Annotated in this window: 170 protein-coding genes, 2 tRNA genes and 1 pseudogene (1 of these 173 cut by a window edge); 94 read left to right on the top strand and 79 right to left on the bottom strand. The window is 68.1% G+C overall.

Going from position 1 to position 176,262, the window contains the following annotated elements; genetic code table 11:
- Both IG75_RS40355 and IG75_RS0122265 read right to left on the bottom strand, forming a co-directional pair.
- Positions 1 to 4,020 (bottom strand): type I polyketide synthase (locus tag IG75_RS40355; protein WP_030522991.1); only part of this gene is annotated, 4,020 nt, incomplete at its 3' end.
- A 96-nt stretch (positions 4,021 to 4,116) separates the two neighbouring features.
- The gene (locus IG75_RS0122265; protein WP_051714807.1) at positions 4,117 to 10,287 is read right to left on the bottom strand and encodes a type I polyketide synthase; all 6,171 of its coding nucleotides are present in this window, start codon (positions 10,285 to 10,287) and stop codon (positions 4,117 to 4,119) included.
- A 1,295-nt stretch (positions 10,288 to 11,582) separates the two neighbouring features.
- On the opposite strand from IG75_RS0122265, the gene IG75_RS0122260 reads away from it, so the two are divergent.
- Entirely contained in the window at positions 11,583 to 12,926 is a 1,344-nt protein-coding gene (locus IG75_RS0122260; protein ID WP_063834174.1) for an MFS transporter, read from the top strand.
- Here the strand turns inward: IG75_RS0122260 and IG75_RS0122255 are convergent.
- Complete coding sequence (locus IG75_RS0122255; protein ID WP_030522994.1) at positions 12,867 to 13,526, bottom strand: response regulator; 660 nt, start codon at positions 13,524 to 13,526, stop codon at positions 12,867 to 12,869. The genes IG75_RS0122260 and IG75_RS0122255 overlap by 60 nt on opposite strands.
- Positions 13,523 to 14,536 carry a sensor histidine kinase gene (locus IG75_RS0122250; protein WP_051714822.1) on the bottom strand — a complete coding sequence of 338 codons (1,014 nt, stop codon included), beginning with the start codon at positions 14,534 to 14,536 and terminating at the stop codon, positions 13,523 to 13,525. Before IG75_RS0122250 ends, IG75_RS0122255 begins: the two co-directional genes overlap by 4 nt.
- Positions 14,537 to 14,711: 175 nt before the next feature.
- Here IG75_RS0122250 and IG75_RS0122245 point away from each other — a divergent pair, with 175 nt between their 5' ends.
- Genes IG75_RS0122245 through IG75_RS0122235 form a run of 3 tightly spaced genes read left to right on the top strand, consistent with a single transcriptional unit; the run spans position 14,712 to position 16,792 of the window.
- On the top strand, positions 14,712 to 14,987 hold the full coding sequence (locus IG75_RS0122245; protein WP_030522996.1) for a cation:proton antiporter regulatory subunit: 276 nt from the start codon (positions 14,712 to 14,714) through the stop codon (positions 14,985 to 14,987).
- On the top strand, positions 14,984 to 15,481 hold the full coding sequence (locus tag IG75_RS0122240) for a CBS domain-containing protein (protein WP_245713224.1): 498 nt from the start codon (positions 14,984 to 14,986) through the stop codon (positions 15,479 to 15,481). The genes IG75_RS0122245 and IG75_RS0122240 overlap by 4 nt, the downstream gene beginning before the upstream one ends.
- A gap of 27 nt (positions 15,482 to 15,508) precedes the next feature.
- Positions 15,509 to 16,792 carry an ArsB/NhaD family transporter gene (locus IG75_RS0122235; protein WP_030522998.1) on the top strand — a complete coding sequence of 428 codons (1,284 nt, stop codon included), beginning with the start codon at positions 15,509 to 15,511 and terminating at the stop codon, positions 16,790 to 16,792.
- A 211-nt stretch (positions 16,793 to 17,003) separates the two neighbouring features.
- Here the strand turns inward: IG75_RS0122235 and IG75_RS0122230 are convergent, their stop codons facing one another.
- Positions 17,004 to 18,326: an NtaA/DmoA family FMN-dependent monooxygenase gene (locus IG75_RS0122230; protein ID WP_030522999.1), complete on the bottom strand. Its 1,323-nt coding sequence runs from the start codon at positions 18,324 to 18,326 to the stop codon at positions 17,004 to 17,006.
- Positions 18,327 to 18,611: 285 nt separating this feature from the next.
- Between IG75_RS0122230 and IG75_RS0122225 the strand changes: the two genes are divergently transcribed.
- Positions 18,612 to 19,604 (top strand): helix-turn-helix transcriptional regulator, encoded by a 993-nt coding sequence (locus tag IG75_RS0122225; RefSeq protein WP_081877022.1) that lies wholly within the window; start codon positions 18,612 to 18,614, stop codon positions 19,602 to 19,604.
- A gap of 21 nt (positions 19,605 to 19,625) precedes the next feature.
- Here IG75_RS0122225 and IG75_RS0122220 read toward each other — a convergent pair whose 3' ends face one another.
- Positions 19,626 to 20,315, bottom strand: coding sequence for an NAD(P)-dependent oxidoreductase (locus IG75_RS0122220; RefSeq protein ID WP_030523001.1), 690 nt, complete (start codon positions 20,313 to 20,315; stop codon positions 19,626 to 19,628).
- A gap of 60 nt (positions 20,316 to 20,375) precedes the next feature.
- Here IG75_RS0122220 and IG75_RS0122215 point away from each other — a divergent pair, with 60 nt between their 5' ends.
- Complete coding sequence (locus IG75_RS0122215) at positions 20,376 to 20,765, top strand: winged helix-turn-helix transcriptional regulator (RefSeq protein ID WP_030523002.1); 390 nt, start codon at positions 20,376 to 20,378, stop codon at positions 20,763 to 20,765.
- On the opposite strand, the gene IG75_RS0122210 is transcribed toward IG75_RS0122215, so the two are convergent.
- A complete protein-coding gene (locus IG75_RS0122210; protein WP_030523003.1) occupies positions 20,766 to 22,190 on the bottom strand; it encodes a WGR domain-containing protein in 1,425 nt (474 codons plus the stop codon).
- 198 nt (positions 22,191 to 22,388) lie between these two features.
- Between IG75_RS0122210 and IG75_RS0122205 the strand changes: the two genes are divergently transcribed.
- The 8 genes from IG75_RS0122205 to IG75_RS0122170 all read left to right on the top strand — a co-directional run bounded on the left by IG75_RS0122205 (position 22,389) and on the right by IG75_RS0122170 (position 29,713).
- Positions 22,389 to 23,558: an NAD(P)/FAD-dependent oxidoreductase gene (locus tag IG75_RS0122205; RefSeq protein WP_030523004.1), complete on the top strand. Its 1,170-nt coding sequence runs from the start codon at positions 22,389 to 22,391 to the stop codon at positions 23,556 to 23,558.
- A 110-nt stretch (positions 23,559 to 23,668) separates the two neighbouring features.
- Positions 23,669 to 24,613 (top strand): TIGR03564 family F420-dependent LLM class oxidoreductase, encoded by a 945-nt coding sequence (locus tag IG75_RS0122200; protein WP_030523005.1) that lies wholly within the window; start codon positions 23,669 to 23,671, stop codon positions 24,611 to 24,613.
- Positions 24,614 to 24,799: 186 nt separating this feature from the next.
- The gene (locus tag IG75_RS0122195; protein WP_030523006.1) at positions 24,800 to 25,678 is read left to right on the top strand and encodes an ABC transporter permease; all 879 of its coding nucleotides are present in this window, start codon (positions 24,800 to 24,802) and stop codon (positions 25,676 to 25,678) included.
- Entirely contained in the window at positions 25,675 to 26,736 is a 1,062-nt protein-coding gene (locus IG75_RS0122190) for a taurine ABC transporter substrate-binding protein (protein WP_030523007.1), read from the top strand. Before IG75_RS0122195 ends, IG75_RS0122190 begins: the two co-directional genes overlap by 4 nt.
- 38 nt (positions 26,737 to 26,774) lie before the next feature.
- Positions 26,775 to 27,521 carry an ABC transporter ATP-binding protein gene (locus IG75_RS0122185; RefSeq protein ID WP_051714820.1) on the top strand — a complete coding sequence of 249 codons (747 nt, stop codon included), beginning with the start codon at positions 26,775 to 26,777 and terminating at the stop codon, positions 27,519 to 27,521.
- A 122-nt stretch (positions 27,522 to 27,643) separates the two neighbouring features.
- Positions 27,644 to 28,039, top strand: a complete 396-nt coding sequence (locus IG75_RS39230; RefSeq protein WP_030523009.1) for a nitroreductase family deazaflavin-dependent oxidoreductase — start codon at positions 27,644 to 27,646, stop codon at positions 28,037 to 28,039.
- Positions 28,040 to 28,131: 92 nt separating this feature from the next.
- On the top strand, positions 28,132 to 29,103 hold the full coding sequence (gene pip / locus IG75_RS0122175; RefSeq protein WP_030523010.1) for a prolyl aminopeptidase: 972 nt from the start codon (positions 28,132 to 28,134) through the stop codon (positions 29,101 to 29,103).
- A gap of 163 nt (positions 29,104 to 29,266) precedes the next feature.
- Positions 29,267 to 29,713: a nuclear transport factor 2 family protein gene (locus tag IG75_RS0122170; RefSeq protein ID WP_030523011.1), complete on the top strand. Its 447-nt coding sequence runs from the start codon at positions 29,267 to 29,269 to the stop codon at positions 29,711 to 29,713.
- Between the two features lie 80 nt (positions 29,714 to 29,793).
- Here IG75_RS0122170 and IG75_RS37465 read toward each other — a convergent pair whose 3' ends face one another.
- From IG75_RS37465 to IG75_RS0122150, 4 genes are all read right to left on the bottom strand, one after another.
- Positions 29,794 to 31,290 carry a caspase, EACC1-associated type gene (locus tag IG75_RS37465; protein ID WP_051714805.1) on the bottom strand — a complete coding sequence of 499 codons (1,497 nt, stop codon included), beginning with the start codon at positions 31,288 to 31,290 and terminating at the stop codon, positions 29,794 to 29,796.
- Positions 31,287 to 31,652: an effector-associated constant component EACC1 gene (locus tag IG75_RS36475; RefSeq protein WP_036514812.1), complete on the bottom strand. Its 366-nt coding sequence runs from the start codon at positions 31,650 to 31,652 to the stop codon at positions 31,287 to 31,289. Before IG75_RS36475 ends, IG75_RS37465 begins: the two co-directional genes overlap by 4 nt.
- Positions 31,653 to 31,722: 70 nt before the next feature.
- Positions 31,723 to 32,883 carry an alkane 1-monooxygenase gene (locus tag IG75_RS0122155; protein ID WP_051714804.1) on the bottom strand — a complete coding sequence of 387 codons (1,161 nt, stop codon included), beginning with the start codon at positions 32,881 to 32,883 and terminating at the stop codon, positions 31,723 to 31,725.
- Between the two features lie 243 nt (positions 32,884 to 33,126).
- A complete protein-coding gene (locus tag IG75_RS0122150; protein ID WP_030523015.1) occupies positions 33,127 to 34,413 on the bottom strand; it encodes a lipase family protein in 1,287 nt (428 codons plus the stop codon).
- A gap of 400 nt (positions 34,414 to 34,813) precedes the next feature.
- Here IG75_RS0122150 and IG75_RS0122145 point away from each other — a divergent pair, with 400 nt between their 5' ends.
- Both IG75_RS0122145 and IG75_RS0122140 read left to right on the top strand, forming a co-directional pair.
- A complete protein-coding gene (locus IG75_RS0122145; RefSeq protein ID WP_030523016.1) occupies positions 34,814 to 36,061 on the top strand; it encodes an amidohydrolase in 1,248 nt (415 codons plus the stop codon).
- Between the two features lie 97 nt (positions 36,062 to 36,158).
- A complete protein-coding gene (locus IG75_RS0122140) occupies positions 36,159 to 36,644 on the top strand; it encodes a GNAT family N-acetyltransferase (RefSeq protein WP_030523017.1) in 486 nt (161 codons plus the stop codon).
- 167 nt (positions 36,645 to 36,811) lie between these two features.
- Here the strand turns inward: IG75_RS0122140 and IG75_RS0122135 are convergent, their stop codons facing one another.
- Positions 36,812 to 37,159: a hypothetical protein gene (locus IG75_RS0122135; protein WP_245713225.1), complete on the bottom strand. Its 348-nt coding sequence runs from the start codon at positions 37,157 to 37,159 to the stop codon at positions 36,812 to 36,814.
- A 248-nt stretch (positions 37,160 to 37,407) separates the two neighbouring features.
- On the opposite strand from IG75_RS0122135, the gene IG75_RS0122130 reads away from it, so the two are divergent.
- Genes IG75_RS0122130 through IG75_RS0122120 form a run of 3 tightly spaced genes read left to right on the top strand, consistent with a single transcriptional unit; the run spans position 37,408 to position 39,013 of the window.
- Complete coding sequence (locus IG75_RS0122130) at positions 37,408 to 37,641, top strand: hypothetical protein (protein ID WP_051714803.1); 234 nt, start codon at positions 37,408 to 37,410, stop codon at positions 37,639 to 37,641.
- On the top strand, positions 37,641 to 38,192 hold the full coding sequence (locus IG75_RS0122125; RefSeq protein ID WP_030523020.1) for a DUF6879 family protein: 552 nt from the start codon (positions 37,641 to 37,643) through the stop codon (positions 38,190 to 38,192). The genes IG75_RS0122130 and IG75_RS0122125 overlap by 1 nt, the downstream gene beginning before the upstream one ends.
- Entirely contained in the window at positions 38,189 to 39,013 is an 825-nt protein-coding gene (locus IG75_RS0122120) for a helix-turn-helix domain-containing protein (RefSeq protein ID WP_030523021.1), read from the top strand. The genes IG75_RS0122125 and IG75_RS0122120 overlap by 4 nt, the downstream gene beginning before the upstream one ends.
- Positions 39,014 to 39,226: 213 nt before the next feature.
- Here IG75_RS0122120 and IG75_RS0122115 read toward each other — a convergent pair.
- Positions 39,227 to 39,300: transfer RNA gene (locus IG75_RS0122115), tRNA-Ile, on the bottom strand.
- Between the two features lie 135 nt (positions 39,301 to 39,435).
- Here IG75_RS0122115 and IG75_RS0122110 point away from each other — a divergent pair.
- The 3 genes from IG75_RS0122110 to IG75_RS0122100 all read left to right on the top strand — a co-directional run bounded on the left by IG75_RS0122110 (position 39,436) and on the right by IG75_RS0122100 (position 42,185).
- Entirely contained in the window at positions 39,436 to 39,885 is a 450-nt protein-coding gene (locus IG75_RS0122110; RefSeq protein WP_030523022.1) for a nitroreductase/quinone reductase family protein, read from the top strand.
- Between the two features lie 977 nt (positions 39,886 to 40,862).
- Positions 40,863 to 41,384: a glycine-rich domain-containing protein gene (locus IG75_RS0122105; protein WP_030523023.1), complete on the top strand. Its 522-nt coding sequence runs from the start codon at positions 40,863 to 40,865 to the stop codon at positions 41,382 to 41,384.
- A gap of 126 nt (positions 41,385 to 41,510) precedes the next feature.
- Complete coding sequence (locus tag IG75_RS0122100) at positions 41,511 to 42,185, top strand: VTT domain-containing protein (RefSeq protein WP_081877025.1); 675 nt, start codon at positions 41,511 to 41,513, stop codon at positions 42,183 to 42,185.
- 24 nt (positions 42,186 to 42,209) lie between these two features.
- Here IG75_RS0122100 and IG75_RS0122095 read toward each other — a convergent pair whose 3' ends face one another.
- Entirely contained in the window at positions 42,210 to 43,745 is a 1,536-nt protein-coding gene (locus tag IG75_RS0122095; RefSeq protein ID WP_030523025.1) for an aldehyde dehydrogenase family protein, read from the bottom strand.
- A 221-nt stretch (positions 43,746 to 43,966) separates the two neighbouring features.
- Here IG75_RS0122095 and IG75_RS0122090 point away from each other — a divergent pair, with 221 nt between their 5' ends.
- From IG75_RS0122090 to IG75_RS0122055, 8 genes are all read left to right on the top strand, one after another.
- A complete protein-coding gene (locus IG75_RS0122090; protein ID WP_030523026.1) occupies positions 43,967 to 44,425 on the top strand; it encodes a DNA-binding protein in 459 nt (152 codons plus the stop codon).
- Complete coding sequence (locus IG75_RS0122085; protein ID WP_030523027.1) at positions 44,425 to 44,898, top strand: Zn-ribbon domain-containing OB-fold protein; 474 nt, start codon at positions 44,425 to 44,427, stop codon at positions 44,896 to 44,898. Before IG75_RS0122090 ends, IG75_RS0122085 begins: the two co-directional genes overlap by 1 nt.
- Positions 44,891 to 45,961 (top strand): lipid-transfer protein, encoded by a 1,071-nt coding sequence (locus tag IG75_RS0122080; RefSeq protein ID WP_030523028.1) that lies wholly within the window; start codon positions 44,891 to 44,893, stop codon positions 45,959 to 45,961. Before IG75_RS0122085 ends, IG75_RS0122080 begins: the two co-directional genes overlap by 8 nt.
- The gene (locus IG75_RS0122075; protein ID WP_030523029.1) at positions 45,958 to 47,112 is read left to right on the top strand and encodes a thiolase domain-containing protein; all 1,155 of its coding nucleotides are present in this window, start codon (positions 45,958 to 45,960) and stop codon (positions 47,110 to 47,112) included. Before IG75_RS0122080 ends, IG75_RS0122075 begins: the two co-directional genes overlap by 4 nt.
- A gap of 240 nt (positions 47,113 to 47,352) precedes the next feature.
- Positions 47,353 to 48,552, top strand: coding sequence for a thiolase C-terminal domain-containing protein (locus IG75_RS0122070; RefSeq protein ID WP_030523030.1), 1,200 nt, complete (start codon positions 47,353 to 47,355; stop codon positions 48,550 to 48,552).
- A 10-nt stretch (positions 48,553 to 48,562) separates the two neighbouring features.
- Positions 48,563 to 49,300 (top strand): TetR/AcrR family transcriptional regulator, encoded by a 738-nt coding sequence (locus tag IG75_RS0122065; RefSeq protein ID WP_081877026.1) that lies wholly within the window; start codon positions 48,563 to 48,565, stop codon positions 49,298 to 49,300.
- A gap of 22 nt (positions 49,301 to 49,322) precedes the next feature.
- Positions 49,323 to 50,264, top strand: coding sequence for a hypothetical protein (locus IG75_RS0122060; protein WP_156059047.1), 942 nt, complete (start codon positions 49,323 to 49,325; stop codon positions 50,262 to 50,264).
- An 18-nt stretch (positions 50,265 to 50,282) separates the two neighbouring features.
- Entirely contained in the window at positions 50,283 to 50,636 is a 354-nt protein-coding gene (locus tag IG75_RS0122055) for a hypothetical protein (protein WP_156059049.1), read from the top strand.
- A 148-nt stretch (positions 50,637 to 50,784) separates the two neighbouring features.
- Here the strand turns inward: IG75_RS0122055 and IG75_RS0122050 are convergent, their stop codons facing one another.
- Together IG75_RS0122050 and IG75_RS0122045 are read right to left on the bottom strand one after the other, a co-directional pair.
- On the bottom strand, positions 50,785 to 52,800 hold the full coding sequence (locus IG75_RS0122050; RefSeq protein WP_030523034.1) for an NACHT domain-containing protein: 2,016 nt from the start codon (positions 52,798 to 52,800) through the stop codon (positions 50,785 to 50,787).
- A gap of 139 nt (positions 52,801 to 52,939) precedes the next feature.
- Entirely contained in the window at positions 52,940 to 53,575 is a 636-nt protein-coding gene (locus IG75_RS0122045) for a recombinase family protein (protein ID WP_036514857.1), read from the bottom strand.
- Positions 53,576 to 53,713: 138 nt separating this feature from the next.
- Between IG75_RS0122045 and IG75_RS37460 the strand changes: the two genes are divergently transcribed.
- Positions 53,714 to 54,682 (top strand): MspA family porin, encoded by a 969-nt coding sequence (locus IG75_RS37460; protein ID WP_081877027.1) that lies wholly within the window; start codon positions 53,714 to 53,716, stop codon positions 54,680 to 54,682.
- 106 nt (positions 54,683 to 54,788) lie between these two features.
- On the opposite strand, the gene IG75_RS0122035 is transcribed toward IG75_RS37460, so the two are convergent.
- From IG75_RS0122035 to IG75_RS0122020, 4 genes are all read right to left on the bottom strand, one after another.
- The gene (locus IG75_RS0122035) at positions 54,789 to 56,192 is read right to left on the bottom strand and encodes an MFS transporter (protein ID WP_030523037.1); all 1,404 of its coding nucleotides are present in this window, start codon (positions 56,190 to 56,192) and stop codon (positions 54,789 to 54,791) included.
- Positions 56,193 to 56,196: 4 nt separating this feature from the next.
- The gene (locus IG75_RS0122030) at positions 56,197 to 58,032 is read right to left on the bottom strand and encodes a glycoside hydrolase family 15 protein (RefSeq protein ID WP_030523038.1); all 1,836 of its coding nucleotides are present in this window, start codon (positions 58,030 to 58,032) and stop codon (positions 56,197 to 56,199) included.
- A 39-nt stretch (positions 58,033 to 58,071) separates the two neighbouring features.
- Entirely contained in the window at positions 58,072 to 58,560 is a 489-nt protein-coding gene (locus IG75_RS0122025) for a DUF1269 domain-containing protein (protein WP_030523039.1), read from the bottom strand.
- Between the two features lie 109 nt (positions 58,561 to 58,669).
- On the bottom strand, positions 58,670 to 59,086 hold the full coding sequence (locus tag IG75_RS0122020) for a DUF7144 family membrane protein (RefSeq protein WP_030523040.1): 417 nt from the start codon (positions 59,084 to 59,086) through the stop codon (positions 58,670 to 58,672).
- 429 nt (positions 59,087 to 59,515) lie between these two features.
- On the opposite strand from IG75_RS0122020, the gene IG75_RS37455 reads away from it, so the two are divergent.
- The 3 genes from IG75_RS37455 to IG75_RS0122005 all read left to right on the top strand — a co-directional run bounded on the left by IG75_RS37455 (position 59,516) and on the right by IG75_RS0122005 (position 61,987).
- Positions 59,516 to 60,175, top strand: a complete 660-nt coding sequence (locus IG75_RS37455; RefSeq protein ID WP_051714800.1) for a nucleoside deaminase — start codon at positions 59,516 to 59,518, stop codon at positions 60,173 to 60,175.
- Between the two features lie 9 nt (positions 60,176 to 60,184).
- A complete protein-coding gene (locus IG75_RS0122010) occupies positions 60,185 to 60,706 on the top strand; it encodes an HAD domain-containing protein (protein WP_030523042.1) in 522 nt (173 codons plus the stop codon).
- Positions 60,707 to 61,102: 396 nt separating this feature from the next.
- Positions 61,103 to 61,987, top strand: a complete 885-nt coding sequence (locus IG75_RS0122005; protein WP_051714799.1) for an alpha/beta fold hydrolase — start codon at positions 61,103 to 61,105, stop codon at positions 61,985 to 61,987.
- A gap of 571 nt (positions 61,988 to 62,558) precedes the next feature.
- Here IG75_RS0122005 and IG75_RS0122000 read toward each other — a convergent pair.
- Positions 62,559 to 64,148 (bottom strand): AMP-binding protein, encoded by a 1,590-nt coding sequence (locus IG75_RS0122000; protein WP_030523044.1) that lies wholly within the window; start codon positions 64,146 to 64,148, stop codon positions 62,559 to 62,561.
- A gap of 150 nt (positions 64,149 to 64,298) precedes the next feature.
- Positions 64,299 to 65,225: a LysR family transcriptional regulator gene (locus IG75_RS0121995; RefSeq protein WP_036514818.1), complete on the bottom strand. Its 927-nt coding sequence runs from the start codon at positions 65,223 to 65,225 to the stop codon at positions 64,299 to 64,301.
- Between the two features lie 85 nt (positions 65,226 to 65,310).
- On the opposite strand from IG75_RS0121995, the gene IG75_RS0121990 reads away from it, so the two are divergent.
- Positions 65,311 to 66,147, top strand: a complete 837-nt coding sequence (locus tag IG75_RS0121990) for an oxidoreductase (RefSeq protein WP_030523046.1) — start codon at positions 65,311 to 65,313, stop codon at positions 66,145 to 66,147.
- A 203-nt stretch (positions 66,148 to 66,350) separates the two neighbouring features.
- Here IG75_RS0121990 and IG75_RS0121985 read toward each other — a convergent pair whose 3' ends face one another.
- A complete protein-coding gene (locus tag IG75_RS0121985) occupies positions 66,351 to 67,946 on the bottom strand; it encodes an aldehyde dehydrogenase (NADP(+)) (protein WP_030523047.1) in 1,596 nt (531 codons plus the stop codon).
- Positions 67,946 to 68,860 (bottom strand): 5-dehydro-4-deoxyglucarate dehydratase, encoded by a 915-nt coding sequence (kdgD, locus tag IG75_RS0121980; RefSeq protein WP_030523048.1) that lies wholly within the window; start codon positions 68,858 to 68,860, stop codon positions 67,946 to 67,948. The genes IG75_RS0121985 and kdgD overlap by 1 nt, the downstream gene beginning before the upstream one ends.
- Positions 68,861 to 68,965: 105 nt before the next feature.
- On the opposite strand from kdgD, the gene IG75_RS0121975 reads away from it, so the two are divergent.
- From IG75_RS0121975 to IG75_RS0121950, 6 genes are all read left to right on the top strand, one after another.
- Positions 68,966 to 69,898, top strand: a complete 933-nt coding sequence (locus tag IG75_RS0121975) for a LysR substrate-binding domain-containing protein (protein ID WP_030523049.1) — start codon at positions 68,966 to 68,968, stop codon at positions 69,896 to 69,898.
- Positions 69,899 to 70,023: 125 nt separating this feature from the next.
- Positions 70,024 to 71,442, top strand: a complete 1,419-nt coding sequence (locus IG75_RS0121970) for an MFS transporter (protein ID WP_030523050.1) — start codon at positions 70,024 to 70,026, stop codon at positions 71,440 to 71,442.
- A complete protein-coding gene (gene gudD, locus IG75_RS0121965) occupies positions 71,439 to 72,779 on the top strand; it encodes a glucarate dehydratase (protein ID WP_030523051.1) in 1,341 nt (446 codons plus the stop codon). Before IG75_RS0121970 ends, gudD begins: the two co-directional genes overlap by 4 nt.
- A 117-nt stretch (positions 72,780 to 72,896) precedes the next feature.
- On the top strand, positions 72,897 to 73,322 hold the full coding sequence (locus IG75_RS0121960) for a PaaI family thioesterase (RefSeq protein ID WP_156059050.1): 426 nt from the start codon (positions 72,897 to 72,899) through the stop codon (positions 73,320 to 73,322).
- A 62-nt stretch (positions 73,323 to 73,384) separates the two neighbouring features.
- Positions 73,385 to 73,858 (top strand): RrF2 family transcriptional regulator, encoded by a 474-nt coding sequence (locus IG75_RS0121955; RefSeq protein ID WP_030523053.1) that lies wholly within the window; start codon positions 73,385 to 73,387, stop codon positions 73,856 to 73,858.
- Between the two features lie 96 nt (positions 73,859 to 73,954).
- Positions 73,955 to 75,175 carry an NAD(P)/FAD-dependent oxidoreductase gene (locus tag IG75_RS0121950; RefSeq protein ID WP_030523054.1) on the top strand — a complete coding sequence of 407 codons (1,221 nt, stop codon included), beginning with the start codon at positions 73,955 to 73,957 and terminating at the stop codon, positions 75,173 to 75,175.
- 163 nt (positions 75,176 to 75,338) lie between these two features.
- Here IG75_RS0121950 and IG75_RS0121945 read toward each other — a convergent pair whose 3' ends face one another.
- Together IG75_RS0121945 and IG75_RS0121940 are read right to left on the bottom strand one after the other, a co-directional pair.
- The gene (locus IG75_RS0121945) at positions 75,339 to 76,538 is read right to left on the bottom strand and encodes an MFS transporter (RefSeq protein ID WP_030523055.1); all 1,200 of its coding nucleotides are present in this window, start codon (positions 76,536 to 76,538) and stop codon (positions 75,339 to 75,341) included.
- Complete coding sequence (locus IG75_RS0121940; protein WP_051714798.1) at positions 76,535 to 77,191, bottom strand: GntR family transcriptional regulator; 657 nt, start codon at positions 77,189 to 77,191, stop codon at positions 76,535 to 76,537. Before IG75_RS0121940 ends, IG75_RS0121945 begins: the two co-directional genes overlap by 4 nt.
- A gap of 156 nt (positions 77,192 to 77,347) precedes the next feature.
- On the opposite strand from IG75_RS0121940, the gene IG75_RS0121935 reads away from it, so the two are divergent.
- Complete coding sequence (locus IG75_RS0121935) at positions 77,348 to 78,142, top strand: thioesterase family protein (RefSeq protein WP_030523057.1); 795 nt, start codon at positions 77,348 to 77,350, stop codon at positions 78,140 to 78,142.
- Positions 78,143 to 78,206: 64 nt separating this feature from the next.
- On the opposite strand, the gene IG75_RS0121930 is transcribed toward IG75_RS0121935, so the two are convergent.
- Positions 78,207 to 78,833: a TetR/AcrR family transcriptional regulator gene (locus tag IG75_RS0121930; protein WP_063834177.1), complete on the bottom strand. Its 627-nt coding sequence runs from the start codon at positions 78,831 to 78,833 to the stop codon at positions 78,207 to 78,209.
- Between the two features lie 74 nt (positions 78,834 to 78,907).
- Between IG75_RS0121930 and IG75_RS0121925 the strand changes: the two genes are divergently transcribed.
- The gene (locus IG75_RS0121925) at positions 78,908 to 79,420 is read left to right on the top strand and encodes a GNAT family N-acetyltransferase (protein ID WP_030523059.1); all 513 of its coding nucleotides are present in this window, start codon (positions 78,908 to 78,910) and stop codon (positions 79,418 to 79,420) included.
- A gap of 112 nt (positions 79,421 to 79,532) precedes the next feature.
- Here IG75_RS0121925 and IG75_RS0121920 read toward each other — a convergent pair whose 3' ends face one another.
- The 3 genes from IG75_RS0121920 to IG75_RS0121910 form a co-directional block, all read right to left on the bottom strand.
- On the bottom strand, positions 79,533 to 81,290 hold the full coding sequence (locus IG75_RS0121920; protein ID WP_030523060.1) for a hypothetical protein: 1,758 nt from the start codon (positions 81,288 to 81,290) through the stop codon (positions 79,533 to 79,535).
- 213 nt (positions 81,291 to 81,503) lie between these two features.
- Positions 81,504 to 81,929, bottom strand: coding sequence for a nitroreductase family deazaflavin-dependent oxidoreductase (locus IG75_RS0121915; RefSeq protein WP_030523061.1), 426 nt, complete (start codon positions 81,927 to 81,929; stop codon positions 81,504 to 81,506).
- 36 nt (positions 81,930 to 81,965) lie between these two features.
- Positions 81,966 to 82,292, bottom strand: coding sequence for a hypothetical protein (locus IG75_RS0121910; RefSeq protein WP_030523062.1), 327 nt, complete (start codon positions 82,290 to 82,292; stop codon positions 81,966 to 81,968).
- A 131-nt stretch (positions 82,293 to 82,423) separates the two neighbouring features.
- On the opposite strand from IG75_RS0121910, the gene IG75_RS0121905 reads away from it, so the two are divergent.
- Positions 82,424 to 83,011, top strand: coding sequence for a TetR/AcrR family transcriptional regulator (locus tag IG75_RS0121905; RefSeq protein WP_030523063.1), 588 nt, complete (start codon positions 82,424 to 82,426; stop codon positions 83,009 to 83,011).
- A 106-nt stretch (positions 83,012 to 83,117) separates the two neighbouring features.
- Here IG75_RS0121905 and IG75_RS0121900 read toward each other — a convergent pair whose 3' ends face one another.
- The 5 genes from IG75_RS0121900 to IG75_RS0121880 all read right to left on the bottom strand — a co-directional run bounded on the left by IG75_RS0121900 (position 83,118) and on the right by IG75_RS0121880 (position 88,302).
- A complete protein-coding gene (locus tag IG75_RS0121900) occupies positions 83,118 to 84,059 on the bottom strand; it encodes a sigma-70 family RNA polymerase sigma factor (RefSeq protein ID WP_030523064.1) in 942 nt (313 codons plus the stop codon).
- Between the two features lie 10 nt (positions 84,060 to 84,069).
- Positions 84,070 to 85,260 (bottom strand): NAD(P)/FAD-dependent oxidoreductase, encoded by a 1,191-nt coding sequence (locus tag IG75_RS0121895; RefSeq protein ID WP_030523065.1) that lies wholly within the window; start codon positions 85,258 to 85,260, stop codon positions 84,070 to 84,072.
- A 182-nt stretch (positions 85,261 to 85,442) separates the two neighbouring features.
- Positions 85,443 to 86,489 carry a 4-hydroxy-2-oxovalerate aldolase gene (gene dmpG, locus IG75_RS0121890; protein ID WP_030523066.1) on the bottom strand — a complete coding sequence of 349 codons (1,047 nt, stop codon included), beginning with the start codon at positions 86,487 to 86,489 and terminating at the stop codon, positions 85,443 to 85,445.
- Positions 86,486 to 87,457: an acetaldehyde dehydrogenase (acetylating) gene (locus IG75_RS0121885; RefSeq protein WP_030523067.1), complete on the bottom strand. Its 972-nt coding sequence runs from the start codon at positions 87,455 to 87,457 to the stop codon at positions 86,486 to 86,488. The genes dmpG and IG75_RS0121885 overlap by 4 nt, the downstream gene beginning before the upstream one ends.
- Positions 87,454 to 88,302 carry a 2-keto-4-pentenoate hydratase gene (locus tag IG75_RS0121880; RefSeq protein WP_373863750.1) on the bottom strand — a complete coding sequence of 283 codons (849 nt, stop codon included), beginning with the start codon at positions 88,300 to 88,302 and terminating at the stop codon, positions 87,454 to 87,456. The genes IG75_RS0121885 and IG75_RS0121880 overlap by 4 nt, the downstream gene beginning before the upstream one ends.
- A gap of 111 nt (positions 88,303 to 88,413) precedes the next feature.
- On the opposite strand from IG75_RS0121880, the gene IG75_RS0121875 reads away from it, so the two are divergent.
- From IG75_RS0121875 to IG75_RS39225, 5 genes are all read left to right on the top strand, one after another.
- Positions 88,414 to 89,184, top strand: coding sequence for an IclR family transcriptional regulator (locus tag IG75_RS0121875; RefSeq protein ID WP_030523069.1), 771 nt, complete (start codon positions 88,414 to 88,416; stop codon positions 89,182 to 89,184).
- Positions 89,185 to 89,714: 530 nt separating this feature from the next.
- Positions 89,715 to 90,113, top strand: coding sequence for a hypothetical protein (locus IG75_RS0121870; RefSeq protein ID WP_030523070.1), 399 nt, complete (start codon positions 89,715 to 89,717; stop codon positions 90,111 to 90,113).
- 2 nt (positions 90,114 to 90,115) lie between these two features.
- On the top strand, positions 90,116 to 90,436 hold the full coding sequence (locus IG75_RS0121865; RefSeq protein WP_030523071.1) for a hypothetical protein: 321 nt from the start codon (positions 90,116 to 90,118) through the stop codon (positions 90,434 to 90,436).
- A gap of 1 nt (position 90,437) precedes the next feature.
- A complete protein-coding gene (locus IG75_RS0121860) occupies positions 90,438 to 91,208 on the top strand; it encodes a hypothetical protein (RefSeq protein ID WP_030523072.1) in 771 nt (256 codons plus the stop codon).
- A gap of 17 nt (positions 91,209 to 91,225) precedes the next feature.
- Positions 91,226 to 91,747 carry a hypothetical protein gene (locus IG75_RS39225; RefSeq protein WP_156059053.1) on the top strand — a complete coding sequence of 174 codons (522 nt, stop codon included), beginning with the start codon at positions 91,226 to 91,228 and terminating at the stop codon, positions 91,745 to 91,747.
- Positions 91,748 to 91,955: 208 nt separating this feature from the next.
- On the opposite strand, the gene IG75_RS0121850 is transcribed toward IG75_RS39225, so the two are convergent.
- On the bottom strand, positions 91,956 to 92,612 hold the full coding sequence (locus tag IG75_RS0121850; protein WP_210436826.1) for a class I SAM-dependent methyltransferase: 657 nt from the start codon (positions 92,610 to 92,612) through the stop codon (positions 91,956 to 91,958).
- A gap of 56 nt (positions 92,613 to 92,668) precedes the next feature.
- Between IG75_RS0121850 and IG75_RS0121845 the strand changes: the two genes are divergently transcribed.
- Complete coding sequence (locus IG75_RS0121845) at positions 92,669 to 93,103, top strand: helix-turn-helix domain-containing protein (RefSeq protein WP_051714797.1); 435 nt, start codon at positions 92,669 to 92,671, stop codon at positions 93,101 to 93,103.
- A 329-nt stretch (positions 93,104 to 93,432) separates the two neighbouring features.
- Entirely contained in the window at positions 93,433 to 94,743 is a 1,311-nt protein-coding gene (locus tag IG75_RS0121840; protein WP_030523076.1) for a cytochrome P450, read from the top strand.
- On the opposite strand, the gene IG75_RS0121835 is transcribed toward IG75_RS0121840, so the two are convergent.
- A complete protein-coding gene (locus IG75_RS0121835) occupies positions 94,703 to 96,151 on the bottom strand; it encodes a phthiocerol/phthiodiolone dimycocerosyl transferase family protein (protein WP_156059054.1) in 1,449 nt (482 codons plus the stop codon). The two genes, IG75_RS0121840 and IG75_RS0121835, sit on opposite strands and share 41 nt — an antisense overlap.
- Here IG75_RS0121835 and IG75_RS0121825 point away from each other — a divergent pair.
- Positions 96,134 to 96,388 carry an acyl carrier protein gene (locus tag IG75_RS0121825; protein ID WP_030523078.1) on the top strand — a complete coding sequence of 85 codons (255 nt, stop codon included), beginning with the start codon at positions 96,134 to 96,136 and terminating at the stop codon, positions 96,386 to 96,388. The two genes, IG75_RS0121835 and IG75_RS0121825, sit on opposite strands and share 18 nt — an antisense overlap.
- On the opposite strand, the gene IG75_RS0121820 is transcribed toward IG75_RS0121825, so the two are convergent.
- Positions 96,376 to 97,845 carry a class I adenylate-forming enzyme family protein gene (locus IG75_RS0121820; protein WP_030523079.1) on the bottom strand — a complete coding sequence of 490 codons (1,470 nt, stop codon included), beginning with the start codon at positions 97,843 to 97,845 and terminating at the stop codon, positions 96,376 to 96,378. The genes IG75_RS0121825 and IG75_RS0121820 overlap by 13 nt on opposite strands.
- Positions 97,846 to 97,950: 105 nt before the next feature.
- On the bottom strand, positions 97,951 to 98,850 hold the full coding sequence (locus tag IG75_RS0121815; RefSeq protein ID WP_030523080.1) for a LysR family transcriptional regulator: 900 nt from the start codon (positions 98,848 to 98,850) through the stop codon (positions 97,951 to 97,953).
- Positions 98,851 to 99,007: 157 nt separating this feature from the next.
- Here IG75_RS0121815 and IG75_RS0121810 point away from each other — a divergent pair, with 157 nt between their 5' ends.
- From IG75_RS0121810 to IG75_RS0121775, 6 genes are all read left to right on the top strand, one after another.
- Complete coding sequence (locus tag IG75_RS0121810; protein WP_030523081.1) at positions 99,008 to 99,358, top strand: DoxX family protein; 351 nt, start codon at positions 99,008 to 99,010, stop codon at positions 99,356 to 99,358.
- A gap of 219 nt (positions 99,359 to 99,577) precedes the next feature.
- The gene (locus IG75_RS0121805; protein WP_051714795.1) at positions 99,578 to 100,195 is read left to right on the top strand and encodes a TetR/AcrR family transcriptional regulator; all 618 of its coding nucleotides are present in this window, start codon (positions 99,578 to 99,580) and stop codon (positions 100,193 to 100,195) included.
- A 191-nt stretch (positions 100,196 to 100,386) separates the two neighbouring features.
- Entirely contained in the window at positions 100,387 to 101,916 is a 1,530-nt protein-coding gene (locus tag IG75_RS0121795; RefSeq protein ID WP_030523083.1) for a nitric oxide reductase activation protein NorD, read from the top strand.
- 89 nt (positions 101,917 to 102,005) lie between these two features.
- Positions 102,006 to 102,833 carry a CbbQ/NirQ/NorQ/GpvN family protein gene (locus IG75_RS0121790; RefSeq protein ID WP_030525906.1) on the top strand — a complete coding sequence of 276 codons (828 nt, stop codon included), beginning with the start codon at positions 102,006 to 102,008 and terminating at the stop codon, positions 102,831 to 102,833.
- 157 nt (positions 102,834 to 102,990) lie between these two features.
- Positions 102,991 to 103,677 carry a hypothetical protein gene (locus IG75_RS0121780; protein ID WP_030523086.1) on the top strand — a complete coding sequence of 229 codons (687 nt, stop codon included), beginning with the start codon at positions 102,991 to 102,993 and terminating at the stop codon, positions 103,675 to 103,677.
- A 39-nt stretch (positions 103,678 to 103,716) separates the two neighbouring features.
- Entirely contained in the window at positions 103,717 to 104,154 is a 438-nt protein-coding gene (locus IG75_RS0121775; protein WP_030523087.1) for a hypothetical protein, read from the top strand.
- A gap of 54 nt (positions 104,155 to 104,208) precedes the next feature.
- Here the strand turns inward: IG75_RS0121775 and IG75_RS0121770 are convergent, their stop codons facing one another.
- The gene (locus tag IG75_RS0121770; protein ID WP_245713233.1) at positions 104,209 to 105,090 is read right to left on the bottom strand and encodes a 3-hydroxyacyl-CoA dehydrogenase; all 882 of its coding nucleotides are present in this window, start codon (positions 105,088 to 105,090) and stop codon (positions 104,209 to 104,211) included.
- A 183-nt stretch (positions 105,091 to 105,273) separates the two neighbouring features.
- On the opposite strand from IG75_RS0121770, the gene IG75_RS0121765 reads away from it, so the two are divergent.
- The 3 genes from IG75_RS0121765 to IG75_RS0121755 all read left to right on the top strand — a co-directional run bounded on the left by IG75_RS0121765 (position 105,274) and on the right by IG75_RS0121755 (position 107,627).
- Positions 105,274 to 105,852, top strand: a complete 579-nt coding sequence (locus IG75_RS0121765) for a TetR/AcrR family transcriptional regulator (protein WP_030523089.1) — start codon at positions 105,274 to 105,276, stop codon at positions 105,850 to 105,852.
- On the top strand, positions 105,849 to 107,054 hold the full coding sequence (locus IG75_RS0121760; protein WP_030525905.1) for an NADH:flavin oxidoreductase: 1,206 nt from the start codon (positions 105,849 to 105,851) through the stop codon (positions 107,052 to 107,054). Before IG75_RS0121765 ends, IG75_RS0121760 begins: the two co-directional genes overlap by 4 nt.
- 177 nt (positions 107,055 to 107,231) lie before the next feature.
- Positions 107,232 to 107,627 (top strand): hypothetical protein, encoded by a 396-nt coding sequence (locus tag IG75_RS0121755; RefSeq protein WP_030523091.1) that lies wholly within the window; start codon positions 107,232 to 107,234, stop codon positions 107,625 to 107,627.
- A 103-nt stretch (positions 107,628 to 107,730) separates the two neighbouring features.
- Here the strand turns inward: IG75_RS0121755 and gad are convergent, their stop codons facing one another.
- On the bottom strand, positions 107,731 to 109,170 hold the full coding sequence (gene gad, locus IG75_RS0121745; protein WP_030523092.1) for a glutamate decarboxylase: 1,440 nt from the start codon (positions 109,168 to 109,170) through the stop codon (positions 107,731 to 107,733).
- 337 nt (positions 109,171 to 109,507) lie between these two features.
- Here gad and IG75_RS0121740 point away from each other — a divergent pair, with 337 nt between their 5' ends.
- Together IG75_RS0121740 and IG75_RS0121735 are read left to right on the top strand one after the other, a co-directional pair.
- The gene (locus IG75_RS0121740; protein ID WP_030523093.1) at positions 109,508 to 109,933 is read left to right on the top strand and encodes a VOC family protein; all 426 of its coding nucleotides are present in this window, start codon (positions 109,508 to 109,510) and stop codon (positions 109,931 to 109,933) included.
- Positions 109,934 to 109,950: 17 nt separating this feature from the next.
- Complete coding sequence (locus tag IG75_RS0121735) at positions 109,951 to 111,591, top strand: MFS transporter (protein ID WP_051714794.1); 1,641 nt, start codon at positions 109,951 to 109,953, stop codon at positions 111,589 to 111,591.
- A 123-nt stretch (positions 111,592 to 111,714) separates the two neighbouring features.
- Here IG75_RS0121735 and IG75_RS0121730 read toward each other — a convergent pair whose 3' ends face one another.
- The 4 genes from IG75_RS0121730 to IG75_RS0121715 form a co-directional block, all read right to left on the bottom strand.
- A complete protein-coding gene (locus IG75_RS0121730; protein WP_245713226.1) occupies positions 111,715 to 113,277 on the bottom strand; it encodes a bifunctional phosphatase PAP2/diacylglycerol kinase family protein in 1,563 nt (520 codons plus the stop codon).
- A gap of 84 nt (positions 113,278 to 113,361) precedes the next feature.
- Positions 113,362 to 113,829: a peptide-methionine (S)-S-oxide reductase MsrA gene (gene msrA / locus IG75_RS0121725; protein WP_373863754.1), complete on the bottom strand. Its 468-nt coding sequence runs from the start codon at positions 113,827 to 113,829 to the stop codon at positions 113,362 to 113,364.
- Positions 113,830 to 113,966: 137 nt separating this feature from the next.
- Complete coding sequence (locus IG75_RS0121720) at positions 113,967 to 114,779, bottom strand: class I SAM-dependent methyltransferase (protein ID WP_030523097.1); 813 nt, start codon at positions 114,777 to 114,779, stop codon at positions 113,967 to 113,969.
- A 254-nt stretch (positions 114,780 to 115,033) separates the two neighbouring features.
- Positions 115,034 to 115,498, bottom strand: coding sequence for a cupin domain-containing protein (locus tag IG75_RS0121715; RefSeq protein ID WP_030523098.1), 465 nt, complete (start codon positions 115,496 to 115,498; stop codon positions 115,034 to 115,036).
- Between the two features lie 76 nt (positions 115,499 to 115,574).
- Here IG75_RS0121715 and IG75_RS0121710 point away from each other — a divergent pair, with 76 nt between their 5' ends.
- The 3 genes from IG75_RS0121710 to IG75_RS0121700 all read left to right on the top strand — a co-directional run bounded on the left by IG75_RS0121710 (position 115,575) and on the right by IG75_RS0121700 (position 119,169).
- Positions 115,575 to 116,141 (top strand): TetR/AcrR family transcriptional regulator, encoded by a 567-nt coding sequence (locus IG75_RS0121710; protein ID WP_030523099.1) that lies wholly within the window; start codon positions 115,575 to 115,577, stop codon positions 116,139 to 116,141.
- A 268-nt stretch (positions 116,142 to 116,409) separates the two neighbouring features.
- On the top strand, positions 116,410 to 117,663 hold the full coding sequence (locus IG75_RS0121705; RefSeq protein WP_030523100.1) for a cytochrome P450 family protein: 1,254 nt from the start codon (positions 116,410 to 116,412) through the stop codon (positions 117,661 to 117,663).
- 255 nt (positions 117,664 to 117,918) lie between these two features.
- Complete coding sequence (locus tag IG75_RS0121700; RefSeq protein WP_030523101.1) at positions 117,919 to 119,169, top strand: cytochrome P450 family protein; 1,251 nt, start codon at positions 117,919 to 117,921, stop codon at positions 119,167 to 119,169.
- Here IG75_RS0121700 and IG75_RS37450 read toward each other — a convergent pair.
- Complete coding sequence (locus IG75_RS37450) at positions 119,146 to 119,613, bottom strand: hypothetical protein (protein WP_051714792.1); 468 nt, start codon at positions 119,611 to 119,613, stop codon at positions 119,146 to 119,148. The genes IG75_RS0121700 and IG75_RS37450 overlap by 24 nt on opposite strands.
- 343 nt (positions 119,614 to 119,956) lie before the next feature.
- On the opposite strand from IG75_RS37450, the gene IG75_RS0121690 reads away from it, so the two are divergent.
- Complete coding sequence (locus IG75_RS0121690) at positions 119,957 to 120,295, top strand: hypothetical protein (protein ID WP_030523103.1); 339 nt, start codon at positions 119,957 to 119,959, stop codon at positions 120,293 to 120,295.
- A gap of 90 nt (positions 120,296 to 120,385) precedes the next feature.
- Here IG75_RS0121690 and IG75_RS0121685 read toward each other — a convergent pair whose 3' ends face one another.
- Complete coding sequence (locus IG75_RS0121685; RefSeq protein WP_030523104.1) at positions 120,386 to 120,772, bottom strand: tautomerase family protein; 387 nt, start codon at positions 120,770 to 120,772, stop codon at positions 120,386 to 120,388.
- A 67-nt stretch (positions 120,773 to 120,839) separates the two neighbouring features.
- Between IG75_RS0121685 and IG75_RS0121680 the strand changes: the two genes are divergently transcribed.
- The 3 genes from IG75_RS0121680 (at position 120,840) to IG75_RS0121670 (ending at position 123,131) form a co-directional block, all read left to right on the top strand.
- A complete protein-coding gene (locus IG75_RS0121680; protein ID WP_036514826.1) occupies positions 120,840 to 121,325 on the top strand; it encodes a MarR family winged helix-turn-helix transcriptional regulator in 486 nt (161 codons plus the stop codon).
- 62 nt (positions 121,326 to 121,387) lie between these two features.
- Positions 121,388 to 122,266 (top strand): bile acid:sodium symporter family protein, encoded by an 879-nt coding sequence (locus IG75_RS0121675; RefSeq protein WP_030523106.1) that lies wholly within the window; start codon positions 121,388 to 121,390, stop codon positions 122,264 to 122,266.
- Positions 122,267 to 122,291: 25 nt separating this feature from the next.
- Positions 122,292 to 123,131, top strand: coding sequence for an amidohydrolase family protein (locus IG75_RS0121670; protein WP_030523107.1), 840 nt, complete (start codon positions 122,292 to 122,294; stop codon positions 123,129 to 123,131).
- Positions 123,132 to 123,246: 115 nt separating this feature from the next.
- Here the strand turns inward: IG75_RS0121670 and IG75_RS0121665 are convergent, their stop codons facing one another.
- Positions 123,247 to 124,080: a nitrogenase iron-molybdenum cofactor biosynthesis protein NifE gene (locus IG75_RS0121665; protein WP_036543993.1), complete on the bottom strand. Its 834-nt coding sequence runs from the start codon at positions 124,078 to 124,080 to the stop codon at positions 123,247 to 123,249.
- A 191-nt stretch (positions 124,081 to 124,271) separates the two neighbouring features.
- On the opposite strand from IG75_RS0121665, the gene IG75_RS0121660 reads away from it, so the two are divergent.
- From IG75_RS0121660 to dhaL, 3 genes and pseudogenes are all read left to right on the top strand, one after another.
- Positions 124,272 to 124,520: a hypothetical protein gene (locus IG75_RS0121660; RefSeq protein ID WP_030523108.1), complete on the top strand. Its 249-nt coding sequence runs from the start codon at positions 124,272 to 124,274 to the stop codon at positions 124,518 to 124,520.
- A gap of 26 nt (positions 124,521 to 124,546) precedes the next feature.
- Complete coding sequence (locus tag IG75_RS0121655; protein ID WP_156059057.1) at positions 124,547 to 125,005, top strand: hypothetical protein; 459 nt, start codon at positions 124,547 to 124,549, stop codon at positions 125,003 to 125,005.
- A 324-nt stretch (positions 125,006 to 125,329) separates the two neighbouring features.
- Positions 125,330 to 127,025: pseudogene (dhaL, locus tag IG75_RS40910) on the top strand (dihydroxyacetone kinase subunit DhaL).
- Positions 127,026 to 127,292: 267 nt separating this feature from the next.
- Here the strand turns inward: dhaL and IG75_RS0121640 are convergent.
- Positions 127,293 to 128,663 (bottom strand): MFS transporter, encoded by a 1,371-nt coding sequence (locus tag IG75_RS0121640; RefSeq protein WP_051714791.1) that lies wholly within the window; start codon positions 128,661 to 128,663, stop codon positions 127,293 to 127,295.
- A gap of 220 nt (positions 128,664 to 128,883) precedes the next feature.
- Here IG75_RS0121640 and IG75_RS0121635 point away from each other — a divergent pair, with 220 nt between their 5' ends.
- The 13 genes from IG75_RS0121635 to IG75_RS0121575 all read left to right on the top strand — a co-directional run bounded on the left by IG75_RS0121635 (position 128,884) and on the right by IG75_RS0121575 (position 140,348).
- A complete protein-coding gene (locus IG75_RS0121635; RefSeq protein ID WP_051714817.1) occupies positions 128,884 to 129,546 on the top strand; it encodes a helix-turn-helix domain-containing protein in 663 nt (220 codons plus the stop codon).
- A 145-nt stretch (positions 129,547 to 129,691) separates the two neighbouring features.
- Positions 129,692 to 130,510, top strand: coding sequence for an IclR family transcriptional regulator (locus IG75_RS0121630; protein WP_051714790.1), 819 nt, complete (start codon positions 129,692 to 129,694; stop codon positions 130,508 to 130,510).
- 408 nt (positions 130,511 to 130,918) lie between these two features.
- A complete protein-coding gene (locus tag IG75_RS0121625) occupies positions 130,919 to 131,758 on the top strand; it encodes an alpha/beta fold hydrolase (RefSeq protein ID WP_030523115.1) in 840 nt (279 codons plus the stop codon).
- Between the two features lies 1 nt (position 131,759).
- Positions 131,760 to 132,050 (top strand): hypothetical protein, encoded by a 291-nt coding sequence (locus IG75_RS0121620; RefSeq protein ID WP_156059059.1) that lies wholly within the window; start codon positions 131,760 to 131,762, stop codon positions 132,048 to 132,050.
- Positions 131,968 to 132,891: a DODA-type extradiol aromatic ring-opening family dioxygenase gene (locus IG75_RS0121615; RefSeq protein ID WP_210436827.1), complete on the top strand. Its 924-nt coding sequence runs from the start codon at positions 131,968 to 131,970 to the stop codon at positions 132,889 to 132,891. The genes IG75_RS0121620 and IG75_RS0121615 overlap by 83 nt, the downstream gene beginning before the upstream one ends.
- Positions 132,888 to 133,241: a non-heme iron oxygenase ferredoxin subunit gene (locus IG75_RS36465; RefSeq protein WP_210436828.1), complete on the top strand. Its 354-nt coding sequence runs from the start codon at positions 132,888 to 132,890 to the stop codon at positions 133,239 to 133,241. Before IG75_RS0121615 ends, IG75_RS36465 begins: the two co-directional genes overlap by 4 nt.
- Positions 133,238 to 134,536: an aromatic ring-hydroxylating oxygenase subunit alpha gene (locus tag IG75_RS0121605; RefSeq protein ID WP_051714789.1), complete on the top strand. Its 1,299-nt coding sequence runs from the start codon at positions 133,238 to 133,240 to the stop codon at positions 134,534 to 134,536. Before IG75_RS36465 ends, IG75_RS0121605 begins: the two co-directional genes overlap by 4 nt.
- Positions 134,533 to 135,069: a 3-phenylpropionate/cinnamic acid dioxygenase subunit beta gene (locus IG75_RS0121600; protein WP_051714788.1), complete on the top strand. Its 537-nt coding sequence runs from the start codon at positions 134,533 to 134,535 to the stop codon at positions 135,067 to 135,069. Before IG75_RS0121605 ends, IG75_RS0121600 begins: the two co-directional genes overlap by 4 nt.
- Before the next feature lie 13 nt (positions 135,070 to 135,082).
- On the top strand, positions 135,083 to 135,901 hold the full coding sequence (locus tag IG75_RS0121595) for a 3-(cis-5,6-dihydroxycyclohexa-1,3-dien-1-yl)propanoate dehydrogenase (protein ID WP_030525893.1): 819 nt from the start codon (positions 135,083 to 135,085) through the stop codon (positions 135,899 to 135,901).
- Positions 135,901 to 137,061: an NAD(P)/FAD-dependent oxidoreductase gene (locus tag IG75_RS0121590; RefSeq protein WP_162183801.1), complete on the top strand. Its 1,161-nt coding sequence runs from the start codon at positions 135,901 to 135,903 to the stop codon at positions 137,059 to 137,061. Before IG75_RS0121595 ends, IG75_RS0121590 begins: the two co-directional genes overlap by 1 nt.
- Positions 137,058 to 138,032, top strand: a complete 975-nt coding sequence (locus tag IG75_RS0121585) for an NAD(P)H-dependent flavin oxidoreductase (protein ID WP_051714786.1) — start codon at positions 137,058 to 137,060, stop codon at positions 138,030 to 138,032. Before IG75_RS0121590 ends, IG75_RS0121585 begins: the two co-directional genes overlap by 4 nt.
- 61 nt (positions 138,033 to 138,093) lie before the next feature.
- Positions 138,094 to 139,641 carry a class I adenylate-forming enzyme family protein gene (locus tag IG75_RS0121580; protein ID WP_156059061.1) on the top strand — a complete coding sequence of 516 codons (1,548 nt, stop codon included), beginning with the start codon at positions 138,094 to 138,096 and terminating at the stop codon, positions 139,639 to 139,641.
- 104 nt (positions 139,642 to 139,745) lie between these two features.
- The gene (locus tag IG75_RS0121575; protein WP_030523125.1) at positions 139,746 to 140,348 is read left to right on the top strand and encodes a TetR/AcrR family transcriptional regulator; all 603 of its coding nucleotides are present in this window, start codon (positions 139,746 to 139,748) and stop codon (positions 140,346 to 140,348) included.
- A gap of 482 nt (positions 140,349 to 140,830) precedes the next feature.
- Here the strand turns inward: IG75_RS0121575 and IG75_RS0121570 are convergent, their stop codons facing one another.
- Complete coding sequence (locus tag IG75_RS0121570; protein ID WP_030523126.1) at positions 140,831 to 141,247, bottom strand: RidA family protein; 417 nt, start codon at positions 141,245 to 141,247, stop codon at positions 140,831 to 140,833.
- A gap of 133 nt (positions 141,248 to 141,380) precedes the next feature.
- Here IG75_RS0121570 and IG75_RS0121565 point away from each other — a divergent pair, with 133 nt between their 5' ends.
- On the top strand, positions 141,381 to 142,229 hold the full coding sequence (locus tag IG75_RS0121565; RefSeq protein WP_030523127.1) for a helix-turn-helix domain-containing protein: 849 nt from the start codon (positions 141,381 to 141,383) through the stop codon (positions 142,227 to 142,229).
- A 132-nt stretch (positions 142,230 to 142,361) separates the two neighbouring features.
- Positions 142,362 to 143,498 (top strand): oxidoreductase, encoded by a 1,137-nt coding sequence (locus tag IG75_RS0121560; RefSeq protein ID WP_030523128.1) that lies wholly within the window; start codon positions 142,362 to 142,364, stop codon positions 143,496 to 143,498.
- A gap of 115 nt (positions 143,499 to 143,613) precedes the next feature.
- Here IG75_RS0121560 and IG75_RS0121555 read toward each other — a convergent pair whose 3' ends face one another.
- Positions 143,614 to 144,435, bottom strand: a complete 822-nt coding sequence (locus IG75_RS0121555; protein WP_245713228.1) for an alpha/beta fold hydrolase — start codon at positions 144,433 to 144,435, stop codon at positions 143,614 to 143,616.
- 326 nt (positions 144,436 to 144,761) lie between these two features.
- Positions 144,762 to 144,834 (bottom strand) — tRNA-Asn (locus tag IG75_RS0121550).
- A gap of 199 nt (positions 144,835 to 145,033) precedes the next feature.
- Between IG75_RS0121550 and IG75_RS0121545 the strand changes: the two genes are divergently transcribed.
- Positions 145,034 to 145,282: a hypothetical protein gene (locus IG75_RS0121545; RefSeq protein ID WP_030523130.1), complete on the top strand. Its 249-nt coding sequence runs from the start codon at positions 145,034 to 145,036 to the stop codon at positions 145,280 to 145,282.
- Between the two features lie 11 nt (positions 145,283 to 145,293).
- Here the strand turns inward: IG75_RS0121545 and dnaG are convergent, their stop codons facing one another.
- The 3 genes from dnaG to IG75_RS0121530 form a co-directional block, all read right to left on the bottom strand.
- A complete protein-coding gene (dnaG, locus tag IG75_RS0121540; RefSeq protein WP_030523131.1) occupies positions 145,294 to 147,219 on the bottom strand; it encodes a DNA primase in 1,926 nt (641 codons plus the stop codon).
- A gap of 76 nt (positions 147,220 to 147,295) precedes the next feature.
- Positions 147,296 to 148,543 carry a deoxyguanosinetriphosphate triphosphohydrolase gene (locus IG75_RS0121535; RefSeq protein ID WP_373863755.1) on the bottom strand — a complete coding sequence of 416 codons (1,248 nt, stop codon included), beginning with the start codon at positions 148,541 to 148,543 and terminating at the stop codon, positions 147,296 to 147,298.
- 68 nt (positions 148,544 to 148,611) lie between these two features.
- The gene (locus IG75_RS0121530; RefSeq protein WP_081877044.1) at positions 148,612 to 149,184 is read right to left on the bottom strand and encodes a YdcF family protein; all 573 of its coding nucleotides are present in this window, start codon (positions 149,182 to 149,184) and stop codon (positions 148,612 to 148,614) included.
- Between the two features lie 1,071 nt (positions 149,185 to 150,255).
- On the opposite strand from IG75_RS0121530, the gene IG75_RS0121520 reads away from it, so the two are divergent.
- The gene (locus tag IG75_RS0121520) at positions 150,256 to 151,158 is read left to right on the top strand and encodes a cutinase family protein (protein WP_030523135.1); all 903 of its coding nucleotides are present in this window, start codon (positions 150,256 to 150,258) and stop codon (positions 151,156 to 151,158) included.
- Positions 151,159 to 151,338: 180 nt separating this feature from the next.
- On the opposite strand, the gene IG75_RS0121515 is transcribed toward IG75_RS0121520, so the two are convergent.
- From IG75_RS0121515 to IG75_RS0121500, 4 genes are all read right to left on the bottom strand, one after another.
- Positions 151,339 to 152,199: a hypothetical protein gene (locus IG75_RS0121515; RefSeq protein ID WP_030523136.1), complete on the bottom strand. Its 861-nt coding sequence runs from the start codon at positions 152,197 to 152,199 to the stop codon at positions 151,339 to 151,341.
- A 263-nt stretch (positions 152,200 to 152,462) separates the two neighbouring features.
- Positions 152,463 to 153,140, bottom strand: coding sequence for an MBL fold metallo-hydrolase (locus tag IG75_RS0121510; protein WP_030523137.1), 678 nt, complete (start codon positions 153,138 to 153,140; stop codon positions 152,463 to 152,465).
- A 43-nt stretch (positions 153,141 to 153,183) separates the two neighbouring features.
- Positions 153,184 to 153,585 carry a low affinity iron permease family protein gene (locus tag IG75_RS0121505; RefSeq protein WP_030523138.1) on the bottom strand — a complete coding sequence of 134 codons (402 nt, stop codon included), beginning with the start codon at positions 153,583 to 153,585 and terminating at the stop codon, positions 153,184 to 153,186.
- Between the two features lie 77 nt (positions 153,586 to 153,662).
- Positions 153,663 to 155,063, bottom strand: coding sequence for a glycine--tRNA ligase (locus IG75_RS0121500; RefSeq protein WP_210436829.1), 1,401 nt, complete (start codon positions 155,061 to 155,063; stop codon positions 153,663 to 153,665).
- Between the two features lie 260 nt (positions 155,064 to 155,323).
- On the opposite strand from IG75_RS0121500, the gene IG75_RS0121490 reads away from it, so the two are divergent.
- The gene (locus IG75_RS0121490; RefSeq protein WP_030523140.1) at positions 155,324 to 155,677 is read left to right on the top strand and encodes an ArsR/SmtB family transcription factor; all 354 of its coding nucleotides are present in this window, start codon (positions 155,324 to 155,326) and stop codon (positions 155,675 to 155,677) included.
- A gap of 3 nt (positions 155,678 to 155,680) precedes the next feature.
- Positions 155,681 to 156,124, top strand: a complete 444-nt coding sequence (locus tag IG75_RS0121485; protein ID WP_174561188.1) for a Fur family transcriptional regulator — start codon at positions 155,681 to 155,683, stop codon at positions 156,122 to 156,124.
- 78 nt (positions 156,125 to 156,202) lie between these two features.
- Here the strand turns inward: IG75_RS0121485 and IG75_RS0121480 are convergent, their stop codons facing one another.
- Positions 156,203 to 157,183: a hypothetical protein gene (locus tag IG75_RS0121480; RefSeq protein ID WP_030523142.1), complete on the bottom strand. Its 981-nt coding sequence runs from the start codon at positions 157,181 to 157,183 to the stop codon at positions 156,203 to 156,205.
- 104 nt (positions 157,184 to 157,287) lie between these two features.
- Between IG75_RS0121480 and IG75_RS0121475 the strand changes: the two genes are divergently transcribed.
- Positions 157,288 to 157,941 (top strand): TetR/AcrR family transcriptional regulator, encoded by a 654-nt coding sequence (locus tag IG75_RS0121475; protein ID WP_051714785.1) that lies wholly within the window; start codon positions 157,288 to 157,290, stop codon positions 157,939 to 157,941.
- A gap of 4 nt (positions 157,942 to 157,945) precedes the next feature.
- On the opposite strand, the gene IG75_RS0121470 is transcribed toward IG75_RS0121475, so the two are convergent.
- From IG75_RS0121470 to IG75_RS0121455, 4 genes are all read right to left on the bottom strand, one after another.
- Positions 157,946 to 158,371: a hypothetical protein gene (locus IG75_RS0121470; RefSeq protein ID WP_030523144.1), complete on the bottom strand. Its 426-nt coding sequence runs from the start codon at positions 158,369 to 158,371 to the stop codon at positions 157,946 to 157,948.
- Positions 158,368 to 159,183 carry an isoprenyl transferase gene (locus tag IG75_RS0121465; protein ID WP_030523145.1) on the bottom strand — a complete coding sequence of 272 codons (816 nt, stop codon included), beginning with the start codon at positions 159,181 to 159,183 and terminating at the stop codon, positions 158,368 to 158,370. The genes IG75_RS0121470 and IG75_RS0121465 overlap by 4 nt, the downstream gene beginning before the upstream one ends.
- Before the next feature lie 94 nt (positions 159,184 to 159,277).
- A complete protein-coding gene (gene recO, locus IG75_RS0121460) occupies positions 159,278 to 160,096 on the bottom strand; it encodes a DNA repair protein RecO (protein ID WP_051714784.1) in 819 nt (272 codons plus the stop codon).
- A gap of 87 nt (positions 160,097 to 160,183) precedes the next feature.
- Positions 160,184 to 160,681: a cupin domain-containing protein gene (locus tag IG75_RS0121455; RefSeq protein WP_030523147.1), complete on the bottom strand. Its 498-nt coding sequence runs from the start codon at positions 160,679 to 160,681 to the stop codon at positions 160,184 to 160,186.
- Positions 160,682 to 160,788: 107 nt separating this feature from the next.
- On the opposite strand from IG75_RS0121455, the gene IG75_RS0121450 reads away from it, so the two are divergent.
- Positions 160,789 to 161,667 (top strand): LysR family transcriptional regulator, encoded by an 879-nt coding sequence (locus IG75_RS0121450; RefSeq protein WP_030523148.1) that lies wholly within the window; start codon positions 160,789 to 160,791, stop codon positions 161,665 to 161,667.
- 85 nt (positions 161,668 to 161,752) lie between these two features.
- Here the strand turns inward: IG75_RS0121450 and IG75_RS0121445 are convergent, their stop codons facing one another.
- From IG75_RS0121445 to hemW, 15 genes are all read right to left on the bottom strand, one after another.
- Positions 161,753 to 162,946, bottom strand: a complete 1,194-nt coding sequence (locus IG75_RS0121445; RefSeq protein ID WP_081877032.1) for a cytochrome P450 family protein — start codon at positions 162,944 to 162,946, stop codon at positions 161,753 to 161,755.
- Between the two features lie 41 nt (positions 162,947 to 162,987).
- Entirely contained in the window at positions 162,988 to 164,271 is a 1,284-nt protein-coding gene (locus tag IG75_RS0121440) for a cytochrome P450 family protein (RefSeq protein WP_281181608.1), read from the bottom strand.
- Positions 164,268 to 164,897 (bottom strand): GTP-binding protein, encoded by a 630-nt coding sequence (locus tag IG75_RS0121435; protein ID WP_030523151.1) that lies wholly within the window; start codon positions 164,895 to 164,897, stop codon positions 164,268 to 164,270. Before IG75_RS0121435 ends, IG75_RS0121440 begins: the two co-directional genes overlap by 4 nt.
- A complete protein-coding gene (locus IG75_RS0121430) occupies positions 164,878 to 165,237 on the bottom strand; it encodes a DUF742 domain-containing protein (protein ID WP_030523152.1) in 360 nt (119 codons plus the stop codon). Before IG75_RS0121430 ends, IG75_RS0121435 begins: the two co-directional genes overlap by 20 nt.
- Positions 165,234 to 165,647, bottom strand: coding sequence for a roadblock/LC7 domain-containing protein (locus IG75_RS0121425; protein ID WP_030523153.1), 414 nt, complete (start codon positions 165,645 to 165,647; stop codon positions 165,234 to 165,236). Before IG75_RS0121425 ends, IG75_RS0121430 begins: the two co-directional genes overlap by 4 nt.
- 2 nt (positions 165,648 to 165,649) lie before the next feature.
- Positions 165,650 to 167,242, bottom strand: a complete 1,593-nt coding sequence (locus IG75_RS36460; RefSeq protein WP_063834178.1) for a sensor histidine kinase — start codon at positions 167,240 to 167,242, stop codon at positions 165,650 to 165,652.
- 345 nt (positions 167,243 to 167,587) lie between these two features.
- On the bottom strand, positions 167,588 to 168,502 hold the full coding sequence (gene era, locus IG75_RS0121415; protein ID WP_030523155.1) for a GTPase Era: 915 nt from the start codon (positions 168,500 to 168,502) through the stop codon (positions 167,588 to 167,590).
- Entirely contained in the window at positions 168,495 to 168,845 is a 351-nt protein-coding gene (locus IG75_RS0121410; RefSeq protein WP_030523156.1) for a hypothetical protein, read from the bottom strand. Before IG75_RS0121410 ends, era begins: the two co-directional genes overlap by 8 nt.
- Entirely contained in the window at positions 168,838 to 170,169 is a 1,332-nt protein-coding gene (locus IG75_RS0121405) for a hemolysin family protein (protein ID WP_174561189.1), read from the bottom strand. The genes IG75_RS0121410 and IG75_RS0121405 overlap by 8 nt, the downstream gene beginning before the upstream one ends.
- On the bottom strand, positions 170,166 to 170,735 hold the full coding sequence (ybeY, locus tag IG75_RS0121400; RefSeq protein ID WP_030523158.1) for an rRNA maturation RNase YbeY: 570 nt from the start codon (positions 170,733 to 170,735) through the stop codon (positions 170,166 to 170,168). The genes IG75_RS0121405 and ybeY overlap by 4 nt, the downstream gene beginning before the upstream one ends.
- A gap of 58 nt (positions 170,736 to 170,793) precedes the next feature.
- Positions 170,794 to 171,894 (bottom strand): PhoH family protein, encoded by a 1,101-nt coding sequence (locus IG75_RS0121395; protein ID WP_030523159.1) that lies wholly within the window; start codon positions 171,892 to 171,894, stop codon positions 170,794 to 170,796.
- Between the two features lie 162 nt (positions 171,895 to 172,056).
- Positions 172,057 to 172,797, bottom strand: coding sequence for a 16S rRNA (uracil(1498)-N(3))-methyltransferase (locus IG75_RS0121390; protein ID WP_030523160.1), 741 nt, complete (start codon positions 172,795 to 172,797; stop codon positions 172,057 to 172,059).
- A gap of 5 nt (positions 172,798 to 172,802) precedes the next feature.
- On the bottom strand, positions 172,803 to 173,960 hold the full coding sequence (dnaJ, locus tag IG75_RS0121385; protein ID WP_030523161.1) for a molecular chaperone DnaJ: 1,158 nt from the start codon (positions 173,958 to 173,960) through the stop codon (positions 172,803 to 172,805).
- A 298-nt stretch (positions 173,961 to 174,258) separates the two neighbouring features.
- Positions 174,259 to 175,290, bottom strand: a complete 1,032-nt coding sequence (gene hrcA / locus IG75_RS0121380; protein ID WP_030523162.1) for a heat-inducible transcriptional repressor HrcA — start codon at positions 175,288 to 175,290, stop codon at positions 174,259 to 174,261.
- A gap of 220 nt (positions 175,291 to 175,510) precedes the next feature.
- Positions 175,511 to 176,262, bottom strand: partial view of a radical SAM family heme chaperone HemW gene (hemW, locus tag IG75_RS0121375; protein ID WP_030523163.1) — the 3' portion only. The gene runs 457 nt beyond the window's last position; 752 of the gene's 1,209 nt are visible here — the last part of the coding sequence; its start codon lies off the right edge, out of view; the stop codon is at positions 175,511 to 175,513.

The raw sequence follows: 176,262 nt of genomic DNA, 5'->3' as shown, positions 1-176,262 counted from the left end.
CGCCCCATCCTGATTCACCGCCGTACCACGAACCACCGCCAGAATGTCGTGACCGTTACGGCGCGCGTCGGAGAGACGTTCCAGCACCAGCACACCGACGCCCTCGGACCAGGCGACACCGTCGGCCGCGGCCGCGAACGCCTTACAGCGCCCGTCCGGCGCCAGTCCGCGCTGGCGGGAGAAATCCACGAACAGGCCTGGACTCGCCGAAACGCTCACCCCACCGGCCAGCGCCACCGACGTCTCGCCGCGGCGCAGTGCCTGACAGGCCAGATGCAAGGCGACCAGCGACGACGAACACGCGGTGTCCACCGTGACCGCAGGCCCCTCCAGCCCGAACACGTAGGCGACCCGGCCCGATATCACGCTGTGCGAGGTACCGGTGAGCCGGAAACCCTCGTATTCGCCGGTCACCGCGCGCTGGTATCCGGACGACGAGGCGCCCACGTACACACCGGCATCGGTACCGCGCAGCCCGCCCGGATCCATACCGGCGTCCTCGAGTGCTTCCCAGGAGGCCTCCAGTATCAGCCGCTGCTGCGGATCCATCGCGGCCGCTTCACGGGGGCCGATCCCGAAGAAGCCCGCGTCGAAATCGCCGGCACCGCTGAGGAATCCGCCCTCACGCGTGTACACGGTGCCCGGCCGGTCCGGGTCCGGATCGAACAACCGGTCCAGCTCCCAGCCGCGATCGGTGGGGAACGGGGTGATCGCGTCGCGACCCGCCGCGAGAAGCTCCCACAGATCCGCGGCCGAGGCCACTCCGCCCGGGAACCGGCAGCCGATCCCGACAATGGCGATCGGCTCCTCGGAACGCTGCCGGGGCGCGGTCCGGCGCACGGCCGGGGTCGCGCCCTCCAGGCGGGCGCGCAGCAGCCGGGCCACCGCGAGCGGGGTCGGGTGATCGAAGATCAAGGTCGCGGGCAGGGCCACCCCGGTCACCGCGACCAGCCGGTTACGCAGCCGCTGCCCGCCCAGCGAATCGAACCCGAACGCGGTGAAGGGCCGGTCGGGGTGGATATCACCGGCGGAGTCGTGGCCGAGTATCGCGGCCGCCTCCTCCGCCACGACAGCCAGGACCAATGTCTCGCGTTCGCGCTCGGGCGCGGCGGCCAACCGGGACGCGAGCGGGCTGTCCGGCACCGAGGTCACACCGGGTTCGGCCTCGCCGTCCGGCTCCACCACCGAGTTCTCCGCGGCCGCGCCCGAGACCTCCTGCGGCGCAGTGGTGATCGCGGGGGTCCAGCACCGGCGCCGCTGGAAGGCGTACACGGGCAGTTCCACCCGGCGGAACGACCGCGCGTCGGGCACCGGCGCCACGTCGAACCCGGCGCAGTACGCCTGCGCCAGCGCGGCGGCGAACCGGTCGGGTCCGCCGTGGTCGCGGCGCAGGGTGCCCAGGACGGCGACCCGCTCGGCCCGGCCCGCGGCGTCCGCGCTCGATTCGATCGCCGAGACCAGGACCGGATGCGGGCCGACCTCGACGAACGCATTCATCTCCGCGGCCAGCAGCGCCTCGATCGCGTCGGCGAAACGCACCTCCTCGCGCAGGCCCCGGTACCAGTACTGCGCGTCCAGGCCCGCGGTGTCCACGAACTCGGCGCGCACCGTCGAGAAGAACGGCACCGAACCGGTCACCGGCCGCACCGGCGCCAGGTCGGCGAGCACCCGGTCCCGGATCTGTTCCACCGCGGCCGAATGCGACGCGTAGTCCACCGGGATCTGTTTGGCCCAGATACCGTCCGCGGCGCAGGCGTCCAGGAATTCGCCGAGCGCGTCCGCCGCACCCGAGACCACGGTCCGGCCCGGCCCGTTGACCGCCGCCACCGACAGCCGGCCGCCGAAAGCCGCCAGCCGCCGCGCCACCTCCGGCGCGCCTACCCCGACCGAGGCCATACCGCCCGCACCGGCGAGTACCTCCGCGACGGCCCGGGAACGCAACGCCACCACCCGGGCCCCGTCGGCCAGGGACAGACCACCCGCCACGACCGCGGCGGCGATCTCACCCTGGGAATGTCCGACGACCGCCGCCGGCTGCACTCCGGCGGCCTGCCACATCCGTGCCAGCGACACCAGCATCGCGAACAGGGCCGGCTGTACGACCTCCACCCGCTCCAGCGACGCGGCGCCCGGGGTGCCGCGCAATACCTCGGTCAGCGACCAGTCGACGTAGGGCGCGAGCGCCGCCTCGCATTCCGCGATCGATCCGGCGAACACCGGATCCGCGGCCAGCAGATCGGCGCCCATGGCCGGCCACTGGCCGCCCTGCCCGGGAAATACGAACACCGCGCGCCGGGCAGCGGCACGGCCGGTCACCACTTCGGGACCGCCGGGCACCGATTCGGGCACCGGATCGAGCAGCGCGGTCAACCCGGCGCGCATCCGCTCGGTGTCGTATCCCACCACCGCGGACCGCCACTCCAGCGGAGTCCGGGTATGCCACAGCGACTGCGCGAGATCGGTGGCCTCGATACCGGGCTGCCCGGCCAGCCGCTCCCGCAGGCGTTCCGCCTGCTCCCGCAGCGCCGCCGGATTGTGTCCGGACAGCATCCAGGTCACCGGCAGTTCGGCGCTGCCCGGCACTTCGGACGTCGCGGCAGGGACCTTCTCGGTATCGGGCACGCCGCGCACCGTGGCCGGCATCCCGGCAACCGTTTCCTCGGCAGCGGGCACGCCCGACACCGTGGCCGGCAACCCGGCAAGGGACTCCCCGGTACCGGGCACCGTGGTCTGCGTGCCTGCAGGCGCTGCCGGGGCCGCAGGCACCGCGGCCGGTGCTTCCTCCAGCACGAGATGCGCGTTGGTGCCGCCCATCCCGAACGACGACACCCCGGCGCGCCGCGGTACAGCGCCGCCGACCGGCCACGGCTCGGTGCCGGTCGGTACGCGCAACCCGAGTTCCGCGAGCGGGATCCGCGGATTCGGGGTCGCGAAGTTCAGGCTGGGCGCGAGTTCGCGGTACCGCAGGCACAGCGCGGTTTTGATCAGCCCGGCGATCCCGGCGGCGCTGTCCAGATGCCCGATATTGGTTTTCACCGATCCGACCGCCAGCCGGGCGCCGCCGGTCCGGCCGGCCCCGTAGGTCTCGCCGAGCGCCGCGGCCTCCACCGGATCCCCCGCCGGGGTTCCGGTGCCGTGCAGTTCGACATAGTCCACTGTCGCCGGCTCCACCGCCGCGGCCGCGAGCGCGTCCCGGAGCACCGCCACCTGCGCGGTCGTGCTCGGTGCGCTCAGCACCCGCCGCTCGTTACCACTGTTCACCGCGCTGCCGCGGATCACCGCGTAGACCCGGTCGCCGTCCGCGACGGCCCGGGCCAGTGGTTTGAGCACCACCATCCCGCCGCCCTCACCCCGTACGGTGCCATCGGCGCGGCTGTCGAAGGTGAAGCATTTCCCCGACGGTGAATGCGCGCCGAACTGTTCGTAGCGAGCGCCGCTCAGCGGCGACAGGATGAGATTGATTCCGCCCGCCAGCGCCACCTCGGATTCGCCGCCGCGCAGCGACTCACAGGCCAGATGCACGGCGACCAGCGAGGAGGACTGTCCGCTGTCGACCACGAGACTCGGGCCGGTGAAACCGTAGTGGTTGGAGATCCGGTTGGCGGTGACGCCGCGCCCGACTCCCGGCAGCGAATACCGCCCCACCCCCGCGATCCCCTGCGCGGCCACCAGCTCGGCGAAATCGGTGCCGGAACCGGCCAGGAACACACCGACCCGGCCGCCGTCGCGATCCCGGTATCCCGCGTCTTCCAGTGCCTCCCAGCTCAGTTCGAGACCGAGTAACTGCTGCGGATCGATCGCGCGCGCCTCGTTGGGCGAGACCCCGAAGAATCCGGCGTCGAATTCCGAGGCCGAATCGAGAAACCCGGCTGTTTCGCCGAGGCCCGCGCGGTCGGCGGGCGCCGCCCCGATGGCGTCGCGCCCTTCGCGCAGCAGCCGCCAGAACGCGGCCAGGTCGGCGGCGCCGGGCATCCGGCACGCCATACCGACAATGGCGATCTCATTCGCCGACTCGACCATGGGTTTCCTCAATCTTGCCGATTTCGCTGAAAAGCACTGTGGGGTGGTGGAAGTGAGCGGTCCGGACGCGGGCGGCGGGCCGGTCGGCGCCGCCGCTCAGGAGGGCGGCTCCCCGGCCGCCGCGCCGAGCGAGCCCAGCCACTGCCGCATCCGCGCGGCCACCACCGGTATCGCGTCGTCGATGACGGTGAGATGGTCGGCCGGGATCTCGACGGTCTCGCCGCGGTGTTGCCACTGCGGAACCGGTTCGGGCAGTTCGAGTCCCGGCATGGTGGTGGTGGCACGCAGTACCAGGGTCGGGGCGGAGATCGGCAGCGCGGGCCGGCTGCCGTAGACCCGCGCGTAGCCGGCCATCACCACCAGCGAGCGATCGTCCACGGCGATGAGCTCGTGCCCGCTGTCGAGGGCCAGACCGAGGGCGCTGGCGAAGACCGCGCGATTGCCGGCTTCGTCGTCGGGTGAATAGGTGTCGATCATCGCGACACCCAGCGCGGGCCGCCCCCGTTCGGCGAGCCGGCCCGCGAGCCCGTGCGCGAGGGCGCCGCCGATGGAGTATCCGGCCAGGACGAAGGAGCCGGCGCCGACCGTGTCCAGGGTGACCTCGGCGAGCCGATCGAGCAGCCCGTCCCAGGACGCGGGCAGCGGCTCCCCCGGCCGGGTCCCGGGCAGCCACAGCGCGTGCACACCGCATCCGGCGCCCAGTTCCCGGGCCAATTTCCCGAACTGGTGCGGCCCGTTACCGATCAGGAAGGACGGCACACAGATCACCGTCGGCCCGGAACCGCCGCGGGCCAGCAGCATCGGCTTGCCGATATCCCCCGGTTCGGCCGGGCGGTCGAACGCGACAGTCAGCTCCGCGCTCTGGATCAGCAGCGGCAGTACCTCGTCCACGGCACCGCGCCGATGGGCCGCCACGACCAGTTCGGTGAGGCTGCCCCGCGGACCCGAGGTGGCGGCGGGCGTCGCCGCCGGTTCCGTCCCGGCGGCGGCCAGCCGCGCGCTCAGCATCTCGGCGACCGCCGCGGCGGTGGGATATTCGAACACCAGCGTCGACGGCAGCGTGAGCCCGGTGATCGCGGCGAGCCGGTTGCGGAACTCCACCCCGCCCAGCGAATCGAAGCCCAGTTCGGCGAATAGCGCGTCGGGGTCCACCTCCGCGGCCGAACTGTGCCCGAGCACCAGCGCGGCCAGCGACCGGATCTCGTTCAGGACCAGCTCGTAGTGCTCGTCTTCGGGTACCGCCGCGAGCCGCCGCGCCAGTGACCCGGTCTCCGCCGCCGGCGCGGCGGCCGGGGCCCGCACCAGGTCGCGCAGGACCGGCGGCAGTACCCCCGAACGCGCAAGCGCGGTGAGTGCCTCGGTATCGAGCAGCGCGGTGAGCGTCAGCGGATGCGCACCGGCGAGCGCCCGGTCGAACAGGGCCAGTCCTGTCTCCGCGCCGAGGGGCACCAGACCGAGCCGGGTACGGATCTGGCGAACCATGTGCCCGGCCCCCGCCTCGCCCAGCCCGGCCGCCATCCCGATGGTCCACAAACCCCAGGCCAGGGTGTGCGCGGGCAATCCGGCTCCGCGGCGCTGCTGGGCGAGCGCGTCGAGATAACGGTTCGCGGCCGCGTAGTTGCCCTGCCCCTGTCCGCCGAGCAGTGGCGCGGCCGAGGAGAACATCACGAACGCCGCCAGATCGTGGTCACGGGTGAGTTCGTGCAAATTCAGCGCGGCATCGATCTTCGGCCGCAGCACCCGGTCCAGCTGGTGCGGGGTCAGCGTGTCGATCGTGGCGTCGTCGATGACACCCGCGCTGTGCACCACCGCGGTCACCGGATATTCGGGGCCGACCGAGTCCAGCAGCGCGGCCAGCGCCATCCGGTCGGCGACATCGCAGGCGGCGACCCGCACCCGGGCGCCCGCCGCGGTGAGTTCATCGGCCAGTTCGCCGGCCCCCGCGGCCGCCGGTCCGCGCCGGGAGACCAGCAGCAATCGCCGCACCCCGTGCGCCGCGACCAGATGCCGCGCCACCAGCGCGCCCAGTCCTCCGGTACCGCCGGTGATCAGTACGGTCCCGGTACCGAAGGTCACCGGCCGCGGGTCCGGCGCACCGGCCCGCACCAGCCGGGGCACCAGCGCGCCGGAGTCCCGGACGGCGACCCGGGGTTCGCCGAGGGCGACGGCCTCGCGTACCGCGCGGGAGGTCAGCGGGCTCGTCCCGGTGTGGTCGAGCTGGACGATACGCCCCGGATACTCCGCTTGCGCACACGCCAGCAGACCCGAGACGGCCGCCGCCGCCGGATCGCAGAATTGTCCCGGTATATCGGCGGCATCGCTGGTCACCGCGACCAGCGTGCGCTCGCGGGTCCGCTCGTCGGCCAGCCAGGCGCGCACCGCCGCCAGGGCGGCGCCGACCCGTGCCCGGGCCACCACGCCGGTGTCCCCGGACCCGCCGGCCTCGTCGGTCCGCCAGACCACGATCCCGGGAACGTCGGACGCCGCGAACAGCGCGCCGAGATCCGGGTACACCTCGGCGTCACCGGTGACGGGCACCGTGCCCACCACCGCGAGCCGGCCACGCGACCCCCCGGCCGGCGCGGGGGCCGGTGTCCAGGTGAGGGTGTAGAGGGGATCGGTACCGGTCCGGGACCGATGCAGCATCCGGGTGTCGACCGGCCGGGCCAGCACCGATTCGATCGTGATCACCGGATTCCCGGCGCTATCCACCGCGTCGACGCGGACCGAGTCGGTATCGGCCGGCCCGACCCGCACGCGCACCGCGCCGGCCGCGGGCCGGGACAACCGCACCCCGGCGTAGGAGAAGGGCAGCGGCACCTTCCCGGCGTCGGTATCGGCGAGCCGGTCCAGTGCGGGATGGAAGGTGGCGTCCAGCAGTGCCGGGTGGATGCGGAACGGCTGCCCGTCGAGCCCTTCGGGCAGTCGCAGCTCCGCGTACACCTCGTCACCGGAGGTCCAAGCCTCCCGGACATCCTGGAAGGCCGGACCGTAACCGAATCCCCTATCGGACAGGCGCTCGTACAACCGCACCGGGTCCAGCGGTTCGGCGCCCACCGGCGGCCACACCCGCACGTCGAACGCCGGCGCGACGTGCCCGGTCGCGCCGGGCGCCAGCACCCCCACCGCATGGGTCGTCCACCCGGTGTCGCCGGTGGATTCGCCGGCGGCGCGGGAGTACACCGTGATCCGGCGGCCGCCGTCGCTCGCGGCGGCCTCCACCACGACCTGGATGTCCACGGCCGCCTCGTCGTCGAGCAACAGCGGCGCCTCCAGGACCAGCTCCCGGATCGTCTCCGCGGCGAGCCGGCTCCCGGCGTACAGGGCCAGTTCGACGAAACCGGTGCCGGGCACCAGTACCGTTCCGAAAACCGCGTGGTCGGCCAGCCAGGGGTGGGTCCGGGTGGATATCTGTCCGGTGAACAGCCACTCGTCCCGCCCGGCGAGGGGGTGGGCGGCACCGAGCAGATGTCCCGCCGGCTGTCCCGGCGTATCGGTCCCCGGTTCCAGCCAGTACCGCTGACGCTGAAAAGCGTAGGTGGGCAGTTCGGCCCGGTGGGTGGCGCGACCGGCGAACAGCGGTTGCCAGGAGACCTCGATCCCGGCGTTGTGCGCCTGGGTGAGCGTCCGGGTGAACTGGACGACCTCGCCGGCCGTCCGCCGGGCCGCGGCCGCGACGAGCGACCCGGCCTCGATCTCCGGGTGTTCGGCGAGGCATTCGCGGGTCATCGCGGTGAGTACCGCGTCCGGGCCCAGTTCCAGGAAGCGCCGCGCGCCCGATTCGACGAGTGTGTCCACCGCCGCCGCGAAACGCACACAGCCCCGGACCTGCTCGACCCAGTAGCCGGGTTCGGCCGGGTTCGCCCCGGTCGCCGGGCCGGTGGAGACGATCGGAATCGACGGCGAATTGTAGGTCAGGCTCTCGGCAACCGATCTGAACTCCGCCGACATCGGTTCCATCAGCACCGAGTGGAAGGCATGGCTCACCCGCAGCCGGGAATTACGTATCCCCGCGCCCGCCAGCAGCTTCTCCGCCGCGTCGACCGCGTCCGCGGTACCGGAGAACACCACCGAGCGCGGACCGTTGACCGCGGCCAGCGACAGGGTCTCCGGGTGTTCCGCCAGCAGTTCCACCGCGTCCGCCGCGGTGATCCCTGCCGCGAGCATCGCGCCACCGGACGGGAGCGCACCCATCAGCCGGCCGCGGGCCGCCACGAGAGCACAGGCGTCCCGGACCGACCACACACCCGCCACATGGGCGGCCGCGAGTTCGCCGATCGAATGCCCCGCCACCAGGTCCGGCGTGATGCCGAAGGATTCGACGAGCCGGAACAGCGCGACCTCGTAGGCGAACAGCGCGGGCTGGGTGAACTCCGTCCGGTTCAGCAGTTCCGTCGCCTCCGGGTCGAACATCAGCTCCCGTAACGAGCGGCCGAGCAGCGGGTCGAACTGCTCGCACAGCTCGTCCAGCGCCGCCGCGAACACCGGGAAGGCACCGTAGAGCTCCCGGCCCATACCGGCCCGCTGGGCGCCCTGCCCGGTGAACAGGAATGCGGTCCGGCCCGGTTTCGGTCCGGATTCACCGGCCGCGCCGCGCCCCGCGGCCAGCTCTGCCAGGCCCGCGAGCAGTTGCTCCCGATCGGCGCCGGCCACCGCCCCGCGGCGATCCCACCGGGTCCGGTGGCCGAGCAGGGTGGCGGCGACGCTCCACAGGTCGGCGGTGGGCCGGTCGAGCAGCCAGTGCCGCAGACGATCCGCCTGCGCCCGGAGCGCGTCGTCCGTCTTCGCGGAGAGCAGCAGCGGGATCGCGGCGGTTTCCACGGGCGGGGCCGGATCACCGGGGGTGTCCTTGTCACCGGCCGGTTCGATCGGGGCCTCTTCGATGATGACGTGCGCGTTCGTGCCGCTGATACCGAACGAGGACACCCCCGCCCGGCGCACCCGCCCGGAACCGGCCGGCCACTGTTCGGCCTCGGTCAGCACCCGCACCGCCCCGGAGGACCAGTCCACGTGCGGGGACAGCTCGTCCGCGTGCAGCGATTTCGGCAGCATCTGGTGCCGCAGCGCCTGCACCATCTTGATCACGCCGCCGACCCCCGAGGCCGCCTGTGAATGCCCGATATTCGATTTGAGCGAGCCGATCCGCAGCGGCCGGTCGTCGCGTCCCCGGCCGTAGGCCGCGAGCAGTGCCTGGGCCTCGATCGGGTCGCCGAGCGCGGTGCCCGTCCCGTGCGCCTCCACCGCGTCCACATCGACCGGGCGCAGGCCCGCGTCGGCCAGCGCCGCCGCGAGCACCCGTTCCTGTGACAGACCGTTCGGCGCGGTCAGTCCATTGCTGGCGCCGTCCTGGTTCACCGCCGAACCGCGCACGATACCCAGTACGGTGTGCCCGGCGCGGCGGGCGTCCGACAGCCGCTCCAGCACCACCACGCCCACGCCGTCGGCCCAGGCCACACCGTCGGCGGCGGCCGAGAACGATTTACACCGGCCGTCGGCGGCCAGGCCGCGCTGCCGGGCGAAGTCCAGGTACAGGGTGGGGGTCGCCATGACGGTCACCCCACCGGCCAGCACCAGGGACGCCTCGCCGCGACGTAGTGCCTGGCAGGCGAGATGAATCGCCACCAGCGACGACGAACAGGCGGTATCCACGGTCACCGCCGGGCCTTCCAGTCCCAGCGAGTACGACACCCGCCCGGAGGCCACACTGGCCGCCGAGCCGATGGACACATACCCTTCGGCCGCCGGCCCCGACGCCTTGGCGATAATCCCGTAATCCTGATAGGCCACACCCGTGATCACCCCGGTCGCGCTCCCGCGCAGCGACGCCGGGTCGATTCCCGCGTGCTCGAGCGCCTCCCACGAGACCTCGAGCAACAACCGCTGCTGCGGGTCCATGGCCACCGCTTCCCGGGGGCTGATACCGAAGAAACCGGCGTCGAAATCTCCCGCGCCCCGGAGGAAACCACCCTCGCGGGTGTAGACCTTCCCGAACCGGTCCGGGTCCGGATCGAACAGTCCCGCGAGGTCCCAGCCGCGGTCGGTGGGGAAACCGGCCACCGCGTCGGTGCCGGTGGCCACCAGATCCCACAGGTCGTCCGGGGATTCGACGCCACCCGGGTACCGGCAACCCATCCCGACGATCGCGATCGGCTCGTCGAGTTTCTCCCGCAGTTTCGCCAGATCGTCACGAGTCGTCATCAGCTCGACAGTGACCTTTTTCAGGTACTCCAACGTCCGGTCGGAAGAGTCACCGGTGCCTTTGTCCATGTATCACATCCGCAAATTCGAGAAGGGGTTGCCAGAAAGCCCGGTCCGGGTTTTTCCGGTTTCCAGGAGAATTAACACGTTGTTTCGTGCGACCGGCTTTACCCGGTAAACCAGTACCCGGATCAAAGGGCCGTCATTGTTGTGGAAGAACCGTTCCCGGCTTCACCGCCGAGCGGGTCGGGCAGAATGTTTATTCTGTTCTCGCCGCAGGCCGGCGAGCGTCTCAGCCGCGCGGGGCCAGAGGTATTCGAGGTCTTCGGTCGCCGCGCACGGCCGGTGAGGCCTGCCGCACCGAGGATGAACAACCGATAACGTCTTCAGGAATTACGTTGACAGTGCGTTTCATTCGGGTAAACGACCCGCGGGCGACATCATCGAATTCACGCATACAACCCGTGGCCACCAGAACCATTTTCCCGTCCCAAGAACGAAACCACTTCTCGATCGGATTCCCCGACACCGCGGAATCCGTGAGTTCGCCGACCGGATCCTCCGGCCGCGCAATCACAATGCCACCGCGCTCGGATTCCCGCAACCGGCCCGTTATCGGCAACCGGCCCTTCGCCCGAACGACACCGGCACGCAACGTAAGAGAATGCCAGGCGGTGACGCCGCCTCGTATCACCGAGGACCCCGCGCGCGCCGCGCCGGCACCCGCAACTGCCCCGGAAAGCGCGTCCGAGCGCCATACCCCCGGCGCCCGGGCCACTGTCACCACCACCGGCCCCGACCGAATGACCGGATCCGTCACCTCGACCTCACGCTCGAACTCTCCACATCGCACAAATCTGAAAACCGACCGATCAACACGGTCGGAGAAGAGTGTGGCAGAGTGCGCGCGGATTCGCAGCTCAGACCCTCGTAACACGCCGCCGCACACCGCGGCCCGAGCCGCGAAAAAGGCCGAGACCAGCAAATTTCCGTCGATCGACGCGCCCACTGGGTCCGGCTCGCCCCCGCGATCGGCACCGGAGCCCGCACCCGAGTTCTTCCGGAACTCGGACACTGCCCCGGACGCAGCTACTCGCGCACACCGCATTTCACCGGCACAGCGTCCGATTCGCCTCGACGCAGCCGTCAACCGGGCAGCTCGGACGGAAAAATCCGGGCGCCGCATCTGGTTCACCGTGGGTGCCACGGCCGTCTCACTCGCCATACGGCTCCTTCGGCGACTCGGCTCGCCGAGCGCCACCAAAGGGCAATTTTGTTCAGCGTATAAGCCTTCCCAGCAGTGGCGAGATGGTCGGCCGAGGCCCGGGCCCCCCGCCCGGCCCGTGGTACGGCACCATCGGACGATGCGAACCGGTGCCCGCCGGGCCGAGGGACCCGCCGGTCCCCGACCCGATACCGCCGGGCGGCTCCCACCCGACTTCTACCGACTCTGGGGGGCGTTCACCGCCGGCCAGCTGGGCAGTGCCCTCGGCGCCGGGGCGCTGCCGCTGGTGGCGATCGTGCTGCTCGGCGCCTCCGATCTCCAGGTCTCGCTGATGGTGGCGGGCGCCGGGGTCGCGGCGGCCGCGATCGCGTTTCCGCTCGGCCCGTTCCTCGAGTTCCGGCGCAAACGCCCCGTCATGACGGGTGCGGGTATCACGGCGTGCGTCGCGCTGATCTCGGTACCGCTCGCCGCCCGGTTCGACATGCTCACCTACGCGCACCTGTGCGTGACCGCGGCGGTACAGACCCTGTGCGCCGTCGTCTTCACCGCCGCGCGCGACGCGCACCTCAAAACACTTGTTCCCCAATCGCAACGAGTCCGAGCCGGAAGCCGGCTGGAGACCACCTTCTGGACCGCGACCACGCTGGGCGGGCCGGTCGGCGGACTGCTCGTCGCGGTATTCGGGACGACGACCACGCTGATCGTCGATTCGCTCGGGCATCTGGTGTCGGCCCTCGGAATCCGCCGGATCCGTACGCCCGAAACGCCACCCGCGCAACGGAACAGCGGCCACCCCACCGCGGCCGGGATCAGGGCGGGCTGGACCTACCTCTTCGCGCATCCCACTCTGCACCGGCTGTTCTGGAACGCCATGCTCTTCGGCGGTTCGCTGGTGCTCATCTCACCGTTGCTGGCGCTGTTCATGCTGCGGGAACTGGGTTTTCCGCCCTGGCAGTACGGACTGGCCCTCGGGGTGCCGGGGCTCGGTGGCCTGCTGGGGTCGTGGTGCGCCCCGCGGCTCGTCGCCCGGTTCGGTGAACACGCTGTCCTGCTCGGATCCGGTACGCTGCGCACCTGCTGGCCCGGACTGCTCGTGCTCGCCGGGCCCGGGCCCCTCGGACTCGCCGTCGTTCTCCTCGCCGAAACGCTGCTGCTCTTCTGCGCCGGCGTATTCAACCCGGTGTTCGCCGCCTATCGCACGAACCACACCGCCGACGACCATATGGTGCGCGTCGGCACCGCCTGGTCGATCAGCGCCAGATGCGTCCAGCCCGCGTTCATCGCCCTCGGCGGTGTGCTCGCGACCGCGATCGGCGTACGCGCGGCTATCGGTGTGGCGGCGCTGACGCTGCCGGTCAGTGCCGCCCTGCTGCCCTGGGGCGGCGCGCGCGGAGACGCGGAGAGCCCGGTGACCGAACCGTGTTCAGGGCTCGATGAGCCCCGCGCGGATGGCATAGCGGGTCAGCGCCAGCCGATCACGTAATCCCAGCTTCTGCAGGATATTGGCCCGATGCCGGTCCACGGTCTTCACACTGATGACCAGGTCACCGGCGATCTCGCGCGACGAATAACCCTCCGCGACCAGTTTGACGATCTCCTCCTCGCGCGGCGTGAGCAGACTGCGCGGCAGGGGCTCGTCACGGTCGGCGTGCTGCAACCAGTCGCGGATCAGGGAGTTCACCGCGCCGGGATACAGATAGGACTCGCCGCGCAGGGTCGCCCGGCAGGCCTCGAGCAGATCGCGGTCGGCCACGGATTTCAGCACATAGCCGGAGGCGCCGACCCGCAGCGACTCGAAGAAGTACTGCTCGTTGTCGTACATCGACAGCATCAGGATCCGCACATGCGGGGCGGCACGGTGGATCTCGCGCGCGGCCTGGATCCCGGTCATCCGTGGCATGGCGATATCCAGGATCGCGAGATCGACGGGAACGTGTCCGATCTGCTGCACCGCCTCGTGGCCGTTGGCGGCCTCGGCGACGACCGCGAGATCGGGTTCGGCGTCGAGGATCAATCGCAACCCCGAGCGGACGAGCGCGTGATCATCGGCGAGCAGGACGCGGGCCACGGCCGGGTTCGTCACGGCGTGCTCCTTTCGCCTCGATGCGGGATACGCAGGCAGATCTCGGTGCCGCGCCCCGGCGGCGACTCGATGGTCAGGGTGGCGTTCACCAGCAGTGCGCGCTCACGCATTCCGCGGATACCGGCCCCGTCCTCGGCCACCCCGCCGCGTCCGTCGTCGGAGACCCGCAGCACCAGCGAATCACCGTGCACCCGCAGGCTCAGCCCGACCCGGCGGGCGCCCGCGTGCCGGGCGATATTGGTCAGGCCCTCCTGGGCCACCCGGTAGCAGACGAGTTCGATATCGGGGTCCAGCCGCGGCAGTGTCCGGTCCACGTCACGGGTCACACTGATGCCGGCCGTCGAGCTGAATTCGCTGCACAACGCGCTGAGGGCGCTGGACAGCCCGAGATCGTCGAGGACGTCGGGCCGCAACCGCCGCGCGATACCGCGCACCTCGTCCAGACAGGAGCGCACGGTCTCCTGCGCGCCGTACAGGACATCGACCACATCGGTGGGTGCGCGGTCGGCGGCCCGTTTCATCGACAGCAGCGCCACGGTCAGGCTCTGGCCGATCTCGTCGTGCAGTTCGCGCGCGATCCGCCGACGCTCGCCCTCCTGTGCGGCCAGCGCGGACGCGCTGGCCGCCGCGCGTTCGGTTTCGAGCCGGTCGACCATGGCGTTGAACGAGTCGATCACCCGGGACAGGTCACCGTTGCCGCGCTCGTCGAGCCGGCCGCTGCGCCGCAGCGGGTCCACCCGGCGCATGGAGACGATGAGCTGATCCAGCGGTGCCAGGCTGGACCGCAGCAGGAAGGCGTTGGCCGCCAGGATCACCGCCAACCCGACCGCCAGCACCGGTATCTCGGTGAGCCGCACCCGGGACGAGACGGTCGCCGGCGAGACCGCCAGCACCAGGGTGCCGAGGGTGAAGACGAGACCGTTGATGAGGAAGATCCGCCGGAAGAGCGCATCGGCCGGGGTCCGGGTATGCCGCCGGAACAGGCCGTATCCAGTGTCCGGACGGTCCATGACCTCAGTGTGACCGTCGGCGCCCGGGCTGTCCATGGGGCGTGACACCCATCTTCCGGGCCGGCCGCTACACAGCTCCGGCCACCGGAGATGGGTAGCGGCACCGATGGTCGGCGAGACCGCCGGACGCCGAAACTGGGAGCCGAGAAAACCGGCTGCGGGAGGAGCGTTCGACGTGGACATCGACCGCGGCACCATTCCGGGCCAGGGCACCGTGCACCACCTGCTGACCCGCAGCGGTGACCGGTTCGCGCTGGTGTCCGGTACCGACGGCGCGAAACACATCCATGTCTACCGCACCGCCCGCGACGAACCCGTCCACTCCATCGCACTGGGCCCCGACGAAGCCGATCAGCTCGCCGAACTGCTGCACAGCAGACCCCTGCCCGACCGGGTGGCCCGGCTGGAACGGCTGATGGACCAGTTCACCGGCGACAGGAACCGGTCATGACAACCCTCTCCCCGCACGCGCGACGGGACCATCCGATGCAAGCACACGAGATCGCGGTCCAGCTGCCGACCGTTCGCACCGGCGACCCCGTCGCCAAGGCCATGCGATTGATGGTGGTCAACCGGCTGCCCGGACTCATCGTGGTCGACGCGGCCGGCCGGCCCGTCGCGGTCCTGCCCGGCACCCAGGTCTTGCGGCTGGCCATCCCCAGCTCCTACCAGGACGATCCCGCGCTGGCGCGCACCATCGACGAACTGCACGCCGAACTGTTCTGGCGCGAACCCGGCGATCTGACCGTGGGCGACTGCCTGCCCGAACACGCGCCGCGCCCGGCCGTGGTGCACCGCGACGCCACCCTGCTGGAGATCGCCGCCCTCATGGCGCAGCGGCACAGCCCGCTGGTCGCGGTGGTGGATCGCACGCGCACCCTCGTCGGCGGCATCACCCTCGAACGACTACTGATCAGCCTGGCCGTCGCCGGGCCAGACGACTGATCCGCCGGGCCGAGGGGAGGTGCGCCGATGAACCAGATCCTGGCGGTCGTCGTATTCGTCGGGGCGTTCTGGTTCATCGCCACCGAACGCGCGGACAAGGTGAAGGTCGTCCTGGTCGCGGCGGGTTCGATGACCGTGCTCGGTCTGATACCCGGCGAGCAGGTCTTCTACAACGCGCATGTCGGCATCGACTGGAATGTGATCTTCCTGCTGCTCGGCATGATGATCATCGTCGGCGTCATCAAGCAGACCGGACTGTTCGACTTCCTCGCCATCTGGGCCGCGAAACGGTCCCGTGGCAGCCCGTTCCGGCTGATGGTGATGCTGATGATCATCACGGCCGTCGCCTCGCCGCTCCTCGACAATGTCACCATCATCATGCTCGTCGCGCCGGTCACCATCGTGGTGTGCGGGCGGCTGGGGTTCGCCGCGCAACCGTTCCTCATCGCCGAGGTGCTCGCCGCCAATATCGGCGGCGCGGCCACCCTCGTCGGCGATCCGCCCAACATCATCATCGGCAGCCGGGCCGGCCTGACCTTCAATGATTTCCTGCTGCACATGGCTCCGGCCGTGGCCGTGATCTTCGCGCTGTTCGTGCTCTTCACCCGCTGGCTGTTCCGCAAACATCTGCGGATGCGCTCCGAGCACATCGAGACGGTGGCGGCACTACAGGAGAAGCGGGCCATCACCGACCCGCGCCTGCTGGCCCGCGCACTGCTCGTACTGGCCGGGGTCGTGGTGGGTTTCGGCCTGCATTCGATGCTGCATGTGGCGCCGTCGATCATCGCGCTGCTCGGCGCGGGCGCCATGGTGCTGATCTCCCGGCTCGATATCGGTGAGATCCTGCGCGAGGTGGAATGGGGCACCCTGGTCTTCTTCATGGGCCTGTTCGTGATGGTCGCCGGTCTCGTACACACCGGTGTGATCGAGCTCCTCGGCGACGCCGCGGTCGCCGCGTTCGGCGACAATCCGCTGTTCGCCTCGGCGGTCCTGGTTTTCGGTTCCGCCGTTGTGGCCGCGTTCATCGACAACATCCCCTATACGACCACCATGGCCCCGGTGGTCGAGGGCCTGGTCGAACAGACTTCCGACCACGGGCAGGGCCGCGCGCTGTGGTGGGCGTTCGCCTTCGGCGCGGATTTCAGCGGTAACGGCACAGCGGTCGCCGCGAGCGCCAATGTGGTGGCCCTCGATATCGCGCGCCGGGCCGGGCACCGGATCACCTTCTGGCAGTTCACCAGGTACGGCATCGTGGTCACGGCGCTCAGCTGCGTGCTGGCCTGGGCCTATGTCGCGGTCCGGTACTTCTGAGCAGCGATATGCCACCCGCTCGTCCACGTCACGGCGCACTACTTCCGCCCGGCGGCGGCCGGCGACAGGCCACCGGCCGACCTACGAAGCAGGCCCGGCACCCTCGACCGGCACCGGCGACACCCCCCGCCGACCCACGGTATGGTCCGGTACACCGACCGGCGGCCGACGCGACGATGTCGCTCCTGAGCCTCGGCGGGGCCCGGGCGCCCTATACCGCCACGCGCTCGGTATCGGCCTCGGGTAGGGGTGGCAGTTCCAGGTTCTCCCGGAAGGTGGCACCGAGATAGTCGGAGCCGACGATATCGCGACGGCGTAGTTCGGGCAGCAGACCGTTGGTGACGAAATCCCGGGTGCGGGGATCGTCCAGGCCGCCCAGCGAGATGATGTCGAGGACTCCGGCGCGATACCGCTCCTCGATGGCATCGGCCAACTGCTCCGGCGTACCCGCCGCCGACCAGTGGCCGGTGTGCCGCGCTTCCAGGATCAGCTCACGCAGGGTGCGCCCGGAACCGGCGAGACGCGCGAATATCTCCACCCGCCCACGCCGACGATGCACCGAATCCAACTCGGGCAGAACATTTTCCGGCAGCGGCCGGTCCAGTGGCAGACCGGAGAGGTCGACTCCGCCGCCGAGCATATCCGCGAGCAGCCGGCGACCGGCTTCGAAGTCGAAGGACTCCTCCTGTTCGCGGACCAGCCGCGCGGCCTCGGCTTCGGTCGCGCCATAGGTGGCGTGGAAGGAGCTGAAGATGTACGGCAGCCCCGCCGGCCGGCCCAGCTCCCGGGCGCGGGCACGGATCTTGTCCGTATACGCGTGAGCGTCGTCGAGTGTGGTCAGCGAGGTGAACACCGCTTCGGCGAAACGGGCGCCGAGTTCGATCCCGCCCGCCGACTGGCCGGCCTGGAACTGCACCGGGCGCCGCTGCGGCAGCGGCGGGATGTTCAGCGGACCGCGCACGGTGAAATACTCGCCCCGGTAGTCGATCGGGCGCACCCGGACCGGATCGAGTACGGCACCACCGCGACCATCCGGGGTGAGGGCGCCCCGCTCCCACGAGTCGAACAGGGCGTGGACCACTTCCAGCGATTCCGCGGCGCGCGCATACCGCTGTTCCGGGCCGGGCAACTCCTGATCGCTGTAGTTCTCCTCGCCCAGCGACGAGGTCACGGCGTTCCAGGCGGACCGGCCGTTGCTCACATGATCGAGGGTGCCGAACAGCCGGGCCAGGTTGTACGGGTGGTGGAAGGTGGTGGTGACCGTGGCGATCAGACCGATATGTGTCGTCACCGAACTCAATGCCGAGAGGTAGATCAGCGGCTCCTGCGCACCGATCGCCCCCTGCGCGCCGAAACCGAGCAGGTCGGCCGCGAACAGCGCGTCGAACCTGTGTTCCTCGGCCACCTTCGCGACGGCGATCGCGGTATCGAGCGTCGACCGGCCGGGGTCCACCGCCGCCGCATAGATATCGGTACCGCCGCTGACTCCGGTGACCGTCTTGAGATGCCGTCGAGGTCTGCTGCGCGATACCACCTTGTGACGATATGGCGCCGGTCGGGGGCTCGGGCAGCCTTGCGCTCACCGTGATTCGGAGGCTCGCGCACCGCGCCGCCGGGCCACTCCGTAATCCCCCCTTCGGATCACGGAGCGGCCCGGGTATCGGGTACCTCCCCGTTCGGACCCCCGGCCGGCCCATGTCGCGGTCGCCGGCCGATCGTCGTCGGCCCGCTCGACGACCCCTGGCGCGCAGCGATCGCGGCACCTCCCAAATTAACTGCGTCCACCCGACACTTCCGCCGGGATTTTGTACGATCGGCGATGAGTTCTTGCACGGCAGGGGGATCGGTGGCCGCGACCGGGTACGAGGTGAGCGCACTGTTCACGGTGCACGCCGACCGCAGCGAGCGTCCCGAACTGTGGGACGCGCATGTGCACGAGATGCAGGGCCGGTTCGCCATCGGTTTCGGTGATCTCGAGGACTTCATCGGGTTCACGAAATTTCAGCGCTTCCAGGACTACGCACTGGTCGAATTCGCCTCGGATCTCATCGATTACCGGCGCCACGCGCGGCATGCGGCGGGCGACGACGGCGCGAGTGCCCGGCTCGTCACCCCGCTCGAGGGCAGCCTCACCCTGACGCAGCGGCGCGACACCGTCGAGATAGCCCCCGGCTCGGTCGGGATGTTCCGGATGGACCAGCCGATGGCCATGGCCCACGCGAGCGGGACGCGCGCCCTGATACTCACCGTCCCCGACGGGGTGATCACCCGGCGGCTGGCCGATCGGGCTCCGCTGCTGATGCCGCGGCAGCGGCCGCTGGTCTCGATGCTCACCGGTCATCTGGGGCAGCTGGCCGCCCATCGCGATGCCATGACGCGCGACGAGTTCGTGAAGGGTATGGAAGTCCTGTTCCATCTCCTGGAGTGCGTACTCGACGACAGCCGCCCGAACCGGCCGACCGGCTACGCGAATACCGCGGACCGAGCGCTGCGGTACGTGCTGCGGCACTCCGACGATCCGGACCTGACACCCGCCGTGCTCGCGGCCGCGCTCAACTGTTCGCTCAGTTATCTCCACAAGGCCCTCGAGACCGCCGGCACCACGCCGGGGCGGCTGTTGCGCACCGTCCGGATCGAGCGGGCCCGGGACCGGCTACGCGATCCGAACCCGACCGTCGAGGAGATCGGCTACCGATCCGGTTTCCGCTCCGCCCCGACATTCCGCCAGAACTTCACCCGGCATTTCGGGATGACGCCCGGCCGGATGCGCGAACAATTCCGCTCCGCCGGAACGGCGCCGGATCCGCAGTGACCGGTGCCGCGCGCACCGGTGTCACGCGGGAACCACCGCCACCCGCGCCTCGCGCACCGTGGGTTCCCCGATCTGATCCGCCACCGCCCGGGCGTACTGCGCGTGTGTGAGTCCCGCGGTGGCCTGCCTCACGGTGACCGGTCCCGCGACCAGCCGGTACTCCCCCGCCGTGTCCGCGCCGGCGCCGAGGCCGGCCGGCGGAGTGAGGACCGCCCAGTCCAGTGCGGTGGTCGCGCGCAGCGCGGTGAGCTGTCGCAGATGCGCTTCGGCGAACGGGCGGAGACGGGCCGGGAACAGGCCGGCGTCGTCGCACAGGTGGCCGTCGGAGTCGAGTTCCAGAGTCGCCGCCAGCCCCACCGCGATCAGGCGGCGATGCGGCCGATCCCAGTACCGGTCGAGATCGGCGACGATCCGCGCGTAGTAGTCGATATCGAAACCGTCGAACGAATCCGGCGGCGCCGGGAACGGCGTCACCGCCGTCACCACCGCGTCCACCCCGCGTAGTAGCGCCTTCGACGCCGCCAGGTTCCGCGCGTCACCTGTGGCCACCCGCAGGCCGGGCGGCAGCTCGCGGTGCCGGGCCGGCTCGCGCACCACCCCGGTGACCTCGTACCCGTCCCGCAGCAGCGCCGCGGTGACCGCCCGGCCGACCCGTCCCGCCGCACCGAGTACCGCGATATGCCGGCGGCCGCTGTCCGATGTGATGCCCATGGACGTGACGGTAGGCCCGACCCGCCCGGTGACCGCAACGTAACTACCTATACTGCAACGGTGACCAGGCCAGACGCCCAGCTCCCCGGCTTCGACCCGGCCTGCCCGATGAGCGGTTTCCCGATCCGGATCGGTGGGAAATGGACGGCGATGATCGTGCTGTCCCTGGAGAACTCGCCGCAGCGTTTCGGGGTGCTGCGGCGGCATCTGCACCCGGTGAGCGCCAAGGTGCTGGCCGAGAGCCTGGTGGCGATGGAACGGGACGGACTGGTGCGCCGGCGCCCGGTGGGGGCGACCGACGACCAGGGTGTCGAATACGAACTGACCCCGCTCGGCCGTTCCCTGCTCGGCGTGATCGAACACGTCCGCGGCTGGGCCCGGGAGCACTTATCCGAATTGACCGGTGCCCGTGCCGCATTCGACGCCGAGATCGGTGCGTGCAGCGCCTGATCAGGTCAGCCGGCGGATGTCCCCGCGCACCCGGTAGAACCCACCGCGCGCCGACTCGGCCACCCCGTCCACCACATAGCGGGTGCCGGCCTGCCGGATATCCCTGGGGAACTGTACATTCCATTCCCGCCGGTAGCCCGGTGAGACGATGTGGACCCGCAGACGCCCGCCCACATCGATACATTCGACCACCACGCCGCCTCCCGCATCGGTGGCCACCTCCACGGTGCTGCTGGGCACCACGGCGGCCAGCGGCGGCGCCTTCACCGAGACGGTCTGCGGCAGCACACCCTGTTCGGCGTCGCGGACCGCGGTCTCGCTCACATCGAGGCAGGCCAGGGTGCCGGCGGTGGTGACGAGGTACAGCCGGTCGTCGTGGTACTGCATCGAATACGCCGAACCGCAGCCGGTGCCGAGTTTCCAGAGCCGGCGACCGTCGGCGTCGAAGCAGTACACCGACGAATAGTTGTCACCGGCGAAAACGTAGCGCCCGTCCGGCGAGGCCGCACACGAGTACACCGCGGCATCGCACTGGAACGTCCGGTCGGCGCGGCCACCCTTGTCCAGCATGCGCACCTGGTTACGCGCGGTACCGGCGTACACCGCCGCGGCCTCCTGCCAGCCGAACAACACCGCACCGCCGGTGCCGCGGTGCCACTGATGGTTACCGGAGCCCAGGTCGTATTTCGTGACCCCGCCCGAATGCCCGTGGTACACCCCGTCCGCGTCGATGCGCACCATCCAGCCCGAATCCCCGTCGCTGCGCCGCGACCACAGCGATTCCTCCTCGTGGTCGATCACGGTGAGGCCGCCCTGCACATCGGAGACACCGAGGATGCCGTCGTGGATATCGAGCCAGTAGATATCGACATCGGCGGCGATATCGTAGGCCGCCCGCGGCACCTTGCCCGACAGATCGTAGACCCGGCCGTCGTCGCAGCCGGCGTAGATCCAGAAGTCGTCGGCGACAATGCATTTGACCGCGTCGGGCAGCCGGAAGCGCCCGGTCACCTCACCGGCCGGGGTGAGCGTGAAGACGTCGCCGTTCTCGTTCCCCACCCAGCAGCGCTCGGAGTCGATGAAGATACCGAACGCCGCGGCACCCGAATCGAAGGTCCACAGCACCGGCGCGGTCCGGGCGGTGGAACGTCCGCTGGTGATCGCCCGCCGGGTGACCGCCCGCGCCGCCCGCGCGCCCGGGACCGCGGGGGCATAGCCCTTGCGGACCTTCTCGCCGATTTTCTTCTGCGCCGCCGCCTGCGCCTTCCGCGCGTCGGCGAAGGAGCTGACCTTGCTCTGCCCCTGGTCACCGATCCGCCCGTACCGGATCGTCACCTGGGTGCCGTCCACCGCGACCTCGTAGAACTTATGCGCCGATCCTCCTTCCTCCGACAGTTCGAGATAGGTCGTGGTTGCCGTGGTCATACTGGTCCCGCTCGTCGTCGTTGCGCTTCGACGCGAAAAGTAGCAACCGGCACCGACATACGGAACACCGTCGAACCAGCGCCGCGGAACCCGCGGGCACGGGCGCCGCGGATACCGGCCGAGACGGTGCTCACACCGCGTCACGCACCCCGGCCCGGTCTCGTCTCCAGTGGTAGGACCCCAGCGAACGGAGCCACCATGCCTCAGCAGCGCACCCATGTGGTCGTGATCGGCGGCGGATACGCCGGAACCCTGGCCGCCAACCGGCTGCGCCGGCGGCCGGACCTCGAGATCACCCTGGTGAATCCACGCCCGGAATTCGTCGAACGCATCCGGTTGCACCAGCTCGCCGCCGGTACGGGTACGGCGACAGTCGGCTACGACTCCCTGCTCGGTACCGGGATCGACCTGCTCGTCGACACCGCGACACGGATCGACACCGGCACCCGGACGATCCACACGGCCGCCGGTGCGGAACTGGCCTACGACTACCTCGTCTACGCCGTCGGCAGCACCGCGGCGCCGGGTTCGGCGGTGCCCGGCGCGGCCGAATTCGCCTGCTCTGTGGCCGAACTCGAGCAGGCACAGCGGCTGCGCGCGGCGCTCGCCGGAACGGCCGCGAATGCCCCGGTCACGGTCGTCGGCGCCGGCCTGACCGGGCTGGAGACCGCCACCGAACTCGCCGAGCGGGGCCGGACGGTGCGGTTGGTCTGCGGCGGTGTACTGGGCCCCGCGCTCAGCGCGCCGGGACGCCGCGCGGTGGCCGCCCGGCTGCGCCGGCTGGGTGTGGACGTCCTCGACACCGCGGTCGTCGGCGAGGTCCGCCGCGACGCCGTCGTCCTCGGCGACGGCACGGTGTTGCCCAGCGCGGTGACCGTCTGGACCGCGGGTTTCGGGGTGCCCGACCTGGCCCGCGCCAGCGGCCTGACCACCGACGAGCTGGGCCGGCTGCGCACCGACGAAACCCTCACCAGCGTCGACGACGACCGGGTGATCGCCGCCGGGGACGCGGCGGCCCCCTCCGGGCAGCCGCTGCGGATGAGCTGCCAGGCCGCGATCCCGCTGGGTGCCCAGGCCGCCGATACCGTGCTGCGCCGGCTCGCCGGCGATATCGCCGTACCCATCGACCAGGCGTTCGTCGGATCGGCTATCGGCCTGGGCCGCCGCGGGGCGGTCATCCAGGTGGCCCGTCGCGACGACACACCGGTGAATGCCTTCTTGGCGGGCCGGGTGGCCGCGACGGTGAAGGAAACCATCTGCAAGGGCACCCTCTGGCAGATCCGGCGCGAGGCGCGCAAACCCGGTGCGGCACTGTGGTTGAAGGGCGGCCGGAAGGCCGGTACGGCCGCCGCCACTGCCCGGCGGTGAACACCCGCGGCCGGGGCATCACCGTACCGTTACCCCCGGTCCTCGTCGGCGTTCCCGTTCGGAGTGAGTGAAACGGAATACGTTCCACCGGCCGGGGTGTTGGCGCCGACATGGCACTCAGCGCACCGATCGGAATCGCCCTCGCTCCCCGTCCCACCGCCGCCAATGCCGTCGACGATGTGATCGAACGGGCCCGTCTCCTCCAGCGGAGCGGCATCGACCGCGCCTGGTTCGGGCAGCGTTTCGACGTCGATTCGCTCTCGCTGGCGGCCGTGGTCGGCTCCGCGGTTCCCGGCCTGCACGTCGGCACCTCGGTGGTCCCGATCAACCCGCGCCATCCGCTCGTGGTCGCGAGCCAGGCGCAGACCGCCCATGCCGCCAGCCATCGCCGGTTCACCCTCGGTCTCGGCCTCGGTGCACGGGACCTGGAAGAACCCGCGTTCGGGATCCGCACCGAGCGGCCGATCCGCCGGCTGCGCGAATATCTCACCGTCCTGCGCTCGGTACTCACCACCGGGACGGTCGATTTCACCGGGCACACCGTCGCCGCGGCGCCGCCGCTCCCGGCGGCGGTGGCCGGCGGCGACGGGCCCGATATCGTCGTGGCGGCCATGGGTCCGCAGGCGGTGGCCGCCGCGGGTGAACTCGCCGACGGAATCGTGCCGTTCCTGGCCGGACCCCGCACCCTCGGCGGCGATATCGTGCCGCGGACCGAGGTCGCCGCCCGGGCCGCGGGCCGGCCCCGGCCCCGTGTGATCGCGGGGGTCGCGGTGGTGGTGACCGACCGTCCGGAGCAGGTCCGGGCCCGGGCCGCCGAACAGATGGCCTTCTACGAGAGCATTCCGTCCTACCGCGCGGTCCTGGACCGCGAAGGTGTCGGCACCGCGGCCGAGCTGGCCGTTATCGGCACCGCGGCCGAGGTCGAAACACAACTGCGCCGCTACGTGGAGGCGGGCGCGACCGAACTGCTCGTCACCCAGACCGACCTCGGCGGCCCCGAGGACGAACTGGCGACCTGGCGCTTCCTCGGCGCGCTCGGCGGCGTCCCGGTCTGATCCCGGCGCCCGGTTTCGCTCACGGCGCTCGGTTTCGCTCACGGCGCGCGCAATCCTGCCGGTTCCCACCCGCGGCCGGTACCGTCCTCACTCCCGCCGATCGCCGACGATCGGCTCGGCAGCCCTGGTCGGGCGGAGTGTGGAGTGTGCGGTGACCGACATGGGGCGAATCGTCAGGGGCGCGCGGTGACCGCGACCGAGATCGCGCCGGATACCGCCGCCGCGCCACCGGGTCCCGCCGCACGCCGCGCCGGCTACCGGCGGCTGATCCGGCCGTTCGTGACCCGGCTGTCCGCCCTGGTTCTGGTGCTGGTGCTCTGGGTCCTGGTCACCGCGACCGCCTTGGTCGATCCGCTGTACCTGCCCTCGCCCGGGGCGGTCTGGGACGCGTTCGTCCGCGCCAACACCCGGCATCCGATCGCGCCCGGCGTAGATCGCATGGTGATCGGTGAGCAGAACTACTACCTGTGGGAACATCTGGTCGCCAGCCTGCAGCGTATCGGGGCCGGGATCGGCCTGGCCGTCGTGGCCGGACCGCCGACCGGGTTCGTCATGGGCATGCTGGCCCCGGTCCGGCTGGTCACCGAACCGATCCTGAACTTCCTGCGCGCGCTCCCCCCGCTGGGCTATATCGGATTGCTGATCGTCTGGTTCGGGATCGGGGATGTCTCCAAGATCTGGCTGCTCTTCCTGGCCGCGTTCCCGCCCATCGCCATCGCGACCCTGAACGGTGTCACCGGGGTCAAGCAGGACTACCTGCATGCCGCCCGCTCACTGGGCGCCGGCCGGGTCCAGGTGATCCTCCGTGTCGTCCTGCCCGCCACCCTGCCCGAGGTCATCGGTGGTATCCGTCTCGCCACCGCGTTCGCCTGGACCACCGTGGTCGCCGCCGAACTCAACAACGGCATCCCCGGTATCGGCGGACTCGCCTATATCTCCGGTACGCAGCTGGACACCCCGCTGACCATCGCCTGCATCATCGTCATCGGTGGCGCGGCACTGGCCCTCGATTCCCTCCTGAAACTGGCCGGCGATGTGGCGGTCCCCTGGAAAGGCAAGGCATGAAACGCTCACTTCGGACGGTCGCCGCACTGGTCCTCGCTCTCGGCGTGACCGCCACCGTCGGCTGCGTCCAATCCGGGCGCGGCGACAGCGGCGCCCAGGACGGCGGGACGACCTGCCCGTTCACCCCCGACACCGAGGTCACCGCGACCGCCCGCATCGGCTACCAGGCGATCCCCAACGCCGACCTCTACGTCAAGGACCGCGGCCTGCTGGAGGCGTGCCTGCCGAACGCGACGGTCACCTGGAGCCAGTTCTCCTCCGGCGCCGATGTGGTGCAGGCGTTCGGCGCGGGCAGTATCGATATCGGCACCCTCGGCTCCAGCCCGGCCACCAAGGCGGTCTCGGCGCCGCTGGACCTGCCGGTGCGGGTGCTGTGGATCCACGATGTGATCGGGGAATCGGAATCGCTGGTGGTCAAGGACAAGGCGGTCACCTCGCTCGCGGGTCTGCGCGGTAAGCGGGTCGCCACACCGTTCGGCAGTACCGCGCACTACAGCCTGCTCGCCGCGCTCGGCAAGGCCGGCCTGTCCGGCCAGGTGAACCTGATCAATCTGCAGCCGAACGCGATACCCGGCGCCTGGTCCGGCGACCAGATCGACGCGGCGTGGGTCTGGGATCCGACCCTGTCCGAGCTCATCGAGGCCGGCGGCACCGTCCTCACCTCCAGTGCGGAGACCGCGGCCCAGGGCGCGCCGACCTTCGATATCGCCGCGGCCACCACCGCCTTCCTCGAAAAGAACAGCGCATTCGCGGCGGTGTGGGCAAAAGTCCAGAACTACGCGATCGAGCAGATCCGCGACAATCCCGAGGAGGCCGCGGTGGCGATCGGCGCCCAGCTCGGTATCGACCCGCAGCTGGCGCGCCCGCAGCTGGCCGGCTACACCTACCCGACCGCGACCGAGCAGGCCGGGCCGGAGTACCTGGGCGGCGATTTCGCCGGTGCCCTGCACAGGACCGCGGAATTCCTGCTGAGCCAGGGCGGTATCGAGGCGGTCGGCGGCGAACAGGCCTACCGGGATGCCCTCTATCCGGACGCCGCGCGGGCAGCGGCACAGTGACCGCCACAACCCACCGGGTGACCCTCTCCGCGGTGACCATGAGCTACCCGGGCGGACAGTCCCCCACCCAGGTCCTCGCACCCACCGATCTGACCGTCGAGGGCGGCGAGTTCGTCTGCGTGGTCGGTCCGTCCGGCTGCGGGAAGACCACCCTGCTCAATATCCTGGCCGGGTTCCTGGCACCCAGCGGCGGCACGGTCCGGGTCGGTGACCGGCCCGTCACCGGGCCGGACCCCGATCGCGGCGTCGTCTTCCAGCAGCCGACCCTCTACCCCTGGCTGTCGGTCCGGCGGAATGTCGAATTCGGCCCCCGGGTACGGGGAATCGAGCGCGCACGACGACAGGCCGAAGCCGATCGCCTGCTGGCCCTCGTCGGCCTCGACCGGCTCGGCGACCGGCGCCCCTACGAACTGTCCGGCGGCCAGCAGCAGCGCGTCCAGATCGCCCGCGTGCTGATCAACGAGCCGCAAATCATTTTGATGGACGAGCCCTTCGGTGCCCTCGACGCGCTCACCAGGGAAAAACTGCAGAGCGAACTGCTGGCGCTGTGGCGGGAACGCCGCAATACCGTCCTGTTCGTCACCCACAGCATCGACGAGGCGCTACTGCTCGGGACGCGGGTCATCGTCATGGGCGCGCGGCCGGGCCGGATCATCTACGACGAACCGACCGCGCTCGAGCACGATCTCGGCGACGCCGGGTTCGCCGAGGTCCGCGCCGACCCCGGGTTCATCGCCATGCGCGACGAACTCGCCCGGCACATCTACACCGCCCACGCCACCTGAGCCCTCGATCCCGACCTCTCCGGCCGGCACCGGCCTCCATCCGTCACACGAGTTCGCTCGAGGTACCGAAATCCCCCCACGGAAGGATGTTCCCCGGATCGCGCGCTCGTAGGCTCGGCGAGATGACGGGCACCGGCGCTGCACTGCCGCATTACTTTCCGAAATGGATCGACCGGTTCGGTGTGCGGTTCGTGAACCCGTGGATGCGGCGCATCGCCCCCTCCCTCCCGGGCTACGCCGTGATCGAACACACCGGCCGGAAAACCGGAACCCGGTACGAGACCCCGATCTGTGTCTTCCGCAGCGGCGCGACCGTCGCGGTGGTGCTCCTCCACGGCGAGACCAACTGGGTGAAGAACACCGTGACCGCGGGTCGCGCCCGGCTGCGCTGCCGCGCCGGCGCGCTCACCCTGCGTGCACCGCGCGTGATCCCGCCCCGCACCGCCACAGCGGAGGTCTCACGTATCGCGCGCCTGGGCAACCGGGTGGCCGGGCTCATCGTTCTCGAGATCGACTGATCCTCCGCTTCCACAACTCACGGCAGCGGGCGCATCCGCGTCCGTGTGTCCACCGAGTGGCCACGGCTCGCCGCCCATTACTGTGGCGCTCCGTGACCGCTTCCGGACCCCGGCAACCCATTCCCGCGATCGAACCCTACGATTCGGGCCTGCTCGACGTGGGCGAGGGCAACCGGATCTATTGGGAGACCAGCGGTAATCCGGAAGGCCGCCCCGCGCTGGTGGTCCATGGCGGGCCCGGCGGCGGTGGCCGCCGCGGCGCGCGCTCCATGTTCGACCCGACGGTCTTCCGCATCGTGCTGTTCGATCAGCGTGGCTGCGGTGAAAGCCGGCCGCACGCCGCGGATCCGGCGGTCGATATGCGGAACAACACCACCGAGCATCTGCTCACGGATATGGAGGCGCTACGCGAACACCTGGGTATCGACCGGTGGCTGCTCTACGGCGGTTCGTGGGGTTCGACGCTGATCCTCGCCTACGCCGAACGTCATCCGGAACGGGTCACCGGGATTGTGCTGGTCGGGGTGACAACGACCCGGCCGCAGGAGATCGACTGGCTCTACCACGGCCTGCGGCTGCTGCTGCCGGTCGAATGGGAGCGGTTCCGCGCCGGCGCCCCGGCCGGCGTCCGGGACGACGAACTGGTCGAGGCGTATCGGCAACTCATGGAAGATCCGGACCCCGAGGTCCGGGCGACGGCGGCCCGGCGATGGTGCGCGTGGGAGGACGCGGTGATCGCGCACGAAAACCTCGGCACGCCCGGTCAGTACAGCGCGAAACCCGATGCGGCACGGCTGGCCTTCGTCCGGATCTGCACCCACTATTTCGCCCACGCCGCCTGGCTCGAGGACGGCAGCCTACTGCGCGATGCCCACCGGCTCGCCGGCATCCCCGGCCTGCTCATCCACGGCCGCCTCGACCTGTCCGCGCCCCTGCGCACCGCCTGGGAGCTCGCCCGTGCCTGGCCCGGCTCCGAACTGCGGATCGTCGACGATTCCGGGCACACCGGCAGCCCTGCCCTGCGCACCGCCGTGCTCGACGCGATCGCCCGCTTCGCGCATTGACCCGAGTACCGCTTACCGGACGCGCGGCCACAGCACGGAAGGTCTCCGAGTTCCACACGCCCGGTCGGTGACCGGCGGGTTTTGCGCTCCAGGCCGAAGTCCCGCCGAACGCGCTGTCCGATTGCCGCCAGCGGGCCGTCCACCGGACTCCGATAGTGGTTCCATGACCGCAACTTCCGCACCGTCGGCCCGGCTCGTCCTCGAAGGTATGTATCGAGCCGAAGCCGAGTATCTCGCCGCCGGTGGACCGGGCAGCGCCTCGTTCACCACGCTCGCGCCGTTCTTCGCCGCCGACGTCGAACTCCACCAGGCCGACGGTCTCCCCTACGGCGGCGTCTGGCGCGGCCATGCCGGCATGGAGCGTTTCTTCCTCGCCATGAGCGCCACCTGGGACCGCTTCGACATGGCCGAGCAGACGATCCTGTCCGATTCCGGCCCGCTCGTGGTCCACACCCACGTGCACGCCCGCTCCCGCGTCACCGGCCGCGAACTGGATTTCCCCATCCTGCAGACCATCACCGTGGCCGGCGGGCAGATCACCGAAGTCCGCCCGTTCTACTGGGACACCGCGGCCATCGCGGCCGCCTGTTCACCAACCTCCGACGATTAGCGGGTACAACACAGACTCCAGGCAATGCCGCGCGCCACGGCGATGACGCAGGTTCGACCCCGCTGAAGCTGCGTCGGGGCTCAGTCTCGGGGAAACGCATCCCGCTCGTCTGGCAGGTGGTCGAGATTCGACATCGCTCTGGTGCTTCCGGCGTCGGCAGCCCGGCGATACCAGGACTCGGCGGCGACGATCTCGCCCCGCCCCGCCAGCAGCACCCCGAGGTTGTTCATCGCTTCGGCGTGTCCGGTGGCGGCGGCCCGCAGATACCAGAACTCGGCGTCGACAAGCCGGCCCCGCTCGCTCAACCGGTTTCCGAGATTGAACATCGCGTTGGTGTTCCCGGCGTCGGCGGCTCGCCGATACCAGTTCTCCGCCTCGGCCAGTTCGCCTCGCTCTCCGAGCAGAACCCCGAAGTTGTACATCGCGAGGGTGTCTCCGGCATTGATCGCCTTCTGGTACCAGACCTCGGCTTCTGCGGATTCGTCTCGCTCGGCCAGCAGGATCCCGACGTTACGCATGGCGGCGCTGTCCCCGGCAGCTGCGGCTCGTCGATACCAGGATTCCGCCTCGGCCAGTTCGCCTCGCCCGTACAGCTGAAACCCGAGGTTGCGCATGGCGTCACTGTGGCCGGCTTCAGCTGCTCGCCGATACCACGACTCTGCTTCGGTCGATGCACCTCGCTCGTAGAGCAGGTCCGCGAGATCCCGCATGGCGTCGGAGTCGCCGTCGACAGCCGCTCGCCCATACCGGGATTCCGCGTCTTCGGTCCCACCCTGGTGTTCCTGCCCGCTACCGAGGCGGTGAGCGAGGTCGCTGTCGCCGGATTCGGCGTCAGTCCGGTGCTGCTGCTCATCGGCGGCGATACCGAACAGGCGGAGATCGCCGGCGATATCGATACTTCGCCGCCGGGGTCGGGGGTGCCCATCGCGGTGTAGACGCCTGTCGGTTTCCCGGTACAACTCGTCGAGAGCCAGCCCGGGAGTCCCGGCGGCGGCGAGCAGCGCCGCGGTGAAGGCGGTATTGCGATGGCCGGCCGGAGCATAAGAGGTTTCGTTGGCTGCCGACGACACGATGGTGTAGGTGCCGCGGATCTCTGTCTGCCCGGCCACCAACCCGGCATCGCCGCTCATCGCTTCGAAGGCGCGCCCCGAAAAGCAGCAGTCCAAGATGAGGATCCGTGCGCGGGCCGGGCTGTCGAGAATTTCCTCGCGCAACATCGTGAACGGCACCGAGGTCCAACCGACCTGCGAGAAAGCAGGATCGCTGCTACTGAGCGCGAGGTGGAGCCGGCCGCGGCGGTCCAGCAGCCCATGACCGGTGAAATACACCAAGAGGACCTCGCCGGCCTCATGCGCTGCGGTGCTGATCGCGGCGCCGATCTGAGTGCTGTGATCAGGGTCGGTGAGCAGTGTGCAGTGCTCGGTGGCGAAGCCGCCACCTTTTTCCGCGGTGAGTACTCGCCGGAGGTCGGTGAGGTTGGTGGTCGCGGCGGGGATATCGGGGATATCGGGGTGGGTGTAGTGGGCGACACCGATCAGCAGGGCCCGCGACCCACTCCGATCAGGCGCCGCGGTCACGGATTGTCGACCTCGTCGAGCAGGTCCCGCACCTGCGCGAGCACCTCGGCGGATTTGACACGGTTCGCGTCGAGCGTGATCTCCGCGCCGTTACTCCGCTTCACCGTGATCGTGATGTCCGCGCGTCGGTGAGTCAGCCACGCCGACAGCGACCGCGTCAATGCCGGCGCCAGCCCTCCCGCTCCGACAGCGACCACGAGCACGTCATAGAGATCACCCATCCGACCGTCACGCACCCCCGGCGACAGCGGGCTCACCCGCCCACGCAACTCATCGTCGTGACGAAACCAGTCCAGCAACCTGAACAATTCATCGGGGCCCCCACTGGTACGAATCATCAACTGGCCGTCAGGTTCCGACATGAGGCCATTTTGCCGGACCATCGGAGTCTCGGCACCGAATACGAGAACCGGCCGGATGCACCACGAGCTGTCACACGAGTATGTCTCCGGACTCCCCGGGAGACCCGGTCCGGGACCTTCGCGGTTTCCTGTTGACGAGTGTGGTGTCGCCGCTGTAATGGGCCAGGAGCCGGGGATCCATGACCGCGCGCCACAGCGGTGGGACGGCGGCGAGCAGGACCATGGTGGCGTAACCGAACGGCAGCTGGGGGGCTTCGTCGGAACTGCGCAGCGTCTGGTAGCGGCGGCCGGGGTTCGCGTGGTGGTCGCTGTGGCGTTGGAGGTGGAGCAGAAAAACATTGGTGACCAGGCGGTCGCTGTTCCAGCTGTGACGTGGTGCGCACCGCTCGTAACGACCGTCGTCGCGACGGGCCCGGAGCAGACCGTAGTGCTCGAGGTAGTTCACGGTCTCCAGCAATCCGATGCCGATCACGGCCTGTAGCGCCAGATAGGGGATGACGACGGGCCCGAAGGCGAGAATCATCGCACCGAATACCACGACGCTCAGCGACCATGCCTGTAGTAGCTGATTGTCCCGGCTGAACCACCTCTTCCCCTTGCGGGACAGGCGTTCCCGCTCCAGGGCAAGTGCCGAGCGGAAGCCGCCGACCGCGCTGCGCGGTATGAACGCCCACAGCGGCTCGCCGAAGCGGGCACTCGCCGGGTCCTCGGGTGTGGCGACGCGGACATGATGGCCGCGGTTGTGCTCGACGAAGAAATGACCGTACCCGGATTGCGCCAGCGCGATTTTCGCCAGCCAGCGTTCGGAATTTTCGACCCGATGGCCGAGTTCATGCGCGGCATTGATGCCGATACCGGATACAATACCCAAGGTTATGGTCAGCCCGAGTTTATCGACGAGCGTCAGTTCGGAGCCGGACCACATGTATCCCGCGATAGCCAGACCGACGAGTTGCATAGGCAGGAAGAGAAATGTGCACCAGCGGTAATAACGGTCGTTGGACAGGGCCTCGTAGTCTTCGTCGCGCGGACTGATTCCGTCGCAGCCCACTGCGATGTCCAGCACCGGAATGATCACGAACACGAGGATCGGACCGATCCACCAGAAGAGCGCGAGCCCGGTGAGGTGCACCAGTTGCGAGGGTAATAGCGCGCAACCGGGCGCCACGGTGCTCAGAATCCAGAGATAGCGTTTGTGATCGCGCGCGTTTTCGCGTCTGAGAGGTGTCATATCCGTTCCGCTCTTTCGCACGGCAACCTGATCGGTGAGGGCAGCTGAAGACGGGTAACGCTGAAACGCCGCATATCTCGATACGCCCGGCCGGTCGGTCCGGAGCAGAGAAGTTCCTGGACCGACCATAGCCGGACATGGTAGCGAGACACGCGGACGCGTTCAGCCAGAATGCGTGATCGCGGCAGAGCTACTGCCCGATCGGGATATCGGAGTGCCGGAAGTGCTCGTGCCTCCGCCGGACTACGGCAGGGCCGCGCAGTTCACGGGGGCCGGCACGTTGGCAAGGCGATCGGTCACCCACTGCTGCGAGTTCATCAGCGACGGGAAGAACGCCACATCGTGGGTACCCAGCAACCCGGCGGATATGGGGGGCAGACCGGCGTCCGAGTCCAGCTGAACGGTCGCACCGGCACCGCACCAACTCGCGGCCATACCGTGGACGGCCGCGTACGGCGCTCCCTCATCGTGCCTGGCCGAGTAGATACGGACCGGCACCGAGGGGGCGAGCCCGCCGAGCCGCTGCTGGTCGAACGCCCTTTTCAGTTCCGGGGAGCCATCGATCACGGCTGTGAGCGGCAGTCCGCTGGTGGTCCACTGCGTCGTGTTCTGCGGTTGCGTGAAACTGCTGGAGAGGCCGCCGCATTTACCGATCGCCTCGTTCATGATCGCCTTACCGGTATTGTTCAGCGCAGCGTCGAGTACCGGCCGGGTGTCGGGATAATCGGCGGCGATGCCGTTGACGATCCAGGCGATGGCCGTTCCGACACCGGGGCGGCCGTCGAAGCGCGCGATGTAGTCCTGGGGGCTCACCAGGGGCCCGCCCACATAGGCGCCGCGCACGTTCAGGTCGGGGGCGTATTTCGGTTGCAGCTCGGCTGCCGCCGCGGAAGCCATCCCGCCCTGGGAGTAGCCGTACAGCAGGACCGGCGAGTTCGGGCCGAGTCCGGTATCGGGCAAACGCAACGCGGCGCGCGCGGAGTCCAGTACCGCGTAGCCCTGTGTCTTGCGGTTGAGGAAGTTGTGGATGCCCGGCGCGTTGAGGTCGTGATAGTCCGTTATCACCACCCCCATACCGCGAGCGAGCAGTTGGTAGATCGCGATGGCGTCGTATTCGAAGATCATATCGGCGGGCGGCTGGAATCGGACCACCTGCGACAGCATCGCCGAGGGCGCGCATTCGGCGCCCTGCCCCTGGGTGCCGCCCGCGTACGCCACCAGCGGGCGTTCTCCCGGGCCGGTCCACGGCGCGAGCGGCTCCAGGTACGTGCCCACCACCGTGGTGGGCGCGTCATGGGTATCGCTGCTGGCATAGGTGAGGCGTATCGACCTCGCCGGGACCGTCCCGGGTATCCCGGGAGCCGACACCACTGTTTGCGACGCTTCGGCACGGAGAATGTCGCCCCCGGCGCCCTGCGACTGTAACGACGCCGGTTCCGTCCATGCCGGTGGTGCGGCGATCGCCCCGCCACCGGCGACGATGAGGGTTCCTGTCAACACTGCGACCCAGGCACGTTTTTCGCTCTTCATACCGATCCTTCATGCGTGTGGTTCATCCAGGGCAGTTATCGGGCCGGAAGGCACGATCGCCGCAGACGCAGCACGACGCTGCTGGTCAGCGGACCATTAGCAGGAGACGGTGACGCTTCGATCCAACCGATCCAATCGAATACTGCGAGTATCTCTATTCGAGCGCACAAGCGGGAACACAGGCATTTCGATTGCCGAGGCCACAGCTTATGCCATGCGGCGGGCGCAGTCCCGGAAGCCGCCGCCTTGATTCGGCGCGAGTCGATCGGTCTCCGGTCAACGCAGGCAACCGGATGGAAGAATGGCCGGACGCGCAGACCGCTCCGCGTGCGAACCGGCCCCATGGACGACCTGCCGGCCGGGTCATCTGCCCCGCAGAAGACGACATCGGAGGAGATCCGTGACCACATCAGGCGGCATCGGCACCGATCGGGCCCTCGTGGATCTGTACAAGGACATCCACCGGCATCCCGAACTCGGGTTCCGCGAACACCGCACCGCCGCCCTCGTGGCCGACCGGCTGCGCGGCGCCGGGTTCGACGTCACCACCGGAGTCGGGGGGACCGGAGTGGTCGGCGTCCTGAAGAACGGCGCGGGCCCGACGGCCCTGCTGCGCGCCGATATGGACGCCCTGCCCGTCCGAGAGGACACCGGCCTCGACTACGCCAGCACCGTCACGGTCACCGATGAGGACGGCCGCACCGTCCCGGTGTCCCACGCCTGCGGTCACGATCTGCACACCACCTGCCTGGTGGGTGCGGCACAGACGCTCGCCGCCGACAGCTCCGGTTGGCTGGGCACCCTACTCCTGGTGTTCCAGCCCGCCGAGGAGCTGGGCGCCGGCGCCCAGGCCATGGTCGACGACAGCCTGTTCGACCGATTCCCGATGCCGGATGTCGTCCTCGGCCAGCATGTGGCGCCGCTACCGGCCGGCAAGATCGCCGGGCATCCGGGCCCGGCGTACGCGGGATCGGATTCGCTGCGCGTGCGGATCGTCGGCCGCGGCGCACACGGATCCATGCCGGAGGCCTCGGTCGATCCCGTCGTACTGGCCGCCGCGACGGTACTGCGCCTGCAGACCGTCGTCTCCCGGGAGATCCCGAGCACCGCGACAGCGGTACTCACCGTCGGCTCGAGCCATGCCGGCGATGCCGCGAACGTGATCCCCGGTCACGCCGAAATCCAGTTGAACGTCCGCAGTTACGACCCTGCCGTGCGCCGCCGCATCCTGGACAGCGTCGAACGCATCGTGCGCGGCGAAGCGGCCACTGCCGGCGCGCCGGAGGAGCCGACCATCACCGAGATCGAACGCTTCCCGGTCGTCATCAACGACCCGGCCGCATTGCACAGAACCCTCGAGGCCTTCGCGTCGTGGCTGGGACCGGACAATATCCTCGATCCGGGAGCCGGCGCCGGAAGCGAGGACGTCGGCATCTTCGCCACCGGTTCCGGCGCCCCGCTGTCCTACTGGCTGCTCGGCGGCGCGGACCCGGCCCAGTTCACCACGGGTGATATGACCGACCCCGCCCTGCTCACCGTGCCCTCCAACCACTCGCCCCGGTACGCCCCCGTCATCGATCCGACGCTTCCGATCGGCGTCGGCGCCTTGGTGACCGCGGCCCGCACCTGGTTACCGGCCACCCGCTGACCCCTTGGAACCGGAGAGGCGGTTCGGAGCCCTCCCCGATTCACGGCCCGGCCGGAATTCCGTTGACACCTCCGGCCCCGACCGGCAGCCTCCCGATATGCGAGAGAACCCGATGTCTATCGAACTGGAGCCGCTGACCGAGAACAATCTCGCAGCGCTGCTGGCGGCGGCGGTGGCCGATGCCGATCCGTCGGAGGTCATGCCCCCGGTGGCCGGGGAACCGGGATGGACCGCTCAACGCAAGCAGGCTTTTCTGGAGTTCCACCGTGGACGCGCGCTCCGAGCCGAGGAGCCGGTCGAACTCACCTACGTCATCACGGTCGACGGCCGGGCCGTTGGTGCGGCGCGCCTGGAATATCAAGGCGACTCGTTCGAAGCAGGTGTCTGGATCGGCCGCTCCCACCGCGGTCGCGGAGTCGGACGAGCGGTCGCCGGAAAACTACGAATCGCCGCCGCGGCTGCCGGTATCCGGCAGATTGTCGCCGTCACCACCGATGACAACGCAGCCGCGCGGCGACTGCTGCCGGCAGGGACGCCGATAGGCGAGGACGGCACGGTCAGGGCAGCCGTCGACCTCGAATAACGCAAGCAACGGCGAACACCGGAACTGTCCGGGATTCGGCAACGCCGAAGCGTTGTATCGCCCGGCACGGCCCGCGCAAAGATGTCGTGCCCGCTATTCGGGCCACACCAGTGCCCAGACCAGCACCGCCAGCGGAAGCCCTACCGCAACGAGGAAGCCGAGTGTGATCACGCCCGGCCCATATCGACCACCGGCCACCGGTGACCGCGCGGGTAGACCTGGACAGGCGTGACCAGCGCGGCGAGATCTGTCACGACATGACGCACCGCGTCGGCGTGCTCGAACCCCGGCACCACGACGGCCTCGGCTTCGTGTTCCGCCACCGCGCCCGCCAGGATCAACGAAGAAACCAGCGGGCCGGTGTCGAGGTAGATCGTCCACACAACCCGGTACCCGAATCGGTCGGCCACCTGATGAATATCTACGCCGTGGCCGAACACATCCTTGCGGATCAACCCCAGCGCCCTGCCCCTGCCGTCCATCTGCTCCCTGTCCCACGCGTCGTTGGTATGCACCCGCCACCGGGGAGCGAGTCATGGCCCCCGAGTGCAGCTCTGGTGGGCCGACCCGGCGGCGGGGCCGAAAGCGACGCTAGGGAAGCAGAGTTGGCGTTCACTACAACTTTGCGAGGCTTTGCGCGAAACCTTGGCCTGTATGGATCAATACAGGATGATCGCGCTATCAGATAGTCTCGATCGCAAAGGATGAAAATCTGCGCTTACGACTTCTCGGCTCGGGCTCGGATCACGGCACCTGCCCGGCGGTGTATGCCGCCGACACGGGCGAACTCGTGGTGCAAGGCGATATCACCGGCCGCGCGGCCACCGTACTGGTCCCTCACGAACTGATCGACTGGCTCGAACCGGGAATGGAGTTGCGGGTGGAGGCAGCCGATACGCCCGGAGCTTTTCTCGTATCCGGCGAACCCGTCACCGCGCCGGAGGTTCTGGCGCAGCTGACCCTTGCCGACCACGAAACGGCCGTGGTGGTGCGCTGATGCGGCATGTCGTCGGCGACGGAATATTCGAACCGCTGTTCCGCACGGCCCGACATCGCGCTTTCCACCTGGAGGTGCAGGACACCTACGGCGTAGCCGATGAGGTCGAAGCACTGCGGCGCTGGGAGGCCGGGGAAGCCTACGAACCGGCGGAACAACCCGCATCCTGGAGAGCCTGGGATGACCTGATGGTCGAAACGGCTGGGCGCGGTGTCGTGCTCGAACGACTACGCGTGGTCACCGTTCCACACTCGGACTACACACGGTGGCTGCTCAGTCGAACAAATATCCGAATCGAAACAGGCGAATCGGTGCGATGGCTCCCCCGCCACCTCGCCGGCCCGGACGAGGTACCCCGCGACGACTATTGGTTGTTCGACGACGATACCGTTGCGTTCACTACCTTCGCCGAAACGGGAGAATTCATGGGCCTATCGATCACCACCGACCCAGGAATCGTCGACCGATGTGTACGAGCGCGAGCGATTCTGTGGCAGAACGGCATCGACCACGCCCGGTACGCCGATAGCGAGTACACGCACGCGCAGTGAACGCTGTCTCCGACGCACGGTCCGCGCTCGGCGCACGCCTACGCGAATTGCGCCGAGCCGCTCACCTCACCGGCGTCGAACTCGCCGCACGGTGCGGCTGGCACTCCAGCAAGGTCAGCCGCATCGAGCGCGGAAAACAGGCACCCTCCGAAGCGGACCTCGCCGCCTGGTGCGATGCCTGCGAGAGCCTGGCCGTTCTCGACGACCTGGTTGCCAACCTGCGCAACCTACGCTCGATGTACCTGGAGTGGCAGCGCACCGTGGCCGCCGGCCACGCCCACCGGCAACGCCAGTCGATCGAGCTGGAAGGGCAAACGCGGCTGATCCGATGGTTCGCCCCCGATACCCTGCCCGGCCTGCTGCAGACCGAGGAATACGCGCGTGCCGTCCTGCGTGCCTGCATCGCCATCACCGGTGGCCGTGACGACCTGGAAGAAGCCGTAGCCATGCGAATGGCACGCCGGCGCGTCCTCGAACGCGCCGGCCACCGGTTCCATATCCTGATCGGCGAATTGTCGCTACACCGCACCGTCGGGAGCGCCGAGGTCATGGCGACGCAATGTGAACACCTGCTCAGCGAGTCGACGCGGCCGAACCTGCGGCTGGGGGTGATCCCGCTGCGAGCCGAGTACCGAGCACCCGCGACGAATTTCGTGATGTACGACCGCACCCAGGTCATCACCGAAACCGTGAGCGCCGAACTCACCATCACCCGGCCGTCGGAAATCGCGCTGCACGAGAAAACGTTCGCGCTACTGGCCGAACAAGCCGCACACGGTGACGACGCCCGAGCGTTGATCCGGGCAACTGCACCCCGATAAGAGAGCGTCGAACAGCTTCGAGCGTCTCGTGCCGTATCCGACATGGCAGGCACACTTCTACCCAGACCAGCCGCGCAGTCATCCGCCGGCTCGCACAGTCGTCAGACCATTCCCAGTGGACAAATCCTACCGGCACATACATTGGTAAAAGGGTGCCATTCTGGATCAACTCGTCCGTAGCACCCTACGTTGCCGCTGGTAGAACCCTGTTTGTGGGGCGGGTGGGGCTCGAACCCACGACCAATGGATTATGAGTCCACGGCTCTAACCGACTGAGCTACCGCCCCTGGCAGCGACCTGAGGTCGCAAGTGTCGGATGGTACCCGGTTGGCGTGGCGGGGGCCAGTTGATCGGGTCCGGGAGGCCGTGGAGTGCCGGGGCCCTGGTTAGGGTGGGGTCGTTGCCGGAGCGGAGGAGGGCGCGTGGCGAAACTGTTCGTGCGGGCGTTGCAGGCGCATCAGTGGCTGTACGAGACGAGCGGCGGGCTGGTGGGGCATCGGCTGCTGTTCGGGAATCCGACCCTGCTGCTGCGGACCGTGGGGCGGAAGACGGGGTTGGAGCGGACGTCGGCGCTGACCTATGCCAGGGACGGTACTGATTATCTGGTCACCGCCTCGAACGGCGGGTCGCCGCGGCCGCCGGGGTGGCTGGCGAATCTGCGGGCGCGGCCGGAGTGTGAGATCCAAGTCGGGCGGCGCGCGTTTCCGGTTCGGGCCCGGGTCACTCTGCCCGACGATACGGAGTACGCGCGCCGCTGGGAGTTGGTGGACGCTGTGAATCAGGGCCGGTACAGCGAGTACCAGCGGATGACGAAGCGTCCGATTGCCGTGGTCGTGCTATCGCCCGCGAGTGGTGCGGGTCAGTCGGAGTAGCTCTCCGAGCCGACCCGCGCACGCGCTCTCCGGGGACGGAGGTCCTCCGGGGGGCGACTGGCGAGATGGACTACGGAGGCAACGAGAATCAGGATTGCGAGCACTACCAATGCGGTAACCACGGCACGCACAGTAACGATGTCAAGGGTGGCGTTGCACCCGAGAACGGTCTATGGTGCGCGCGCCGGTTTCAGCCAACCGGAGACCGTTTCGCCGGATATGACGGATTTTCGGACATACCGATACACCGCCGGACAATTTGGGATACAAACCCCAAAACCCTTGATGCAGTGTGAAATTACACAGTTCCACCGATACCGAATCGGTATGGGCGCAACACGCCGACAGGTTCCCCACCTGTGAAAAGTGGTGAAGGCGACTCCTATATGGAAGACCTATTTTTGTGCGATCTCACAATCGGCTTCGCTCGTCCCACCCGAAATATTGCCCGCGACCGCGAGTTACAGGCACGCTGACCGAAAGACGCGCGCCCCCTATGGCTTCGACGGGACTGCCGTGGCCTACCGGGCTCCCTCGAACGAGCCCTCCCGGCCGGTCGCTACGACGACGAGCCACCGCCACAACTGCTACCGCCGCCCCCGCAGCTACTTCCACCGCCACAACTGCTACCGGAAGAACCACTGTCCCCATAATTTCCACCGCCCGAGGCGTCGGCGGACCAGATACCACCGGAGGAGGCGTAACCACCCCGCCGCGTTCGGTTACCGCCGCGCGGCGAACTCGTCTTGACGATCACCACCACAATGCCCACGACCACCGCGAGGCAGCCCACCCCGAATGCCAACACGATGAACGGTGCCAGATCCATTTCTCAACGGTACCGAGAAAACACTCTGCCACCGAACGTTTTTCGACCGCGGAGCCACCGGACCTCCGCCTCGATATCCGCCACCGAGCCGCGACCCGGTCTCCGGTACCGGAGACCGGTCGGGCGAGCGGTCCGCGATAATGACAGCGTGTTCGCGTTCACCCCGTTCCGCCGCCATCGCGGGATCGATCCCGCCACCGTGACGCGGGCGGTCGATGAGCTCGAGCTCTCCGAAGCCGTCTACAAGACCTGCCCGTGGGAGCCGCGCGACCTCGTGGCCACGGGATTGCGGCAGTGGTTGCGCTGTTGCGGCGCGGCCATGGCGGACGGTCAGGTGATCGGGATGCCGTCGCACGCGGTCGACGAGGCATGGCACGGGCTCATCTTGTGCACGCGGCGGTACGCGCGGTTCTGTGAGCGCGCCTATGGACAGTTCCTGCACCACTACCCGGATGGCGACGGCAACGTGCCGGGTGGCGGGCAGGGTGACGACACAGCGAGCCGGCTCGGCCGTACTGTGGTGGCGTGGTCGCTGGTGGCGCGCCCGGGCGAGGAGTGTGTGCTCTGGGACCTGGATTCCCGGCTGGGACTGGCACAGCCCTGGGGAATCCCCGCCGAGCGGGTGGCCTCGATCGAGGCCGGCCTGCGGCAGCACGCCGTCGGCCGTTGAGCGGCTATCCGACCGCTATATATTCACTATTCGGGCAATCCGGATTAAGCCGACACGCCACGCTGCGGTATCTTCGGCGGGGTGAGTTACTCAGCCGTCGCAGCGGCCACCACCGAACTTGCCCTGATGCCGGGTTTTCTGGACCCGGTGAATCTGCTCAACTCGTTCGGCACCTGGGTGCTACTCGGCCTGCTCGTCGTGGTGTTCATCGAGTCGGGCCTGCTGTTCCCGCTACTGCCCGGTGATTCACTGCTGTTCACCGCGGGGCTCATCGCGGCCTCCAAATCGGCGGAGATCGAACCCTTCGCGCCGATCTGGCTACTCCTCGTACTGATCCCGATCGCGGCGATCGCCGGCGATCAGGTGGGCTATCTGATCGGCGCCAAGGGCGGGACCGCGCTGTTCAAGAGCGATGACGCGAAGATCCTCAAGAAGTCCTATCTCGACGAATCGCACGCGTTCTTCGAGAAGCACGGGCCGATCACCATTGTGCTGGCCCGGTTCGTCCCGATCGTGCGCACCTACGCACCGCTGGTCGCGGGGGCGGCCAAGATGAAGTACTCGGTGTTCTTCACCTACAACGTCGTCGGCGGCGTGCTGTGGGGCGCCGGGGTCACCATGCTCGGCTACCTGCTCGGCCAGATCGCGATCGTGCGCGACAATGTCGACCTGATCTTCCTGCTCATCGTGGCCGTCTCGGTGCTCCCGATCGTCTGGGAGGTCGTCAAACGCTATCGCTCCGGCCGCGGGAAGACCGCCGCGGCGGACGCGGACGAACCCGCCGATCACCCGGCCGCCTGATCACACAGGCGGCCGGGCCACCGGTCAGCGCACCAGACGGCGCAGCAGTTTGTTGCCGAACAGGGTGCCGATGGTCTTCTCCAGCGTGGCGGCGGTGGCCTCGCTGTAGGGGTACCAGATGTTCTCCTTCTTCAGACCCCACCGGTCCAGCAGCACCGGCTGCGGGTGCGCGAAGCCGCGCAGCGCGTCCCGGCCGTTGACCAGGCCCAGACCGCTGTCCTTACGGCCGCCGAAGGGTGCCTCGGCGACGCCGTAGATCACCGACGCGTCGTTCTGCACCACCGACCCGGTCTTGAGCTGTTTGGCCAGCCGCACGACCTTGGCCTTGTCCTTGGTGAACACACTGCCGCTGAGGCCGTACTGGCAGTCGTTGGCCATCTTCACGGCCTCTTCCTCGTCCCGGACGCGCATGATCGCGACGATCGGGCCGAAGGTCTCCTGCTGCATGATGTCCATATCGTGGGTGACGTCCACGACCACGGTCGGCTTGAAGAACACGCCCTCGGCGGTATCGGATTCTCCACCGAGCAGCACGGTGGCGCCCTTGGCCTTGGCGTCCTCGACGTGCTTCTCGACGATCTCGAGCTGCCGGTCCCAGAACAGCGGGCCGACATCCTTGCCCACGGCGCCGTAGGTCACCTCGGCGGCGCGTTTGCGCACCTCCTCGATGAACCGGTCGGCGATGCTCTCCACCACGTAGATCCGCTCGACCCCGACACAGACCTGACCGGTGTTGAACATCGACAGGTACACCGCGCCGAGCGAGGCACGGTCCAGATCGGCGTCGGCGCAGACGATCATCGCGTCCTTGCCGCCGAGTTCGAGGGTGACCGGGATCAGCCGGCCCGCGCAGGCGGCGGCGATCTTCTTGCCGGTGCCGACGCTGCCGGTGAACGAGATCTTGTCGACATCGCCGCTCACCAGGGCCGCGCCGGTTTCGCCGTCACCGTGCACGACCTGCAGCACGTCCTCGGGAACGCCGGCCTCGTGCAGCACCTTGACCGCCCACTCCCCCGAGTGCGGGGTGACCTCGGACGGTTTGAGCACCACCGAGTTGCCGGCCAGCAGGGCCTGGGCGATCGGGTTCAGCGAGAGGATGAACGGGCCGTTCCAGGGCGTGATCACGCCGACCACGCCGAGCGGCTGGTAGTTGATGACGAGTTTCTTCAGCGGCAGCATGTAGCCGTGCAGGCGGCGCTTCTCGTCGGCCAGGTCCTTGGTGGCGCGGCCGCTCCAGTAGTTCAGGAAGTCGCAGGCGGGCACCATTTCCACGGCCAGCGCCTCGACTCGCGGTTTACCGGTCTCCTGCATCACCGTTTCGACGATCTCGTCGCGACGGGCCAGTAGCACCGAGACCGCGTTGCGGATGATCGCGGCCCGTTCCGCGACCGGCCGGGCGGCCCAGCCGGGCTGCGCGGCGCGCGCCATGGCCAGGACCGCGGCCACATCGTCGGCCGTGCTCACCTCGATCTCGCCGACGCGTTCGCGGGTAGCGGGGCTGCGCAGCTCGAGCCGCCGGCGTCCGTCGGCGGTCGGCTCCAGCTGTTCAACGATGGCCATGGTGATCTCTCCTCACCGGAGGAATTGGAACAGGTTCTACTTGAATTCGGAGCTTACGTCATGCGCGCGGGCGACGCACCGGGGATCACCCGAACAAGTCCGGACTACCCACGATGCCGCTATCAACCGATTCAATCAAGTGATTGACACGAGGCCGCCGCGCGGGACACCATCGACACGCGGTCCAGTGCCGGACCGCGCCCCCGATCGGCAGGAGACCGATGACAGCCGAGTCCCCGGACGCGAGTCTCACCGCGCCCTACAGCATCGAATTCCCGTACAACCGGACGGTCGGCGAGAAGATCGGCACGTTCCTCGGCGGTCTGCGCGACGGCGAGTTGTACGGGGTGCGCACCGCCGCCGGCGCTGTGCTCTGCCCGGCGCTGGAGTTCGACCCGGCCACCGCGGCCCCCACCGGCGAGCTGGTCCGCCTGACACCCTTCGGCACCGTCACCCACTGGACCTGGGTGCCTACCCGGCCCGGCGACGAGATCGAGGCCGACCACTTCGCCTGGGCCCTGATCACCATCGACGGCACCGAAGGCGGTCTCTTCCACGCCGTCGATACCGGCGGCGACCCGTCCCGCCTCGCCGCGGGCCTGCGGGTGGCACCCCGCTGGCGCGCCGAACGGGTAGGCAGTATCCGCGATATCGTCTGCTTCGAACCGGTGGAGTCCTGATGAGCACCCTGCCCACGCCCGTGGAATCGTTCACCAGCCCGCACAAGGTGGACTACACCTTCGTCGCCGGAACCGGGCGTTCGACCTTTCTGCGCGGGTTGCGGGAACGCCGGCTGCTGGCCCGCCGCTGCCCGTCCTGCGAGCGCGTCTACCTGCCCTTCCCCGAATTCTGTTCCCGCTGCCTGGTCGAGCTCGCCGCGCCGTTCGAACTGGACGGCACCGGCGTGGTCAAAACGTTCTGCGTGGTGAATTTCCCGTTCCCGGGCCAGGTGATCGACCCGCCGTACCTGGTGGCCTATATCCAGGTCGACGGTGCGGACACCACGCTCATGCATCTGATCCGGGACGTCGAACTCGCCGATGTGCACATCGGGATGCGCGTGGAACCGGTGTGGTGCGCCGAGGAGGACCTGGACACATCCATGAACAGCATCCGCTACTACCGGCCGGTCGCAGGAGGTTCCGATGCGTGATATCGCGGTGGTCGCATTCGCGCAGTCGCCGGGGACATCCGCCGACCGGCACGACGATATGGCCGAGATCCTGCTGCCGGTGATGCGCGAGGCGCTCGGCTCGGCCGGAATCGATCGCACGGAGGTCGATTTCTGGGCGTCGGGCAGCCACGATTTCCACGAGGGCCGGACCTTCGCCTATATCGAATCGCTCGACGCGGTGGGCGCGTGGCCACCGATCTCGGAATCCCATGTCGAGATGGATGCCGCCTGGGCCGCTTACGAGGCGTGGTCGTGGCTGCAACTCGGCGAGGGCGAGATCGCGGTGGTCTACGGTGTCGGGCGCGGATCGCTGGCCCACGATCTCGACCAGGTGACCGCCACCCAGCTCGACCCGTACTTCCTGGCCCCGCTGCGGCCGCATCAGGACGCGCTGGCCGCGCTGCAGGCGCAGGCGTTGATCGCCGCCGGGGTGCTGGACGAGAAACAGCTGGCCGAGGTGGTGGTCCGGGCCCGGGCGGGCGCGGTGGGCAATCCGGGCGCCCAGGTGTCCGGTGAGTTCACGGTGGACGAGCTGCTGGCCGCGCCGTATCTGGCGTCGCCGCTGCGTGAACACGACCGGGGACCGATCGGCGATGCCGCGGCGGTCCTGGTGCTGGCGGCCGGGGATACCGCGCGGCGGCTGGCGCAGCGCCCGGCCTGGGTGCGCGGCGCCGACCACCGGATGGACAGCCACTATCCGGGAACCCGGGACCTGACCCGCGTCGACACGGTGACGGTGGCCGCGGCGAAGGCCGCCGAACAGGCCGGTTTCGCCGCCCGCGAGGTCCAGATCGCCGAACTGCACACCGAGTACAGCTACCAGGAACCGCTGCTGGCGCAGGCACTCGAACTGTCCGGGGCCACGATCAATCCCGGGGGCGGGCCACTGGTCGCCCGGCCCACCACCGCGACCGGGCTCATCCGGATCGGCGCCGCGGCACAGCACATCCTGACCGGTCGCGCGGACCGCACGCTGGCGCACGCCACGAACGGGCCCGCGCTCCAGCAGAACATGATCTGCCTATTGGAGGGAGACCGGTGAAACTCGCGGTCGTCGGAATCGGACAGAGCAAACAGGCCAAGAAGCGCAAGGTCACCATCGGCGCGATGGTGCGCGAAGCCGTCGACGAGGCAATGGCCGATGCCGAACTGGAATTCGGCGATATCGACGCCGTGGTGCTGTCGAAGACGCCGGACCTGTTCGACGGAGTGATGAACCCCGAGCTCTACCTCGCCGATGCGATGGGAGCCCGCGGGCTACCGGTGACCCGGGTGTTCACCGGCGGCAGCGTCGGCGGGCACGCCGCCATCTACGGCGCCCACCTGGTGCAGGCGGGTCTGGCACGACGGGTGCTGGTGGTCGCGTATTCCAAGGAATCCGAAGGTGATTTCACCTGGGCGCTCTCGCGCGGGCTGCCCTTCAGCGCGCAACTCGGCGCGGGCGCCGGGGCGCATTTCGCACCGGTGATCCGGGAGTACATCCGCCGGTCCGCGGCACCCGAGCACATCGGCTGGCAGATCGCGGTCAACCACCGCCTCAACGCCACCCGCAACCCGTACGCGCATATCCAGTTACCGGATATCACCGTGGAGCAGGTGCGCGAATCCCGGATGCTCTGGGATCCGATCCGCTTCCTGGAATCGTGCCCGTCCTCGGACGGTTCATGCGCGGTGGTGATCACCGGGGAAACCGACGCCCACCACACCGGCCGTCCCCCCGCCTGGATCCACGGAATGTCGTGGCGCACCGAGACCGGCCACTTCGCCGGGCGCGACGAGGTGAACCCCGAGGCCGGACGGCAGTGCGCCGCCGAAGCGTACCGGCAGGCCGGGATCACCGATCCGGCCCGCGAGATCGATACCGCCGAGCTCTACATCCCCTACAGCTGGTTCGAACCGATCTGGCTCGAGAACGTGGGTCTGGCCGAGGTCGGCCAGGGGTGGAAGGTGGTGGATTCCGGCCGCACCGCGTTCGGCGGGGAACTGCCGATCAACCCGTCCGGCGGAGTGCTCTCCGGAAATCCCACGGGCGCAACGGGTCTGCTGCGATTCGCCGAGGCGGCCATGCAGGTACGGGGTACCGCGGGTGCGCATCAGGTCCCGGACGCGCGCCGCGCCATCGGCCACGCCATGGGCGGGGCGGCGCAGTTCCACGCGCTCTGGGTGGTCGGCGCCGAACCACCGAATTCCTGACCGGCGGTTCCGGCGCCGTCGGCCCGGACCCACCACCGCATCGGCCCGGCACGGGCGACAACACATCCGCGGACCGCGAGACCGCACGAGACGAGGAGAGAGCAATGATGCGATACCTCCGCCGACGCTTCGGCCTCCGCGGGTCGCATGTATCAGCTACCGAGGAGAGGTCATGAGGCGATACCTCCAGCTTCGCTACGGCCTCCGCGGACCGCATGTAACAGCTTCTGAGGAGAAACAATGACCGGACGGGTGTATGTCGCCGGGGTCGGGATGACCAAGTTCGAGAAGATCCAGTCTCGGGACTGGACGTATCCGGAGATGGTCGCCGAGGCGGTGGGCCAGGCGCTCACCGACGCCGGAGTGGGTTACGACCAGGTGCAGCGCGCCGCCGTCGGGTATGTCTTCCAGCCCTCCACCGCGGGGCAGCGGGCGCTCTACGATATCGGCCTCACCGGTATCCCGATGGTGAACGTCAACAACAACTGCGCCACCGGATCCACCGCGCTCGTACTCGCCCGGGAATGGGTGCAGGCCGGGCTGGCCGATATCGTGCTGGCGGTCGGGTTCGAGCAGATGACCAAACAGGCGATGTCCGGTGACGGCACGATCCCGAAGGTCACCACAGTGGACCGGCACATGGACGCGCTGAAGGCGGCCGCCGGTTTCGGTAACGCACCGATGACCGCCCAATTCTTCAGCGCGGCCGCGGCCGAGCATATGGAACGGTACGGGACCACCCGCGAACAGCTGGCCCGGGTCGCGGTGAAGAACCACGAACACTCCACTCGCAATCCCAAGGCCCAGTTCCAGGACGCCTACACCCTCGACCAGGTGCTCGGCGACAAACTGGTCTCCGATCCGCTGACCCGCTCACAGTGCTCACCCATGTCCGACGGCGCCGGCGCGGCGGTGCTGGTGAGCGAACGCTATGTGCGCGAACACGGTCTCGATCGAGCGGTACCGATCCTCGCCCAGGAACTGGTGACCGATACCGGCGCCTCGTTCGAGTCGGGGTCGATGATCGACGTGGTCGGCGCGCCCATGGCGCGTATCGCCGGCCGGAAGGTACTGGAGACCGCCGGGGTGGGTATCGACGATATCGATGTGCTCGAACTGCACGACTGCTTCTCCATCAACGAGTTGCTCACCTACGAGGCGCTGGGTCTGTGCGGCGAAGGCGAATCCGGGGCGCTGGTGGAGTCGGGCGCGACCACCTACGGCGGGCGCTGGGTGGTCAACCCGTCGGGTGGGCTCATCTCCAAGGGACATCCGCTCGGCGCCACCGGGCTGGCGCAGTGCACGGAACTGGTCACCCAGGTACGCGGGGCGGCGGGTGCGCGTCAGGTGGAGGGCGCGCGGCTCGGGCTCGCCCACAATCTCGGCCTCGGCGGGGCCTGCGTCGTGACCCTGTACGGTGCGCCGGGCGCGGTCTCCTAGAGTTCCGGTCATGACGAGAAGCCGGGTGCGGACCGGGCGGGAGATATCCTCGCCCGCCGCATCCCCGCGCCGGGGTCCGGCCGCTGCCCGCGGCGAGGCCCGTCCGGACCCCGGCCACGGGCACTCCCCCGAGGCCGGCCTCCCCACCGATCAGCGCCTGATCCTGGCCGCCGAACGGCTCTTCGCCGAACGCGGGATCGACGCGGTCTCCCTGCGTTCGGTGATGGCCGAGGCCGGGGCGAACGTCGCGTCCGTGCACTATCACTTCGGCTCCAAGGACGCCCTGGTCGACGCACTGATCAGCCGCCGCAGCGAACAACTGCACACCCGCCGCGCCGAACTGCTGGACGCCGTCGAGGACGCCGGCGCACCCGATGCCCGGGCACTGGCCGACGCCTTCGTCCGCCCGGTCGGCGAACTCGCCGCCGCCGGCGGCACACCGTGGATCCGGCTGGTCGCGGGCATCATGAGCGGTAACCATCCCGCCCTGACCAAGCTCACCGAGGGGTTCGCTCCCCAGGCTCTGCGTTTCAACGCCCTGCTGGAGCAGACCGCCCCCGGCGTCGCCTCCCGGACGATCCGTTTCCGCCTCACCCAGGCCATGAACCTGACATTCCAGACCCTCGGCGACCCGGACGGTCTGCGCGGCATGCTGGCGCTCAGCGGAACCCGGCTCTCTCCCGACGAACTGCTCAACGAACTGATCGATACCGTCACCGCGATCCTCACGGGTCCCCCGGATCGGTAGCGGCCACGACCGCGTGGCGACCATGTTCGCCCCGATCACCGCACCCGAACTCGACCACATCGACGACGACCTTAAAGCGCTGTCCGCCGCAGCCGCTGTCACTGTGGCCGGGTTCGGTCAGATGACCACTACGACTACCGAACACCACGACGAACTCGAAGCGATGCGCAAGGAGATCGAAGGACTCCTCATCCAGTTCGTCATCGATACCGGTGTCGAGATGGCGATCACCGGCGCGGTGACCATCGCCGCGTCGTTCATCACCTTCGGTGCCGCCGGCCCGATCGGTGCCGCGATCGGCGCCTCACGGGTGGCGGCACTGTGCGCGAAGTACGGCCCCAAGATCCGGCCGTTCATCGCGATCTTCAAAGCGCGAGGGCTGGGCCGCGGGTTCAAAGACATCCCGGACTGGTCCACCCACAAACAGCGCATGGGCCAGATCTGGGACATGATCAACAAGAAGGCGCCCGGCGGGACCCGGCCCACCTCGACGAACTGGTCACTCACACCCGATGACGTGAAAGCCCTGCAAACCGGGCAGATGAAATACGACCAGAACGGGGTGACGATCAACCAGAAGCTCTACCGCGGTGAACCGTTGACCCCCGAGGAGCTACAGCAGAAAAACGCCCTGGACGAGGCACTGGGCAAACTGCCCCCGCATCAGGGGCCGGTTGTACGGCACATCAACCTGTCCGAAGACCAACTGGCCCGCTACCAGCCAGGGCAGCCGGTCACCGAGAGCGGCTGGCCATCGTCCTCACTGAAACCTGACGGCACGGACCCCACATTCGCCGGGAATCAGAAGGTGGAATTCCAGATCGTTTCCAAGACAGGAGTCCCGGTCGGGGAATACTCCGGACTCGACGACGAGGTGCTGTTCAAGTCCGGTACCCAGTTCTTCGTACACAACAAGTTCCCCGGCCCGGACGGCAAAACCATCATCCAGATGGCCGAAATCTAGAAGAAAGCGAAGATTGCGATGTACGAGCCACCCGCCGGCCGTCCCCATGAGGAAGGGGCCGATGAGAACCACCCACGGATCCCTAACCCCGCCGAACAAGTTCGCGCGCAAGCCGTGCTCGACCAGTTCAACGCCGAACTCCGCGCCGCAGAACAGGCCCGTGCCACCGACCCGCCACCGTTCGACCCCGTCCAGGCCGAACGGTGGCGCCAGCGCGGTGACGTCATGGGCACCGACCCCTACCCAGATCACCTGTACGACGGAGCTGGAAACATCGTCTACACCCGCCGACCGGACGGCTGGTACGACAACGACGACATCCGCCGATTCGATCTGGTGATGCGCCCGGTCGGCAGCCCCGGCGCTCAGTAGCCCTTGGCAACGCACAGCCGGGTTCCACGGCAACCGGCAATTAATCCGTCCAGCAAAGATTGAGGTGACGGCCCTCGGCCGCCGGTTCACCAACCTTGTCTATTTGGAGTAGAGCCCAGATGGACAGATCTTCTCCGCCCGGATTTGGCTACTGACCTCTGGCAATTGTTCCCTGTTGCCGGATGTCGCTCTCCAACAGAGTGGCGGCCTGGAGTTCGGCAAGATGGGCGCGGGCGTGGATCCACTGCTGGTAGGTCTCGTGCCGGAACTGGTAGGCGGTGCCATCGAGCCGGAGCAGGCCCCCGCGGCGAGCCCAGTCGAGGAACACGGCAGGATTCCTCGGGAATTCCTGCGTGACCCAGAAGATAACTACAGCGGCGTAGAACCGGCCTGCCGCATGCCCGCCTGTGAGCCCGCCCGTGAGCCCGAAACCGCTCCCACATGCCAGAAACAGCGCGAGCGCGAGCCGGGGGCCGTCCGTGAGCGCAGCCATGAGCGCGACTACTGCTCCGAGGAGAACGGCGCACACGAGGGCAGCTTGGATGTCATCGCGAATGAGTCGCCGCGCATCGATCCCAAGAGCCAACTGGTCTTTCGCGTCGGCCGCGAGCCCCACTGCGAGCCCGACCCCGATCCCTCCCACGAGCCCGGCCGTGAGCCCGGTCGTGAGCCCATCGAGGAGCCCATCGAGGAGCCCGCCCGTGATCCCGGTCCCGAGTCCGGCCACGAGGCCGGTCGTGAGCCCAGTTATGAGACCAGCCATCAGCCCCTTTTTCCAACGAGAACGGCCCGGCACACTCCATGCCACGCGAGCCGCTGCCGGGCCCGGGCCGAGTCCGACCACGAGTCCGGCTGTGATCCCGAGCCCGACACCGCCTGTGAGCCCTGCCGTGAGCCCATCGAGAAGCCATAACGCATGCCCGGCGGTGATCCCGACTCCGGCCGCGACCACAATGGAGTGCAGGATACGGGTGCGTATGGATCCTGCGATTTCCCAGATCTCGTCGAGTCTTATGGCGGTGCCATCTCTGCCGGTGTCACGACGCTGCTGGAGGCACTTGGCCAGCGATTGCAGCCATCTTTCGGCGTTGTCGCTGGTGTAGTCGCGGTACTCCTTGCTCTCGTTGGTCGCTCCCACCACGGTGGGGATTTGCGCTGCGAACAGTAGTTCGCGAACCTCGTCAGGGCTGGTGCAGGCGAGGAGTCGGGGGGCGGTGGACGGACTGCCACGCAAGGTGGTGGCGGTGAGGCCGAGTAGCCAAGGTGTCTGCAGCGCTGTGGCCAGGGGGCTGTGGGGCTGGTCGCGTAGGTGACCGATGATGTCGGTCCAGGCTGCGCCATGGGTGCCGATATCGTGTTGGTAGGTGGTGAGGTAGTCGACCGCCCGGATGGCGAGCAGGGGTTGCAGGGTGATCATGGTAGCGCCGTGCAGACCGTTGTCTTCACCGTCTCGGGTCAGTTGGTCGAATTCGGTGGTGCGGCACAAAACCACCGCGGGCCGGTCCCGCCACGGGGCGCTGTTGAGCCGGTTCAGTAGCGCGCGAGCGCGCGAACGGTCACCGCCGTCGGTGTCCATTTCGTCGAGACCGTCGATCACCGGCAGGATCAGGCCACGGGCGAGCATTTCCTGGGCAACATTGGGGCGCAGCCGGTAGTCATAGCCCAGCCGAGTGGTCAGCCATCGGGATAAATCCTCCTCGCCGCCCCAGCCAGCGGCATTGACCCTCACCGGTATCGGTTCCTCGGCCCGGCGGGAATCAGCCAAATCCCAGCGGTTGTCCAGGAGCCCTAATACCAGATAGGTGGCCGCGACTGTTTTGCCGCTCCCCGCGTCGCCGAGCACGACCAACCGCCGACGGTGCGGCTGCTCGGGCAGGGTGAAGTAGTCGGCGATCTCGCCGACCGCCGCCGAATCGAGTACCTCACCAGCACGGTGTGGCTGGGGGGCGGCAGTGAACTCGACGGGCATGAACGTGCTGCCCTCGGCCCGCAAAGCCCGCCGTTGGCGTTGTTCCTCTTGCTTGACCTGGCCGGCCAGGTCATCGGACAGAACCGCGATCGAAAGCCTGCGGGTGCTCGGCCGCCACATCTGATACAAGAACCTGACCGGTCTCAACAGTGCTGCGAGCAGCCGGAACATGCCCCCGGTTTCCATACCCACCACCCGCAACAGCCTGCCATCAAATGGATTTCGGCATCCCGGCAATCGGACTTACGCCCACGCGATCCTGATTTTGACCCGGCACAGCCGACTGGGTCGCCCCTCCAGACCCCGGTCTCCGCGACTCGGCGCGAAAAGTACGTCAGTTACTTGCGGTCAACTCCGGGACGTATTTGTACAGCGTGGTCCGCGAGACCCCCAGTAGCCGCGCGATCGAGGACACCGACTCATCGGGCCGGGTTAACAGCGCGCGGGCCTGCCGGATCTGTTCCTCGCTCATGGCCGGTGGCCGGCCGAGGCGCTGCCCGCGGGCCCGTGCTGCGGCGAGGCCTTCGTGGGTGCCGTCGACGATGAGCTCGCGGATGAATTCGGCCAGCGCGGCGAAGACGTGGAACACCAGGCGCCCACCAGGAGTGGTGGTGTCGAGTGCTTCGTGCAGCGACCGGAACCCGATACCGCGGCGGCGCAGGTCGGCCACGATCGAGATCAGGTCCTGCAGGGACCGGCCGAGGCGATCCAGGGAAGCGACGACGAGGGTGTCGCCGGCGCGCATGTAGTCCAGGCAGGCCGACAGCTGTTCACGCTCGGCATCTTTTCCGGACTTCTTGTCGGAGAACACCTTCTTGCATCCGGCGGCCTTCAGGGCTCGGGTTTGCCGGTCGAGGTTCTGGTCGCGGGTCGAGACGCGGGCGTACCCGATCAGCGCTCCTCCTCCGCCGATCGGGTCCAGGGCATCGCCGTCGAGGGAAAACGGTTCGAGCGCATCAGTATCCGTCACCGGATTATCGTACATAAAAGGGTGATCCTATGTTGTTGAACGCGCAGACTTTACGACACGTTTTTTGAACAGTGCTCCCCGGGCGGTACTTACGCAGGAACTGCTACTCACCGCACACCCTGACATCAGCCTGCGAATATGGTTCCCGAAAGTCCGGCTCTGGTCCACGAGAACAGCGCAGTGCGCCACATTTCGTTGGGTTCCCGGCGAGGACTACCAGAACTCCCGGCTATCGACACGCTGGTTGTCGACAGCTGCGCATCCGCACTGACTTTCCGGGAGGATGAGGCTGGTTCGGAGTTGTTTGGTCGACTTTTCTTCGAGCCTCTGCTGCGTGGATCGGTCGCCGGTCGTCGGTGGGCGAATCCCACGATGTGTCTCGATTGGCTATGCGACGGGAGTGCGATGAAGCGCCGATGCCGGCGGTCGTGGGCGATGGTCGCGGCGATGACAGTGGCCGCGATCGGCGGTGGTGTGGCTGTCCCTCCTGCCATGGGTGCCGTACCGGGGGAGGTCGTGGCCGGTGGGTTGCGGATGGTCGCGGCGGTCGATTCCGGCGCTGTGGTGCCGGTCGGTGCCGATACCGCGCAGGGTGTTCCCTTCACGCACGCGGTGAAGGTGTCCGGTGGCTATTCGGTTGGCCTGGACCCGGTTGTAGTGCGTGCGGGTGAGGTCGTCGTGGGGTATCTGGTCGGGTGCGCGGTCGATATCTCCAACGGCATCTCGATCGGGATTTCCCCCGGCGTCAGTGCCGGCGCAGGGCTCGCGCAGGGTGTCGGTGTCGGTGTGGCCTTGGCCATGGACGCTCCGCCCGGCGTCGCCATCACCACAGCAGCGTCTATCGCACCCGGCATCGGTGTCGGCGCAGGCATTGGCGGAGCGCTCGGGGTGAATCTGGCTCCCGGCGCGGTCACTGCGGCGGTGGTCGGCGCCACGGAACTTGACAGCGATGTGGCCTTTCCCTACACGTTCGCTCACACCGATACGCCGTTGCGTGTCAGCGGATGCTTGTCGCCGGCCTCGGCCATGCCCTTCGTCACTGCCCGCGTCGACGGTGTCGACACCGCGGTGGCAACCACCGGATACGGAGACCCCTTCTGGTTCTGATCCGCTACCGCAGCCGTCTGAGGATTTCGGGTTCGCGCCGCGCAGACTCCGCCGAAAACTTCGAGATCCGGGGGGAACGCATCGTTTACAGCACCTGGTCGACGGTTCAGTCGCCGCTGGATGTTGTCGCGGTTGCTGGGTTGGGGGTTCGTGGTAGTGCGGCGGTGACGCCGAGTCCGAGGGCGGCCAGGAGTGCGAGGGTGATCATGGCGGCGGCGTAGGCGTGGCTGGTGAGTCCGGCGACGAGGATGGTGCCGGCGATGGCGGTGCCGAGGGAGGAGCCGAGGTTGGAGACGCTGCGGGACAGGCCGGAGATCTCGCCTTGGAGTTGTTCGTCGAATGCGGATTGGACGATGTCGACCGAGGGGGTGAGCATCGCGCCGAGTCCGAGTCCGATGAGTAGGAGGCCGGGTGCGAATCCCCAAGGGTTGATCGTGCGGCCGGCGAGGGCGAGTAGGACTGCGATACCGGTGATGGTGAGGGTGAATCCGGTCATGATCAGGGTGCGGCGGGTGTGGTGTCGGGCCAGCCACGCCGCCGACAGTGAGGTGAGGAGCAGGCCGACGGTGGCGGCGGTGAAGATGACGCCGGTGTGGATGGCGTTGTATCCGCGGACGACTTGAAGGTAGGCCGACACCACGAACGAGGTGCCCATGAGTACCAGCCATTGGATGTTCTGGGTGATCAGCCCGAGGTTGGCGGTGCGGTTGCGGAACAGGCGCGTGGAGAGCAGGGGTTCGCGGCCGGCGCGTTCGGCTGCCCGGACGGTGGCGAAGAAGAGCGTGAGCGTCACCGCGCCCGCGGCGAGCAGGGCGAGCATCAGCCAGAGGTTGTCGTCGGCGGCGAGGATGCCAGCGACCAGGAGGATCAGGCCGGCTGCCGACAGGAAAGCGCCACGCAGGTCGAAGGGCCGGGTGGGGTCGGGGGGTATGGGGTCGAGGATGCGGCGGCTGGAGACGATGATGACGACGATGACCAGTGCTTGGAACCCGAAGGCGGCGCGCCAGCTGATGGCGGAGGTGATGAGGCCGCCGATCAGTGGGCCGGCGGCGGCACCGATCCCGCCCATGGCCATGATCGCGCCGAACGCTCGGGCCCGGGAGTTCGATTCGGTGAACAGCAGGGTGGCCAGGATGTAGACCGGGGGGATGAGCATGGCGGTGCCGATGCCTTCGAGGATCGAGTTGCCGAGCATCAGCACGCCCAGAGAGGGTGCGAGCGCGCTGATGAGCGCGCCGGCGCCGTAGACGGCGAGGCCGCCGATGAAGCAGCGTTTGCGGCCGTAGCGGTCGGTGAGTTTGCCGCCGGGGATCATCAAAGCGGCCATCACGAGCAGGAACAAGGTGATGGTGAGCTGGACGCCGTGAACGGTGGTATCGAGGTCCTCGCTGATGTCGGTGATCATCACGTTCATGTTCGAACCGGCGAAGCTGCAGATGAACTGCGCCAGCGCCAGCGGGAGCAACACCCCGCGGGGCGGGCTGCTCGGGCTGCTCGTCGGCCGGATCATCGATTCAGGTCATGGGCCCGGACTCGGCGTCGTCGAGTCGCCGGTCCAAGGCGATGGCGGCGGCGACGAGTGCGAGATGGGTGAAGGCCTGCGGAAAGTTGCCCAGTTGCTCACCGGAAGGCCCGATCTCCTCGGCGAACAGGCCCACGTGGTTGGCGTAGGTGAGCATCTTGTCGAAGGCGTAGCGGGCCTGCGATACCCGGCCGGAGGCGGCGAGCGCTTCGACGTAGAGGAAGCTGCACAGGTTGAACGTGCCCTCCGCACCGCGCAGACCATCGGGTGAGGCGGCCGGGTCGTAGCGGTAGACCAGGCTGTCGCTGACCAGTTCGGCGTCCATGGCGTCGAGGGTGCTCAGCCAGTCCGGATCCTGCGGGGTCAGAAAACCCATCTTCGGCATGAGCAGCAGTGAAGCGTCGAGGACATCGGTGTTGAAGTGCTGGACGAAGGCGCGCCGTTTCGGGCTCCAGCCGCGGTCGACGATCTGAGCGAACACCGCGTCGCGTTCCCGGGTCCAGCGGTCCAGATCGGCGGGGCGGGCATGGTCGGTGGCCAGCCGGATACCGCGCTCGAACGCCACCCAGGTCATCAACCGGCTGTAAGTGAAATCCTTGCGGCCGCCACGGGTTTCCCAGATCCCCTCATCAGGGCGGTCCCAGTTGTCGGCGAGCCAATCCAGCAGCGCGGCGAATGCCCGCCAGCCGGTCACACTGCCGATATCGGTGGTCTGGGCCAGTGCGTCGGCAGCCTCACCGTAGATGTCGAGCTGGATCTGATCGGCCGCGGCGTTGCCGACCCGCACCGGCGCCGAACCCCGGTAACCCTCCAGGTGGGTGAGGATTTCTTCCTCCAGGCGGGGTTCGCCGTCGATGCGGTACATGATCTGCAAGGGCTCACCGGAGGCCGTGCCCCCGGCATCGAGGCGATCGCGCAGCCAGCGCCGGAACGCGGCGGCCTCCTCGGTGAAGCCGAGATCGATCAGAGCCCGCACCGACAGAGAGGCATCCCGGACCCAGGTGTAGCGGTAGTCCCAGTTCCGCTCGCCCCCGACCTGTTCGGGCAGCCCCATGGTGGCCGCCGCGATCGGCGCGCCCGTGGGCGCGTAGGTCAGCAGTTTCAACGTGATCGCCGAGCGCTTGACCATGTCCTGCCAGCGACCCCGATAGGTACACGACCGCAGCCACGACTGCCAGAACCCCCGGCACGCCTCGAACTCCGCCGACACCTGTTCACGCACCGGCGGGACCGGGGCCTGGTCTCCGACCGCGGTGGTGGTCAGCACGATCGCCGCGGTCTGCCCGGCCGAGAGGGTGAAACGCGCGGTGACATCGTTGCCGTCGCGGTGCAGCGGTATCGGATCGGTCAGCTGCACATGCAGGTCGGCGGCCGCGCTCTGGAACACCGCATGATCGGGTGTGGGCACCGTGAGGGTGTGCGGAGCCCGGGCGTAGTCGAACCGTGGCCGGCAGGTGAACCGGAACGGCAGAACTCCGCGCACCACCCGCACGATCCGCACCAGCCGATGCCGATCCACCGGTACCGCGTCCCGGAGCGGGTCCATGAAATCGATGACCTCACCGACCCCGTCCGGCGCCATGAACCGGGTAACCAGCACCGCGGTGTCGGACATATACAGCTGCCGAACCGTCATACCGTCGGTCTCGGGCGCAGCGCTCACCTGGCAGTACCCGCCGCGCTCTGCATCCAGCAGGGACGCGAACAAGCTCGGAGAATCAAAACGCGGACTGCACCACCAGTCGATCGTGCCCGCCGAGGAGATCAGCGCCGCAGTCTGCAGATCACCGACGATCCCGTGCTCGGCGATCGGTGGATATGCGTTCACAACCACTCCCGTCGGAAACGACCCCGCCACAGTGGCCGGTCAGTCGGCGAAGACCTCGCGCAGCTTGGCCTCCTGATCATGGGACAGATTGGTCGACACCAACTCGGCGGACTGGCCCTCGAACGCACCGTGGATCCGGTCCAGGGTGGCATCGGAGGTCAACGCGAACAACGCCGACGTTCCCGGCGTCAGCTTGGCGCGTACCTCCTTGATGAACTCGTCGTCGATCCCGATATCGGTCAGCGACCCCGACATCGCCCCCAAACCGGCACCGACCGCGGCCCCGATCAACGGGATGAAGAACAACAGCCCGAACAACAACCCCCAGAACGCCCCACCCAGCGCGCCGATCCCGGCCAGGCTGTGCAACTGGCGAGTCCTGGGTTTCTTCGCTCCCTCCGGCCAGCTGACCACCGCGGCATCGCGGACGGTGATCAGCTCCCGGCGCTGCAGATCCTCCAGCGTGGCCACCGCGGCATCGGCACCGTCGGCGGTCGCGAACTTCCACACGGTCAAGGTTCCGGCCATCAGGCCTCCTCACATCGGGTGCAGGGCTGGTCGGCTCAACGCTACGAACGCCCGCGAGCCCGGTTCTTCACCCGGAACAGGTGAAGAACCGGGCTCGGCCCGCGACTGCTCACCTCCGCTGTGGACGCCACGTGGAAACCGCCCAGATGACCACCACGTCGAGCGCGATCACCAAAATCGACCACCACGGGTAATACGGCGCCCACAAAAAGTTCGCGACGATCGACAACGCCGCCAGACACACCGCCACAATCCGCGCCCACAAGGCACCGGTCATCAAACCGAGCGCCGCGAGCGCCAGCAACGCACCGAGCACGATGTGAACCCAACCCCACGTCGCCGCGGAGAACTGCCAGACGTAGTTCGGGCCGGCCACGAACAAATCATCGGCAGCCACCGCGGACACACCCGCCAGAATCGACAACACCCCCACCACCAGCAGAAGCACCGCCGCCGCGATCGACATCACCGCGGCCACACCCTGCTTCACCGGCCGACGCCCCGACCCCGTCTCGTAAGTCGCCATCTCCCGCCTTCCACGAGTATCGGACCCCACAACACCCAAACCCCTCACCTCCCCCAGCGCCTCACCCACAACGGATGAACCACAGCAGGCACCGGCCTCGGCGCCGACCCGCGACGGCGTCTGCATCGCCGGATCCCCGCGCTGGGACACGGCACTGGACGGATCCGGCCCAATCTCGTCTGCCAGGCCGGCGTCGCGGTCACCACGTACGCCCACACGATGCCCAACCTCTGCATCAAACCGCCGAGCTGCACCCCTACATGGATGTTCATTAAAGGGTGGTTAATGACCAAGCCATCGAGCGAAACATCGCTGACCAGCGATAATATCCGCCAAAAATGTTCAAAAATGCATCAATTGATGAACAGCTCCGAACGCCTCCAGCGTCGAACTCGCCTCCTACGGCGAAGTCGGTGGCAGCATCGTGGTGTGGTCGCGCGGGTGGAGCTGACAGTGTTGGAGTTGCCGTGGAGGCTGACCCTGGAGCAGGGGTGGGAAGCGTTCCGGGCGGGCAATCCTCCCGTCGGTGCCGTGATCACCGATGCGGAGGGCGCAGTGGTCGCGCTCGGGCGGAGCAGGTTTCGTGACGCCGACGGCCCGTCCGGGCAATTGGCGGGCACGGCGCTGGCGCATGCGGAAGTGAACGCGCTCGCCCAGCTCGCGCCAGGCGATAACACCGCGCTGGCGCTGTGGAGTTCGCTGGAACCCTGTCCGCTGTGCGCGGCAGCGGCGATGATCAGCAGATGTGGCCGGGTCCGGTTTCTGGCTGCGGATCCTATGTGGGCCGGCGCCGAGCAGCTTCCGACTCTGAACGAGGCGGTCGCGCAGCGCTGGCCGGATTTCGAGGGCCCACACCCGGGGTGGCCGGCGGATTGGCAGACAGTTCTGTCGGTGGCGTTCCAGACCGCGACAGGCCGCGGGACCAGCGAGGCCGTCATGGCCCGCGCCCGGATCGCGCCGCGTGCGGCAGCCCTCGGGCGGAGCATCGGGCAGGATCCAGCTCGCCGGGCCGAGTTTTCGGCGCTGCCCTTATCCGACGCGATCAGCCTGATCTTCGACGAGCTGTGGCCCCTGAGGTTTCGCGGCTAGCCTGTGGAAATGACGGATCAAGAGGGGAAGCCCCTGCTCTTCCTCGATGTCGATGGACCACTGATCCCGTTTGGCCAGGTACCTCTGAGTGCTTCGGGCCCGTCGTTCGCCCATGAACAGCACGACGAGGAAAACCCGCTCGCGGCACGAATCGATCCCGAACTCGGGCCGCTGCTCACCGCGCTGCCCTGTGAGCTGATATGGGCAACGACCTGGACTCATGAGGCCAACCGGTCCATCAGCCCGGTACTGGGTTTGCCGACGTTGGCCGTGCTGGATTGCCCGGACGAACAGGACGACCACATCGACGAATGGTTCGGGCTGCACTGGAAGACACGTGCCCTGGTCGAACTGGCTGCGGGCCGGCCGTTCATCTGGATCGACGACGAGATCGGCGACGGAGATAGGGAATGGGTGTCGGAACATCATCCCGGTCGAGCTCTTCTGTACCGCGTCGACCCACGAATGGGGCTACGGCCGACCGATCTCGACGCTGTCACCGAATGGCTCATGTCCACTGCAACACGGTGAGGGCAGTCGATGCGATCGGATACTCCCCGGCTCGGGACCAGATGCGAGGTGTTCACCAATGGAAGTTTCTTGGACGAGATCGCCGCGGTAAACATCGCTGACCAGCGATGATATCGAAGGCGCGTGTCCAGAAATGCATCGATTGATGAACGCGATGGCGGCGACCGGGCCGTCTGTTGGACGATCGGGAGGGTCCCATCCAACAGTGCCGCCGAGTCAGCACTTGGCGCCAGGTTGCCCTTGTCTTGCCTGAGCTGAAACTCCGCATCGATGTGACCTTCCACGACGGCGCGGCCTTCGATGCCGATGCCGTGGCCGAAAATCTCCACCGGGGCCAGAACGTGGAGGGGACAATAGGGATATGGACGAGATCGGTGGTGCGGAGGCCAGGGTCTGATGCGACCCCAGTCCACTACACCCGAGAGCCTGCGGGCGGCCGGTACACGGGAGATCACCGTGCGGGGCCGGCGGGCCCGCTACCTCGATGAGGGGGCGGGGGTCCCCGTACTGCTGATCCACGGGACCGCACGCAGCATCGAAGACTGGATCGAACAGCATCGGCTGCTCGCCGACCGCGGGCTGCGGGTCATCAGCGTGGATCTGGCCGGCTACGGAGAATCCGCTCCCCTGAGCGAGCGATACAGTCTTCCCGCGCTGGCGGGGTTCGTCGAAGACTTCCTCGACGCCCTGGAAATCGCGGAGCCGGCGCACGTGGTGGGCAACTCCTTGGGAGGTGCCATCGCCATGCAACTGGCCGCGCAAGCACCCGGCCGGGTTCGCTCGCTGGTCCTCGCCGCACCCGCCGGATTCGGCCGAGAAGTCGCCCTTTCGTTGCGGCTGCTCACGATCCCGCCGCTGGGCCGCCTGGTAACGCGCACGTGGAGTCCGCGCACCGCGCGGCGCCTGGAGAAGTCGTTGTTCTACGACGCCGCAATGGTGACCCCGGAACGGGTCCAACTCGGGTATCGCCTGGCCCGGCGTCCGGAGGGGACGCGGGTTCTCCTCGAAACCTTGACCTCGCTGGGTGGACCGAGGGGAGCACACGCCGGCTGGCGCACGACGCTACTCGACGTTATGGCCGATCGTGCCGTGCCCACGCTTATCGTCTGGGGCGACAAGGACCGTATCCTGCCCGTCACGCACCTCGACGCTGCCCGGACGCGCCTTCCACACATCCGCACCCACCTGTTCCGCGACACCGGGCATGTCCCACAGATCGAACGTGCCGACGAGTTCGCGGCCCTGGCAACCGAATTCTGGGCCGGCCTTTCACCAACGTAGCGAACCGATCGGGGGCCGGTATCCACCGGGACACACTGCCGTGCAGACCAGGACGGAACCGGCGGACCTCAGAGGAGAGGCTCCCGAGGGGTCGGAGGTGTCTCGAAACCCTTGGTAATGAGACAACAGTATGGTCGTGGCAACCACGTAGTAGGCGAATTGGGTACAACGACGAGGACGAACATCGCCATCGCCAGCAGGACCGCCAGCAGTCGTCCTTTGCCGGACCACTTATCGGCACCTCCGGAAACAGCCCCGTCGACCATGGCAGGCCCACCACCTCGCTCGTCGTGAACCGGTGGCAAGCCGGTCCGGGACAAATCCGCTGCTGAGGCCAGAGGGTATGCCACTCCAGACACTCGAGCCCGCAGCCGCGCGATGGCGTGCCGCCGTTACCTGTACCGGGCGCCCACGATCCCCTTATCGGGTTACAGGAAGGAGTTCGACGGCCGCTTCTACTGGTCCGGGGCCCCTGAGCCCCACACAGTACGAGCGGGCCCGCACCGATATCGTTCGACCGTGATCGCGCGCGGCCGGCCGTGGCCTCCCCGGCCGGCCGCGCGGACCGGCCTCAGTTGACCTGCCGGCCCTCGCCCCAGTACTGCGCCCGCAGCGCTTTCTTGTCCGGTTTACCGAGCGGGCTGACCGGAATGCTCTCGGCGAAATCGACGGTCTTCGGGGTGTAGACCGCGCCCTTGCGGTCCTTCACCAGCGCCTGTAGTTCCTCGACCGGCACCGACTGCCCGTCACGGAGGACGACGACCGCCTTGACCGCCTCACCCCACTTGTCGTCCGGCACACCGATCACGGCCGCGGCGCTCACCGCCGGATGCGCCGACAGCACATCCTCGACCTCACGCGGATACACATTGAACCCGCCGGAGACGATCATGTCCTTCTTCCGGTCGACGATGTAGAGGAAACCCTCCTCGTCCTGCCGGGCGATATCACCGGTGTGCAGCCAGCCGAATTCGGTGGCCTCGGCGGTCTGTTCGGGTTTGTTCAGGTATCCGTTCATCACCAGCGGACCGCGGACACACACCTCGCCCGGCTCGCCCTGAGGCACCTCGTTGCCCTTCTCGTCGAGCAGCGACACCGACAGCCACGGCACCGGACGGCCGCAACTGGCCAGTCGCTCCGGCTTGTTCAGGTCGTGGTCGCCGCGGCGCAGCACCGAGATGGTCATCGGGCTCTCGGCCTGACCGTAGAACTGGAAGAAGATGGGACCGAACTTCTCGATGGCCTCGGCCAGCCGGGTCGGGGAGATCGCGGAGGCGCCGTAGAACACCGTCTGCAGACTGGACAGGTCGTACTTGTCGAGGTCGGGGCTGTCCAGCAGTGCGTAGAGCATGGTGGGCACCAGCATGGTCGCGGTGATCTTGTACTTCTCGATCGCCTCGAGCACCTTGGCCGGGTGGAAATACGGCAGCACCACGATGGAACCACCCTGCTGGGCGGTGGGACCCCAGAACGCGGCGCCCGCGTGGCTCAGCGGGGTGCACACCAGGAACCGGACCTCGTCGGGCCACTCCCATTCGGTCATCTGGATGCGCAGCATGGTGGTGCTGCCGCGGAAGCTCATCTCCACGCCCTTGGGCTTACCGGTGGTGCCGCCGGTATAGGCCAGGCTCATGGTCGCGTTGGGATCCACCTGCGGACCGCGCACCCGCTCGGGGGTGAACCCGGCGGCCAGTTCGATGAGGTCGGTCCCCGCCTCGGAGGGGCCGAACGAGAACAGGTTCCGCAGCCCGGGCACCTTGTCCCGCAACTGCGCGGCACGTTCGTCGAAACCGCTCGGGTCGTAGATCAGGGTTTCCACGCCCGCGTCCTCGAGGACGTAGGCGTGGTCGTCGAGCGAGCCCATGGGATGCAGCGCCATGGCCCGCGACCCGTTCACATTGTTGGCGCCCTGGGCGAAGATCACCTCCGGCCGGTTGGCCGAGAGCACCGCCACCGGGGAGCCCACACCGAGGCCGGCCGAGGCCAGCGCCTGGGCGAACCGGCTGATCTGATCGCGCACGTCGCGGTAGGTCAGGGTGGCGTCGTCGATATGGACCGCGGTGCGGTCGGCATAACGCTCGAGAGCTTTGCCCAGCAGGTCCACCGCCAGCGGCTCGCGGTGCAGCAGGGCGGCGTCGTCGACGTGCGGTTCAGTGTTCATTCGTCTGCCTTTCGGGCCGGCCCGTCCGAGCGGCCCAGTGGAAATCGACCGGTGCTCCGGCGCGGTCCCCGGGCCGCGGGCACCGCCACATGGCGCCGCGGCCCGGGAACCACCCACGGGGCTCGCAAACCGCGAAAACTATAACACGTTCTACTTTATTTCCGAGGCAGATCCACCGGACCCGGCCGTCCCGGCGAGAGCGGACCGGCACGCCTCCACATAACCGCGCACCAACGGCCGGATATCGTCACGCCGCCAGGCCAGGGCCAGCTCACTCGGGCTCACCCCGTGGACCGGCCGCACCACCACGCCCTCGTGGGCGACCAGCGGCGCGTTCCCCGCCGCCAGCAACACCACCCCGTCACCGCCGCGCACCGCTTCGTAGGTCTCCTCGGTACTCGAGATCTCACCGCCGATGATCGGGGGCCGGCCGCCGCGCTCGTCGATGGCGAGGAAATAGTCCCGCAGCGTCCGGGCCGATTCCGGGAGTGCCAGGAACGGTTCGTCCAGCAGCTCCGCGAATGCCACGACGTCGCAACGGGCGAGGCGATGGGATTCGGGCAGCGCGACCACCCGCGGTTCGCGCGCCACCACCACCCATTCGTACCGGTCGGCACCGGCCAGCGGCAGCCAGACGAACGCCACATCGGTGGATCCATCGGCCAGCCCGGCGGTCGGATCGAGCCAGCCGATCTGGCGCAGGACGGGTTTGGCGGCGGGATGGGCCGCCGCGAATCGGGCCCGCACCGCCGGGAGCAGGCCACGCCCCGGACTGGTACTGATGCCGATGGCCAGGGTGGCCCGTTGGCCGGCCTTGGCGGCTTCCACATCGATATGCGCCGCAGCCCACGCGGCCAGCAGCCGCCGCGCATGCGGTAGCAGCGCCTCCCCCACCGGAGTGAGCCGCACCGAACGCCCGTCCCGATCGAACAGCGGCGCGCCCAATTGCTGTTCGAGCGCCCGGATCTGCTTGCTCAGCGCGGGCTGGGAGACGAACAGGCTCTCGGCGGCGCGGGTGAAATTCAGCTGCTCGGCGACCGCCGCGAAGTAGCGCAGGTCCCGTCCGTGCACGTCCATAACCAACGGTTATCACAGCCGGTCTTGGACATCATCTCGGCGCGAGATCAAGATCTTTCTCGTCACACGAACCGAGGAGAACGCAGTGAGCAATCCGAAGATCTGGCTGGTGACCGGAGCGAGCAGCGGCTTCGGCCGCGCAATCACCCGGGCGGCGATCGAGGCCGGCGATACCGTCATCGCGGTGGCACGCCGCACCGCCGCCCTCGACGACCTCGTCGCCGCCCACCCCGACCAGGTGGAAGCGCTGGCGCTCGATGTCACCGATACCGAGCGCATCGAGACGGCGGTCGCCGATATCGTCGCCCGCTACGGCCGGATCGATGTGCTGGTCAACAATGCGGGCCGCACCCAGGTGGGCGCGGTCGAGGAAACCACCGACCGCGAACTGCGCGACCTGTTCGACCTGCACTTCTTCGGACCCGCCGCGCTCACCCGCGCGGTGCTACCGCAGATGCGCGCCCAGCGGTCCGGCGCGATCGTCATGATGAGCAGCGTCGGCGGGCAGCTGTCGTTCGCGGGCTTCTCCGCCTACAGCGCCACCAAATTCGCGCTGGAAGGGTTCGCCGAGGCGCTGGCCGCGGAGGTCGCGCCGTTCGGGATCGATGTTCTGGTCGTCGAACCGGGCGCGTTCCGCACCGGGCTCTTCGGGCCCGGAGCGGCCTATTTCAGCGCCGAGAACGAGGTCTACGCCGAAACGGCGGGCGCCACCCGGCGCATGGTGGAGACCGGCGACGGTGCCCAGCCCGGCGACCCCGCCAAGGCGGCCGCCGCCATCCGGGCCGCACTGGACGCCGAACACACACCCCGGCGCCTGCCGCTGGGCGAGGATGCCGTGGACGGGATACTGAACCATCTCGACGCGGTGCGCGCCGAGGTCACGGAATGGGAAAAGGTCACCCGGGCCACGGCTTTCGATTGAGCTTCCGCCCGAGAGTGCACGGCGAGAAACCCGGCACCCCGGATGGCGCGGCACTCGTCGGTGATAGCCCGCTCACATACACCGGTCGCAGCCGATAGGTGGACCGGGGCGGGTGTTCCCGCGCCGCCGGTCCGCCCCGATCGGGTACAGAACCCGCCCCGAATCCGGGAACGAGGGGCGGACTCCGCTCGGCACCCGCGGGATCAGTCCCGCGTGACCGTCCCGTCCACCCGACGCCAGATCCCGAGCGGGTTCTCCGTCCGGATCTCGTCGGCAAGCAGTTCCTCCGGCACATTCTGGTAACTCACCGGACGCAGAAAACGTTCGATGGCGAGAGTCCCCACCGAGGTGGTGGCCGGGGCCGTGGTCGCCGGGAAGGGACCGCCGTGCACCACCGCGTGCCCGACCTCGACACCGGTGGGCCAGCCGTCGAAGAGCACCCGGCCCGCGATCAGCTCCAGTTCCCCGAGCAGCGGCCGGGCGATCTCCCGGTCGGCAGCGGTGGCGTGCACGGTGGCCGTGAGCTGGCCCTCCAGCTCACCGGCCAGCGCCAGCAGTTCCGCGGTATCGGCGGCGCGCACGATGATCGAACTCGGCCCGAACACCTCGTCCTGGAGTGCGCGGTCGGCCCGGAAACGCTCGGCGGTGGTGACGAACAGATGCGGATCGCCGGAACAACTCGTCGCGCCCGCGGTCCCGGTGGCGGCCAGCCGCACTCCCGCGGCGCCGGTCAGGCGCTCGACACCGGCGGTGAACGACGCCGCGATCCCCTTGTTCAGCATGGGCGCACCGGAGGCCGCACCGATCGCCTCGGTGGCCGCCGCCACGAATTCGTCGGCGCCGGGCCCGTCGGCCAGGAAGACCAGACCCGGGCTGGTGCACAACTGCCCGACGCCGGTGGTCAGCGAGGCGACGAATTCCGCGCCCAGGCTCGCGCCGCGTTCGGCCAGCGCGTCCGGCAGCACGAACACCGGGTTCACGCTGGACATTTCGGCGTACACCGGGATCGGTACCGGCCGGGCCGCGGCGGCCGCGGCCAGCGCCAGACCGCCCTGCCGGGACCCGGTGAAGCCCACCGCGCGGATATGCGGATCGCGGACCAGCGCGAGGCCGGTTTCCACACCACCGTGCACCAGCGCGAAGGTCCCCTCCGGCAGATCGTGCGCCCGGACTGCCGCGAGCACCGCGCGCGCCACCAGTTCGGAGGTGCCGGGATGGGACGGATGCGCCTTGACGACCACCGGGGCGCCCGCCGCGAGCGCGGAGGCGGTGTCACCGCCCGCGACGGAGAAGGCCAGCGGGAAGTTGCTGGCGGCGAAGACCGCCACCGGTCCCACCGGGATACGGCGCTGGCGTAGATCGGGTTTCGGCAGCGGCGTCCGTGCCGGATCGGGCCGGTCGAGACGGGCGCCGGTCCAGCTGCCCTCCCGCACCACCTCGGCGAACAGCCGCAACTGCCCGGTGGTGCGGCCGATCTCGCCGCGGATACGCGCCTCCGGCAGGCCGGATTCGGCGATCGCCCGCTGCGCCAGGGCCTCCCCGAGGTTCTCGATCTCGGTGGCGATACCGTCCAGGAACGCGGCGCGCCGGGTGAGGTCGGTGGCGCGATATTCCGCGAAGGCCGACCATGCCGCGGTCGCGGCCCGCGCGACGGTGGCGGCGTCGGCTTCGTGGAACTCCGGTTCGAGCGTGGCGCCGGTCGCCGGGTTCACCGCACGGAAAGCACCGGTGGTGCCGGGAACTTCGATGCCACCGAGCAGGTTCGCGCCGGTGAGGTGTTCGGTTTCGGTACTGGTCATCAGCTCACCTTCTTCACGAGATCGGCCAGTTCGGCGAGTTCGGTCTCGTCGAGATCGGTCAGCGGGCTGCGCACCGGGCCCGCCGGGCGGCCCATGACCTTCATCCCCGCCTTGATGATGCTCACTGCGTAGCCGGGTTTGCGATTGCGCAGGTCGCAGTACGGGATCACGAATTCGTTCAGCGCGTTCAGCACGAAGGTGGTGTCGCCGCGGCGCAGGGCGCGGTAGAAGTCGAGCGCGAACTCCGGGACGAAGTTGTAGATCGCCGAGGAATAGGTGGTCACGCCCAGCGCCAGGTACGGCAGCGCGAACATCTCCGCGGTGGGCAGGCCGCCGACGTAGATGAGCCGGTCGCCGACCCCGGCGTAGATCCGGGTCATCTGTTCGATATTGCCGATACCGTCCTTGAACCCGATCAGGTTGGGGCAGCGCTCGGCGAGCTCGGCGACGGCGGATTCGGAGTAGGCGGCGTTGGCGCGCGAGTAGATGACGACGCCCAGCTCGGTGGCTGCGCAGACCTGACGCACATGGTCGACCAGGCCCTCCTGGCTCGCCTCGGTGAGGTAGGGCGGCAGCAGCAGGATGCCGCTCGCGCCGGCGCGCTCCGCGGCGCGCGCCATCTCGACGGCGGTCGCGGTGCCGTATCCGGCGGGGGCGATGACCGGCAGTCCGTCCGGCGCCTCTTGTACAGCGGCGGTCACCACCTGTTCGACCTCGGCCGGGGTGAGGGAGAAGAATTCGCCGGTGCCGCCCGCGGCGAACAGACCGGACGCGTCGTACTGGCCGAGCCAGGCGATGTTGTCCCGATAGGCGGCCTCGTCGAACGAGCCGTCGGCGCGCAGGTGGGTGACCGGGAAGGACAGAAGGCCGGAGCCCAGCTTCCGGGCGATTTCCTGGGGAGGGGCAGTGGTCATGGCGTGCGCTCCTGTTCGAGGGTGACCTGCTGCCCTCACCCTAGGAAGCCCTATGATTCACGTCCAACACTGATTACATATCTATCAATACAAGGTCGGTATCGGATGTTCACTTTTGTCCAGCTCACCCATTTCGTCGCCGTGGCCGAGGAGCTGCACTTCGGCCGGGCGGCGGAACGCCTTCGGATGACGCAGCCGCCACTGAGCCGGCAGATCCAGCTCCTGGAGAAGGAGGTCGGCGCGGAACTGTTCGACCGATCCAATCGCACCGTGAAGCTCACCCGCGCCGGTCGCGCCTTCCTCCTCGACGCCCGGCGGCTGCTCCAGCAGGCCGAGCGGGCCACCCTCGCGGTGCGCCGGGTCTCGGCCGGAACCGGAGGCGTGCTGCGCCTGGGATTCACCGGGGCGAGCGTGCACTCCGGGTTGCCGCGAGTGCTCGCCGCGGCCCGGACGGCGCTACCCGATGTCGATGTGGAACTGCGCGAAATGGTGACCATGGACCAGGTGGAGGCGCTCTCGGAGGGAGCACTCGATCTGGGCATGGTCCGGCCGCCGATCACCCGGCCGGACCTGACGACCCGCACCTTCGTGCGCGAGGGACTGATCGCGGCGCTGCCCGCGGACCACGCGCTGGCGGCCGAGACGGGACCGATCCCGGTGACCGCACTGCACGGCGTGGAGATGGTGATGCACGCGCCGGTCGAGGCACGGTACTTCCACGATCTGATCACCACCGTGCTGCACGCGGCGGCCGTGATCCCGGTGATCACGCAGTACATGACCCAGATCCACAGCATCCTGGCGCTGGTGAATCTGGGCTGGGGCGTGGCGCTGGTGCCCGAATCGGCCACCGGTATGCGGTTCGACCAGGTGGTCTACCGCCCGCTGGAGGGGGTGCGGACCCAGGTGGAGCTGGATCTGGTGTGGCGCCACGGCAACGAGAACCCGGCCTTCACCCGGCTGATGACGGAATTGACGGAGGCAGGCGAAAGCACCCCCGCCGCCTCCGATACCTTTCCTGTATTTATTCATCCGTAATTGGTGTTGGACCGGAATCACCCGAGGTCTTTACATTCAGTGCTTGTGAGGCGAGTCACCGGGCCTCAGACGTATTCCCACGGCACTGCGTAGCGCGGTGGTGGTTCGACCGAAAGGAGTGGACGATGTCGTTCACTCGGCAGCCGACTGCGGAACTGGAAATGGCCGTGTCGAAGTTCTTTCGACGCGTCGTACCGCTGTTCATCATCATGTTGATCTGCAACCAGATCAACCGCTCGAATATCGGCTACGCCCGCGAATACCTGGAGGCCGACGTCGGCATCGGCGCCGCCGCCTACGGCTTCGGGGCAGGCGTCTTCTTCATCGCCTACGCACTGTTCGAATTGCCGAGCAATGTGATGATGGAAAAGTACGGGGCACGCATCTGGCTCACCCGCATCATGGTCAGCTGGGGGCTCGTCTCGGCCGCCATGATGTTCGTCCAGAACGCGACCATATTCTACGTACTGCGCTTCCTGCTCGGTGCGGCGGAGGCCGGGTTCTTCCCCGCGGTCATTTTCTACCTGGCCAAATGGCTTCCCAACAGCCACCGCGGCCGGGCCACGGCGCTGTTCGTCGCCGGATCGTCGGTGGCCGCGGCCATCTCCGGACCGCTGTCCGGTCCGCTGCTTTCGCTCGACGACGCCCTCGGACTGCACGGATGGCAATGGCTGTTCGGCATCGAGGGCGCGGTATCGGTGATCGTCGGCGTCATCGCCTTCTTCTTCCTCGATTCCCATATCAAGGATGCGAAATGGCTGACCGCGGGCGAGAAGAAAGCCCTCGTCGACACCATTTCCGCCGAGGAGATCGACAAGGCCGCCAACTCCGGGGTCTCGCATCGGGCCTCCCGGTGGCGCATGCTGCTCGATCCGAAGCTGCTGCTCTTCTGCTGGATCTACTTCGCCATTCAGCTGTCCATCTACGCGAACACTTTCTGGCTGCCCTCGATCATCCGCCGGATCGACGGCGTGAACGATATAACCGTCGGCCTGCTCTCCTCGCTGCCCTGGATCTGCGCGGTGGTCGCCATGTACGCCTCGGCGCGCATCGGCGACCGCACCGGCAACCGCCGGCCCCTACTCATCATCGCGCTGCTCACCGCAGCGGTCGGCACCTACCTCGCCGCGATCGCGTCCCCGTGGCTCGCCCTGGTCTTCCTGTGCGTTGCCGCCATGGGCTTCAAGAGCGCCAGCCCGCTGTTCTGGTCCATCCCCCAGTCCGGACTGCATCCGCTGGTCCTGGCGCCCGCCATCGCCATCATCAACTCCCTCGGCAACCTCGGCGGTTTCGTGGCCCCGTACGGATTCGGCCTGATCAAATCGGCCACCGGTGAGGTCACCTGGGGTCTGTACGCCCTCGCCGCCGCCTCCGTACTCGCCGCCGCCTCGGTCCTGCTCATCCGCCGATCGCACGGAGCGAACAGCGACACCGCCACGCCGGTCACCGCGGACACCGATACCGCCGGCACCCGTTCGGTCCCGGCGGCCACCCCAGCCCCCGCCGGCACCGCCGCAGTCACCACTCTGGAGAAGCGTTCATGACCACCCGCACCCCCCGCGTCACCGAGATGCGCGTCGTGCCCATTGCCGGCCACGACAGCATGCTGCTCAACCTCAGCGGCGCGCACGCCCCCCACTTCACCCGCAACCTGGTGATCCTCACCGATTCGGATGGTCGCACCGGGGTCGGCGAGGTGCCCGGCGGCGAGCGGATCCGCACCACGCTCACCGACGCCCGGGAACTGGTGATCGGCCGCGGCGTCGGTGAGTACCACGCCGTTCTCACCGATATCCGGCGTACCTTCGCCGCCCGCGATGAGGGCGGGCGGGGAAACCAGACCTTCGATCTGCGGGTCACGGTGCACGCGGTGACGGCGGTCGAATCGGCGCTGCTCGACCTGCTCGGGCAGCATCTGGAGGTTCCGGTCGCGGCCCTGCTCGGCGAGGGCGTGCAGCGGGACCGGGTGCCCGCACTCGGCTATCTCTTCTTCGTCGGTGACCGCACGCGCACCGACCTCCCCTACAGGTCCGGTACCGACGAACCCGCGGACGCCGACGAGTGGATGCGCCTGCGCCACGAACAGGCCCTCACCCCGGATTCGGTGGTGGCCCTGGCCCGGGCCGCGCGCGCACGCTACGGTTTCCGCGATTTCAAGCTGAAGGGCGGTGTGCTGCCGGGGCCCGAGGAGGCCGTCGCGGTGCGCGCCCTCGCCGAGGAGTTCCCGGATGCCCGGATCACCCTCGACCCCAACGGTGGCTGGCTACTGCGCGAAGCGGTACCGCTGTGCCGGGAACTCACCGATGTCCTCGCCTATGCCGAGGACCCGGTCGGCCCGGAGGGGTCGTTCTCCGGCCGGGAGGTGATGGCCGAGTTCAAACGGGCCACCGGCCTGCCGACGGCGACCAATATGATCGCCACCGATTGGCGCGAACTGGGGCACACCGTCCGGACCGGGGCGGTCGATATCCCGCTGGCCGATCCGCATTTCTGGACCATGGCGGGATCGGTGCGCGTCGCCCAGCTCTGCGACGCCTGGGGGCTGACCTGGGGCTCGCATTCGAACAACCATTTCGATGTCTCGCTGGCCATGTTCACCCATGTCGCGGCGGCGGCGCCCGGTGCGATCACCGCCATCGATACGCACTGGATCTGGCAGGACGGCCAGCGAATCACCCGGGATCCCTACCGGATCGTCGACGGTGAACTGGCTCTCCCACAGCGCCCGGGCCTCGGTATCGATCTCGACGAGGAGCGGGTGGCCGCCGCGCACGAGCTCTACCTGCGCGAGGGGCTGGGCGAGCGCAATGACGCGGCGACCATGCAGTACCTCATCCCCGGCTGGCAGTTCGACAGCAAGCGCCCCGCGCTGAGCCGCTGAGGCATTCCGGGCCCGGCTTCCCCGACGGGAGCCGGGCCCGTCCGCGCGCTCGCCCGCTCCCCGTGGACCCGTCCGGAGTTCACCGGGCCGACGCCTCCCGCTGTTAGGCTCCGCCCGGTGGGCTCCGGTATGGGTAGTGCGTTCCAGGATCGCGTCGGTGCGGCGCTCGAGGTGAACCTGCAGCGGTCGCTGAACCCCGAACTCGTCGATCTCGCCGACCCGGCCGCGGGCGTACGCTTCCCGGTGCGCGGCCTGGCGGTGACGCCGTTCGGCACTCTGCACGCCGGGGCCCTCGGCGCGATCATCGAACTCGCCGCGTACCTGGCGGTCGCACCGACGCTGGCCGCCGACGAGCATGCCGTGACCACCTCCATCGCCACCCAGTTCGTGCGGGCGGCGCCCGCCGAGCACTGGGTGACGGTTCGTGGCGAACTGACCAGGCGTGCCCGCCGAATCGCTTTCGTCGTCGTCACGGCGACCCTGGACGGCACCGATCAGGTGATCGCGACCGGCCAGGTCACCAAATCGGTGGTTTCTGCCTGACTTCCGCTCGTGTGTGAGTCCGTACTTGCGTCCGATAAACCGGGATCGTTAATATCCCTGTTATGAAAATGGGCGAGGGCGTCGAGTGGAGCCTGCACTGCTGCGTCACCTTGGCCTGGCTGGACGACCGATGGCCCGTGCCGATCGCCCGGCTGGCCACCTGGTTCGACCTGCCGGTGGAGTACCTGAAGAAACGGCTGCAGGCGCTGGTCCGCGCCGGGATCCTCACCTCCACCCCCGGCGTACGCGGCGGCTTCGGCCTGGCCCGGCCCCCGGAACGGATCACCCTGCTCGATGTGGTCACCGCCGTCGAAGGCGGGGTGGACCCGTTCCGGTGCACCGAGATCCGGCAGCGCGGCGGCAGCGGTCGCAGCGCGGGCGCGGAGTTCACCCGCCCGTGCGGAATCTCGCTGGCCATGCGCCGCGCGGAACTGGCGTGGCGGCGGGAACTCGCCGCGCAGACCATCGCCGACCTCGCCGCCGAGGCCCCGGCGTCCGCGGCCGAGCGCACCCGGCGCGACTTCGCGAACCCCTGATCTCACGGCAGGTCCGGCCCCCTTCCCGGGCACCGGACATGCCACGGGCCGTCAATAGAGACATTTACTATCCCGATTGATCCTGAGGAGGATGACATGTCCGGAATCGTGGTGCTGGGCGGTGGTTTCGCCGGGGTGTGGAGCGCCGCGGGCGCGGTCCGGCTCGCCCGCACGGCGGGACGCGACCTACCCGTCACCCTGATCGACCCCGGTGACGATCTGGTGATCCGGCCCCGCCTCTACCAGGCCGATCCCGACCGCATGCGGGTCTCGCTGGACCGGATCCTCGGGCCGGTCGGGGTACGCCGGATCGCGGGCACCGCGACCGCGGTGCATACCGCGGACCGGACCGTGACCGTCGTCGGGCGAGACGGCGAGACCGCCGAGATCCCCTGGGACCAGTTGATTCTCGCGACCGGTAGCCGGCTCGTCCGGCCCGCCCTGCCGGGTGCCGAACTGCTCCACAATGTGGACACCCTCCCGGCTGCCGCAGCGCTGGACGCGCACCTGCGCCGTCTCCCGGAGCTGCCGGCCGGTCCGGGCCGCTTCACCGCCGTGGTCGTCGGAGCGGGCTTCACCGGGCTCGAAATAGCGACCGAATTGGTGGACCGGCTCGGCGCGCTCGCCGCGACCGAGGCAGCGACCGAGCAGATCCGGGTCGTACTGGTGGAGCGGGCCGATACGGTCGGTCCCGAACTCGGCCCCGGCCCCCGGCCCCGGATCCTCGAAGCCCTGGCAACCCTCGGTGTGGAGCAACACCTGGGTATGAGCCTGAACATGGTGGAACCGGACGGCGTCACACTATCCGACGGCACCCGTCTCGCGGCTCGTACGGTGGTGTGGACCGCCGGGGTACAGGCGAGTCCGCTCACCGCCGATATCCCCGCCGAGCGCGACCGATCGGGCCGGTTGGCGGTGGACGAGCAGCTCCGGGTACTCGGAGTTCCCGGTGTGTACGCGGCCGGTGATACCGCGGCGGCGCACGCCGAGCCGGGGCACCCGGTACTGCAGTGTTGCCAGCACGCGGTGCAACTCGGGAAATTCGCGGGCCACAACGCCGCCGCCGAGTTGTTCGGGCTCCCGGCCGTACCGTTCACGCCGGCGCCCTACGTCACCTGCCTCGATCTCGGCTCCGCCGGAGCGGTGTTCACCCAGGGCTGGGACAGGCAGGTGGCTGCGACGGGCGAGGCCGCCAAGGTACGTAAGCGCAAGGTGAACGAGTGGTGGATCTACCCGCCCACCGACGACCCCGGCGAACTGCTCCGGCAGGCCGACTACCGCTTCTCGCTCCGCGACATCCCCACCCCGTTCCCCTGAACCGAGCCGTGCGCCGAGCCGCTCGGTTTCGGCCGGTCGCGGCTCGGTGGAAATCGTTCGACGATACCGGGCTGCAACCCACCGCGCCCGCGAGGCGTTCACGCTGGTCAACACCGTGGAGAGACCTGGAATCCCCCCCTGCATGCCGGCCGGGCGCGGCTGCTCAGCCGGTCGGGACCAGCTGTTTCTCGGCGGCCGCCGCGGCGGGTAGATGCGACCGGGAGTGCCGGACGATCACCGCGGTTCCCGACAGTGCCACCAGCACGAGCCCGCCGAGCAGCACCGGGTAGCCGGCCGCCGGGCTGAGCAGACTCAGCAGGGACGGCAACAGGAAGCCCAGGTAGGCCAGGGCGTAGTAGACGCCGGTGAGCGCGGCCAGTTCCTCCGGTGCGGCCAGCCGCTGCACCTCGAGCAGGCCGGAGACCAGCGCGATCCCGTACGCGCATCCCAGGGCGAGGGCGGCGGCCAGGGCCGGCACGGGCGAACGAACGATCGCGGCCAGCGCGCTGATCACCAGCCCGGCCGACATGACAGACATGGCCACCGCCACGGCTCGCGCGCTGGTGGTCCGGTCCAGCCGTTTGGCGAGCGGCTGGACCAGGACGCCGACCGTGAGTGTGGCGACGGTGAGGGTGGTCGAGTACAGCAGACCCCATTGCCCGACGCGGTCGCCGACGAGCTGCGGCATCACCGCGTAGGCCACACCGGCGGAGCCGAAGATCCACGGCGCCATCGGCAGGACCACCCGCCGGAACCGCGGATGCCGCACACCGGAGAATCGTCCGGGCGCACCCGTCCCGGCCGGCAACGTCTCGGGCGCCCGCATCACGGCGGGCAGTACCGCGGCGGCGAGCAGCGCGTGCACGACATAGGGCAGCACCATCGGCGCCGGGCCCCACTGGGCGAGGACCCCCGCGACACCCGCGCCGAAGCCGAAACCGAGCGTCAACCAGAGTGCGGCCCGCCGGGCACCGGCCGCCGGAGCGTGCCCGGCCCGGACGGCGAGTTCGGTGGTCCAGGTGGTGCCCACCGCCATGGCCACGGCCACCCCGAAACCGGTGATCAACCGGCCGATCGCGATCCACCCGACACTGAACACCCCGGCCGCCAGGAGCGGACTGGCCACCAGGGAGGCCACCACCCCCGCGACCGCCACCGGGCGCCGCCCGAACCGCGCGGAGAGACCGCCGCTGAGCAGCAGGCCCGGCACCAGACCGAGGACGTAGGCGCCGAGCAACGCGTTCACCAGGAGCGCGGAGTAACCCTCGTCCCGGTACATCACCAGCAGCGGCGTGAACTGGTTACCGCCCCAGGCGCAGACGAAGATCGCCGCCACCGCCGCGTGCCACGCACCCTGCCTCATCGCCGGTGGGTTCCGTCCAGATGCGCGCGCAGGGCGGTGGTGAAGGCGGACTGGTCACCCGATTCGATAATGGCGACCAGTTCGTCGTGCTGCCGCAGGACGACGGGTATGAGGTCGGGTACCGGACCGAGCGCGGCCACGTTCATCCGGCGCTGCCGGTCGGCGAGCCCGGTGTAGAAGCGGATCAGCAGCGCGTTGCCGCCCGCCGCGACCAGGGTGCGGTGGAAGAGTTCGTCCGCCTCGGCGAAGGCGTCGATATCACCGGCTTCGGCGTACCCGCGCTGGACCTCGAGCGCGTCGCGCAACCTGTCGACAGCGGCGGGAACCCGCTCGGGCGTGCGGAGCAGGCGGCGGACCGCCGCGGTTTCGACGGCTTCCCGGGCGTCCAGTACGTCCTCGGCCTCGCCCGGTGGGACCGGTGCGACGATGGCGCCGCGTTTGGGCACCAGGGTCAGTAGTTCCTCGGCCTGTAGCCGCACGAACGCCTCCCGGACCGGAGTCCGGCTCAACCCCAGCCGACCGGCGATCTCGGTTTCGCTGAAGAGGTGCCCACCCGGCAGTTCACCGGACAGGACGAGTTCCTTGGTGAGCCGGTAGGCCCGATCCGCTGCACTCTGCCCGGGCGTCTCGGCCGGGTACGACGATGTCCGCACGCAGCCACTCTAGCTCATAGATGCAAGCTTGCATGCAAGCATGCACTCAGCGGGGACCCGAGCCACCACCGCGCGGCATGCCCCCGCCCCGGCGGTACGGTCGGTCAGAGAGCGAACAGACGGCACAACCCGCCGACCGGACGAACGGACAACGATGTGAACGAGGCCTTCTACCTGCCCGATCCGGCGGACCCGCAGCGGTTCCTCTCCACCGAGCTCACTCGTGGTCCGTGGTCGCCCGACGCCCAGCACGCCGGACCGCCCTCCGCGCTGCTCGCTCATGTGATCGAACGGTGCGAACCCCGGCCCGGCTTCCAGGTGGGCCGCGTCGCCGTGGAAATCCTCGGACCCGTCCCCCTCGCCCCGCTCACCGCGCACGCCCGCCTCGTCCGCCGGGGACGCAGCGTGGAATTGATCGAAGCGACCCTGTCGACCGACCGCGGTCCGGTGATGCGGGCCGCCGCGTGGCGCTTCAAACTCGCCGATCCCGAACTCGAGATTCCCGAACACCTCTTACCGACCGGGGCGCGTCCCGGCCCCGATCAGACGCCCGACCCCGAACCGTTCCCCTCCACCCAGCCCGTGGGATTCCACACCGGTATCGAATACCGCTACGTCACCGGCTCCTTCCGCGAGCCCGGCCCCGCGGTGTGCTGGATCCGGCTGAAGTACCCGATCGTCTCCGGCACCACACCCAGCCCGCTGGAACGCACCCTCGCCGCCGCGGATTCCGGCAACGGGGTCAGCGCGGTCCTCGACTGGGATCGCTACCTGTTCATCAACACCGATCTGACCGTCACCCTGCACCGCCAACCGGCCGGCGAGTGGGTCTGCCTCGATGCCGTCACCCATCCGCAGCCACACGGTATCGGCCTGGCCGAGTCCGCGCTGTTCGACGAGAAAGGCCCACTGGGCCGCAGCACCCAGACCTTGTTCCTCGGCCCGCGCTGACCGGGTCGGGCACGCCGGCCCGTGACGACCCCGCCGGTATCGTCGGCCGGTACTCACCCACCGGCTACTCGCCGGGTACCCCGGCCGGGGCCGCTTCGGTTCCGGCGCGCCCGCCGGTCCGGTCGCCGAACTCCCGGCGCACCGCCGCATTCACCCGGTCGGTGTCGCCGGTGGCGAGCAGATCGATGAGCGCGCCGCGCAATACCGCCAGCGCCCGGGTGCGGGCGGCACGACCCTCCGCGCTGTCCCGGACGCGCGCGGGCTGGGCCGCGGCCAGCACCTCCAGCCAGTCCTCGACGGTTTCCCGGGCGAAGTCGGCCCACGGCCCCGCCGGTTCGACCAGCGAACGGACGTAGCCCTCCAGCCACAGGGTGAGCAGGGCGCGCCGGGACGGCTCGGCCAACCAGCCCCAGAGCACGGCGGCGATCTGTGGCAGCCGATCGTCCGCCTGCCCGGGCACGTGGACTGCGGACAGCAGAGCCAGTTCCTCGGCGCGCGCCCGCGCGAGCAGCGCGCGTATCAGGCCGTCCTTGCTACCGAACAGGTAGAGCAGGACCCGCGGGCTGGTGCCGATGGCCGCCGCCAGCGGTCGCAGCGACATCTCCCCCAAGCCGTGGGCCAGCACGTATCGATAGGCCGCTTCGAGCAGTTCGGTCTGCCGCGCCGAGGGGGTTGCGTCCGAGTCCACCATGCGTGCATTCTGGCACCACTGAAACAGTCGTTTCAGTGGTGGGCATCCGGTGTCGCATCAGGAGGGAATGACCAATGACCGAAACAGCGGCCGAACCGGCGCGCGTCCTCGCGATCCGCGCGCTCGGGCAGCCGGGCGATCTGGGGTGGGTGGTCCAGGCCCACGGCGAGCGCTACGCCGCCGAATTCGGCTGGGACATCTCCTTCGAAGCACTCGTCGCCGAGATAGTGGCCGGTTACGCGAGCAACCACGATCCGGTCCGTGAGGCCGGCTGGATCGCGACCCTCGACGGCGAACCGGTGGGGTGCGTGCTCTGCACCCGCGGCGATACCGACGACACCGCGAAACTGCGGATCCTGCTGGTCCATCCGAAAGCCCGCGGCCACGGCCTGGGCAACCGGCTGGTCACGACCTGTCTGGATTTCGCGCGCGCCGCCGGCTACCGCCGGATCACCCTATGGACGAACAGCGTGCTCACCTCGGCCCGCCGGATCTACCTGGCAGCCGGATTCGAGCTCGACGACGAACACCATCATCACAGCTTCGGCCGGGACCTGGTCGGCCAGAACTGGTCCCGGCAGCTGTAGGGCGGACTACACCCCGGGATCGGTCACTGTCCACCGGCGGTGCCACGGCACCTACATCGCCGTCGATCGCCGGTCCGCTCGTCCGGCAGGGCCGGTCGGCTTCGGTGAGAGGTCATCGAGACGACGCCTCGCCCGTGCCGGACCAGACCGGACCACTTTCCGGCTGATGCAGGGCCGCGACCAGCTCGTCCCTGGCAGCCACCGGTCGCTCTTCCGGCTCGGCGATTCGCGGTTCGTGCCGGCGATTGTCGGCGTACGTAGTACGAACCGGAAACGGGTGGGAACTTTCCCACGATTCGGCGCACCCGGGTACGGGCGCCGCAGTGGTGCCGCCTGTCCACGGCGTACGCCCCGGCGCCGGTGCGGGCAGCCCGGCCGGCGCGGAACCGGGCTGCCCGCCCGATCCGGAACTCGCCGGGCCACCAGGTATCAGAGTGGCCGTTCCCGTGGCCCCCGGCCACGCGACCGGTAGGTAGAACGGCACCGTCCGGACCGGGATCGGATGCGGAAGGGAACCACCGGCCGACGGCAACCGCTCCCCGGAAGATGGTTCGGACGCGCCGCCACCGGGCCCGGGCCGCCGAGGCCAGGGGCTCGCAGCCGCCGCGCTCTGCACTACCGGAACACCCGTCCCGCCGGAGCCGGACAGCGGTGGCCGCGAATCGGGCATTTCCGCGCCGGCATCCACAGACCCATGCTGCCGCGCTGTGCGCACCGGCCCCATACCGGCACCGCTGCCCGCCACACGCATTCCGGTATGTGGCGGTGGCGGTATGGCAGCGGGCGCCATCGGTGGCGCGGACGGTGGAGCCGGCGCGGGAGCTGGAATCGTCGTGGGTGGCAGAGCCGGCGTGGTGGGCGGTACGGGCTGCCGAAGCCGGAACTCTTCGCCGAGTTCACGCCGGGGCGAGGCGATTTCGCGGCGCAGGGATTCGACTTCGTCGGCGAGTTCGCGTACCCTTCCGGCCACCCGATCGCTGGAGGTCACCGCCTGACTCAGGATCTCCCGGCCGCGACCGAACGCCTCGTCCAGCAGGTCCAGCACATGCACCGGCAGTGAGACGCCCGAGGGTGGCGCCTCCGCCGCCCGGCGGTTCACCGTATCGATGAGCGTCCCGACCGCCACTCGTCCCTCACCGGAAATCCGTTGTGCACCGGCCGCGACCGATTCGACCGCCCGGGCATCGAGTTCGGCGAACCCGGCCAGCACTGTGTTCAACTGCCGGGCTTTCGCCGTGTATGCGCCGATGGTCGCGACCGCACCGGCGGGGAGTGCGGTCGGCAGCTCCGGCGCGGGCGGGGTCGTGCGCGGCCCGGTTCCGAAACTTCGCCAGACCTCGCACAGATAGCCGGGCAGTTCCCGGTACATCGCGCCGACCGGGCCGGTGAGTTCCACCGGCATCCGCAGATTCGGCAGCTGCGCGGGGCAGCCCCCGTTCCCGATCTCGGTGGTGGTGAGCTGTACCGGCAGCCGGGCCTGTGTCGACACCTCGTAACCGCCGAAGGCACCGCCGAGCGCGGCGACCGGTCCGCCGCCGTGCGAGTTCCAGGGCAGCAGCGCCTTGATCGCGATCCGGTCCACTCGCCGGGCGCCGCCCGCGGACAGCACCCTGGTGGCTGCCGAGGCGATCCCTGTCTTTAGCAGTGTGCCCGCGAGATCTGTCGCCCAGGCCCCGCCCGCGGCTCCGATTCCGGCGACGAGTGCTTCCTCGAGAGCAGCGCCGCTGCCCTTGTCATCACCCCAGGCGGCGCCGGCGAAGGATCCGGCCGCCGAACCGATCATCGCCCCCGGCGGACCGAGGAACGCCGCGCCGAGCGCACCGCCGACGAACGCGCCGCCGTCGGCCCAGGTGAAACCGAAAATGCCCACACAGCAAGCTATTTCCGGAAATAGCGATCACGAATGGGTCCTGACAGGCCTCTTACGGACGCCCCCGGTTTATTGACGGCCCGTACACCGGTTCAGCGGACGACGAGGCGCCGCACGAGGACGCCGTGGTCGCCGATCGCGAACGCCCGGTCGGGGCGGCCCGCCGCGGCAGGGGTCCCGTTCCCCGGAGCCCGGCCCGCGACAGACCCTCGGTCACCCCGCTCCCCCGGGCTCACGCGGGGTGAGCGCGACCACCGGTACGACCCGGCCCGCGGTGCGCTCGTACTCGGCCAGCGCGGGCAGGATCGCGACCATCGCGAGGTGCAGGCGATCGCGTTCGGGCCCGGCGTCGATCACCTCGGCATCGGCCTGGAAGAGTTCGGCGCCCACCTGCACGGTCACCGTCGGGTGCGCGCGCAGGTTGTGGTACCAGGCGGGGTTCTGCGGCGCCCCGGCATTGGAGGCGACGATCACCAGCCGATCGCCGTCCCGCAGATACATCACCGGTTTCGTATGCGGTAGGCCGGATTTCGCGCCGATGGTGGTGAGCAGGAGCAGATCGTAGCCCGCGAAGGGGCCGCCGACGCGCCCCTCGCCGGCACGGAATTCCTCGATGACCTCGTCGTCCCAGGCCGCCATGTGCACGTCCTCCGTGTCCGAACCGCACCCCGCCGATCAGCGGTGCGCGTACACCGGGGCGGGGTTCGGTTTGCCCAGCACCCGGTTCAACCAGAATGCCCCGCGCATCCCATGGAAAACAGCCATGACGAGTGCCCCGCTACCCAGCGCCACGAATCCGGGCCACGGATACGCCCCGAGATCGGCCGCGTATCCGAGTAGTGCCGCCATGACGAGGCCGAGTACTCCCGCGACCGCATTGCGCACCGGTGCGTTTCCGGTGACATTCGGGAACTCCTCTCCCATCATTCCTTTCGCGAAGTGCGGGAACGCGTTCGTGCCCAGCACGCCCGCCGCGAAAGCCGTAACCACTGTCGGCCACATCGGAACCACCTCATTCGGTCAACGCTTGTAGTCCGAAACTAGCAGTAGCCGCAACTTCGGTCAACGGTCGTTGTTCGAATGCATTCGGTCACGCGCCCGGGTCGCGGGCGTACGGGCCCTAGGCTGGTCGGGTGTCCGAAACCCAGCCGACCCGAGCCGAACAGCGGCGGCGCACCCAGGAACGCATTCTGCGGGCGGCCACCCGCCTGTTCGCCGAATCCGGCTACGAGCGCACCACCATCCGCGCCGTCGCGGCCGCGGCGGAGACCGACCCCAGCCTGGTCATGCGGTATTTCGGGTCGAAGGAGGAGTTGTTCGCCCGGGTCGCGGTCCCCGAACCCGACGTCCCGATCAGCGGTACACCTGAACAAGCGGCCGAACAACTACTCGCCGCGCTGGCGGCGAAGATCGAGGGCGAACCCGATAGCGCGACCCTGGCCGCCGTCCGCACCATGCTCACCCATTCGGATACCGCGCAGAGCGTGCGCGCGGCGATGACCGCCCGGCAGCGGCAGGCCGCCGAACACCTCGATCCCGACGACGCGAACCTGCGCGCGGGCTTGATCGGGGCACTCACCCTCGGCGTCGTCATCGGCCGCCACCTGCTGCACCTGGATGCGGTGTCCGATGCCGCCACCGACCGAATCGTCGAACTGTTGCGCCCGGCCGTCCACGAGATCGCGCACGGCAGCATGCGCTCCCGCCCCGCGACCGGCTAGGAGATTTCCGGGGTACGCCGGCACGTACCGGGCCGTCGGCGCCGCCCGGCCGCGGTATCCGCCGGCCGGGAGCCGACGGACCACCGTCTGATCACCGGCCGGCCGACTACCACGATTCGATCAATGGAACTTCGTGCTCCTGCCGCTGCCATTCCACGGTGAGGCGATCGAGCCGGGCCGCGGTGGCGATACCACGCACACCCGCGATCCGGTCGCCACGTAGTTCCAGGATCACCACGCCCACAACCCGGTCCGCGAGCGTGGCCAGCACGGCCGGGCTGCCGTTGACCACGGCGGCATGGATGGCGGGCGAGCCACCGGCGAGTCTGCGCTTGGCCGGAGACGGGGCGAAGCCGGCCCGGATCGCGGCGGCGATCCGCTGCGGGGTGGGGTACCGGATCAACTTCCCGGCCCACCGCAGCCCGGCGCCGTCGGAGATGCCGGTTGCGTCGTCGGTCAGCAGCGCGACCAGCCGTTCGGTCCGACCCGAGGACGCGGCGGCGACGAACTCCTCGACGATCCGACGGGCGGACGCCGGGTCGGTATCGGAGGCATGGCCGGCCGCGGTGATCCGGCGGCGGGCCCGATGGGCGTGCTGCTGGCTCCCGGACTCGGTGATGCCGAGGAACTCGGCTATCTCGGCGTGACTGTAGGCGAACGCCTCACGCAGCACGTAGACGGCCCGTTCGACCGGTGACAGCCGTTCCAGGAGCGTCAGCACCGCCAGAGTCACCGATTCGCGCTGTTCGACGGTATCGGCCGGGCCCAGCATCGGGTCGCCGTCCAAGAGCGGTTCGGGCATCCAGGCACCGACGGCGCGTTCGCGCCGCGTCCGCGCCGAACGGAGCCGGTCGAGCGCCAGATTGGTGACGATCTTGGTCAGCCACGCCTCGGGCACCTCGATGTACTCCCGGTCGGCGGCCTGCCACCGCAGGAAGGCGTCCTGCACGGTGTCCTCGGCGTCGGCGGCCGAGCCGAGCAGCCGATAGGCGAGCGAGGCCAGCCGGTTCCGGCTGGCCTCGAATCGCGCCACGGTGGCAGTGTCCACGGGCAGGATCCTATCCGGCGACCAGAGCCGCCGACGGCACTCCCGTGGTCGCCGCACGGTACCGGTGACTCCGCTTCCCGAAGGTCGGGTGGCTGATGGCCCAGCCGCTGGTCGCCACGATCGCCGCCTTGACCCGCGCCGCCGGCCGGCCGCGCAATGCTCCGGTCTTCGCGCCGGCGTCACCGTCGACCAGCTGGAAGATTCCGTCCTTGCGGCCGAGACCGATGTGGTTGCCGACATAGGTCAGCGCGGTCGTCTCGACCTTGCGCCCGGTCCGGTCCCCGATGATCGCCGATGTCGCCTGCATACCGGTGAATCCCGCCGAAGCGCACGACATCGGCAACGGCCGGCCGTTGTCACCGATGACGAAAGCGCTGTCACCGGCCACGTAGACATCGGGATGCGAGACCGAACGCATCTGACGGTCGACTCTGATCTGTCCGTTGGCCGCCACTTCGAGGCCGCTGGCGGCGGCAATCGGGTGGACGGCGAAACCGGCGGTCCACACGGTCGCGTCGGAGGCGAAAACGGTGCCGTCGGCGGCGACAGCTGCCGACGCCTCGACGCGTTCGACGGTGGTGTGCTCGTGAATCGTGATTCCGAACCGGTCGAAGGCGCGTAGCAGGTGACGGCGGGCCTTCGGCCCGAGCCACCCACCCAGCTCACCGCCGGTGACGAGTTCGACCCGCAGTCCCGGCCGGGCCTCGGCGATCTCGGTGGCGGCTTCGATCGCGGTCAGGTTGCCGCCGACCACCAGCACCTTCCCGCCCTCGCCCAGCTCGTCCAAGCGGGAGCGCAGGCGCAGCGCGGACGGCCGCGTGGCCACGTGGAAAGCGTGTTCGGCGACACCCGCGACGCCGTGCTCGGCGGCAGTGCTACCGAGTGCGTACAAAAGGGTGTCGTAGGTGAGCCGGTCGGTGCCCGCGGCATCGGCGACGGTGACGTTCCGGCGCTCGACGTCGACGCCGGTCACCCGGGCCGTTCTCAGCCGGATACCGGTACCCGCGAACACCTTCGCCAGCGGCCGGTGCGGGAGATCCCGCCCGGCGGCGAGCTGATGCAGTCGCAGCCGCTCCACGAAATCGGGTTCGGCATTGACGACGGTGATCTCGAAATCGCCGGAGTGCAGTTGACGGGCCAGGTACCCGGCGCAGAAAGCTCCGGCGTATCCGGCCCCGAGGACGACGATGCGATGCGGCATGGTTCGCTCCTGTCTGGTTCGCGTGCTTCCTGAACGAGACAGCTTCCGCGTTCCTGACAGCATCGCGCGGTGATGTGGGTCACCCACCGAACAGGACGCCCTCCACTACGCGGACAGCCCCGGCCGGCACCGGGGCTGTCCGCTGTTCGGCCGCGGCGGACACTCGAACCACCGCGGACCGGTCAGACAGGCTGTTGTTCGGCCTTCTGCTCGGCCAGCATGGTGAGCGCGATATCGACGATCATGTCCTCCTGACCGCCCACCAGCCGCCGCCGGCCGGCCTCCATCAGCAGGGTCCGGACATCGATCCCGTACCGCTCACTGGCCGCCTCGGCATGCCGCAGGAAGCTCGAGTACACCCCGGCATAGCCGAGGGTGAGGGTTTCCCGGTCCACCCGCACCGGGCGGTCCTGCAGCGGCCGGACCAGGTCGTCGGCGGCGTCCTGCAATGCGAAGACATCGCAGCCGTGCTTCCAGCCCAGCACATCGGCGACCGCCACAAACGCTTCGATCGGGGTGTTGCCCGCACCCGCGCCGTGACCGGCCAGCGAGGCGTCGACCCGGGTGACCCCGTTCTCCACGGCCACCACCGAATTCGCCACCGACAGCGACAGGTTCTCGTGGGCGTGGATACCGAGCTCGGTCGCCGGGTCGAGGACATCGCGGTAGGCCAGGATGCGGTCGCGCACACCGTTCATGGTGAGGCGGCCGCCGGAATCGGTGACATAGACGCAGTGCGCGCCGTAGCTCTCCATGAGTTTGGCCTGCGCGGCCAACTGCGCCGGTTCGGCCATATGGCTCATCATCAGGAATCCCGAGACGTCCATCCCGATCTCCCGCGCGGTGGCGATGTGCTGGGCGGCGACATCGGCCTCCGTGCAATGGGTGGCCACCCGCACCGAGCGCACACCCAGGCCCCAGGCCCGCCGCAGATCCTCGGCGGTACCCACACCGGGCAGCAGCAGGCTGGTCAGCCGCGCGTTCTTCAGGTTCGCGGCGGCGGCCTCGAGCCAGGTCCAGTCACTGTGCGACCCGGGACCATAGTTCACCGAGCCGCCGGCCAGACCGTCCCCGTGCGCGACCTCGATGGCGTCGACACCGGCGGCGTCGAGTGCGGCCACGATCTTGCCGACGTTCTCCGGGGTGATCCGGTGCCGGATGGCGTGCATACCGTCGCGCAGGGTCACGTCCTGGACGAAAACGGTCGGCACGGCGTCGGACTCGCTCATCGGGCACCTTCTTTCTGCTGGGTGTTCTGCGCGATCCGCTCGGCGACCTGCAGTCCGGCCGAGGTCATGATGTCGAGGTTGCCGGCGTAGGCGGGCAGGTAGTGGGCCGCGCCCTCGACCTCGAGGAACACCGACACCCGATGGGTCGGGAAGGAGTCGTTGTCCTTGGCGAGCAGGGTGTGCACCGGCTGATCCGCCGGGATCGCGTCGATCTGCACTTCCTGCTTGAGCCGGTAGCCGGGCACGTAGGCCGCCACATCGTCGACCATCTTCGCCACCGAGGCCTTGATCTGCTCGTGTGAATCGGCGTCGGGGGCGGTGACCAGGCAGAAAACCGTATCGCGCATGATCAGCGGCGGTTCGGCCGGATTCAGGATGATCACCGCCTTACCGCGTTCCGCGCCGCCCACGGTTTCGATGGCGTGCGCGGTGGTCTCGGTGAACTCGTCGATATTGGCCCGGGTACCGGGTCCGGCGGATTTCGAGGCGATGGAGGCCACGATCTCGGCGTAGGCCACCGGCACCACCCGGGAGACCGCGGCCACGATCGGGATGGTCGCCTGGCCGCCACAGGTCACCATGTTCACGTTCGGCGCGTCGAGGTGTTCCTCCAGGTTCACCGGCGGCACCACGAACGGCCCGATGGCCGCGGGGGTCAGGTCGATGAGGCGTTTACCCAGCGGTGCCAGCCGCTCGTGGTTCTGTTTGTGCGCCTTGGCCGAGGTGGCGTCGAAGACGATCTCGATCTCGTCGAAGTTCGGCAGCGCGATCAGTCCCTCCACCCCTTCGTGGGTGGTGGGCACCTTCAACCGGGCGGCCCGGGCGAGCCCGTCGGATTCCGGGTCTATACCGACCATGGCGCCCATTTCCAGGAATCGGGAATGGCGCAGCACTTTGATCATCAGGTCGGTGCCGATATTGCCCGAACCGATGATCGCGACCTTGGTGCGCGTGTTGTTGTCACTCACTGGGAGACCTCCGAAGCGGTGGTGAACGAAGCCGTGACCGTCCCGAGGCCGGAGATGGCGGCGGTGACGGTGGCGCCCGGATGCAGCGGCCGCATCGGGCCGAGCGCGCCGGACAGGATCACCTGTCCGGCCCGCAGCGGCTCACCGAAGGTGCGGGCCTGCCGGGCGAGCCAGGACAGGGCGTTGAGCGGGTCGCCGAGGCAGGCGGCGCCGTTACCGGTCGACACTTCTTCCCCGTCGATGCGCATGCTCATGGCGACGTCGACCGGCTCGAAGTCGTCCAGGGTCCGGCGCTCGGTGCCGAGCACGTAGAGACCGCTCGAGGCATTGTCGGCGACGGTGTCGGCGAAGGAGATATTCCAGTCGGTGATGCGGCTGTCCACGATCTCCAGTGCGGCCACCGCCTCGGCCACGGCCGCGCGGCACTGGTCGATATCGAGCGGCCCCTCGGCGAGATCCTCGCCGAGCACGAACGCGATCTCGGCTTCGGCCCGCGGCTGCAAGAGCCGGTCGATCGGGATCACGTCGCCGTCCGAATACGCCATATCGGAGAACAGGACACCGAAATCGGGCTGGTCCACACCCAGCTGCTGCTGCACGGCCTGCGAGGTGGCGCCGATCTTGCGGCCGACCACCGTGACCTCAGGGGAGACCCGGGCGGCATTGAACCGCTCCTGGATCCGGTAGGCGGTGGCGACATCGTCCGGGCTGATCAACCCGTCCCGCAACGGGGCACAGGTCCGGCGCGTCTCCGCGGCGGTGATCAGGCGTTGCGCGGCACGGGCGACGATCGACTCGTCGACGCCGGGCCCGCTGTCGCTGATGCTGTCGACAGTGGTGGCCACCACGACCTCCGTTCTCCTCTTCGTCGGGGTCTGCTCAGTGCACACCCTCGGCGCGGCCCTGAACAGTAAAGTGGTCCACTGACTGGACCAGTCTCACCAGAAGGGCCCGATATGCCGGATCACCACCTCGACGAGCGTTCCGTGCTGGGCCGGGCGCTGCTGATCCTGGAGGCGTTCGGGGTGGAGGACCAGGCCGTCGGACTATCCGAACTGACCCGCCGCACCGGGCTGCCGAAGGCCACCGTGCACCGGCTGTGCCGCGACCTGGTGACCGCACGGCTGCTGAGTTCGTCGGCGGAGGGCTACCGGCTCGGACGTGGACTGTTCGAACTGGGTATGCGGGCGGCCACCGAGCGCACACTGCTCGAGGTCGCCGTGCCTTTCCTCCAGGACCTGTTCGCCCGCACCCGTGAAACCGTGCACTTCGGCGTCCGCGACGGCGACGAGGTCGTCTACATCAGCAAGATCGGCGGCCACCGGCAGGCCCGCGCCCCCTCCCGGATCGGCGGCCGGATGCCGCTGTACTGCACCGCGATCGGCAAGGCGCTGCTCGCCCACTCCGGTCCCGAGACGATCGACCGCATCCTGGCCGGCCCGTTGACCAGACGCACCCCGCGCACCGTGGTCGCACCCGGCCTGCTGCGGATTCAGCTGGCACAGGTAGTCGAGAACGGGGTGGCCTACGAACATGAGGAGTCCGCCATCGGGATCGGCTGCGTGGCCGCACCTGTCCTCGGCACCGACGACCGTCCGCTGGCGGCTATCTCGGTCACCGGCCCGGTGACCCGCTTCAGGCCCGAACGACACGCCGGCTCAGTGCAGGCAGCGGCCGCAGGAGTTGCTTCCATCCTGGCTCGGCGGGCACCACAGACCCTCGCTTAGCGTTTGCGCGAGACGCTGACACGACTGCGCTCGATCCGAGCGCAGAAGCCCGTCCCTCGCCGAGCGATCGGTCGTATGCGGTAGAGCGCACTATTTTGCCCCAACGAGTCACTCTTGATACTCTTCGAAAGAATGAAGGGTTTACCCAGGTCTCACCAAACAGATCCTGACACTTGGGTTCAGAATTTAAAATGAGGGGGATTCAGACTTCGCATGATCGATAGATCGGTTCGCTGGAAAGTATCGAACATCAGCGGCGCGAAAACAAGGGAACTCGATGCCCGGATTTGATTATCAAACCTCTTGGGATGGCTATCGCGAGGACGAATTCGAGGCACCACAAGTCAGCGAGCCCAAAAGATTTGAGCCACCACAGAAGTCGGCACTGATCACCGTCGAGCTGGCCGAAGACCGACTTCCGAAAAAAATTACGCTACGGCGAAACTGGAAAGATCACTTCGCCCCGAGCGAATACGGCACCTCGATCATGGAGGCCTATTCGCTACGCGCTTTACGAACGATCGTCACAGATGATCGAGCACGGCGCGACCGGCACGCCGAGCGCCCCCGCGCTCCGCGATATTATTCCCACTCTTCTGCAAACACGCGAATACGGCGAATACCAACGTTTGTTGGATCAGCTGATCGGAAACGAGACAACAGAGGTCCACGGACCCGGTGTCAGTGATTACGATGAACCCGCCCTGACAGTGCGCTCCACCCGTTCGATGATCACATATATATCTTTTGATTACGACTGGGCGCTTCGCGCCGACATCTCCACAATCGCCCATGACATAGTGCACTGCGCGAACCGAATCCGCACCGCCAGGCCTTCGCTGGTCGTAGACCCCGGCCTTTCCAGCGAAACCGACTCCGAGCTGGCCGAACGACTGGCCGCCCATATTTCTAGAATTCGCCAGGAGTAAGAATGCCCGATCAGATACAGTTAGCCGCGGAGCGTCTGGATCTCCAATCCAAAGCATGGACTTATGAGGTCAAAGCGGAGCTTTTCAATGCAGCATACAAGGTCGACACACTGAAGGACACCAGTCGACTCGAGTGGGGGTTGTTTCAGATTCCGTACGAATATTATATTACCTCCGCAGAGTATATCCGAGCGAGACTGGCAGAGGGCGCATCCGAAGCGGAGGAAATCGGGACCACATTGCGAATAATAGTTAATGCTTTCCTGCAGCAGGATACGGATCAATCGCATGATTTCAATAAAATAGCAGAAATCGGGCAATGAGATGGGCGACCCCGTAGACAAGGGACAACTCGACAGCGCAATCGAGAATCTCCGAACGCAAATAGATGAGTGGAGAAACATACCCGGCGAGATCAACGACACTGTCGACGGTCTTAAGTATTACGCCCCCGTAGCCTGGGCCTTTGCAACCCAAAAGCGCGACGAGGCTCAAGACAAGATAAAAACTCTCCTGGAAAAGCTCGACGAAGTTTTGACGGGCATCAATGCACCGTTCACGTTCCTCGGATGGGCAGCCGACTGGCAGATAGTCGGCGCAAGCGTCCGCGCCGCATCGAACGCCCCGGCTCGCCCAGAAGTAAGCGTTGAAGGATTCTGGTCCGGAGAAGCCAAGGACAGCTTCAACGCGGTAAGAACTGCTCAGGACAAAGCCTTTACATCGGCGGCCGAGGTCTGCACCAAGATTGAAACAAGTATGCTGAATCTTTCGAAATCAGCTCTTGATTTCTACATCAAGCTGGCCGATACTTTGGCGACTTACATGGCGAACCTTACAGCAGCGCTGGCCGAAGTTGGATCTGTAATCCTCCTATACGAAGGCGCCCCCGGATTGGTGCAAGCAGCCGCCGATGTTCTTGTCCTTGTCGAGGGACTCATGACCGCTCTGGCAAGCACCGTTCAGACCCAAATGGTCGAGGCGAATGCTCTCGACAATGCGACTGACAGCCCGTGGGGCTTCTACGGAGACCACTGGCCGGATGCCACGGCGAACACCTATAACGACCCCGCCTACTGGCAGCCCAGTCGGGCTTGAAAAGGACAGATGACCCAGTGTTGACACGGTCTGAAAAATTTGCGATTGCCGGAATTTTCTCCCTGTTGATATCGGCCGTTACAGGCTGCGTATCATCCGGCGGCGCAGAAATCGGCTCCCCTGGAACAACTTCGACCAGCAAGCCACATCCGGATTGTGGTCTACGGTCAATAGCCGGCCATCCCGACCCTGAGGTCGCAAAGTTCGCCCTGGGTCTTACTTTGGGCGACGACATCTCCGTCCAAGCAGCGCAAGTGCAGCCCGCGAAGACCCTTCCAGGAAAGCTTGTACTGTCGATCACAGTATGCGATCCACACTCATCCGACAGTGACTCCCTGCGTCCTGTGGCCACAGCCATTGCCCATGAGCTGATCAAGACAGACCTGGGCAGGAAGACGTACTCGTTCAGCGTCAGCGACCGGTCGGCGCGGAATGGAATTGAGACGGTGCTCCGAATCAAGGGTTTCAGCGACCGCCCTTGGGACGGTTCGCCGTCGAAGGAAGCAGAACTCGGCTCCTGGGAAGTGTTCCAGAGTTGACTCGCACGGCCCTGTACGCGACCGGTCAGTAGCGGAGACCGGCCGCGCGCGGTGGTTGCCCTTCACGTCTCGGGCATAATTCGCTCGCCACCGTCAGTATGCGGTCGTGCGGTGGCATTGATCGACTTCTCCGTGCCCCCCATAGCAATGCATCTCCGGCCGGGTGCCCGAATTGTGCCTCGCCATGAGATCGGACGTCCGCTTCTCGCTATTGGCCTCCGTCGCCTGCGAGCGTCTGGGGTGGTGCCTCACTCGGCCGCACCGCCAGTACCTGCACGGTCGTACTGGGTCCGTGATGGAACGCGCCCTCGGTGATATCGCGGTCGACCTCGCGGCAGCGCTCCAGCCGCAGACCGGCCAGATCGCGACGGAACTCTTCCGGTGTCGGCATCCCGTCCGCGACCGGCGGCCCCCCGACCCCGGGCCGATCGAGGTGGCGTGGCGTATAGGCCTCGAGCACGAACACACCGCCGGGCCGCAGCGCCCGCACACATGCCGCGTGCACTCCGGGTCGTAGCGCCGACGGCAGGTGCCCCCAGATGGAGACGATCCCCGACCAGCGGGCTTCGCCCATATCGAACTCGGTGATATCGGCGGCCACGGTCTCGATCTCCACCCGCTGTTGCGCCGCCAGATCCCGGGCGTTGGCCAACCCCACCGGCGAGAGGTCCACAGCGGTCACGGAGTATCCGCGACCGGCCAGATACACCGCATTACGCCCCTCCCCCTCTGCCAGGCACAACACCGGGCCCTCGGGTATCCGATCGGCCACTTCGCGCAGATAGTCGTTGGGTTCGGTGCCGTAGGAGGTGAACGGCTGCGCATACCGCTCGTTCCACATCTCGGCCGCGCCGGGCATCGTCATGCTTGTCTCCTGGGTCTCGGGTTGACGTCCGATCCAGACTGCAAGTTAATGTGAACATGAAGTCAACCCCCGCCGCTGGGCAGTCGAGTCCCGAGCCGACCTGTTCCATCGGCGAACTGGCCGGCCGCTTCGGCCTCGCCACCCATGTCCTCCGCCATTGGGAGAGCGTCGGCCTGCTCACCCCCGCGGCCAGGGTCGGCGGCCGCCGCCGCTACACGCAGTCGCATATCGCCCGGGTGGCGTTGATCCTGCACAGCAAGCAGGTCGGTCTGGGCCTGGCCCGCACCCGCGACCTGCTCGACGCCTGCGACGGACCCGGCCGTCGCAGCATCCTTCGATCACATCTGGACGAACTCGACGTACAGCTGGCCCGGATCCAGACGTCGAAGAACCTGATCAACCACGTACTCACCTGCCGCTACGAGGATTTCACCGAATGCCCCCGCTTCCGGGCCGAGATCGCCGCCACCGCCGGGATCGACCGCGAATAACAGGGCCTCGGAATCCGAACGGCGGCTTCTCACGCATACGACCGATCCTCGGTTCCTCGGACAGACCACCGGGACGGAAGCGGCCGAACCGCACCCATACCCCCGCCTCGGCTACGACCACGACACATACCGCCGGTTACTGCGGGCAGCGGTATTTCCCGGTCATCGCCCGGCGGCGGCGCACCAGGCCACGACTCCGGCCCGGGGCCCTGCGCCGCCCGGTCGAGCGCACGTTCGCCGGGCTACACGCCTTCGAACGCCGACCGGCCGACAGCGATCTTCCAAATAGCAATTGGCTATCATGGGGAGAGGCCGAGAGCGGAGGTGACATGTCGACTCGCGTGTGGACCCGTTGGCTGTTCCTGCACGGCCTGACACGGGGCTATCTGCGGTGGTCGGCGCGCCGGGGCAACCCTCTCGCCGAGATCGCCTTCGGCCAGGATCGCCTGCTCGGCGCGTCGCCGCTCATCGAGGAGATCCGGCAGCGGGGCCGGCTACCCGATCTGTCGGGAGTGCGCGTCACCGCAGACTACGAACTGTGCCGTCTCATCCTGCGAGACAAGCGCTTCGGCTCGCTCACGCCCGACCACCCCGCCATTCCGAAGCCGATCCGCTGGGTGCTGGCCAAGACGGATCAGGAACTGCCCAATCTCACCGAACCGCCCTCGATGCTGGCGACCGATCCGCCGGACCACACCCGGTACCGACGCCTGGTCGGGCACGCGTTCAGCCCGGCGGCGATCGGCAAATTGGAGCAACGGACCGTCGAAGTAACCGACGGCCTGATCGAACGGATGGGGTCGAAGCCGCGCCCGGACCTGATCGAGGACTTCGCCGAACAGGTGCCCGTCGCGATGATCGCCGGAATTCTCGGATTTCCCGACGATATGCATTCGACCATGCTGAAGTGGGGTCTCAACAGTGCGCCGCTGGTCGACCGAGCCGTGACCTGGACCGCGTATCGCGACGCCACCAAGGAGCTGACAGAGGTCAAGCAGTACTTCGACCAGCGCATCGACTCGCTCACCGCCGAACCGGCCGATGGCCTGCTCACCGTGCTGGTGACCAGTGGTGAGCTCACCCGCCGGGAGCAGATAGCCAACGCCGCCCTACTGCTGGACGCCGGATTCTTGACGACGGTGAACCTGCTCGGCAATGGAATCGCACTGTTGACAAGCCATCCGGATCAGCTGGAACTGCTGCTGGCGCAGCCGGACCTGTGGCCGGGCGCGATCGAGGAAATCCTGCGCTACGACTGCCCCGTCCGGATCACCGGCCGGGTCGCCAACTGCGACCTCGACATCGCCGATCAGCACATCAGACGCGGTTCCCTGGTCCTGCTGGCATTGGCGGGCGCGAACCACGACCCCGGCGTCTTCCCCGACCCCGAACGATTCGACGTGACCAGGGTCAACGCCGCGGACCACCTGGCGTTCAGCAGCGGGATACACGGTTGCCTGGGATACCGGCTGGCCCGGATGGAAGGCGTGATCGCCCTGCGGACCCTCTTCGAGCGATATCCGGATCTGCGCCTGGACGGCCCGCCGATCCCACGGCGCCTGGTGAACCTGCACTCCTACCGCTCCATGCCCGCCGAACTCATGCCCGACCGATCGGGCCCTCCGGCACCACCTCCGTGACCGAGGGTGTGGCGCGCTCGGCGCGGCGTTCTCGCGCGGCGCTTTCGAGCCGCGCCACCGCGTTGTCGGTCAGCCACCGCACCTCGTCGTCGCTCATGGCCGTTGCCGCGTACGCGACGCTGAGATCGAGGCCGCCGAGCCATTTGTTGGCGATCACGAACAATGACGGGCCGAACATATCGAGGGAAACTGCCCTGGTGACGTCCTCCAGCGTATAGGCACCGTAGCCGGACCGAAGCCCGGACTCGCCTACCGTGGTGACGCCGAGTCCGTCGATACGCCGGTTGTTCCGCATCGTCGGCCGGACTTCGCGCCGATACACCTCCCACTCGGGAAACGCCATGATCGAGGCGGCCTCCCGGTCTTTGGCCAGCGCGGCGATCAGCTTGAACGAGGCGTCCCGGGCGGTTGCCCAGAAGTCGTCGGTTATCGGATGCTCGGTACGCAGGATGTCGGCGTAGCAACCGCAGGTCTCGTCCGGCAACGCGAGTTCACCGAAGCGACGGAGGTCGACCGTGCTCAACACGGTCATGGTGTCGAGCCGGTAGCGCTCACGAATGGCGAGCAGGAAGGCCGCCGTTATCGCACCGTGCACCGTCGTTCTGTTGGCTTTGATGGCCTCCTCGAGCCTTGCCGTGGTGTCGGGCTCGAGGCGACGCGCCAGTACTCGCGATTCGTCCTTCGGATCGGGGACCGCTTGCTTGGGGAGCCGAATGGCAGGCGTATAGGTGGTTTTCCCGCCGATGCCGGACTTGCCCGCCGAGCCGGCCTCGACCGGCGGTGGCAATGCGGTGCGGGGCGGCGATTTCGATTGCGGCGCGGCCGGTTCGGCCAGGAATTCGAGAAGCCGGTGGCCGAGCATATTGGCGGAGTGGGCGTCGAGCGTTGCGTGATCGGCACACATGACGATGTGGTTCAGGTCGGCGTCCGGAGACTGCCGCACCATTGTTATCCGAAGGCGCGGATGGTTGCCCTTCGGGATCGGTGTGCGGATCTCGGAGGTCAGAACCTTCCGCCAGGCGTCCGAATCGGTGTCTTCGAGCACTCGCAACGGGATCTCCGTTGTGCCCTCGGTATCGAACCAGGGCTCGCGATGGGCGAACGGCGGCAGCCGTCGCCAGATGATCTTGCCGTAGCGGATATGAGCGCGCAGGATGGGGTGCTGGGTCTGTAGCCAGGCGAGCGCCTGCTTCACCAGCATCGGATCGATGCGTCCGCGTACATGCAACACCTGCACGGTGATCAGCCCACGACGGGCATGCAAATGATTGAGCAGCTGTTCCTTTTTGCCCAGCGGGCGCGTTTCGGCCACGTCGCCCTCCCATCTTTTCGCGTATTTCAGGTCGCGCCGAAATTGGTTAGTATGTTGACGACGTAAGGGGCTGGTGTGATGAACGATATCGAACAACCGATAATCGAGTATATCTCCGCCATGGTGGCCGAAACCGGTGAATCGCCGGTCGATCGCGATACCCTGTTACTCGAGGCCGGATTGTTGGACTCGATCAAGCTGGTAAGACTGGTGCAGTTCCTCGAGCAGGAATTCGAGATCAGCATCCCGGAGACGGAGATACAGGCCGAACTGTTCGAATCGCCCGCGAAGATAGCAGCCTATGTCTCGCAGCGAGCGGCTCAGCCTGCCTGAAGCTCGCGTAACTGCCCGCGGAGTACCTTGCCGGCCGAGCTGCGCGGTAATGCGTCGATGAATGCGATCTCGGCCGGTACCTTGTGCTCGGACAACCTCTTGTGGGCGTAGCGGATCAACTCGTCGGCCGATACTTCCGCCTCTTTGACGACGAATGCGATCAGCCGATTGCCATTGCGTCCGTCCGGAAGACCCGCCACCGCGGCTTCGGCGACGGCAGGCAGGGTCATGAGCGTCTCCTCCACTTCGATGGGGTCGATCTTGTACCCGGATACTTCGATCAACAGCTTGCTGCGGCCACGGATGAAGATACGGCCTTCTTCGTCGAGCGAGGCGAGATCGCCGGTCCGGAACCAGCCCTCGTCGAATGCCTCGGCATTGGCCACATCATTGTCGAGATAGCCCCGCATGAGCGAGGAAGACCTTATTTCCATTTCGCCGACGGAGGGGCCGAAATCGGTATCGAACGGAATGATGCGGACCCTGGCGTCACCCGCCGGTTTGCCCACCGAGGCCCAGCTCGAGTCGGGATCGGCGGAGTTGTTGTGCGCGAACATGCTCGCCTCGGTGGAGCCGTAATTCTGACGAAGTGGGACACCGAGGCGCGCGCGTACCGCTTCGAAGACCGGCCGCTTCAGGGAGACGCCGCCCGAGACGGCCATACGCAGTCCGAGATCGAAACTGCCGGCCTGACCGGTGATGATGTCGTACATCGCCGGAACGGCGCCCATGAAGGTGACGCGCTCACGGGTCATGGTGTCGAGCAGCTTCTTGCGTGAAAGCGCCAGCGGCAGGCGATCGCTCCAGTAGAGCGTCGTCGCACCGCCGGAGACGGCGTAACTGGTGCCCATCAGAAAGCCCATCGAGAAGTTGCCCGGCAGCATACTGAGGACGATATCGTCGGGCTGGATATCCCAGGCCGTACTGGCTCGTTTGCCATCGGCGACGAGCTCGGCATGGGTGTGCGGCACCACTTTGGGCAACCCGGTAGAGCCGGAGGAGAAGAGGTAGAGCGCCGTGGTGTCGCCCGGCAGTTCCGGCAGCCGGGCGGTCGTCCTTCCTTCGGGGAGTGCGTTCGTCGGGAACAAGGGAATACCGGGGGCCACATCCGCGATCAGCGCCTCGGCGACCACGGCACGGCCGGGAGTCGAGACAACGGCCTGGAGTCCGGTTTTTCGCGCGAGCGTGGCGAGTTCGGATCGGGTGGCCGTCTCGGCCATCGGCATCGCGATGGCGCCGATGGCGAAGAGCGCATGGGAAGTGGCGAAGAGATCGGGTGAGTTCGGAAGCAGTAGGGCGACGGGATCGCCGCGCTCGATGCCATATTCCATGAAGCCGGCGGCGAGCCGGCCGATCCGGTCGACCACTTCGGCGTAGGGCGTGAATACTTCGCCCTGCCGCAATCCGCTGGTGGTCGGTACCTGCGCTGCTATTGCGAGCAAATTGTCGTAGATCATCTCTACTCCAACAGGGGTCGGTTCCCTCTGTTCGTAAGGATAGAAGTGGGATGCGGCATCTACAAGGCTTCGGCGTCCAGGTCGAGCAGTACGGCGGCCGATGCGTCAGCCGGTCCCGGAGCACAGCTCGATACAGCACTCGACGAACGCCCGGACCACCGGATCGGTGTCCGACTCCGCCTTCCATACGACACCGACCCGGCTCGGCGCCACACCGGTCACCGGGCGGTAGGTGATACCGGGCCGGGCGTAGTACCGGGCGCTCGACTCCGGGGCCAGTGCGATCCCGTAACCGTTGGCGATCGCGCTCAGCCATTCGTCGGGTTGATCGGTCACCGCACCGATCCGCGGCGTTCGGTCCGCGCGTTCGTCGACCCCGAGCCAGTAGTCACGCCAGGCACCGGTTTCAGCGGGGGCCGCCACGAACGGTTCGTCCAGCAGATCCGCGAACGCGATCGATTCGCGTTCCACCAGCGGATGCCCGGACGCCAGGGCGACCACGCGCGGTTCGCTGAACAGTTCCCGCACCCGCAGCCGATCCTGCCCCGGGAAGGGGAGCCGGAGCAGGGCGGTATCCACCTCGCCGTCGGCGAGACCGCCGGTCGGGTCACCCCAGGACGCCTGCCGCATATCCACCCGCCAGCCGGGTTGCCGGCGGGCGAACTCGGCGATGATCCGCGGGGTGGCCTCGTTGGCCGCGCTGGCCAGGAAGCCGACCCGCAGCACCCGCGCCGCGCGGCCCGCCGCCTGCCGGGTCTGCCGGAGCGCCAGATCCCATTCCGTGAGCAGCCCCGGTACCCGCCCGGCCAGCGCCTCTCCCGCCGGGGTGAGCGCCATCCCGGTCCGTGAGCGCACGAAGAGTTCGACGCCGAGCAGGCCCTCCAGCTGCCTGATCTGCTTGGTCAGCGCCGGTTGCGAAACGTAGAGCCGTGCGGCGGCACGGGTCAGATTCCCCTCCGCCGCCACCGCGGCGAAGTAGCGGAGCAACCGGGTGTCCACATCCATTCCATCAGGTTATGGATGCAGGTATTGGCGGGTTTCGCCAGGGCCCGGAAGGCTGGATTCCACAACCGGCGCAGTATCTCGGATCCGGCGCCACGCCGTGCCGCCCGCCACCGTGGTGGGCGCCCGGGCCGACCCACCTCGAACAGGAAGTCATGCCGTGCACACCACCTACCTCGTCGTCGCCCTCGTCACCGTCGTGGCCAACGCCGGTGACGCCCTCGCAGGTTTCGCCCGGGCGCCGTTCGTCCTGGCCAATTCCGCCGAGGTCGGCGTGCCGCCCGGCTGGGTGCCCTGGCTGGCCACGCTCAAGCTCGCCGGTGCGGCCGGGGTCCTGCTCGGACTCCTCGGCATGGAAGCGCTGGGGTTCGCCGCCGCGGTCGGCCTGGTGTTGTTCTTCGCGGGCGCCCTCCTCACCCACATGCGGGCACGTGTCTACTACAACCTCGCCTTTCCGGGCGCCTACTTCGCCTTCGCCCTCGCGACCGCCGCTCTCATGGTCGTGCACTAGCGGGTCGGCGGAACCGATGCGAACCACGCCGGACGCACGACCGAACAGCCGCGTTCCAGGCACCCGGCGACACTCCGCTCTGGCACCCGGAGCATGGCGGTGCCACTTGAATCAGCGCCTCGTGATCTCCCAGGAGACATTGTCCGACAGTAGAACACGGATGCGGATGACAAGTGTCATTGAAATTTTTAATTGACAACTTTCAACGGATGGCCGCTAATGGAGTCCGTGAACGCGCCGACGGAGAAGCCACGGGGCCGGGAAGCCCAACGACTCGAAACCCGTAAGCGGGTGTTCGACGCCGCCGTCGCGGAGTTCCGGCGCACCGGGACAGCCGGTGCCGATGTCGGCGCCATCATCGAGGCCGCCGGCGTCGCGCGCGGCACCTTCTACTTCCACTTCCCCAGCAAGGAGCATGTCCTGCTGGAACTGGAGCGGCGCGAGGAAGCCCGAGTGGCCAAGGAGTTCGCCCGTTTCGTGGCGGCACCGCACGATCTGCCGGGCGCACTGGCGAAAGCGGTGCGGCTGGTCCTGTCGGTGGAACGGCGCGTCGGCGCGATCCTGTTCAAAGATGTACTCGGCCTGCACTTCACGCCGACCCGCCCGCCCGACGACGAATGGACCGATCATCCGCTGATCGTGCAGGTCGTCGAGGAGATCACGCGGGCGCGCGACGCGGGCGAGGCCGCCGCCGAGATCGATCCCTTCCACAGCGCGGTGTTCTTCCTGCTCGGGCTCTACGCCCTGCTGACCACCACCAGCGATTCCAAGGCGGTGCGCGCCGCCATGCTCGACAACTACGTCTCCACCGCACTGCGCGGTATGGAACCCCGATGAACCCGCGCTCGCGGGTCGTCTCCGGGACCCGGCCCACGGGAATCGACCACTGGAGGTCACTATGTGGCAGGACATCGTTCGTCTGATCCTCGGCTGGGGCGCGATGGGCGCCGTGATCGGCTTCTGGTATTGGGTCATGCGCAATATCGGGACGTTCTGAACGACCCGGCGCCGGATCGACGGTGACCGCCGTGCAGCCCAGCCCTTCCCTCTCCGCCGCGTCGCTGGAGCGCAGTTGCGCCCTGACGGCCGTGGCGTTCTCCGACCGGCGTCGCCACGGCGCGCGCCTGGTCACCGGGGAACGCCGGCTCTTCGGTCTGGACCCCTCCGCCACGCTGGTGCAGGTACCGTATCCGCCGCCACCGGACTGGACCCGCCGCACCCTCACCTGCGGAATCGCCCTGCAATGCGCGCCCTCGAAGGACCGTCTCGCACGGTACCGGCTGTCGGAGTTGTCCCCGCGCGAGCTCGCGGGTGTGGCGGTGGTGGAGGGCGGTGTCGCACTGGGCTGGATCGCGGTCCGGTTCCCGGGACTGATTCCCGAACTACGGCGGCTCCTGCCCGAACTCGAACCGGCCGATCCCGATACGGACGCTCCGGAAATACTCGAGCGGGCGGTCGTGCTGGCCCGCTCCGGGCAGACCCCGTCGCCCCACCTGCTGCTGGGCGCCCCGCCCCTGGCTGCCCCGGGGCGAGGCCGGGTGGCGGTGGCGCTGCGGCGAATGTACGGCCGGATGCCGTGGACGAACCCGCGCACCGATTCCTACCGGGCCATGTCGGTGCCGGTCGGGGGTGAAGGCGGTGTCCGCAACCCCAACCTGCCGCCGCCGAGTCGGCCGGAGGACGACGAGATCGAGATCCGTCCCGATCAGCGCCCGGGTATCCCGTATCCCGAATGGAATCTGTGGACTAAGCGTTTCCTGCCCGATCACGTCGCCGTCCTCGAACGCCGGCACCCGGCACGGAGTCACCCTCCGGCACCGGTGGCGGTGGATGTGCGGCGCTGGTTCCGGCAGCACACCCATCGTGCGCTCACCGGCGGGCTCGAGGACGGCGCCGATCTCGATATCGACCGCTATATCGGCCACTACGTGGACCTGCGCACCGGTACCGCCGCCCAGCCCAGGGTCTTCCGTGACCTGTTACCCGCGACCCGTGATGTGGCCACCGCCGTCCTGCTCGACGGCAGTTCCTCACTCGGGGTGCACCAGGGCCGTACCTTCGCCCTGGAACTGGCGTGCGCGGACGCCCTGTCGCACGCCATGGCGGCGGCCGCGGAACAACACGGGATCTTCGTGTTCACCGGTAACACCCGGCACCGCGTCGAGGTGCGCTGTCTGAAGGATTTCGACGAACCGCGGCTCGTCGACCCCGGCGGCCTGGGCTTGCGGACCGGCGGCTACACCCGGCTGGGCGCCCCGCTGCGACACCTGACCAGGCGCTTGCTCGACCGGCCCGCCGAACGCCGGTTGCTCATCGTGATCGGCGACGGGTTGATCTCCGACGAAGGGTACGAGGGGCGCTACGCCTGGGCCGATGTCGCGCACGCGGTCGAGGAGGCCGACGAAGCCGGGGTCGCGATCTATTACGTCGGTGTCGGCCCCGCCCGGGTGGATCCGCTGCCGACGGTGTTCGGGCGGCGCCGGTCGCAACGGATCCACCGGGTCGAGGAACTACCCCGTGTCCTCGACCGTGTTCATCGCGAACTGGTCGCCACGTGATGGGCGCCCCGGACGGCACTCCTCCGCACACCGCACACAACCGGACCGAACGCGGAGTACACCCCGCGGCCGCGCCCCGAGAGGTCAGGATGAACAGCGAATACCACTCCGCCACCGGTAACGAGATCGCACTGTTCGAGAGGGCGTACCGGCGCCGCATTCCGGTGATGCTCACCGGCCCGACCGGATGCGGCAAGACCCGGTTCGTCGAGCATATGGGCCGGTTGCTGGACCGCCCGGTGGTCACCGTCAGCTGCCACGACGATCTGACCAGTGCCGATCTGGTGGGCCGGTTCCTGGTCACCGGCGGCGATGTGGTCTGGCACGACGGACCGCTCACCCGCGCCGTGAAGGACGGGGCGATCTGCTATCTGGACGAGGTGGTCGAGGCCCGGCACGATTCGCTGGCGATCCTGCACTCGCTCACCGACCACCGCCGCATGCTCTACCTGGACCGCGCCGACGAGGTCGTACCGGCGCCGGACCCGTTCATGCTGGTCTGCTCCTACAACCCGGCCTATCGGAGCTCGCTCAAAGAGCTGAAACCCTCGTTCCGGCAGCGGTTCATGACGCTGGCCCTGGACTATCTCGACGCGGATCGCGAAGCCGCGGTGGTGGTCGCCGAGACCGGGATCGAGCCGCCGGTGGCCCGGCAGTTGGTCGGCTGCGCACGAGTGATCCGTGAGGCGGACGAGGTGTTCCATTTCGAACCCCCGTCCACCCGGGTCCTGGTGACCACCGGGCATCTGATCGCGGCGGGCGCGGATATCCGGGACGCCGCCGAAGCATGCATCCTGGCGCCGCTGAGCAGCAACGGCGCGATCAACGAAGGTCTGCGCGAGATCGCGGCGGCCGCACTGGCCACCGCGGAAACCTCTCTCGCGCAGTCGGTTCCAGAAGGAGGATCACGACCGTGAACGAACAGGATCGCCGGCGCCGGCGCGCGCTGATCGCCGTCCAGATCTTCGCCTACGGATTCCTGTTGGCGATGTTCCTCATCCAGCTGCACATGTATTCGGTCCGGGATTGGTAGGAGCCGTCGTGAAACTTCCCGCTGTCCCCCTGCCGTGGCGTATGGCCGCACCGAAACCCGGCGACGCCTACGACGCCCATCACGACGAATCCCGCCGCGCCCAGCGCGAAGCCGACCGGTGGCTCACCGCGGGCACCTTGCTGATGGGCACACTGGTCCTCGGCATCGTCGGCCTGCCGGTCTTCCTGCGCGGTGTCTGGCTCCAGCGCCAGGCACAGGAATCCGGGCTGTCGGTGCGGCCGATCATCGTCACGCTGATCGGCTACCTGGTCATCCTGGACGCCGCGCTCAACAGCCTGGGCTGGGCACTGGACCTCATCGCCAATCACACCCTGATCAACCGGGTGATCCTCACCGCCTGGGGCAACTTCTTCGATGCCGGCTACTTCTGGCACTACAACGAGCTGTGGATCGGCGGTTCGGGCGCGCCCGGTGAGAAGGGCTGGGAAGTCGCCCTGATGCTCACCGTGTTCCCGATGCGCATCGCCGCGGCGATCGCGTTCCTGCAGATGAAGCGTTGGGGACACCAGTGGATGATCGTCACCTGCTGGTTCGGGCTGGTCATCTGGATCGGCTACACGTTCAACATGACCATGTACGCCGATGTGCGCTACGACGGGGTGGTGCTGCCGGTGATCGGCTGGTGGCTCTACGACATCTTCTACATCACGCCGTTCCTGGCGATCCCCTATCTGCACACCGTCAACCGCGAGATCTTCTCCGATTGACCATGGCGGCAGTCGCATCCCTCTTCCGAAGGACCCCGCATGAACAAGAAGCCCTCCCCCGCAGGCGATCCGGAGAACGACGAACTGCCGCTGGGCACCACCGCGCCGTACGCGCGGATGCACCGCTGGTTGCGGCGCGGAATTTTCGTCTGCCTGTTCGCGCTGGTCATCGAGGGCGCGTTCACGGTGCCGGCGCTGGCGCTGTGGTACGGCTGGCCGACCCTGTCCTTCACCGAGATCTGCAGTGAACTGATGAAGGTCAGGTATTCCGACGACAGCCTCGAATGCGAGCATCCGTATCCGCTGTCGGGTCCGCCCTTCGGCGGCCCGCCCGAGGCGGCAGGTCAGCGGACCGCGCAGGACGAATGGAGTATTCAACCGAAGCCCGGCTGGGACCGGATCGGTTTTCGTGAACTGGTCCGCATCCACGAGGACCGGCTCGCCCGGGAAGCCGCCGAAGCGCCGCCGCCTCGCTGAGAGAAGCCCCACGAACCGGCGGCCCCGGATCATGCGGGCGGCCGGCTCGTGGGTTCAGGAGTATTTGTAGAACCCTTCCCCGGTGGCCACTCCGAGCTTGCCCTTGTCGATGTAGTTCTCCTTCAACCAGCGGGCGAGACCCTCGGTTTCGGCAGCGCTGCCCAGGATGTTGTAGGGCGTGGTGAGACCGATGATGTCGAGGATCTGGAACGGGCCCATGGGAGCCCCGGTGGCGATCCGCCAGGTCTTGTCGACCGCCTCGGGTTCGGCGTAGTCGCCGGCGGCGAGTTCGACGGCGGCGTTCAGGAACGGCACCAGCAACGAGTTCAGCACATAACCGGCCTTCTCCTTGTGCACCTCGATCGGCACCATGCCGATGGCGGCGGCGAACTCGGCGACCGCGCGGAACACCGCGGGATCGGTCCGGTCGGTGCCCATGACCTCGGCGGTATTGAACTTCCACACCTGATTGGCGAAGTGCAGCGCCAGGAATTTGTCCGGGCGGCCGGTGAAATCCGCCATATCGCTGGGCAGCAGGGTCGAGGAGTTGGTCGCGAATATCGTCCGTTCCGGAGCCAGCTCGCCCAGTTTCCGATAGGTCTGCCGTTTGATGTCGAGCACCTCGGGGACGGCTTCGATCACCAGATCGGCTTCGGCGACCGCGGCGCCGAGATCGGTGGTCAGGCCGATCCCCGCACGGGTCTGCTCGGTGAGCTCGTCGGTCGCGCCCATCACCTCGTCGCGATAGGTGGCGGCGAGCCCGGCGAAACGTTCGCGCGCCGCGTCGACTGCCTTGTCGTCGATGTCGTAGGCCTGGACGCGGAATCCGTGGTACGCGGTCTGGAAGGCGATCTGGGAACCGAGCACCCCGGTGCCCAGCACTGTCACCGCGCGGATCTCGAGGGCCATCGTCTTCTCCTTGTCGATCGAGGGCATATCGGACAACCGGAGCTGACTACCGGAACCAGTAGAACAGGACCGGCCCGTCCCGGTGAGTGTGTGGCCCGCGCAGCCCTTTGCGATCGGATAACGACTGCCGACGAAGCAATCGACCAGCGTTTTCAAACAGTATTTCAATCAATGATTGAAAACCGGTCGGCGCAGTGGTTCACTGGCCCCATGCCCCAGCGAGTTTCGGCCGCGACCCGGGAACGCCTGCTCACGGCCGCCGAACGCCTGCTGCTCACCGAGCGCTACGACGACGTCTCGGTACGCCGCATCTGCACCGAGGCCGGCGCGAACCCCGCCGCCGTCCACTACCACTTCGGATCCAAGGAAGCCCTGGTGGCGGTCCTGCTCGAAGAACGGCTCGGGGCACTGTGGGCCGACCGCCTCACCGAGGTCGCCGCGGCCGCCGGACCCGCGGCCGATCTCGTCGACGCGGTCCTCACCCCGTTCACCGCCCTGGCCGCCGACCCGCTGGGCCGGCTGCACCTGCGGTTGCTGGCGCAATGCGTGATCGACCGGCAGGTGGGCCCGTGGCAGCAGCAGTGGTTCCGAATCGACTCGTGGGCCGGCCTGCTGCCCGAGGTGGGCGAACGGGAAAGCCGGCGCCGGTGGATGCTCGCGTTCGACCTCATCATCATGCGATTCGGCCGCGCCGCCGCCGAAGACCGGGCGCTGAGCCCGCAGGCCGTGGCGACCTTGCGCGCTTTCGTCGTCGCCGGTCTGACCGCACCGACAGGAGATATATCGTGACCGACGTATTCGCCCCCGCCCCGCTGGGGCCGCTCACCCTCCGTAACCGGGTGATCAAGGCCGCGACCTTCGAGGGACGCACCCCGGACGCGCTGGTCACCGACGACCTGGTCGAATTCCACCGGGAGGTCGCCGCGGGCGGAGTCGGGATGACCACCGTCGCCTACTGCGCGGTCGCACCCGGCGGCCGCACCGACCGCCACCAGATCTATATGCGCCCCGAGGCGGTGCCGGGCCTGCGCCGGCTCACCGACGCCGTGCACGCCGAAGGCGCGGCGGCCAGTGCGCAGATCGGCCACGCGGGGCCGGTGGCCAATTCCGCGTCCAATCGCCTGCCCGCGCTGGCGCCCAGCCGGATGTTCAGCCCCCTCGGGATGAGCCCGATGAAGGTGCCCGACGCGGCCGAGATCCACGACCTCGTCACCGCCCACGCCGACGCGGCGCTGCTGGCGATCGAATCCGGATTCGACGCGGTCGAAATACATTTCGGGCACAACTACCTGGTGAGTTCGTTTCTGAGCCCGCTACTGAACCGACGCAAGGACCGCTACGGCGGCGCACTCGAGAACCGGGCCCGGCTGGCGCGCGATATCGCCCGCCGGGTGCGCGAGGCGGTCGGCGACCGGATCGCGGTCACCGCGAAGCTGAATATGGAGGACGGCATCCGCGGCGGCCTCACCCTGCCGGAGTCGTTGCAGGTGGCCGCGTGGCTGGAGGCCGACGGCGCGCTCGACGCGCTGGAGTTGACGGCGGGCAGTTCCCTGCTGAACCCGATGCTGCTGTTCCACGGCGCGGCACCGCGCCGCGAGTTCGCTAAAACGCTGCCGGGACCGGCCCGCTGGGGTTTCCGGCTGGTCGGGAAGGCCTTCCTGCGTGAATACCCGTACGAGAAGGCGTATCTGCTCGAACGCGCGCGCCAGTTCCGCCGGGAGCTGGCCATGCCACTGGTGCTGCTGGGCGGTATCACCGACCGGGAGTCGATGGATCTGGCGATGGCGGAGGGCTTCGATTTCGTCGCCATGGGCCGGGCGCTGTTGCGCGAACCGGATCTATTGCACCGCATCCGGTCCGACGCGAGCACCGAGTCCGCCTGCGTGCACTGCAACGAATGTATGCCGACCATCTACAGCCGCACCCGGTGTGTGCTCCGCCTCGATCAACTCGAAGCCACGATCCCGGGTCATCCGATCGCCGGCGAATAGGCGGCGCGCGGGTCGCGGAAAGTTGCTGTTCACGAAGTTCGTCAGCCCCAGTTAACGAACACCTATTGAATGCGCCGTTGTTTAACGGTACGGTCTAGGCATCAGAGCAAGCCGCACTCCCACAGTGCAACTGCTTCCGCCACCGCCCCCGGGCGGCGCTACGACCGAGGACGAATCATGCACCGAACCGCACGCACCCGCCGACTCGCCGTCCGGATCGCGGCCACCGCCGCGATCGCCCTGGCCCCGCTGGCCCTCACCGCCGCACCCGCGCTCGCCGACAACGGCGCCCCGGTGGTCACCGAGAACGCCGACACCGAGGTCCAGGACGTGAGCCGCCCCGGCCGCCACGGTCACGGGTACGGCGATCGCGGGTGGCACGGCCGCCACGACGACAGCTGGCACGGCCGGCACGACAGCCCGGTCGACTGGAACCGCGGCCGCAACCGCCACGACCGGGACTGGGACCGCGGCCGGCACCACAACCACGGCTGGGACCACGGTCACCACCGTCCCGGTTTCGGTCTGCCCTTCCCGCGGATCTTCCTGCCCGGCAGCGGTAGCGCCTTCTGAGACCTGAACAACGGCACATCAGTCATGTGTCGATAGGCCTCGGGCAGGCCCGGCCCGAGACAGCGAACCGGCCGGCCACGGCGACTGTGCCGGCCGGTTCCGCTCACCCACCCGTCGGCCGCACGCCCGCGCTGTGCGGCCGGGTATCGGCGCCGTGGGAGAACGACGCGGCCTCGGCGCCGCGCTGCGGCGCCTGCTGGGCACGCAACCGCGGCAGCGCGCGCTGCAACGCCTCGATCAGCAGGTCGGCGAGGTCGTGGCTGAAACCGTTACGCACCACCACGCGCAGCACCGCCAGATCCTCCCGGTCGGCCGGGAAGGTGTAGGCGGGCACCAGCCAACCCTGTTCCCGCAGTGCCGCCGAGACGTCGAAGACCGAATACCCGGTCTCGCCCTCGGCCAGCGTGAAGGCGAAGACGGGTAACTGCCGGCCGTCGGTGATCAGCCGGAACGGGCCCAGCCGCGCGATCCGGTCGGCCAGTGCGGACGCGACCTCGCGGCAGTATCCCTGCACCCGCGCGTAGCCGCGGTGCCCGAGCCGCAGGAAGGTGTAATACTGGGCCACCACCTGCGCGCCCGGCCGGGAGAAGTTCAGCGCGAAGGTCGGCATCTCCCCGCCGAGGTAGTTCACCCGGAAGACCAGAGCATCCGGTAAGGCGTCGGCGTCGCGCCACAGCACCCAGCCCACCCCCGGATAGATCAGCCCGTATTTGTGGCCCGAGGTGTTGATCGAGGCGACCCGTGGTTGCCGGAAATCCCACTCCAGTCCGGGATCGCAGAACGGCGCGATCATGGCGCCCGACGCCCCGTCCACGTGCACCGGGATATCCCAGCCGTGCTCGGCCTGCACTCGGTCCAGCGCCGCGCAGATCTCGGCGACCGGTTCGTAGCTGCCGTCGAATGTGGACCCCAGGATGGCCACCACACCGATCGTGTTCTCGTCGCAGCGGGCCGCCGCTTCCTCGGCGGTGAGATGGAACCGCTCCCCCGACATCGGCACCACACGCGGTTCGACGTCCCAGTACTCGGCGAACTTCTCCCAGCACACCTGGACATTGATCCCCATCACCAGGTTCGGGCGCTCGGCCGACTGTCCGGCGGCCCGGCGCCGCAGCTGCCACCGGCGCTTCATGGCCAGTCCGGCCAGCATGCACGCCTCACTGGAGCCGGTGGTCGAACACCCGACGGCATGGTCCGGGTCGGCGGCGTGCCACAGATCGGCCAGGATCCGCACACATCGCTGCTCCAGTTCGGCGGTGCGCGGGTACTCGTCCTTGTCGATCATGTTCTTGTCGAAGCATTCGCTCATCAGCACCTGCGCCGCGGGTTCCATCCAGGTGGTGACGAAGGTGGCGAGGTTGAGCCGGGCATTGCCGTCGAGCAACAGTTCGTCGTGCACGATCTGGTAGGCGGTTTCGCTGTCCAGCTCCGCGGCGGGCAACCGGTTGCGGGGCACCTCGACCGGCTCCCGGGTGAACACCGGATTCACCGCGATATCGTCCCGGCCGGTGCCGCCGGGCCGAGACGGATGAGTCAATGCCATGGAGACCTCCACCAGCATCGGGACCGGACGTGGCACCGCCCGGGCGGGCGGCATCCCGAGTATCACCCGGCGTGCGCCTGTTCCGGCGCATGGCGGGCCGCCCCGGCGGGTCGGGTGCCCCGCTCCCTGTTCCCGCAAGGGCCCAGGGGCCACTCCGGGCGATTGCGCGGTGCCGAACCACTCCCGCATCTGGGCGGGATCTCCCCCGCGGCCGGTCGGCGCGGGCTACGCTCGGCCCGATCGGTCCGCGCGCCGGCCATCGCGCCCGGCGGCGCCGGATCGTGGCATTCCCCCTGGTCGTACATCCGCACATCCGCATCACCAGAGGAGGAGACCCGTGAAATCCGTCAACGCGTATCTCATGTTCAACGGCAACGCCGAGGAGGCGTTCACCTTCTACCAGTCGGTGTTCGGTGGCGAACTCCAGCTGATCCGGTTCGGCGATATGGGCGAGGGCGCGAACCTGCCGGACGAGGCGAAGAGCCTGGTGGCGCATACGGCACTGCCGCTGGCCGGGACCGGCCAGATACTGATGGGCTCGGACTGCCCGCCGGGGCAGACCGTGGAGGTTCCGCAGCGGCCGAACTTCACCGTATGCCTCGAGGTCGGCGACCGCGACGAAGCGGAGCGGGTGTTCGGTGCGCTGAGCGAGGGCGGGTCGGTGGATATGCATCTCGCCGAGACGGAGTGGACCGAACTGTTCGGCATGCTCACCGACAAGTTCTCCATCCCCTGGATGATCGACTTCAACTCATCGCAGTAGCGGCCGCCGGCATCCCCATGAGCGCAGGGCGACCCGAGGCCCCGCCGGCACGATCCGGTTCCGGCGTGGTGCTGGCCGTGCTGTGCGCGGGCCAGTTCCTCATGGCCCTCGACAGTTCGGTGATGAACGTATCCATGGCGACCGTGGCGCAGGACCTCGGGACGAGCATCACCGGTATCCAGACCGCCATAACCCTGTACACGCTGGTGATGGCGTCGCTGATGATCACCGGCGGGAAGATCGGCGCGATCGTCGGCCGCCGGCGCGTCTTCGGGATCGGTCTGGTCGTGTACGGCCTGGGGTCGTTCGTCACCGGTCTCGCGCCGAATCTCGCCGTCCTGCTGGTGGGCTGGTCGCTGCTCGAGGGCATCGGCGCGGCATTGATCATGCCGGCGATCGTGGCCCTGGTGGCCGCGAATATCCCGGCCGAACGCCGCACCGCGGCCTACGGTCTCGTCGCGGCCGCGGCCGCCGCGGCGATCGCGGTGGGCCCGCTGCTGGGTGGCGCGGTGACGACCTACGCCTCCTGGCGGTTCGTCTTCTTCGGCGAGGTGGTCGTGGTGATCCTGATCCTGTTGCTGTTACGCAGGATGAACGACACCTCCGCCGAGCAGGCCCGCCTCGACTATCTCGGTTCGGCGCTGTCGGTCTGCGGCCTGGCCATGATCGTCTACGGCGTACTCCGCTCGAGCGAATGGGGCTGGATCCAGGAGCGGCCCGGCGCCCCGGCCGTGTTCGGCCTGTCCCCGGTGATCTGGCTGCTGCTCGGTGGACTGCTCGTGCTGTACCTGCTCCGCGAACGGCTGGCGGCCTGCGTACGCACCGGGCGCGAACCGCTCTTCGACCCGGAACTACTGGGCAACCGCCAACTCACCGGCGGTCTGGGGATGTTCTTCGCCCAGTTCGCGGTGCAGGCCGGCGTGTTCTTCACCGTCCCGCTGTTCCTCTCGGTGGTACTCCAGCTCAGCGCGCTCGGAACCGGCGCCCGCTTGCTGCCGCTGTCGGTCGCCTTGATCGCGACCGCTGTCGGCATCCCGAAATTCGCACCGCGGGTGGGCGCCCGGCGCGTGGTCCGCCTGGGCCTGCTCTCCATGAGTATCGGGATACTGCTGCTGGCCGGCGGAATGGATCCCGGGGCCGACGCGCGCGTCGTCGCGATCCCGATGCTGCTGATGGGCGCGGGTCTGGGTGCGCTGGCATCCCAACTGGGCGCGGTGACCGTCTCCGCGGTGCCCGAATCGCGCAGTGCCGAGGTCGGCGGGCTGCAGAACACCGCCACCTACCTCGGCGCGTCGCTGGGCACCGCGCTGATCGGCTCCATCCTGATCGCCACCCTGACCTCGTCGGTCACCGACGGGATCGAGAACAATCCTGCGGTGCCGGCCTCCGTCCAGGAGCAGGCGACCACCGTGCTGGCCGACGGCGTCCCGTTCCTGTCCGACACCCAGTTGCGCGACGCACTCGCCGCCGCCGGAGTGGACGAACCCACCGCCGATTCGGTCGTCTCGGTCAATACCGCGGCCCGCCTGGACGCGCTGCACACGGCGTTCGCGGCCACGGCGCTGCTGGCCGTCCTCGCGCTGTTCGGCACCCGGCGGCTACCGGAACGGCCCCTGGCCCAGGCGGACGACGACGCCGGTCCACCCGCTTCCGGATGATCCCGTGGCCGTGCATCGGTCACCGGCATCTATCGGGCAGCCGGCAGCGGACTCGGACGACCGCCGAATACCGAACCGACACTTCCCGAACAGGGCACCCGCGATCTCGCGGGGCCGGACCGCTCAGCGAAATCGGAATACGTCGGGCAACCACGGAGCCCGGCGGTGATGCGGCCGGCTGCGGTTGGCCCACAGCGGATTCGATTCGTCACGCCGGTACACCGTGAGCTGGCCCGCCACCGAGAAGCGCAGATGGGTGGCGCTGCCGAACACTTCACCGTCGGCCGCGAGCGATTCGGGCCGGGGCAGGTACACGAACAGCTCCGACAGTTGCCGTTCCCCGTAGACCCGGCTGTGCCCGATGGCGGCCAACAGCAGCGACACCACCGCGCGAGTGCGGGACCAGCGTAGATCGGCGCGCAACCAGCGCACGTCGAGCAGTCCGGAATCGAGCCGGTCCCGGAACGCCGGTACGGCGCCGTGCGGATGGTAGGGCCCGTTGCCGACGAAGAGGAACCACACCCGCTGCCAGTGGTCGTCGAGGTAGATCTCGATCGGTTCGGCCCGGCGCAGGGTGACCACGAGCGCCGCCGCGAACGCGGGCCATTTACCCCACCGTGACTGCCATTTCTCGCGTAACCGGACCAGGTCCGGGTAGGAGCCGAGGCTGAAGGTGTTGATCAGGTGCCGGGTCCCCATCTCGGTCGCGTCACCGTACTGGACACCGGCGATATCGACCGCGACCGCCTCCCCGACACCGGTGGCGTCGACAACCTCGACCAGATCGTAGACACCGAGGTCGCGGGCGAAATGATTGAGCGTGCCGGTCGGGATCACCACCAGCGGCAGCCCGCGGCGCAGGGCGACCGCGGCCACCGCGGCCACCGTCCCGTCACCGCCGGCCACCCCGAGGGCCGCCACCGGCTCCGGCTGTTCGGCAATGGCCTGCTCGAGGAGTTCGGCGCAATCCACATCGGGCCGGGTGCGCAGCACGACGGCCGCGGGCAGGGCCGCGGCGATATCGTCGGTGGGATCGTAGTTGGCGTCACCGGACACCGGGTTCACCATGACGACGAGCCCTTTGCCCTCGGCGAGCACCGGCGCCTCGCGGACCAGCCGGGCCCGCGCCTCATCGGATTCGCGTACCGGCCACCAGCGCCGGGTGGCCAGCGCGATCCCGGAACCCACGGCGGCGCCGACGAGGACATCCGAACCCCAGTGCACTCCCGTATGAACCCGGGAGTAGGCGACCGCCGCGGCCAGCGGCGCCACCGCCAGCGCGGTGCGCGGGCTCTCCATCGCGACCGCCGTCGCGAAGGCGGCGGCGCTGGCGCTGTGCCCGGACGGGAACGACGACGAGGACGGGGCCGGGGCGAGCCGCCGGTACTCCGGCATCAGTTCCGCGGCCGGACGGCGGCGCGCGAATACCGTCTTGAGCACGACATTGGCCACGAAGCTGGCACCGGCCACCGAAACCACCCCGCGCAACGCCGCCCGCCGGGTGGCCCCCTGGCGCGCCGCGAGCAGCCCCGCACAGGCCATCCACAGGACACTGTGGTCGGCGCTGCCGGTCAATCGCAGCAGCCCCGCGTCCAGCCGGGAGGCGGGCAGTTCCGCCACCACGCCGCCCACGGCGCGGTCGAATCGTCCTATTCTCTGGAACCTACGGCGCGCCCAACCACTCACTCGCCCGACACTACTCATCACCGCGGCCGGGCCGCGAACCGAAGCGGCGCGGGGACCGGCCCCGGTCGCTCCGGTACCCGATGCCTACTGGGCGGTGGTCTGCCGCCGCGGCAGCTTCCAGCCGGGCCGCGGGAAGTGGCAGGTGTAGCCGTTCGGGAAGTGCTGCAGATAGTCCTGGTGTTCGGGTTCGGCCTCCCAGAACTCCGGGGCGGGCGTCACCTCGGTGACGACCTTGCCCGGCCACAGGCCCGAATCCTCGACGTCGACGATGGTGGCCAGCGCCTCCCGCTTCTGCTCGTCGTCGACGTAGAAGATCTCGGAGCGATAGCTGCTACCGATATCGTTGCCCTGACGATCCTTGGTGGTCGGATCGTGGATCTGGAAGAAGAACTCCAGCAGCGCCCGGTAGTCGGTCTGCGCCGGGTCGTAGACGATCTCCACGGCCTCCGCATGACCCGGATGGTTGCGGTAGGTGGGGTGATCGTTGCGCCCGCCGGTATAGCCGACGCGCGTCGATACGACTCCCGGCTGCTTGCGGATCAGCTCCTGCATACCCCAGAAGCACCCACCGGCCAGGATCGCCTTACGCGTTTCGGTCACGATTCCTCCTCAGTCCTCCGCTTTCCTGCCCCGGGTACAACCCGCGACCGGGGCAGGAAAGTCCCATTCGCTGTCCGACCGGCGTGCGGTCAGGCCCGATGCGCGGTCACCAGCAGATACTCCCACTCCATCCGGCCGTTGCCCCGATCGTGCGCGGCGCCGAGCTCGGCCAGTTCCCGATCCAGCCGCGCGGCCCGGTCCGGCTCGTCGGCGAGCGTTTTGTACACGGTGACCAGGGGACCGTAGTTGGCCTTGAAGAAGTCGCGGAAGGCGGCGCCGTCGGCGAAGCAATCGACCACCGCGTGGTCCCGGCGCAGCTGCAGATCGGTCACCCGGTCCCCGAGCAGTTCCGTGACATGCGCTTCGTCGCCCCACAGCGGCGGCGGCTGCGCACCGGGCGGCGGGACGGGGGCGTACGGCTTCATGACGGCGAACATCCGGCCGATGAACCCTTCCGGCGTCCAGTTGATCAGGCCGATGTTCCCGCGCGTCCGGGTCACCCGGACCAGCTCGTCGGCGGCGGTCCGATGGGACGGCGCGAACATCACCCCGACGCAGGAGAGCACCGCGTCGAAGGCACCGGCGTCGTAGGGCAGGTCTTCGGCGTCGGCCTGTTCCCAGGTGAGCTCGACACCCGCGGCGGCGGCATTGCGGCGGCCGGCCTCGAAGAGTTCGGGGGTGAGGTCGCTCGCGACGACCTCGGCGCCCGCCTCGGCCGCCGGTATCGCCGCGTTCCCGGCGCCGGCGGCGATATCCAGGACCCGCTGCCCGGGTCCGATACCGCAGGCGGCGACCAGCCTCCGGCCGAGTCCGGGAATCACATCGGCGGCCACCCGGGGGTAGTCGCCGGAGGCCCACATCGCTCTGTGCTTGCTCTTGAGGTCGGGCGCGAACTGCGTCATGGTCTGCTCCTCGGAGTCGATCGGAACCTGGAACCGCTCACGGCAGGTCGCGCCCTCCGGACAACTTCGCGGCCGCCCTCTGTAGTCGTTTCGCCGGTTCAACGGCGTGCCGAGCTCGTCCTATTGTCGGCCCCGGCGGCTCGCGCCGCAAACCCCGGATTCAACGATCCGCCACCGTGACCATCACGGAACCGTGTAGCCCGAACGCACCGCCACCGGCTACACGCCGGGCCGGCGGGATGCGGCCGCCGCGGCTACGCGGATTCCTCGTATCGGATGTCGTAGCGGGCCGCGATCGGGTTGATCTTGACCGGGTCCAGCGCCCCATCGGTGAGCACCGACGGCCCCGCTTCGAAGAGATCCTCCAGATAGCACTCCCAGCCACCCGGCGAGGAGATCTGCAGCAACCGGGGCGGCGGTACGGAGACCGCACGCAGCGCGTGCGGGATCCCGTGCGGCAGCAGGACGAACATGCCCGTGGTCACGGTGAGTGACCGGTCGGCGAAGTCGACCCCGAGTTCCCCCTCCAGCACGTAGATACATTCGTCGGCGACATGATGGGTGTGGCGGGGGATATCACGCGCGAGAGTCACCTCGAGCAGCGAGAACCTCCCTTCGGTATCACCGGTCAGCGCCTTCACGGCGAAGGCCGGCGGTAGCGGCACCCGGCCCGGGCGTACCTCCTCCGGCGCCAGCACACGAAAACGATTTTCCGACATGGATTCCCACCTCTCGACGAGCTAGAATCAGAAGCGGATTCCGATTCCGTTTAAGGTAGCCACGAGAGGATCTCGATTGTCAAGACCCACCCCCGGGCGGACCCCCCGCGCCGATGCCGCACGCAACCGGGATCGCATACTCGCCACCGCCCGCACCCTGTTCGCCGAACACGGAGGCGCTGTACAGCTTCCCGAGATCGCGCGCGCGGCCGGCGTCGGCATCGGCACCGTCTACCGCCACTTCCCCACCCACGGCGATCTGGTCGAAGCGGCTGCCGCACAACGGTTCGCCGAGATCGAGGGCTTCGCGCGTGACTGCCTGACCGCCGCGGTACCGGGGAGCGCACTGACCCGCTATCTACATCACGTCGGCGAGCTCCTGGCAGCCGACCGCGGCCTGTCCGCCGCCATCGAATCCACTCGGCGCTCGGCGGGCAGTGAGCCCCGGGGCGCGGCCCGCGCCGGTCTCGAGGTCGTACTCGGCGAGATCATCGCACTCGACCGGGCCGCGGGCACAGTACGCGCCGACTGCACCGTGGCCGACGTCTACATGATCGTGGGCGCCCTGTCGGCGACCATTCGCACGGCCGCCGGGGACTGGCGCAGACTCCTGGCCGTAGTCCTCGACGGGCTGCGCCCGTAGGTCGACCGCAAGCTCGCGTGGCAGACCCCGGACAACGACCGTAGAGTTCAGTTCCACGGACAACCAGCGGGCGCGTCCGGCCCTGCACCTAGCGCACATACCTCCGGCCTGCGCGTCGCAGCCAAGGTTACCCCGCGGCCACCGTTATCAAACACAATGTGCCGCAGGGTAATTCATGTTCGCCTCCAGTAGGGTGCTAGATCGTGCCGAGATCACGGGCCGATCGCTCGGGAGGTCTCGGCATATCGCGACCAGTCTGGAGCCATCCTTGAGCACGCCACCACCCGATACCCACACACCACCCCGCGCGGCCCACGGCTCACCCTTCGCCGACGACGGCCCCCGCATCCCTCTCTACGCACCCGAATTCGCCGCGGACCCCCACCGGGTGTTCCGGCAGATGCGCCGGGAACACCGGGCGCTGGTGCCGGTGGATCTGGCTCCCGACGTCCCCGCAACCCTGGTCATCGACCACCAGAGCGCCGTCCGCATACTCAACGACCACGAGCACTTCCCCGCCGACCCGCGCGCCTGGCAGCAGAGCATGCCCGCCGACTGCCCCGTACTGCCGATCATGGAATGGCGGCCGATCGCGGCGCGCAGCACCGGAATCGACCAGCAGCGTTACCGGGAGGCGAATGTCACAGCGCTGGCCGAGGTGGATCTGCACGCCATCCGCGCCGCGGTCGAAGAGATCGCGGTACCGCTGATCAGTGCCTTCTGCCAGACCGGGCGAGCCGATCTACTGATGCAGTACGCCTTCCCGCTGGCCTTCGAGGTCTGCAACACCCTGCTCGGCTGCCCGCCCGAGATCGGCCGGCAGGTCGCCGCCGGTATGGCCGCGATGTTCGAAGGTGTGGACGCCGACGAGGGCAACCGGATGATCGGCGCGGCCCTGGCCGAGCTGGTGGCGCTCAAGCGCACCGAGCCGGGCAACGATGTCACCTCGATTCTGCTCGGCCATCCCGCCGAACTGGACGAGGTGGAGATGATCCACCAGGTGACCAGCCATTACGGCGCGGGCATCGAACTACAGCAGAATCTCATCGCCAACACGCTGCTGCTCATCCTCACCGACGAGCGTTTCGGCGGGAACGTGCTCGGCGGCAGCCTGTCCACCCGCGACGCCCTCGACGAGGTGCTGTTCGACAACCCGCCCATGGCGAACTTCCTCATCACCTACCCACGGCAACCGATCCTGATCGACGACGTCTGGCTCCCCGCCCACCAACCCGTCGTCATCAGCATCGCCGCCTGCAACCACGACCCCTCCATCCGCGCCGACGACCACCGCGGCAACCGATCCCACCTCTCCTGGGGCCTGGGCCAGCGCAACTGCCCGGCGCAGACACTGGCCTATCTGGTCGCCCAGGACGCCATCGACCAACTGCTGGACGCGCTTCCCGAACTCGAAGCCGATCTGCCACCCGAGGGCCCCACCTGGCGCCCCGGCCCGTTCCACCGGTCCCTGACGGGGCTGCCGGTGAAATTCCCGCCCTCACCGCCGTTCACATTCCGCTGACATCCCGGCCACCCGCCCGGGCGACCCGACGGTCACCCGCCGGTCGCACCGGTATCGACCAGGCCCGATCAGCACGACCGGAAACGGCCGGGTAGCCCGCGGACACCACACCACCGGGCGATGTCGCGCATGCGCAAAAAGAATCGGCCGCAACATATTCGGCGACCCGGTCGCGTATCGTGCCCGAGCGGGTCGCCACGACGGGACCGCGCGACTCGGGCCTCTCGTCAACCACTGCGAAACTACGGAGTCACTTTGAGCACCTCACAGCCCGATACCCACACCCCGCCCCGTGCCGTCCACGGCTCACCCTTCGCCGACGGCGGCCCGCGCATCCCGCTCTACTCGACCGAATTCGCCGAGGACCCCCACCGGGTATTCCAGCAGATGCGGCGTGAACACCGCTCGATGGTGCCCGTGGATCTCGCACCCGATGTGCCCGCGACCCTGGTCATCGACCACCGGACCGCCGTCCACATCCTCAACGACCACGAACACTTCCCCGCCGACCCGCGAACCTGGCAGCAGAGCATGCCCGCCGACTGCCCCGTACTGCCGATCATGGAATGGCGGCCGGTTCCGGCCCGGAGCACCGGAATCGACCAGCAGCGGTACCGGTCGGCGAATCTGTCCGCGCTCGCCGAGGTGGATCTACACGGACTCCGCGCGTCGGTGGAGCAGATCGCGACCCCGCTGATCAACTCGTTCTGCGAGACCGGCCGGGCCGACCTGCTGATGCAGTACACCTTCCCGCTGGCATTCGGGGTCTGCAACACCCTGCTCGGCTGCCCACCCGAGATCGGACAGCAGGTCGCCGCCGGTATGGCCGCCATGTTCGAAGGGATCGACGCCGGAGCCGGTAACCAGATGATCAATGCCGCACTGGCCGAACTGGTCGCGCTCAAACGCACCGAGCCCGGGGACGATGTCACCTCGCGCCTACTACAGCACCCCGCCGAACTGGACGAGGAGGAAATGGTCCATCAGCTGGCGGGTCTGTACGGGGCGGTGATCGAGCTGCAGCAGAACCTCGTGGCGAATGCGCTACTGCTCATCCTCACCGAGGAACGCTTCGGCGGAAATGTGCTCGGGGGCAGTCTCTCCACCCGCGACGCCCTCGACGAAGCGCTGTTCGACAACCCGCCCATGGCGAACTTCCTCATCACCTACCCGCGCCAGCCGATCCTGATCGACGACGTCTGGCTCCCCGCCCACCAACCCGTCGTCATCAGCATCGCCGCCTGCAATCACGACCCCTCCATCCGCGCCGACGACCACCGCGGCAACCGCTCCCACCTCTCCTGGGGCCTGGGCCAGCGGACCTGCCCGGCGCAGACCCCGGCCTATCTGGTCGCCCAGGACGCCATCGACCTGCTGCTCGACGCGCTTCCCGAACTGGAGCTGGACGCCCCCGAAGGACCCGTCTGGCGACCGGGCCCCTTCCACCGGTCACTCACCGCGCTGCCGGTGAAATTCCCGCCGTCACCGCCGATCTTCCTCGGGTGACGCGGACGCGTCCCCGCTCCGGCCGCCGCGATGCGGACCTTCGATGGTCCGCGCGGCGCGCACCCAGACGCTCTCGATATCGAACCGCTCGGCCTGCCACGAGTCGGTGGCCACCCGGACCCGGCCACGCCAGGCCCGCATGATCCGAGCATGTACCGGCCAGCGCACGAAGCGCCGCATATCCCGCTCGCTGTCCCATACGGAGATGGAACCGCCGCGCAATTGCGCGGGCCGACCCCACAGCCACACTCCGACCGCGCCCTGCAGCACCGGCCAGGTCTCACCCAGTTCGAGCCCCTCCTGGTAGATCTGCCGGACATCCTTCTCCGATGTCGCCAGGAAATCGGTCACGCTGACGAACACGGTCCCGGCAGGGTCGGCGCCGGGGCCCGGCTTCCACGGCATGAGCACGGTGCCCTCCGAGAACGGCGGCGCGGCGGTCATGAGCCGGCTCGCACGGCACCGAGGTCGACGAAGGCAATATCAGTAAACATTCGCCTACAATATGCACATGTTTACTAATTAGCCAAGGCGTCGCCGCACACGGCCGGACGGCCCTCGGCGCCGCGGGCCGGCGGGCCGGAGCCGGGCCCAGGGCCGAAACCCGCGCGGACACGCCCGATCCGCCCCCCTCCCCCGGCGACTCCGGCCCGGCCGACCGAACACGAGCAGCGCCCCCGAAAAGCGCTTCTGTACCCGCCCTTTCGCGAATCCGGCTAACACGGACGCGATCGCGGCGATACCAGAGGCAATGGGTTTCCGAACCCGCACACCGAAGGAGAGCGCTGTGAAATCGACTGTCCGATATTTGCTCACCGGCGCGGCAGCGGTCGCGGCCCTGACCTTCACCGGTGCGCCGCAGGCCGCGGCCTATCCGGTCGGACCCTGGGGAGTAGAGGGTCCGTGTACCGGGCTCCAGCCGAACCAGTGCCCGTGGAGCCCCTCCGAGGACGGCCTCACCTGGTCGTACAAAGGCCATTCCTCGCACTACGACAAGATGGGCAACTACGTCTGCAACACCAACCAGTGGGAACCCCTGCGCACCGCGTACTGCACCGCGGTGATGACGCTGGTGCGCGCGCTGCCGCCGGTCCCGATCGGCGAGGTGCTCGGCGGGCAGAGCTGACCCGCCGGGGCCCGCGGAGCGGGAGCCCGAGGCCGACGGATCGCGGAATCCTCGCGTCGCCCGCCCCACCGACCCGCGACGCGCACACGGCTAGTGCGCCGCGAGTACACCACCGATACCGGTGCGACCGGCCGGCGTCCCCACGAACTCGACGGCCACACCGGACCGGACCTCTTCCCCGAACACCGAGACGATCGCTTCGGTCACTCCGGATATCAGGCGGGAGACGATTTCCCGTCCGTCCGCTCGCTCGAACGCCGCTTCCTTGATGCCGAAGGTCACGCTCGGCGCCGACTTCGTCACGGGCACACCGCCGATCGCCCAACGGCCGTCGGGTAGACCGATCAGCCGAATGTCCACGATGTCCCGGGCCCAGTCGCCGTAGACGTCGACGACCGCGTCGGTCAGCCCGTCGATCAGCCCGGCCTCCCGACCGGCGAGGTCGCGTTCCAGGACATGCACAGTCAGATGCGGCATCGGAACCCCTAGGATGGATCAAAGAACAAAGAATATTTGCAAACAAAGGTAAATCGGAGGTTGTCAGGTGTCAACACCCGACTCCGCGGACGACACCGTCCGGGAGCTGCTGCTCCTGATGCCGCGACTGGTCGGCCGGGCGAAGCGGATGCGCCCGCCGGCCGAGCTGCGGTCGTTCGATTTGGCCCCGCGACATCTGTCGCTGCTGGCGTTGCTCCTACTCGACGGCCCGCAGACCGTCTCACAACTGGCCGGCCGGCTCGGTGTCGCACCCACCACGGTGAGCCTCATCGTGAGCGACCTGAGCCGCAAAGGAGTCCTGGTCCGTCAAGAGGACGACGCGGATCGCCGGCGCCGCATCATCGATATCGGCCCGGCGAGCAGACCGGCCATCTCCGAGTGGCTCTCTCCCGGCGCGTACGCGTGGCGCACGGCCCTGGCACCGTTGACCACCGCGCAGCGCCGCCTGGTGGTCGACACCCTGCTCGCCTACGAGGCCGCGGTCGCGGCGGGCACCGGTGAACCGGCGAACGACCCGGGCCCGCCCGAGTAGCGCCCGCTCGCTTGACGGGACCCGAGGCGCCGGGCGACACTCGGCCGTCGGAAGGATGACACATGGGGTCAATGCTTTTCGCGATCGCCCTGCCGCTGGCACTGGGAATCGTCATGTTCGGCCTGGGACTGACCCTCACCGTCGACGACTTCGCCCGGTTGGCACGCTTCCCCAAGGCGGCGCTGATCGCATTGACCTGTCAGCTGATCGTGCTGCCCGCCCTCTGCTTCGGCCTGGTGCGGCTGTTCGGTCTCGACGGCGCGCTGGCGGTGGGCATGATGCTGCTGGCCGCCTCGCCCGGCGGTACATCGGCGAATCTGTTCAGCCATATCGCCGGCGGGAACGTCGCCTTGAACATCACGCTGACGGCGGTGAACTCCGTGCTCGCCGTCTTCACGCTGCCGATCGTGGTGGGGCTGTCCTATTCGGTGTTCCTGGACGACGGCACGGGTATCGGCCTGCAACCGGGCAAGTTCCTCCAGGTCTTCGCCCTGGTCCTGGTCCCGGTGGTGCTCGGCATGACGGTGCGGCGCCTCTTCGCCGCCTGGGCCCTGCGGATGCACACCACCGTCAAGATCGCCGCGGCGGTGGTGCTGGCACTGGTGGTCGTCGCGGCCCTGGTCTCGGAGTTCGACGCCTTCACCGAGCATGTCGGGCAGCTGGGCGCCATCGCCCTGCTGCTGTGCGTATGCAGCCTGCTCATCGGTTACGCGGTACCGCGCGCGTTCGGAGTGGAGCGGGCGGACGCGATCGCCGCCGGCATGGAGATCGGCGTGCACAACGCGGCACTGGCCATCACCATCGCGGTGACAGTACTGGGCAACGAGACCATGGCGGTTCCCGGCGCGGTGTACGGCTTCCTCATGAATATCCCCGCGGCCCTCGCCACCTTCCTGTTCGCCCGCTCCCGGCGCACCGAACCCGCCCCGGCCCCGACCTGAAGACACGTCCCGAAAGGAGCCCTCCATGGGCGCGATCGATGTCTGGGCCCAGCAGGTGGGCCCGCGAATGGCCCGCGAGCCCTGGCTGGCCACCCTGCTGCGCTGGACCGGTAAGGACTCCGCCGATATGGCCCCCGGTATCGACCGGACGCTCGCGCGGATGGACGCCGCCGGAGTGGATCTCGCACTGCTCTCGGCCTGGTACGGGCCCGGCGGCCCGCTGATCACCAACGACGAGGTGCGGGCCGCCGTCGAGCACGCACCCACCAGATTCCGCGGCCTGCTCGGAGTCGACCTCCGTGATCCCGTGCGGGCCGTCCGGACCGTCCGCGAACTGGCCGGCGATGTCTTCGTGGGCGTCCGGGTCGTGCCCTGGCTGTGGGAGCTACCGCCGGATCATCGGCTCTACTATCCCGTCTACACCGCGTGCGTCGAGGCGGGCGTACCGCTGTGCACCCAGATCGGGCACACCGGACCGTTGAAGACCTCGGAAACCGGCCGGCCCATCCCGTACCTGGAACGGGTCCTGCTCGATTTCCCGGATCTGGTGGTGGTGGGTGGTCATGTGGGATTCCCCTGGCTGGACGAAGTCGTCACGCTCACGGTCAAATTCCCGAACTTCTACGTCGACACCTCCGCCTACGCGCTCGACCGGCTGCCCGCGGCGTTTCTCGACTACGCCCGGACACTGGGCCGCCGCCGCGTCATGTTCGGCACGAACTGGCCGATGATCGATCCGGTCCGGGCACTGCGCGACCTGACGGGCCTGGGCTGGGACGAGGAACTGCGTGCCGATTTCCTCGCGGGCACCGCCCGGCGGGTGTTCCGCCTGCCCGATACCCCGGACGCGGCGGCCCGGGCGTGAGTGCCCTCGATCCACCACCGGCCGCCAGACCCTGATCGGCCCGGCGTACCGTCCCGATCGCCGAGCGCCGGCCGGATACCGACGTGAATCCGCTCGGCCGCAGCTCTCCGTCGGCTCATTCCCGGGAGGTGAAGGGACCCGCGACGATCCGGCTCCCGGTGATCGACAGGTCGGCATCGAAATCGCATTCGATCACCGCGCTGGTGAACCGGGCCGACCGCTCGTAGATCTCGGATACGTGGCCGGTCAGCCAATGCGCGATACCCAGGGATCCGACGCCCGTCACACCGGCGATATGAACGATGACCCGGCCGTCGGCGACCTGCCGGGCGAGATAGCCGATATCGATCCGGTTCGTGCTGTCGGCGCGGAACGGAGACCCGTACCGGCGCCCGGAAGCTCTGTCGACGAGATACCAGGTGCCGTCGATGTTCTCGAAGCCCAGGGCCTTGGCGGCGGCGAGCAGGCGCCGCGCCACCGGGGCCGCCTCCGGCTCGCAGATCACCACGGCGTCACCGGCCGGGACGTCCTCGGTGTCGGACTCGATCTCGAATCGCGTGGACGCCATCGACAGGCGGGCCAGGTCGACTTCCACACGCTGCTGGGTCGCCTGGTAACTCACATCGAAGCGCACACGTTCGGGCTCATCCTCGTTTTCGGCCGACCGGGGAATCCCGACCGCTACCGGGCCGACACCGAAAAACGCGCGTTCGGCCGGCGGGGCGCTCGTCCTGATCTGGCTGATCCGGCCTTTCGTCACCCCGAGTAGCCCCGCGATCTCGGTGAAACTGAGCCCGGTCCGATGCGCTTCTTCGATCGCCTCCTTGCGAAGTCTCGCCAGCTCGGTGGCTCGCTGCTGGTAGAGCGTGATCAGTTCGGTGGCCCGCTGACCACGGCGCACCGGGTCCGGATCGCTACGGACCTCGTCGAACTCGCCGGCTCCATCCACACCGTGGAGTTTAGAGCCGCTTGACGGCAAACCCGCAGCGGCCGTATGGTCGTGTTTACACCCCCTCAACCACAACCAAGCCCGCGCAGCTCTGGTTTATAGGGGGTAAACGGTCGTTCCGAACATGCTCCCGCTCTCCCGGCCCGAGATAGACATCCCTGTTCAATTCATCGAACCTGCGAGGTCAGACCATGCCCGAACAGCGCCCCCCACTGCCCATCCGGACCACCAATCGAGCCATGGCCGCGACTCTGCGGCTGTGGCAGATCACCCGGTGCGCAGACCCCACGGTCCTGGAACGGGTCGCCGCCGGACTGCGTGAGCTACCCGACGAGCGCCCGCGAAACCGTCCCGCACCCGACGCTCTCCCGGCCGAGCTACCTCCCGGCGCGACTGCGCCGCAGCGGGTCCGGCAGTACCCGGATGCCACCGACGCCTGACAACCACCCAGTGCAGAAAGACGGATATGCCACAGCAAGGCGAACCAGTGTGCGGCTGCCGCATCGCGCCCTGGATCCACACCGGAATGCTCGTACCGAAATCCGCCCCCGGGCTCTACTACTGCCCGGAGAAGTTGTACTGCCTCCACGGCACCAGGCTCGAGCACGGCCGGGTCGCGGACCATTGGCGCAACGTGCCGGGCGAATGCCCCTGGGTAGGAATCGAAGTCGTCGACAGACCGATATGCAGGTGCGGGCGCGGACCCTGGATCAACCTCCGGTACCTGCGAATCTTCCTCCGCAAGAATCTCATCGGCCCCGTCACGGCCATCGGCTGTCCGGGCCGGTGCCCGGGGACCCTGGTATCGGTCGACGAGGAACGAATAGTCGACCATCCGCGCGACAACCGCACCCGGTGCCCCTGGTCCGGCACGCGAATCATCCCCATCGGCACTCCCCCACCGCTGTTCCCGTCGGCCCGCTGAGTCCACCGCCGGTGCGGCACCGGGGCCGCCGATCGGTCCGTTGTCGGTCGCAGATCGCTCGCGGCCGGGCTCCGGCCGGGGTCACCACCACCGAAGTACCGGCACCGACGGTCGCGGCATCGGCCGGGAGTTCGACGCTCGGCTCCCGCGCCGGAGATGACCTCGGTACAGAGCACACCGCCGGTCGGCCCCCGGCGCAGGAGCGTCGGCGACCGTCCGATCGACATCGCCGCCCTCGGCGCCGCGTTGTACGTCCACGATGTACGGACCGTGCAGTACGGAGCTCGACTAGCATCGGTCGACAGTCGATCGAAGGAGAACGACATCGTGCGCCGACAGATCCTCAACCAACCCGAGACCGCGCCCGAGGAGGCGCTCGAGGGGCTGGCACTCACCAATCCGACACTCGTCGCCTACGACCGCACGCGCGGCATCGTCACCCGGGCCGCCCCGGCCCGCGACAAGGTCGGCCTGGTCTCCGGCGGCGGATCCGGCCACGAACCCCTCCATGCCGGCTTCGTCGGATACGGCATGCTCGACGTGGCCGTACCCGGCGCGGTATTCGCCAGCCCGACGGCACTGCAGGTGCACGAGGGCACCGTGGCCGCAGACTCCGGCCGGGGCGTCGTACAGATCGTGAAGAACTACACCGGCGACGTCCTCAACTTCCGGATCGCTGGCGAACTGGCCGGTGACGACAACGCCGTCGCGACCGAAACCGTGCTCGTCGACGACGATCTGGCCACCCAGAGCACGGACGACGACGGCCCGGGCCGCCGCGGCACCGCGGCCGTGCTCGCGGTCGAGAAACTCTGCGGCGCGAGCGCGGAGGCCGGCGCCGATCTGCACACGGTCGCCGAAGTCGGCCGCCGCGTCGCGCGCAACGCCCGGACGCTCGCCTTCGCGCTCGCCGCCGGTACGCACCCCGGCGAAACCGCGCCCGCGTTCACGCTCGAGCCCGGCGAGGTCGAACTGGGTGTCGGCATCCACGGCGAACGCGGCACCGGCCGGGTGCCGTTCGCCGACGCCGATACGCTGGTATCACTACTGGTCGACCCGCTGGTCGCCGAACTCGGCCTCTCGCGCGGATCCGCGGTGATCGCCATCGTCAACGGTCTCGGCGGCGCCTATCCCCTCGAACTGTCCATCGCGGCCCGCGCGGTGCACCGGCAACTCACCGGACGCGGTATCACCGTCGCCCGCTCACTGGCCGGTAGTTATGTCACCTCGCTCGATATGGTCGGGGTCTCGCTCACCCTGCTGCCCGCCGACGCCGATCTGCTTCCGCTCTGGGACGCGCCCGTGCGCACCCCGGCCCTGACCTGGTGAAGGAGCCCTGCTCATGAACAGCGAAGCACTACCCGCGGGATTCGGGCAGCGTTGGGTGCACACCATGTTCGACGCCTTCCTCGACCGCACCGAAGCACTCGCCGATCTCGACCGCCGCGCCGGTGACGGCGATTTCGGCGCCAATATCGCCGCCGCCCTGCGCCGCGCCCGCGAGAACATCGACACCACCGACCCCACCTCCTACGCGGACCGGCTGACCGCGGTATCCCGCGGTTTCCTCGGCACCGGTGGCACCAGCGGACCACTCTTCGGCATGTTCTTCCGCGAACTCGCCCGCTGCGCAACCGGTCCCGAACCCACCCTGGCGGAATTCTCCCAGGGCCTGACCGCCGGAGTGGCCACCGTACAGCGATACGGGAAAGCCGAAATCGGGCACAAGACCATGGTCGACGCGCTCGCACCGGCCGCCGAAACCCTCGCCGCCCGCATCGCCGACGGCAACCCCGCCGCGGCCCTCGCCGCCACCGCCGACGCCGCGGTGACGGGCGCGTCCAGCACCGTATCCCTGGTGGCCAAACGCGGCCGGGCCAGCTACGTCGGCGAGGTCGCGCGTGGTGTGCTGGACCCGGGCGCGGCCGCCGCCGCCCTGATCCTGCAGGCCGCCGCCGCGGCCTGCGCAGAGCCGCCGGGCGATATCGATACCGGGTGGCTCGGCAGCGCGACCGCCTGAACCATCCGGACGATCGGGCTCGGCGCCGAACGAATACCCGGGCGAGCAGGAGCACCGATCCTGCACATCAAATCCACCTCGTGAACCCCGTGCGGTGAACGCTACGACGTCTCCGACGCGTGGGTATGCAACCCCCGCTCCCGACCATCCTCGGGATCGGCGTTTTCTTCCGAGCAAATCTGCCGGACTCACCGCGAGCGATGGTGGTGCGACGAGCCGCCGGCCTTGGGAGAAGGTGGGGCATTCCGGCGGGTGGGCCCGTGTCCCTCAGCTCATGGTGAGCGTAGTATTCGAGCTTCGGTTGCCCGGCGTCGAGCGGGGTTTTCGCTGCGCGAGTGTTTCTTTGGACAGGAAGACCGCAAGTGCCGAGACCCCGATGAGTCCGATGAAATACCACGCGATGCTGTTCGTTCCGCCTTCGCCGAGATCGAACAGCCAGTCCGCGATCAACGGCGCAGTGCCGGCGCCCAGAACGGAGCCGAGTTGAAAGGTCACCGAGACACCGGTGTAACGGTCGAGGGTCTCGAACTTCTCCGCCAGAAAGGCGCCGATAGGGCCGTACATCGATGCCTGGATGATCGGGTTGCCCACCACGAATCCCAGTACATACAACCAGTAACTTCCTGAATTGAACAAGGCGAACATCGGAAATACCAGCGCAACGGAGACGCCCGCTCCGGCAAGCATGACGGGGCGGCGCCCATAACGATCCGAAAGCCAGGCGAACAACGGAATAGCGAAGATGTGCAGGACGCTGGAGAATGTCAGCATGTACAGCGCCTCCTGACGTGAAACGACACCTTGTGCAGCGACATAGGGCACGAGCCATACAGCGAGTAAGGCCTGCATGAACAGCGGACCGGCCGTGGCGAGAATCCCGTACAGACTCGACAGCGGATATCGCCGGAGGACACGCAGAATCGGTACGCCGGTATGTACTCGACCGGCGCTACGTGCTTCGGAGAAGTAGGGGGATTCGGTCACTCGGTAGCGCATGTACAGGCCGACGATCACCAGCGCGGCCGACAGGAGGAACGGTATACGCCAGCCCCAGCTGAAGAACGCGTCGTCGGGCAGGCCCGCGAAGAGTCCGAGGACCAGAGTAGCCAGTACCGAACCTGCGGGACCTCCGGCAACGGCCACCGATGCCGAGAAGCCCTGGCGACCTTCGCCGGCGTGCTCGGCGGCCATCAAGGTGGCGCCGGCCCATTCACCTCCCACCGCCAGGCCCTGCACGATCCGCAGCACTACCAGCAAGATGGGTGCGGCGATCCCGATCGTCTCGTAGGTCGGCATGAGACCGATACACACGGATACCAGGCCCATCACCATGAGCGTGATCACGAGTACGCTCTTGCGTCCGACCTTGTCACCGAAATGCCCGAACAAGACTCCACCGACCGGGCGGGAGATATAGCCGGCGAGGAGAACCACGAAAGATAGGGTGGCGCCCAGTGCGAGGCCGATCGTCTCTGGGAAGAAGAGCGCCGGAAAGACCAAACCCGCGGCCGCACCGTACAGCACGAAATCGTAGTATTCGACCGTCGAGCCGAGGAAACTGGAGATGAGCGCTCGTCGCTGATCCTTCCGTGACAGGGAATTCACTGTTGGGCTCGACGATGCGAGACTTTCTTTCATAACGGTCCTCCGGGCCTGGCGTGATACTGCTCCAGCTATGGGCTAGGTCACGAAGGTATGCGCGTACGGTGACGGACCGAAGGTCGCGTGCTGCCGAGCGGAACGCACACCGTCGATCGGCACACGGCCCGACCGGCACCGCCAGCGGGCCGAGGTCGCTCGAGCGGGGACGAGTGGCGTGGATGATGCTCGGGGCGAGGTGTTCGTCGAGAATCACAGGATGCAGATCAAAAGTGACAATAGAGCGAGCGAGAACGAACTCGTCGCACGCAACGTCCGCCGATACCGACAGGAGAGGGCCATGTCGCTCGGCGAGTTGGCGAGAAGGTCGGGCCTATCGAAGCAGACACTGTCGAAGATCGAGCAGGGCATCGGCAATCCGACAGTCGATACGCTTGCGTTGCTCGGTAGGGCCCTGGATGTCTCGGTTCGCCAATTACTCACCGAATGGGGCACACCGGTCTATGTGCAGCGCGCGGCCGAGACCTCGTGGCGTCAATTCGACGATCGTGCGGAACGATTGCTGGATGAGGTCTACGGCTCGGGCTACCTGCGGACGCTGATCCTGCGATTGGAGCGGACCAGAACCCAGCCGCGGGTCGTCGCCGCGCACACCGCAGGCACACTGCACCACCTGTACGTAGTCACAGGGAAGCTGCGGGCCGGTCCGGTGAACGATTCATTGGACCTGGCGGCGGGTGATTTCGTCCGGTTTCCGGGCGATATCCCGCACAAGTACGTCTGCCTGAGCGACCGGGTGGTCGCCTACATGGTGACCACGGTTCCGCAGGTCCGGCAGTTCAGCACAACGGCCGTCGACGCCGGCCGAGGAGGAACATCCGATCGCCACGCCTCCGAGGGAATCAACGCCGAGTTGGTGTGATGTCCGTCATCGTCGGAATAGTCACTTTTAAGTGACATCTCGTCACCCTTGACGGCCACCGCGGACAGCGGCATCATTATTTCGCGCAGGTGCCGAGCTGTTGCAGTGAAGGTCACAGCGCAGGTTCAGGCAAGAGGGAGCCGTTATGACAAGGTCCATCCCCGAACCGCTTCGCGATGATCGCGCGGCAGTTGACAAAGCGATCAGCCTGCTCGCAGCTTTCGGTTACGAGTCGAGCACCGGCATCGGGGTCAGTGAACTGGCACGCCGGGCCCAACTCAGCAAATCGACAGCCCATCGGGTACTCGGCGTGCTGCAACGCAACGACATAGTCGAGCGGTTCGGCACCAACTATCGTCTGGGCAGTCGACTACATCGGTTGGTGCAGCCGGTTTGCACGCCGGAAAACGAGCGCATGCGCGACCTGATGCTCCCATTCCTGACGGAGCTGTACGAAGTCACTCACCAAACGGTCCATCTGGCAGTGTTGCACGGAACCGATGTCGTTTATCTCGCCAAGCTCTACGGCCATCGCTGCGTCCCTACGCCATCCCGAATCGGTGGCAGGCTACCCGCACACGCGACTGCCGTCGGCAAGGCCCTGCTGGCCTACCACCCGGTCGCGGCCGGTCGGGCACTGAGTGCGCCCCTCCCGTCGCTCACGCCCAGAACAGTCACAGATGCCGCACAGCTGGAGTCGGAACTCAGCACGATCCGGCGCCGAGGCGTGTCGTTCGACGATCAGGAGGGGCAGCTCGGCCTCGCCTGTTTGGCAGTGCCGGTGTTCGACGGGCCGGGGCGGGCTATTGCCGCATTGTCCATCTCCGGCAAGGCCGGTCATCTCGACGTCGGCGGCCTCGAGGCCCGGTTGCGCCGAATCTGCGCAGAGGCATCTCGGGTATCGACACTGGCACATCTGCGCGGCGTAACCCGAATCTCGCCGCGCGAACCGATCGTCACGTGACGTTCCGCTTCCGACTCGAAATGGGCCGCTTCGCCCTCGCCGTGCCGAATGCGCCTCAGGCGACTTCCCCACGGGCATCCTGACTTCAGGAACACCCTGCCACCAGGACCGTTCCGGTCACAGCCGCAGCCGGCCGCCGCCCCAGTCGATGCTCCACGACCCGAGCGGATACCGCCCTGCCGGATCAGCCTGCGCGACGGTCGGCGCACCTCGACCCCACCGGTCCGCCACAGCTCAACCGGCCCGCCGAGCGGACCGGACGCGGGGGCCAGGCATCGGCCGCACCCGCGCCCAAGCCCACCTATCGCAGGCTCGACATCGACCGCACCCCTTGACTGTCGTACACAACGGGCATATCGTCCAATCAATCAATCAATCAATCAATCGAACCGGAAAGGTGTTGGGTACATGCCGCAAAGCGTTGCCGACCATCTCGCCCCACGAACCCGTGTTGTCGAGGCCGGTGGGATCCCGACCAACGTCCTCACGGCCGGATCGGGCCGCCCGATCGTGCTACTGCACGGGTCAGGCCCGGGCGTATCCGCCGCAGCGAACTGGTCTCACCTGATCCCTGAACTCGCCGAAGACTTCCAGGTGATCGCACCCGATATCGCGGGTTTCGGGGCCTCCGTGGGGCCCGTGGGCACCACTTATGGAATCAAACTCTGGGTGCGGCAACTCGTGGAGTTACTCGACGCACTCGAAGTGCCCTCGGCCACCCTGCTGGGCAACAGTTTCGGCGGTGGGCTGTCGCTCGCCGCTACCCTGAAGCACCCCGAGCGAGTCGATGGGCTGATCTTGCTCGGCACTCCGGTCGGAACCTTCGAGATGACCGAGGGCCTGCGGTCCGGATGGCACTACGAACCGGACGAAAGCGAAATGGGCCGGATCCTGCGGATATTTGCGCACGATTCTGCCCTGGTCACCGAGGACATGGTCCGAGAGAGGTACGAGGCCAGTGCTCGCCCCGGCGCCCAGGATGCCTACCGTCGCCTCATTCCCGAACCCGGCCCCGAGGGCACACCGGTCAAAGGCGTGCCGGAGGAATCACTGCGCACCATCACGCAGCCAACACTCATCTTGCACGGGCGGGAGGACCCCGTCATTCCGGTCGAGCTGGCCTGGCGCGCCGCGCACCATATTCCGAATGCCGACCTCAAGGTGTTCTCGAAATGTGGCCACTGGGTGCAATTGGAACGGAGCGGCGAGTTCCTTTGCGAAGTACGCGAATTCCTGGGCAGGTTGTGAGATGAGCCGATCAGCAGTGGAAAAGGCACTCTACGACATCGTCGCCGGCAAACAGGCACGCGACAGCTTCATCTCGGACACCTCCGAATTCCTCGACAGGTACCGGCTCGATCCGGACGAGCGTTCCGCCGTGGACAGCATCGATCTCCCGGCACTGCAGCACCACGGCGCGAACCCCATGTTGCTGTGGGGGCTGTGGATGACCTTCGGTGATCGCAGCCTGTCCGGCTATCTGTCCGAACTCGACGGCAGCAAATCCCTCTCGATTCGGAAGGACCACAAGAATGGCTGAGTTGGTAGGCGGCTTCCTCGTGCCACACGATCCGATGGTCATCACCGATCCGACGGCACCGGCCGATGCGGTACGCGAACGAATCTCCGAGGCGTACACCGAGGTAGCACGACGGGTCGCGGATCTCGGCGCCACCACGTTGATCATTATCGGCACCGACCACTACCTGCTTTTCGGGCCCGGCTGCCTACCGCAGGCGCTGATCGGCAGTGGCGACCTCGACGGGCCGATAGAACGTCTTCCGGGCATGCGCAAGCGGCAGTTACCGGACAACAAGGCATTGGCGCGCCATCTGGTACGTCATGGACATCGCACCGGAATCGACTGGGCGGTGGCCGATTCACTGACGGTCGATCATTCCATCGCGATTCCGTACTTCCGGATCGGCGCCGAAACGAATATTCCGGTGGTTCCGATCTATCTGGCCTGCGGCGTCGAGCCACTCCTGCCGCTGCCGCGAGCCGCGCAGATCGGACAGAACCTCAAGGCCGCCGTCGAGAGCTGGCACGAAGACGAGCGAGTGGTCGTCATCGGAAGCGGCGGCATCAGCCACTGGGTCGGCACCGCCGAAATGGGTCGGGTGAATATGGAATTCGACCGCATGATCCTTGATCTCGTCGTGGCCGGAAAGGTAACGGAACTCGTGTCGTTCAGCGATGAATACATTCGCGAGCACGGCGGCAACGGCGGCCTGGAAATCCGAAATTTCGTCGCCGCCATGTCCGCGCTGGGACCATGCGCCGGAGAAATCATCGCATACGAGGCCGTTCCGGAATGGATCACCGGCCTCGGCTTCGCCGAACTCATCCCGAATCGGGCCGTCGGACGGATCGCGTCGTGACCACCAGCACATCCACCTCGTGTCCGCTCGGGCCGGTCGAAGTACTCGACGGCCGGGATATGGTGCGGATGACCCCGGAGGGGTGGCCTCCACTCTTGATCTACCGCGTCGACGGAGAAATCTACGCGACCGCCGATACCTGCACCCATGCCACCGCGTCGCTGTCGGAAGGCGAACTGGAAGGTCATACGATCGTCTGTCCGGTGCACTGGGCCGAATTCGATATCCGCACAGGAAATCCATTGTGCTTTCCGGCAACCAAGGCCTTGGATACCTACGCGGTGTCGGTCGACGGCGGCCAGATCTACGTGCACCGGAGAAGCAGTAGCAACGGAAGTGACGAACTATGAGCGAATCGGTTTCGGCAGCCGTCGATGAGGGACGGTTGCCGCGCGAGATTTTCTGGTCGGAGGAGATCTACCAGCTCGAGCTCGAGAAGATCTTCGCCCGTGCGTGGCTGTTCATCGCGCACGAAAGTCAACTTCCGCAATCCGGTTCGTTTCTCACCACCAGGATCGGTGAGGACGAGGTGATCGTGGTTCGCGGTCGCGACGGCCGGGTGAGAGCTTTCCTGAACAGTTGTCCGCACCGCGGAAACCGGGTCTGTTCGGCGGAGGTAGGGGTTGCGCGCGGATTCGTCTGCAATTATCACGGCTGGTCGTTCGGACTCGACGGGTCGCTGCGTGGTATGCACGAGTCGGATTCCTATGACCGTGAACCACAGTTCGATCGATCCAGGATGGGCCTGAAACCGGTGGCTCGGATCGACAGCTACAAAGGTCTGATCTTTGCCACCTTCGACCCGACCGCACCCGAACTCACCGCATTCCTCGGCGATTTCACCTATTATCTGGACGTCATACTCGACAACGACCCCGGTGGAACCGAATTCTTTGGCGGCTGTATCTCGTCGATCCTCGGCTGCAATTGGAAATTTGCCGCCGAGAATTTTGCCGGCGACGCATTGCACGCGGGGTGGACACATGCTTCGGGAGCCGAGGCGATGCTCGGCGGGCCGGTGGCAACGCTCGGTGACGAAACCAACGAGAGCTACCACGTCAATGTGAACGGCCATTGCTGGGAATTCAATCTCGACGGTGTCGGCAATGCGGCCACGCTCGGCGACAAACGTATTATGAGCTATCTTCGTGATCATCGACGTGAATTCGAAGCCCGTCTCGGAGCAACTCGGGCGAAGATGGTGGGGTCGGTCAGCTCGGCGAACGTATTTCCCAACTTCTCGTTCCTGCCCGGTCAGAACACTTTCCGTACCTGGCAGCCGCTCGGCCCGCACAAAACCGAACTGCGGACGTGGGTCCTGGTGAATCGCAATGCTCCGCCAGAGGTCAAGGAAGCCTGGAAGAAGGGTGCGATGCTGACCTTTTCCCCCTCCGGTGTCTTCGAGATGGATGACGGCGAGAATTGGGAAGGTTCGACACACAGCAATCGGGGATTCGTGACCCGCCGGCAACCGCTGCACTACGGACTCGGTCTGGGAAGCCGACTGGAGCACCCCGAGCTCCCCGGCAATGTCTACCGGGGACAGATCAATGACGCCAATCAACGAGCATTCTACCGGCAGTGGTCGAAGATGATGAGTTCGACCGACTGGACCGAACTTCTGGACAAGAGGGCTACACGATGACACCGGCCGATCCGAAACCGGTCGAACGCGTGGATACCGACCTCTATCTCGAGGTCATCGCGTTCTCGGCACGGGAAGCGCGACTTCTGGACGAAGAACGCTATCCCGAATGGCTGGCACTGTTCACCGAAGATGCCACCTACTGGGTGCCGGGCATCGAGAACCGCGGCCGCCACGACCGATCCGGCACCTACGCACCGGAGCGGATGGCGTACTTCGACGATACCGTCGCCGATCTCCGGCACCGGGTGGACCGATTCACCGCACCGACGGCGTGGGCCGAGGACCCGGCGACCCGGCATCTGCATGTTGTTTCCAATATCGAGGTCGAACTGTGCGAGGTCCCGGACGAACTGACTGTGCGCTCCGTTTTCGTGAACTATCGCGGCCAGGGCGGCGCCGACTCGGCGACCCTGTACGGCCGACGGATCGATCGGTTGCGACGCGTCGACGGTCACCTGCGCATCGCGGCGCGGAAGGTCATCCTGAATCACGCGACCTTGCCCGCCAAGAACATCAACACTTTCTTCTGACGGGACACTTCGAATGGGACGACTGGAAGGACAGGTCGCGCTGGTCACCGGAGGTGGTGATGGCATCGGACGCGCGGTGGTCGACCGATACGTGCGCGAGGGCGCGAGCGTTGTTGTGCTGGAACGTGAGAAGCGGCTCGCGACAGAGGTCGCGGAAGCACATCCCGGCCGGGTCGCCACCGTGATCGGCGATGTCCGCGATCCCGCGGCCCATCTCGCGGCGACCGAACGCGCGCTCGACATGTTCGGGCAATTGGACACCTATGTCGGAAATGTCGGTGTGTACGACTTCGGCGCGAAACTCCACGACCTGGAGATCGTGGAGCTACCCGACAATTTCCACGAAATCTTCGCCACCAACGTACTCGGCTATCTACTCGGAGTGCGGGCAGCGATCTCGGCGCTGCGTAGCAGCCGGGGCTCGATCATCCTCACCAGCTCGTCCAGCGGTTCCTATGCGGGTGGTGGCGGCGCACTGTATGTGGCATCCAAGCACGCCGTGGTGGGGCTCGTCCGGCAGTTGGCCTACGAACTCGCACCGGACGTGCGGGTCAATGGCGTCGCTCCCGGGGCCACCCGCACCGGTCTGACCGGGATCGGAGATCTCGGCGGTGGTCGCCGTCTGTCCGAGGAGACGCGTCTGCTCGACAGCATCGCGAGGTCGATTCCACTGGGATTCGTGAGTGAGCCGGAACAGCAGGCCGGCCTCTACGTTTCACTGGCCTGCCCCGACGACACCGGCTTCGTCACCGGCGCGGTATTCCCGAACGATGGCGGGTTGGAAGTCCGCGGGCGCCGGGCCGCCGTCTGTCCGGGCCGAGAGGAGCAATGATGGCAACGCACCCGGACAGAGTGGTCATCGTGGGCGGCGGCCTGGCAGGTCACACGGCTGCCGTGACGCTGCGTAGGTCCGGGTTCCAGGGACAGATCACCCTGATCACGCAGGAGTCCGCCGAACCCTACGATCGACCGCCGCTGTCCAAGGAGCTGCTGGCAGGGGTGGCAACCCGGCCGACGTTGAGCCCCGGTCTCGGCGATCTCGGGGTCGAGATACAGACCGAGACCGTCGCGATCGGAATCCGGCACGGCGAAATCCTCACCACGGCCGGGAGGCTCCCCTTCGACGCCGCCATACTGGCACCCGGTCTGCGGGCACGGCGTCTGCCCAGCGAACTCGGTGCACCCGAGGCTCGGGTGCTGCGCACCTTCGACGACGCCGTCCGGCTGCGTGCCGAACTGACTCCGAATCGGACCATCCTGATCGTCGGCGCGGGCCTGATCGGGGTGGAGGTCGCGACGGCGGCCGCCGCGGCCGGTTGCCGAGTGACCGTCATCAGCCCTGAGTTCGGACCCGCCATGCCCGGAGTTCCCGACACAGTCCTCGACGAGATCCGCGGCTGGTACGACGAGTGCGGAATCCGGCTCACCGCCGGAGTCAGCGCTCTCGAAACCATACCCACCGGCGTGCGTCTGAGCGATTCCAGCGTGCATGTCGCCGACCTGGTGATCGCCGCTGTCGGTGGGTCGCCGGCGACATCGTGGCTGAACGACTCACCGGTCACCCTCGATCGGGCAGGGTTTCTGACCGCGGACGAATACCTGCGCACCAGCCTTCCCGGCGTCTACGCGGCCGGCGACGCGGTCGCCTGGCGCTCATCCCGATACGGAACAGATATGCATCTCGAACACTGGCAGCATGCGGCCGAGTCCGCACAGGTCGCGGCCCGGAACATTCTCGGTGCCGCCGAATCCTACGATCCGCTGCCCTACTTCTGGTCCAATCAGCTGGGCCACAGCCTGCACTATGTCGGCCGTCACGACCACACCGATACGGTCGAGATCCGCGCGGATACCCGCTCCGGACGATCAGTGACCTGGACCCGTGACGGGCACCCGACGGCCGTGTTGGCGCTCGACGCTCCGCATCTCGTCCGCCGTGCCCGCAGAACGCTCGAGTCGGCAACTCGACCGGAAGCCGGTGTGGTGCGTTGATATCGAAGAACCGACAGACCTTCGTCGAGCTCGTCGGATCGCTGCGGATTCCGGTCATGGCGGCCCCTATGTTCCTCGTCTCGGGCACCGAACTGGTCACCGCTGCCGCGCGTTCCGGAATCATCGGCACTTTTCCCGCCGCCAACGCGCGCACGATCGATGATCTGCGTGTCTTGATCGATGGCATCACAGCCGGCTCCGGCGGGGGCACGTGGGGAGTCAATCTCATCGTGCACCGCACCTACGATCGGCTCGACGCCGAACTGGACCTTCTGCAAGATGCCGCGCCGCCTCTCGTGATCACCGCGCTCGGCAATCCCCAGCGCGCACTCGCGGCCGCGCATGGCTGGGGTGGCCTGGTCCTCGCCCAGGTCAACACACCCGAACAGGCCCGTCGGGCCATCGCCGCCGGCGCGGATGGTGTCGCGGCCGTCTGCTCGGGGGCCGGAGGGCATACCGGAATGTACAGCCCCTTCTCGCTGATCACCGCGATTCGGGATTTCTGGGACGGACCGCTGATCGCTGGTGGCGCAGTGTGTTCGGGTGCGGGCATTCTCGCCATGCAGATCCTGGGCGCCGATATCGTCACCGTCGGTACGCGACTGCTCGCGACCTCGGAAAGCGGTGCCGCCGAGGGACACCGTCGGATGGTGATCGACGCGACAATCGCGGATATCACCACCTCGGACGAAGTGACCGGTGTCGCTGCGAATTGGCTCACCGAGAGCCTGCGCCTGCACACGTCGGCTTCCGGAAGCCCGACCGGCATCGATTTCTCGGGCGCGATCTCCGAATCCAAGGCCTGGCGGGATGTGTGGTCGGCCGGTGAGGGCGTCGGCGCGATTCGTGGTCGGGAATCGGTCGCCGAGGTCGTGTCCGTACTGGGCGCCGAGTACGAGGCGGCGGCGGCGCGTATCCGGCCGGGCTCGATTCCTCAGGTCACGGGCTCCACCGCGCACCTTTCCGACTGATCATCATGCAGAAAACTCGACAAGATATGTATCCGCTTAACTGGAGGTTGTGGTGGGCGCAGTGACTACCGAGGGAATGGACGGCCCGAGACGAGAATCGTCCGGAAGCATGGTCGAATGCCTGCGCCGGGCAATGATCGAGACACCCGACCGGGTCGCGATCATATCCGGAGACCGAACGCTGTCATACGCGGAGCTGGGCCGATCGGCGGCGGGCCTCGCGCGCCGCCTGACCGGGTTGCTCGCCGATGGACGCCCGGTCGCGGTAGTCATGCCGAACGGCCCCGAGCTGTCGGTGGCGATTTTCGCCACCTGGCTGGCCGGTGCACAGGTGGCCCTGATGAACCCCGCTTTTACCGGCCGCGAAATGCGACATCTGCTCGAACGGTCCGAGGCGAGTCTTGTGCTGGCAGTGGCCGGTGCCGCGGATACTGCCGCCGCCGCGGCGGAGTCACTCGGTCTCGAGTTCCTCGTGCTCGGCGAAAACGAGCCGGCCCTCGAATCCTGGTGCCACGACGAAACGCTTACTATCGGCGTGGATCAGCTGCCGCCACCTCACCGGCTCGCGACAATGATGTTTACCGGTGGTACCACCGGCGTGCCCAAAGGGGTCGATCACACTCACCACACATTGATGCTCACCGTCCGTGGCATGGAGGAGTGCTGGCCAACCAGGCTCGGCGCCGAAGTGTGGCTGAACGTGGCGCCGTCGTTTCATATCTGGGGGCTGCTGATGGGCATTCTCAACCCCGTCTACGGCTACGCGACCGTGGTGACCTATCAAAGATTCGATCCCGATTCGGTCGCCGCGGCGATCCGAGATCACGGCGTCACCGTCTTCGGCGGCGGTCCGGCCGAGGTATACGCCGGTCTGCTGTCGAGCGACCGTATCGATCGCGCGAATCTGTCGACACTTCGTATCTGTCCTGGCGGCGGGTCGAGATTCTCGGGTGCATTGCACGATCGCTGGATGCGTCGAACCGGTGTGGAGATTCGCGAGGCCTTCGGGATGACCGAACTGGCGCCGATCGCCTGTAATCGTTCGGACAGGCCGTCGCGGTTGGGTTCGGTCGGCCTGCCCGCCCTCTCGGTCGAGGTCCGGATTGTCGATCTGGAGGATCCGAACCGATTCACGGCCGCGGGCGAATCCGGAGAGATACAGGTCCGAGCGCCGCACATGACCGTCGGGTATCACGACCCGGCGCAGGGCGATGGGGCGTTCGTCGGTGGCTGGCTCAATACCGGGGATATCGGTTATCTCGATGAGGACGGCTACCTCTTTATTGTCGACCGCAAGAAAGACATGATCATCGTCGGCGGGTTCAATGTCTATCCGCGCGAAATCGACGAGACACTGTGCCGGTATCCGGGGATCACGGAGGCCGCCACGGTGGGCGTACCCGATGACCGGCGCGGAGAACGTCCTGTCTCATTCGTGGTCGCCGACGACGGTGTGGTCCTGGACGAGACAGCGTTGGCCGACTATTGCGCGGCTGATCTGGCGCACTACAAACAACCGCGGGAAATCCGAGTGGTGGATCAGTTGCCGAGGACGCCCGCGAGCAAGATCGACCGGATGGCGCTGCGCCGAATCGTGGCCGATGCGTGACAGGGCAGCTACGGCCGGTCCGCTGGTCCGGCGGACTCGTGAGATCATCCGCAGGTTAAACTGATGTCTTCGACTTCGGAGGCGCTACCGTGGGAGGCCTTGACGTGATTGCGCCACTGCCGGCCGAAGGGGAGTCGGCCTGGGAAGACAAGCGGCGACGTATCCTCGACGGTGCTGCGGCTGTCTTCTCCTCCCGCGGGTACAACAAGGGAACAACGAAGGAGATCGCGGCTCAGCTCGACCTCAGCCAGCCATCCATCTATCACTATGTCGGATCGAAGGCAGACCTGCTGCGTGAAATCGCGCAGCAGGTGGATCGAGACATGACGACCGCGTTGCACGAAGGCTTGGCGGAGGGTGATGATCCGATCACCCAACTGCGCGCGATCATCACCCGATTCACATACGCGGTGGTCGCAAACCATCTCACGTTCGCCGTATATCGCAGCGAGCAGCGCTGGTTGGAGCCGGCAGTGGCCGAGGAGGTACAACTCCACGAGCGTGAATTCGTGGCTACCGTTCGCAGCGTCGTCGAGAAGGTCCAGGCTTTGGGGCAGCTTCCGGAAGCACCGTCGTCGGTCTTGACCTTCGCCATTCTGAATATGGTCAGCGAAAGCCATCGCTGGTATCACGAGGAAGGCTCACTGGATCCCTCATCGGTCGCAGACGCCTATTGCAAACTCATCGGGCTGCCGGCACAGGGCTGACGGCGGCGCACAGTATTGGAGGCGGCCTTCACCGTAGCCACCACCGAACTCGGCCGGCGGCGTCTGTCTTCGCTTCGATGCCGCCGGGCTGCGTCACCAAGGCAGCGAATCGGCTGGTCCACTTGATCAGCGTGGCGATCCCCGAGGGCCGCGAGCCCCGCACCGGGTCACCTTCCGGCGACCGGCGACCTCTGTGGGCAGACCACAACAATCCGAGCGTGTCCGAGCTTCCCCTGCTCCCCGGACAAGTGGGTGTCGGGGGGAGCTCGGTCCACGCGCATCAAAGAAATAGAACGCTTCGCCGAGCTCACCTGGGAACACGTCACACACGGGCATGTTCGGTACGCGGACCCGCCGGTAGCGAGGGTTCGATGGTGTGCAGGTTCACAGTATCTTGCGTAACAGGCCTGGATCGGCCGGCCAGGGAATCGACGGCCTGCCCGGAACCTCTCCGCTGTTCCGATGCCTTGCGGCTCCACCGGTCAGTCGCTACCGCGAGAACCTTCAACCGGGCAGAGGGCGATCACTTCGATTTCGATCTGCCATTCCGGCTGGGCCAGCGCAGACACCTCCAACAAAGTATCCGCCGGATAGGGCTCAGCGAGAAATTCGGCGCGCAGTTCGAGGACATCGGGGAGATTGGCGGCCATGTCGCGCACGAAGATGCCGACCTTCACCACATCGGCCAGCGTCGCGCCCGCTGCGGCCAGAACGGTCTCGACGTTGCGGAAGGCCTGGCGCCCTTGTGCACGGAAGCCTCCTGACACTGTCGTGCCGTCCTCGGTGAAACCGGCCTGGCCCGAGACATAGATCATTCCGTTGGCCACGACGGCCTGGGAGATGCGATAGGGGTGATACCAATCGGGGTCGGTGGCGATCTTGTGGATTCGGGCGGCCATCGGGCAGTCCTTTCGCTGGTCGGTACGCAGTGTCAGCACTGAGCTTGACCAGCGTCGGCTCCGACAACCAGCCCCTACCGCACCCATGACCAGTCAACCGGGGCCTGACCGACCCACCTTATAATCGTCCTCTGTGGGCGATGTTGAGCAAATCGGCAGTTTTCTGTCCTCGCGCCGTGGGCGGCTACGGCCGGAAGACGTCGGTCTCCCCTACTTCGGCACCCGGCGGCGCGTGCCTGGCCTGCGTCGCGAAGAACTCGCACAAATCGCCGGCATAAGCGCCGACTACTACGCCCGTTTGGAGCAGGGACGGCTGGAGAACGTCTCCACCGAGATCCTCGACGCTGTCGCAACCGCCCTGCAACTGAGCCCCGATGAGCGCATTCACCTGCACAACCTGGCCCGCCCACCGTCGCCGGCCGACCTCGTCGAGCCGAATTCGCCGACCTTGCGCCCGGCCCTGCGCGTACTCTTGGCCGCGCTCGAGTTCGTGCCCGCCTACATCATCGGCCATCACACCGATCTGCTGGGCTGGAATCGGGCGGCGGAATTGGTCTTCGGGATCGATTTCGCCGACTTACCGGGCGAGCAGCGCAACTGGACGCAACTGGTCTTCCTGGATCCCCGCATCCGCGCGCTGTTCGCCGACGAGCACCCCGCCCTGGCTCGCCAGGTCGCCACCGATCTGCGCTTGCGGATCGGCCACCGGCCCGGCGATGTCGCCCTCACTGCGCTGATCACACGAATGCGGTCGGCCAGCACACAGTTCGATGAGCTCTGGACCAGCCATGACGTCAACGATGTGGCATTCGGCACCTATTACATCCAGCATCCCGATCTGGGCCGGATCGAACTCGACTACGAGTTCTTCTCGCCGATAGCCGATCCGGGGGTCCGCGCCCTGGTGACCTACACCGCCAAGCCCGGTAGTCGCACCGAGCAGGCGTTGCGCACGCTCATCGAGCGCGACCGGCAAAGCTAGGTCTGCCGGACCCAGGCTCTCGGAACAGCGGTGCGCCGGGCACTGGCCCCTGCCGACACGGTCGGGAAGGCTCGTCGTCGCGTGCTCGGCACGGGCCGTGCACGCAGCCCGACCAGACGAGGAGTTGACCCGTTGACAACCACCGAACGCACTCTGACCCACCCGGCCTTGGAGCCGTTTCACCTCGCGGCGCTACCGCTACGCAATCGCCTGGCGGTCGCTCCGATGACTCGCGTATCCGCGGCACCAGATGGCGTGCCGACCGCGCAGATGGTCGATTACTACCGTGAATTCGCCACGGGCGGTTTCGGTTTGATCACCACCGAGGGCATCTACACCGATTCCACCCACAGCCAGGGCTACTTCAATCAGCCAGGCCTGGTGACCGACCGGCATGTCGAGGGTTGGCAGGCTGTGGTCGAGGCCGTCCACTCCGGCGGAGCCGCGATAACGGCCCAGCTGATGCATGCGGGCGCGATCTCGCAGGGCAACGCCCGCGGTTTCGAGCCCATAGGCCCGTCGGCCGTTCGGCCACGCGGACAGATGATGGTCGATTACGGCGGAGCGGGTGGCGCGTGGGGTGTGCCCCGAGAGATGTCGGCAAGCGATATCGACGACGTAGTCGGCGGTTTCGTCACCGCCGCCGAGAACGCGCGAGCGGCCGGCTTCGACGGTGTCGAAATACATGGCGCGAACGGTTACCTGCTCGACCAGTTTCTCACCGACTACACCAATCAGCGCACCGACGAGTACGGAGGACCGGTGACGAACCGCATCCGACTCACCGCGCGGGTGCTGAACGAAGTGTGCGCCGCTGTAGGCGATTTTCCGGTCGGTGTGCGACTGTCGCAGACCAAGGTCAACGACTTCAGCTATCGATGGCCCGGCGGCGAGGCCGACGCACGGGTGGTATTCGCCGCCCTGACAGCGGCCAGTTTCCTGCATATCGCCAGCGAGGGTAGGGATTTCATCGACACCGCGCGTTTCCCGAGCGGTACGACCATCACCCAGCTGGCACGCGAGGTCTCCGGCCGGCCGGTTGTGGCCAACGGTGGCATGCATGTGCTGGAGCAAGCCGCGAAGGTTCTCGCCGGGGGGCATGCCGACGTACTGTCGCTGGGTCGCGGCGCACTGGCGAATCCAGATCTGCCGCGCCGCATCCAGGATGGCGCCGCACTCGCGGCTTTCGACTACGCCATGCTGCATCCGATGGCAACCCTGGACTCGGCCGCCGCATGGCGTGCCCGCACGGAGTCGGATCCGGTCTAGATCGGCGTCTGTCGCTCGCGACCGGCTCGAATCACATGTGTGATGGGCGCCCGGCCCGCCTGACACCGCCGGCCGGGCGATCGGTCCCCAGCGGTCAGTCGCCCCGCACGGTGGGCTACAGCATCGAATCGCCCAGGAATCGAACGACGTCGTCCACGAAATGTGGATGCGAGGCCGCGCCGAGGTGGCCGGTGCGCGGGTACAGGATGAGACGCGCGGCCGGGATGCCGTCGGCGGTGCACCGAAGGGTCTCTGTGCTGTAGGAGCCATCGCGGTCGCCGCCGACGATCAAGGTGGGCATCGTGATCTCGCCGAGCCTTCCGGTGAGATCGAAACCGTCCTCGGCCATCAAGAAGTGGTGGGTGTCGGCCGGTACCTTCGGCCGAACCAGCGGATCGGCCAACCACATCGCCGCCCCCGCCAGACGGGCGCCCACCGGATCGGCGACGGTGGCCGGCGCCAAGTGATGCAGCCCGGGCCTACCCGCCAGCATTGCCTCCGCATAGCGGCGCTGACCGATCCGCAGAACCGGATCCAACCGGCACGCCGCCGACACAACAACGAGTTTGCACACTACCTCGGGATGATCGGCGGCCAGCTGCAGGGCGATCGAACCACCGGAGGACACACCGAGGACATCAACCGGTTCGCCGAATTCGGCGCGCAAAGCGTCGGCATGTTCGTCGGCGAAATCGGCCATGGTGGCACCGGCCACTGTACCCGGCGCCCGGCCCACCGTGTACACCCGGAACCGCCGGGCGAGACCGGCCAGCTTCTTCAACTCCGAGGACCGCATCCGTCCGGTCGGATTGGCGTGATCCGGGGTGAACCAGCGCAGAAATACCAGCGGCCGGCCACTACCGAACGCCAGATACGGCATGCCGTGCCGCAGCAGGCCTTCTGTCACCGCGACCTCGACGCCGCCTCTGTTCATCATCGTTCCGATCGTTGTCCCATCACTGTCGATGTCGACGCTAATCGCGGCAATGTGGTCGGGCGATGACCTCGGAGATCATGAATTCGTGGCACCTCTGATCTCCGAACCCACCGACTCGACCCGAAGTTCGGGACGGTGCCGTCGGCAGCCGGGTGGTGCGGAATTATCGGCGTCAGGCCTACCTTCAGTGGCACGAACCCACGAAAGACGATCGCCATCTCGTTCGACCGGATGGGAATTCGGTGCGGGAACCTGGTGCATTTTTGCTAATCGGCCGAAAAAACCGCAGGTCAAGCCCCACCATCGGACCCGGCCTGCGGTTTGTGCTCCCCCAACTGGACTCGAACCAGTAACCTGCCGATTAACAGTCGGCTGCTCTGCCAATTGAGCTATAGGGGATTGCTCGGTGGCCTCGCCCGTACCGGGCCGACCGAGAGCAAACTTTAGCGTATGGGTGGGTGCGCGCCCAAATCGCCGGGTCGAGCCGGGGCGGGCGGCCGAAACCGGGCCCGACCGGCGGTGGGGACCGGATCGACAGGTGTCGGTGCTGTCGGGCAGGATGGGTCGGCACGGACTACTGGGAGGAGCTCCACCCACAATGTTGCGGTTGATCATCGGTATCGCTGCCGGTTATGTGCTGGGCAGTAAGGCCGGGCGGGCACGTTATGAGCAGATCAGCGCGAGTGCCCGCGCGGTCGCGGGGAGCCCGGTGACGCGCAAGCTGGTGCAGGTGAGCAGACAGAAGCTGTCGGACAAGTTGAGTACCCAGCCGAAACTGGAGCCGATGGAGCCGCTCGACGAGCGCACCACCGTGATGGTCCCGCACGATCAGCTCCGGCGGCGATAGCTCACCGCGGGTCAGGCGGCGCCGAATTCGCTGGTGCCCATGGCCTGTTCCAGCAGACTCTTGCGGTACTGCTCGAGCGCGACGAGGTCGGCGAACAACGCCATATAGGTCTCCGGTTCGTCGACCGAGGAGACGCGGTGCAGCCGTGACTTGAGTTCGGCGATCTGCCGTCCGACCAGGGCGGCCTGGGCGTTGGCCAGGACTCCGGTGATGAACCGGGGGATATCGCCGGTGGTCTTCACCGGCAGCGGTTCGCTGGCGAGCTCGGAGACCAGGGCGCGCAGCGTGAGGTCGTCGGTGCGATCGCTGATCGTGCCCACCCAGTCCGCACCCGAGAGGCCCGCGGACACTCCCCCGGCCTCGGCCATGAGGGTGCGGACGGCGACATAGGCGGGGTGGGTGAAGGCGTCGGCTTCCAGGGCGTCGAACGCCGGGCCCGCGATCTCGGGGTATTGCAGGCCGGCGGTGAGAGCCTGCCGCTGGGAACGCAGCACCGGGTCGCGAGGGTCGGGGCGGGCGGCAGGCGGCGTGGGACCGGACTGCTCGCCCCGGGGCGCACGCGCGGGCGGGGCGGCCGCCGCGCCGCGCAACTTGCGGGCCTCCTCGTCGACCCGGCGGTACACCAGCTGCGGATCCTGCCAGCCGGTCCATTCGGCGAGCTGGGTCGCATAGCGTTTGCGCAGGCCGTGGTCCTTGATCTGGGCGACGATGGGAACCGCCCAGCGCATCACCTCGACCTGGCTGTCGTAGGTGAGGGCACGGGTGCGGCTGTCCTCGCGTTTGGCGATCTCCTGGCGCAGCGCGAAATCGAACAGCGGTTCGCGGCGGGCGACCATATCGCGCAGGGCGGCATCACCGGACTGCTGGCGCATCTCGCAGGGGTCCTGGCCGTCGGGCGAGACCACGACGTAGGTCTGCCCGGCGACCTTCTGGTCACCGAGGAATGCCTTGAGGGCGGCGGCCTGACCGGCGGCGTCACCGTCGAAGGTGAAGATGATCTCCCCACGCCAGAAGTTGTCGTCCATGAGCAGCCGCCGCAGGATCGCCAGGTGGTCGTCACCGAAGGCGGTGCCGCAGGCGGCGACGGCGGTTTTCACCCCGGCCAGATGCATGGCCATCACATCGGTGTAGCCCTCGACGACCACGGCCTGATGGCCCTTGGCGATCTCCCGTTTGGCGTGGTCGAGACCGAACAGCACCTGTGATTTCTTGTACAGCAGGGTTTCCGGGGTGTTCACGTATTTTCCCGGCATGGTGTCGTCTTCGAAGAGTTTGCGGGCGCCGAAACCGATCACATCGCCGCCGAGATTGCGGATCGGCCACAGCAGCCGCCGGTGGAACCGGTCGATCGGGCCGCGCCGGCCCTGCCGGGACAGACCGGCCGCCTCGAGCTCTTTGAAATCGAAGCCCCGGTTCAGCAGGTGCTTGGTGAGGGCGTCCCAGCCGTCGGGAGCATAGCCACAGCCGAACTGGGTCCAGGCGGCCTCGTCGAAGTTACGGTCGGTGAGGTACTTGCGGGCGACCGTGGCGTCGGGGCCGCGCAGCCGCTCGACATAGAACTCGTGGGCCGCGGCATTGGCGGCCACCAGCCGGGACCGGGTGCCGCGGTCGCGCTGGACCGATGTCCCGCCGCCCTCGTAGTTGATCCGGTAGCCGATCCGGTCGGCCATCTGCTCGACGGCTTCCACGAAACCGATGTGCTCGATCTTCTGCAGGAAGGCATACACATCACCGCCCTCGTTGCATCCGAAACAGTGGAACAGGCCGTGGTTGGGCCGCACATGGAAGGACGGGGACTTCTCGTCGTGGAACGGGCACAGCCCCTTCATCGAGTCCGCGCCACCCCGTTTGAGCGCCACGTACTCGCCCACCACATCCTCGATCCGGACGCGCTCCCGAATGGCGGTGATATCGCGAGCAGGTATTCGTCCGGTCACGGAGTCGAGTCTAGGCGAGCGGGTACACGCCGGAACCCGAGCACCCTGACGCCGGGCGGCGCTACCGTGCGCACCGTCACGAATCCAGGGTGGCGGCGATGCGTTCCAGGCGGCTCTCGGTGTAGGAGGCGATCTGGTCGACGATCACCCGGACCCGGGCGCTGTCGTCGGCGGCGGTCTCCCACCAGGGCAGCAGCAGTGGATCGAGCGCGGCGGGGCCGGTGGCGAGCAGGTGTTCGGCGACGGCGGTGAGGCGGGCGCGCTGCTCGGCCTGGCGCAACTTGTGGTCGGGATCGGACATGACGTAGCGCAGCGCGACGGTCTTCAGGACGGCGACCTCGGCGGCGGCCACCGGCGGCACCACCAGGTCGGCGGAGTAGCGGGCGAGCGGTCCGGGATGGGCCGCGCGCGTCGCCACGACCGCCGCGTTCGCGAACCGGCCGACGAGTTCACTGGTGAGCCGTTTCAAGGCGACCGAACTGGCGAGGGCGCCGTCGTAGACGAACACATCCGCGACAACCGGCAGCTCGGACAGCCGCTGCGCGGCGGCCACCAGATCGTCGACCGAGAGGCCGCGATGCTGTACATGTCCCAGCTCGGCCAGCGCGACCCGCTCCACCGGATCGGCCAGCGCGCGCAGATCGATCCGCCCGGCGATGATGCCGTCCTCCACGTCGTGCACCGAGTAGGCCACATCATCGGACCAGTCCATCACCTGGCATTCCAGCGCCGGCCGCCGCTCCGGGGCGCCCTTGCGGACCCAGGACAACCGGTCCGCGTCCGCCTCGTAGGCGCCGAATTTGCCGCCCGCCTCGGTGCGATGCCACGGATATTTGATCGCGGCGTCGAGCGCGGCGCGGGTGAGATTGAGCCCGACACTGCCGCCGTAGGAATCGAGGACCTTCGGTTCGAGCCGGGTGAGGATTCGTAGATTCTGGGCGTTGCCCTCGAACCCGCCGAAATCGGTGGCGAAGATATCCAGCGCTTTCTCGCCGTTGTGACCGTAGGGCGGATGGCCGATATCGTGCGCCAGACCCGCGAGTTCGGCCAGGTCGGGGTCGCAGCCGAGGCCGTCGGCGATACCGCGGCCGATCTGTGCGACCTCCAGCGAATGCGTGAGCCGGGTGCGCGGCGTGTCCCCGTCGCGGGGACCCATCACCTGGGTCTTGTCGGCGAGGCGGCGCAGCGCGGCCGAATGCAGCACGCGCGCACGGTCGCGCGCGAATTCGGTGCGGTGCCCGTTTCCATGGGCTCCGGCACCGGCGAGGCCGGCCGTTTTGGGCGCCTCGCCGACCAGGCGTTCGCGGTCGTGCTCGGTGTAGATCACCGCACCCAGTCTGCCATCGGGCAGTGACCGGCCGGGAGGTCCGGCAGCACCGGCGGGTGAAGGCTTCACTGCCCGGCGGTGTAGTTGAAATCCGCCGAGAAATGGGTGAGCTGATACCAGAGCAGGGCCGCGGTCTCCCGGGCGATACCGTGCGCCTGCGATTCCCGGGTGTACACCGCGGGACCGGTGCGGGTGGGTGCGGTCCAGGCGTCCAGTCCGGCGTCGCGGGCCATGGTGCGGGTCCGCAGCGAATGCCACGGATCGCTGACCAGCACTGCGGAACCGAGTCCGCGTTCCTGCATCGCGGCGGCCACGGCCTCCACACTGCGCAGCGTGTCGGAACCGGTCTCCACGGCGAGGATGGCGCTCTCCGGGACACCCGCGTCCATCAGGTACATCTTTCCCGAGGCGGCCTCGGTGTACAGATCCCCCTCCTGTTTGCCACCGACCGTGATGACCAGGTCCGACACCCCCTGCTCGTACAGGCTCGCCGCCTGATAGAGGCGCGCCTCGAACACCGATGACGGTGTCCCGGAGTACTGCGCGGCGCCCAGCACCACAATGGCGTCGGCAGGTGTGTAGTCCTCGATCCGCGCCACCTGCCACACCCGCACGGCGGTACCGCCCACCAGGATCATTCCCACCACCAGGGCACCGCCGAGCAGCCGCCCGGCCCAGCGCAGGATCCCGGCACCGATCCCGCGCGCAGCACCGGAATCGGCACGCGAATCCGGTCGTGTACGCACTGGGGTCCAAGTCACGCCTCAAGTCTGCCAGGCAGGCTCGGGGCCCCGGACACCGCGCGAGCACAGGACCCCCACCCCGCCGTAACGCCAAGATTCGAGGTTTGCGCTGGTCACGGAATTACCAAAGGGGAGGCGCCGCCGCCAGGGACGTGAGCGGGAAGGCGTGGGCACCCGTTCCCCGGCGGGACGGGCACTTCTTGTGGCCCGAATCGTTATCAGCGACCCTCCGGCCGAGGGAAGAAACACGTTTTACAGACCTCACCCGGCCGCGCGCAGTGACTCCGCTCCAGCCCGGAAACCGTAGTCGAGCATCACTTCCTCGTACGCAGGCACCGCCTCGCGTCCCGACACTCGACGGTCTCCATCGTCGACGAGCTGGAAGGCAGGTCTTGGCCGAGCGCCACCGCGCCGAACGTGACCGCCGCAGCTACGCCGTGCACCTCACCCCGAGCGGCCACGAACGGCTCGCCGCCGCGGAAACCACCACCGACCGGGTGAGGGCCGAACTGCCGGCACCGTCCGCGGAGGTGGCCCATGCGGGAGGATCCGAGGACCCCGGCCGTGACGATCGATGCCGACGCGTGGTCCGCGCGGGATCGCCGGAACCTGCACGACCTGCCTACCCACCTCCTCGAACACGCCCGGCTACCGAGTGAGCGCGCCACACCGGCAGGGGCGCCGAAACCACCGTGAGCGGGCGAATTTCGCGGCACAGCGCCGCCGGACAGTGAATATCCCGTTGATCAGGGCCGAACACCGGTACATTCGACTTTCGGAACGGGCGCCGATGTGCTTGGCTATCCCTCGGCGAGATCTGAAGTGCCTCTGATCCATCCATCGGGGTCGACGAACTCGCACCCACACGTCACACCACAAAGGCGTGGCATGCCCGTCGACTGTTTTGGGAATCCTGGGAACAGGTGAACGGCCGGTGGCCGTCTCGGTGAGCACATGGAGCACACGATGTTTTCTCGTTGGAAGAGCGCCACCGCCGGCATGGCGGTAACCCTCGCGTCGGTCCTCGCCCCCGCCGTGGCCACGACCGCCCAGGCGGCGCCCGCGAACTGCCCCGACCTGTATGTGGTCGCGATACCGGGCACCTGGGAGACGTCGAAGTCCGACCCCGGCAAGGGAATGCTCGCCCTGGCCGCCGACGGCCTGCCGGGCAACGCCCACACCGATTACGTCGCCTATACCGCCACCGCCTTCCCCTGGGAGGGCGAGGTCTACGGCCGCTCGAAGAACGAGGCCGTATCCGGAGCCCGCGGACTGATCTCCGATGTGGCACGGCGCTGCGGAAATACCCGATTCGCGCTGCTCGGCTACAGCCAGGGCGCCGACGCCGCCGGTGACCTCGCCTCCGAGATCGGGACCGGGCTCGGCGTGGTCTCGCCGGACCGGGTGGGCCTGGTCGGCCTGATCGCCGACCCGCGCCGCTCCCCTCTCGACAACCTCATCGGCCCACCGGTCCTGGGCGCCGGCGCCGGTGGCCCCCGGCTGACCGGTTTCGGCTGGTTGAGCAACCGCACCTACACTTTCTGCGCCGTCGGCGACCTGTACTGCTCGACCCCCGACGGGGATTTCGCCGCCCGGATCGCCGGATTCTTCGCCCAGGTCTCCAACGCCGACCCCACCCAGCTCGGCAACTACCAGACCCTCGGCATGCAGCTGCTCAACGACGCCCTCGCCGCCGGCGGCCTCGGCCTGCTGCACGACCAGCTCAACGGCACCGCCTACGAGGAGCGCAAGAAGCAGGTCGACGACTTCGTGAAATCCGGTATTCACCAGAGCTACCCGAGCTACCAGGTGGCCGGCGGGGTCACCACGCTGAGCTGGCTGCGACAGAAACTGGTCGAACTGTCCTGAGTCGAACCGCTCCCGGCGCCGTCGCTCGGGTCACGGTCGCCGGGAGCGGTGTAGGCCCGATTCGGGCCTCCCTCCGGACGAGCGATCACCATCTGCCGGTGATCGCTTCGGTCATGGAGTAGGCACGAGGCGACTCGGGCCCGAAGTCCGGCGCTCGCCGACTCGCCACGTCCCGTACTCTCAGCCGCTGGGAGGGTCGAAGCGGATCATCCCCAACAGCGCGTCCTTCAATTCCAGCCCGTCGACAGGCTTCTTGGCGTACATGTACATACGCTTCCCGCCGGGGTCCTTCTTTTCTTCCTCGGTCGGCGGTCTGAGCTTGTCGCCGTCGTAGATGAACAGGACACCGGGATCGCGATCTCGTGCCATGAAATCCTGTACGACGCTGCCCCCTATATGCGTCCAGGGTCTGTTCGGTTCCGATCCTCCGTGCACACGTGCGTCCTCCACGAGCTTCGGAACTCCGAGACCTGGCTCCGCCGAGACCCAGCGGAATTCCAGATTCATCTTGATCAGTTTCCCGCCTTGCTCCGCCTGCATCGTGTCCAAGAGCCCGATAAGCCTGTTTTCCTCCGCCGAAAACTTCTTTCCGCGTATTTCCTCGAACGACGCAAGAAGCTTGGCGTCGCCGACCATGTTCTGCAGAGAGAGCTTGTCGGCGAGGTCGGCGAAGGCAGCTCTGTCCGCTTGGGTCAGTCTCAGAACGAAATGTTGTGCGCGATCGGATCCCGGCCCGTCGTCGTGGGATCCGGTCACCGGCGAGGGAGCTTCCGTTTCCAGTGGCGGCGATGCCTCTGCCGGGCGTTCCGCGAGCCCTCGCCGGGAATCCGCCGGCGACCGCTCCGGCCCACCCGTCGGGATCTGCTGTCTGCCGTGTTCTTCGGCGCCTCGATACGTCACCGCCGCCCGGTCGGCGCCCTCCGAGATGCCGTCCACTCTGCCGTGAAGGTGGCCGCCGGCCCGTCTGCTGAGCAGCTCTACCAAGTCGTCCCGCAACCGCCGGACCAGCTCCTTGGCAGTGCCGTCAAGAAAGTCTTTCACCGCGTAAGACCCCCCGGTCGCCGCGCCGACGGAGTTCGCGCGCGGAGCTCATAGCGTACCCGCGGCAGCTCCGGCCGTCAGACCGCCGTGGACAGTTCCGCGGCCGATACCGCACTCCACCGTCGGGCGGCCGCCGGTGCTTCGGTCAGCGCGACCGACCGGTACCGGCAGCGCCCGGACCCGTCCCATCGACGCTCCTCCCACGGCCTACCGCGGCCAGCTCCCCGAGTCGCCTCCGCGCCGAGGTGGTATCACGCCAGGATCTACCAGCCGCGGCTTTTCCACTCCGCCAGCTGCGGCCGTTCGGCACCGAGGGTGGTGTCGTCACCGTGGCCCGGGTACACGACCGTATCGTCGCCGTAGCGATCGAAGAGCTTGGTGGTCACCCCGTCGAGCAAGGTGGCGAAATCCTCGGGACGCCAAGTTTTCCCGATACCTCCTGGAAAAAGGCAGTCGCCGGTGAACAGGTGGGTCCGGCCGGACCCGTCCGTCAGCGCGAGAGTTACCGAACCCGGCGTATGCCCGACCAGATGGATCACTTCGAGGGAAAGGTCGCCGACGGTGACGGTGTCGCCTTCGGCCAGGATGCGCTGCGGCAGTACCGGAAGCGGGTCGGCGTCCAGGGAGTGGGCCGCCGTCGGTGCGTCTGTGGCGGCGGCGACGGCTTCGAGGGCCTGCCAGTGGTCGCCGTGCTGGTGGGTGGTGACGATCAGGCCGACCCCGTCGGTGGTCTCCTGCTCGATCAGCTCGAGGATGCGGTCGGCTTCGTTGGCCGCGTCGACGAGCAGGGCGGCGCCGGTGGCGGCGCACTGGACGAGGTAGGTGTTGTTGTCCATCGGGCCGACCGACATCTTGGTCACCCGGGCGCCCGGGACCTCGCGGCGCTGCGGCGCGGAACCCGGTGAGACATGGCCGGTGTAGGTGGTATCGATGGTGATCACACCCCGATGCTAGCGAGGACCGGGGCAGGTTTCCGGCCGACTCTCAGCTGCTTTCCCGGTCTTCGAGGCCGACAGCGGCAAGTAGCTCGCGCCGGTCCTCTTCCAGGCCGGGGACGGTGGACATCAGATCGGCCGGGCTGTCGGCGATGGCGTTGAGTTTCTGCTGGACGGCGTCGTCGGCACGCTTCTCGGTGTTCTGCAGCAGCGCCACCATCAGGAAGGTGATGATGGTGGTGATCGTGTTGATCACCAACTGCCAGGTGTCGATGGGCAGGAGCACGATCGAGGGAGCCCACAGGACCACGATCAGTACGCACGCCGTGAAGTACCACGAGCGCGACACCCAGCTGCCGACCCGTCCGGCGAAGCGGTCGAACACCGGTATATCGCTGCGGATATCGGAGGGCATCACCGCCGTGCTGCCGTTCCGGTCGTCGTCGGACATGGCCTGCTCCTTCCGCTCCCGCTCACGCACTACCCCGATCGGGCGGCGGGAACGACGAGGAGCGGAAGGAACGCAGGTCAGCAGCCGATGAGTCGCTGCGCCAAATAGCCTTCGACCTGATCCAGGGCGATCCGTTCCTGGGTCATGGTGTCGCGTTCGCGCACCGTGACGGCATGGTCGTCGAGGGTGTCGAAATCGACGGTGATGCAAAACGGGGTGCCGATCTCGTCCTGGCGGCGGTAGCGGCGGCCGATGGCGCCGGCGTCGTCGAACTCCACGTTCCAGTGCTGGCGCAGCCGGGCGGCGAGGTCTTTGGCCTTGGGGGTGAGGTCGGCGTTGCGCGACAGCGGCAGCACCGCGGCCTTGACCGGCGAAAGGCGACGGTCCAGGCGCAGTACCGTGCGGGTGTCCACACCGCCCTTCGCGTTCGGGGCCTGGTCCTCGGCGTAGGCGTCGACGAGGAATGCCATCAGCGACCGGGTGAGGCCGGCGGCCGGCTCGATCACGTACGGGACGTAGCGTTCCTCGGTGGTCTGGTCGTAGTAGCTCAGTTCCGCGCCGGAATGCTTGGCGTGCGTGGACAGGTCGTAATCGGTGCGGTTGGCGACACCTTCCAGTTCGCCCCATTCACCGCCCTGGAAACCGAAGCGGTACTCGATATCGGTGGTACCGGCCGAGTAGTGCGAGAGCTTCTCTTTCGGGTGCTCGTACAGGCGCAGGTTCTCCGGGTCGATACCCAGGCCGGTGTACCAGGAGAAGCGGGTGTCGATCCAGTACTTGTGCCATTCGGCGTCTTCGCCCGGCTTGACGAAGAATTCCATCTCCATCTGCTCGAACTCGCGGGTGCGGAAGATGAAGTTGCCGGGGGTGATCTCGTTGCGGAAGCTCTTGCCGATCTGGGCGATACCGAACGGCGGCTTCTTGCGCGCGGTGGTCATCACGTTCGCGAAGTTCACGAAGATGCCCTGGGCGGTCTCGGGGCGCAGGTAGTGCAGGCCCTCTTCGTCGTCCACCGGGCCCAGGAACGTTTTCAGCAGGCCGGAGAAGTTCTTCGGCTCGGTCCAGCTGCCGGGCTGGCCGGTTTCCGGGTCGTTGATATCGGCGAGTCCGTTGACCGGCGGGTGGCCGTGTTTGGCTTCGTAGGCCTCGAGCAGATGGTCGGCCCGGTAGCGCTTGTGGGTGTGCAGGGATTCGACGAGCGGATCGGAGAAGGTCTCGACATGGCCGGAGGCCACCCAGACCTGGCGCGGCAGGATCACCGACGAGTCGAGGCCGACCACATCCTCGCGGCTGGTGACCATGGACCGCCACCACTGCTTCTTGATGTTCTCCTTGAGCTCGACGCCCAGCGGACCGTAGTCCCACGCCGATTTGGTACCGCCGTAGATCTCACCGCACGGGTACACCAGGCCCCGGCGCTTGGCGAGGTTGGCAACGGTGTCCACCTTCGACTTGGGTGCCACGCGAGAATTCTCCATCCACTACGAATCGCCAGTAGTTACGCTGCCCGGATCGGGCTACGTGATCGCAGTTGCCCACGGTAGCTGCACTGCCGTGCACGGCTGATCGGGTACAGCCTAGTAGGTGCCCGCGAGCCCGGCCCATCCGCAGCCCGCGCGCGCCCGGAGCACCGCCGCCGGGTCCGTGCGGGCACGATCCGCGTGCGTATCGGCATGGATATTTGACATGCATACCCATGCATATCAAAATGGGACCGGTTTCCAATAAGGAGTGGACGATGACAACCGACACTGCCGCCGCCGGGCAGCACAATCCCTACCGCTCCCCCGCGCCGGTCCCCATACCCACCCGGACCGTGCTGGAGAACGCCGGAGAACTACTGCGCGCACTCGCGGCACCCGTTCGCATCGCCATCGTGCTACAACTGCGGGAGTCGCCGCGCTGTGTGCACGAGCTGGTGGATGCCCTCGGCGTTACACAACCGCTGGTCAGCCAGCATCTGCGGATTCTCAAATCGGCCGGGGTGGTGCACGGTGAGCGATCGGGCCGGGAGGTCCTCTACGAACTCGTCGACGACCATCTGGCGCATATCGTGGTCGACGCAGTAGCGCACGCCGAAGAAGAAGGGTAATTCGTGTCCGAGAACCTGGTCACCGGCAAAGGGACCGCCACACAGAGAGCAGTCGGTATTCGCACCACGCGGCAACGCAATGCGATCGCCTCGCTACTGGAGGACATCGACAGGTTCCGGTCGGCTCAGGAGCTACACGACGAGCTACGCCGGCGCGGCGAGGGGATCGGACTGACCACCGTCTACCGCACTCTGCAATCACTGGCCGACGCCGGAATGGTCGATGTCCTGCGCACCGACAACGGCGAATCCGTCTACCGGCAGTGCTCGACCGGTCATCACCACCACCTGGTGTGCCGGCACTGCGGTCGCACGGTCGAGGTCGCCGGACCGACCGTGGAGGCGTGGGCGGCCAGCACCGCCTCCAGCCACGGGTTCACCGAGGTCAGCCATACGCTGGAGATCTTCGGAACCTGCCACTCCTGCTCCGCGGTCGGCCGGGGCTAGCACCCCGGAGAAGCTCCGCGTACGGCGAGGGCCGCTACCACCGGGTGGTAGCGGCCCTCGCCGTATTCCGTTCGCGGTTCACGCGGTGACCGGCACCGGCGCCGGCTCGGCGGGCGACGCCGGCTCGACACGGGCCCGATCGCGGATCGCTCCGATACCGAACAGGACGAGGGCGAATCCCGCCCACGCCAGCAGCACCAGTACCGGACGCTGCGCGCCCGCGCCGTCGAAGAACGCCACCGAGCGGAGCAGCGATGCCGCGGCACCCGGGGGCAGCAACTGCCCGATCGTGCCCCACGGTTGCGGCAGCAGCTCGGGAGCGGCGGTGGCGGCGGAGAACGGGTTGCCGATGAGCAGCATGGTCAGCGCGGCGATGCCGATACCGGCCCGGCCGATCACGGTGGCCAGTCCGGCGACCGTCCCGGCTACCGCGAAGGAGACCAGCCCGGCCACCAGTGACAGGGCGAGGTAGCTACCGGGGACGATGGACAGCCACGTCTGGGTGACGAGCATACTCAGCAGACCACCGGCGATGCCGAAGACGAGCGCCCCGAGCGCACGACCACCGGCGGCGGGAATCAGCAGGGTCAGCAGCACACCGCCCGCAATACCGGCCATGACCAGCGGAAGCGCCATGGCGCCGAATCCCGCTCCGCGCGGATCGTCGGGGTCGGCGGGGATAACATCCTCGACCGGCGCGGCCGGCGCGGCGGACATCTGCTGGCCGATCTGGGTGAGCTGCTGGGCGACCGCGGGGGCCGCGCCGGAAGCGACCAGCACCCGCGGCGCGCCGCCGCCGGTCACGATCGCGCCGTAGACCTCACGGTCGCCGATGGCCGCGCGGGCCGCCGCTTCGTCGGGTACGAGCGTGAGCTCGAACGCGCCGGGATTCTGGCCGGTCAGCCGGGCCTCGACCATCGCGGCCTGCGGGCCGGCGACGGCGAGCGGTAGGTCACGGGGCGCGATATTGGTCGCCGGCCACGCAAATGCGATCAGCATCAACGCTTGCAGCAGGGCCGCGCCCACCCCGAGTGCCACGGCGCGCTGGATGACGTTCATGACGTTCTCCCCAGAAAATCGAAGGCTCGTTCTTTTTAGGTGCACTCACCGTCCCACCACCCCCGCACCTTGTCAAGAACGAACATTCGTTTTAGTTTGGACGTATGCCCCGAGTCAGTGACGAACACCTGGAACGCCGCCGTCGGCAGATCCTGGACGCCGCCCGTATCTGCTTCGTCCGCAAGGGCTTCCACCAGACCTCCATGCAGGACGTCTTCACCGAATCGGGCCTGTCCGCGGGCGCGGTATACCGCTACTTCAAGAGCAAGGACGAACTGGTCATCGCGCTCGCGTCGACCGCCGCCGGGGATATCCGCGCGCAGATGACGGCCGTCATCCACAGCGACCCGCTCCCCACCCCGGCGCAACTGGTCGCGCGGATGACGGATTGGATCGACACCCAGAGCGGGCCGGAGGGCCGGATACGCCTGGCGCCGCAGGCCTGGTCACTGGCCCTCGTCGACGAAGAGGCGGCCGCCCCCGTGCGCCGGACCCTGACGGGCATCCGGGAAATGTGGCGCGAATACGCCGAACGGATGCGCACGGCCGGATGGCTACCGCCCGACGCCGACGTGAACGCGGTCGCCGCCGCGCTCTTCGGACTGCTCCCCGGTTTCGTGCTGCAGCACCTGCTGCTGGGCGACCTGGTGCGTGACCAATACCTGCGCGGCGTGGACACACTGTTCCCCTATGGCGACCCGGAAAACCGCGGCACCTGGCCGGCGGCCGGATCCACGACGGTCGCCGGCCCGCCCTGACCGGTCAGGGCAGCAGGCCCTTGCGCGCCTCACCGGCGCCACCGAGCACCAGCAGCAGCATCGTCGTCAACGCCATATCGTCCAGGCCGGCCGCCGGGAAGGTGTAGCGCAGGATCACATCGGCGAGCTTGTCGTGCGCGATCAACGCGATCGAACCGAACTGCAACGACGCGTTCCGTTCCGCCACCCGCTTGTGCAGCTGCGGTTTGAGCGGCCGATCCCAGGCCAGCACACACGTCAGCGACAGCACATCCAGACCCGGTGTCAACGTGAACGCGCTCAGCGAACACAACGCGCCCTGGAAATCGAAACGCAGCGAACCGTCGTTGTCGACCCGGACGTCGATATCGTAGAGCCCCAGCCCGGCACCGGCCCGGGCCTGCAACTCCAGATCCGGTGCCAGCGCACCCGATTCGGCCTCGCCACTCATTTGGTACCCCCGAACCGGCGATCCCGCCGCGCGTACTCGAGACAGGCTTCCCACAGATTGCGCCGATCGAAATCCGGGAACAGAGTCGCCTGATAGACGAATTCGGCGTACGCCGACTGCCAGATCAGGAAATTCGAACTACGGAACTCTCCCGACGGCCGCAGGAACAGATCCACATCCGGCATATCCGGCTCGTCCAGGAACCGGGCGATCGTATCCTCACCGACCTTCTCCGGATCGATCTCCCCCGCCGCCACCCGGCGCGCGATCTCCCGTGCCGCATCGGCGATCTCGGCCCGGCCACCGTAGTTGACACACATGGTCAAGGTCATCACGGTGTTGTCCTTGGTCAGCTCCTGCGCCGTCTCCAACTCCCGGATCACGCTGCGCCACAGACGTGGCCGCCGCCCCGCCCAGCGCACCCGCACCCCCATCTCGTGCATCTCGTCCCGCCGCCGCCGGATCACATCCCGGTTGAACCCCATGAGAAACCGCACCTCATCGGGGCTGCGCCGCCAGTTCTCGGTGGAGAACGCGTACGCCGACAACCACTTCACACCGATCTCGATACAACCCTCGACGGTGTCCATGAGCACGGCCTCGCCCTTTTCGTGGCCCGCGGTACGCGGCAGCCCACGCTCCTGCGCCCAGCGCCCGTTACCGTCCATCACCAGCGCGACATGCCGGGGAACCAGTTCCGCGGGAATCTCCGGCGGGCGGGCCCCGGAAGGATGCGGTGACGGCGGTCGGATGGTACGGGCGGTATCGGACGCGGGCACGTCCGAACCGGTGGTGTCACGACGCAGGATCACGCTCCAAAGCCTAGCTCTGCCGACGGTCCGGCTCCCGACGGGGCAGCCGGGTGCGGTGTCGACCCGGGCGCACGCGAGCCGGGCCGAATCGTCACTACCCTGGGCCCGCCGCACCGGCGACCTGATCTACCGCGCGCAGTTCTTCGCCGGTGTTCGCCGATGCTCCGATGCGGGGTGCGCTACCACTGCGCTCCACCAGCGGCAGGGTGCGGAGTTTGTGTTCCAGATGCCACTGCAGGTGGGCCGCGATCAGTCCGCTGGCCTGCCGGCGCGCCGATTCGGGGATCGTCTCGACCCGTTCCCAGCGGCCGTGGCGGAGCGCCAGCAGCTGGTCGAAGACAGCGGGAGCGGGGGTGACGGCGCCGGGTGGGCGGCAATGGACGCAGACCGCTCCGCCGGCGCCCACATGGAACGCGCGATGCGGGCCGGGGGTGGCGCAGCGAGCGCATTCGTCGACGGCGGGAGCCCAGCCGGCATAATCCATGGCGCGCAGCAGGAAGGCGTCGAGGACCAGTTCGGGCGGGCGCTGCCCTTCGGCGATCGCGTGCAGGGCACCCGCGGTGAGGGTGTGCAGGCGAGGAACGGGGGCGCGCTCCTCACCGGCCAGGCGTTCAGCGGTCTCCAGGACGGCGCAGGCGGTGGTGTAGCGGCCGTAGTCGGCGATGATGGCGGACGTGTTGGCTTCGACGGTGTGGACCTGGGTCACGATATCGAGGCTGCGGCCGGGATGCAGCTGCACGTCGATATAGGCGAACGGCTCGAGCCGGGCGCCGAATTTCGATTTGGTGCGGCGCACCCCTTTGGCCACGGCGCGCACGAGACCGTACTGCCGGGTGAGCAGCGTGACGATACGGTCGGCCTCGCCCAGCTTGTGCTGGCGCAGCACGACGGCATGGTCACGATACAAACGCACGCGACCAGTCTTGCACGTGGTCGTTCTCGTCGCCTCGAGCCGTCCGGGGCCCGGCCTCGGATACACCGTGGGACCGGCTCCGCCCGGTTACGCAGGCGCGTCGGCCGGGCGGCGCCAGGCCGACGCGGGCAGGAAGTGGACGTCGTACCGCTGTTGTTCCGGTAGCAAGCTGTCGAAGTCCGCGTGTCCACGCTGGATCCGGCCGAGGTGACGGAAGTACTCGAACCGCTGGATACCGGGGGTGAGGACGATGAGCAGATCGACCGGCGACCCGGGTGCGGCGCCGAAGGCGTGCGGCATACCCGGCGGCACCACGACGAGACTGCCCGCGGGGGCCGTTGTCGAAGTGCCGTCGAGCAGGAATTCCGCGGTACCGGCAAGCACGTAGAACAGTTCCGTGGACCGCCCGTGGTAGTGCGGCGCGGCCCCGTCCGCACCGGCGCCGAGAGTGAGCCGGTTCGCGCCCAGCGCGCCGCCGGTGTCGACGGCGTCGGCGAGCAGATGGAAGGCCCCTCCGTGGGGTAGGTCCACGATTTCCGCGGTCGCCACAGGTACGACCAGGGCTTCGGGGATACGGTCCGGCATGATGTCTCCTTCGTTCATTGTTGCTCTCAGTGCACACCGGGAAGACAGCGCGAACCAGACGCAGTTGTGCCGGGCAGTGATCACGGATCGAGATCGATGGAGGCGCAGTGGAACTGCGGCAGCTCGAGTACTTCGTGGCCGTCGCCGAGGAGGGCGGCTTCGGCCGGGCGGCCCGGAGTATGAATATCGTCCAGTCGGCGGTGAGCCAGCAGATCGCGCGGCTGGAACGAGAATTCGGGATTCTCCTGTTCGACCGATCGACCCGGCATGTTCGGCTCACCGGGGCGGGCGAACGATTGCTGGACGAGGCGCGGCTCGTACTCGCGGCCTCGCGGCGGATGCGTCGCATCGCCGGGGATATCACGGCGGGCGACGACGGCACGCTGCGACTGGGCACCCTGCACGCACCGGGCGATCGACTGTATCGAGCATTGAACACGCTGGCCGCGATCGCGCCGCGCCTTCAGGTCCGGGCCCGGCGACTGGCGCCGGCCGAGCGACTCGCCGCGGTGCGGTCCGGTGAATTGGACGCCGCTCTGGTGCGCGCGCTACGCCCCTCGGCCGGCCTCGAAGCACTCGAGGTGTGGACCGACCCGCTGTACGTCGCACTCCCGGCCGGCCATCCGCTCGCCGACGCACCCGAGCTGCGGCTCGAGCAGCTCGGGTCCCTCCCGCTGCGCCTGGCCGCCCGGGAGGCCAATCCGCCGTTCCACGATCTGGTCACCGAAGCGTGCGGTACCGCGGGAATCGACCCGCCCGTGGGCCCGCCGTTCACCACCCTGCAGCAGACCCTCGCCGATATCGCCGTGGGCCCGCCGTCGTGGACGGTGTTCTACGAGGTGGCCTCGCTGCCCACCGTCCATGGGATCGCGATCCGGCCTCTCACCGATTTGTCGGTGACGACATCGCTCGCCGTAACGCCCGGGCCGCCCGGGCCGGCCCTGCGCCATCTGCTCGACGCGCTCCACCGAACCGCGGATACCTGACCGCGCCGCCTCACGACCACGGCGTAGTCCGCTCGACAGTCGAACGGGTTTCGGCATCGAGGCCCGGTGGCGAACGACCGGCGCTCTAGCTACCCAGCCGGATGGGGAAGGCCGCCGGATCGTTCTGCGTGAGAACCGGCAGGTTGCCGACCTCGCTCAGCGGCGTGGCGCACTGCAGGTCCGGGAACCGGTCGAACAGCGCGGGCACGGCGATGGACGCCTCGAGCCGGGCCAGGGCCGCACCGGGGCAGATGTGCGGGCCGTAGCCGAAGGAGATGTTGCGGTTGGCGGTGGGGCGAGTGATGTCGTAGGTGTCGGCGTCCGCGCCGTGCAGCGACCGGTCCCGGCCGATCGCGCGATAGGACAGGACGACGCCGTCCCCCTTGGCGATGGTGAAGTCGTCGACGGTGATGTCCTCGGTGGCGAAACGCATCAGCAGGTGGATGACCGGGCCGTCCCAGCGCAGGGTCTCCTCGATCGCCTCCTCCCAGGTGCGGTCGCCGGACCGGACCGCCGCCAGCTGCTCCGGGTGACCCAGCAGGGCGCGGACGGTGGTGATGATCAGGCTGACCGTGGTCTCGTGCCCGGCGGCCACGAGGGCCTTCAGGTTGCCGTGCACCTCCGCCTCGGTGAGCGGAGTCTCGCCGTCGGCAACGTCGTGGATGAAGTCCGAGGTCAGGTCGTCGGCGGGCCGGGCGGTTTTCTCCTTGATCAGACCGGTGTAGTAGTCGTCGAGTTCGGCGAATACCCGCATCCGCTCGTCGTGCGGGGTCAGCAGGGAGAAGAAGGCCTTGTAGGACTCCAGCAGCATGGTGTGATCGGAGCGCGGGACCCCCATCAGCTCACTGACCACCCGCATCGGCAGCGGGTAGGCGAAGATCTGCTTGAGATCGACCACCTCGTTCCCGGCGCCCGCGGCGGCCAGGTCGTCGAGGAGTTCGGCGGTGAACTGTTCGATCTTCGGTCGCAGCGCGCCCAGCCGGCGCGGCGCCAGTGCCCGGGTGGTCTTGATCCGCAGCCGGCGGTGCTCGGCGCCGTCCACGGTGAACATGGAGCGTCCGGCGTCGATCATGCCGATCAACGGCCACTCCCGGGTCACCACACCGGACTGCCACAGATTCCACTGCGTATGGTCCTTCACCAGGCGGGTGTCGGTGAGCAGCTGCCGGGCCAGATTGTGCCGGGTGACGGTCCAGGCGGGCGCACCGAGCAGTTCGATCCTGGTGAGCGCCGGACCCTCGGTCAGGGTGCGGGTCTCCCCCGCGAGATCGGCGACCATCGGGTCGATTGTCAGGGCCGCGGTATGCGGACATTGCTGGCTCAAGAGCCACCTCCAACGGCGGGGACGGGAGTGAAATCGACCGGGAGCGCGGTGAATCCGCGCAGGAAGGGCGAGGGTCGCCGGATCAGGGACTCGGCCGGCACCGCGAGATCGAGGTCGGGTAGCCGGTCGAGCAGCACCTCGATCCCGGTCCGCGCGATGATCTCGGCGATCTGTTGCGCCGGATAGGGGCAGCGGTATTCGCCGTGGCCGAAGGCGAAATGCGCGGCATTGCCGGAGTGGGCGGGTTCGGCGCCGGCGCCCGAGTACTGCCGGATATGCGGATCCGCGTTCGCGGCGGCCAGACCGAGCAGCAACATATCGCCGCGACGCACCAGGGCTTCACCGAGCCGGGTATCGCGCGAAACCCAGCGGCCGGCCAGGATCTGGGTGGGGGTGTCCTCCCACAGCACCTCGGTCATCGCCTGCCCGATACTGTGCCGGGCGGCGCCGAACGCGGCGGCGAACCGGTCGTCGACCAGCATGAGACGGATCGAGTTACCGATCCAGTCGGCGGTCGGCAAGAAACCCGCGGCCATCACCGACTGCATGTTGAGGACGTATTCCTCGTCGGCGAACGGTGCGGGATGGGACAGCATCCGAGACACCAGATCCTGCCCTGGGGCGGCCTTCTTCTGCGCCAGCAGCTTCTGCATGTACTCGACGAACCGGAGATAGGCGGCGGGCGCTTCCGGACCGCCGTCGCACAGTGTCTGCATGGTCTGCGCCAGGTACGGGCCGTCCGCTTCGGGCACGCCCATGATCCACGCCAGCGTCAGCACCGGGAGCAGCTCGGCGAATTCGGTGACCACATCCGCGTAGCCGCGACCACAGAAACGGTCGATCAGCCCGTCGGCGAGTTGTTCACAGGCGGTGCGCAACGCGAACGGGTCCACCGATTCCAGGGCCGGTTCGACCAGGCTCACATGCCGGGCGTGCGCGGCGCCGGCGGTGAAATAGATCCCGGGTTGCGGCCGGCCGACCATGGGCAGCAACGGCCAATCCGGTGGGATCACCGGCCACTGATTCCACAGGCTCGAATCCCGCGGGAACAGCAGGCCGTCCGTGGTGACCTGGTGCAGCTCCCGATAGCCGATCACCAGCCACGCCGGGATACCGCCGATGAGCTCCACCGCGACGACCGGCCCGTACTCGGACCGCATCCGCGTGTAGAGGAGGGCGGGGTCGGAGTGGAAACCGGGACCGTCCAGCGTGACCGCCCCGCTCGGGGTGACCGGGCAACCGCCCGGCGACATCCCGGTGTTGTATTCCAGGCGGGTCACGACCGGGCCTCCACTGTCGCCGCGGGTGGGGCCTGACGCCCGATGAGGTGTTCGACGAGACCGATCAGCACCTGTTTGCCGGCCGCGCGCGAACGCGCGTCACAGGCGAACAGCGGTACATGGGGATCGAGGTCGAGGGCGTCGCGGACCTCGTCCAGCGCCGGCGGGATCGGTTCGAAGGAGTTGCAGGCCACCACGAACGGGGTCCCCTGGTATTCCAGCCGGTCGATCGCGTACCAGGAATCACTGATCCGCCGCGGATCGACGAGCACCACCGCGCCCAGAGCCCCGGTGAACAACCGGTCCCACAGGAACCAGAACCGTTCCTGGCCGGGCGCGCCGAAGACGTACAGCACGTATTCGTCGGTGAGACTGATCCGGCCGAAATCGAAGGCGACGGTGGTGGTCGTTTTCCCGGACACCCCGGACAGATCGTCCACCCCGACACCGGCGTTGGTCATCACCGCCTCGGTGTCCAGCGGCTGGATCTCGCTCACCGCGCGGACCATGGTCGTCTTGCCGACCCCGAAGCCGCCGACGACGACGATCTTCAGGGCATGCCGCACCGAACTGCTCAGTGGCGCCCGGGCACGCGTGGGGCGGTCGTCATAGGCTACGGAGTCCAACTAGCACCTTCTCGAGCATGTCGATATCGAACGTGTCACCGTAAGGGCCCGTATCGAGTTCGGGGTGGCGAACGGTGACTTTGCCTGCGTGCAGCAGGTCCGCGACCAGAACCGTCGCGATGCCGATCGGCAACCGCAATTCGGCCGCGATCTCCACCACCGCGGTGGGTTGCAGGCACATGGACAGGATCGCCGCGTGTTCGTACTGCATGGCCGCCGTGGGCGCGCATTCACTGACCACCAGGGTCACCGGATCGAACTCGTCGGTGGTGGGGGCGGCGCGACCACCGGTGAGCGTGTAGAAACGGTCGGGTTCGTCGTCGCGGCCGGGGCGGTTCACAGCAGCCTCGCTCGGCTCCCTCGCGGCGGCGCGGACAGATATTCCCCGACCTGCTCGATCAGCGCCGCCATCTGGGCGCCGACCAGACCGGCGTCGGCGTCGTCGTCGGCCAGCACCGCGATCTGGGCGCCCGCGCCGGCCCCGACGATGAACAGGATGCCGCCGTAGAACTCGGTCATCGACTGACGGACCCCGCCGCGGCCGTTCCCGAACTCGGCCGAGGCGCTACCCGCCAGCGCCTGCACGCCCGAGGCGATCGCGGCGAGCCGGTCGGCCTGGTCCATGGACAGTCCCGCGGTATGGCACATCTGGATACCGTCCGCGGCCAGCAGCACCGCGTGCCGCGCGCCGGCGGTTTCGCTCAGCAGCCGCTGCAACAGCCAATCCAGTTGCGCTGGATCCGATGTCATCGTCATCGATCGTTCTCCCAGTCGGTTGTCATGGAATGACGGGACGGTCGCGCGGCGCCGTTGCCGGGCGGCTGGATCGGTCCGCCGAACGGCTGGGCGTCGTCCCCGGCACGGCCGGTGACCGCCCGCTGGAAGGCTCCCAGCGCCGACGCCGACGACCGATTCTTCGGAGCCGTATCGTGCGCGGCGGCACCCTCGGAGGAGTCGGGATCGGGCAGACCCCCCGGATGCGCGGCGGCCAGGGTGCTGCCCCGCCGCCGCTTGGGCAGCACCGTGGTGGTGGTCGCTTCGGTCTCGGCCGCGGCCACCGCGGGGAATTCGCCGAAACTGTGCTGCTGGACGCTGTGCCGTCCCGAAACATGCTGGGCCGCCGACCGGCTCGAGGAGTTGTGCCGAGGACGGTCCGAGTCGGCCGCGGCGGCTTCCGCGGGCGCGGCACGGTACCGCGCGCCGGTTTCCGGTACGACGGCGAACGGACCGGAATCGGGTGCGTCTCCGACGCCGGGCGGAAGGACGGCATGGCCTGCCGAATGACCGGTCGGCAGGGCGGGGGTGGCGGGCGGCTCGATCCGGGCGGTGAGTTCGCGCGGGATCATCACGACCGCCGCGGTCCCGCCTATCGCGGACGGCCGGTAACTGACGGTGAGACCGTGTTTGCGCGCCAGCCGCCCCACGACCGCGAGACCGAACCGGGTGCCGTTGAGCGAGGAGAGCCCCTCCGCCGCGTCCCCCTCGGCGCCGGACACGGTGAGCTGCGCCCGCTGTAGCGACGATTCGCTCATCACCAGGCCGCTGTCCTCGATGGTCACCACCAGGCCGGCCGGGATCTCGGCGGCGTAGATGTGCACCTCGGTGGTGGGCGGGGAGAACCGGCAGGCGTTGTCGACGAGTTCGGACAGTGCGTGGATCACGCCCTCGGCCGCGTGCCCGGCGATGGCGATATCGACGATCGCCCGCAGCCGCACCCGCTGGTATCCGCCGACCCGCCCGATCGCGGCCCGCAGAACCCGTTCCATGAGGATCGGTTTGGCCCAGCGCCGGCCGGTGCGGGCACCGCTGAGAATGGCGATACTGTCGGCGAGTCGTCCGGCCTGGGCGGTGGCATGGTCCATTTCGAGCAGATCGGTGAGCACCGCCTGATCGGCGTAGCGGTGTTCCAGCTCCTGCAGATTCGCCAGCATGCTGGTGGTCATGGCCTGCATCCGGCCGGCGGCGTTCGCCAGCGACGCGATGGCCGCCAACCGGCGGCGTTCGCTGGTCGCGCTGACCTCTTTCTCCGCCGCCACCGCCTGTTCGGCGATCGCGGCCCGCTGCTCACTGCGGGCGAGCAGGTCCAGCGTTTCGGCGGTGCGGCGCTGCTCGGCGGTGATCAGGCCGCGGAAGTAGACCGCGGTGGCGACGGCGGTACAGGCCGCCACCACGGCGATCGAGACCCATACGGCGGTGACCGTCCGGTCCGCCGGCGCGACCGACAGTATGGCGGCGGCCAGCAGTCCGATACCGACGGTGACCGAGATTCCCAGGGCCAGTACCGGAGCCAGTAATTGCCTCCGGCCCACCGCCCACGCCGAGGCCGCCGGCACTGATTCGTACATAAGTCGGGTCCCCCCGCTCGCGCTTGGTCCTGCCGACCCAAAGCCGAGCCCGCATGCGGCACCACATCGTGCCCGTTACCGAATCGTCGGATCAAAAAGGGTTTCGCTCCGGTCAATTCGGGTACGGGCCGAAGCATATCGGCCTAGTCCAACCTCCGCCACTCAAAGGAAGCGGAACCTCAGCTAACTTTCAGTGTCGTGAGCGGGTCGGTATCCGGCGCGCAGCCAGGTGCGAAATCGCCTCGTTCGCACCACAATCCGTCTCTCGTATCGCGCGAAACGCGAGGTTCCGGTGCCACCACATCCGCCCCGGAACCATGCCTCCGACCGATACGCCGAGCGACCTCAGAACCCCAGTTTGCCGAGCTGTTTGGGGTCGCGCTGCCAGTCCTTGGCGACCTTCACATGCAGATGCAGGTAGATGCGACTGCCCAGAATGTGCTCGATCTGCTTGCGCGCGTTGGTCCCGACCTCTTTGAGCCGGGCGCCCCCCTTGCCGATGATGATCGCCTTCTGGCTCGGCCGCTCCACGTACAGCAGGGCGTGCACGTCGAGCATGTCCTCGTTCTCCTCGCGCGGCAGGGTCTCCTCGATCACCACCGCCAGCGAATGCGGCAGTTCGTCGCGCACCCCCTCCAGCGCCGCCTCCCTGATGAGTTCGGCCATGAGGGTTTCCTCGGGTTCGTCGGTGAGTTCACCGTCGGGATAGAACGCCGGGCCCGGCGGCATCCGGGAGGCGATCACATCGACCAGTACCTCGACCTGTTCCCCTTTGGTGGCCGACACCGGCACCACATCGGCTTCCGGCCCGAGCAGCTCGGAGACCGCCATCAGCTGGCGCGCGATCTGGTCCTTGCCCACCTTGTCGATCTTGGTGACCACGCCGAGCAGCGTGGTCTTCGGCGCCATCTGCCGCACCTGCTGCACGATCCAGCGGTCCCCCGGACCGATCTTCTCGTCCGCGGGGATGCACAGCGCGATCACGTCGACCTCGGAATAGGTATCGCGCACCAGATCGTTGAGCCGCTGGCCGAGCAGGGTCCGGGGGCGATGCAGCCCGGGAGTGTCGACCAGGATCAGCTGGGTGTGTTCGCGGTGCACGATGCCGCGGATGGTGTGCCGGGTGGTCTGTGGCCGCGAACTCGTGATCGCGATCTTCGCGCCCACCAGCGCATTGGTCAGCGTCGACTTACCGGTATTGGGCCGGCCGACGAAACAGACGAAACCGGAACGGAACTCACCCTCGGTGGGTTCAGGCATCGGAGGCCTCGTAACCCTCGGCGATATCGAACACCGCACCCGAGGCGTCGGCGAAAATGATCTTCGCTCCGGCGGACACCTCGCGGACCGCGGCCACCCCGGCGTCCGCGAACTTCCCGCCGATCACCACCGCGGCCTCGAACCCCTGCGCACCGCTGGAGATCGCGGCCGCGACCGCGGACTGCAGCGCGGTGAGCCGCAGTGCCTGCAACCCGACCTCACCGGCGGCATAGGTGCGCCCGTCGGTATCGCGGATCGCCGCGCCCGCCGCGCCACCGGTGCGACCGAGCGCGCCCCGGGCGAGCACCAGCAACTTGTTGTCCTCGGCATCCAGTTCACTCATCGGCTGCTCCCTCGTCGTGCCGGGCGGACGCGTTCTCCCGCGCCGGTCCCGGATCGGTCTCCGTATTGTGCTCGGACGCCCGGCCCACCACCACGGTGTGCACCCGGACCCGCCCGCGCGCGTCGGCGCCGCCTTCACCGCGCAGCTCCAGTCCGTGCGCGACGACCTCGGCGCCCGGTAGCGGCACCCGGCCCAGTTCGTGCGCGAGCAGCCCGCCCACGGTGTCGACTTCCTCTTCGTCGATCGGCAACCCGTACAGCTCCCCCAGGTCGGCGATCGGCAGCCGCGCCGACACCCGGAACCGGCCCGGATCTATCTCCTCGATCGGCGGCGTCTCGTCGGTATCGTATTCGTCGGCGATCTCCCCGACGATCTCCTCCAGCACATCCTCGATGGTCACCAGACCGGCGATACCGCCGTACTCGTCGACCAGCAGCGCCATATGGTTGCGCCGCCGCTGCATCTCGTCGAGCAGATCGTCGAGCGGTTTGGAATCGGGCATGAACACCGCGTCCCGCATGACCTCGCGCACCCGGACACTGCGCCCGCGGTCGGCGTAGGGCACCAGATCCTTCAGGTAGACGACGCCGAGAATATCGTCGACGTTCTCCCCGATCACCGGGATGCGCGAGTGTCCGCTGCGCACCGCCAGCGACATCGCCTGCGCCACCGATTTATCGGCCTCGATCCACACCATCTCGGTCCGCGGCACCATCACGGCGCGCGCCGCGGTATCGCCGAGTTCGAATACCGACTGGATCATCCGGCGCTCGTCGTCGGCCACCACGCCGCGTTCCCGCGCCATATCGACCACTTCGCGCAATTCGATCTCCGAGGCGAACGGGCCGTTACGGAAACCCTTACCCGGTGTGATCGCGTTACCGAGCAGGATCAGCAACCGGCTCACCGGGCCCAGCAGGGCGCCGATGAACTGCAGCGGCAGCCCCGCCGCCAGCGAGATGGTGTACGCGTGCTGACGCCCCAGGGTGCGCGGCCCCACCCCGATCACCACGTAGGAGACCAGCACCATCACCACCGCGGTCACCAGCAGCGCCCACCCGCTGTCCAGGAAACTGCTCAGCGCGGCGGCGAGCAGCACGGTCGCGGTGATCTCGCACAGAATGCGCAACAGCACCATGAGGTTGACGTAGCGGGGCCGGTCGTCCACGATCCGGCCCAGCCGCACCGCGCCGGGGCGGTCGCTGCGGGCCATATCGTCGAGCCGGGCCGGGGACAGCGTGTTCAGGGCCGAGTCCACCGCGGCGAAGACACCACCCACGGCAGCGAGCAAGACAGCGACCAGCAGCAGGGTCATCTCGTTCACGCGTGCGCGTCACCCGGCCACGAACGGTCGCCCTCCGGGGCCGCGAACCCCGTCTTGCCCAGCAGGCGGGCATCCCGGGCGGCCAGTTCGGCCCGCCGCTGCGCCTCCCGCAACTCCTCGTACCACTGTTCGAGCAACCGGCCCTGCAGCGCGAACATCTCCTTCTCCTCGGCCGGTTCCGCATGGTCGTATCCGAGCAGATGCAGCACCCCGTGCACCGTGAGCAGGGCGAGTTCGTGATCGAGGGAATGACCGGCCTTGGCCGCCTGGTCCAGGGCGAATTCCGGGCACAGCACGATATCGCCCAGCATCGACGGGCCCGGCTCGGGACTGTCCGGCCGGCCGCCGGGCTCGAGTTCGTCCATGGGGAACGACATCACGTCGGTGGGGCCGGGCAGATCCATCCAGCGCATGTGCAGGTCGGCCATGGTGTCGAGATCCACCAGCACCATGGACAGTTCGGCGGCCGGGTGCACATCCATCCGGTCGATCACGAACCGGGCGACGCCCACCAGGTCTTCTTCGGGGACTTCCATACCCGACTCGTTGGCGATCTCGATACTCACCTGGTCAGCCTAATGGGTGCGGCCGGGCCGGGCCCATTCGCACTCGCGCACGGCCGGGTCACCTCCGTGCCGTACGCCCCGCCGCTCGCCGCTGCGCCCGGTTACCCGACATATGCGGCGGGCCCACCGGCGGCCGGGTCTCGGCCTCGAACTTCTCGTAGGCGTCGACGATATCGGAGACCAACCGGTGCCGAACCACATCACTGCTGGTGAGCAGGGCGAAATGGATGTCCTCGATATCGCCGAGGATTTCGGTGGCCGCTCGCAGACCGGACCGGGCGCCGTGCGGCAGGTCCACCTGGGTCACGTCACCGGTCACCACGATCTTCGACCCGAACCCGAGCCGGGTGAGGAACATCTTCATCTGCTCGGCGGTCGTGTTCTGCGCCTCGTCCAGAATGATGAACGAATCATTGAGCGTACGACCACGCATATATGCCAGGGGCGCGACCTCGATCACGCCGGCCGCCATCAGCTTGGGGATGGCCTCCGGGTCCATCATGTCGTGTAACGCGTCGTAGAGCGGGCGCAGATACGGGTCGATCTTCTCGTTCAGGGTGCCCGGTAGGAAGCCCAGCCGCTCTCCGGCCTCGACCGCCGGACGGGTGAGGATGATGCGGTTGACCTGCTTGGTCTGCAGCGCCTGCACCGCCTTGGCCATGGCCAGGTAGGTCTTACCGGTACCGGCCGGACCGATACCGAAAACGATCGTGCTCTCGTCGATCGCGTCGACGTAGCGCTTCTGGTTCAGTGTTTTCGGGCGGATCGTCTTTCCGCGGCGGGACAGAATGTCCAGGCTGAGCACCTCGGCGGGTGATTCGGAACTTCCCTCGGTGAGCATCGAGACCGTATGCCGCACCGCTTCGGGAGTGATCACCCGGTTGCGGCCGGTCAGCGCGACCAGTTGCTCGACGACCCGCTCGGCCAGCGCGACATCGGCCGCCGGACCGGTGAACGTGACCACATTGCCGCGCACATGGATATCCGCGACGAGCAGATCTTCGAGTTCACGAAGGTTTTCGTCCGCGGAGCCGAGGAAGGGGAAAACCGATTCGGGTGCGAGTTCGATACTGGAACGGACGGTGCGTGCCGCGGGCCCCGAGGCACCGTTCTCGCCCGCGGAGGGATTCTGCTCGCCGCTATCGCCTTGTGATCGCACGTAGTCGCTATGGCCTGCTTTCCGGTCTCGGAGCTGCGGTGACGCGCCGCTGGTAAAGATGGGTGCGAATGCTGTCGCTGGCACGAGTCTAACTCCCGGCCCCGACACGTCCCAGTGGAATTCCGGCCGACCACGGCGTAGCGGACCGCTACGACCGGCTGTTCACCAGCGGGTGGTGAGCGCCCCCAGCGCCCCGAGCGCCACCGCGGCAGCCGTGGAGGTGCGCAGCACGGTGGGTCCGAGCCGGACCACCTCGGCTCCCGCCGCGCTCAGAGCGGTCAGCTCGGCGTCGTCGAGACCGCCCTCCGGGCCGACGATCAGCGTGATCGCCGCGGCGGTGCGCCACGGCAGCTCGGTGAAGGCACCCCCGCCCGATTCGTGCAGGGCCGCCACCACCGCGCCCTGTGCCGTCGCCGCACGCACGGCGTCCACCACCTCCGGCGTCCGGTGCAGGGCCGTGACCTCGGGGATGTAGGCGCGGCGGGACTGCCGGGCCGCGGCCTTCGCCGCCGACCGCCATTTGGCCACGCCCTTGTCCGCTTTGGCCTCCCAGTTCGAGACGCAGCGCGCGGCCTGCCACGGCACGATCACATCCGCACCGGCCTCGGTCATCAGCTCGACGGCCAGCTCGGAACGCTCCGACTTCGGCAACGCCTGGACCACGGTGACCGCCGGCGACGCCGGCTCGGCGCGGCGACGGTCCCGGACCAGCAGTTCGAGCCGGTTCTTCTGCGCGGCGACGACTTCCGAATCCGCGAGCACACCTCGGCCGTCGGAGAGCGTGACGGGTTCGCCGGCCCGGATCCGGCGCACCGTGGCCGCGTGCCGGCCCTCCGCGCCGTCGAGCACCGCGACGGCGCCCGGTTCCGGGATCTCGTCCAGGTAGAAGACCGTGGCGGCCATCGAGGTCAGCGACCGCTGAACGACGCGCGCAACCGGGCGAACAGGCCGCTGTTGTGCTCGGACTGCGCCGACATCACCTCGGCTTTGTCCTTGGCCCGCAAACCCTTGTACTTGCGCAGCAGATCGGTCTGCTTACTGTCCAGCTTGGTCGGCACGACGATATCCAGGTGCGCCATCAGGTCACCGCGGGAACTGGAACGCAGCCGCGGCATACCGTGCCCGCGCAGCACCGAGATCTCCCCGGGCTGGGTACCGGGACCGATGGTCAGTTCGGTGGGACCGTCCATGATGGTGTCGATCACCACCGTGGTGCCCAGTGCCGCGTCCACCATCGGAACCCGGACGGTGCAGTGCAGGTCGTCACCGTCGCGAACGAACACATCGTGCGGCTGTTCCACGATCTCCACATACAGGTCGCCGGCATGCCCGCCACCGGGGCCGACCTCACCCTGCGCGGCCAGGCGCACCCGCATCCCGTTGGCCACCCCGGCCGGAATCGGGGCCGCGATCTCCCGCCGCGCCCGCACCCGGCCGTCGCCGCCGCATTTGTGGCAGGGATCCGGGATCGTCTCGCCGGCACCACGGCAGGTCGGGCACGGACGCGAGGTCAGTACCTGACCGAGGAACGATCGCTGCACCGACTGCACTTCACCGGCGCCGCCGCAGGTCTCACAGCGCACCGGGCTGGAGTTGCCGTTGGTCCCGGCGCCCTGGCACAGGTCGCACAGGATCGCGGTGTCGACGGTCAGATGCTTGGTGACTCCCACCGCGCATTCGGCCAGGCTCAGCCGGGTCCGCACCAGCGAATCCGCGCCCGGCTGCACCCGTCCACGCGGTTTGCGGGCGCCGGTACCGCCGCCGCCGCTCATCCCGCCGAAGAACGCCTCGAACACATCGCCCAGACCGCCGAAACCGGCACCGCTGAAACCGCCGGCGCCGCCACCGGCGTCCAGCGGGTCACCGCCCATATCGACGATGCGGCGCTTCTCCGGATCCGACAGCACCTCGTACGCCGCGGAGACCTCCTTGAACCGGGTCTGCGCCGCTTCGTCCGGGTTCACATCGGGATGCAGTTCGCGAGCCAGCTTGCGATACGCGCGTTTGAGCTCTTGGTCGGAGGCGTCCCTGCCTACACCGAGCAATCCGTAGTAGTCCCGTGCCACTTGAGTTCTCTTAGTCCTTGGTCGCTGTCCACGGCTCCGGCTTCCCACGACCGGCCGCGTGGCTCCTGATGGATTGAGCCGCCCGCCCGTGAGCTTAGTCGGGTCGACTCAACTTTATCTCGGCGGAGAACACGAGCCTAACAGCGAACCACGCAAGCCCCCTTCCGCGGCGGGCAAGCCCGCACTACCGGCAGTCGAAATCCACCGGCCGCGCCCCGGTTGCGCAGGCACCCGGTGCCGAGCCTTACGAGGCCCTCAAAGGGTCGAGGCGCCGAAGGCGCCGCAAATAAGCACAGGCCTACCGTTCGGCGAGGACCTCGCCGATATAGCGGGCGACCGCCGCCACCGAGGCGATGGTGCCCGGGTAGTCCATCCGGGTCGGGCCCAGGACTCCCATACCGCCGAGGACCGCGCCCGCGGCGCCGTAGCCGGTGGTGACGACGGAGGTGCCGCGCATCTCCTCGACCTGGGTCTCCTCGCCGATCCGCACCGTCACCATGCCGGGCTGCTGGGCGGCGGCCAGCAGTTTCAGGACCACGACCTGCTCCTCCAGCGCCTCGAGCACGGTACGCAGGGAGCCGTGGATGCCGAAGTCGCCGGCATTGCGGGTGAGATTGGCGGTGCCGCCCAGGACCAGGCGTTCCTCGGGATGTTCGACCAGCGTCTCGACCATGACCGTCGAAACCTTGATCAGCACGTCACGGAGTTTGGGCGGCGCCTGCTCGGGCAGTTCGGCGACGGCGGCGGAGGCCGCGGCGAGACGTTTGCCGTCCATGGCCGCACCCAGCATGCCGCGCAGCGCGGCGAGATCCTCGTCGTCGACCACGGTGCCGAGTTCGACGATGCGCTGGTCGACGCGGCCGGTGTCGGTGATCACCACCAGCAGCAATCGCGCGGGATTGAGGGCCACCACTTCCAGATGGCGCACGGTGGACGCGGAAACGGTGGGGTACTGGACGACCGCGACCTGGCGGGTCAGCTGAGCGAGTAGGCGTACGCCGCGACGCAGGACATCGTCGAGATCGACCCCCGATTCGAGGAACTGCATGATCGCCTTGCGTTCGGCGACCGACAGCGGTTTGACCTCGGCGATCCGGTCCACGAACTGACGGTAGCCCTTGTCGGTGGGGATGCGGCCGGAACTCGTATGGGGCTGGGTGATGTAACCCTCGGCTTCCAGGACCGCCATATCGTTGCGCACCGTCGCGCTGGAAACGCCCAAATTGTGCCGTTCGACCAGGGTTTTCGAACCGATGGGTTCCTTGGTGGAGACGTAGTCGGCGACGATCGCTCGCAGGACCTCGAAGCGCCGATCCTCGGTGCTCGACATCGACCCCACCTCCTAGCTCCGCTGCGCGTCGAGGTGGTCGCCCGGCGCACCGCTACCTGTGAACCCGGCTCACATACCGCTGGGTTCGTCACCCAGTGTAATTGCGCCCGACGGATTCACCCGGTGCTCGTCACCGAACGCAAGTCTGCGTCGCGGGTGCTCGAACAAGATACACAGCAGGCAGCCGACCGTCCGGTCGATGATCCGTCCCGAACGGCGCTCAGCCGACCAGACCCCGGACCACCCCGTCGGCCAGCAATCGCCCGCGGTCGGTGAGGATCAGCCGGTCGTCCACGATGGTGACCAGCCCGTCGCCCGCGATGCGCCGGGCGGCGGCGTTCCCGTCCGCGTCGAGATCGGCCAGCGGCAGCCCGGTGCGCAGGCGCAGGGCGAGCATGACGCGTTCGAGGTACCGGTCGGCGGCGGTGAGGTCCTCCCAGTCGGCGGCGGGCAGACCACCGTGGGCGACGCGGTCGGCGTAGCGGGCCGGATGCTTCACATTCCACCAGCGCACGCCGCCGAGGTGGCTGTGTGCGCCCGGTCCGGCGCCGAGCCAGTCGCCGCCGTCCCAGTAACCGAGGTTGTGCCGGCAGCGTGCGGCGTCGCCGGAAGCCCAGTTCGAGACCTCATACCAGGTGAGGCCGGCGGCTTCGAGTCGTGCGTCGATCCGCTCGTAGCGGGTGGCCAGCACGTCTTCGTCGGGTGCGGGCAGTTCGCCGCGGCGCACCCGGCGGGCCAGGGCGGTCCCGTCTTCGACGATGAGCGAATACGCCGACACGTGGTCGACCCCGGCGTCCAGTACCGCGTCCAGGCTGGCGTCCAGGTCGCTGTCGCGTTCGCCCGGAGTGCCGTAGATGAGGTCGAGGTTCACGTGGTCGAAGCCGGCCGCTCGTGCCTCCCGGGCGGCGGCGACCGCCCGGCCGGGCGTATGGGTGCGGTCGAGCACGGCCAGCACATGCGGGGCCGCCGATT

This window comes from Nocardia rhamnosiphila NBRC 108938 (genome assembly GCF_000720425.1).
In the GTDB taxonomy this organism is placed as follows: domain Bacteria; phylum Actinomycetota; class Actinomycetes; order Mycobacteriales; family Mycobacteriaceae; genus Nocardia; species Nocardia rhamnosiphila.
Note: the sequence above shows the minus strand (reverse complement) of the source record. Positions and strands in the feature narration are given on the sequence as shown.

Coding starts and splice junctions, on each gene's coding strand:
- IG75_RS0122265 (WP_051714807.1), bottom strand. CDS start 10,287: ATGGACAAAGGCACCGGTGACTCTTCCGACCGGACGTTGGAGTACCTG.
- IG75_RS0122260 (WP_063834174.1), top strand. CDS start 11,583: ATGCGAACCGGTGCCCGCCGGGCCGAGGGACCCGCCGGTCCCCGACCC.
- IG75_RS0122250 (WP_051714822.1), bottom strand. CDS start 14,536: ATGGACCGTCCGGACACTGGATACGGCCTGTTCCGGCGGCATACCCGG.
- IG75_RS0122240 (WP_245713224.1), top strand. CDS start 14,984: ATGACAACCCTCTCCCCGCACGCGCGACGGGACCATCCGATGCAAGCA.
- IG75_RS0122235 (WP_030522998.1), top strand. CDS start 15,509: ATGAACCAGATCCTGGCGGTCGTCGTATTCGTCGGGGCGTTCTGGTTC.
- IG75_RS0122225 (WP_081877022.1), top strand. CDS start 18,612: ATGAGTTCTTGCACGGCAGGGGGATCGGTGGCCGCGACCGGGTACGAG.
- IG75_RS0122220 (WP_030523001.1), bottom strand. CDS start 20,315: ATGGGCATCACATCGGACAGCGGCCGCCGGCATATCGCGGTACTCGGT.
- IG75_RS0122210 (WP_030523003.1), bottom strand. CDS start 22,190: ATGACCACGGCAACCACGACCTATCTCGAACTGTCGGAGGAAGGAGGA.
- IG75_RS0122205 (WP_030523004.1), top strand. CDS start 22,389: ATGCCTCAGCAGCGCACCCATGTGGTCGTGATCGGCGGCGGATACGCC.
- IG75_RS0122200 (WP_030523005.1), top strand. CDS start 23,669: ATGGCACTCAGCGCACCGATCGGAATCGCCCTCGCTCCCCGTCCCACC.
- IG75_RS0122190 (WP_030523007.1), top strand. CDS start 25,675: ATGAAACGCTCACTTCGGACGGTCGCCGCACTGGTCCTCGCTCTCGGC.
- IG75_RS0122185 (WP_051714820.1), top strand. CDS start 26,775: ATGAGCTACCCGGGCGGACAGTCCCCCACCCAGGTCCTCGCACCCACC.
- IG75_RS39230 (WP_030523009.1), top strand. CDS start 27,644: ATGACGGGCACCGGCGCTGCACTGCCGCATTACTTTCCGAAATGGATC.
- IG75_RS0122170 (WP_030523011.1), top strand. CDS start 29,267: ATGACCGCAACTTCCGCACCGTCGGCCCGGCTCGTCCTCGAAGGTATG.
- IG75_RS36475 (WP_036514812.1), bottom strand. CDS start 31,652: ATGTCGGAACCTGACGGCCAGTTGATGATTCGTACCAGTGGGGGCCCC.
- IG75_RS0122155 (WP_051714804.1), bottom strand. CDS start 32,883: ATGACACCTCTCAGACGCGAAAACGCGCGCGATCACAAACGCTATCTC.
- IG75_RS0122150 (WP_030523015.1), bottom strand. CDS start 34,413: ATGAAGAGCGAAAAACGTGCCTGGGTCGCAGTGTTGACAGGAACCCTC.
- IG75_RS0122140 (WP_030523017.1), top strand. CDS start 36,159: ATGCGAGAGAACCCGATGTCTATCGAACTGGAGCCGCTGACCGAGAAC.
- IG75_RS0122125 (WP_030523020.1), top strand. CDS start 37,641: ATGCGGCATGTCGTCGGCGACGGAATATTCGAACCGCTGTTCCGCACG.
- IG75_RS0122100 (WP_081877025.1), top strand. CDS start 41,511: ATGCCGGGTTTTCTGGACCCGGTGAATCTGCTCAACTCGTTCGGCACC.
- IG75_RS0122095 (WP_030523025.1), bottom strand. CDS start 43,745: ATGGCCATCGTTGAACAGCTGGAGCCGACCGCCGACGGACGCCGGCGG.
- IG75_RS0122090 (WP_030523026.1), top strand. CDS start 43,967: ATGACAGCCGAGTCCCCGGACGCGAGTCTCACCGCGCCCTACAGCATC.
- IG75_RS0122085 (WP_030523027.1), top strand. CDS start 44,425: ATGAGCACCCTGCCCACGCCCGTGGAATCGTTCACCAGCCCGCACAAG.
- IG75_RS0122080 (WP_030523028.1), top strand. CDS start 44,891: ATGCGTGATATCGCGGTGGTCGCATTCGCGCAGTCGCCGGGGACATCC.
- IG75_RS0122070 (WP_030523030.1), top strand. CDS start 47,353: ATGACCGGACGGGTGTATGTCGCCGGGGTCGGGATGACCAAGTTCGAG.
- IG75_RS0122065 (WP_081877026.1), top strand. CDS start 48,563: ATGACGAGAAGCCGGGTGCGGACCGGGCGGGAGATATCCTCGCCCGCC.
- IG75_RS0122060 (WP_156059047.1), top strand. CDS start 49,323: ATGTTCGCCCCGATCACCGCACCCGAACTCGACCACATCGACGACGAC.
- IG75_RS0122055 (WP_156059049.1), top strand. CDS start 50,283: ATGTACGAGCCACCCGCCGGCCGTCCCCATGAGGAAGGGGCCGATGAG.
- IG75_RS37460 (WP_081877027.1), top strand. CDS start 53,714: ATGGTTCCCGAAAGTCCGGCTCTGGTCCACGAGAACAGCGCAGTGCGC.
- IG75_RS0122035 (WP_030523037.1), bottom strand. CDS start 56,192: ATGATCCGGCCGACGAGCAGCCCGAGCAGCCCGCCCCGCGGGGTGTTG.
- IG75_RS0122025 (WP_030523039.1), bottom strand. CDS start 58,560: ATGGCCGGAACCTTGACCGTGTGGAAGTTCGCGACCGCCGACGGTGCC.
- IG75_RS0122020 (WP_030523040.1), bottom strand. CDS start 59,086: ATGGCGACTTACGAGACGGGGTCGGGGCGTCGGCCGGTGAAGCAGGGT.
- IG75_RS0122010 (WP_030523042.1), top strand. CDS start 60,185: ATGACGGATCAAGAGGGGAAGCCCCTGCTCTTCCTCGATGTCGATGGA.
- IG75_RS0122005 (WP_051714799.1), top strand. CDS start 61,103: ATGCGACCCCAGTCCACTACACCCGAGAGCCTGCGGGCGGCCGGTACA.
- IG75_RS0122000 (WP_030523044.1), bottom strand. CDS start 64,148: ATGAACACTGAACCGCACGTCGACGACGCCGCCCTGCTGCACCGCGAG.
- IG75_RS0121995 (WP_036514818.1), bottom strand. CDS start 65,225: ATGGACGTGCACGGACGGGACCTGCGCTACTTCGCGGCGGTCGCCGAG.
- IG75_RS0121985 (WP_030523047.1), bottom strand. CDS start 67,946: ATGACCAGTACCGAAACCGAACACCTCACCGGCGCGAACCTGCTCGGT.
- kdgD (WP_030523048.1), bottom strand. CDS start 68,860: ATGACCACTGCCCCTCCCCAGGAAATCGCCCGGAAGCTGGGCTCCGGC.
- IG75_RS0121975 (WP_030523049.1), top strand. CDS start 68,966: ATGTTCACTTTTGTCCAGCTCACCCATTTCGTCGCCGTGGCCGAGGAG.
- IG75_RS0121970 (WP_030523050.1), top strand. CDS start 70,024: ATGTCGTTCACTCGGCAGCCGACTGCGGAACTGGAAATGGCCGTGTCG.
- gudD (WP_030523051.1), top strand. CDS start 71,439: ATGACCACCCGCACCCCCCGCGTCACCGAGATGCGCGTCGTGCCCATT.
- IG75_RS0121955 (WP_030523053.1), top strand. CDS start 73,385: ATGAAAATGGGCGAGGGCGTCGAGTGGAGCCTGCACTGCTGCGTCACC.
- IG75_RS0121950 (WP_030523054.1), top strand. CDS start 73,955: ATGTCCGGAATCGTGGTGCTGGGCGGTGGTTTCGCCGGGGTGTGGAGC.
- IG75_RS0121945 (WP_030523055.1), bottom strand. CDS start 76,538: ATGAGGCAGGGTGCGTGGCACGCGGCGGTGGCGGCGATCTTCGTCTGC.
- IG75_RS0121930 (WP_063834177.1), bottom strand. CDS start 78,833: ATGGTGGACTCGGACGCAACCCCCTCGGCGCGGCAGACCGAACTGCTC.
- IG75_RS0121925 (WP_030523059.1), top strand. CDS start 78,908: ATGACCGAAACAGCGGCCGAACCGGCGCGCGTCCTCGCGATCCGCGCG.
- IG75_RS0121915 (WP_030523061.1), bottom strand. CDS start 81,929: ATGGCGGCCTGGGACGACGAGGTCATCGAGGAATTCCGTGCCGGCGAG.
- IG75_RS0121910 (WP_030523062.1), bottom strand. CDS start 82,292: ATGTGGCCGACAGTGGTTACGGCTTTCGCGGCGGGCGTGCTGGGCACG.
- IG75_RS0121895 (WP_030523065.1), bottom strand. CDS start 85,260: ATGCCGCATCGCATCGTCGTCCTCGGGGCCGGATACGCCGGAGCTTTC.
- dmpG (WP_030523066.1), bottom strand. CDS start 86,489: ATGAGCGAGTCCGACGCCGTGCCGACCGTTTTCGTCCAGGACGTGACC.
- IG75_RS0121875 (WP_030523069.1), top strand. CDS start 88,414: ATGCCGGATCACCACCTCGACGAGCGTTCCGTGCTGGGCCGGGCGCTG.
- IG75_RS0121870 (WP_030523070.1), top strand. CDS start 89,715: ATGATCGAGCACGGCGCGACCGGCACGCCGAGCGCCCCCGCGCTCCGC.
- IG75_RS0121865 (WP_030523071.1), top strand. CDS start 90,116: ATGCCCGATCAGATACAGTTAGCCGCGGAGCGTCTGGATCTCCAATCC.
- IG75_RS0121860 (WP_030523072.1), top strand. CDS start 90,438: ATGGGCGACCCCGTAGACAAGGGACAACTCGACAGCGCAATCGAGAAT.
- IG75_RS0121850 (WP_210436826.1), bottom strand. CDS start 92,612: ATGACGATGCCCGGCGCGGCCGAGATGTGGAACGAGCGGTATGCGCAG.
- IG75_RS0121845 (WP_051714797.1), top strand. CDS start 92,669: ATGAAGTCAACCCCCGCCGCTGGGCAGTCGAGTCCCGAGCCGACCTGT.
- IG75_RS0121840 (WP_030523076.1), top strand. CDS start 93,433: ATGTCGACTCGCGTGTGGACCCGTTGGCTGTTCCTGCACGGCCTGACA.
- IG75_RS0121825 (WP_030523078.1), top strand. CDS start 96,134: ATGAACGATATCGAACAACCGATAATCGAGTATATCTCCGCCATGGTG.
- IG75_RS0121820 (WP_030523079.1), bottom strand. CDS start 97,845: ATGATCTACGACAATTTGCTCGCAATAGCAGCGCAGGTACCGACCACC.
- IG75_RS0121815 (WP_030523080.1), bottom strand. CDS start 98,850: ATGGATGTGGACACCCGGTTGCTCCGCTACTTCGCCGCGGTGGCGGCG.
- IG75_RS0121805 (WP_051714795.1), top strand. CDS start 99,578: ATGGAGTCCGTGAACGCGCCGACGGAGAAGCCACGGGGCCGGGAAGCC.
- IG75_RS0121790 (WP_030525906.1), top strand. CDS start 102,006: ATGAACAGCGAATACCACTCCGCCACCGGTAACGAGATCGCACTGTTC.
- IG75_RS0121780 (WP_030523086.1), top strand. CDS start 102,991: ATGGCCGCACCGAAACCCGGCGACGCCTACGACGCCCATCACGACGAA.
- IG75_RS0121775 (WP_030523087.1), top strand. CDS start 103,717: ATGAACAAGAAGCCCTCCCCCGCAGGCGATCCGGAGAACGACGAACTG.
- IG75_RS0121770 (WP_245713233.1), bottom strand. CDS start 105,090: ATGCCCTCGATCGACAAGGAGAAGACGATGGCCCTCGAGATCCGCGCG.
- IG75_RS0121765 (WP_030523089.1), top strand. CDS start 105,274: ATGCCCCAGCGAGTTTCGGCCGCGACCCGGGAACGCCTGCTCACGGCC.
- IG75_RS0121755 (WP_030523091.1), top strand. CDS start 107,232: ATGCACCGAACCGCACGCACCCGCCGACTCGCCGTCCGGATCGCGGCC.
- gad (WP_030523092.1), bottom strand. CDS start 109,170: ATGGCATTGACTCATCCGTCTCGGCCCGGCGGCACCGGCCGGGACGAT.
- IG75_RS0121735 (WP_051714794.1), top strand. CDS start 109,951: ATGAGCGCAGGGCGACCCGAGGCCCCGCCGGCACGATCCGGTTCCGGC.
- msrA (WP_373863754.1), bottom strand. CDS start 113,829: ATGCAGGAGCTGATCCGCAAGCAGCCGGGAGTCGTATCGACGCGCGTC.
- IG75_RS0121720 (WP_030523097.1), bottom strand. CDS start 114,779: ATGACGCAGTTCGCGCCCGACCTCAAGAGCAAGCACAGAGCGATGTGG.
- IG75_RS0121715 (WP_030523098.1), bottom strand. CDS start 115,498: ATGTCGGAAAATCGTTTTCGTGTGCTGGCGCCGGAGGAGGTACGCCCG.
- IG75_RS37450 (WP_051714792.1), bottom strand. CDS start 119,613: ATGACCGCCGCGCCGCCGTTCTCGGAGGGCACCGTGCTCATGCCGTGG.
- IG75_RS0121685 (WP_030523104.1), bottom strand. CDS start 120,772: ATGCCGCATCTGACTGTGCATGTCCTGGAACGCGACCTCGCCGGTCGG.
- IG75_RS0121675 (WP_030523106.1), top strand. CDS start 121,388: ATGGGGTCAATGCTTTTCGCGATCGCCCTGCCGCTGGCACTGGGAATC.
- IG75_RS0121670 (WP_030523107.1), top strand. CDS start 122,292: ATGGGCGCGATCGATGTCTGGGCCCAGCAGGTGGGCCCGCGAATGGCC.
- IG75_RS0121660 (WP_030523108.1), top strand. CDS start 124,272: ATGCCCGAACAGCGCCCCCCACTGCCCATCCGGACCACCAATCGAGCC.
- IG75_RS0121655 (WP_156059057.1), top strand. CDS start 124,547: ATGCCACAGCAAGGCGAACCAGTGTGCGGCTGCCGCATCGCGCCCTGG.
- IG75_RS0121640 (WP_051714791.1), bottom strand. CDS start 128,663: ATGAAAGAAAGTCTCGCATCGTCGAGCCCAACAGTGAATTCCCTGTCA.
- IG75_RS0121635 (WP_051714817.1), top strand. CDS start 128,884: ATGCAGATCAAAAGTGACAATAGAGCGAGCGAGAACGAACTCGTCGCA.
- IG75_RS0121630 (WP_051714790.1), top strand. CDS start 129,692: ATGACAAGGTCCATCCCCGAACCGCTTCGCGATGATCGCGCGGCAGTT.
- IG75_RS0121625 (WP_030523115.1), top strand. CDS start 130,919: ATGCCGCAAAGCGTTGCCGACCATCTCGCCCCACGAACCCGTGTTGTC.
- IG75_RS0121620 (WP_156059059.1), top strand. CDS start 131,760: ATGAGCCGATCAGCAGTGGAAAAGGCACTCTACGACATCGTCGCCGGC.
- IG75_RS0121605 (WP_051714789.1), top strand. CDS start 133,238: ATGAGCGAATCGGTTTCGGCAGCCGTCGATGAGGGACGGTTGCCGCGC.
- IG75_RS0121600 (WP_051714788.1), top strand. CDS start 134,533: ATGACACCGGCCGATCCGAAACCGGTCGAACGCGTGGATACCGACCTC.
- IG75_RS0121595 (WP_030525893.1), top strand. CDS start 135,083: ATGGGACGACTGGAAGGACAGGTCGCGCTGGTCACCGGAGGTGGTGAT.
- IG75_RS0121590 (WP_162183801.1), top strand. CDS start 135,901: ATGGCAACGCACCCGGACAGAGTGGTCATCGTGGGCGGCGGCCTGGCA.
- IG75_RS0121570 (WP_030523126.1), bottom strand. CDS start 141,247: ATGGCCGCCCGAATCCACAAGATCGCCACCGACCCCGATTGGTATCAC.
- IG75_RS0121555 (WP_245713228.1), bottom strand. CDS start 144,435: ATGATGAACAGAGGCGGCGTCGAGGTCGCGGTGACAGAAGGCCTGCTG.
- IG75_RS0121545 (WP_030523130.1), top strand. CDS start 145,034: ATGTTGCGGTTGATCATCGGTATCGCTGCCGGTTATGTGCTGGGCAGT.
- IG75_RS0121530 (WP_081877044.1), bottom strand. CDS start 149,184: ATGATCCTGGTGGGCGGTACCGCCGTGCGGGTGTGGCAGGTGGCGCGG.
- IG75_RS0121520 (WP_030523135.1), top strand. CDS start 150,256: ATGTTTTCTCGTTGGAAGAGCGCCACCGCCGGCATGGCGGTAACCCTC.
- IG75_RS0121505 (WP_030523138.1), bottom strand. CDS start 153,585: ATGTCCGACGACGACCGGAACGGCAGCACGGCGGTGATGCCCTCCGAT.
- IG75_RS0121500 (WP_210436829.1), bottom strand. CDS start 155,063: ATGGAGAATTCTCGCGTGGCACCCAAGTCGAAGGTGGACACCGTTGCC.
- IG75_RS0121490 (WP_030523140.1), top strand. CDS start 155,324: ATGACAACCGACACTGCCGCCGCCGGGCAGCACAATCCCTACCGCTCC.
- IG75_RS0121480 (WP_030523142.1), bottom strand. CDS start 157,183: ATGAACGTCATCCAGCGCGCCGTGGCACTCGGGGTGGGCGCGGCCCTG.
- IG75_RS0121475 (WP_051714785.1), top strand. CDS start 157,288: ATGCCCCGAGTCAGTGACGAACACCTGGAACGCCGCCGTCGGCAGATC.
- IG75_RS0121470 (WP_030523144.1), bottom strand. CDS start 158,371: ATGAGTGGCGAGGCCGAATCGGGTGCGCTGGCACCGGATCTGGAGTTG.
- IG75_RS0121455 (WP_030523147.1), bottom strand. CDS start 160,681: ATGCCGGACCGTATCCCCGAAGCCCTGGTCGTACCTGTGGCGACCGCG.
- IG75_RS0121445 (WP_081877032.1), bottom strand. CDS start 162,946: ATGGTCGCCGATCTCGCGGGGGAGACCCGCACCCTGACCGAGGGTCCG.
- IG75_RS0121425 (WP_030523153.1), bottom strand. CDS start 165,647: ATGACATCGGATCCAGCGCAACTGGATTGGCTGTTGCAGCGGCTGCTG.
- IG75_RS36460 (WP_063834178.1), bottom strand. CDS start 167,242: ATGTACGAATCAGTGCCGGCGGCCTCGGCGTGGGCGGTGGGCCGGAGG.
- era (WP_030523155.1), bottom strand. CDS start 168,502: ATGCCTGAACCCACCGAGGGTGAGTTCCGTTCCGGTTTCGTCTGTTTC.
- IG75_RS0121410 (WP_030523156.1), bottom strand. CDS start 168,845: ATGAGTGAACTGGATGCCGAGGACAACAAGTTGCTGGTGCTCGCCCGG.
- IG75_RS0121390 (WP_030523160.1), bottom strand. CDS start 172,797: ATGGCCGCCACGGTCTTCTACCTGGACGAGATCCCGGAACCGGGCGCC.
- hrcA (WP_030523162.1), bottom strand. CDS start 175,290: ATGTCGAGCACCGAGGATCGGCGCTTCGAGGTCCTGCGAGCGATCGTC.